This is a genomic window from Acinetobacter calcoaceticus, assembly GCF_900520355.1.
Lineage (GTDB): Bacteria > Pseudomonadota > Gammaproteobacteria > Pseudomonadales > Moraxellaceae > Acinetobacter > Acinetobacter calcoaceticus_C.
Window position 1 is genome coordinate 2,363,520 of record NZ_LS999521.1, and the last position, 230,686, is coordinate 2,594,205.

218 protein-coding genes, 1 tRNA gene, 9 pseudogenes and 1 riboswitch (2 of these 229 only partly in view) are annotated in these 230,686 nt (G+C 38.0%); of the genes and pseudogenes, 64 read left to right on the top strand and 164 right to left on the bottom strand.

The features are described 5' to 3' along the window. Together AC2117_RS11330 and AC2117_RS11335 are read right to left on the bottom strand one after the other, a co-directional pair. Nucleotides 1-695 carry the 5' portion of a thioesterase family protein gene (locus AC2117_RS11330; protein ID WP_197730908.1) on the bottom strand. It extends 109 nt beyond the left edge of the window, so 695 of the gene's 804 nt are visible here — the first part of the coding sequence; its start codon is at nucleotides 693-695; its stop codon lies beyond the left edge, outside the window. Nucleotides 696-892: 197 nt separating this feature from the next. Next, complete coding sequence (locus AC2117_RS11335) at nucleotides 893-2,695, bottom strand: acyl-CoA dehydrogenase C-terminal domain-containing protein (RefSeq protein ID WP_133974167.1); 1,803 nt, start codon at nucleotides 2,693-2,695, stop codon at nucleotides 893-895. Nucleotides 2,696-2,998: 303 nt separating this feature from the next. On the opposite strand from AC2117_RS11335, the gene AC2117_RS11340 reads away from it, so the two are divergent. Then, complete coding sequence (locus tag AC2117_RS11340) at nucleotides 2,999-3,448, top strand: PaaI family thioesterase (protein ID WP_133976336.1); 450 nt, start codon at nucleotides 2,999-3,001, stop codon at nucleotides 3,446-3,448. Nucleotides 3,449-3,468: 20 nt separating this feature from the next. Here AC2117_RS11340 and AC2117_RS11345 read toward each other — a convergent pair whose 3' ends face one another. The 7 genes from AC2117_RS11345 to AC2117_RS11375 form a co-directional block, all read right to left on the bottom strand. Then, a complete protein-coding gene (locus tag AC2117_RS11345; protein WP_133974169.1) occupies nucleotides 3,469-4,686 on the bottom strand; it encodes an MFS transporter in 1,218 nt (405 codons plus the stop codon). A gap of 18 nt (nucleotides 4,687-4,704) precedes the next feature. Further along, nucleotides 4,705-6,021, bottom strand: a complete 1,317-nt coding sequence (gene dcaP, locus AC2117_RS11350) for an outer membrane trimeric porin-like protein DcaP (protein WP_005047660.1) — start codon at nucleotides 6,019-6,021, stop codon at nucleotides 4,705-4,707. A gap of 39 nt (nucleotides 6,022-6,060) precedes the next feature. Further along, nucleotides 6,061-6,714, bottom strand: a complete 654-nt coding sequence (locus AC2117_RS11355; RefSeq protein ID WP_004642400.1) for a 3-oxoacid CoA-transferase subunit B — start codon at nucleotides 6,712-6,714, stop codon at nucleotides 6,061-6,063. Then, complete coding sequence (locus AC2117_RS11360; protein WP_004642399.1) at nucleotides 6,714-7,382, bottom strand: 3-oxoacid CoA-transferase subunit A; 669 nt, start codon at nucleotides 7,380-7,382, stop codon at nucleotides 6,714-6,716. Before AC2117_RS11360 ends, AC2117_RS11355 begins: the two co-directional genes overlap by 1 nt. 17 nt (nucleotides 7,383-7,399) lie before the next feature. Continuing rightward, nucleotides 7,400-8,677 carry an MFS transporter gene (locus tag AC2117_RS11365; RefSeq protein ID WP_133974171.1) on the bottom strand — a complete coding sequence of 426 codons (1,278 nt, stop codon included), beginning with the start codon at nucleotides 8,675-8,677 and terminating at the stop codon, nucleotides 7,400-7,402. Nucleotides 8,678-8,858: 181 nt separating this feature from the next. Continuing rightward, a complete protein-coding gene (locus AC2117_RS11370; RefSeq protein WP_004642397.1) occupies nucleotides 8,859-10,145 on the bottom strand; it encodes an MFS transporter in 1,287 nt (428 codons plus the stop codon). Between the two features lie 57 nt (nucleotides 10,146-10,202). Further along, the gene (locus AC2117_RS11375) at nucleotides 10,203-11,357 is read right to left on the bottom strand and encodes an acyl-CoA dehydrogenase family protein (protein ID WP_133974173.1); all 1,155 of its coding nucleotides are present in this window, start codon (nucleotides 11,355-11,357) and stop codon (nucleotides 10,203-10,205) included. A 311-nt stretch (nucleotides 11,358-11,668) separates the two neighbouring features. Between AC2117_RS11375 and AC2117_RS11380 the strand changes: the two genes are divergently transcribed. From AC2117_RS11380 to AC2117_RS11405, 6 genes are all read left to right on the top strand, one after another. Beyond that, nucleotides 11,669-12,457, top strand: coding sequence for an enoyl-CoA hydratase (locus AC2117_RS11380; RefSeq protein ID WP_133974175.1), 789 nt, complete (start codon nucleotides 11,669-11,671; stop codon nucleotides 12,455-12,457). A gap of 29 nt (nucleotides 12,458-12,486) precedes the next feature. After that, nucleotides 12,487-13,248, top strand: coding sequence for an SDR family oxidoreductase (locus AC2117_RS11385; RefSeq protein ID WP_133974177.1), 762 nt, complete (start codon nucleotides 12,487-12,489; stop codon nucleotides 13,246-13,248). Between the two features lie 61 nt (nucleotides 13,249-13,309). Continuing rightward, a complete protein-coding gene (locus AC2117_RS11390) occupies nucleotides 13,310-14,833 on the top strand; it encodes a 3-hydroxyacyl-CoA dehydrogenase (protein WP_133974179.1) in 1,524 nt (507 codons plus the stop codon). 14 nt (nucleotides 14,834-14,847) lie between these two features. Then, the gene (locus AC2117_RS11395; RefSeq protein ID WP_133974181.1) at nucleotides 14,848-16,053 is read left to right on the top strand and encodes a 3-oxoadipyl-CoA thiolase; all 1,206 of its coding nucleotides are present in this window, start codon (nucleotides 14,848-14,850) and stop codon (nucleotides 16,051-16,053) included. A 108-nt stretch (nucleotides 16,054-16,161) separates the two neighbouring features. Beyond that, nucleotides 16,162-16,995, top strand: coding sequence for an IclR family transcriptional regulator (locus AC2117_RS11400; protein ID WP_133974183.1), 834 nt, complete (start codon nucleotides 16,162-16,164; stop codon nucleotides 16,993-16,995). A gap of 74 nt (nucleotides 16,996-17,069) precedes the next feature. After that, nucleotides 17,070-18,242 (top strand): MFS transporter, encoded by a 1,173-nt coding sequence (locus AC2117_RS11405; protein ID WP_133974184.1) that lies wholly within the window; start codon nucleotides 17,070-17,072, stop codon nucleotides 18,240-18,242. A 72-nt stretch (nucleotides 18,243-18,314) separates the two neighbouring features. Here the strand turns inward: AC2117_RS11405 and AC2117_RS11410 are convergent, their stop codons facing one another. Then, nucleotides 18,315-19,286 carry an NAD(P)H-dependent flavin oxidoreductase gene (locus AC2117_RS11410; RefSeq protein ID WP_133974186.1) on the bottom strand — a complete coding sequence of 324 codons (972 nt, stop codon included), beginning with the start codon at nucleotides 19,284-19,286 and terminating at the stop codon, nucleotides 18,315-18,317. Nucleotides 19,287-19,573: 287 nt separating this feature from the next. Here AC2117_RS11410 and AC2117_RS11415 point away from each other — a divergent pair, with 287 nt between their 5' ends. After that, nucleotides 19,574-20,383 carry an enoyl-CoA hydratase gene (locus AC2117_RS11415; RefSeq protein ID WP_133976337.1) on the top strand — a complete coding sequence of 270 codons (810 nt, stop codon included), beginning with the start codon at nucleotides 19,574-19,576 and terminating at the stop codon, nucleotides 20,381-20,383. A gap of 69 nt (nucleotides 20,384-20,452) precedes the next feature. Here the strand turns inward: AC2117_RS11415 and AC2117_RS11420 are convergent, their stop codons facing one another. Further along, nucleotides 20,453-21,298, bottom strand: coding sequence for an IclR family transcriptional regulator (locus AC2117_RS11420; protein ID WP_017389939.1), 846 nt, complete (start codon nucleotides 21,296-21,298; stop codon nucleotides 20,453-20,455). A gap of 187 nt (nucleotides 21,299-21,485) precedes the next feature. After that, complete coding sequence (locus tag AC2117_RS11425) at nucleotides 21,486-22,703, bottom strand: CaiB/BaiF CoA transferase family protein (RefSeq protein WP_133974188.1); 1,218 nt, start codon at nucleotides 22,701-22,703, stop codon at nucleotides 21,486-21,488. Nucleotides 22,704-23,034: 331 nt separating this feature from the next. On the opposite strand from AC2117_RS11425, the gene AC2117_RS11430 reads away from it, so the two are divergent. Then, nucleotides 23,035-24,186, top strand: a complete 1,152-nt coding sequence (locus tag AC2117_RS11430) for an acyl-CoA dehydrogenase family protein (RefSeq protein ID WP_133974190.1) — start codon at nucleotides 23,035-23,037, stop codon at nucleotides 24,184-24,186. Between the two features lie 61 nt (nucleotides 24,187-24,247). Next, nucleotides 24,248-25,498, top strand: a complete 1,251-nt coding sequence (locus AC2117_RS11435; protein ID WP_133974192.1) for an MFS transporter — start codon at nucleotides 24,248-24,250, stop codon at nucleotides 25,496-25,498. A 225-nt stretch (nucleotides 25,499-25,723) separates the two neighbouring features. On the opposite strand, the gene phnX is transcribed toward AC2117_RS11435, so the two are convergent. The 8 genes from phnX to pobA form a co-directional block, all read right to left on the bottom strand. Continuing rightward, entirely contained in the window at nucleotides 25,724-26,539 is an 816-nt protein-coding gene (gene phnX / locus AC2117_RS11440; RefSeq protein ID WP_133974194.1) for a phosphonoacetaldehyde hydrolase, read from the bottom strand. Between the two features lie 36 nt (nucleotides 26,540-26,575). After that, entirely contained in the window at nucleotides 26,576-27,763 is a 1,188-nt protein-coding gene (gene phnW / locus AC2117_RS11445; RefSeq protein WP_133976338.1) for a 2-aminoethylphosphonate--pyruvate transaminase, read from the bottom strand. Between the two features lie 26 nt (nucleotides 27,764-27,789). Then, nucleotides 27,790-28,944, bottom strand: a complete 1,155-nt coding sequence (locus tag AC2117_RS11450) for a TIGR03364 family FAD-dependent oxidoreductase (protein WP_133974196.1) — start codon at nucleotides 28,942-28,944, stop codon at nucleotides 27,790-27,792. Nucleotides 28,945-29,046: 102 nt separating this feature from the next. Continuing rightward, nucleotides 29,047-30,756 (bottom strand): putative 2-aminoethylphosphonate ABC transporter permease subunit, encoded by a 1,710-nt coding sequence (locus tag AC2117_RS11455; protein WP_133974198.1) that lies wholly within the window; start codon nucleotides 30,754-30,756, stop codon nucleotides 29,047-29,049. Then, nucleotides 30,750-31,952, bottom strand: a complete 1,203-nt coding sequence (locus AC2117_RS11460) for an ABC transporter ATP-binding protein (protein WP_133974200.1) — start codon at nucleotides 31,950-31,952, stop codon at nucleotides 30,750-30,752. Before AC2117_RS11460 ends, AC2117_RS11455 begins: the two co-directional genes overlap by 7 nt. Nucleotides 31,953-31,974: 22 nt before the next feature. Beyond that, nucleotides 31,975-33,012, bottom strand: coding sequence for a putative 2-aminoethylphosphonate ABC transporter substrate-binding protein (locus tag AC2117_RS11465; RefSeq protein ID WP_133974202.1), 1,038 nt, complete (start codon nucleotides 33,010-33,012; stop codon nucleotides 31,975-31,977). Nucleotides 33,013-33,104: 92 nt separating this feature from the next. Then, nucleotides 33,105-33,827, bottom strand: a complete 723-nt coding sequence (locus tag AC2117_RS11470) for a UTRA domain-containing protein (RefSeq protein WP_133974204.1) — start codon at nucleotides 33,825-33,827, stop codon at nucleotides 33,105-33,107. A gap of 175 nt (nucleotides 33,828-34,002) precedes the next feature. Next, nucleotides 34,003-35,217, bottom strand: a complete 1,215-nt coding sequence (gene pobA, locus AC2117_RS11475; protein ID WP_133974206.1) for a 4-hydroxybenzoate 3-monooxygenase — start codon at nucleotides 35,215-35,217, stop codon at nucleotides 34,003-34,005. A gap of 141 nt (nucleotides 35,218-35,358) precedes the next feature. Between pobA and pobR the strand changes: the two genes are divergently transcribed. Then, nucleotides 35,359-36,174 (top strand): IclR family transcriptional regulator PobR, encoded by an 816-nt coding sequence (pobR, locus tag AC2117_RS11480; protein ID WP_133974208.1) that lies wholly within the window; start codon nucleotides 35,359-35,361, stop codon nucleotides 36,172-36,174. A gap of 162 nt (nucleotides 36,175-36,336) precedes the next feature. On the opposite strand, the gene AC2117_RS11485 is transcribed toward pobR, so the two are convergent. Continuing rightward, a complete protein-coding gene (locus AC2117_RS11485; RefSeq protein ID WP_133974210.1) occupies nucleotides 36,337-36,981 on the bottom strand; it encodes a glutathione S-transferase family protein in 645 nt (214 codons plus the stop codon). A gap of 273 nt (nucleotides 36,982-37,254) precedes the next feature. Here AC2117_RS11485 and AC2117_RS11490 point away from each other — a divergent pair. Further along, nucleotides 37,255-37,404: pseudogene (locus tag AC2117_RS11490) on the top strand (IclR family transcriptional regulator C-terminal domain-containing protein); the annotation flags it as partial. 62 nt (nucleotides 37,405-37,466) lie between these two features. On the opposite strand, the gene AC2117_RS11495 reads toward AC2117_RS11490, so the two are convergent. From AC2117_RS11495 to AC2117_RS11540, 10 genes are all read right to left on the bottom strand, one after another. Then, nucleotides 37,467-37,850 (bottom strand): carboxymuconolactone decarboxylase family protein, encoded by a 384-nt coding sequence (locus AC2117_RS11495; protein WP_000064100.1) that lies wholly within the window; start codon nucleotides 37,848-37,850, stop codon nucleotides 37,467-37,469. Further along, complete coding sequence (locus AC2117_RS11500; RefSeq protein WP_133974212.1) at nucleotides 37,847-39,304, bottom strand: NAD-dependent succinate-semialdehyde dehydrogenase; 1,458 nt, start codon at nucleotides 39,302-39,304, stop codon at nucleotides 37,847-37,849. The genes AC2117_RS11495 and AC2117_RS11500 overlap by 4 nt, the downstream gene beginning before the upstream one ends. A 137-nt stretch (nucleotides 39,305-39,441) precedes the next feature. Beyond that, complete coding sequence (locus AC2117_RS11505) at nucleotides 39,442-40,611, bottom strand: hypothetical protein (RefSeq protein WP_133974214.1); 1,170 nt, start codon at nucleotides 40,609-40,611, stop codon at nucleotides 39,442-39,444. A gap of 25 nt (nucleotides 40,612-40,636) precedes the next feature. Continuing rightward, the gene (locus AC2117_RS11510) at nucleotides 40,637-42,043 is read right to left on the bottom strand and encodes a purine-cytosine permease family protein (protein ID WP_075431355.1); all 1,407 of its coding nucleotides are present in this window, start codon (nucleotides 42,041-42,043) and stop codon (nucleotides 40,637-40,639) included. Nucleotides 42,044-42,081: 38 nt separating this feature from the next. After that, nucleotides 42,082-42,219, bottom strand: a complete 138-nt coding sequence (locus AC2117_RS11515; protein ID WP_128814422.1) for a hypothetical protein — start codon at nucleotides 42,217-42,219, stop codon at nucleotides 42,082-42,084. Between the two features lie 128 nt (nucleotides 42,220-42,347). Continuing rightward, nucleotides 42,348-43,817 (bottom strand): (Z)-2-((N-methylformamido)methylene)-5-hydroxybutyrolactone dehydrogenase, encoded by a 1,470-nt coding sequence (gene tgnC / locus AC2117_RS11520; protein ID WP_042896750.1) that lies wholly within the window; start codon nucleotides 43,815-43,817, stop codon nucleotides 42,348-42,350. An 11-nt stretch (nucleotides 43,818-43,828) separates the two neighbouring features. Beyond that, entirely contained in the window at nucleotides 43,829-44,866 is a 1,038-nt protein-coding gene (tgnB, locus tag AC2117_RS11525; RefSeq protein WP_017389005.1) for a flavin-dependent trigonelline monooxygenase oxygenase component, read from the bottom strand. Between the two features lie 2 nt (nucleotides 44,867-44,868). Next, nucleotides 44,869-45,801 carry a flavin-dependent trigonelline monooxygenase reductase component gene (gene tgnA / locus AC2117_RS11530; RefSeq protein WP_042896751.1) on the bottom strand — a complete coding sequence of 311 codons (933 nt, stop codon included), beginning with the start codon at nucleotides 45,799-45,801 and terminating at the stop codon, nucleotides 44,869-44,871. A 30-nt stretch (nucleotides 45,802-45,831) separates the two neighbouring features. Next, nucleotides 45,832-46,623: an alpha/beta fold hydrolase gene (locus tag AC2117_RS11535; RefSeq protein WP_133974216.1), complete on the bottom strand. Its 792-nt coding sequence runs from the start codon at nucleotides 46,621-46,623 to the stop codon at nucleotides 45,832-45,834. Further along, a complete protein-coding gene (locus AC2117_RS11540; RefSeq protein ID WP_042896754.1) occupies nucleotides 46,592-47,194 on the bottom strand; it encodes an amino acid synthesis family protein in 603 nt (200 codons plus the stop codon). Before AC2117_RS11540 ends, AC2117_RS11535 begins: the two co-directional genes overlap by 32 nt. 152 nt (nucleotides 47,195-47,346) lie before the next feature. On the opposite strand from AC2117_RS11540, the gene AC2117_RS11545 reads away from it, so the two are divergent. Together AC2117_RS11545 and AC2117_RS11550 are read left to right on the top strand one after the other, a co-directional pair. Further along, nucleotides 47,347-48,009: a GntR family transcriptional regulator gene (locus AC2117_RS11545; protein ID WP_042896755.1), complete on the top strand. Its 663-nt coding sequence runs from the start codon at nucleotides 47,347-47,349 to the stop codon at nucleotides 48,007-48,009. A gap of 59 nt (nucleotides 48,010-48,068) precedes the next feature. Further along, nucleotides 48,069-48,353 carry a DUF1330 domain-containing protein gene (locus tag AC2117_RS11550; RefSeq protein ID WP_133974218.1) on the top strand — a complete coding sequence of 95 codons (285 nt, stop codon included), beginning with the start codon at nucleotides 48,069-48,071 and terminating at the stop codon, nucleotides 48,351-48,353. Nucleotides 48,354-48,428: 75 nt separating this feature from the next. Here the strand turns inward: AC2117_RS11550 and AC2117_RS11555 are convergent, their stop codons facing one another. Both AC2117_RS11555 and AC2117_RS11565 read right to left on the bottom strand, forming a co-directional pair. Beyond that, the gene (locus AC2117_RS11555) at nucleotides 48,429-48,983 is read right to left on the bottom strand and encodes a TetR/AcrR family transcriptional regulator (RefSeq protein WP_133974220.1); all 555 of its coding nucleotides are present in this window, start codon (nucleotides 48,981-48,983) and stop codon (nucleotides 48,429-48,431) included. Nucleotides 48,984-49,682: 699 nt separating this feature from the next. Next, a complete protein-coding gene (locus AC2117_RS11565) occupies nucleotides 49,683-50,396 on the bottom strand; it encodes a hypothetical protein (RefSeq protein ID WP_133974222.1) in 714 nt (237 codons plus the stop codon). 651 nt (nucleotides 50,397-51,047) lie between these two features. Here AC2117_RS11565 and AC2117_RS19195 point away from each other — a divergent pair. Together AC2117_RS19195 and AC2117_RS11580 are read left to right on the top strand one after the other, a co-directional pair. Beyond that, nucleotides 51,048-51,314, top strand: a pseudogene (locus tag AC2117_RS19195) (histidine phosphatase family protein); the annotation flags it as partial. A gap of 61 nt (nucleotides 51,315-51,375) precedes the next feature. Beyond that, on the top strand, nucleotides 51,376-51,801 hold the full coding sequence (locus AC2117_RS11580; RefSeq protein WP_133974226.1) for a hypothetical protein: 426 nt from the start codon (nucleotides 51,376-51,378) through the stop codon (nucleotides 51,799-51,801). A gap of 139 nt (nucleotides 51,802-51,940) precedes the next feature. On the opposite strand, the gene AC2117_RS11585 is transcribed toward AC2117_RS11580, so the two are convergent. The 4 genes from AC2117_RS11585 to AC2117_RS11600 all read right to left on the bottom strand — a co-directional run bounded on the left by AC2117_RS11585 (nucleotide 51,941) and on the right by AC2117_RS11600 (nucleotide 55,475). Further along, a complete protein-coding gene (locus AC2117_RS11585; protein ID WP_133974228.1) occupies nucleotides 51,941-53,320 on the bottom strand; it encodes an L-serine ammonia-lyase in 1,380 nt (459 codons plus the stop codon). 602 nt (nucleotides 53,321-53,922) lie between these two features. After that, nucleotides 53,923-54,357 (bottom strand): I78 family peptidase inhibitor, encoded by a 435-nt coding sequence (locus tag AC2117_RS11590; RefSeq protein ID WP_042896762.1) that lies wholly within the window; start codon nucleotides 54,355-54,357, stop codon nucleotides 53,923-53,925. A 158-nt stretch (nucleotides 54,358-54,515) separates the two neighbouring features. Further along, nucleotides 54,516-54,983, bottom strand: coding sequence for a redox-sensitive transcriptional activator SoxR (soxR, locus tag AC2117_RS11595; protein WP_133974230.1), 468 nt, complete (start codon nucleotides 54,981-54,983; stop codon nucleotides 54,516-54,518). 198 nt (nucleotides 54,984-55,181) lie between these two features. Continuing rightward, on the bottom strand, nucleotides 55,182-55,475 hold the full coding sequence (locus AC2117_RS11600; RefSeq protein WP_005041621.1) for a hypothetical protein: 294 nt from the start codon (nucleotides 55,473-55,475) through the stop codon (nucleotides 55,182-55,184). Nucleotides 55,476-55,928: 453 nt separating this feature from the next. Here AC2117_RS11600 and AC2117_RS11605 point away from each other — a divergent pair, with 453 nt between their 5' ends. Beyond that, a complete protein-coding gene (locus AC2117_RS11605; protein ID WP_133974232.1) occupies nucleotides 55,929-56,588 on the top strand; it encodes an epoxyqueuosine reductase QueH in 660 nt (219 codons plus the stop codon). 267 nt (nucleotides 56,589-56,855) lie between these two features. On the opposite strand, the gene AC2117_RS11610 is transcribed toward AC2117_RS11605, so the two are convergent. Then, nucleotides 56,856-58,334 carry a PLP-dependent aminotransferase family protein gene (locus tag AC2117_RS11610; protein ID WP_133974234.1) on the bottom strand — a complete coding sequence of 493 codons (1,479 nt, stop codon included), beginning with the start codon at nucleotides 58,332-58,334 and terminating at the stop codon, nucleotides 56,856-56,858. A gap of 111 nt (nucleotides 58,335-58,445) precedes the next feature. On the opposite strand from AC2117_RS11610, the gene AC2117_RS11615 reads away from it, so the two are divergent. After that, nucleotides 58,446-58,901 carry a GNAT family N-acetyltransferase gene (locus tag AC2117_RS11615; RefSeq protein WP_042896764.1) on the top strand — a complete coding sequence of 152 codons (456 nt, stop codon included), beginning with the start codon at nucleotides 58,446-58,448 and terminating at the stop codon, nucleotides 58,899-58,901. 90 nt (nucleotides 58,902-58,991) lie between these two features. On the opposite strand, the gene AC2117_RS11620 is transcribed toward AC2117_RS11615, so the two are convergent. The 19 genes from AC2117_RS11620 to AC2117_RS11710 all read right to left on the bottom strand — a co-directional run bounded on the left by AC2117_RS11620 (nucleotide 58,992) and on the right by AC2117_RS11710 (nucleotide 81,840). After that, complete coding sequence (locus tag AC2117_RS11620) at nucleotides 58,992-60,140, bottom strand: winged helix-turn-helix domain-containing protein (protein ID WP_133974236.1); 1,149 nt, start codon at nucleotides 60,138-60,140, stop codon at nucleotides 58,992-58,994. Nucleotides 60,141-60,217: 77 nt separating this feature from the next. Continuing rightward, nucleotides 60,218-61,171 (bottom strand): M15 family metallopeptidase, encoded by a 954-nt coding sequence (locus AC2117_RS11625; RefSeq protein WP_197730909.1) that lies wholly within the window; start codon nucleotides 61,169-61,171, stop codon nucleotides 60,218-60,220. Nucleotides 61,172-61,178: 7 nt separating this feature from the next. Beyond that, a complete protein-coding gene (locus tag AC2117_RS11630; RefSeq protein ID WP_133974238.1) occupies nucleotides 61,179-61,799 on the bottom strand; it encodes a hypothetical protein in 621 nt (206 codons plus the stop codon). A 12-nt stretch (nucleotides 61,800-61,811) separates the two neighbouring features. Then, a complete protein-coding gene (gene icmH, locus AC2117_RS11635; protein ID WP_133974242.1) occupies nucleotides 61,812-62,618 on the bottom strand; it encodes a type IVB secretion system protein IcmH/DotU in 807 nt (268 codons plus the stop codon). Between the two features lie 17 nt (nucleotides 62,619-62,635). After that, nucleotides 62,636-64,000, bottom strand: coding sequence for a type VI secretion system baseplate subunit TssK (tssK, locus tag AC2117_RS11640; RefSeq protein ID WP_133974244.1), 1,365 nt, complete (start codon nucleotides 63,998-64,000; stop codon nucleotides 62,636-62,638). A 16-nt stretch (nucleotides 64,001-64,016) separates the two neighbouring features. Next, complete coding sequence (gene tssA, locus AC2117_RS11645; protein ID WP_133974246.1) at nucleotides 64,017-65,111, bottom strand: type VI secretion system protein TssA; 1,095 nt, start codon at nucleotides 65,109-65,111, stop codon at nucleotides 64,017-64,019. Nucleotides 65,112-65,133: 22 nt separating this feature from the next. Continuing rightward, complete coding sequence (gene tssH, locus AC2117_RS11650; RefSeq protein ID WP_133974248.1) at nucleotides 65,134-67,815, bottom strand: type VI secretion system ATPase TssH; 2,682 nt, start codon at nucleotides 67,813-67,815, stop codon at nucleotides 65,134-65,136. Nucleotides 67,816-67,956: 141 nt separating this feature from the next. After that, complete coding sequence (locus AC2117_RS11655; protein WP_042897393.1) at nucleotides 67,957-68,220, bottom strand: PAAR domain-containing protein; 264 nt, start codon at nucleotides 68,218-68,220, stop codon at nucleotides 67,957-67,959. Nucleotides 68,221-68,236: 16 nt separating this feature from the next. Continuing rightward, nucleotides 68,237-69,004 (bottom strand): OmpA family protein, encoded by a 768-nt coding sequence (locus AC2117_RS11660; RefSeq protein WP_133974250.1) that lies wholly within the window; start codon nucleotides 69,002-69,004, stop codon nucleotides 68,237-68,239. 2 nt (nucleotides 69,005-69,006) lie between these two features. Beyond that, a complete protein-coding gene (tagF, locus tag AC2117_RS11665) occupies nucleotides 69,007-69,966 on the bottom strand; it encodes a type VI secretion system-associated protein TagF (protein WP_133974252.1) in 960 nt (319 codons plus the stop codon). Between the two features lie 37 nt (nucleotides 69,967-70,003). After that, complete coding sequence (gene tssM / locus AC2117_RS11670) at nucleotides 70,004-73,822, bottom strand: type VI secretion system membrane subunit TssM (protein WP_133974254.1); 3,819 nt, start codon at nucleotides 73,820-73,822, stop codon at nucleotides 70,004-70,006. Between the two features lie 30 nt (nucleotides 73,823-73,852). Further along, nucleotides 73,853-75,262, bottom strand: coding sequence for a hypothetical protein (locus AC2117_RS11675; protein ID WP_133974256.1), 1,410 nt, complete (start codon nucleotides 75,260-75,262; stop codon nucleotides 73,853-73,855). Then, a complete protein-coding gene (gene tssG / locus AC2117_RS11680) occupies nucleotides 75,259-76,257 on the bottom strand; it encodes a type VI secretion system baseplate subunit TssG (RefSeq protein WP_133974260.1) in 999 nt (332 codons plus the stop codon). Before tssG ends, AC2117_RS11675 begins: the two co-directional genes overlap by 4 nt. After that, entirely contained in the window at nucleotides 76,221-78,032 is a 1,812-nt protein-coding gene (tssF, locus tag AC2117_RS11685) for a type VI secretion system baseplate subunit TssF (RefSeq protein ID WP_133974262.1), read from the bottom strand. The genes tssG and tssF overlap by 37 nt, the downstream gene beginning before the upstream one ends. Nucleotides 78,033-78,048: 16 nt before the next feature. After that, nucleotides 78,049-78,525: a type VI secretion system baseplate subunit TssE gene (gene tssE / locus AC2117_RS11690; protein WP_002048404.1), complete on the bottom strand. Its 477-nt coding sequence runs from the start codon at nucleotides 78,523-78,525 to the stop codon at nucleotides 78,049-78,051. A 78-nt stretch (nucleotides 78,526-78,603) separates the two neighbouring features. Continuing rightward, the gene (locus AC2117_RS11695) at nucleotides 78,604-79,107 is read right to left on the bottom strand and encodes an Hcp family type VI secretion system effector (protein WP_003651052.1); all 504 of its coding nucleotides are present in this window, start codon (nucleotides 79,105-79,107) and stop codon (nucleotides 78,604-78,606) included. A 49-nt stretch (nucleotides 79,108-79,156) separates the two neighbouring features. Then, entirely contained in the window at nucleotides 79,157-80,638 is a 1,482-nt protein-coding gene (gene tssC, locus AC2117_RS11700; RefSeq protein ID WP_133974264.1) for a type VI secretion system contractile sheath large subunit, read from the bottom strand. After that, nucleotides 80,631-81,134, bottom strand: a complete 504-nt coding sequence (gene tssB, locus AC2117_RS11705; RefSeq protein ID WP_003651049.1) for a type VI secretion system contractile sheath small subunit — start codon at nucleotides 81,132-81,134, stop codon at nucleotides 80,631-80,633. The genes tssC and tssB overlap by 8 nt, the downstream gene beginning before the upstream one ends. A 16-nt stretch (nucleotides 81,135-81,150) precedes the next feature. After that, a complete protein-coding gene (locus tag AC2117_RS11710) occupies nucleotides 81,151-81,840 on the bottom strand; it encodes a hypothetical protein (protein ID WP_133974266.1) in 690 nt (229 codons plus the stop codon). Between the two features lie 826 nt (nucleotides 81,841-82,666). Here AC2117_RS11710 and AC2117_RS11715 point away from each other — a divergent pair. Next, nucleotides 82,667-83,671, top strand: coding sequence for an SUMF1/EgtB/PvdO family nonheme iron enzyme (locus AC2117_RS11715; protein ID WP_133974268.1), 1,005 nt, complete (start codon nucleotides 82,667-82,669; stop codon nucleotides 83,669-83,671). A 2-nt stretch (nucleotides 83,672-83,673) separates the two neighbouring features. On the opposite strand, the gene AC2117_RS11720 is transcribed toward AC2117_RS11715, so the two are convergent. The 10 genes and pseudogenes from AC2117_RS11720 to AC2117_RS11760 form a co-directional block, all read right to left on the bottom strand. Beyond that, nucleotides 83,674-86,640, bottom strand: a complete 2,967-nt coding sequence (locus AC2117_RS11720) for an ATPase (RefSeq protein WP_133974270.1) — start codon at nucleotides 86,638-86,640, stop codon at nucleotides 83,674-83,676. Beyond that, complete coding sequence (locus tag AC2117_RS11725; RefSeq protein ID WP_133974271.1) at nucleotides 86,641-89,427, bottom strand: DUF2345 domain-containing protein; 2,787 nt, start codon at nucleotides 89,425-89,427, stop codon at nucleotides 86,641-86,643. It lies immediately after the preceding gene. A 202-nt stretch (nucleotides 89,428-89,629) separates the two neighbouring features. Beyond that, a pseudogene (locus AC2117_RS11730) lies at nucleotides 89,630-89,866 on the bottom strand (hypothetical protein); the annotation flags it as partial. An 88-nt stretch (nucleotides 89,867-89,954) separates the two neighbouring features. Next, nucleotides 89,955-90,116 (bottom strand): annotated as a pseudogene (locus AC2117_RS19065) (hypothetical protein); the annotation flags it as partial. Between the two features lie 484 nt (nucleotides 90,117-90,600). After that, on the bottom strand, nucleotides 90,601-91,110 hold the full coding sequence (locus tag AC2117_RS19070; RefSeq protein ID WP_227549197.1) for a hypothetical protein: 510 nt from the start codon (nucleotides 91,108-91,110) through the stop codon (nucleotides 90,601-90,603). A 108-nt stretch (nucleotides 91,111-91,218) separates the two neighbouring features. Next, nucleotides 91,219-92,358, bottom strand: coding sequence for a hypothetical protein (locus tag AC2117_RS11740; RefSeq protein ID WP_227549198.1), 1,140 nt, complete (start codon nucleotides 92,356-92,358; stop codon nucleotides 91,219-91,221). An 84-nt stretch (nucleotides 92,359-92,442) separates the two neighbouring features. Next, nucleotides 92,443-93,129 (bottom strand): GAD-like domain-containing protein, encoded by a 687-nt coding sequence (locus AC2117_RS11745; protein ID WP_133974274.1) that lies wholly within the window; start codon nucleotides 93,127-93,129, stop codon nucleotides 92,443-92,445. After that, nucleotides 93,126-94,805 (bottom strand): polymorphic toxin type 15 domain-containing protein, encoded by a 1,680-nt coding sequence (locus AC2117_RS11750; RefSeq protein ID WP_133974276.1) that lies wholly within the window; start codon nucleotides 94,803-94,805, stop codon nucleotides 93,126-93,128. The genes AC2117_RS11745 and AC2117_RS11750 overlap by 4 nt, the downstream gene beginning before the upstream one ends. Before the next feature lie 2 nt (nucleotides 94,806-94,807). After that, entirely contained in the window at nucleotides 94,808-97,675 is a 2,868-nt protein-coding gene (locus tag AC2117_RS11755) for a DUF2345 domain-containing protein (protein WP_133974278.1), read from the bottom strand. A 103-nt stretch (nucleotides 97,676-97,778) separates the two neighbouring features. Beyond that, a complete protein-coding gene (locus AC2117_RS11760) occupies nucleotides 97,779-98,675 on the bottom strand; it encodes a LysR family transcriptional regulator (RefSeq protein WP_133974280.1) in 897 nt (298 codons plus the stop codon). Nucleotides 98,676-98,773: 98 nt separating this feature from the next. Between AC2117_RS11760 and AC2117_RS11765 the strand changes: the two genes are divergently transcribed. The 4 genes from AC2117_RS11765 to AC2117_RS11780 all read left to right on the top strand — a co-directional run bounded on the left by AC2117_RS11765 (nucleotide 98,774) and on the right by AC2117_RS11780 (nucleotide 102,436). Continuing rightward, nucleotides 98,774-100,114 (top strand): MFS transporter, encoded by a 1,341-nt coding sequence (locus tag AC2117_RS11765; RefSeq protein ID WP_133974282.1) that lies wholly within the window; start codon nucleotides 98,774-98,776, stop codon nucleotides 100,112-100,114. Next, nucleotides 100,107-100,508, top strand: coding sequence for a hypothetical protein (locus tag AC2117_RS11770; RefSeq protein ID WP_133974284.1), 402 nt, complete (start codon nucleotides 100,107-100,109; stop codon nucleotides 100,506-100,508). The genes AC2117_RS11765 and AC2117_RS11770 overlap by 8 nt, the downstream gene beginning before the upstream one ends. A gap of 102 nt (nucleotides 100,509-100,610) precedes the next feature. Continuing rightward, on the top strand, nucleotides 100,611-101,555 hold the full coding sequence (locus tag AC2117_RS11775) for an ABC transporter permease (protein WP_133974286.1): 945 nt from the start codon (nucleotides 100,611-100,613) through the stop codon (nucleotides 101,553-101,555). Further along, nucleotides 101,555-102,436 carry an ABC transporter ATP-binding protein gene (locus AC2117_RS11780; protein WP_001000088.1) on the top strand — a complete coding sequence of 294 codons (882 nt, stop codon included), beginning with the start codon at nucleotides 101,555-101,557 and terminating at the stop codon, nucleotides 102,434-102,436. Before AC2117_RS11775 ends, AC2117_RS11780 begins: the two co-directional genes overlap by 1 nt. Before the next feature lie 51 nt (nucleotides 102,437-102,487). Here the strand turns inward: AC2117_RS11780 and AC2117_RS11785 are convergent, their stop codons facing one another. From AC2117_RS11785 to AC2117_RS11805, 5 genes are all read right to left on the bottom strand, one after another. After that, complete coding sequence (locus AC2117_RS11785) at nucleotides 102,488-103,510, bottom strand: ABC transporter substrate-binding protein (protein ID WP_133974288.1); 1,023 nt, start codon at nucleotides 103,508-103,510, stop codon at nucleotides 102,488-102,490. Next, nucleotides 103,507-105,318, bottom strand: coding sequence for an allophanate hydrolase (gene atzF, locus AC2117_RS11790; RefSeq protein WP_133974290.1), 1,812 nt, complete (start codon nucleotides 105,316-105,318; stop codon nucleotides 103,507-103,509). The genes AC2117_RS11785 and atzF overlap by 4 nt, the downstream gene beginning before the upstream one ends. Nucleotides 105,319-105,330: 12 nt before the next feature. Next, nucleotides 105,331-105,765 carry a CopG family ribbon-helix-helix protein gene (locus AC2117_RS11795; protein WP_032070478.1) on the bottom strand — a complete coding sequence of 145 codons (435 nt, stop codon included), beginning with the start codon at nucleotides 105,763-105,765 and terminating at the stop codon, nucleotides 105,331-105,333. Between the two features lie 4 nt (nucleotides 105,766-105,769). Beyond that, nucleotides 105,770-105,895 carry a hypothetical protein gene (locus AC2117_RS11800; RefSeq protein ID WP_133974292.1) on the bottom strand — a complete coding sequence of 42 codons (126 nt, stop codon included), beginning with the start codon at nucleotides 105,893-105,895 and terminating at the stop codon, nucleotides 105,770-105,772. Nucleotides 105,896-106,087: 192 nt separating this feature from the next. Beyond that, nucleotides 106,088-106,441 carry a winged helix-turn-helix transcriptional regulator gene (locus tag AC2117_RS11805; RefSeq protein ID WP_133974294.1) on the bottom strand — a complete coding sequence of 118 codons (354 nt, stop codon included), beginning with the start codon at nucleotides 106,439-106,441 and terminating at the stop codon, nucleotides 106,088-106,090. A gap of 92 nt (nucleotides 106,442-106,533) precedes the next feature. Between AC2117_RS11805 and AC2117_RS11810 the strand changes: the two genes are divergently transcribed. Then, entirely contained in the window at nucleotides 106,534-107,070 is a 537-nt protein-coding gene (locus AC2117_RS11810) for an NAD(P)H-dependent oxidoreductase (RefSeq protein ID WP_133974296.1), read from the top strand. A gap of 39 nt (nucleotides 107,071-107,109) precedes the next feature. On the opposite strand, the gene uca is transcribed toward AC2117_RS11810, so the two are convergent. The 5 genes from uca to AC2117_RS11835 all read right to left on the bottom strand — a co-directional run bounded on the left by uca (nucleotide 107,110) and on the right by AC2117_RS11835 (nucleotide 114,829). Next, entirely contained in the window at nucleotides 107,110-110,715 is a 3,606-nt protein-coding gene (gene uca, locus AC2117_RS11815; RefSeq protein ID WP_133974298.1) for an urea carboxylase, read from the bottom strand. A 2-nt stretch (nucleotides 110,716-110,717) separates the two neighbouring features. After that, entirely contained in the window at nucleotides 110,718-111,371 is a 654-nt protein-coding gene (locus AC2117_RS11820) for an urea amidolyase associated protein UAAP2 (RefSeq protein ID WP_133974300.1), read from the bottom strand. 15 nt (nucleotides 111,372-111,386) lie between these two features. Continuing rightward, nucleotides 111,387-112,127: an urea amidolyase associated protein UAAP1 gene (locus AC2117_RS11825; RefSeq protein ID WP_133974302.1), complete on the bottom strand. Its 741-nt coding sequence runs from the start codon at nucleotides 112,125-112,127 to the stop codon at nucleotides 111,387-111,389. A gap of 29 nt (nucleotides 112,128-112,156) precedes the next feature. Continuing rightward, a riboswitch (guanidine-I (ykkC/yxkD leader) is annotated at nucleotides 112,157-112,252 on the bottom strand. Between the two features lie 228 nt (nucleotides 112,253-112,480). Next, a complete protein-coding gene (locus AC2117_RS11830) occupies nucleotides 112,481-113,644 on the bottom strand; it encodes a zinc-dependent alcohol dehydrogenase (protein ID WP_133974304.1) in 1,164 nt (387 codons plus the stop codon). Nucleotides 113,645-113,878: 234 nt separating this feature from the next. Then, nucleotides 113,879-114,829 (bottom strand): 3-hydroxyacyl-CoA dehydrogenase NAD-binding domain-containing protein, encoded by a 951-nt coding sequence (locus tag AC2117_RS11835; protein WP_133974306.1) that lies wholly within the window; start codon nucleotides 114,827-114,829, stop codon nucleotides 113,879-113,881. Nucleotides 114,830-115,032: 203 nt separating this feature from the next. Here AC2117_RS11835 and yddG point away from each other — a divergent pair, with 203 nt between their 5' ends. From yddG to AC2117_RS18925, 3 genes are all read left to right on the top strand, one after another. Then, entirely contained in the window at nucleotides 115,033-115,953 is a 921-nt protein-coding gene (gene yddG, locus AC2117_RS11840) for an aromatic amino acid DMT transporter YddG (protein ID WP_133974308.1), read from the top strand. A gap of 140 nt (nucleotides 115,954-116,093) precedes the next feature. Further along, nucleotides 116,094-116,525, top strand: a complete 432-nt coding sequence (locus AC2117_RS11845; RefSeq protein WP_016138615.1) for an SRPBCC family protein — start codon at nucleotides 116,094-116,096, stop codon at nucleotides 116,523-116,525. Nucleotides 116,526-116,939: 414 nt separating this feature from the next. Then, entirely contained in the window at nucleotides 116,940-117,173 is a 234-nt protein-coding gene (locus AC2117_RS18925; RefSeq protein WP_016138616.1) for a hypothetical protein, read from the top strand. 56 nt (nucleotides 117,174-117,229) lie between these two features. On the opposite strand, the gene AC2117_RS11855 is transcribed toward AC2117_RS18925, so the two are convergent. The 14 genes from AC2117_RS11855 to AC2117_RS11920 all read right to left on the bottom strand — a co-directional run bounded on the left by AC2117_RS11855 (nucleotide 117,230) and on the right by AC2117_RS11920 (nucleotide 131,954). Then, the gene (locus tag AC2117_RS11855; protein WP_133974310.1) at nucleotides 117,230-117,784 is read right to left on the bottom strand and encodes a TetR/AcrR family transcriptional regulator; all 555 of its coding nucleotides are present in this window, start codon (nucleotides 117,782-117,784) and stop codon (nucleotides 117,230-117,232) included. Between the two features lie 973 nt (nucleotides 117,785-118,757). Continuing rightward, nucleotides 118,758-119,894 carry a J domain-containing protein gene (locus AC2117_RS11860; protein WP_133974312.1) on the bottom strand — a complete coding sequence of 379 codons (1,137 nt, stop codon included), beginning with the start codon at nucleotides 119,892-119,894 and terminating at the stop codon, nucleotides 118,758-118,760. 243 nt (nucleotides 119,895-120,137) lie between these two features. After that, the gene (locus tag AC2117_RS11865; RefSeq protein WP_133974314.1) at nucleotides 120,138-121,358 is read right to left on the bottom strand and encodes a chloride channel protein; all 1,221 of its coding nucleotides are present in this window, start codon (nucleotides 121,356-121,358) and stop codon (nucleotides 120,138-120,140) included. Nucleotides 121,359-121,661: 303 nt separating this feature from the next. Beyond that, a complete protein-coding gene (locus AC2117_RS11870; RefSeq protein ID WP_133976341.1) occupies nucleotides 121,662-123,380 on the bottom strand; it encodes an acetyl/propionyl/methylcrotonyl-CoA carboxylase subunit alpha in 1,719 nt (572 codons plus the stop codon). Next, nucleotides 123,380-124,963 (bottom strand): urea amidolyase family protein, encoded by a 1,584-nt coding sequence (locus AC2117_RS11875; protein WP_133974316.1) that lies wholly within the window; start codon nucleotides 124,961-124,963, stop codon nucleotides 123,380-123,382. The genes AC2117_RS11870 and AC2117_RS11875 overlap by 1 nt, the downstream gene beginning before the upstream one ends. 33 nt (nucleotides 124,964-124,996) lie before the next feature. Continuing rightward, nucleotides 124,997-125,812, bottom strand: coding sequence for a putative hydro-lyase (locus tag AC2117_RS11880; protein ID WP_080592901.1), 816 nt, complete (start codon nucleotides 125,810-125,812; stop codon nucleotides 124,997-124,999). Between the two features lie 2 nt (nucleotides 125,813-125,814). Beyond that, nucleotides 125,815-126,579 (bottom strand): LamB/YcsF family protein, encoded by a 765-nt coding sequence (locus AC2117_RS11885; protein ID WP_133974318.1) that lies wholly within the window; start codon nucleotides 126,577-126,579, stop codon nucleotides 125,815-125,817. A 34-nt stretch (nucleotides 126,580-126,613) separates the two neighbouring features. Continuing rightward, nucleotides 126,614-127,867: an NRAMP family divalent metal transporter gene (locus tag AC2117_RS11890; RefSeq protein ID WP_003650999.1), complete on the bottom strand. Its 1,254-nt coding sequence runs from the start codon at nucleotides 127,865-127,867 to the stop codon at nucleotides 126,614-126,616. 340 nt (nucleotides 127,868-128,207) lie between these two features. Continuing rightward, nucleotides 128,208-129,119, bottom strand: coding sequence for a LysR family transcriptional regulator MumR (gene mumR / locus AC2117_RS11895; RefSeq protein WP_133974320.1), 912 nt, complete (start codon nucleotides 129,117-129,119; stop codon nucleotides 128,208-128,210). A gap of 91 nt (nucleotides 129,120-129,210) precedes the next feature. Beyond that, nucleotides 129,211-129,390 carry a zf-HC2 domain-containing protein gene (locus tag AC2117_RS11900; protein WP_197730910.1) on the bottom strand — a complete coding sequence of 60 codons (180 nt, stop codon included), beginning with the start codon at nucleotides 129,388-129,390 and terminating at the stop codon, nucleotides 129,211-129,213. Further along, a complete protein-coding gene (locus tag AC2117_RS11905; protein WP_133974324.1) occupies nucleotides 129,384-130,004 on the bottom strand; it encodes an RNA polymerase factor sigma-70 in 621 nt (206 codons plus the stop codon). The genes AC2117_RS11900 and AC2117_RS11905 overlap by 7 nt, the downstream gene beginning before the upstream one ends. A 2-nt stretch (nucleotides 130,005-130,006) precedes the next feature. After that, a complete protein-coding gene (locus AC2117_RS11910; protein ID WP_133974326.1) occupies nucleotides 130,007-130,762 on the bottom strand; it encodes a DUF2063 domain-containing protein in 756 nt (251 codons plus the stop codon). After that, the gene (locus AC2117_RS11915; RefSeq protein ID WP_133974328.1) at nucleotides 130,713-131,576 is read right to left on the bottom strand and encodes a DUF692 domain-containing protein; all 864 of its coding nucleotides are present in this window, start codon (nucleotides 131,574-131,576) and stop codon (nucleotides 130,713-130,715) included. Before AC2117_RS11915 ends, AC2117_RS11910 begins: the two co-directional genes overlap by 50 nt. Nucleotides 131,577-131,645: 69 nt before the next feature. Next, complete coding sequence (locus tag AC2117_RS11920) at nucleotides 131,646-131,954, bottom strand: hypothetical protein (RefSeq protein ID WP_133974330.1); 309 nt, start codon at nucleotides 131,952-131,954, stop codon at nucleotides 131,646-131,648. 163 nt (nucleotides 131,955-132,117) lie between these two features. Here AC2117_RS11920 and AC2117_RS11925 point away from each other — a divergent pair, with 163 nt between their 5' ends. Then, on the top strand, nucleotides 132,118-132,723 hold the full coding sequence (locus AC2117_RS11925) for a DoxX family protein (RefSeq protein ID WP_133974331.1): 606 nt from the start codon (nucleotides 132,118-132,120) through the stop codon (nucleotides 132,721-132,723). A gap of 124 nt (nucleotides 132,724-132,847) precedes the next feature. Here the strand turns inward: AC2117_RS11925 and AC2117_RS11930 are convergent, their stop codons facing one another. The 9 genes from AC2117_RS11930 to AC2117_RS11975 form a co-directional block, all read right to left on the bottom strand. Then, nucleotides 132,848-133,792 carry a DUF4424 family protein gene (locus AC2117_RS11930; RefSeq protein ID WP_133974333.1) on the bottom strand — a complete coding sequence of 315 codons (945 nt, stop codon included), beginning with the start codon at nucleotides 133,790-133,792 and terminating at the stop codon, nucleotides 132,848-132,850. Nucleotides 133,793-133,917: 125 nt separating this feature from the next. Continuing rightward, entirely contained in the window at nucleotides 133,918-134,262 is a 345-nt protein-coding gene (locus AC2117_RS11935) for a hypothetical protein (RefSeq protein ID WP_133974335.1), read from the bottom strand. A 307-nt stretch (nucleotides 134,263-134,569) separates the two neighbouring features. Further along, a complete protein-coding gene (locus AC2117_RS11940) occupies nucleotides 134,570-135,028 on the bottom strand; it encodes a hypothetical protein (RefSeq protein ID WP_042897347.1) in 459 nt (152 codons plus the stop codon). Between the two features lie 252 nt (nucleotides 135,029-135,280). Beyond that, the gene (locus AC2117_RS11945) at nucleotides 135,281-135,475 is read right to left on the bottom strand and encodes a hypothetical protein (protein ID WP_133974337.1); all 195 of its coding nucleotides are present in this window, start codon (nucleotides 135,473-135,475) and stop codon (nucleotides 135,281-135,283) included. 175 nt (nucleotides 135,476-135,650) lie between these two features. Then, entirely contained in the window at nucleotides 135,651-135,968 is a 318-nt protein-coding gene (locus AC2117_RS11950; RefSeq protein ID WP_227549199.1) for a hypothetical protein, read from the bottom strand. A gap of 141 nt (nucleotides 135,969-136,109) precedes the next feature. Then, on the bottom strand, nucleotides 136,110-136,814 hold the full coding sequence (locus AC2117_RS11955) for a hypothetical protein (protein WP_133974339.1): 705 nt from the start codon (nucleotides 136,812-136,814) through the stop codon (nucleotides 136,110-136,112). Nucleotides 136,815-137,201: 387 nt separating this feature from the next. Continuing rightward, nucleotides 137,202-137,417 (bottom strand): hypothetical protein, encoded by a 216-nt coding sequence (locus tag AC2117_RS11965; RefSeq protein ID WP_133974343.1) that lies wholly within the window; start codon nucleotides 137,415-137,417, stop codon nucleotides 137,202-137,204. After that, nucleotides 137,414-137,647 carry a hypothetical protein gene (locus AC2117_RS11970; RefSeq protein ID WP_133974345.1) on the bottom strand — a complete coding sequence of 78 codons (234 nt, stop codon included), beginning with the start codon at nucleotides 137,645-137,647 and terminating at the stop codon, nucleotides 137,414-137,416. The genes AC2117_RS11965 and AC2117_RS11970 overlap by 4 nt, the downstream gene beginning before the upstream one ends. A 144-nt stretch (nucleotides 137,648-137,791) precedes the next feature. Beyond that, on the bottom strand, nucleotides 137,792-138,346 hold the full coding sequence (locus AC2117_RS11975; protein WP_197730911.1) for a TetR/AcrR family transcriptional regulator: 555 nt from the start codon (nucleotides 138,344-138,346) through the stop codon (nucleotides 137,792-137,794). 706 nt (nucleotides 138,347-139,052) lie between these two features. Here AC2117_RS11975 and AC2117_RS11980 point away from each other — a divergent pair. Next, complete coding sequence (locus AC2117_RS11980; RefSeq protein WP_133974349.1) at nucleotides 139,053-139,811, top strand: HD domain-containing protein; 759 nt, start codon at nucleotides 139,053-139,055, stop codon at nucleotides 139,809-139,811. A gap of 25 nt (nucleotides 139,812-139,836) precedes the next feature. Further along, a pseudogene (locus AC2117_RS11985) lies at nucleotides 139,837-139,980 on the top strand (ADP-ribose pyrophosphatase); the annotation flags it as partial. 68 nt (nucleotides 139,981-140,048) lie between these two features. Here AC2117_RS11985 and AC2117_RS11990 read toward each other — a convergent pair. After that, on the bottom strand, nucleotides 140,049-141,212 hold the full coding sequence (locus AC2117_RS11990) for an MFS transporter (RefSeq protein WP_133974351.1): 1,164 nt from the start codon (nucleotides 141,210-141,212) through the stop codon (nucleotides 140,049-140,051). Continuing rightward, nucleotides 141,209-142,399: a serine hydrolase domain-containing protein gene (locus AC2117_RS11995; RefSeq protein ID WP_133974353.1), complete on the bottom strand. Its 1,191-nt coding sequence runs from the start codon at nucleotides 142,397-142,399 to the stop codon at nucleotides 141,209-141,211. The genes AC2117_RS11990 and AC2117_RS11995 overlap by 4 nt, the downstream gene beginning before the upstream one ends. A 116-nt stretch (nucleotides 142,400-142,515) precedes the next feature. Between AC2117_RS11995 and AC2117_RS12000 the strand changes: the two genes are divergently transcribed. After that, a complete protein-coding gene (locus AC2117_RS12000; protein WP_133974355.1) occupies nucleotides 142,516-143,403 on the top strand; it encodes a LysR family transcriptional regulator in 888 nt (295 codons plus the stop codon). A 78-nt stretch (nucleotides 143,404-143,481) separates the two neighbouring features. Here the strand turns inward: AC2117_RS12000 and AC2117_RS12005 are convergent, their stop codons facing one another. Next, on the bottom strand, nucleotides 143,482-144,081 hold the full coding sequence (locus AC2117_RS12005) for a TetR/AcrR family transcriptional regulator (protein WP_133974357.1): 600 nt from the start codon (nucleotides 144,079-144,081) through the stop codon (nucleotides 143,482-143,484). Nucleotides 144,082-144,261: 180 nt separating this feature from the next. Here AC2117_RS12005 and AC2117_RS12010 point away from each other — a divergent pair. The 3 genes and pseudogenes from AC2117_RS12010 (at nucleotide 144,262) to AC2117_RS12020 (ending at nucleotide 147,131) form a co-directional block, all read left to right on the top strand. Next, nucleotides 144,262-145,314: pseudogene (locus AC2117_RS12010) on the top strand (sugar phosphate isomerase/epimerase family protein). 19 nt (nucleotides 145,315-145,333) lie between these two features. Beyond that, nucleotides 145,334-146,233 (top strand): alpha/beta fold hydrolase, encoded by a 900-nt coding sequence (locus tag AC2117_RS12015; RefSeq protein WP_133974359.1) that lies wholly within the window; start codon nucleotides 145,334-145,336, stop codon nucleotides 146,231-146,233. Then, a complete protein-coding gene (locus AC2117_RS12020) occupies nucleotides 146,217-147,131 on the top strand; it encodes an alpha/beta hydrolase (protein ID WP_133974360.1) in 915 nt (304 codons plus the stop codon). The genes AC2117_RS12015 and AC2117_RS12020 overlap by 17 nt, the downstream gene beginning before the upstream one ends. A 141-nt stretch (nucleotides 147,132-147,272) precedes the next feature. Here the strand turns inward: AC2117_RS12020 and AC2117_RS19235 are convergent. From AC2117_RS19235 to AC2117_RS12035, 3 genes and pseudogenes are all read right to left on the bottom strand, one after another. After that, nucleotides 147,273-147,380, bottom strand: a pseudogene (locus AC2117_RS19235) (diguanylate cyclase); the annotation flags it as partial. After that, entirely contained in the window at nucleotides 147,381-150,632 is a 3,252-nt protein-coding gene (locus AC2117_RS12025) for a DEAD/DEAH box helicase (protein WP_133974362.1), read from the bottom strand. Nucleotides 150,633-151,362: 730 nt separating this feature from the next. Then, entirely contained in the window at nucleotides 151,363-152,739 is a 1,377-nt protein-coding gene (locus tag AC2117_RS12035) for an EAL domain-containing protein (protein ID WP_133976344.1), read from the bottom strand. Between the two features lie 477 nt (nucleotides 152,740-153,216). On the opposite strand from AC2117_RS12035, the gene AC2117_RS12040 reads away from it, so the two are divergent. The 4 genes from AC2117_RS12040 to AC2117_RS12055 all read left to right on the top strand — a co-directional run bounded on the left by AC2117_RS12040 (nucleotide 153,217) and on the right by AC2117_RS12055 (nucleotide 158,164). Then, the gene (locus AC2117_RS12040) at nucleotides 153,217-153,723 is read left to right on the top strand and encodes an RNA polymerase sigma factor (RefSeq protein WP_133974364.1); all 507 of its coding nucleotides are present in this window, start codon (nucleotides 153,217-153,219) and stop codon (nucleotides 153,721-153,723) included. Nucleotides 153,724-153,754: 31 nt separating this feature from the next. Continuing rightward, a complete protein-coding gene (locus tag AC2117_RS12045) occupies nucleotides 153,755-154,711 on the top strand; it encodes a FecR domain-containing protein (protein ID WP_133974366.1) in 957 nt (318 codons plus the stop codon). Between the two features lie 69 nt (nucleotides 154,712-154,780). Next, on the top strand, nucleotides 154,781-157,312 hold the full coding sequence (locus AC2117_RS19080) for a TonB-dependent siderophore receptor (protein WP_133974368.1): 2,532 nt from the start codon (nucleotides 154,781-154,783) through the stop codon (nucleotides 157,310-157,312). 153 nt (nucleotides 157,313-157,465) lie between these two features. Beyond that, nucleotides 157,466-158,164, top strand: coding sequence for a DUF1826 domain-containing protein (locus AC2117_RS12055; RefSeq protein WP_133974370.1), 699 nt, complete (start codon nucleotides 157,466-157,468; stop codon nucleotides 158,162-158,164). A gap of 104 nt (nucleotides 158,165-158,268) precedes the next feature. Here AC2117_RS12055 and AC2117_RS12060 read toward each other — a convergent pair whose 3' ends face one another. Both AC2117_RS12060 and AC2117_RS12065 read right to left on the bottom strand, forming a co-directional pair. After that, on the bottom strand, nucleotides 158,269-158,721 hold the full coding sequence (locus tag AC2117_RS12060; protein WP_197730913.1) for a DMT family transporter: 453 nt from the start codon (nucleotides 158,719-158,721) through the stop codon (nucleotides 158,269-158,271). A gap of 25 nt (nucleotides 158,722-158,746) precedes the next feature. Further along, the gene (locus AC2117_RS12065) at nucleotides 158,747-160,135 is read right to left on the bottom strand and encodes an amidohydrolase family protein (RefSeq protein WP_133976346.1); all 1,389 of its coding nucleotides are present in this window, start codon (nucleotides 160,133-160,135) and stop codon (nucleotides 158,747-158,749) included. A 134-nt stretch (nucleotides 160,136-160,269) separates the two neighbouring features. On the opposite strand from AC2117_RS12065, the gene AC2117_RS12070 reads away from it, so the two are divergent. Continuing rightward, nucleotides 160,270-161,184, top strand: coding sequence for a LysR family transcriptional regulator (locus tag AC2117_RS12070; protein ID WP_133974372.1), 915 nt, complete (start codon nucleotides 160,270-160,272; stop codon nucleotides 161,182-161,184). Nucleotides 161,185-161,357: 173 nt separating this feature from the next. Next, entirely contained in the window at nucleotides 161,358-162,386 is a 1,029-nt protein-coding gene (locus AC2117_RS12075) for a MerR family transcriptional regulator (RefSeq protein ID WP_133974374.1), read from the top strand. A 181-nt stretch (nucleotides 162,387-162,567) separates the two neighbouring features. Here AC2117_RS12075 and AC2117_RS12080 read toward each other — a convergent pair whose 3' ends face one another. Continuing rightward, the gene (locus AC2117_RS12080; protein WP_133974376.1) at nucleotides 162,568-163,038 is read right to left on the bottom strand and encodes a spore coat U domain-containing protein; all 471 of its coding nucleotides are present in this window, start codon (nucleotides 163,036-163,038) and stop codon (nucleotides 162,568-162,570) included. Between the two features lie 516 nt (nucleotides 163,039-163,554). Between AC2117_RS12080 and AC2117_RS12085 the strand changes: the two genes are divergently transcribed. Beyond that, nucleotides 163,555-163,992 carry a DUF2147 domain-containing protein gene (locus tag AC2117_RS12085; RefSeq protein WP_133974378.1) on the top strand — a complete coding sequence of 146 codons (438 nt, stop codon included), beginning with the start codon at nucleotides 163,555-163,557 and terminating at the stop codon, nucleotides 163,990-163,992. An 85-nt stretch (nucleotides 163,993-164,077) separates the two neighbouring features. Here the strand turns inward: AC2117_RS12085 and AC2117_RS12090 are convergent, their stop codons facing one another. Further along, nucleotides 164,078-164,629, bottom strand: coding sequence for a TetR/AcrR family transcriptional regulator (locus tag AC2117_RS12090; protein ID WP_133974380.1), 552 nt, complete (start codon nucleotides 164,627-164,629; stop codon nucleotides 164,078-164,080). A gap of 404 nt (nucleotides 164,630-165,033) precedes the next feature. Here AC2117_RS12090 and AC2117_RS12095 point away from each other — a divergent pair, with 404 nt between their 5' ends. Both AC2117_RS12095 and AC2117_RS12100 read left to right on the top strand, forming a co-directional pair. Continuing rightward, nucleotides 165,034-165,543 (top strand): helix-turn-helix domain-containing protein, encoded by a 510-nt coding sequence (locus AC2117_RS12095; RefSeq protein ID WP_133972402.1) that lies wholly within the window; start codon nucleotides 165,034-165,036, stop codon nucleotides 165,541-165,543. Between the two features lie 5 nt (nucleotides 165,544-165,548). Then, nucleotides 165,549-166,418, top strand: a complete 870-nt coding sequence (locus AC2117_RS12100) for an IS3 family transposase (protein ID WP_227549250.1) — start codon at nucleotides 165,549-165,551, stop codon at nucleotides 166,416-166,418. A gap of 371 nt (nucleotides 166,419-166,789) precedes the next feature. On the opposite strand, the gene AC2117_RS12105 is transcribed toward AC2117_RS12100, so the two are convergent. From AC2117_RS12105 to AC2117_RS12120, 4 genes are all read right to left on the bottom strand, one after another. Next, nucleotides 166,790-167,416 (bottom strand): hypothetical protein, encoded by a 627-nt coding sequence (locus tag AC2117_RS12105; RefSeq protein WP_197730914.1) that lies wholly within the window; start codon nucleotides 167,414-167,416, stop codon nucleotides 166,790-166,792. Nucleotides 167,417-167,454: 38 nt separating this feature from the next. After that, the gene (locus AC2117_RS12110) at nucleotides 167,455-167,643 is read right to left on the bottom strand and encodes a hypothetical protein (protein WP_133976348.1); all 189 of its coding nucleotides are present in this window, start codon (nucleotides 167,641-167,643) and stop codon (nucleotides 167,455-167,457) included. A gap of 147 nt (nucleotides 167,644-167,790) precedes the next feature. After that, nucleotides 167,791-168,261: a hypothetical protein gene (locus AC2117_RS12115; protein ID WP_133974382.1), complete on the bottom strand. Its 471-nt coding sequence runs from the start codon at nucleotides 168,259-168,261 to the stop codon at nucleotides 167,791-167,793. Between the two features lie 97 nt (nucleotides 168,262-168,358). Beyond that, the gene (locus AC2117_RS12120) at nucleotides 168,359-168,505 is read right to left on the bottom strand and encodes a hypothetical protein (protein ID WP_133974384.1); all 147 of its coding nucleotides are present in this window, start codon (nucleotides 168,503-168,505) and stop codon (nucleotides 168,359-168,361) included. Nucleotides 168,506-169,014: 509 nt separating this feature from the next. Here AC2117_RS12120 and AC2117_RS18875 point away from each other — a divergent pair. Continuing rightward, entirely contained in the window at nucleotides 169,015-169,167 is a 153-nt protein-coding gene (locus AC2117_RS18875) for a hypothetical protein (RefSeq protein ID WP_171459067.1), read from the top strand. A gap of 479 nt (nucleotides 169,168-169,646) precedes the next feature. Here the strand turns inward: AC2117_RS18875 and AC2117_RS12125 are convergent, their stop codons facing one another. From AC2117_RS12125 to paaA, 13 genes are all read right to left on the bottom strand, one after another. Then, nucleotides 169,647-170,030 (bottom strand): PaaI family thioesterase, encoded by a 384-nt coding sequence (locus AC2117_RS12125; protein ID WP_133976349.1) that lies wholly within the window; start codon nucleotides 170,028-170,030, stop codon nucleotides 169,647-169,649. Between the two features lie 77 nt (nucleotides 170,031-170,107). Beyond that, the gene (locus tag AC2117_RS12130) at nucleotides 170,108-170,713 is read right to left on the bottom strand and encodes a DapH/DapD/GlmU-related protein (RefSeq protein WP_133974386.1); all 606 of its coding nucleotides are present in this window, start codon (nucleotides 170,711-170,713) and stop codon (nucleotides 170,108-170,110) included. Then, a complete protein-coding gene (locus AC2117_RS12135) occupies nucleotides 170,700-171,665 on the bottom strand; it encodes a PaaX family transcriptional regulator C-terminal domain-containing protein (protein WP_133974388.1) in 966 nt (321 codons plus the stop codon). Before AC2117_RS12135 ends, AC2117_RS12130 begins: the two co-directional genes overlap by 14 nt. A 53-nt stretch (nucleotides 171,666-171,718) precedes the next feature. Beyond that, a complete protein-coding gene (gene paaK, locus AC2117_RS12140; RefSeq protein WP_133974390.1) occupies nucleotides 171,719-173,008 on the bottom strand; it encodes a phenylacetate--CoA ligase PaaK in 1,290 nt (429 codons plus the stop codon). A 40-nt stretch (nucleotides 173,009-173,048) separates the two neighbouring features. Then, nucleotides 173,049-174,257 carry a 3-oxoadipyl-CoA thiolase gene (gene pcaF, locus AC2117_RS12145; RefSeq protein ID WP_133974392.1) on the bottom strand — a complete coding sequence of 403 codons (1,209 nt, stop codon included), beginning with the start codon at nucleotides 174,255-174,257 and terminating at the stop codon, nucleotides 173,049-173,051. A gap of 12 nt (nucleotides 174,258-174,269) precedes the next feature. Continuing rightward, nucleotides 174,270-175,808, bottom strand: a complete 1,539-nt coding sequence (locus tag AC2117_RS12150) for a 3-hydroxyacyl-CoA dehydrogenase (protein WP_133974394.1) — start codon at nucleotides 175,806-175,808, stop codon at nucleotides 174,270-174,272. 2 nt (nucleotides 175,809-175,810) lie between these two features. Next, nucleotides 175,811-176,602 carry a 2-(1,2-epoxy-1,2-dihydrophenyl)acetyl-CoA isomerase PaaG gene (paaG, locus tag AC2117_RS12155; RefSeq protein ID WP_133974396.1) on the bottom strand — a complete coding sequence of 264 codons (792 nt, stop codon included), beginning with the start codon at nucleotides 176,600-176,602 and terminating at the stop codon, nucleotides 175,811-175,813. After that, nucleotides 176,602-177,375, bottom strand: a complete 774-nt coding sequence (locus tag AC2117_RS12160) for an enoyl-CoA hydratase-related protein (protein WP_042897309.1) — start codon at nucleotides 177,373-177,375, stop codon at nucleotides 176,602-176,604. The genes paaG and AC2117_RS12160 overlap by 1 nt, the downstream gene beginning before the upstream one ends. A 9-nt stretch (nucleotides 177,376-177,384) precedes the next feature. After that, nucleotides 177,385-178,446 (bottom strand): 1,2-phenylacetyl-CoA epoxidase subunit PaaE, encoded by a 1,062-nt coding sequence (gene paaE, locus AC2117_RS12165; RefSeq protein WP_133974398.1) that lies wholly within the window; start codon nucleotides 178,444-178,446, stop codon nucleotides 177,385-177,387. Between the two features lie 23 nt (nucleotides 178,447-178,469). Next, on the bottom strand, nucleotides 178,470-178,970 hold the full coding sequence (gene paaD, locus AC2117_RS12170; RefSeq protein ID WP_005041603.1) for a 1,2-phenylacetyl-CoA epoxidase subunit PaaD: 501 nt from the start codon (nucleotides 178,968-178,970) through the stop codon (nucleotides 178,470-178,472). A gap of 16 nt (nucleotides 178,971-178,986) precedes the next feature. Continuing rightward, the gene (paaC, locus tag AC2117_RS12175; RefSeq protein ID WP_133974400.1) at nucleotides 178,987-179,742 is read right to left on the bottom strand and encodes a 1,2-phenylacetyl-CoA epoxidase subunit PaaC; all 756 of its coding nucleotides are present in this window, start codon (nucleotides 179,740-179,742) and stop codon (nucleotides 178,987-178,989) included. A gap of 12 nt (nucleotides 179,743-179,754) precedes the next feature. After that, on the bottom strand, nucleotides 179,755-180,045 hold the full coding sequence (gene paaB, locus AC2117_RS12180; protein ID WP_075431337.1) for a 1,2-phenylacetyl-CoA epoxidase subunit PaaB: 291 nt from the start codon (nucleotides 180,043-180,045) through the stop codon (nucleotides 179,755-179,757). A gap of 32 nt (nucleotides 180,046-180,077) precedes the next feature. Beyond that, nucleotides 180,078-181,016 carry a 1,2-phenylacetyl-CoA epoxidase subunit PaaA gene (paaA, locus tag AC2117_RS12185; RefSeq protein WP_133974404.1) on the bottom strand — a complete coding sequence of 313 codons (939 nt, stop codon included), beginning with the start codon at nucleotides 181,014-181,016 and terminating at the stop codon, nucleotides 180,078-180,080. A 264-nt stretch (nucleotides 181,017-181,280) separates the two neighbouring features. Here paaA and paaZ point away from each other — a divergent pair, with 264 nt between their 5' ends. The 5 genes from paaZ to AC2117_RS12210 all read left to right on the top strand — a co-directional run bounded on the left by paaZ (nucleotide 181,281) and on the right by AC2117_RS12210 (nucleotide 188,609). Continuing rightward, entirely contained in the window at nucleotides 181,281-183,383 is a 2,103-nt protein-coding gene (gene paaZ, locus AC2117_RS12190; protein ID WP_133974405.1) for a phenylacetic acid degradation bifunctional protein PaaZ, read from the top strand. Between the two features lie 474 nt (nucleotides 183,384-183,857). Beyond that, nucleotides 183,858-186,497, top strand: a complete 2,640-nt coding sequence (gene mutS / locus AC2117_RS12195) for a DNA mismatch repair protein MutS (protein ID WP_133974407.1) — start codon at nucleotides 183,858-183,860, stop codon at nucleotides 186,495-186,497. A gap of 60 nt (nucleotides 186,498-186,557) precedes the next feature. After that, nucleotides 186,558-187,088, top strand: coding sequence for a GNAT family N-acetyltransferase (locus AC2117_RS12200; protein ID WP_133974409.1), 531 nt, complete (start codon nucleotides 186,558-186,560; stop codon nucleotides 187,086-187,088). A gap of 344 nt (nucleotides 187,089-187,432) precedes the next feature. Next, a complete protein-coding gene (fdxA, locus tag AC2117_RS12205) occupies nucleotides 187,433-187,756 on the top strand; it encodes a ferredoxin FdxA (protein ID WP_003650851.1) in 324 nt (107 codons plus the stop codon). A gap of 130 nt (nucleotides 187,757-187,886) precedes the next feature. Continuing rightward, nucleotides 187,887-188,609, top strand: coding sequence for a D-Ala-D-Ala carboxypeptidase family metallohydrolase (locus tag AC2117_RS12210; protein WP_197730915.1), 723 nt, complete (start codon nucleotides 187,887-187,889; stop codon nucleotides 188,607-188,609). A gap of 45 nt (nucleotides 188,610-188,654) precedes the next feature. Here the strand turns inward: AC2117_RS12210 and AC2117_RS12215 are convergent, their stop codons facing one another. Then, nucleotides 188,655-189,101: a GNAT family N-acetyltransferase gene (locus AC2117_RS12215; protein WP_133974411.1), complete on the bottom strand. Its 447-nt coding sequence runs from the start codon at nucleotides 189,099-189,101 to the stop codon at nucleotides 188,655-188,657. Between the two features lie 198 nt (nucleotides 189,102-189,299). On the opposite strand from AC2117_RS12215, the gene AC2117_RS12220 reads away from it, so the two are divergent. Next, entirely contained in the window at nucleotides 189,300-189,968 is a 669-nt protein-coding gene (locus AC2117_RS12220) for an O-methyltransferase (RefSeq protein ID WP_133974413.1), read from the top strand. Nucleotides 189,969-190,084: 116 nt separating this feature from the next. Here the strand turns inward: AC2117_RS12220 and AC2117_RS12225 are convergent, their stop codons facing one another. From AC2117_RS12225 to AC2117_RS12275, 11 genes are all read right to left on the bottom strand, one after another. After that, nucleotides 190,085-190,927 (bottom strand): universal stress protein, encoded by an 843-nt coding sequence (locus tag AC2117_RS12225; RefSeq protein WP_042897294.1) that lies wholly within the window; start codon nucleotides 190,925-190,927, stop codon nucleotides 190,085-190,087. A gap of 155 nt (nucleotides 190,928-191,082) precedes the next feature. Continuing rightward, on the bottom strand, nucleotides 191,083-191,694 hold the full coding sequence (locus AC2117_RS12230) for a DapH/DapD/GlmU-related protein (protein WP_133974415.1): 612 nt from the start codon (nucleotides 191,692-191,694) through the stop codon (nucleotides 191,083-191,085). Continuing rightward, nucleotides 191,687-192,286, bottom strand: coding sequence for an IMPACT family protein (locus AC2117_RS12235; RefSeq protein WP_133974417.1), 600 nt, complete (start codon nucleotides 192,284-192,286; stop codon nucleotides 191,687-191,689). The genes AC2117_RS12230 and AC2117_RS12235 overlap by 8 nt, the downstream gene beginning before the upstream one ends. Before the next feature lie 92 nt (nucleotides 192,287-192,378). Continuing rightward, nucleotides 192,379-193,575: an HlyD family type I secretion periplasmic adaptor subunit gene (locus AC2117_RS12240; protein WP_133974419.1), complete on the bottom strand. Its 1,197-nt coding sequence runs from the start codon at nucleotides 193,573-193,575 to the stop codon at nucleotides 192,379-192,381. Further along, the gene (locus tag AC2117_RS12245; protein WP_133974421.1) at nucleotides 193,572-195,713 is read right to left on the bottom strand and encodes a type I secretion system permease/ATPase; all 2,142 of its coding nucleotides are present in this window, start codon (nucleotides 195,711-195,713) and stop codon (nucleotides 193,572-193,574) included. Before AC2117_RS12245 ends, AC2117_RS12240 begins: the two co-directional genes overlap by 4 nt. Continuing rightward, nucleotides 195,710-197,176, bottom strand: a complete 1,467-nt coding sequence (locus AC2117_RS12250) for a TolC family outer membrane protein (protein WP_042897995.1) — start codon at nucleotides 197,174-197,176, stop codon at nucleotides 195,710-195,712. Before AC2117_RS12250 ends, AC2117_RS12245 begins: the two co-directional genes overlap by 4 nt. A gap of 273 nt (nucleotides 197,177-197,449) precedes the next feature. Continuing rightward, nucleotides 197,450-198,196 (bottom strand): LPS export ABC transporter ATP-binding protein, encoded by a 747-nt coding sequence (gene lptB / locus AC2117_RS12255; protein ID WP_003650837.1) that lies wholly within the window; start codon nucleotides 198,194-198,196, stop codon nucleotides 197,450-197,452. After that, nucleotides 198,196-198,744, bottom strand: a complete 549-nt coding sequence (gene lptA, locus AC2117_RS12260) for a lipopolysaccharide transport periplasmic protein LptA (RefSeq protein ID WP_042897994.1) — start codon at nucleotides 198,742-198,744, stop codon at nucleotides 198,196-198,198. The genes lptB and lptA overlap by 1 nt, the downstream gene beginning before the upstream one ends. Then, a complete protein-coding gene (lptC, locus tag AC2117_RS12265; RefSeq protein ID WP_133974423.1) occupies nucleotides 198,728-199,276 on the bottom strand; it encodes an LPS export ABC transporter periplasmic protein LptC in 549 nt (182 codons plus the stop codon). The genes lptA and lptC overlap by 17 nt, the downstream gene beginning before the upstream one ends. Nucleotides 199,277-199,313: 37 nt before the next feature. Then, nucleotides 199,314-199,853: a KdsC family phosphatase gene (locus AC2117_RS12270; RefSeq protein WP_004642182.1), complete on the bottom strand. Its 540-nt coding sequence runs from the start codon at nucleotides 199,851-199,853 to the stop codon at nucleotides 199,314-199,316. A gap of 3 nt (nucleotides 199,854-199,856) precedes the next feature. Beyond that, on the bottom strand, nucleotides 199,857-200,834 hold the full coding sequence (locus tag AC2117_RS12275; protein WP_133974425.1) for a KpsF/GutQ family sugar-phosphate isomerase: 978 nt from the start codon (nucleotides 200,832-200,834) through the stop codon (nucleotides 199,857-199,859). Between the two features lie 213 nt (nucleotides 200,835-201,047). On the opposite strand from AC2117_RS12275, the gene cysS reads away from it, so the two are divergent. The 3 genes from cysS to AC2117_RS12290 all read left to right on the top strand — a co-directional run bounded on the left by cysS (nucleotide 201,048) and on the right by AC2117_RS12290 (nucleotide 202,872). Next, complete coding sequence (gene cysS / locus AC2117_RS12280) at nucleotides 201,048-202,469, top strand: cysteine--tRNA ligase (RefSeq protein WP_133974427.1); 1,422 nt, start codon at nucleotides 201,048-201,050, stop codon at nucleotides 202,467-202,469. 63 nt (nucleotides 202,470-202,532) lie between these two features. Continuing rightward, nucleotides 202,533-202,608: transfer RNA gene (locus AC2117_RS12285), tRNA-Gly, on the top strand. A 126-nt stretch (nucleotides 202,609-202,734) separates the two neighbouring features. Next, entirely contained in the window at nucleotides 202,735-202,872 is a 138-nt protein-coding gene (locus AC2117_RS12290; RefSeq protein ID WP_133976351.1) for an integrase, read from the top strand. Between the two features lie 270 nt (nucleotides 202,873-203,142). On the opposite strand, the gene AC2117_RS12295 is transcribed toward AC2117_RS12290, so the two are convergent. From AC2117_RS12295 to AC2117_RS12305, 3 genes and pseudogenes are all read right to left on the bottom strand, one after another. Continuing rightward, nucleotides 203,143-203,772 (bottom strand): hypothetical protein, encoded by a 630-nt coding sequence (locus tag AC2117_RS12295; protein ID WP_133974430.1) that lies wholly within the window; start codon nucleotides 203,770-203,772, stop codon nucleotides 203,143-203,145. A 384-nt stretch (nucleotides 203,773-204,156) separates the two neighbouring features. Next, nucleotides 204,157-204,750, bottom strand: a complete 594-nt coding sequence (locus AC2117_RS12300; protein ID WP_133974432.1) for a DUF4142 domain-containing protein — start codon at nucleotides 204,748-204,750, stop codon at nucleotides 204,157-204,159. Between the two features lie 523 nt (nucleotides 204,751-205,273). Next, nucleotides 205,274-205,420 (bottom strand): annotated as a pseudogene (locus AC2117_RS12305) (putative peptidoglycan-binding domain-containing protein); the annotation flags it as partial. Between the two features lie 119 nt (nucleotides 205,421-205,539). Here AC2117_RS12305 and AC2117_RS19085 point away from each other — a divergent pair. Beyond that, a complete protein-coding gene (locus AC2117_RS19085; RefSeq protein WP_227549200.1) occupies nucleotides 205,540-205,713 on the top strand; it encodes a hypothetical protein in 174 nt (57 codons plus the stop codon). Nucleotides 205,714-205,841: 128 nt separating this feature from the next. Here AC2117_RS19085 and AC2117_RS12315 read toward each other — a convergent pair whose 3' ends face one another. Beyond that, nucleotides 205,842-206,171, bottom strand: a complete 330-nt coding sequence (locus AC2117_RS12315; RefSeq protein WP_171459068.1) for a hypothetical protein — start codon at nucleotides 206,169-206,171, stop codon at nucleotides 205,842-205,844. Nucleotides 206,172-206,293: 122 nt separating this feature from the next. Next, complete coding sequence (locus AC2117_RS12320; protein ID WP_133974434.1) at nucleotides 206,294-206,740, bottom strand: winged helix-turn-helix transcriptional regulator; 447 nt, start codon at nucleotides 206,738-206,740, stop codon at nucleotides 206,294-206,296. A gap of 161 nt (nucleotides 206,741-206,901) precedes the next feature. Between AC2117_RS12320 and AC2117_RS12325 the strand changes: the two genes are divergently transcribed. Both AC2117_RS12325 and AC2117_RS12330 read left to right on the top strand, forming a co-directional pair. After that, complete coding sequence (locus tag AC2117_RS12325; protein ID WP_413773093.1) at nucleotides 206,902-208,071, top strand: MFS transporter; 1,170 nt, start codon at nucleotides 206,902-206,904, stop codon at nucleotides 208,069-208,071. A gap of 71 nt (nucleotides 208,072-208,142) precedes the next feature. Beyond that, complete coding sequence (locus tag AC2117_RS12330) at nucleotides 208,143-208,535, top strand: hypothetical protein (RefSeq protein ID WP_410374402.1); 393 nt, start codon at nucleotides 208,143-208,145, stop codon at nucleotides 208,533-208,535. Between the two features lie 49 nt (nucleotides 208,536-208,584). Here the strand turns inward: AC2117_RS12330 and AC2117_RS12335 are convergent, their stop codons facing one another. From AC2117_RS12335 to AC2117_RS12355, 5 genes are all read right to left on the bottom strand, one after another. Next, nucleotides 208,585-209,055 carry a DUF6632 domain-containing protein gene (locus AC2117_RS12335; RefSeq protein WP_133974440.1) on the bottom strand — a complete coding sequence of 157 codons (471 nt, stop codon included), beginning with the start codon at nucleotides 209,053-209,055 and terminating at the stop codon, nucleotides 208,585-208,587. Between the two features lie 40 nt (nucleotides 209,056-209,095). After that, complete coding sequence (locus AC2117_RS12340; RefSeq protein WP_133974442.1) at nucleotides 209,096-210,337, bottom strand: NADH:flavin oxidoreductase/NADH oxidase family protein; 1,242 nt, start codon at nucleotides 210,335-210,337, stop codon at nucleotides 209,096-209,098. A gap of 21 nt (nucleotides 210,338-210,358) precedes the next feature. Next, a complete protein-coding gene (locus AC2117_RS12345; protein WP_133974444.1) occupies nucleotides 210,359-211,255 on the bottom strand; it encodes an alpha/beta fold hydrolase in 897 nt (298 codons plus the stop codon). A 1-nt stretch (nucleotide 211,256) separates the two neighbouring features. Continuing rightward, complete coding sequence (locus tag AC2117_RS12350; RefSeq protein WP_133974446.1) at nucleotides 211,257-212,198, bottom strand: metal-dependent hydrolase; 942 nt, start codon at nucleotides 212,196-212,198, stop codon at nucleotides 211,257-211,259. A 222-nt stretch (nucleotides 212,199-212,420) separates the two neighbouring features. Continuing rightward, the gene (locus tag AC2117_RS12355) at nucleotides 212,421-213,668 is read right to left on the bottom strand and encodes a mechanosensitive ion channel family protein (RefSeq protein ID WP_133974448.1); all 1,248 of its coding nucleotides are present in this window, start codon (nucleotides 213,666-213,668) and stop codon (nucleotides 212,421-212,423) included. A gap of 207 nt (nucleotides 213,669-213,875) precedes the next feature. Between AC2117_RS12355 and AC2117_RS19090 the strand changes: the two are divergent. Next, nucleotides 213,876-214,004: pseudogene (locus AC2117_RS19090) on the top strand (hypothetical protein); the annotation flags it as partial. 4 nt (nucleotides 214,005-214,008) lie between these two features. Here the strand turns inward: AC2117_RS19090 and AC2117_RS12360 are convergent. The 4 genes from AC2117_RS12360 to AC2117_RS12375 are packed head-to-tail and all read right to left on the bottom strand — an operon-like array spanning nucleotide 214,009 to nucleotide 217,019. Further along, nucleotides 214,009-214,653 (bottom strand): glycosyltransferase, encoded by a 645-nt coding sequence (locus AC2117_RS12360; RefSeq protein WP_133974451.1) that lies wholly within the window; start codon nucleotides 214,651-214,653, stop codon nucleotides 214,009-214,011. After that, a complete protein-coding gene (locus tag AC2117_RS12365; protein WP_133974453.1) occupies nucleotides 214,650-215,249 on the bottom strand; it encodes a class I SAM-dependent methyltransferase in 600 nt (199 codons plus the stop codon). Before AC2117_RS12365 ends, AC2117_RS12360 begins: the two co-directional genes overlap by 4 nt. Continuing rightward, entirely contained in the window at nucleotides 215,224-216,018 is a 795-nt protein-coding gene (locus AC2117_RS12370; RefSeq protein ID WP_133974456.1) for a PIG-L deacetylase family protein, read from the bottom strand. The genes AC2117_RS12365 and AC2117_RS12370 overlap by 26 nt, the downstream gene beginning before the upstream one ends. Then, entirely contained in the window at nucleotides 216,006-217,019 is a 1,014-nt protein-coding gene (locus AC2117_RS12375; RefSeq protein ID WP_133974458.1) for an acyl-CoA/acyl-ACP dehydrogenase, read from the bottom strand. The genes AC2117_RS12370 and AC2117_RS12375 overlap by 13 nt, the downstream gene beginning before the upstream one ends. 249 nt (nucleotides 217,020-217,268) lie before the next feature. Here AC2117_RS12375 and AC2117_RS12380 point away from each other — a divergent pair, with 249 nt between their 5' ends. Then, on the top strand, nucleotides 217,269-217,502 hold the full coding sequence (locus tag AC2117_RS12380; RefSeq protein ID WP_042897977.1) for a DUF2171 domain-containing protein: 234 nt from the start codon (nucleotides 217,269-217,271) through the stop codon (nucleotides 217,500-217,502). A 283-nt stretch (nucleotides 217,503-217,785) separates the two neighbouring features. Further along, nucleotides 217,786-218,733, top strand: a complete 948-nt coding sequence (locus AC2117_RS12385) for a metal-dependent hydrolase (RefSeq protein ID WP_133974461.1) — start codon at nucleotides 217,786-217,788, stop codon at nucleotides 218,731-218,733. 65 nt (nucleotides 218,734-218,798) lie between these two features. On the opposite strand, the gene AC2117_RS12390 is transcribed toward AC2117_RS12385, so the two are convergent. The 4 genes from AC2117_RS12390 to AC2117_RS12405 form a co-directional block, all read right to left on the bottom strand. Beyond that, nucleotides 218,799-219,353, bottom strand: coding sequence for a TetR/AcrR family transcriptional regulator (locus AC2117_RS12390; RefSeq protein ID WP_133974463.1), 555 nt, complete (start codon nucleotides 219,351-219,353; stop codon nucleotides 218,799-218,801). 634 nt (nucleotides 219,354-219,987) lie between these two features. Then, a complete protein-coding gene (locus tag AC2117_RS12395; RefSeq protein WP_133976353.1) occupies nucleotides 219,988-220,617 on the bottom strand; it encodes a class I SAM-dependent methyltransferase in 630 nt (209 codons plus the stop codon). 244 nt (nucleotides 220,618-220,861) lie between these two features. Then, nucleotides 220,862-221,200 carry a hypothetical protein gene (locus AC2117_RS12400; protein WP_003652592.1) on the bottom strand — a complete coding sequence of 113 codons (339 nt, stop codon included), beginning with the start codon at nucleotides 221,198-221,200 and terminating at the stop codon, nucleotides 220,862-220,864. Between the two features lie 282 nt (nucleotides 221,201-221,482). Next, nucleotides 221,483-222,250: a class I SAM-dependent methyltransferase gene (locus AC2117_RS12405; protein WP_133974466.1), complete on the bottom strand. Its 768-nt coding sequence runs from the start codon at nucleotides 222,248-222,250 to the stop codon at nucleotides 221,483-221,485. Nucleotides 222,251-222,447: 197 nt separating this feature from the next. Between AC2117_RS12405 and AC2117_RS12410 the strand changes: the two genes are divergently transcribed. The 3 genes from AC2117_RS12410 (at nucleotide 222,448) to AC2117_RS12420 (ending at nucleotide 224,136) form a co-directional block, all read left to right on the top strand. Next, a complete protein-coding gene (locus tag AC2117_RS12410) occupies nucleotides 222,448-223,122 on the top strand; it encodes an HAD family hydrolase (RefSeq protein ID WP_133974468.1) in 675 nt (224 codons plus the stop codon). Between the two features lie 233 nt (nucleotides 223,123-223,355). Beyond that, complete coding sequence (locus AC2117_RS12415) at nucleotides 223,356-223,841, top strand: Lrp/AsnC family transcriptional regulator (protein WP_034677787.1); 486 nt, start codon at nucleotides 223,356-223,358, stop codon at nucleotides 223,839-223,841. A 178-nt stretch (nucleotides 223,842-224,019) separates the two neighbouring features. Continuing rightward, a complete protein-coding gene (locus AC2117_RS12420; RefSeq protein WP_128814490.1) occupies nucleotides 224,020-224,136 on the top strand; it encodes a hypothetical protein in 117 nt (38 codons plus the stop codon). 18 nt (nucleotides 224,137-224,154) lie between these two features. Here AC2117_RS12420 and AC2117_RS12425 read toward each other — a convergent pair whose 3' ends face one another. The 4 genes from AC2117_RS12425 to AC2117_RS12440 all read right to left on the bottom strand — a co-directional run bounded on the left by AC2117_RS12425 (nucleotide 224,155) and on the right by AC2117_RS12440 (nucleotide 227,299). Beyond that, nucleotides 224,155-224,964, bottom strand: a complete 810-nt coding sequence (locus tag AC2117_RS12425) for a pyrroline-5-carboxylate reductase family protein (RefSeq protein WP_133974470.1) — start codon at nucleotides 224,962-224,964, stop codon at nucleotides 224,155-224,157. Between the two features lie 398 nt (nucleotides 224,965-225,362). After that, on the bottom strand, nucleotides 225,363-225,587 hold the full coding sequence (locus AC2117_RS12430) for a hypothetical protein (protein ID WP_133976354.1): 225 nt from the start codon (nucleotides 225,585-225,587) through the stop codon (nucleotides 225,363-225,365). 221 nt (nucleotides 225,588-225,808) lie between these two features. Beyond that, entirely contained in the window at nucleotides 225,809-226,024 is a 216-nt protein-coding gene (locus AC2117_RS12435; protein ID WP_133974472.1) for a cold-shock protein, read from the bottom strand. Between the two features lie 342 nt (nucleotides 226,025-226,366). Then, nucleotides 226,367-227,299: a lauroyl acyltransferase gene (locus tag AC2117_RS12440; RefSeq protein ID WP_133974475.1), complete on the bottom strand. Its 933-nt coding sequence runs from the start codon at nucleotides 227,297-227,299 to the stop codon at nucleotides 226,367-226,369. Nucleotides 227,300-227,559: 260 nt separating this feature from the next. Here AC2117_RS12440 and AC2117_RS12445 point away from each other — a divergent pair, with 260 nt between their 5' ends. Beyond that, a complete protein-coding gene (locus tag AC2117_RS12445) occupies nucleotides 227,560-228,177 on the top strand; it encodes a LysE family translocator (RefSeq protein ID WP_056478811.1) in 618 nt (205 codons plus the stop codon). A gap of 97 nt (nucleotides 228,178-228,274) precedes the next feature. On the opposite strand, the gene AC2117_RS12450 is transcribed toward AC2117_RS12445, so the two are convergent. The 3 genes from AC2117_RS12450 to AC2117_RS12460 form a co-directional block, all read right to left on the bottom strand. Next, a complete protein-coding gene (locus AC2117_RS12450) occupies nucleotides 228,275-228,820 on the bottom strand; it encodes a glycoside hydrolase family 108 protein (protein ID WP_133974477.1) in 546 nt (181 codons plus the stop codon). 30 nt (nucleotides 228,821-228,850) lie between these two features. Then, nucleotides 228,851-229,240 carry a hypothetical protein gene (locus AC2117_RS12455; protein WP_075431324.1) on the bottom strand — a complete coding sequence of 130 codons (390 nt, stop codon included), beginning with the start codon at nucleotides 229,238-229,240 and terminating at the stop codon, nucleotides 228,851-228,853. A gap of 207 nt (nucleotides 229,241-229,447) precedes the next feature. Continuing rightward, entirely contained in the window at nucleotides 229,448-229,702 is a 255-nt protein-coding gene (locus tag AC2117_RS12460) for a hypothetical protein (protein ID WP_042897964.1), read from the bottom strand. Between the two features lie 673 nt (nucleotides 229,703-230,375). On the opposite strand from AC2117_RS12460, the gene AC2117_RS12465 reads away from it, so the two are divergent. Next, on the top strand, nucleotides 230,376-230,686 hold the 5' portion of the coding sequence (locus AC2117_RS12465; RefSeq protein ID WP_002119885.1) for an XRE family transcriptional regulator. Its footprint extends 361 nt past the window's final position; only the first 311 of its 672 coding nucleotides appear in the window; it begins with the start codon at nucleotides 230,376-230,378; its stop codon lies off the right edge, out of view.

A 230,686-nucleotide genomic window follows, 5' to 3' on the forward strand; every position in this document is an offset into this window, starting at 1 on the left:
TGAACAGTTTCCAAACCTAACCATTTACCTTGCGGATAACGATGCATGTGAATTTGCAAATCAAGATTTGGAAACCCCCACGTAAATTCACCTTCTTGTCTTGGTACAATTCCGTTTGCGGTATCCACCATTCCAATTAAGTGTGCGAAATCTGTGGTCGGCTGCCCTTCAACCATTTCTTTATCATTATTTAGCCAAACAATGCCTTTACCTGCTCGATGCTGATCATTAATTTTTGTCACTAGTGTTTGAATAAAACCACCCGGCCATCTTTTCATACCCTTCCACTCTGTAAAAGAGTCTGGATGATGAACTGGCTGATCTTCAAGCCCAGCAATATCGGAACTGTCTTGAGTACACATTCGCCATGCTCTGGCAACAATACAAGTTTTACCTTGTGCTTGCATTTCAGCTTCAATCAGCTCAATTGTTTTTCCGGCACGAATCACTTGGGTCTTAATTGTAAATTCACCAAATGCAATAAGACCGAAAATATCAAAACTAATTCGACCAATTCGCATATCTTGTCGTGGTGAAAACTGCTCTAACTCTGCTGCGATTACGCCACTTGCAGGTGCCATGTGCTGTTCATGAGGATTCCAAGCTCCTTGTGCATGAACAGTTGAGCAATAATGAGCAATAACTTCACCTTGAGGACCAATGGTTCTATTCAGTAATTGATAATAAGCATTCATGATTTTCTTTCCGTAGTCCTTATCCAACATCAATATTTGATGAAAATTCACGTTTTAATGCTTATGTTAACCCTCTATTTCTTTGGCTCAACTGGTTTTTCCTACCAAAAACTCATGAGTCTAAAGTTACAAATTTAATCAATGGGTAAAATTCCACATGAAAATCCCACCCATTGATTCTCAAAAACTACTATTTACTAGAATGCAAAAGCCTCTTGATCAAGCTCCATAACAGATTCAGCCCCCGACTCAATTGCAGCTGCATGGCTTTGGGTACGATGCAAAAGTTTTTGATAGAAAAACTTAGCTGTACTTAGTTTCGCTTTATAAAAAGCTTCCTCTTGTGTACTCGCCTCTAATTTTTCATGGGCAACTTGAGCCATTCGAACCCAAAGATAGGCAAACACGACGTAACTCGAAAAATAAAGATAATCTACAGAAGCAGCACCAATTTCTTCGGGGTTGTGCTTCGCTTTTTCGGCAATTGTTTTAGTGAGCGATAACCATTGTTGCTTAAGTTCACCTAATTTTTCTAAATAAGGTTTCAGCACTTCATTGGATTGATATTGAATAATGAATTGATCAATTAGATCCGTCATATTCTTTAAGAGCTTGCCTTCCGACTTTAGAACTTTGCGTGCAAGCAAATCTAAAGACTGAATTTCGGTTGTTCCTTCATACAATGTTGAAATGCGGGCATCGCGTACAATTTGCTCCATTCCATGCTCAACAATAAACCCATGCCCACCAAACACCTGAACACCATGTTTTGCAGACTCATTACCAGACTCAGTTAAAAACGCTTTAGCAATAGGCGTTAAAAAAGCCAGTAGATTATCGGACTGTTTTTGCTGCTCCTGATCGGCTGAACTTTCAACAATGTCTACATGTTGAGCTAGAAAATAAGCCAGCGCACGTCCACCTTCAGCAAATGCTTTTTGTGTCATTAACATTGAACGCACGGCAGGATGCACAATAATCGGATCGGCATTCTTTTCTGGATATTTTGGACCAGATAATGAACGCATGGCGAGTCGCTCTTTGGCATAACTTAACGCGCCTTGAAATGAAATTTCAGAAGCAGCGAGCCCTTGTACTGCCGTGCCAATACGTGCCGTATTCATAAAGGTAAACATACAATTAAGCCCACGATTTTCCGGACCAATCAAATAACCTTGAGCACCATCAAAATTAAGAACACAGGTGGCATTTCCGTGAATACCCATTTTATGTTCAATGGCACTACAGACGACCTGATTGCGATCTTGCAAATTACCTTCATCGTCTACATTAAATTTAGGCACGATAAACAAAGAAATACCTTTTGTGCCTGCGGGTGCCTGAGGTAATCGAGCTAAAACAATATGAATAATATTTTCAGAAAGATCGTGTTCACCTGCCGATATAAAAATTTTTTCTCCAGTAATAGAGTAACTACCGTCTGGATTTGGTTCAGCCTTGGTTCTAATTAAACCGAGGTCTGAACCTGCATGTGATTCGGTTAAACACATGGTTCCAGTCCAGATTCCACTAATTAACTTGGTTAAAAATTTCTGCTTTTGCTGTTCTGTTCCATGATGTTCAATTGTTCTCATCGCACCATGAGATAAACCTTGATACATTGCCCAAGCCCAGTTAGAACCACACAACATTTCAGAAATCGCAATGCGTAATAGCGTTGGTAAGCCTTGCCCACCATATTCAGGGTCGGCGGTTAGTGAGGTAAACCCAAGTTCGGCATATTTTTGGTAGGCTTCTTTAAAACCTTTTGGTGTAGTCACCACGCCCTGATTTAAATGACACCCTTCTTGATCGCCATTTTGATTAATAGGTGCCAATTCATTTTCACAGAAATCTGCCGCTGCCTCTAAGTATTGATCAATTAATTCTCGATTTACACTTTCCTGATATTTGCTTAAACGTTGGTAGTTCTCTTCTGTTTGAAGCATTTCATGCAGAACAAATTGCATATCACGTAATGGAGCTTTGTATAAAGGCATAGTTTTTCCCTTTCACTTCACTGTCTGTTTCATGCAGGCAGATATGTTTTTCCTTGAATAGACTTTTATTTTTTCAACTCCACCAAAATATCAAAAAATTTCTTATAGCAAAACTAGTTTTCACTATTTTCATAAAATTTAATAAGTAAAAACATCCATTAAATATTTAAAATATTGTATTTAAATAAAATTATTAAATATACGGGTATAGAAATAAAAAATTGATTGTTATTTTAATTTTGTATTGCAAAATATTATTCCGTAAAAAATCAATTTATAGTATTGTTATTACATTGCTTAATCATCCAAGGACGATTTATGGATAGCCCGAAATACACAGGTCTTGAATTTTTAACAGCTTTAAAAAATGGCGAAGTTTCTCCATCGCCTATGGCTCACACCATCCCTATGCAACTAGTAGAAGTTTCCGAAGGTAAAGCCACTTATAAAGTTACCCCTAGAAAAGAACATCGAAATATACAAGGCGGTGTACATGGCGGCTTTTGCGCTACAGCTTTAGATACTGCTACCGGAAGTGCTGCGCATACTTTACTCGAACATGGTGTTGGTTATGGGACTATTGATTTGAATGTAAAGATGATTCGTCCCATGCAAGTTGATACGTCGTACTACGCAAAGGCCGAGTTGATTAATGCGGGGCGCAATATTATTAGTACCGAAGGTAAAATCGTGGATGAAAACGGAAAAGTGTATGCTTTTGCCACAGCCACATTAATGATTATTCAAAAATAAAAGTCGTGTTAAGCTCCTCCTTATGGAGCTTTTTCTTGCTTGGCAATTTTGTCCATTTCATAGAAATCTAAGCGATCAATCATAAAACTCACAATGGCTAGACTTATACCTAAAGCTACACAGGCTTCCCATCCCCAGTGTTTCCACGCATAAACTGCAATAAAAGAACCCAAGGCTGCCCCACCGAAATAGAGCGTCATATAAATTGAGTTAATGCGAGAACGAGCCTGCGCGGAAATTCTATAAACCAGATTTTGGTTGAGTACATGAAATGCAGACAGCCCAAAGTAAGCCATAATTACGCCAACCGCATAGGCCACTAAAGATTGCTGTGCAAAAAATAGTGGTATCCATGCAGTAATTAATAAGGCCATGCTAACCAGTGCAACTTTATTCTCAAGTCCCGCTGCAATTTTCTTACCCGCCCACGGTGTGGCAAACACCCCAGCTAACCCGACAATTCCAAATAGACCAATTTGGAAATCATTAAAATGATAAGGAGCATTGGCTAAAAGGAATGTCATGGTTGTAAAAATAAGTGCCAAAATACCAAAGCCAATTCCACCAGCAAAACCACGGCGAAGCAGATGAGGTTGATGCGCCGCTAATGAAAACAATGAACTGTAAATTTGTAGAATATTGAGTTGATGGGATTTACGCGCAACCGGCAATTTTGACCACATGATCCAAGCAAAAACCAAAATGACGATGCCACTAATTAAATAAACGGCATGCCAAGACCAAACCGTAGAAAGTAAACCTGCAATAGAGCGCGCCAATAAAATTCCCAAGAACAAACCACTCATGAGAGTCCCAACAACTTGCGGGCTTTTTTTCGGACCTGCCAAACCTGCGGCAAATGGAACCAAAACTTGAGTTGCAATAGAAAAGAATGTCGCTAAAAAGGTAAAGCCATATAAGACTGGCAAGGTTTGGCTAAAAGAAAGCCCAACTTGTGCAAGTCCCGTACAACACATGAGCAAACAAATATAACTACGTTTTTCAAAGAAATCACCGAGTGGTACCAATAGAAACAGACCTACTGCATAAGACAGTTGTCCAATCACAATGGTTAAAGCCACTTGCTCAGCATTAGCCTGCAAGGCTTTGGCAATTGAATAAATTAAAGGCTGGTTATAATAGTTCGAGCCCGCACAAATCCCGCATGTCATCGCCATGATAAAAATAAAGCTTTTTGACAAAATATTGTCTGCATCGGGTCGAACTATTTTTTCCATTTTTAATTACGCCCTATTTTAAAATTTATACATCGACACAAAGTTTACACGCGATACATCAGCTGTTCTGCCATCAAAGACTTCTCGTTTACCTTGATGGTATTCCATGCCGATATCCATTTGTTCAATAGGCGAATAAAAGACGTTAGCCGCATAGTCAGTTAAACGCTTATTGGCATCGGGATTGAGTTTTGCATAAGCCGTATCGTCATCATAATCAAACACTGAAGCTGATAAGTTTGCACGCCATTGCTCATTGAATTTATATGTATAACCAATATTTACGCTATTGAGTTTATTCATAACTAAATCTGTTTTTTCTTCATTTAAAGAAAAATCACCCGCTGCATTTAAACTTGTTGAATTTGCCAAGCCGCTTTGCGTGGTGTACGGCATAAATTTTTGATCACCAACAATATATTGATAATTTGCTTGCACCGATTGCTGTGGCGTTAATTGGTATTTTAACCCGCCCCCTGCGCCCCAACTTACTTTCTTAACTGTTGAGGTGGCTACATCTGCAGATTTTTCATTAATAAAACCTTGAGCAAGTGCAGTTAAAGGACCTTGTTTAAAGGTATAGCGCCCCGTTAATGATGGAAAAGCCGAAACTCTGGAACCTGTATATTCTAGAGCTACTTTTAAATCATTATTGGCATCAATTTTCCAGTCATAGCGAATTTGAGGAGTACGCGTATAGGAAGTTCCCACAAATTGTGTGTAATCCACAGATTCTGTACGTGTTTCCATGTTGGACATGAGTGACCATGTTTGACCGAATGTCCAATCCTTATAAGTGAAAAATGCATGGCGAATACGGAATTTACCATCGCCCGTTCCCATGTTAGAGCTATCAAAGAAATCGGCTTCAATATTTCCCGTAACCGCTTTATTCGGGCTATTAAAATAGACCCCTAAGCGGCTTGCATTTACACTTACATCTGAACGCGCATGATTAGAACGTTTATCACTCTCAAAAGGTGTGCGGTTTAAGCTACTTGTCGTTCTGCCTCCCGAATCAGGTGAAGATTTAAAATCGACCGCCGCATCTATACGGGCAATACCATAAACCTTAACATTGTCGGTCCAAGTCACCCATGAAGGAGCAATCGGCTTAGCTGTTTCAATGCTCTTATTCTTTTCGACATTTTCTTCAATTTGGGCCTGTTTGACCTGTAAATTACTTTGACTTTGTTTTTGAGCTACAAGTTCTGCTTTTAACTTTTGTAGCTCACTTTCTAGCAAATTAATTCGCTGTTCTGTTGTATCTGAAGAATTTGCAAAAACAGTCCCTGAAGCCGCAGCACAAGCTGCAGCTAAAATTAATTTTTTCATCTTTTAATCCTTAAAGAAGCTTTTTTCCATGTGTATAAATTAGGCTACACGTGCATCTATGAGCGGACAGTCGGTCACTGCCTGTAATTCATCAAAACTTAGACCTTCCACCATTTCCTTGACATAGGCTTTCTGATCTTTGAGTTCAATAATGCATAAATCGGTATAAATACGATTTACACATTGCTCACCTGTGAGGGGATATGTGAGTTCTTTTACAATTTTGGATTCACCCTTTTTAGTGACATGTTCCATATAGACATAAATAGTCTTTGCTCCCACAGCCAAATCCATCGCACCGCCTACGGCAGGTACATCATCTGGTTTGCCTGTGTGCCAGTTTGCCAAATCACCATTTACCGCAACTTGGAATGCACCAATAACGCAAATGTCTAAATGGCCTCCACGCATAATGTCAAACGAGTCACCATGATGCATAAAGCATCCACCTTCTAATAAAGTGACAAGTTCTTTTCCAGCATTGACTAAGTCTTCATCTTCTTCACCTGGTTGTGGTGGCGGGCCAAAAGCCAAAACACCATTTTCCGAATGTAAAAAGATTTCTTTGTCTTTTGGCAAAAATTTCGCAACGTTAGTAGGAAGTCCAATTCCCAAATTGACATAAGAACCTTCAGGAATGTCATTGGCAATCAGTCTAGCAATATCTTCACGAGAACGTTTTTGAACTGACATTAGATATCTCCTACTTTTACAACGTGCTGAACAAAAATTCCCGGTGTGATAATGCACTCTGGGTCAAGCATTCCTAGCTCTACCGTGTCATTAACTTGAACAATGGTATTTTTTGCGGCTTTTGCCATAATCGGGCCAAAATTACGGGCCGCTTTGCGATAAGTTAAATTACCCCAACGATCCGCCTTATCTGCATAAATCAATGCAAAATCAGCTTCAAGTGGATATTCAAGTACATAATTTTTGCCATTAATAGTCCGCGTTTCTTTACCCTCGGCAACTTTGGTGCCATAGCCAGTTGGAGTAAAAACAGCTCCTAATCCTGCACCTGCTGCTTGAATACGGCATGCCAAATTCCCTTGTGGAACCAGCTCTAGCTCGATCTTTCCAGCTCGATATAAATCTTGAAAAACGGTTGACCCAGCCGATTTAGGGAATGAACAAATCATTTTCTTAACACAACCGGCAATAATCAGATTCGTTAAGCCCCGATCACCAGAAGCCGCATTGTTATTAATAATGGTAAGTTCTTTCTTGCCTAAATCAATTAAGGCCTCAATTAATTCAGCTGGTTGTCCAGTAACACCGAACCCACCTGTCATGATAGTTGCCCCATCAGGAATAGCTTTTAAAATCGGTTCAATATCACTGGTCACTTTATTAATCATTTCTTCACTCTCCTTAGTTATTCAGCTTTTTGAGGATCGTATAAACGATCTTTAATAAATAAGGTTGGGATAAGCCCACAGACAAAATATGCAATACCCATCAGTAATAAACCTGCACCAATGGAACCATGCATTGCCAAATAACCAATGGTCAGTGGTGCAAAGATCGCTCCAATACGTCCAATATTAAATGCACCACCCACTGCTGTACCCCGAATAGAGGTTGGGAAGCTTTCGGTTAAATACGTTGCGTTAATAGCGTACGGAATACCATAAAGGAAACCAAAAGCCAGCATCAGCCAACCAATGTTTTCAGGCGTATGCATATACACCACCACTGGAATAAACAGTGCAGTTCCAATCGTACCAAAGGCAAAAACAACTCGGCGTCCAATTCGGTCTGCCACAAAACCAGCAAGCACTTTGGCAAACATCATGGTCAAAAATGTTCCAATCATATAGATTGCCATTTCTTTAAATTTAATCCCTAACTCGGACTCTAGATAAGTAGGCAACCAGTTACTCACCCCCAAATAGCCAAACATCAGGAATCCAGAACTAAATGACCAAAGCATGAGCATCTTGCCGTGTTTTTTATCTTTAAATAGGGCGATATACGGATTCTCAGCTTTTTTGGCAGTGCCAACAGCAGGGTTAGCAAGTTTTAAAGCACGGGCTTTTCTCCATGACTCAGGTTCAGGCACAAAGAAGAACATGAGAACAGCCAAAACAATCGGGATAATCGTAATGAAATACAGCATCCGCCAGCCAAATTCAGGAATAATCCAACCTGATAGACCTGTAATGGTTAAAGAACCAAGGGTATAACCAGTCATCAGTGTTGCTAACACCGTTGTACGATATTTGGTCGGCACCATTTCAGACATTAAAGTGTTACAGCCGATGTAGAGACAACCCAATCCCATACAGGTAATAATTCTTAAGATCGCGAGTTGCCCATAGGACTGTGCAAACCCCGTCAGGCTCGACAGTATCGCAAATGCTGCTGTTGAAATGACAATAATGCGGACTCGTCCAAAACGGTCACTTGCCCAGCCACCAATCAGTCCGCCAATCGCCATACCAAAAATTGACCAACTGCCTAATGCACCTGCCTGAATTGTGGTTAAACCAAATTCGGCCTTAATACTGGTCAGAGTAAAAGCTAGAATGCCAACATCAGCACCATCACAAAGTAAAGTGAGAAATGAAAATATAAAGGCTAGAACCCAGACTTTTTTAGGTGTCTGAGTAACCTCATTGTCTTGGAATGTACTTATAGCTTCCATTTTCATATTTTTACCTATCCATTACATAAAAGTGAGTATTCCTAAGCTCATTTATTTGAAAGAGAATATTTTTATAAAAATCATCCATCTTTCTATTTATCATTTTTTTTCATGCAATAAATTAACTGGTAACCGTGCATGATTTAGGTTCAGACCTGATCATGATCAAGTCTGAAACACTGCTGAATTAATCAGCTTTTTGCGGGTTAAATAATCGGTCTTTAATAAATAACAGTGGAATCACACCGCAGATAAAATAAGCAGCTGCCATCACCAATAGCCCTAAACCAATAGAACCACTTTGCGATAAATAACCAATTGTAAGTGGAGAGAAAATTGACAGAACCTTGCCAATATTATAGGCACCCCCAACCGCAGAACCACGAATCGAAGTCGGGAAGCTTTCAGTCATATAGGTGGCATTAATGGCGTATGGAATACCGTAAAGGAAACCGAAGAACAGCATCATCCATAAAATATTGGTTGGTGTATTTAGATAAACAATGACAGGAATAAACAGTGCTGTACCAATGGTTCCAAAAGCAAACACAGCACGGCGACCCAATTTATCCGCAACAATGCCGGCAATTACTTTGGCAAACATCATAATCAGGAAGGTACCGACCATATACATCGCCATTTCTTTAAATTTGATCCCCAGATCAGATTCAAGATAAGCAGGTAGCCAGTTACTTACCCCGTAATAACCAAACTGTAATGCACCTGTACTGATAATCCACAACACAAACATGGTGCCGTGTTTTTTATCTTTTAAAATTTCAAGATAAGGATTCTGACGTTTCACTTTTTGGGTTGGATCGACTGTCGTTGCAGCTAATGCTTTCAGTTCACGTGATTTTTTCCAAGATGCAGGTTCAGGCACACAAAAGTGCATCAAAATCGACAACACCACAGGAGTAATTGCAATCCAGTACAGAAAACGCCAACCGTGCTCAGGAATAATATGACCTGCTAACAAGGTTGCAAGTAATGAACCTAAGGTATAACCCGTCATTAAAGTTGCCAATACGGTGGTACGATGTTTAGTCGGCACCATTTCTGACATTAAAATATTACAGGCAATATATAATGCACCCAGCCCCATCGAGCCAAAGACTCGTACAATGGCAAACTGCATATAAGAATCAGTAAAACCAAGCGCACAGGTTAAAACTGAAGAATAAGCAATAAAAAACACAATAATGCGCACGCGTCCAAAACGGTCACACGCCCAACCACCAATCAGACCGCCAATTGCTGAACCTAAAAGTGTTAAACTTCCTAAAGTACCTGCCTGTACACCCGTTAAATGAAATTCCGTTTTTAAACTGGTTAAGCTGAGCGCGAGAAAACCCAAATCTGCGCCATCACATAACAAGGTAAGAAAGGCAAAGATAAATGCAGTAATCCAAATCTTTTTGGGGGTTTGAATCCCTTCAGGGCTTGCTTCCTGCTTCAGTGTTTCTGTGGTCATATCCATATCCTTAGAGGAACATGAGGCATCCGATGCCTCATGGCATTTAATTTTTTATTAGGCTGTAGCATCCCTAATCATGTTTTTAGCAATAATAATTTGTTGAACTTGCGTGGTTCCTTCATATAAACGGAACAAACGCACATCTCGGTAAAAACGTTCAATGGCATAATCACTGATGTAACCCGCCCCGCCATGAATCTGTACACAACGATCTGCAACTCGGCCACACATTTCGGTCGCAAACATTTTTGCGCAAGATGCTTCTGTACTAATATTTTCACCATTGTCACGACGGCGTGCTGCATCTAATACCATACATTTAGCGGCATAAATTTCGGCTTTTGAGTCCGCGAGCATGGCTTGAATAAGCTGGAAGTTAGCAATCGGTTGGCCAAATTGTTTACGTTCAATAGCATAGAGAAGTGCATCATTTAGCATGCGCTCTGCAACACCCACGCTATATGCCCCAATGTGCAAACGACCTTTATCAAGCACTTTCATTGCAGTTTTAAAACCAATTCCCTCAACACCACCAATGAGTGCAGAAGCAGGAATCCGGCAATTTTCAAAAATCACATCACACGTATGCGAACCTTTTTGTCCCATTTTTTGGTCAATTTTGCCTAAAGTAATGCCTGGTGTATTTGCTTCTACTAAAAAAGCTGAAATACCCCCCGACCCTTTAATTTCAGGATTAGTTCGTGCCATGACCGTGAAAGTTGCAGCATGCGGCGCATTGGTAATAAAACGCTTGGTGCCGTTTAGAACGTAAAAATCGCCGTCTTTTACTGCACTGGTTTTTAAAGATGCAGCATCAGAACCAGATTCAGGCTCGGTTAAACAAAATGAACCAATAATTTCACCGCTTGCGTAACGTGGTAAATATTTTTGTTTTTGCTCTTCTGTGCCATCAATCAAAATCGCGCTTGAACCAATACCGTTATTGGTACCAATTAAAGAACGAAAAGCTGGTGAAGTTTGTCCCAGCTCAAATGCGACTCTTACCTCTTCTTCCATGGTGATGCCTAAGCCACCATATTCTTCTGGAATTGTGAGTCCGAACAAACCGAGTTCACGCATTTGCTGCACAATGTCATCCGGAATTTTATCTTTCTCTACCACTTCGTTTTCACGAGGGATCAATTCATTTTTTACAAAATCTCGAATTGTTGAAAGTAATTGCTCCAACATCCCTTCATCACGGATCATTAATGGTCTCCCTTCTTATATATTTCCATCGTACCCATCAGCCATATTTAGCTTTTCTGGCTACCATGTTTTAAATCTTGTTTACTGCAGATGTGTTTCATAGTACGAGAACGAAAATACAAATTTCAAGCTTTTTTGAAAATTAATTTCGTTTAACGAAATTTAAAAATAGACCAATACGTAATATCAATAACTTACAATCAAAATGGATTTATAAACACTCTATTCAACTAAATAAGACTTGAAATAAATTCCAAAATAAGCATCATAAAAGGAATATAGTTTTGATATGCGAAACAAGGAATTCAAAAATGAGTGCAATCACAGGGAACAATTTCGTAGAAATCGACTTTTCTATTTCAAAAATAGCTGTAGTAAAAATAAACCGGCCTGAAGCTAAAAATGCACTCAACACTGAAGTTCGCAAACAATTAGCACAAGTCTTCACAGAATTAAGTTTTAACGATGAGATCAATGCTGTTGTACTGACGGGCGGCGAAGAAGTTTTTGCCGCTGGTGCAGATTTAAAAGAAATGGCAACCGCAACTTCCACAGAAATGTTATTACGCCATACCGAGCGCTACTGGAATGCGATTGCCCAGTGCCCTAAACCTGTCATTGCTGCGGTAAATGGTTATGCATTGGGTGGCGGATGTGAATTGGCAATGCATGCCGATATTATTATTGCAGGCAAAGGTGCGACTTTTGGTCAACCAGAAATTAAAGTCGGGTTAATGCCGGGTGCTGGCGGCACACAACGTTTATTTCGTGCAGTCGGTAAGTTTCATGCCATGCGCATGATTATGACAGGTGCAATGGTGAAGGCTGAAGAAGCTTATATCATTGGGCTTGTTTCACAAGTGACTGAAGACGACCAAACTATTCCCACCGCTATTCAAATGGCGCAAAGCCTAGCAAAAATGCCTCCTATCGCCTTGCAACAAATTAAAGAAGTTGCACTTATGAGTGAAGATGTTCCATTAAATGCAGGCTTAACCCTAGAGCGTAAAGCATTCCAACTGCTGTTCTCTACCGAAGATAAAAATGAAGGTGTTCAAGCTTTTATTGAAAAACGCAAACCATCTTATCAAGGTAAATAATTTAAATAGATAACAACAAAGGAATGAAAATGGCTAAAAAAGTATTTATTAGTGCAGGCGGTTCAGGGATTGGACGATGCATTGCTGAGGCATTTTTAAACAACGATTATGAAGTTTTCGTTTGCGATATTAATGCTCAAAGTCTAGAACAGTTTCAGAGAGATTATCCAAAGTTGCACATACATGCATGTGATTTAGCAGAGCCTGAGCAAATTAAGCTTATGTTTGCCCAAGCAGTCCAAAAACTTGGCCATATTGATGTTTTGGTGAACAACACAGGCATTTCAGGCCCAACCATTGCCGCAGATGAACTGAGTTTTGATGACTGGAATACGGTGATTAATTTGAATCTGAATAGCACTTTTTTAATTACTCAATTAGCGATTCCCTTGTTAAAGCAATCAGGCGCTGGTGTCATTATTAATATGTCATCAATTGCAGGTCGCTTAGGCTATCCATATCGTTTGGCGTATTCCACTTCAAAATGGGGTCTCATTGGTTTTACTAAAACGCTTTCTATGGAACTCGGTGCAGATAATATTCGAGTTAACGCGATTCTTCCGGGTGCTGTTGATGGTGACCGTGTCCAACGCGTTCTACAGGCCCGCGCAGATGTCGCCCATAGCTCACTTGAAGAAGTGACTCAAAACGCACTGAAAAATCAGTCGCTCAAATATTTTGTAAATCCGAAACACATTGCAGATTTATGCCTATTTTTAGCCTCTGACAGTGGACGTTCTATTTCAGGCCAGATCTTACCAATTGATGGTGATAAACAATGCTTAAGTTAAATCACCAACCCTTATTTATCCGCTTAATTTCAAATACAGATCAATAATCAGGATGATCGACATGACTTATGATATTAAAAGCATGGCTGTGATTGGTGTAGGTATTATGGGCAGCGGTATTGCTCAAATTGCTGCACAATCAGGACATACCACTTATTTATATGATGCTAAAGCAGGTGCAGCAGAACAAGCAAAAGAAAAACTTGCTGCTACATTTCAAAAGTTGGTCGACAAAAATAAAATTACGGCTGAACAAGCAGCATCGGCAAATAGTCATTTAATTGTTGCGCAACAAATTGAAGATTTAAAAGATTGTGACCTGATTGTAGAAGCCATTGTTGAACGTCTAGATATCAAACAAAGTTTAATGCAACAACTTGAAGAGGTTGTTTCCGAAAATACTATCCTAGCTTCCAACACTTCTTCTCTTTCTATCACGGCAATTGCTGCAAACTGCAAAAAACCTGAACGTGTGGTGGGCTACCATTTCTTTAACCCTGTTCCACTCATGAAAGTTGTTGAGGTCATTCGTGGTTTAAAAACTGACCCAAGTATAATTGATGCTTTAGATAAACTATCACGTGCTATGGGCCACCGCCCGGTGGTTGCTAAGGACACACCAGGATTTATTATTAATCATGCGGGTCGGGCTTACGGAACTGAAGCTCTCAAAATTTTAAATGAAAACGTCTGCGATATTAGCGAAATTGACCGAATTTTACGTGATGGTGTTGGTTTTAGAATGGGGCCTTTTGAACTGCTCGATTTAACAGGACTTGATGTTTCACATCCTGTGATGGAATCGATTTACCATCAATATTATGAAGAAGCACGCTACAAACCAAGTCCTTTAACCAAGCAACTGTTAGACGCCAAACAACTTGGACGCAAAACCAATCAAGGTTTTTATAATTATGAAACTGATTCAAAAACAGGTGAAGAACCCGCCAAGTTTGTAGAGCGTTTAGAACAATATCCAAAAGTTTGGGTAGCGGCAGATTTCTCTGAAGATAAAACACAGCTCGAAGACTATTTAACTCAGCAAAATATTACTTTAGACACCAATCCTGAACCGCAATCAGACAGTTTATGTTTACTGGCTTGTTACGGTGAAGATACAACTCAAGCGGCTATTCGCCTAGGGGTTAACCCAGAACGAGCTGTTGCTATAGACATGCTTTATGGCATTGCAAAGCATCGTACATTAATGCCATCACTTGTCACAAAAGCTGACTACCATCAGGCAGCTCACTCTATTTTCAATTTAGATGGAAATATGGTCAGCATGATTGCTGAAAGTATTGGCTTTGTTGCTCAGCGTGTTTTGTCCATGGTCATTAATTTAGGTTGCGATATTGCCCAGCAAAATGTTGCAACAGTAGATGATATCAATGCTGCTGTCCGCTTAGGTCTAGGTTATCCATTTGGCCCAATTGAATGGGGCGATCAGATCGGTAGCGAAAAAATCTTACTTATTCTAAACCGCATATCGAATTTAACCCACGATCCACGCTACCGCCCTAGCCCATGGTTACAGCGTCGTGTCGCGCTTAATTTACCGCTTACTTTTACTAATGAGTTTTGAAAAGGAACTTCTCAATGTTAAATGCTTATATTTATGATGGTTTACGTAGCCCAATTGGTCGCCATGCAGGTGAACTTGCCTCAATTCGTCCAGATGATTTAGCAGCGACAGTCATTCAAAAGTTACTTGAAAAAACTGGTGTTCCGGGTGCTGATATTGAAGATGTAATTTTAGGTGATACCAACCAAGCAGGTGAAGATAGCCGTAATGTTGCTAGAAACGCACTTTTACTTGCAGGTTTACCCGTCACTGTACCCGGTCAAACCGTAAACCGTCTATGTGCCAGTGGTTTAGCTGCTGTAATTGACTCTGCACGTGCCATTACTTGTGGTGAAGGTGAACTCTATATTGCAGGTGGTGTAGAAAGTATGTCACGTGCACCCTTTGTGATGGGTAAAGCCGAAAGTGCTTATAGCCGTGATGCTAAAATTTATGACACCACGATTGGCTCTCGGTTTCCGAATAAAAAAATTATTGCTCAGTACGGCGGCCATTCAATGCCTGAAACGGGTGATAATGTTGCTGCCGATTTTGGTATTACCCGTGAGCAAGCAGATTTATTTGCAGCTCAGTCACAAGCCAAATATCAAAAAGCAAAAGAAGAAGGTTTTTTTGCGGGTGAAATTACCCCAATTGAAGTTTTCCAAGGCAAAAAATTACCGCCAAAACTGGTGTCTGAAGATGAGCACCCTCGCCCAAGTTCAACTGTTGAAGCACTCACAAAGTTAAAACCTTTATTTGAAGGCGGTGTGGTCACTGCTGGTAATGCTTCAGGTATTAATGACGGTGCAGCAGCATTACTCATTGGTTCAGAAGCTGCAGGCCAAAAATATGGTTTAAAACCAATGGCAAAAATTTTGTCAGCAGCGGCAGCTGGTATTGAACCACGCATTATGGGTGCTGGTCCTATTGAAGCCATTAAAAAGGCAGTTGCACGTGCAGGGCTAACTTTAGATGACATGGACATTATTGAGATTAATGAAGCCTTTGCTTCCCAAGTGTTATCTTGCTTAAAAGGCTTAAATGTTGATTTTAATGACTCTCGCGTAAATCCAAATGGCGGTGCGATTGCCATTGGACATCCACTTGGTGCTTCTGGCGCTCGTCTTGCTTTAACAGTGGCACGTGAACTTATCCGCCGAAATAAAAAATATGCTGTCGTAAGCTTATGTATTGGTGTAGGCCAAGGCCTCGCTATGGTGATTGAAAACGTTTCATAATCATCGAACTAGATATCCATTCATCACAACAGCGCAGTGATGAATGGATTTATTTTGCAGAGCGAAATATAATGGCAAAACTTTTGCTTTATTATATTTGAGGATCGAATGTCTCAAAACTCGGACACTGAAAAACCAATAAATTTTGATGAGATACGTCTCGATCCTATTTCACATATTCATCGGGAAAATAATCCTCAATTTATTGCTTCTTTAGCACGTGGTTTAGAACTTTTAAGATGCTTTTCTGCAAGTAATCAGGTACTTGGCAACCAAGAACTCGCAAAAATGACAGGTTTACCTAAACCGACCATTGCACGTATTACCAATACATTAGTGTCTTTGGGTTATTTAAAACAGTTGCCTAATTCGACCAAATATACATTAGACATTGGTGTTTTATCTTTAGGATATGCAGCATTGTCGAATATCTCTATCCGTAATATTGCCCATCAATATATGGAAGAGATGAGCCAATATGTACAAGCTCCTGTGGCAATGGCAACACGTGACCGTCTGAACATGGTGTATATCGATGTTGTACAAACTGAAACTGCCTTAAATATGCGCCGCCCTATTGGTTCGACTTTGCCACTTCATAGTAGTTCAATGGGAAGAGCCTGTTTAGCGGCAACCCCAGAACGCGAACGTAATTTTTTACTTGATGCGCTGAAACAAAAAAACGCTGAAAACTGGCCTGCAATTAAACGTTCCCTAGAAAGAGCTTTCCGAGATTATCAAGATTACGGATATTGTTTGTCTTTAGGTGAATGGCATAAAGAAGTGAACTCGGTCGCTGTACCATTGGTTAGCTCTAAACACGGTCTTTATGTCTTTAACTGCGGCGCGCCAAGTTTCCATTTAAATCCAGAAAAACTTGAAGGTGAAATTGGACCACGTTTAATTCATATGGTGCACAACATTCAAGATGCTTTGAATTAAATGCACTACCAACCATGCTTAGAAAAGTAATGGTTGTGATGATTAAAGTTCCTCTTTCATTATGACAAAAAGGCATGATGAAAAACGCACTCTATACTCCAACCATTATTTTAATGGCTATTGCAGCAGGCATCTGTACAGGTGGAAATTATTTTAGCCAACCCCTCATTCATTCGATTAGTTTAAGCTTAGATTTAACCGAAACCACCACGGCATGGGTGCCGACTTTAGCCCAGATTACCTATGCATGTGGTCTACTCTTTTTAATGCCACTAGGCGATATATTAGAAAAGCGTAAGCTGCTCTTCATCTTTATGTTACTGGCTGCAAGTGGATTAATTATTAGTGGTTTTTCACACAATATTTATCTGCTCTTACTAGGTACAATCATTACTGGTCTATTTTCCAGTTCAGCCCAGCTTTTGTTACCGCTTGCAGCAAGTTTGGTTCCCATTCAACAAAGTGGTCGTGTTGTTGGTTTTTTACTAAGTGGTCTCATGATGGGGGTTTTATTAGCTCGCTCCCTATCAGGTCTAATGTCTACGCTTTTTGCATGGAATGTGATTTATCTGGTCAGTGGTTTTTTATTATTGGTCATCGCCATTATTTTGCACCGTAGCATTGGATTGTTCCCACCCACCAAATCTGAAAACTATGCAAAAACCATCCGCTCACTTCCACAGATTTTTATCCAAAATCGACGTTTAAGAACTCGAACTTATATTGGTGGTTTTACATTTGCTTGTGTAAGTTTAACCTTTACCACCATGTCATTACTGTTGGCTCCCGCTCCCTATTTTTTTAGTGACTTTACGATTGGTCTTTTCGGTTTTGTTGGTGTTTTAGGAACTTTCGTTGCCAATTTTTCAGGCAAATTTATTGACCAAGGGTATATCCATAAAATTTCAATTTATTGCGGTATCGGGCTAATTTTAAGTTGGATTCTTTTTTCACTTTTACCCTACCATTTCGCCTTTTACATTATTGCCTTACTCATTCTCTACGCTTCACTTTCCGCAGTTCATGTCACCAATCAAAGTATTGTATTTAAGCTCAATCAAGAATTACGTTCACGTTTTAATGCGATTTATATGACGGGTTATTTTGCTGGTGGAGCTTTAGGCACCACAGCGGGCAGTTATGCTTGGAAACATTTTGGTTGGACGGGTGTCTGTATTTTAGGCTTAATTTTTGCCGTCTTGTGTCTTTATTATTGTATTGCCGATGCAAAAGATCAGCACAACTAGCAAGCTTGTACTGATCTTAAACGAATAACTTTCAATAATTTCGTGATAAACGTTATGAGCTAAAGTTAAATTTTATAAAAGCCCCAATAAACGTCCACGAATAATATCTTCAGCATCTTTAACAATACGGCTGACCAATTCATCACAGGTCGGAATATCATGAATCAAACTTGCCACTAACCCACATGACCATGCTCCGGCATTTACATCACCCTCTATCATGACTTTAGGATAAACCCCTGCAACCTCTTCAATAATATCTTCAAATTTAATGTTATCGCCAAGCGCTTTTTCTTTCGCTACAATTTTTTCGACAGCCACATTATTCAGTACACGCTCGGTGTTGCGTAAAGCACGCATAATTAAACGGGTATCTCTTTCAGTTGCATTCAGAATTGCCTGTTTCACATTTGCATGAACTGGAGCTTCCTGAGTTGCAATAAAACGTGTTCCCATATTAATTCCATCTGCCCCCATAGCTAAAGCTGCCGCGAGTGAGCGTCCATCTGCCATCCCACCTGAAGCAACAAATGGAATTTCTAATGCATCGGCTGCTAAAGGCAATAGAATCATATTCGGTACATCATCTTCACCTGGGTGCCCACCACACTCAAAACCATCTACAGAAACTGCATCGCATCCAATTTGCTGGGCTTTTAGGCTATGTCGAACAGATGTACATTTATGAATCACTTTAATGCCTGCAGCCTTTAAATAAGGCATGACCTGTTCAGGATTACGACCCGCTGTTTCTACAACTTTTACTCCGCCCTTAATAATTGCGTCTACAAAACCCGGATAATCTGGTGTATTTACGGTAGGTAAGAAAGTTAAATTCACGCCAAAAGGTTTATCAGTCATTTCTCGACAGCGCGCAATTTCTTTTGCTAGATTTTCAGGTGTCCTTTGCGTCAGGCCAGTAATAATGCCTAATCCACCTGCATTTGAAACCGCAGCTGCAAGCTCCGCAAAACCAACATAATGCATACCACCTTGAATAATCGGGTGCTCGATTTCAAATAATTCTGTAATTTTCGTCTTCATATTATTTCCACTCAATTTTTATATACCTAGCTTCTGATTTCCTTAGCATGTCTAGGTACTTTATTACCCATAAATCCTATAAACATTTCTAAACTTATAAAGCTTAAAATTTCGTAATACAAAATTTTATACCACAATATAAAACAAATTAATTGATAATGGAATTTATTTTCGATAGGATCATCTTATTAATTTAAAGTTTTAATTTCAAATCTATCTAAGAATATTTGGTTTGAATTAACAATAAAGCAAATATTTTTCAAATAGTTAAACAAAAGGAATGAATGATGCAGCAGGATGATATGAGTCAAAATAAATTGACAGTAGGTGTGATTAAGCAACATTTAGATAAAAATATACTCACACTAACCATGAGCAATCCCACCAAAAAGAATGCGATTAATTATGAAATGTATTCTGCACTCAGTCAGGCATTAGACACCGCAGCAATCAATCAAGAAGTTCATGTGGTTATACTCACAGGTGAAGGGTCTGCATTTACCAGTGGCAATGATGTAAATGCATTCGAAACGCGTAATACAACCAGTACCGAACCACCCTCTTCAATTGTGTTTCTAAAAAGCTTAGCAACGTTTCCAAAACCGATTATTGCCAAGGTAAATGGCGTGGCGATTGGTATTGGCAGCACCATGCTTTTACATTGTGACTTCGTATATGCGAGTCAAAACTCTATTTTTCAGTTTCCTTTTGTGAACCTCGGACTTGTGCCTGAAGCAGGTTCTAGTTACATCTTACCGAGGTTATTAGGTTTCGCTCGGGCTTCTGAAATTATTTTACTGGGCGAGAAATTTTCGGCGCAACAAGCTAAAAATTATGGTTTAGTAAATAACGTATGCGAAGAAAACGAGCTTGATCAATTTATTGAAGATACGGCAACCAAACTCGCAAATAAACCAAGTCAAGCTTTACAGCTCAGCAAAAAATTATTAAGAGATATGCCGATTGATGATCTATTAAATCGTATTGATCATGAGTCGACTATTTTTTCTCATTGTTTGCAAGGTGAAGAATTTAAAGAAGCCATAAGCGCCTTCAAAGAAAAAAGAAAAACCAATTTTCATAAGCACATCATTTGAAATACAACTTATGAAAAAGGCCAGCAATCAACAGTTACTGGCCTTTTTTGATTTTTTAATTCAATACAATTAACTAATCTCAGTACGAATGTTATTCACCATATGTAAGAGACGTGGTGCAATATCTTCTTCAAGTTTTTCTCGGTTCATAATAAAGCTTGGACCGCCACAGTTAAACACCAGCAAACCATGTTGTTCATGAATCAGTGGAACTGCAACTGAGTTCACATCTTTATGCCATTCGCCAATTGAAAAACAATATCCAAAATCTTGATAGTCTTTAAAAGCTTTGTCTAAATCACGATTAATCTTGATCCAGTCTTCTTTGTGCTTGGTACGAATCGCATCAAGCAAAAACTCTCTTTCATCTTCTGGCATTGCAGCCAAACATGCACGTCCCATCGAACTTAAATGAATCGGTAAATAAGTTCCGACCTGACGGCGCATGGTCATATTTCCTTTACCTTGTACCACGTCAAGATAAATCATATTGAGTCGATCACGTGTTGCCATTGCGACCGCAGCGCCAGCATAGTCTGCCAGATTTTTCATATATGGATGAGCAATAGAACGAATCGACACGTTAGAAAGCATCGAGTAACCAAAAGCAAGAACCCCAACTGAAAGTTGAAATTTGCTCGAATTGGGGACTTGTTTGATATAACCCAAACGAGACAAAGTGTGCGTTAGACGAGTAATGGTTGGCTTAGGTAAACCCGTCATTTGTGCGAGTTCTTGGTTCCCTAAATGCTGATGTTTTGGCGTAAAACAACGTAATAGCTCTAAACCACGGGCTAATGCAGTAATAAATTGGCGATCATTTTCATCCTGCATGTCTTGAATCGGATGTAATAATTCATGTCTTAAAGGCGCTAATAATTTTTCTGTTTGCTCTGCATCTACTGCATCATTCATATTTATACCAATCCACATTTTGTTTCGCACTGCGAAAATTATAATCTATTTTTTCTATAAATAGCAAAAAAGCAAACGTCTTAGTCTGCATCTAAAATATAACTTGATTTAAACCATTCAAGCGAAAGGCTAAATATTTTATTTTCTAATTTTAAAAATAATTTTAACCCTTCGCTTTAAAACCAGCTTACGCAATCACACCTTTTTTCTTAAGCTCATCTAATTTTTCTAGAGAAACGACTCGACCTAAAACCACTTGAGTATGTTCACCTAACAGCGGAGGAGCGGTTTTGTACTCAACAGGGGTTCTTGAAAGTTTGATTGGCGAACCAATTACCTTCAATTTCTCACGTTGCGGGTGGTTCATCTCGACCAACATTTCTCGGGCAATCACTTGTGGCTCTTGAAAAGCTTGCTCCAAGTTATTGATTACCCCTACCGGAACTTTAGCAGCATAAATCGCATCTACCCACTCATCTGCAGTTTTAGTTAAGAAATGGTTTGATAAAATTTCAATAATTTCATCACGATGTTTAATTCGGTCTGCATTTCGGGCAAAACGCGCATCATTGGGTAAATCGGGTAAACCAATACTTCTACAGAGCTGAATAAATTGAGTGTCATTTCCACATGCAATAATAAAATCACGGTCAGAAGCTTTGAATACTTGGTAAGGCACAATATTGGCATGTGCATTGCCATAACGCTTAGGGATATTACCCGATGAAAGATAATTCATTCCCTGATTTGCCATAGTCGCAATTTGGACATCAAGCAAAGCCATGTCAATGTATTGTCCTAAACCCGTCACATGACGGTTAAGTAAAGCAGCTTGTATGGCAATCGTAGAATAAAGTCCTGTAGCTAAATCAGAAAAGGCTACACCTACTTTTTGGGGACCACCACCCGGTAAATCATCACGCTCACCTGTGACTGACATGAGTCCGCCCATTCCCTGAATAATAAAGTCATAACCAGGTTCTTCTGCTCTCGGGCCATTTTGACCAAAACCTGTAATTGAGCAATACACCAATTTCGGATTAATTGCAGATAAAGACTCATAGTCCAAACCATATTTTTTTAAAGAACCCGCTTTATAGTTCTCAATCACCACATCTGTGTCTTGAATTAAAGCTTTAATCAATTCTTGGCCATCAGGACTGGCAATATCGATGGCAACCGATAATTTATTGCGGTTTGTAGACTGATAATAAGCTGCTTCTTGAGTATCAGACCCAGAGTCATCTTTCATCCAAGGTGGTCCCCAAGAACGGGTATCGTCACCTACTTTGGGTCTTTCAATTTTGATAACTTCTGCACCTAAATCGGCCAGCGTTTGTCCACACCAAGGCCCAGCCAATACCCGACTTAAGTCAAGCACCCGAATTCCATTTAAAGCACCCATCTTCATCCCACTCTATCTGGTGATTCATTTCCTATAGGAAAATTTATCCATTTAAAATTTCGCATAGCGATATATATTTTTAATATACACACCTCATTTTAAAAATCAAACTTTAATTTTCCACTAAAAATGATGATTTTTTATAAGAAAATATAGCTTAAATAAATCAATAAATTAGCTTATTATAATTCAAAAACAATATATCGCATTGCGAAATTAATTTTCAAAATATATTGTTTTGCGTTCATCCTTTGATTACTATCGCTTCAAATATTGGTGATTTTGCGAACATCACATTGATGTTTTTAGTATGTAGTAAAAGGATGAGACTATGATTCGAGATCAGGAAACACTAAATCAACTTGTTGATATGATTCGACAATTTGTTGAAGGTGTATTAATTCCTCATGAGAATGAAGTCGCTGAAACGGATGAGATTCCTCAAGATATTATTGAGCAAATGAAAGCGCTGGGCTTATTTGGTTTAACCATTCCTGAAGATTACGAAGGCCTTGGACTTACAATGGAAGAAGAAGTCTATGTTGCTTTTGAATTAGGACGGACCTCTCCTGCTTTTCGTTCACTTATTGGTACCAATAATGGCATTGGTTCAAGTGGTCTCATTATTGACGGTACCGAAATTCAGAAATCATTTTTCTTGCCACGTTTAGCTCGCGGTGAAGTAATCAGTTCTTTTTGCTTAACTGAACCAGATGCTGGTTCTGATGCTGCATCTTTAAAGACTAGTGCAGTAAAAGATGGCGACTTTTATATTTTAAATGGCACCAAACGCTTTATTACTAATGCCCCTCATGCTGGCGTATTTACAGTAATGGCACGCACAAGTTCTGATATTAAGGGTGCTGGTGGTATTTCTGCTTTTATTGTCGACAGCCAAACACCCGGCATTTCTTTGGGCAAACGCGATAAAAAAATGGGGCAAAAAGGCGCTCACACTTGTGATGTGATTTTTGAAAATTGTCGTATTCCTGCTTCAGCACTCATTGGTGGAGTTGAAGGCGTTGGTTTTAAAACTGCCATGAAAGTACTGGATAAAGGCCGTTTGCATATTGCGGCTTTGAGTGTTGGAGCAGCAACCCGGATGCTAGACGACTCTTTAAAGTACGCCATCGAACGTAAGCAATTTGGGCAACCCATTGCCGAATTCCAACTTATTCAAGCCATGCTTGCTGACTCAAAAGCCGAAATTTATGCAGCCAGATGCATGGTTTTAGACGCTGCACGTCTACGTGATGCAGGACAAAACGTAAGTACCGAGGCGTCATGTTCAAAAATGTTTGCAACCGAAATGTGTGGTCGAGTCGCTGATCGCTGCGTACAGATTCACGGCGGTGCGGGTTACATCAGTGAATATGCGATTGAACGTTTTTATCGAGATGTTCGTCTGTTCCGTCTCTATGAAGGCACCACCCAAATTCAACAAATGATTATTGCCCGAAACATGATTCGCGCTGCGTCTTAATTAAATTTTAAGCACTTTAAAAAGATTTGAAGTGCATTCAATCAAATGTAGGTAATGGATTATGGCTACGAATTACAAAGAAGGTCTTTCTCGTATACAACCGCATACATGGAAAATTGCATTTATTTTTGCATTTCTAGCGCTATTGGTTGATGGTGCAGATTTGATGCTATTGTCTTATAGCTTAAATAGTATTAAGGCAGATTTCGGATTAAGTTCGGTACAAGCCGGTATGCTCGGTAGTTTCACATTAGCAGGTATGGCTGTTGGTGGAATTTTTGGAGGATGGGCGTGTGATAAATTTGGGCGTGTGCGCATTGTTGTTATTTCTATTTTAATTTTCTCACTCCTCACCTGTGGTTTAGGTTTTACTCAAAGCTTTCTTCAATTTGGTATTTTAAGATTTTTTGCATCACTTGGACTTGGCTCGCTCTACATTGCGTGTAATACATTAATGGCCGAATATGTACCAACACGTTACCGCACGACAGTGCTTGGCACTTTACAAGCGGGTTGGACCGTCGGCTATATTGTTGCGACCTTACTTGCAGGCTGGATTATTCCCGATCATGGCTGGCGCATGCTGTTTTACGTTGCAATTATTCCCGTCATTATTGCCGTTTTAATGCATATTTTTGTACCAGAACCTTTAGCTTGGCAACAGGCTCGACTACAACAACCTGTTGCGGCTCAAAACACATCGAAAACCTCAGCGTTTAAGCTTATTTTTCAAGATAAACAGAACCGTAATATGTTTATCCTTTGGGCATTAACCGCGGGCTTCTTACAGTTTGGCTACTATGGTGTAAATAACTGGATGCCTTCTTACTTAGAAAGTGAGTTAGGTATGAAGTTTAAAGAAATGACGGCTTATATGGTCGGTACATATACCGCCATGATTTTAGGTAAAGTCCTTGCCGGCATGATGGCAGATAAATTAGGCCGTCGTTTTACCTATGCCTTTGGTGCCATTGGTACTGCTATTTTCTTACCACTTATTGTTTTTTATAACTCACCAAGCAATATTTTATATTTACTCGTTACCTTCGGTTTCCTATACGGTATTCCTTACGGCGTAAATGCAACCTATATGACTGAAAGTTTTGCGACAGCCATCCGTGGTACAGCAATTGGCGGTGCTTATAATGTGGGTCGTCTTGGAGCAGCCCTTGCACCTGCAACCATCGGCTTTTTAGCATCTGGCGGTTCTATTGGTTTAGGTTTTGTTGTAATGGGTGCCGCATATCTGATTTGTGGTGTGATCCCCGCCTTATTCATTAAAGAAAAATTATATGACCCACAAAAGTCGTAAAAAAGATCCATCACAAAATACCATATAGGTCATGTGCCTATATAGTTGATGGTTCTAACGGTCTAAACATGTGTTTTAAATCGTTAGAAGCAAATAAGGAGTTTTCTTCCGCAAGGTCGCTCCTTATTTCCAAACATGTAGAGTTTATCTACTCTTCATTTTAATTTTTTAGGTAAGCTTAGTTCCCAAGGGAGCTAAGCTTAAAAAGATATTGACCTAAAATATTTAAGGTCGTTCACCTTGTCCCAAACGGCGTTCAATATCATCTAAAACATTTGGTAAATCAGCGACACTATCAATCACATAGTGAGCGCCCGACGCATTCATTTTTTGATATGCCTTATCTTTTAGAATAATCTGTTCATCTGCCGATAATGCACTCCACTCTTCAAAGCTTAAACCGACTTCGTTGCCACTAATCGCAAGCCCGACCGTCCAGCATCCTGCATTTAAACCCTCATCAATACCCACCACGGTATCATCTACTTTTACAACTGTTTTGATGTCGGATACGTCAAGTTGAATTAGATTTTTCCATAGCATTTCAGGATATGGACGTCCGAATTTTACGTCACTGGCAGTAACAATACAGTCTGGTCGATAGCCCTGATCGGCAGCATCTTTGACCAATCGCCCAATCATTATTGATGCATAACCTGTGTTACTACCAATTTTTGCACCACGTTTTTTAATATTTTCAAAAGTTTCCAATGCACCTGGAATTAACGCAGAACATGTTGGAATCGATTTTAATTGATAAGGAATAAAGTCTTTATATAGACGGTCAATATCTGCTTCATTTGCAGCCTGTCCATATATTTCCTGCCATGCAACTGCCACACGCGGCATTTTTAAAACAGCAGCAATATGGTCACGCTTTTCTAACCCCATTGGGGCACGAGCTTCTTCAACCGTAATTTCAATTTTGTTGTCTTTAAATAAAGCCATAAAAGCCAAAATTGGTGCACGTGAACCAAAATCTACTGTTGTGCCAGCCCAGTCAAAAACAACAGCTTGAATTTGCGTATTATTCGTCGTCATGATGTATTCCCTTTAATTTAAATAATTTAATAAAAATTATGCTGTTGCAGCTTGGTTTAGATGGCTTTCACAGTAGCTGGCAATGGCAGCAAGAAGCCCATCAATGTCATGAATATAAACTTCGCCAATATTGCCAATACGGAAACAATTAAGATCTGTGACTTTGCCTGGATAAATCACATACCCTGTTTTTTTTAGCGTTTCATAGAATGACTGAAAGCTAAATTTTTCGGCTGTTGGGTAAAGAAAAGTGGTAATAATGGGTGATTGTGGACACTGCTCACTGAGTACCAACTCAAAGCCCAGTTGTTGCATACCTTGCGATAAGGTTTCTTGGTTTTTTAAATAACGTTGATAACGTGCAGCAACTCCACCTTCGGCTTCAAGCTCAAGCAATGCCTGATAAAATGCACGTACTACATGGGTTGGCGAGGTAAAACGCCATTTACCGTTATGCTGCTCCATGGTATTCCACTGGTCATATAAGTCGAGGCTAACCGAACGTGCCAAACCTTTACATGCTTCTAGACAATCACGCTTCGCCAAAATAAAACCAAAACCCGGGACACCTTGAATGCATTTATTTGCACTTGAAATCAGGAAATCAATTTCAAGCTCAGCGATATCCATTGGAACACCACCAAATGAACTCATGGCATCCACAATCCAGATTTTTCCTGCTGCTTTAACCAAACGGCCAATTTCTTGAATCGGGTTTAAAATTCCTGTGGTTGTTTCACAGTGCACACAAGCAACGTGGCTAATTGTTTTATCTTCTAAAATACGCTTAATCTCTTGCAAATCTGGTGTCTGGGTTTCTAAATAACTGAGTTCTACAACTTCAATATTTAAGCAACGCACCATTTGCACCATGCGGGCACCGTAGGCGCCATTATTGATAATCAATATTTTGCCATCACGCGGAATAGCTGACCCAAGCACAGACTCCACGGCAAAGCTACCACTACCTTGCATCAAGACAGTCGTATATTTTTTAGGTTGACTGGTTGCCAAGTTGACTAGTCGATTACGAATATCTTGTACAAGCGAATTATATTCTTGATCCCAAGTACACCAGTCTTTTTGCATGGCACGGCGCACGGTTGCCGATGTTGATAATGGTCCTGGAGTTAGTAGCAAATATTTGTTTTCTAAATCCATATCAAGTTGTGGTTGCATGTTCATAATGTTACTCATCTCTTTCGCGTTAATTTCAATATACACCAATCTGGTTTAAACCAGATTGCAAACTAATAAATATTTTGTTCTAATACTTCTTTGATAAATCCAGCCCCTGTGGTCATGCCTTTCCCCGCGATAGCACTCACAAGAAAGATATTTTTTTCAGCTTCAGTGACGCAGGCCAACTCATGTTCATGAGTCAGGTAATAACCATTCCAACGTTTTTGGATCGGAGGTAAAGTCAGTCCCAATTTTTCGTGACAGTAAGTTTTTATAAACTGGTTAATATCTTCACGTTGCTCAAACTGAGGTGCTTCATTAATCGGATGGTATTCATGGCTATCACCCACAATCAGTTCGCCAAATTCGTTTTGTTTAATTAAAATATGAATACCGAATTCTTTAATGAATCCCTGCTGTGACGTTTTAATCAGTTCTGCATGACTTGGGCAAATTTCAAAAGCCGGATAACGTGAAATAGATAAGCCTGAATAGATAGAAGCATTTAAGTTTTGGCGGAACCGTTGAGTCAGCGCCATTTGCAAACCACAGCGTTTCAGGTTCAAACTTTGTAAGAGATCTGGATATAAAACATCGATGACTTCACCATGACAGATCAAAACTTTATTTGCCCGATATGTCGCACCATTTGCCAAACGAACCTGACAACTTTCATGCTGATATTGGGTTTGAATGACACACGCATTGGTATAAATCTCTACACCTTTACTTTCGGCATATGCCAATAGTCGTTGCCCAATCACATGCGGGTCGACTGAATAATCTTCTTCAAAAACCAACCCACCTTGAAACTGCTGCGAAGGATTTAAATAGGAAAATTGGGTGAGCAGTTCATCATGATTTAGCAAATGAACTGGAATTTGGTAGTTATTTGCACGCTCGGCAAACTCATTTAAAACCTGCCATTCAAGTGCTGTATTGGCGAGATATACGCCTTGTCTTTGAGCAAATGAGATATCGGTTTCAGCCTGAATTCGTTGGTAAAAAGAACGTGTTGCAACTGCATACTTTCGCCACTGTTTCTCTGGATGCGTTAATGTCGATGTTCCGACCATTCCAAAATTACGACGAGTTGCCCCCACAGGTTGGGCATTTTTCTCAAAGATACAGACTTTTAAGCCTTGTTCTTGCGCCTGTATTGCAGCGGACAAACCTAAAATGCCTGCACCGACAACAATTAAATCAAACTGTATGTGATTCATAAGACTTCCAATTTGCGAAATTTAAGATGAACAAACCCTTGCCTTGTTTAACAAAGCATTGCTTTTTCAGTCGGTTAAATAAAAATTGTGTTTAGCTAAAACTTAGTGAGAGCCTTCACGCCATTGCTGGCTTCTTGCCATAATTTTTCTGGTAAATAACCAATGCACCAGTTTTACAACACATGAGGTCGTCAAAATTAAAATGCTCATAGCAACAGCAGCGACCGTGTCTCCTGCATCGTCCATATTTAGAACAGCAACTGCAGCTAAACTGGTGTCTGGTGAATAGAGGAAAATAGCAGCCGATACAGTGGTCATAGCATTCACAAAAATATAGACCGACACATCGCATAGAGCTGGGAAACACATGGGCAAATACACTTTCCAAAAGGTTTTCCACTTCGTTGTACCTAAACTTTCTGCTGCCTGATCGAGTTGTAGCGGAATCTGTTTAATGGCATTCGTTAAAGTAAGATGTGGCACGGTGTAATAATGGACAATGGTTGAAATCACTAAAATGGTCATGGTTCCATACAGCACATTTAACGGATTACTTTGCTGGTTAAAAAACAAAATGTAAGCAATACCTAGAACCAACCCGGGTACAGCAAGTGGCAATAAAACCAAAGCTTGTACATAGTTTTTAATGAGTGGATGTGCCTTAAAACGCTCAGTTAATAGTGCCACCATAAAAATCAGTGCTGTTCCAAAAACCGTACTAAAGAGTGCCATTCGAACCGAGTTGAAGTATGCCGCCCAACCTCCGCCATCGACATATTCAAAACTGTAATGTGCCAAGGTCAAAGATAGATCGTAAGGCCAAGACTGGATAAATGAGGCGAGTACTGCCGTAAAGATAATCAGTAAAATCGAACCAGAAACCAAACCACAAAATAAGCTCAGAACCACTTCAAGTTTTTTATTCGATGCAGAGACATAAGGTTTAGTCTGGAAAGCTTGAAAACGCGCATGACGCTTGCTTTGTATTCGATCGAAAATGAACACGAAAACAGCTGGTAGCAATAATAAGATGGAAATCACCGCACCCATGCTCATGTTTTGCTGACCAATAATCTGTTTATAGACATCAAGCGCCATCATATTAAATGAACCGCCAATGACTTTTGGAATGCCGAAATCGGTCAGTACATAAATGAAAGCCACCAGACTTGCGCTGATTAGCCCATAACGAATTGCAGGTAGTGTGACGTGGTAATGCGTCTTCCAGATATTTTTGCCAAACGACAAAGATGCTTCAATTAAACGCTGATCGACACTGCGAAAAGACACCATCATCAACATCAAAATTGCAGGAAATAGCCAAAAGCAATAACTGATTAAAATACCGATAGGACCATAAATTTGTATATCGCCCAGCAATGGTTTAAACACACCTTGCTTACCAAACAAATAAACCAGTGCCAAAGAAGGCAGAAGTGATGGCGCTAAAATCGGTAAAAAAGCCACCAATTTAAAGAAGCCTTTACCTTTCATATTGACGTTGGTTAATGCAAAAGCATAAATACTAGCAAGCAATACTGTAATGACAGTGGCGGTACAAGCAATCCACATCGAATTAAATACAGAGCTGAGTAAAGCTGGACTTCTAAAATAATTATAAAAATTTTTAAGACCAACAAAATTTTGATTTTCATCAAAAAATGCAGTTTGAAACAGCAACATTAATGGAGCAATAATAGCTAAAGTTAAAGCAATTGCGACGCTAGCCAAAACAATATTTGATCTTAACGAATATTCAGTTTTTCGACGCGGCTGTGTTTTTAAAACCGCTGAAGCAGCTTCATTTAACATAGTGCGTACCCTTGTTCGTCAAAGACATGAATGAGTTGATTAGGCACTTTTACAAACATGAATTCTTGCAAAGATTTAAACTTTGTATTTTCAATTTCAATTTGCAAAAGATGTTTTGTCTGCTCAATTCCATCGATATGAATGGTGCAAAATAAACGACGTTTCGCACCTAAAAATTCAGTACTTAATACTCTAACGGGTAAATACAATGACTCTTTATCACTGCCTAAATCATCAACCAACTCGACAGCTTCAGGTCTAAAACCAATGCTGTAATTTTGCCCAGCTTTAAGCTTTTGCTGCTCCAAATTTAGAGGAATAAAACCTAAAACTTCGAGCTGATTCGGTACTGAACAAACCGCTTTAAAAAAGTTCATGGTGCCAATAAACTTTGCAACGAATTGGGTTTGTGGTTTGTAATAAATATTGTGCGGCGTGTCAATTTGCTCAATTACACCATGATTCATCACTACAACACGGTCAGAAATACTTAATGCTTCTTCTTGATCGTGCGTCACCATAATGGTTGGCAAACTAAGCTGCGATTGAATTGAACGGATCTTTTGTCTTAGGTTTAGACGCACTTGTGCATCGAGTGCAGAAAGCGGTTCATCCAGCAGTAAAATATCTGGCTCCGGTGCAATTGCCCGAGCAAGCGCAACACGTTGCTGCTGCCCACCCGACAATTGGTTCGGATATTTTTTCGCAATATTGGGTAGTTCAATCAGTTCTAATAGCTGTTGGACCCTTTGACTACGCTGTGCTTTATCCCACCTTTTTTTGTCCAAGCCAAAAGCAATATTTTCTTCAATGTTTAGATTTGGAAATAACGCATAGTTCTGAAACACAATGCCACAGTGGCGTTTTTCAGCACTCAACAATGTAATGTCTGTGCCCTTTTTTATGACTTTTCCATAATCAGGTTTTTCTAGTCCTGCAATTATGCGTAGCAATGTGGTTTTACCGCATCCTGACGGCCCCACAAAGCTAACGAATTCACCAGCTTTCAGGTCTAAATTAATATGAGTTAGAGCCTGAAAGTGTTGGAACTTTTTTTGTATATCCATCACTTCTAAAACCGAGGGGCCATGTTCAGGATATTTATAGGTCGTTAATGTCGACAATAAATGCCCTGCCAACTTGGCCTTTTGGTTTTGACCAAGCAGCGATGATTGCAATGACGAAGGAATTTGCATAATGAAGCCCTTATCCAAAAGATCACTTTTCAAAACGTTTTGACCATTCAGCCAAAATACGTTCACGCTGCTCCGCTGCCCAATAAAAATCATTTTTTACTAGCATTTGAGGAAGATTTTTCGGGAAACTCATGGTTGTATTTTCAATACCTTTATAGGCCACCATTGAAAAGTTGTGCGCATAGGCTTCATTTGCTGCTTTACTTACAGACCAATTTATAAATTTTTGTGCGCTACTTAATTTTTTAGTTCCTTTCACGATTGCTGAGGCTTCCATTTCCCAGCCTAAACCTTCAGTTGGATAAACAACTTCTAAAGGTGCACCATCTGCTTTTAATTTAAATGCTGGATAACCAAAAGAAACGCCAATTGGAATTTCACCCTGTGCCGCCATCTTGCAAGGTTTTGAACCAGAGTGAGGATATTGTGAAATGTTTTTATCTAAAGCCTGCATATAATTCCATGCCTGCTTTTCATCCCAAATTTGCATCCAAGCCGTGACATCTAAATACCCTGTTCCACTTGAGGCTGGATTTGGCATCACAATTAGGTTTTTATAAATAGGATTGGTTAAATCTTTCCAAGTTTTGGGAATTGGTAATTTACGTTTCTTTAATTCGACTTTATTAACACAAATTGCAGATTCCCATGCATCCATACCTGTCCATGTCGGTACAGATTCTTGGCTTACAAATTCCGGTTTTAAATTTTCAACACCTTCTGGTTTAAAAGGCTCAAGCATGTCTTTCTTTTCCATGACCAGCAAACTGGTTAATGCCACACCAAAAACTACGTCTGCTTGAGGATTTTTCTGCTCTGCTAAAAGCTTAGCAGTAATCACACCTGTTGAATCACGTACCCATTTTACTTTTAGCTCTGGATAGGCTTGGTGTAATTTTTTTTGATATTGTTTAAGCTGGTCGGCTTCCACTGCCGTATAGACTATAATTTCTTCTGAGTTTTTTGATGTCGCCGATGAACATCCCATTTGCATAGCGACCACTACACCTAAAATTGATGCAGTGCTGAGTTTAATTGTCTGTTGAACATACTGTTTCATCTGCAAACCATCGAATACAATTATTTGATGATCGTATTTGAACAGTTTTATATGACAGTTTAATTAATCTGGTTTAAACCAGATTGCATTTTTTATGCTCGCGCTTCGAAATGCAAATCTAAAACATCATGTAGCCAATATTCTTGGTCAACATCGGTAATGATACCTTCTTCATTTCTGTTGCTACGACGAATATATAACCCAAGCGCACCAACATTCACATGAAGTGCTTTAGCCTGTTGTTCTGATAAAGCCGTTGGATACAGGTTTATATCGGCTCTGGTGATATGGCAGTTATATTGATTTGCCATGAGTAAAGTAATGGATTGCTTGAGATCATGAGTTAAAAACTCAGGAAAAAGCTCGGCGTTAACACGTAAATGTTCAACCAAAACAGGTCGTCCATTAATGCAACGACGTCGCCAAACTGAATAAATCGGATGCTCTTTTTCAACTTTTAAATGCTTGGCATCCCAAGAAGTGGCCTGCGTAAGCTCACTCGAAATCACTTCTGTAGAAGGTTCATAGCCCTGTTCAATCACAAACTGATTAAAGTTTTTTGTAGATTGCGGGTGATAAATAATACGAGGAGAACGAACATACCAACCACGGCGGTCTAATCGATAAATCAAACCATCAGTTTCCAAAGCCAGTAAAGCTTCACGTGCAGCCACTCGAGTGGTTTGGAATTGTTCAGAAAGCACTCTTTCCGACGGGAGTTTTGCGTGGGCTTCTAATACGCCAGATTCAATGTCATGGGCAATTGCATCGCGGATAGGAATATATTTAGGTATGCGTGCTTGGTCCTGTTCCATACAAACTTAAAATTTATAAATAAAGAAATTAATAGCAATATACTGAAAAAATGTGACAAAAGCTTTTATTAATGCCGATCTTTTAAACAAAACAATCTCTTAACCTATCTCTTCCCATTTAGTTTTTTATATAAAAAAGAGCATATTCATGCCCTTTTTATTTTTTATCTAGCCTTTAACTTGCGTGCTTAAAACTATCAATTTGCTTAATTTCATAAGGCAAACCGACATAGTTTTCAGCCAAGGTCGTTTTACCTGCGTCAGATCCAAGCACGTAACTCAACTCTGCTTGTTTAATCTTATGATCAAACTCACTCTCTGTTTCAAAACGATGCAATAAATGAGTCATCCACCAAGAAAAACGCTCTGCTTTCCATACGCGTTGTAGGCATTTTTCAGAATATTCATCAATACCCTGTTCAGAACCTTCGACATAATATTGAATAAGTGCGCTTGATAAATACGCAATATCAGAAGCCGCGAGATTTAAGCCTTTTGCTCCTGTCGGTGGAACAATATGAGCAGCATCACCTGCTAAAAACAGTTTCCCGAAACGCATTGGTTCCGTCACAAAGCTACGTAACGGCGCGATACTTTTTTCAATAGAAGCCCCAGTAACGAGCTTTTCACGGCTTTCAGGGTCTAGGCGGTTTTTTAACTCATCCCAGAACTTTTCATCCGACCAGTCTTCTACGTGATCTGTTAAAGGAACTTGTAAATAATAACGGCTACGCGTTTCAGAACGCATACTGCATAAAGCAAATCCACGTTCTGACTGTACGTAAATCAATTCATCGGCTACAGGTGGAACATCGGCCAACACACCTAACCAGCCAAACGGATAAACCTTTTCAAAGGTTTTAATCTTATCTTCGGGCACGCTGGCACGGCAGATGCCATGGTAGCCATCACAACCTGCTATAAAGTCACACTCAATTTGAAAGGCTTTACCTTGGTACTCAAACTCAACTTTTGGTGCCGTGTAGAAATCTTTAACCTGTACATTTTGAGCTTCATAAAATGAAGTCAGCTTCTCTGCTTCACGCGCAGTCATTAAATCTTTGGTGACTTCGGTCTGACCATATACGGTCACTTGTTTTCCACCTGTTAGTGCCGCTAAATCAACCCGATGTTTTACACCATTGGTTAAGATTTCAATGCCCGAATGTGGTAATCCTTTGTCTTTTAAATTTTGGTCAACGCCTGCTTGTTTAAGTAAGTCGACCGAAACTTGCTCTAAAATTCCTGCGCGTATCCGTGAAGCCACATATTCAGCACTACGTTGCTCAACAATAATATGATCGATTCCAGCTTTATATAGAAGTTGCCCAAGCAATAACCCTGCTGGTCCAGAACCAATAATTGCAACCTGTGTCTTTAAAATATCCATAACTTCATCCTTGTTTCATCCTGACTTTTAAATTACTGGCTTTAAGTTTTGTGCACTATGTATCCAAGACGAAAATAACCGTTTATCATTTAGTTTGTCCGAATAGCGGACAGAAACAACCAAAATAACAGGAATGAAAGGATGCCTTCTCTCGATGCTTTTTTAGAACACCCAAACTCACATGAGAAAATTCGTCAAGAAGACTACATTGCAGGGTTAGCAAAAGGCTTAACGTTACTGGAAGCTTTTGGAACAGATCGGCAACGGCTCAATGTCACTCAAGTGGCCGAACGAACCGGTATTAGTCGCACGGCGGCAAGGCGTTATCTAAAAACTTTAAAATACTTAGGCTATTTAGAAACAGATGAACATTACTTTTGGCTCACCCATCGCGTGCTGCGCTTTTCAAGTTCTTATTTAAGCTCTGCGCATCTGCCTAAAGTTGCTCAATCATTTTTAAATCTTTTGTGTGCGCAGACGTCTCTGACTTTTTCGATTGTTGTTCTGGACGATAACGAAGTCGTGCCGATTGCCCGCAGTTATTTACCGCAGCAAGATAATTTACGCGTAAGCCCTTATGGCATGCATTTAGGAAACCGACTGCCTGCCCATGCAACTTCGACGGGTAAAGTATTACTTGCAGCACTGCCTGAAGAAGCTCAGCACACATGGGTAAAAACTTACGGTTTAAAACGCTTAACCCCATTTACCGTTGTAGATGAGCCAAAGTTTTTTGAAGTGCTTAAGGACATTTCATTATCAGATTATTGTCTTTCAAAAGAAGAACATGAACTTGGTGTGATTGCGATTGCTGTACCTGTTTTTAATGCACAAGGTCAAGCGGTGGCAGCACTTAACTGCATGTCTCAAACCAACCGTGTACAAGAAGATTATTTGGTTCAGCAAATTTTGCCATTGCTGCGCAACACGGCAAATGAACTTAGAAATGTGATTTAAATAGACATAGAAACTCTTGTCATCAATTAGAGATACAAGAGTTTCAACTCATAATTTTAAATGGCAAACCCTTTAACTCGCTGGTTTGCCAGAACCAATGAAAGAACGAATACGAGCCAATTGAGCCGCTAAACAATATTGAAAAAATTACTTACAGCAATTTTAGGCATTGATTTGGTGAGGAAGACTTTGTTCTATAGACATGGCTTTTTGCCAGCTTTCTAAGCTTTCTAGACTTTTTACATATTGTTCAATATTGAGATATTTTGATCGAATATTTAAAGAATTAATTAGACCATAGACTACGAAACCAATCATAAAATCTGCACCCGTTAAGCAATTGTCTACTAAGAATTTTTTGCCTACTAATTGTTGATCTAAATATGAAAATACTTTATCCAACTCAGCATGTGCATATTGATCTAAGAACTTTAATTGAGTGCCATTTTTTAACTCAATCGAATTAAAAATATTTAATAAATATGGAACCATAGCCGAACTTTCTGAAAAATGAATCCATTGTAAATAATCAAGATAACTGTCTGAATCTTTCGCAGGCATAAGTTGAGGAGCAAACTTTTCAATCAAAATTTCTACAATGGCACCTGATTCAGCAATTACTTTTCCATTGAGCTCAATCACAGGTGATTTTCCTAAAGGATGAATATTTTTTAATTCTTGAGGTGCAAGATTTGTAGTTTTATCTCGAAAATAACTTTTTAATTCGTAAGGTTGTTTAATTTCTTCAAGTAACCACAGAATGCGAAATGAACGTGAAGCATTTAAATGATGAAGAATAATAGACATTAATTTTCTCTTTTAAACTAGAAGGTCAACAAAGTGAGGCCTAACTATATAGATTGATAGACGACCGGTCTAATATTTTTTGTTATCAGCTCAGCATTTGTCTGATTAAGTAACAAAGTAAATGTATTAAAAACATAAAAAAACCACATCCGTAGATATGGTGACAAATTGGCTTTTAATTTTATCGATTGACTAGCGCATTCTGAGGCCTCAAATTACATTAACTACCTAAATTGCGCAAAAAACAATCCACTACTATTACAACAAGAACGTATTGGCGTGATCGATTTTGATGCACATGGTCAAGCGGTGGCAGCACTTAACTGCATGTCTCAAACCAACCGTGTACAAGAAGATTATTTGGTTCAACAAATTTTACCATTGCTGCGCAACACGGCAAATGAACTCAGAAATGTGATTTAAATAAAGTATTAAAAAGGTCTCGTCTACTTGAACAAGGCCTTTTTAATACGCAAAGCGAAAGTTTATTGCTCAGATTCAAACTCTTTAATTGCCTCTTTAGCAATACGAAAACTATCTACAGCAGCAGGCACACCACAGTAAATTGCAACCTGTAAGAGCACTTCACGAATTTTCTCTTTAGGTACACCATTCCGTAGTGCACCTTTAACATGTAGTTTTAATTCATGTGGACGATTTAAAGCCGAAATCATTGCCAAGTTAATCAAACTACGCTCAGGTTTGCTTAATTCTTCACGTCCCCAAACAGCTCCCCAGCAATATTCAGTGACTAACTCTTGAAGAGGAAGATTAAATTCATCAGCATTGTTGATTGAATTATTTACATATTCTTCACCAAGAACTTGTTTACGGATTGCCAAACCCTTTTCAAATTTTTCATTACTCATATATTCAATCCTCCAAACAAGGTGTATTTAATTTCTAGATAATCTTCAATACCGTATTTGGAACCTTCACGCCCCAAACCAGACTGTTTAATTCCACCAAAAGGCGCAACTTCATTTGAAATAAGGCCTTTATTAATTCCGACCATGCCATATTCAAGCTGCTCACTCATTCGCCAAGCACGGCCTAAATCTTTGGTGTAACAATATGCAGCTAAACCAAATTCAGTTGCATTTGCCATTTCAACAGCTTGTTGCTCGGTTTCAAATTTGAATATGGCAGCCAGTGGACCAAAAGTTTCTTGGGTTGCAACATCCATATCTGCGGTAACGTCTGCAATAAGAGTCGGTTCAAAAAACAATTCACCCGCTATATGCTTTTTACCACCAACCACAAGACGACCTTTTTTATCTAAGGCATCTTGAATATGAGCTTCAACTTTTTTCACCGCATTGGCATTAATTAAAGGTCCAATGTCATGCCCTGCTTCTAATCCATTACCAATATTAAAGTTTTGAATTTTTAAGCTCAAAGCAGCAATAAATTTTTCATAAATGCCAGCCTGCACTAAAAATCGATTAACGCACACACAGGTTTGCCCTGCATTTCTAAATTTAGCAATGAGTGCCCCCTCAATTGCTGCATCTAAATCGGCATCATCAAATACAATAAACGGCGCATTGCCACCCAACTCTAAGGAAACTTTTTTTAAGGTTTTTGCTGAACGCTCAAGCAGCATTTTGCCGACTGGAGTTGACCCCGTAAAAGTAAATTTGCGTACAACATCACTTTCAAAAATCGCATCACCAATATGAACTGCATCGCCTGTAATCACACTAAAGATTTCAGCAGGTACACCAGCTTGCACAGCTAAGTCCACTAAAGCCAAAGCAGTAAAAGGCGTTTCAGGCGCCGGTTTTACAATACAAGGACAACCTGCCGCCAAGGCTGGAGCAACCTTACGCGTAATCATGGCAGCTGGAAAATTCCACGGCGTAATAGCTGCAACGACGCCAATAGGCTGTTTATTTACGACAATTCGAGCATCAGGATATGGGCTTGGGATAATATCGCCATATACTCGTTTTGCTTCTTCGGCAAACCATTCAATAAAACTTGCAGCATATAAAATTTCACCTTTAGCTTCAGCTAAAGGCTTTCCTTGCTCACTCGTTAAAATAAAAGCCAAGTCATCTGCATTTAAAATAATTAAATCGAACCATTTTTTTAAAATCATTGATCGATCTTTTGCTGTTTTATTTTTCCATAGCGGCCAAGCTTCTTTGGCAGCTTCAATGGCACGCTCGGCTTCAGCCTTACCCATATTTGGGACAGTACCAATAACTTCTAATGTCGCCGGATTTAAAATTTTGGATGTTTGTTGATGGTCCGCATCGCACCACTTTCCAGCAACAAAGGCTTGCTGACGAAATAAAGCGAGTTCATTAAGCTGCATGATCATTATCCTGTTGAGATCTTCTGCATTGATAGTGGAGCGATACATAAATTAAATAGCTCACCATCAACTTTGTATTATGGCATACCAAAAATTAATTTAAAAAATTTTCGGTATGCCCGAATGTTTAAATATCTTTAAAAATAATAAAACAGCGTTAAGTTAAGCAACTTATTCCACTGGTTATCATCCCCTTGTGCCAATGAATCTTGAGTCCCACCAATGAATGGGTCATTTTTACTCATGATGTATTCAGCCACCAAAGATAGCTGTTTATGGTCAATAGACACACCAATAATATTACGGATCGAATCTTTCATATTGTCCTGATCTTTGTCGTACTGACTGTACATAAAGTACGGCGTAATGTTTCCAATCTGCTTAACATTTTTGAAAGAATAGCCCACATCTGCCGTATAGAACGTTCCTTTGTTAGCGACATAATATTCAGTGTCGTAAGAGCCCATGAGCGACTGATTAGGATTAAGCTGGTCCTGATTAGTTACGTCATTTTTACCGCCTGTAAGGGTCACATTAAAATTGCCATAATTGGCTTTACCAAAAAGAGCCCATGCATGACGACGCCCATCACTCGAAGCAGCTTTATTTTCAATATCGGATGTCCAATATGAACCACCGAGCTGTGTTGTTAAACCATTAATTCCAAGATTTACATCTTGAGTCACTCGGCCTACCCACATGTTCTTTTCTTGCAAATCAGTTTTATTCGGATCGTCTGAACTGACATAATTTGCAGTGTAGCGAGCTGAATCTTGTGTAGAACCTGTGTAGTTACCACCATCTACCGCAAAATACCCTACATCAAACTTGGTTGCTGTTGGCAATTCAAAGTGATAATTCAAACCAAGATTATGAACGTCTTCTAAACCGGCTGTTGTGCTCATACTTCCATATAAGCTATTGCCCCAGAAACGTCCCGGTCCAAATGGAATCGGCTGAACACCTGCCACAACTTGATCTGTTTTATTTAATTTGTACCCTACATAACCATCAATCAACGTAGAAAAATCACATAGACGATCATATTGATAACAACGATATTCCGCATGACCAAATAACGATCCACGCTCATAGTCCAATTTTAACTGCGCAGCATCAAAACGAATTTTTTGATCAGAAGCAGACTCTCCATAGTGTTTATCTTGATAGTTAGCGCGAACATAACCTGATACGGTGAGCTTCCCGTATTCACTATCGCTATTTCCAAAATTTACACCTGCGTAACTCGGATAGATTACGGCCATCAATGCTGTGCTTAGAGCCGCTTTTAAATAGCTTTTTTTCATTGTCGGATTCCTTTCACTACAATGCTTATTGAGGTAATTTTGCATTTAACGCGGGTGCAGAACATTTAATCTTTCCTAGATTAAAGATGTAATACACCACCAGACTCACCACCAATCCAATGACCCATGAAATATCCGCATCCGGAATTACATCGGCTAATGCACCTGTAAAGAACGCATTTTTTAAGAACGGAATTTGTACCGCGATACCAATGAAATAAGCCGTAAGCGCTTTTGCATTAAATTTGCCGTAAATACCACCATCACGTGCAAAGATTGATTGAATGTCATAAGACTTTTTATTAACTACATAGAAATCTAATAAATTAATAGAAACCCATGGCACCAAAATAAATAACAAGGCAAAAATCACATTTAAGAAGAAACTAATAAAGTTACTTGATGCCCAAAGCGCAGTTAAAGTCGCTAGAATTAACACGATGATTGATAACACGACTCGGATATTTCGGCTTGGCATCCATTGCCCTGCAAAAGTCTGAATAGAGGTAATACACGACAGAACCGCACCATATAGGTTCATGGCATTGTGACCAATGATATTGCATAAGAACAAAATCATAAGAACATAACCGAATAGCCCAGTACCAGACTTTACCGCTTCCATTGCATCTGTGGTTGAACCAATGCTGACCGCAATCGTGCCAAATGCCATGGCAAAAATAGTTCCTAAAGATGCGCCTAAATAGGTAAAGATAAATGGTTTATAAATACCAATCGACTTTGGTAAATATCGTGAATAATCTGAGGTATAAGGTGAAAAACTAATTTGCCATACAGCACACAACCCAAACATGGCAAACCAGCTTTTCATGTGGAAAGAACCTTTGGCTAACACATCTGCATTAATATGCGGCACCATAATCATTAGGCCAATGAGCAATGAACCACCCATGAACCAAGTCCCAATTTTATTGAACTTGTGAATAAAGTGGTAACCGATCACCCCTATCGTTGTTGCAGCAATTGCCCCCAGAACTGTAGCAATTGGCACAGGAATCGCTGGAACAACGGTATGAAGGGTTTTCCCTGACAAAATAATGTTAGAAATAAAAAAACCTAAATAGATGAGTGTTGTAAACAGTACAACTAGCAATGCCCCATAACGCCCAAACTGTGCGCGGCTCTGAATCATTTGAGGAATGCCGACCTGTGGTCCTTGTGCAGAAGTCAAAGCTAGAATTGCTGCGCCAAAAAAATGTCCGCAGCAGATCGCAAGCAATGCACTTACAATATTGAGGTTAAACGTTAAAACTGACATTGCTCCCGTAATTACGGCAAGCGGTGCAATATTGGTACAAAACCATAATGTGAATAGATCGCGAACTTTCCCATTACGTTCAGAGGGAGCAACATAATCAATAGAATGGCTTTCGATTGCGAAAGCATTATTGCTATTTTCGTTTTGGCTCATATCCTTAATCTCTCTTTGAGGAATTCATTTCCTCAACATCAAAAAATCTGCTCAGCCAAAGTCATTTCAATATGACTTGGCTTCATCTTTTTATTTCCTTTTACAAACCGATCATTGATCTGTTTGTGTTGTTTTAGCCAAGAAAAAGGTAAAGCCCGTCCGATTGATACTATTATTGAGCATCAATACATCTAGTTTTACTTTTTAACTATTTAAAGGCTTTAGTTGATTGTTAAATTTGACTGATTCATTTTTTCATCCTTGAAATTAAAATCCCGATATAGTTTCTGACCCAAGTCATGACTTATCTCATGACGAATGGATCATCAATTGGCTCATCTGAGGTACGTAACCAAACTGTTTTAGTGGTGGTGTAATCTAAAACAGCATTTGCGCCGCCTTCTCGACCATGCCCCGAAAGCCCATGTCCACCAAAAGGTGCGAGTGGAGAAACAGCGCGGTAGGTATTTAGCCAAACAATTCCCGAACCAATCACTTTAGTCATACGATGAGCACGACTTAAATTGGTGGTAAAGACTCCTGCTGCCAGTCCGTAAGGCGTACTATTGGCTTTTTGCACGGCTTCCGCTTCATCTTTGAAACTATCTACTGATAAAACCGGACCAAATAGTTCAGTTGTAATGCAATCTGCTTGAGGTGCATCAGTACAATCTAAAATGGTCGGTGGATAGTAATAACCTGCTCGCTCAAGGCTTTTACCACCGGTAAGAAGTTTTGCACCTTGCTGGATTGAGCTTGCAACGACTTGCTCAATTTTTTGGCGTTGGCGTAAGGTACAAAGTGGTCCAAACTCAGTTGCCATCTCATGAGGTAAACCAATTTTTATGGTTTGTACACGCTCAACCAAACGCTGAACAAATTCATCTTTAATGCTTTCTTCAACCAGTAAACGAGAACCTGCTACACAACTCTGCCCAGTGGCAGCAAAAATAGCAGCGACCTGAGCATTTACAGCACTTTGAATATCTGCATCAGCAAATACAATAAATGGAGATTTACCACCTAATTCGAGTGAGACTTTGGCAAGATTTTCAGCCGAGTTACGTACAATGTGCCGCGCAGTTTCTGGACCACCCGTAAACGCAACATGGGCAACAGCAGGATGACTACTCAGCACGGCGCCACATTCAGGTCCGAAACCTGTAATCACATTGACCACTCCAGCCGGAAAACCAGCCTCATGTACTAATTTAGCAAAAGCTAATAATGGCCCAGGGCCATCTTCAGATGCTTTTAGCACGACTGTACAACCTGCCGCTAAAGCTGGACCAACCTTCACTGCCGATAGAAATAACTGACTGTTCCAAGGGACAATTGCAGCAACCACGCCTACTGGTTCACGAACAATCCATGCTTGCATATCCGCTTTATCAATCGGTAGAAAACTACCCTCTAATTTGTCGGCAATACCTGCATAGTATCGATAATATTCAGCAACATAGGCAATCTGGCTAGAGGTTTCACGAATAATTTTGCCTGTATCACTGGTTTCAATTTGAGCAAGCTGCGGTGCAGCTTTTTCAATTAAATCAGCTAACTTATAAAGTAATTTACCCCGCTGTGAAGCAGTTAAACCTGCCCAATCAGGTGCTTTTAACGCGTGAGATGCTGCCTCAACCGCTCGATTCACTTCATCGGTTCGAGCTTCCGGCATGTTTGCCCAGACCTCACCCGTTGCAGGATTAATACTTTCAAAAGTTGCTGCACCAGATTCAAACTGACCATTAATATAAAGCTGAAAGTCTGCTGTCATGATATTGGCCTCTATGCAAATGCCGGCATAACTTCATTGATCATACGTTCCAATGATGCTTTTTTACGTTCAAAGCTCATGCCCGTATCAATCCAGAAAGAATATTCGTTGTAGCCCATTGCTTCATAAGCTTTTAAGCGTTCAATGACTTCTTGAGCTTGTCCAATCACGTTATTTTTGCGCATCGCTTCTGGTGTATAAAAAGGATGTGCAGCCATTTCCTCTTTTGTGATAGGCGCAATTAAACCTTGAGTAATTTCACGCTCATTTTTAAACCAAGCACCAAAGTAGTTATAGAATGCATTGATTTCATCTGCTGCCAGTTGTGCATCTTCTTCACTGTCTGCAACATAAGTATGGCGCAGCAACATAATTTCAGGGCGCTGAATTTCATTGAACTTTTCACAAGCTGCATTGAAATGCCCCATAAGCTTTTCAACTTCTTCATCACCAAAATGCAAAGGCGTTACCTGTACATTACAGCCATTTTGCACAGCAAATTCATGGCTATTTGGATCACGGGCTGCAACCCAAATTGGTGGGTGCGGTTGTTGAAGCGGTTGAGGTGCTGAAGTCGTTTTTGGAAACTGCCAAAATTCACCATTATGCTCATAATCCCCTTTCCAAAGGTTTTTAATTGCGGGAATCATTTCACGTAAACGCTGACCAGCACTCCATGCATCCATGCCTGGAACCATGCGCTCATATTCAAACGAATAGGCACCGCGAGCAATACCAATATCTAAACGACCATTGGTAATAATGTCGGTCATTGCAGCTTCACCTGCAAGTTTAATCGGATGCCAAAATGGTGCTACCACCGTGCCAGTACCTAGACGAACATTTTGAGTTTTATTCGCTAAATCGACCAGATTTAAAAATGGGTTTGGTGCAATGGTAAAGTTCATGGCATGGTGTTCGCCTGTCCAAACCGCATGCATACCGCCACGGTCTGCAATCTGGCAAAGCTCAATCATTTCATCATAGAGTTGTTTCTGGGTTTGCTGATCAGAAACACGTTCCATATGCACAAATAATGAAAAACGCATGATTAAACTTCCTCTTTAACGATTTGACGAACTGTACCTGTTGTCTGATTTCCGTAATAAACACCATAAGTTTTTAAATGGTTTTCTTTACGATAGCGCATCAACATACTTTCTAGAGCGCTGTCTACAAACTCAAGTTTTTCTAGGTCATTTAAATCGACAAACTGACCTTTAGTTGCTTGAGCTACGGGTGTATTACATAAAAATGAAATATATTGCTGCTGGTTTTCAACGTTTTCATATACAGAGTAAATGAAGTTAGCAGAAGCATCTGGCTGATATTGTGCAAAGATTTTCTCAAGCGCTTTATCTGCACCGTCTTTATCAACCATTACATTTGGAATAGTCCATTTATGATCGGCAGTTTCTTCAAGTAAAATGGTATTTTCATGGCCAATAATTGCGCTCATCACGACTTTCGGACCAGAAATGACCTCGGCAGAAAGTTTGGCTGGTGTAAAATATCCACCACGATAATAGCCAAGACCTGCAAAACCGGTTGAAGCAAAATCTTCAACTTTACCAATTAAAATTGCATGGTCCCCTGCATCAACAACTTGATAGGTTGTACAGTCGAACCATGCACTGACATGATCGATAAGCGGATTTTGGCAAGCACTTTTTGACCATGAAAGATTTGCAAAACGGTCTTCGCTTGGACGAGCAAACGTATTAGAAACATCTTTTTGCTCTTCTGCCAAAATATTGATCGCAAAATGAGGTGTGTTTGCAAAGTTATGATAATTGCTTGATGTCTTTGCAATACTTACAAGAAGTAAAGCTGGGTCCAAAGACACCGAAGCAAAAGAGTTCGCTGTAAAGCCAAGTGGCGTTCCATCTTCTTTACAGGTTGTGACCACCGTAACGCCCGTCATAAATGATCCGAAAGCATCACGTAGTTCACGTATTTTATTAATAGTATCCATTTCACTCATTGTTATATTCCTTCAGCAATGTGTGGCAAATTAAACGCTGGTTTCCAACCACGTTTGCATTGCATTATTCACTTTGTCAGGTGCAGTTAAGTTCACCATGTGACGTTCATTTTCAATGACAATTGCAGTGCCATGTTTTGCCTGATTCGCCATTTGCTGTGCCATTTCTGCTGTTGAATTCGGATCATCCGTTCCGGTCAACACCAAAGCAGGACACGTTATCTTTGACCAATCATCTGCATAGGTTTCATCACCTTGCGCAAACGCAGAATATGCAGTTGTATAACCAGACAAGTCGACATTTTCCAACCATGATTTCACTTTGGCTGCTGCTATACGCTCTACTTCGCTTTCACCAAACCAGCGCTGTAGCGGAGTCTCAACATCAATACGGCCTGTTTTTAACTCTTCAGCTCTTTGGATTACAGCATTACGTGCCTGTGCTGTACGTTTATATACACCATTGAGTACAGCCATCCGTTTAACTAAATCAGGACGGGTAACACTGACTCCTGTCGTAATGAGAGATCCCATTGAATGTCCAGCTAAATTTACAGGACCTAGATTTAAGGCTGTAATAAATTCGATGGTCCATTCAACAAAATCTTGTAATTTTGCTTCTGCCGGTAATTTGGTACTTTGCCCATGTCCCGGCATATCCAATGAAATTACATGATAATGTTTAGAAAAATATTCAATTTGTGGATACCATGCCGCAGCTTGCATCCCCACTCCATGGATCAGAACCAGAGGCTCTCCTTCGCCTTGCTCAAAATAGTGAGCAATACGGTTATTTGACAGCTGCAGGGTTTTTGACATCATGGCCTAACTCTTCCAAATCTTTATAACGATCACCAATACGATGATGTGGTCGACCACCTGTTGCTGCACCAATCACAACAACAAGTTCATCGGCAGCAGGTGCATCTGGAATTGCAAATTGCAGTGTTAAGTAATGAGAACGGCGGCCCTCATCATTTTTATCCATCATTGGAATTAAAATCGGTGCATTTGCTGGGCCACGCGTATTATTAAATGCCAAATAAGATTTCGCACCGACTGCACTACGGTAAGTATTACCAAAATGTAAGGTGTGGATTAAAGCTGATGCATGTTCAAGTTCACCGTTTAAGCCAACCACCGCACTTTTACCAAAAGCTTCAACTGCTTCACCAGAACCGATTTCATCAAGAATAAGTTTGGTTAAATGTTCGCTTAAGATGGGTGCAATACGGCGAATTTCTGGTGCTAGGTCTTCTACATAGCCTTGGCCTGCCCACGGATTTTTAATGACCGCTGCGGCTGCCACCATTTTTAAAGGCTTTGCTGCTTCTTTGCCACCATCAACATAAGTTGTTTCTACATGAAGCACTGTTTTACGTATGAGTTCCATTGCTCTTCCTTGCAAGTAAATTATCTTGTCATTCGTATTATGGTATACCATAATACATACTGAAAAAAAAGCAAGAGTTTGCTATGCTAATTTTTATTGAAAAACATGTAATGAAACTCAACATGTTAAAAAACAGGAAAATTTAATTATTTATGAATCTTAAAATTGAAAACCCGCCCGTAACTTTACGTGAGCTGTGTTTAGATAAAGTACGTAATGCTATTATTACCGGCTATTTCCCATCAGGAAAAAGACTGGTTGAAAGAACGTTATGTGAAGAGCTCGGAGTGAGCCGTTCTGTGGTTCGTGAAGTGATACGTTATTTAGAGGCAGAAGGTTTAGTTGAGATTTTGCCCAATAAAGGCCCTATCGTCTCTCTACTTAACTGGGAAATTGCTTCGCAGATTTATGAAATTCGTCTTTTATTAGAGCAAAGTGCTGTAGTGGACTGCACCAAAAACCTAGATGAAGAAACTGCTGAAAAATTAAAACTTCTATTAGAAGATCTTAAAGCTGCTTTTGCTGCCGATGACATCAATCTTATTATTGCGACTTCAACCCAGCTTTATCAAACCATCTTCACAACCGCAAAACACCATATTGCATGGGAAGTTGTCCAACGCTTAAATGGTCGAATTAGTCGTCTTCGTGCCATGACCATGAAATCGACAAAACGTGAAATCTCAGGTTATCAACGCATCAAAAATATGTGTGAAGCAATTTATCTTCATAAAGACCCTGAAATGGCAAAACAAGCCGTTGCTGAGCATGTTACCGAAGCTGCTGCCATTGCTAAAAATATTTTAGAGACCTGAGATAACACAATTTAGAAAAATTTAGATAGTTTTAGCTTAAAAATATAGGGAAATACGATATGTCTGCATACTGGATTGCTCATGTCACTATTCATGATATGGAACAATACAAACAATATATAGCAACAGCTCCACAAGCTTTTCAAAAGTATGGAGCTAAATTTCTTGCCCGTGGCGGAGCTTCAGAAGTCTTAGAAGGAAAAGCATTTGAACGCCATGTGGTGATTGAGTTTCCAGATATGGAAACTGCACGTGAATGCTATTTTTCACCTGAATATCAACTTGCCAAAAGTAAACGCGAAGGCTGTTGCGATGTGATGGTTAGCTTTGTTGAAGGTATCTAAATTACTGAATGGATTTCTTAACAGAGAAGTCCATTTTATTTTAAGTCGTTATATCAGCTAGCTCATTTATATGTCTTAAATGAACCCCACCAAAAAACACTCCAGCACCTTTTCCCGATCATCTGCCCCATCTGAACTTAAAAGCTGAATGATTCCACCTTCAATCATATATAAAAATAACTTTGCATCCTGAAAAGTCGCATTGGTTTTAAGTGCTCTAAGCTGGCTATAGATTTCATTGATCAGCCATGTTCTATATTTAATCGCAACTTGATAGGCTTTTGGATAAGTCAGTTTTGTTTCAAAAATGGCTTTAAATAATAGGTAGTACAACCCTTCTAAGTCTGTATGTAAAAGATAAAGTTCCTTGAGTTTATCCGTAGTGCTTGTATGGCTGGTGTACTCAGCAATTGAAACCACTTTTTCTTTTAAACGTTCTTTTTGCACAATCAAACAGATTTCAATAAACCGCTCCTTTGAGTGAAAGTAGTTATAAAAAGTCGCTTTGGTAACTTCACACTCTTTGATGATTCTATCTACCCCAACGGTATGAAAGCCACGATGGTGAAATAAATCAATCGACTTGTTGATGACTTGTATGGCACGGGAAGAAAGCACTAAATTTGGCATAGGTTTACCGTTATAAATTCTTGTTGTTTCTAAATGAGATAAAAAACCTGTGCCCCGTTTGGGAGAAAAAAAGGCACAGCAAAGCCTATAAAGACTGTGCTTGGCACATCTCAAGTTTTGTTGTTGCTAAGTTTTAAGTAAAAAAGACTTTAAGCCTGAAAACCTTAGGGCATTCAAGCTGCTTTATTTTTTAAGCTGTGTCGTTATAGCTTTTGGCATCGAGAGCCAAGAAATAATGGATGTGCAAAGCCAACTCCTTTTTATTGGGAGTTCTGCCAGACATTAGAATTATGGTGGCAGAACGGAAGAGGGTTCGCGGACTGGGTAAGACTCCAGCACACCCGAAGGTGTCCCACTCCCGTCCTACCGCAACGGGAGGAGACGAGGAGTTTACACATAAGAGTATCCCTCAGAAAGGAATAAATCTGATGTGTTCTTACAAGCGGTCCGCGACGACCGTCTGGCAATGTAGGCCAGCAGGCAAAGGATAGTGCCCTGTCCTATTGCAGTCAAGCACGCAAAATGACATTTGCTTTAAATTAAATCGTTAAAAAAGTAAGGCTAAATAATGAGTGGGTTATTGTTAAGTGGGGGGATAAAAAACAGCCTTGGGAGGCTGTTTTATTTGAGCTAAAAATTATTTTGTATAAACCATACTATATTGATTTTAGGAAAGCTATGTAGTTAATAGCTATTTAATTAATAGATACTGTCAACTTTACTGTATTCAACTACTTTCATTTCATACCCATAATGTGTTCTATTTTTAAGATTAATCAAAACAAATCGGGTATCTATTGCTTCTAGTAGTCTCCAATCAGACTGATCATTTGGATATGACGTTTGCAAATCAAACAATACTACTGGAAGTGTCTTATTATTAATCGCATTATTTGCATCATTCATACCACTCCCAAACATACAACCAAAAGCAATAATCGTTAAAAATAATACCAGGGGCGAGCTAAAGTGTTGCTCTATCTGACCTCCAAATATAGAACTGTGTACATAAGCATAATAAAACACACCGAAATAAAGAGGAATTAACTTAGTTGCTAAGGTAATTGATGTATCTATCCCTATCAAGAATATGGATATTATTACAAATAGTATGGAAAAAATGAGTGAATATATATGCCCTAGCCAAACACAAAAAGATAAATAAATTAAAGAAAGTACGCTCCCAAAAGCGAACAACAAAGTAGTAGTTAAAATCGAGTAAAATAAACTATAAGCAGATATAGAGGGTAATATCCATAAAGCATCAAATGTAGAAAAATAACCAAACTTATAAGTTCCAGCTAAAGCTATAAGTACCAATGGCATGGCAGCATAAAGCTCAAAAATTTTCTTTAATGAGAAAGAGTTATACAAAAGAATCCCCCAACTTAAAAATATAAGATTTACATACATCTAAAGAAGACACCAATTTAAGATGTCTTTTATTTAATAAAAAAATTTAAAAGAAATTTTCAGGATATAAAAATGATGGTATATGTCGTCTAATTAACTGTGCTTGACCGTGATAACCTCTCATCTCTAACTCCAATAAAAATACTGGCCAAGGTGGGATATTACTACGATATATATCAATAGAAGATGTAGACATTCCTCCACCTTGTGATCTAGATAATCCCCCGTACTGTGATGTAGATAATCCACCATATTGAGAGGTAGATAGCCCTCCATATTGAGAGGTAGATAGCCCTCCATATTGGGAAGTAGCTAGACCCCCATATTGCGAGGTGGACCTCCCCCCATATTGCGAGGTAGACAAACCTCCATATTGAGAGGTAGACATGCCGCCATACTGAGAGGTGGACATACCACCATATTGAGAGGTGGATAAGCCACCGTATTGTGAAGTACTCAAATTCCGTGGCCAAGTCCTTAAATTAGGTATTTCAGATCGTGACATAGTTCTAATCCTTAGATATTAAAAATAAAAAATTTATTAAAACATATTACTATGTCTAAACCGTTTATTAAATTTTGTTTAAAAAATACACGACAAATTGTGTCGCTTTAATCCAAATTTACTTTCTATTCCCAAGCCATTTAAAATATGGGGAGAAAATGGTTTATCAGCATAAAGATGCTGAGTCTTTTGAAGATCTATATATACGATTTCAAGCTTTCCATGAGAAGTTAAAAATATTGGCTGAAAATTATGTCCAAAAGAATTTGGCCATATTTAGCCATGGATAGTTTTTACAGCTTTTAATGATGCAAATACAACGGCCTCAACCTCTTTCAAAAGATTTAACGCAGCAATTTAGATACAATCTGGTTTATCAGCCAATTAGAAATACTCAGCTTTTTACTTATTGAACTGATCAATTTCGTATAAGCTATATTTAGCCTTTTATAAAAATGTTAAAGAACAAAATTTATGTGTGAATGTCAAAATGTCGGTGAATTTTTTGTATGCCCTGACAGCTTTTCAAATATTTTCAGCAATAACTATGAAATGAAAAATAGGTTCCCTCACTACATCATTGAAGAGGCTCCATGCGAAGAAACTCGCCCAAAATTTGATTATGGTGAGTTTTATTATGTCTGCACTGAGTGTCAGCAAGCATGGTATTTTGAATGCTATCCAGATACACCAACAGCGCCTATTTTTGGAATTAAATTTTTAGATGTGAACCAAACGTTAAGCCAAAATCAAATAAACAGTATTAAACAATTCTTAGTTGTTTTAACGCATGAAGGCTTTTCAGAAAACAAGTGCATCCATAAAGGCTGTACGGACTACTCACTTAACGGAATTAAAGTATGCCTTAACCATTTTGGCTATAAATTTAGTACCTGTTAAGTTTTACTCTGAATCTACCCACCAATAACTACATGTTACGACGCGAGTCTGTATAAACATCGCTGTGCAAGCTCAATTCAGGCTCACCCTGCTTAATGTTTAAAATAAGATGGGGCAACCTCCTCCCCATCTCACTTTTTTAGCACTCAATTGCGTTAACGGCGAGTCCACCTTTTGAGGTTTCTTTGTATTTATATGACATGTCCTTGCCTGTTTCTTTCATGGTCTGAATCACTTTGTCTAAAGACACAAGATGTTCATCGTCGTCATGAAGTGCCATTTGTGCTGCATTAATGGCTTTTACAGCCGCAATTGCATTTCGTTCAATACAAGGTACCTGAACCAGCCCACCAATCGGGTCACACGTTAAGCCCAAATTATGTTCAAGGCCAATTTCTGCCGCATGTTCCACTTGTTCAGGTGATGCACCTAAAATTTCAGCTAACCCTGCCGAAGCCATTGCACATGCTGAGCCGACTTCTCCCTGACATCCAACTTCAGCCCCCGAAATAGACGCATTGAGCTTACATAAAATGCCGACTGCTGCCGCACTTAGAAAAAAGCGAACGACTTTATCTTCGGAAAAGTCTTTAGAAAAAGTCACGTAATAATATAAAACTGCCGGAATAATCCCTGCCGCACCATTTGTCGGCGCAGTTACTACTCGACCACCAGCAGCGTTTTCTTCATTTACCGCTAACGCAAATAAATTAACCCATTCCATGGCATGAAACGTGGTCACAATCAGGTTAGTATTTTTGTTGTCTAATAACTTTTGATGAATTTTTTTAGCTCGACGTTTTACATTTAAACCGCCTGGTAATATTCCTTCATTGATCAGCCCATTATGAATGCATTGCTGCATCACCTTCCAGATATCCATAATCTTGGCGCGAATCTCACTTTCACTACGCCAACTTTTCTCATTTTCAAGCATTAACTCACTGATCGATAAATGATGCGTTTTACATAAGCTCAAGAGTTCAGCCGCACTATAAAATGGATATGGAACCTTAACTTCATTGGTTTCAGTTTGGGTGTGTATTAATTGTCTTTGGCTAACAATAAAACCGCCACCAACTGAATAGTAAGTTTCGGCATCTAAAATTTCTTCAGCTTCGTTATACGCAATTAGTTCCATTGCATTGGGGTGATAAGGCAAAGATTCATCTAAAAAAAGCACATCAGACTTATAGTCAAAAGAAATACTCTGTTGCTGATTGAGCTTAATTATTTTATTTTCAAGCACATCTTCAATGAAGCTCGTACTTGATTGGGTATCAATATGTTCAGGATCAAAACCCATTAATCCTAAAAGAATAGCTTTGTCTGTTGCATGACCGACACCAGTGGCTGCAAGTGAACCATATAACTTAACCTGAATTCTAACCGTCTTTTGTAGATCATCTTGCTTCAATAAATCATCCACAAAACTGTATGCCGCACGCATTGGTCCAACTGTATGGGAGCTAGATGGGCCGATGCCAATTTTAAAAAGATCAAATACACTAATAAACACGGGATCCTACCTTCAATTCATTATTATTCGTATGTTCGTCGTTATTGTGTCCTTTCGGATGACATTAAAATTATCATTAAGTCTGGGATAAATCACGAATAACTACGGGTAGTCGCACAAAAAGACAACGGTTGAACAATCAACATCGGTTGGTTTAATCAAAATCATGAATTGTGGAGCTTTTATCGCTTAATGGGTATTGTAGAACGAGTCTTTAAATAAGCGCGCCAATTTGTATAAATAAAAAACCACAAATATTAGCCATTAGTCGCACCTCACTATTTTTATTCATTTTTGCTGGTAAAGTATTTTACATGGTTTGATACAACCTACTTAACTCAGATGCATAATTCACCTGTTACCGCATCTGATGTTTTTTAGCCTCTAGTCCGCTAGGGGCTTTTTTTATTACTGATATAAAGCCTGATATATTAAATTTATAGAAATAATGAAAGAGAAGAAAAATGAATCACGCTTTACAGCAACTGCCCCAACAAAAAGAATATCCCGTCATTCATTCTTTTAAAAATTAAAGTCGTAAAAAAGCCCGCATTTCAGCAGGCTTTGATTTCAATTTGAACTGGCAAATTTAAATTAAAAAATTAGCCACATGTTGCATTGGTAATTTTTTTAGAAGCTGGATCAATGGTCACTGTAACTCGGTTTGTACGATAATCCATAGTCATTGGTTGACCCGGAGCAACTTTACGCACAATTTCTGATTGAGTTTTTTGCTTAATTTGATCATCAGTAAGGCCAGATTGCCCCACTAATTTTTGAGCTTCTTCTGCTACGCAGTTCGCTTGATTGTCACGGAATAATTTCCATTCTTCTACGACTTGGCCATTTGGTAAATGACAGTAGCCCACCTGACCATTTGCTTCATTTCTAATTTCTAATTTCCCACCTTTTTCAACACAATATTGACTAGCTGGATTTGGTGAACCAATTTTTGGTGGAGTTAGATCTTTATGTTGTACAGACGAGCAAGCCGTTAACGAAACAAGTGCCAAGCCAAGAAAGAGAATTTTTTTCATAATTTTTTGCTTCTTAGTAAAAAAGCTAAAGATATCAAAAAATTTCATATTTCATATCACTTCTTTACAATAAAAAACTTACTTGAATGTTCAAGCAAAATAAATTTAATGTATTGGAAATTAAGATATTCCCAATTAAAAGTCATTTTTTAAATATTCTATTCAGGTCTTTCTAAAATTCGGGGGCCCGATCCGTCTTGTCCTAAAATATCTTCAGGATTTCTTAAGGGGCATTGCTCTAATGATAAACAGCCACAACCAATACACCAGTCCATTTCATCTCTTAAGCGAGTTAATTTTTGAATTCGATCATCCAGACTTTCTCGCCAATGACTCGATAGATCTTTCCATTGCTTAGCGGTTAATTTGCTACCTATCGGATACTGACTTAAAGCTTCTTTAATTTCATTTAAAGGAATACCGACCCTTTGAGCAACTTTAATAATCGCAATATATCTTAAAATAATTAAAGGATACCGACGTTGATTACCATTTGTTCTTATACTTTTTATAAGCCCTTTCGCTTCATAAAAATGTAGGGTTGAAACAGGAACTCCACTCCTTTTTGCAACGTCACCCACGGTCAAAACTCGACTAGGGTCAGCTTTTTTATTTCCATTCATCATGATTGACCTCAACTTTACTTGAGGTTTATAAGAGCACACTTTTATTTTGTCAAATAAATCACAGAGATTCTCTTATAGACTGTGAACCACTTTCCTAAAGTTATAGGTCTTATCTATAAAAGCTGATAACAAAAATGGATGTGATGATTAACTCAGTTCAATCTATAAAATAGTTTGCTGTCAGTTAAATTTAAGAAATTAGTTTTGTAGAGTACACGGACACCCACAAATCCAAAACATGTTGTAAACAAAAGGCATTGGGGCACCTAATGGATAGACTTTTATCTGCTCGATCTTATACGTTTTTTTACGTGACTCAATGTGTAATATATTATCGTAACGGGCAACCACAACTCCCTTTTTATATAATTTTTTCCTTTCATTCTTTGCGTCAAATTTATATACCAAAAAGTAAACTTTTTCTCCTACACCAATCTTTGAATGATTAACCATAATGTAACCATTACAATACTTACATTGCCAATCTTCCATATCTCAAATTATCACACGCTTAAATTAAAAAAACACACTGAATTTTATAGTATAAATTTATTAAAGATATAAATCTAAAGAAATATTTTAATTGAAAAAATAAGGTTTATTTGTGATACATATCACAATAAAAAACCCTAAAAATTTCAAATTATATTTAGATACATCAATTACTTATCAAAAATGTTTAAGGTTTATTATTTTTGAATATATAAAACCCATCCATAATTTATTTAATTATATAGTATATTTAGCAATAACTTTAAATTTAATTATAAATCTAGTATCAATATATAACATGACATTTATTTACATTCAATTTAACCTTAAATATAACAATAGATTTTCCTTAAAATATTAAATTAATTTCACAGTAAAATTGAAAATAATTCATTTCACATTATACAAATATTAAATATATAATTAATGGCATTACAATTTAATTTTTTTATTATGTCAACTCAACGTTTAAAATTAGAACTCCCTTCTGGACACGATCAATTATTACTTCACTCTTGTTGCGCTCCTTGTTCAGGAGAAGTTATGGAAGCATTAATCGACTCAGAAATTAAATTTTCAATATTTTTTTATAATCCTAATATTCATCCAGTAAAAGAATATCTAATCCGTAAAGAAGAAAATATTCGTTTTGCAGAAAAGCATAATATTCCATTTATCGATGCAGATTATGACACTGACAATTGGTTTGCTCGAGCAAAAGGGATGGAAGATGAACCCGAACGCGGTATTCGTTGTACCATGTGTTTCGATATGAGATTTGAACGAACTGCCCTTTACGCACATGAACACGGCTTTAGTCTCATCAGTAGTTCGTTAGGAATTTCTCGTTGGAAAAATATGGCGCAAATCAATGACTGCGGAATTCGCTCTGCTGCTCACTATCCTGAAATTCAGTACTGGGACTATAACTGGCGTAAAAATGGTGGCTCAAGCCGCATGATTGAAATCAGTAAACGAGAAGAGTTTTATCAGCAAGAATATTGTGGCTGTGTATATTCTTTACGAGATACTAACCGCTGGCGTATGGGTAATGGGCGTGATCGTATTAAACTAGGCGTTAAGTTTTACAGTAATGCGATGGAAGAAGATTAATTTTTACTTCTATTAAAAAATTAATTAATTTGTTCTGAGCTATATTTATTTTTTATAAAAAAAGAGCCACATCTGGAGAATGTGGCTAAAAGGTGTACTAAATAAGCTTTGATGTAATTAGATTAATTGTGTTAGCTTAAAATAAAATTAATTTTATAAAAATCTTAATAACATCTCTAGTTTCATATAACCAATTGATCGTCATAAAATTTGCATTTAAGTATTTGAATAACGATTAAATTTATCTACATAACGTAACTTAGGCTATTATTTAGTTTTTAAATATTGTGCAATTTTTTGAATGTTTTCAATAATTTCATTAGGTGTGTGGGCTGCATAGCCAATAAGTACAGCGGCCTTCTTGTTTAGCATCTGACAATATCTTGATAACGGCTGAACAGCCAAGTTTAAAACTGAACACTGGTCAATAAATTCTTGCTCTGTCCACGCACCTTTTAACCAGCATACCGCATGAATACCTGAATCGGTGGGTTGGACGTCGAGTACCTCCGAGAGATGCTCATCAATAGCTTTAATTAATGCTTGTTGGCGCTCATAGCATGCTTTTCTAACTTTACGCACATGCCGAGCATAGTGCCCTTTTTGTATAAATAGCGACAAAGCCACCTGTTCTAAATAAGAACTTCGTACGTCAGTGTAGTATTTAGCAGCACTAAAAGTTTCGATTAATGCTTCAGGCACAACCATAAATCCTAACCGAAACTCAGGAAACATCATTTTAGTAAAAGTACCAGAGTAAATAACTCTTTGTTGCTGATCTAAACCCTGAAGAGCCTGAATGGGATGTGTGCCATAACGAAACTCACTATTATAATCATCTTCAAAAATCCATTTCTCTTGTTGGGATGCCCAATCGAGTAACGAAAAACGGCGAGCTAGGCTTAAAGTTCCTCCTACAGGAAACTGATGTGAAGGTGCTGTATAAACAAGTTTGCTTTTGAAATAATGATCTGTAATGTCAGAGATTCGCATTCCCTCTTCATCACTTTCAATTAAATTGACCTGAGCACCAAAACTTCGAAAAATATTAAAAGCTGCGTCGTAACCTGGTTCATCTAGGCACACCTGATCATTTGCTTGAAGTAAGGCATATGCAGTCAAATGAATGGCTTGCTGCGTTCCATTTACAATAATAATTTGCTCTTCGTTGCAGTTTAGACCTCGGGTTGAGCGGACATATTCACAGATTGCCTGACGCAATGGTAAATAGCCCCGTGGGTCGTGAAATTGACCCAGCTGATAATACGACTGTCGCCAAGCTTGTATTAATAATTTTCCCCAAAGCTGATGAGGAAATAAATCAATACAACCCACTCCTACATGGAACATTTTTTTCTTTTGACTTGACCATGACTGTTCTCGCCATGAAGTTAATAATCCCTCAAGATTCGGATTAATATTTAAAGAATGATGATTGGTTAGCGTAGTTTTTTTTGAATTTTCTTGAATATGTATTAGCTGATCTGGCACAACCTCAGCAACATAAGTACCTGAACTCGGTTTGGTAAATAAGTATCCTTCATCGAGTAACCGTTCAAGCGCAGCTAACACAGAGTTTCGTGAAATCGACATCATCTCTGCCAAGGCCCGACTTGAAGGTAATTTTGTTCCAGCACTCAGTCTTCCATCTAAAATAGCATCACGCAGAGCCGAATATAGCCCATCTTTAATCTGACCTTTAGGCAAAATCAAATGTGGAAAAGATGCAGAAATCGAAGTTGCCATAACAAACTGGTACTGTGAAAGATATTGAAAGTGTACCTTACAAAAATACCACTAGCAAAACTACACTTTAGTTCTCAACTTTCTAAAACTTTAAAACAGAGTGTAATTATTATGCAAAATCAAGACATTCAGATTGTCCCTGTTCAACAGCAGGACTATTCACAGTGGGAGAAATATTGGCTTGCCTATCAAAATTTCTATCAGGTAAATTTACCTTTTCATGTCACAAAAGTGACTTGGGAACGCTTTTTCAATGAAAATGAGCCCGTTTATTGTGCTGTTGCCAAACAAGGCGAGCAAGTTTTAGGAATTGTGCATTATGTTATTCATCGCTCAACATGGGCAGAGAATAATTATTGTTATTTAGAAGACCTCTATGTTTCACCTGAAGTCCGTGGTCAACACATTGGTAAGCAACTCATTGAATATGTACAAAAGCAGGCCATTGAGCAAAACTGTGATCGTTTATATTGGCACACGCAAGAAACCAATCACACGGCTCAAAAACTCTATGACTGGATTGCACAAAAACCAGGAATAATTGAATACCGCATGTCTTTAATCTAGACCAATTGAAAACACCAAAAGCTTTAATTCTTTTGGTGTTTTATCTTAAATATATTTTATTTGAAACTCCAATAGTTCCCTACTTACACCTTAGCGAATGAGCTTGATGACTTTGTCATTAATGATGGTGCATTGATTAAACTCTGCAAAACGCTTGAGCTCTTGCTCTAATTCGAAAAAGAAAAGCTCTTCATCTTTGATTGTTTTTTCTAGATGTAGACTAATCACCTCTAGCTCTTTTACCGTCCGATGTGCTTTGCAATCTATGCGGCCCACTAGCTCATCTTGATAAAGAATAGGTAAGCAAAAATAACCAAATACCCGTTTGGCTGCTGGTACATAACATTCGATCCGATAATCAAATTCAAATAAAGATGTTAAGCGATCACGATGAATAAGCGAGTTATCAAACGGTGAAAGTATTTTTAAGCCAAAATCAGTATTCACTTTTTGTTCTATTGCAGCTACATGGACATATAGAGTTTGCCCATCAACAAGTTTAATTGCTGACACTACACCCGCATCAACCTGCTCATTAAGCACTAAACGCATAGTTTCTTTTAAATTTTTTCCCTTTAAATGAACCAATTGTTTCCATGTAAATGCGCCATGTGCTCGAAGCGTTGTATTAAATAAATACTGCGCATATTCATGAAGCGTAGGCATACTTAAATCAATATTTTCAGGTAAGCAGCGTTCGGTCAAATCATAGACTTTTTCCATTCCGTTACGTTCACAAATCATCAGGTCACCCTGCATGTATAACTGCTCAAAAGCACGGCGACCAGGACCTGTATTCCACCAACCACCCGAATTATTTTTATTATTCTTATCAATATCTCGTAATCGAATTCGACCCTCTGCACGAACGCGGGCTAAGATTTCATTCATGAGATGTTGATCACCTCTATTGAAATAACGGCTTTCTCCCTTTCTAACCGACATCATGGCAGGCAGCGCATAACGGTAATCTTTCATTGGTAGATAAGACGCCGCATGATACCAATATTCAAAAATCTGGCGCTCTCGAACCAAGTTATTTAAATGACTTAAATCATAATCAGGCACTCGATTCCATAATATATGGTGATGAGCGCGCTCAACGACCGATATGGTATCAATCTGCACATAACCCAAATGTTCAATAGCCTGTAAAGTCCCCTCCACACCTTTTGCAAACGGACTAATCTTTCCTAAGCCTTGATTAAATAGAGCCAACCGTTTTAAAGATGAAGTCATAGAAAGCTCAATTGGCTAATCACTGAATCAATTTTAATGTCCTGTATTTTAGGTTCTGTAAACATATTTTTCTCTTTTTAATTTATATCATTCAAACTTTCGGCAATGAGTTTTTCTGCCATTTCTTGAGTTTTTCTTAATCCCGGCATGCGGAACTCAGTATGTCCATAATCTTGGATAGATTTCCAACGTCCGCCCCACGTGAGACCAACCGATTCAGCAACTTGTCCATATAAACGATAACCTTGCATAGCCCAAGGGTCTCTTTCAGAAATAACCACTTTTCCATTTCGCTTAAAGGCTATATCTGCTGCCAAACCAAATTGATGATAACTCTGATACCCTTTTGCTCTGGTCGTATTCGGATTACCCGCCAGCATATTCTGACGAACAGGACTACGATACCCCTCCAATAGAACCAACTCATAGCCATATTGTTCTTTCATAATTTTAAAAACCATGAGTAAACGCTGCTTATAGCGTGGGTTCATTTTGTTCCATTTACGATCTACTAAACTTGTATCTAAAATAGCTCGCCCATCGAAACTCGAATTATCAATAGGTGAAGAATTAATAGCGCCACTACTTTGAGCAGAATATTGTTGCTCTAATTGTGTGGCCTCTACAATCGCAGCTTCAATTAGGCTTTCATCCACTTCTGGTGGTGGTGATAATATTTCACCATTCAAAAGTGCATAAATTTGAGGATCTGTTTTTTTGAGATATTCAGCTTCAATTCGAGTTGAGCTAATAGGTCGAGTGAAAGCAAACACTAAAATACTGGCAAACAAGAAAAAGCCTGCAATGACAATCCACCACTGTTGTAAATGCCAATGGGATTGTAGCTTTTCAGGCGCAGCTGCCTGATTCATGGTTTGAGCAAATTGTCTAACTTGATTAAGCTGCTTACGACCTTGTGGCAGTAATGACAAAACAAAATCTTTGCTTCTACTCCTTAGCTCATAAGACATTAAAAACGCTAAACCAATTGCCAAGCATGTAAAGCAAAAGAAAATGAGAAAAATCATCATCAGTTCATTAATTCACAGCAAAAGGACTTCGTGTAATTTTAATATCTACCGATGCCTTAGGTGGTTCAACCTCAGCTTCTGGCTCGGCTGGAGCTTTATTCTCAACAACAGGTTTGGTCTGCGCTACTTGTTGTGGCTTAATCACTGGTTTTTGTTGAGTAGGCTGAACTTTCGCTTGGGCCGACTTAGGTATCGTCCCTGTTTGTAGTTGAGGCGCAGGCTGAACTTTCTTTTCACCCGTGAGCTGTTCATCGAACGGAGAAACTCGCTGTTCATTAGTAGTAGCGGACTTATGCGGAACAGGTTTAAAGATACTACTTAATTCATTATCTTTAGGTTGTTCAAAGCCATCACGACTCATTGAATCTGTTTCGTTGTCTTGACTTACAGCAACCTGATTTTGTTCATCAGTAGAATGAGCAGTCTCTTGATTTAAAATCTGTTCTTCTGTTGATTTATTCTCAATTGCAGTTGATTCTGACGAATACGGTTGAGACAAGAACAGGAATAGCGAGATGCTTACAAACACCCCGGCAATAACACCAATGACAATATAAAGTATTGGTGATTTCGGCTTTTTTTTATTCGACTGTAAAACTCGAATAGAAGTTGGTTTTTCCTGAGCCATTTCGTACCATCATCAAGGTAAATAAATTGTAATATGTGCTTGCTCTTGAGGAGCAGAAATCACATTTTGATAATTAGATAATGCTTTATCATTTTGATTATTCAGCATAAATCTTAGCCCTGCAAAGGTAAGAAATGCAAAAATCAATAAAAAAATCAAAATCCAGAAGAAAGGTACTTCGCGATGGATAATATTTCGTATCTGATCAGGAATTGCCGAGAACGGCGAAAATGCAACCTTTTTTCCTTTCAAATAGTCAATTTCATCACCCACTCTTGATACTAAATGGTTGAGACTTTCCGTAGACTCGATTCGGTACTTGCCCTGAAAACCTAATAAAAGGCAGTAATGAAATACTTCTAGAGCAGCTAGACGTTCTTTTCCACGGCTACGTAATTGCTCCAAAATTTCAAAGAAGCGATAGCCCGCTAATTGAGAACCAAACAAGCTCAATTGTAATGGGCTAATCAACCAAGCATTTTGTAAATTAAAATAGCTTGGGTCTTGTTGCGTTACAATCGTTTCATCAATCAAAGCACAAAATGCATATTTAGAATCATGAATATCATCAGCTGAAAATTGCAACTTTTTGGCTTGTTGCTCAAATTGATTAAGTAAATTTAAGATTTTTTCACGAAACTGCTGCGCATCTGCTGGCACATACTGATTTCGAATTAAGAAAACCAAATAAAAGCCATCATGCAATAAATCAATAAGATTGATTGCCTGTAATTTTGCTTGAGACTGGCTATTATTGCTCCCGCCCGTTCCAATTTGCCCATCATCAAATAAAGAAGGAGCACCTGTGGATTGTGACATTTTTCTCTCCTTTACCGTTAAGCGTTCATGACCGCAATCAGTTCAATACTGATATCTTGGAAACCAGCCGGAACATAAATACAAATCGTCTCTGAATCTAACATGCGCTGATATAACTCATGATGTGGTTCAATTTCAAAATAGCTCACACCAGAGCGCACAGGAATAGCAGTTGGAACTTGAATTAAGTGATGCAATGGAATTGCAGGCAATGCAGCAACCACACGTTGCTCTACATCTAAAGTGCTACCAACCTTGAATCGTAAAGGTACAATCTGGATCAACTCATGTGTCTGCATTGCACTACTTGATACTGCAATATAAAGTCGAGTGTCTCGAGTAATCTTATCGGTCTCAAGGCTTCCCACCCAATATGAAGGTCGGATTTCTTTAAGTGCGATGCTGATGTAACGACTCGAAATAATCGTATCGAGTAAATCACGCAAAATTGTGTCTAACTGCGAAAAACTTTCTTGTAAATTATGGTGTTTATAGGCAGGTAATTGATCGACATCATAGGCCGTCGAGAAAGTTAATAATGAACCTGCTAAACGCAATAATTCAAAGAACAAACGCTCTGGATGGATTTGTGGATATTGCACAAAATGATTAAGCCCCGCATGAGCTGTATTTAATGCATTCACTAACCAGAATGAAACAATATCACCTGAACGAAATTCAATTAATTTCTGTTCATTTTCTCTGTTATTGGTTTGAATCGTCTTAATTTTTGCCTTAATAACGTTCAGTGTTCTTTTTAAATTTGAAATGAGTGTTTCAGATGCATCTACATGCAAAATTGGCGGAATAAACTTTCGATCAATTTCGAAAGCACCCGAACTTTGACGCTTAATCTTTCCAATAGGTAAATATAAAAAACCATCTAAATTATGGTCAGGATTACTATGTACATCTAATAGTTTAAAAACAGCACGACGGCGTAACAAACTAATATCTGCTTCGGTAGCGTTAGTAAATAGATCATGCGTCTCGACAAGATGAGATTGATATCTACCCTTTTGCGCTTGGTTCTGATCAATGAGATTTTGCTTATTTGCTTGTAAGAGTGGCAATGCTAAATAGATTAACATTTCACCACGTAAATTAAGATCATCCAATAAAATTGGCTCAGGCAATAAATCGTAAGCAGGTGCCTGATAAATTTCTCCGTCTTGCCAAATCATCTCTACAGACTCAAGAGCAAGAATATGTGTGCTCAATTGAGCCTCATCGAAATTTAATTTCTGAATACCATATGAAAAAGGTACAACCGCTCGAACCGTATGATTTAACCGTTGTTCATGATAGGTATCTTGAATTTGGAAATGTTGAGGTCTTAAAAATAAACCTTCGCCCCAAAGGACTTTTTCAGCTTTAAACATATGTCTTTACCAATCTTTATTCGTATTCATTTTTAGGTTGTACACCTAACATTTCCTGAACCATTTGTAATGGATGCTCATCTTTAATGACTTGTGCTAACCATTCATGTAACGGCATTTGACTCCATTTAATGGTTTTTTGAAGCATATAACTCACAGGGCTATGAGGCTCATTTGCTTGAAAGTAATCCGCGATTTCTTGCAGCACTTTCATTGCTTGCTCACGATTCGCCAAGTGTGTTTGAGCTTGAGGCTGAAAAGCAGGCTGATCTGAAACAACTTGTACAGGCACTTGATTTTCCATAGATGAGCTCGTGATGACTGTCGCCTGCTCTTGGATTGGCGCAAGCCCAGTACCAAAAGCTTCTGCTTTATAAATCTTGCGTAATGTGCTGTGAATGGTTTCAAATGCTGAATCAATTGCACCAAAACTCGGCGAATCTAGTCCCATTAAATGATCAAGGGTTTGCTTTAAAACATCCCATTCGGTTAAGACTGAACTAAAATCTTGATAATTAGAATATTGAAAAGTTTTAGACGTATTGAAAATAGCCTGATCGAATTGTTCTAATTCCGATGGCCCCGACTGACTATCGTAATCTTCTGTTTGTTTACGGCGAATATTCTCGTGATATAGAAAATTATCATAATCAAGCAAATTATAATAAGGAGCTGTATTGGTTAAAGAAACTTTCTTTAACAACATCGGAAGTTGATTAATTAAACCCTGTAATAAACCGATGCGCTGATCTAAGTCATCATCTTCAATAACAGGGTGAATTTCCTGCCAATATTGATTTAACATGGTATGGCTCAAGGTTAGACCTTTAGCCATACCATCAAAACCATAAAGATGCGTCCAAGCTTCTAAGAGCCAAGTTAATAGACGAATATCTTTTGTATTCTCTTTTAGCAAAACACTCGTTTTATTGGATACAAAGTCCCAATCGGCCTGTTTGCGCTCGGCAACCCAATCACCTTGATCTAGCAATAGATCATCTTGTGTCTTCGCTTTTTTTATTTCATGAAATTCATTAGAAAATGAAAAGTCGTCACCACAAGGTAAGCTATCACTAATGGGTTCAAGGAGTTCAGAAATATCAATATTCATCTAATTTTAGCTCTATTCAATTTTAAACTTCTGACTTCAACTTTTTACTTGTCCTTTTTTTAGCAGCTTTCGCAACTGGATCTAGTAAATATTGAATTTCATCATCTTTAGCATCAATCATGATAATTTTTGGCAATTTTTGCTCTGCTAAAGCCACCAAAATTTCTGTAGCTAACGCAGGTAAAACCGTAGAATTTAAAATATTATCGACATTACGAGCACCACTATCGACTTCTGTGCAACGGCTTAAGAGCAGCTCTACTAAATCATCAGAATATTGGACTTGTGTGCCGTATTGTTTTTCAATTCTGGCTGTGATTTTTCCTAGCTTATGTTTAATGATTCGTACGAGTAAATCGTCGTGCAATGGGAAATACGGCACAACTCTCATTCGGCCTAAAAATGCAGGCTTGAATTGCTTGTACAAACTTGGTTTTAAATGGTCAATCAACTCTTCAGCTGTTGGCCATTCTTCTACAGGCGTATTTAAGCACGCTTGCATAATGGCACTTGAGCCAGCATTTGAAGTCAACAAAATAGTGGTGTTTTTAAAGTCAATAACTCGACCTTCACCATCTTCTAAAGTGCCTTTATCAAATACTTGATAAAACAGTTCCTGAACATCACTATGTGCTTTTTCAATTTCATCAAGTAAGACAACGCTATAAGGATTACGGCGAACAGCTTCTGTTAAAACCCCGCCTTGACCATATCCCACATACCCTGGAGGTGCACCTTTAAGTGAAGATACCGTATGTGCTTCCTGGTATTCCGACATATTAATCGTGATTAAATGCTGCTCACCACCATATAATTCATTTGCCAAAGTTAATGCAGTTTCAGTTTTCCCCACACCACTTGGCCCAACTAAAAGAAATACACCTTGTGGCTTATTCGGATCTTCAAGTCTTGCTTTTGAAGTTTTAATGCCCTGAACTAATTGTGTGAGTGCATAATCTTGCCCCATTACACGTTCGCCCAATTTATCTTCAAGCGTTAATATCTGTTTAATTTCATCATTTACCATTTTTCCGACAGGAATACCGGTCCAATCAGAAATAATTTCATTAATGATTTGAGAGTTTACTCTTTCAAATACTAATGGTTGCTGGCCTTGAATCTCAGCAAGATTCTTACGCAATAGATTGATCTGGTCATAAGCCTCAGATTCATTAGTATGATTCTGTGCTTCTAATTCCTGAATTTTATGAACAAGCTCTAATTCTTTTTGCCACTGCTCTTGGGTTTCATGAATCTCTTTTTGCAAAGATTCTAAATTAACTTTTAAAGTTTCCAATCGTTCATGATGAATTGGAATCTGACGATGCTCATTTTCTAAAATCTGCTGTTCAAGCTTTAAGTTATACTCTTGTGCTTTTAACTGATCGAGTTTTACCGGTTGTGCATTTTGGGTTAATGCAACACGTGCTGCTGCTGTATCAAGCACACTCACTGCTTTATCTGGAAGTTGGCGACCACTAATATATCGATGTGAAGAATGAACCGCAGTAACGATCGCTTCATCATCAATTTGTAGATTAAAGTGCTGCTGCATCACAGGAATCATTGCACGTAACATATCAACGGCAACTTCTTCGGTTGGCTCTTCTACTTTTATCACTTGAAAACGTCGGCTCAAGGCAGCATCTTTTTCAAAGTATTGCTTGTATTCCGCCCATGTTGTTGCAGCAATGGTACGCAATTCACCACGTGCAAGTGCTGGTTTTAAAAGATTTGCAGCGTCATTTTGCCCTGCTTGCCCACCTGCACCAATTAAGGTATGTGCTTCATCAATAAATAAAATAATAGGATGGGCAGAAGCTTGAACTTCTTGAATCACTTGTTTTAAACGGTTCTCAAACTCGCCTTTAACACTTGCGCCAGCCTGTAACAGCCCCATATCAAGCACATGTAAATGGACATTTTTTAAGGCGTTAGGCACTAAACCTTGAGCAATTTTTAAAGCCAAACCTTCGACCACTGCTGTTTTACCAACTCCCGGTTCTCCAGTTAAGATCGGGTTATTTTGGCGTCGACGCATTAAAATATCGAGCATTAAGCGAATTTCATATTCACGCCCAATAACTGGATCTATACCGCCTTGTTTAGCTTTTTCAGTTAGATTAATCGTGTACTGATCAAGCGCAGGAGTTTTAACTACTTTTGTATTTGTTGTAGCGACTTCTTCTGGCTCATCTTCTTTCGAAAGTGTTTTTGTTTCATCTTGTTGTTCAACACTCTTCTCACAAATTTCAAGAAACTTATGTTTCATTGAATCAATTGGTAAAAGATCGAATAAACTCGAAGCTCGAGTAGCAATTTGATATAAATCAGGTGCCGTTAATAACGCAACTAATAAGTGACCACTACGAATAACTGGATTTTGCTCAGCGGAAGCTAATAACCAAGCTTGTTCAAACAAACGAACGATAGATTTAGCAAAAATAGGAGTTCGAGAATTACCTTTCGGTAATTGCGAAATTGTTTCTTTTAAATCATCAGCCAAAGCTTCAGGTGAAATTTTATATTTCTTTAATAAAATTTTTAAATCATTTTCTAGAGATTGATTAAGTAACTCTAAAAATAAATGTTCAATTTCAATTTCGTAATTCTGTTGAATAACACAAGCATTAGCCGATTTTTCTAAAGCAGTACGCGCAACTGTAGAAAGTTTTGTAATTAAAATTTTTAAATTACTCATCATTACTCTCAATATTTTTAAATAATTTAATGCTTAAAATCATAATGCCTGTATATTAACAAAATTCAGCTTTATCAGACAAACTACTCATCATTTCAAGCGTTAATATGTTCTAGTAGATATTTATATAAAATATCTCTACCCTTATCCTTGATTAACTAAACTCTGTTTTGGCAATAATTTACAGCCGCATGATAATGAATCATTTACGCGCGCTCCAGATTTTCCCATAACAAGCATATTCGGATCACCCGATACAATCGTAGAAACCGTTTTGTGTAACGGACAAGTGGCCTTGTCTCCTACACACGCAATTGCAATTCCTTCAATTAAAAACGTACTGTTCCCTGAAATGACTTGCCCTCCACCAGTGGTTGGGCATCCAATCGTAATGTAAGGGCTAGCCATGTTTTTCTCCTTATATTTATAGAACAGTAAACTCAATTCGACGGTTTTTCTTTCTTCCTTCTGGAGACGTATTATCTGCAACTGGCTTAGAGGAACCTAAACCTTCTGTAGATAAATGATCTGCCGGAATACTTCTACTAATTAAATAGTTTTTTACTGCCAAAGCACGATCTTGACTAAGTTTTAAGTTTTTAGTTGCATCGCCAGAACTATCTGTATGTCCAATGATTTTGACTTTTTTACCACCCACTTTGTTTAAAGCAATAGCCATCTCATCTAGAATTTTTTGACCCGCATCAGTTAAAACTGCACTGCCAGATTCAAACTCAATAATTCGATTTTTCAGTGCATCATCAATGATTTTCTGCTCAGCCTGATTGACTGATAACTGTGGATACAGTTGATACGGTGGCTGAACTAACCCTTGAAAAGATTGAATGGTAGGCTGGATCTCTGCTGGATTCAGCATTTTTCCACTCAGCTCAAATCGAGTACCGTTTACACTTAATTTGCCTTGTGAAACTTTTTTTAAGTCAGGTGTAATAACTCGTGTAACCGAATCACTCCATCCATTTGGAGCAGCTACTGGTCTCACTTGTATTTTATCTACGACTTGATCTGCGCCATAAACAGACTGCATTTTTAATAAGATAGCCTGTTTACTGGCTTCGTTAGGAACTACGCCTTCTACAACAATGGGCTGAGCCAAAGCATAATTAGCTACGGCATAGATAAAACAGCCTTTTATGAGCTGTGAAAGTTTAGTTTGATATCGTTTATTCATTATTATTCACCCAAAAAAGTCTGTCTAAATAGTTTTAAGCCTTGATTTAAACTTAATTGGCGTTGGCATAATGATTGTTCTAGCGTCGCTAAACCAGCATTCTGCTCCAAATAAGTGTCAATCCACTGAGCTTCTATTAAAGAAACCCAGTGTTTACTATCCATATTCTGAGTAAAAATATCGCTAAGGGCTAAAATATCAGCACCTTGAAAACCGAAGAATAATACGGGTTGCTCTCGATGTAACAAGCCGATGAGTACCTCAGTATTATGTTCCTTTAAAAACCGACAAATAATACTGACCCAAAAAGCAGCTATTTCATAACTATAAGCAGGATTATTAATAGGTAAAATCAGGACTTTATTTAACCGACTAGTTCCATTTTGTAAAATTGGCTGTAGTAATAATCCCAGCCCAATCATACTTTGCGCTAACTCATAAATACTCAACTTCATTAACTGAGCAAATGAGTGCATCGTATGATTTTCATAAAAGCCTACACATTCTCGTTCAGTTAAAACCTGAATTTGATTTTGTAAGTGACCTAATTTTCCAAGTAACAAATCTGAATCTTTAATGCCTTTTAAAGCGCGATTGTTTTGAAATAAATCAACAAGCACATGTTTATAGCTATATGGTGCATATAACAAATTATCATACGGCAAATCAATTTCTAATAAATGGCTCAGCACCATTGGAAAAGATCGACCCGAACTATCTTCACTTGCGAGTAGATTCGCAACCAAAAACATATTTTCTTTTGGATTGGCAATAAAGAAATCCAGTGAAGGCAACGTGCTATAAGCTTCTTTAAAGTTGCCCGATTGCATCGCATATTCCAATGCTTCAGTAATCCACTGATCAAGCAACTGTATTAAAACATTCTGACCTTTTGTTTTTAAAAAGTCGCCTCGTGCAGGACTTTTGCCGTAATACAAAGGAGTGGTTTTTAATGTTTGCATTAGTGCTCCTCCTTTCGCATAGAGGTTATTTTCCATGTCATGGTTTAACTCCCGCAGAAGGCTGAGCGAGTGCTGCAACAGGATTTTCTGTTTTTGCTGGAGCCGCTTGAGCTGGTGCCTGCTGAGCAGATACCACTCGAGCTGCTTTATCGGCAGTGACTTTATCAACCAGTTGCATACCAGAATAACCACGGCTTGAACCAATACTGCCTGAATTACTGCTGATTAAACGGAAATTCATTTTCACAACTAATGATGGGTCCGTCTTACTACGCCAAAGCATTTCAAATCCGCCATTTTGTTCTTTACGTTGAGCACTATCAATTAAACGGTTAATACCATATTCACCTGGCTCATCAAAAATCGTGTGCGTTTGACCTTGTAAATCCACAGCAGTAATACGAGCACCCGGAATGCTTCCTTGGTTTGGCCAAATGAAGTTAACCCACTGCTGCACACCATTTTCATAAGTCATACGCTGACCATCAATATCAACGGTATATGAAAGCAATTGTGGATTTGGAATTGGGTAGAACTGGAAGTTAGATTGGTTGGTTGCTGGTGCCGCTGGAGCTTGAGCATTCAACTCACCGGTTGCCATACCATTCGCTGGAGTAACATATCTTTGGAAATTCATGACGAATTGAGGATTTAAACTAATTCCTAAATCTTTCCATGTCTTAGACGTTAACGTATAACCACGACGGATCACAAATGGATCAAGACTTTCTTTTACAAAGCGTGAAATACTACCGTTCTCGCCCAAGATTTGACCAATTTCACTACTTGTCGCCTGCAAAGAAGCTGATGAGTTAAATGGATATTTCTTGGCAAGATTTGCTGTAAATGGCTGATAAGCTTGCATTACCCACAATTTATTAATTTCATCTTGTGTCGGTGTAATTAAACTTTCAAAAGCCTGCGTAAGTGGACTAACTACCAATTTTTGTAGTAATCGCTGATCAATTTCATTGAAACCAACCGCCATTTTTTCATCTACAATTTTTTGTGTCTGGTTAAATACAGAAGTCTGCTCATTTAGGGTTTGCTTGACTAATGTCATCGCATTAGGCCCAACTTCACCTGCATTCTTAAGCTCATTAAACTTGCTACGAACTAGGGCTAAATTTGTCATATATTCATCAAGTAATGATTTACCTTGTTGATCATCACGTTTGCGAACCAACTGATAGAACATTTGGTACTCTTGAGAAATAGCGCCCTGAGCATTTGTTGCCACTTGATTAGCAACCTTATCGTCATGATTTAAAACTTTACGTTTAAACCACGCAACAAATCCTTTTTGTGGAGCTGCGAGCTCTGCTTGCACAACTGGATTATCCCAGTTTGTTTCGATTGCAACTCGTTCAATTAAGGTACGAATCGGAGAATTTTGCGGCTCACCCAAAACATCAATATTTTTTACTTGCTGAGCAAATTGGCCAGCTTTAGCATAATGAATACCACTTAAGAACTTTCTCCATTCCGCAATATATTCTTGCTTATAGAGTGCTGTCAGTTGTTTTCTAATTTGTTCAGGACTGCCTGAGAAAGTTAAATCATCAGATTGACGGCTATTTAGCACCCAGTCTTTACTATCTGTTGGCTTATCCGCGGCTTCTTCAATCGCTTTTTCTACATAGTCATTCCATGCTTTTTGGGTAAATACACCAGGCAATGCATAACTGCCCAATACAACATTTTTATTTGCTTCCCCTACAATTTGACTTACGGTCAGCGCAGGGAAACGTACCGCAGCACGCATTTTTATTTCATTATAAACACGATCACGGGCAGGCATTCCTCTCACAACAGAAAGCAATACTTGGCGTGTTTGATCAACAATTTGCGAATCTGCATCTAAAATTGGGAATTCTTTATCATTCGCTAAAGTCATTGCATATGACAAGATCTGTTCAGCTTCCTGAATCATATCTGCACGTGGCATTGGGCCTTTATTTGCATCTAACCAAGAGCGCCAGAAACGCGTAACCTGATCGCTTAGATGACTTGCATCCATATATTGTGGATTACTCATCATCAAATATGCTTTTAATGCGTTATACGCATCTTGAGGATTTGTGTCTGAAGGTTCTAAATATTGTTGAGTTTGAGCGGTTTGCTTAATTTCAACATTCGTATGATTGGCTTTTAATGTTGCTTCATTATTTTTTACACGTTGCAAATATTGAGCAATATTTTGCTGTGTCGGGGTTAAAACAATTTGCTTAACACCTTTTAAATATTCAGCTTTTAACTTTTCACGAAGCTCATTGCCCTGATATAAACCAAAACTAAACTTAAGTGGTCTATTTTCATCAAACTCATCTAATTGCTGTAGACGTCTTTGAAGAATAAGTAAAGCTTCTAACTGAGTTGACAATTGCTGGCCCGAAGCTTTTTCTAACTGAACGACTTTATTTAAATCAGCTTGGACTTCGGCAATCAATTGCTGGTTATTGCGATATGACCAAACCCAAACACCCAGAATAATTGAAACACCTGCCAAAGCACCAATAAATGCAATGTAGCGTTGACGTTTTCTGCCAGCATTTACATGCTGCTTCACAAGGTCTTTATCTTTTAAAATAACATCTGAAAACAGACCATTTAAGAAATAACCATGGTTAGGGGTAATTTTTGAATGATCTTTTAAATCAGTTTGAGCAATCTGAGTCAGTTGGAATTCTTGGGCAATTTGCTCAGTCATTGGACTTTCAATTACACCTTCTTGCAAAGCACTAGTGAAGTAGAACCCACGGAAAACAGGTTGAAATTGATATGGATTATCTTCAAAAAGTGTCGCAATAAAGCTCTTTAAAGCTGGTTTTAATGTTTTAAATTCTAATGGGAAAGTCATTACACTTGGAGAGATATTCTGCGAATGACGACGACTTAAATGAGTCGAGCTTACCCCTTTTAGACCATCGTAAAGAATATTGTAATGTTTCTCGAACAAATCTACGGCATTATGCGAAGAACTCTGGTCATACGGAAGCGTCGCTCCCCAAGCTTGGTTATATTCCTGAGCTTCATAAAATTCAAAAAACTCTGTAAAACCTGCAATCAAATCCATCTTTGAAAAGACTAAATAGACAGGAACAACGACTTCTAAACGTTCAGTTAGATCTTGAATACGAGCACGTAAATTTTTAGCAAGCTTTAACGAATTTTCAGGACTTTGACTAATCAGCTCGGCAATACTGACAATTAAAATCAAACCATTGACCGGAGCTTTAGAACGGTTCTTTTTTAAAATATTTAAGAAACCTAGCCACTCAGAATGATCTTCGCTATACACAGAATAGCGACCTGCAGTATCAAGTAAGATACCTTCTGTAGAGAAAAACCAGTCACAATTTCGAGTACCGCTTAAACCAGCAGATACCATTTTTTGATGCGTTTCTTCAAAAGGAAACTTTAAACCAGAATTATAAATAGCTGAACTTTTACCTGCGGCTGGGTTACCAATAACCATATACCAAGGAAGTTCATAGAGTGCAGCATTTCCTTTTTTATCACCCAACTTAGATTTACGAATCAGTTGAATTGATTCTTTCATTTGTTGATTAACAAGCTGAAGCTCTTCTTTATCTTTATTTTTGCCATATTCAGCTTGATTATCTTTTTCAATCGCTTCAGCTAATTCTTCACCTTGAGCAGCATGTTTTCTTCGTTGAATAAGCCAATAGATACCATAAACAATAAGACCCAAAGCATAGGCAGTCGCTAAAGCCCAGAATATATGACGGGGAATTGAAGTATATGAAGACATCAATGCCACGAACAATGACAAGGCGATAATTGCTTTAGGATTCGTGATGTACTGCCACAAGTAGCCTAAAATTGTATGCATTCTATTCTCGTTCTAAGTCCAAAGTTTAAATTAGTTATTCAACACCATCACATCATCTTCTGAATTTTCGGTGACACTCTGCACAAACGTATGTGCTGACACCGTATTTTCACCAAAGACAAAAGGAATGATATGTTCAGGAAAATGCATACTCAGCATAAAGCCATAAATATCAGCTAAATGTTGGGTATGCCCTAATGAAGATTTCACATAAATATAGTGATGTGGTTCTACAGGTGTTTGAAGAAAGTGTTGCTGCAATTTCTTTGAAACTTTTATATCCGTCTGATCTGACAATATCAGCACATAAGGCTCTTCACCTTCATGCTGAGGTAAATCATGAAATTCAAAATGAGTAAAAAGCTTCGCTGTATATTGTTGGCCTATAACAACTTTCAGATTTTTAGTAGGTTCTAATTCTTGGATTTTTACTAAAGGATCTGCAAGTAAACAGCTTGCTGCAAATTCAGCAGGAATATAATCTTTAATCATCCAAGACTTTTCATCGACTAGATCTTGATCAATTTCTGAATCAGCCACGACTAAAAAGAACATCTCATGCTCTCTTTTATGAATACCTTTTAATAAATGTATTAACTCTTGGTAAGCTAATTGCTCTCCAAAAAAATGATATTCAATGTGAATTTTTTGTGGAGCAATCCCAATCTCAGCAAAGAACTCTAAAATTAGTTCATTACTTTGATCATCATTCCAGATATGTAGTAAATCCTCCGAAAGAAGGATATGTAGATTTAAACGATTTAAACGATAAACTTCGACTACAGGCATTTGAGCATCGTCATATTCAGACTCGGGATCAACCCATGCCGGATGCATATGATATTCATGAGCTTGCTGCGACTCATAAAATAAAGTTGAACGTTTTAAATGCTCTGCGAGAAGATATAAGTTTTCTATATTTTGTTCTAATTGCTGTTGTATTAATGACATCATACGAACTTGTCTTGGAGATGAGTAATCACTCTCCTCATGATTATCTTCATCCAAATCTTTAATACGATAAGATAAAAGAGGTAATCCGTAAGAGTTTAACAATTGATCATCCAGCTCTGGACTTTTAAAGTTTTGTAGCTGCTCAATAATTGCTTCATTCTCACCCAACGCATGCACCGCAAAAGCAGAGTAAATATTGAAATCTAGCTGTTCTAATGGTTGATCAGTTACTACATTTTGATTTGGATTAGCATCATCTTTATTTTGACTTATAGCTTGTTCTTTCTTGTCTTTGTAAGTTTTATAGGCGCTGTAAATTAACCAAGGTGATAAGATCACCAAGGTAATAATTGCAGGTAACATTAAGAAATAAAGGAAAAAATCACCTTTATCAGGATTATATTGAACGTCACGCCAATAGAAAATAATAATTCCACTAACTACTGTAAAAATAGCAATAAATGAGAGTAATATTTTTTTAATCATATTTTCTCTCCAATAAGGCTATAGCAAGTTTCATGACTATGCACTTTAGGTTGTTGTGATATAAGAAAAGAACCCTGCCCCAAACCATTCTGATTATGATGAGTTAGACAAATAGGTTGTATTTCAGACTCATCTAATACGAGTCGAAGATCTATCGACAAAGTTGGACTACACCAAGTTTCTACAATTTTTTTTAGTTTTAAACTTAACTCTTGATTTGGAAGAAAATTTAAATATTGCTGACGTTTTAATGGTCCAATCTGAATTTCGATTTTTCCATCAATTTGCTGAATGGTTTCCCCACAAAATGTATTAACACCAAGTAGGCTCGGCAGAGCTCCACCTAAAGTGGTTAATTGGTCACTCGCCAACTTAAAAGATTCTTGTATAAACTCTTTAATTGTAATTTCATGCTTAAAAATACACGACAGCATCGTTTTTAATGCATGAACTGTATTATTCTGGCCCTGCATTAATCCAGAAAACTCTGCAAAATAGTCATCAAGCTCTGTTTGCTGATGTTGCGATCGCACATAGCCATTCAACGCATGCAGAATATCTAGATAATCATTTTTATGTTCAGTCTCATATCGAATTGGCAAATTATATGTAATGCTGGACTCTACATATTGAGCGGTAAGCTTATGGTTAAATAAACTCAGAAACTCTTTAGTTTCAGCTCTTTGCTGCCGTGGGGCCTGTTTAATCTTGTTCGTATAGGTATAAGGTAAAGCACCTTGTATGCCTGTAAGGCCAACAATCAAATTAGTGATATAAACCCGCTCATTCGATAATTCTAAATTTTCAATTTCAGTAGCAGGGAAATTTAAATTAAAGGATGTCTCAAACTTGAAATAATCACTCCAAGATGAACCAACTGCGTGACTTGAATCGTGCCTTAATAGACGTGTTGCCTGAATAAATTCAAAAGACTTTGGCTTTGTAAACAACTCAGCTGTTATAGAAGAGTCTTGCCACCAACGTTCTGACTGCATTGGTATAACTCCTGCTGAGATGAATAATCCTTAACAACCAAATCAACAAAACTATTAATTTGAACCTTTAAATTAAAAACACGACTTAACAATTGACTAAAAATGTATAGGCTATGACCTCTAAATACAGATGAATCAATTTGCAACTCGGCCTTCACGCCCCTTACAAACATTGGAAATGGTTTACCATCTACCAGTTTATGAGTAAGTGAAAATTCAAGATGTTCAATTGATTCAATAATTAGATAATTTTCTTTTGATAACGGTAAGTTATATAAAGCAAGTAATTCTTTAATATGAGATACCGCATCACCTTTCATTAAAGCTAAACTATTTAATGAAAGGTGCGAAATAACCCGCCACTGTTCACTCTGGCTTTGTCCAAATTGATAAGGTTTGGTCGGTCTTTTTAAAACAATGGCACGTCTAGCGAGGCTACTATCATTTAAGTTCAATATGTTATTAGATTGCCCCAATGCTTCGTGTGGTAAGTCACGATTTGAGCACAATAATTTTGTACTAATAAAATCTGAACGTGTTGAAGAAGGATTTAAATTTTTAGAAATAATTGAATATCCCATTTCAACGAAATTCGGTTGTAGTTTTTGATAGTTGACCGAATAGAAAAAGCGGGCCTTGTCTGCATGGTAATGACTCATCGCAAAAAAAGGCAGCACAGGAACATAACTTTCTTCGTGACTGGTTTTTTCACGCACCATATTCATTTCTGTAATTGAATAGACTTGATAAAACTCAGGATGATGCGCATCTGTAATTAATGGATATTCTAATTGCTTGTGTACGATTTTTTGAGGTTCAGCATATTTTTCAAATAAATTAATGACTGGTGTAGTAAATAATTTAAAATTAGCAACATTCAGCTCAGAATAATTTCGAACCACGGCTTGATCATTTAAATTTAATTTAAAATGAATCAGGAGTTCAAACTCACTACCTTCTAGAGATAGATTCTTTAAAAAGTCTAAATCCAGCTTAAGATAATTAAATTTTTCAGGAAAACAAAAATACTCCATGAGTAAACGATACGCATGATGAGTATGCTGATCGAGAGGTAATAAACTCTCTTGTTCTGAAAAACCAGTTAACTCAAATGGATTTTTATCCAGCGCTATAACCTTCTGCCCTATTTTGATGGCAAAAGTTGTTCCCTTCTTAAAAATACTATCTAGTACTTGAAGCGGGAAATTAGAAATTGCATCTAAATAAATAGGAAGTTTTTCATTTATTAAACATAAATGAGCATGATTAAAAATTTCGAATTTAAAATTTAAAGTCGCATTTTGGCTCAAATGCATATGTGCACTTGGTGTACTTTTAAACTCTAGCGCTTGCAACGTTATTGGGAGTAATTTGACTTCTTGCGTAGTATTAAACTCACATTGAACCCCCTTAAAACTACGAGACTTCAAAACCGTATGTGCAGGCACAACATGGGCTTGTGTGAGCTGTTTAATTTTATTTATATCTTCGAAACTTACTACCGAACAAGCTGGAAAGTGCCGCAGGTATTGAGGAAACATCACCTCAAATAAAGAACGTGTAAATACGTCATAACTATCAGCAAGTTTTTTATCAATACGAGCAGCAATTAATGAAAACGCCTGTATAAGACGCTCAATATGCGGGTCATCAATCTGCTCTTGATTTAAAGATAAGCGTTGAGCAATTTTCGGATATTTTTGGGCAAATTCTCGAGATTGCTGACCAAATTCTTGTAGTTGTTTTTCGTAAAACGGTAAAAGCTCTTCTATCACAACACACCCACTACGCTTAGGTTCTCGCTGAAATTACATATTGTTGCGTTGTCGGTTTTAGCAATGCATCAAAAACGACAGGTTCATACAGTGGATGAATATTTAGATAAGCCTGAATACTTAAACATAATGCCCCCATATTATGTCCATCCAACAACATCTCGACCCGTATTTGTCTTAATCTAGGCTCATGAGCTGCTATTGATTGTTCAATTGATTGGCAAATCTTGTCTCGATCTAGTGGATTGGCTGTAGAAAGCCCCACAAAATCAATAATCCCGAACTGAAGTATAGATTTTTTAACTAATGGATAATCATCGACCACGTGGTCCAATTTAGCGACCCGACTATTCAGCAAGTCTTCTAAATCTTTTGCTACCGATTCTCTTAATTGCTGAATAGAAAGACCTTTTGCATAATCTTCACTTTCAGGAATTAAACGATCAAACAAAGTTGAACGAAATCCGTATGGATAAAGCCGATCTAAATTCATTCAAGTTCACAACAAGCATGCTTAAAGACAGCAGAGGCTAACTTTATGTCAGCCTCCACCAAATATTCACTTAAATAATTATGCTGCGTAAGAAGCAGTATTATTAGAAAGTGACCATTTCTTAGTAACAGCACCTTTAGCAGTACCGTTAATATCTTGTTGGTTATATGTCCACTCAACAGCTGCGTATTTCAAACCAAACGCTTCAGTTGGAACACCTTCTTCGTTAACTGTTGGAGTTACACTAGAAACTAGAACATGCTTCAATTTAATTTGTAAGTACTTGATGCGTTTGTCACCATTCGCACGATAAAAATCAATTTGTACTTCATCAAATGTATAACCAGCTGAACATGCTTCCCATAATTTCGGGCTAGTTGCATCTAAGTCTTTAATAAAAAGCATATCTGAATGTTCAACACGTTCAGCAGTATGACCACCAACACTACTTGAAGTAGCAGATTTAGGTTGACGAATGTTGTGAGACCAAGAGTTAACTTCTAACCAGCCTTTGTGCTCAGAATCACGAGATTCGCCATCAACTTTATACTTACCGCGAAACTCAACGTATATATCTTTCATTTAGAACTTTCCTATTTTTAATTTAAAGTTATTCTTTCGCTGACCTTTATTAATTTGAGGACTGAGGTAACTCAGTGACAAGTCGTAAAGAAACCGACAACTCATCCAGCTGGAAGTGTGGTCGCAAGAAAACCACAGACTTGTAGTGACCTGGTTGAGCAGGATCTTCTACAACTTTTACAGACGCTTCACGTAAAGGGTATTGAGCTTTTGCTTCTTGAGAAGCGCCATCATCAAGTAATACATACTGTGACAACCACTCATTTAAAAATGCTTCAACATTTCCAGCAGAAGCAAAACTACCCACCTTATCTCTCATCATTGCTTTTAAATAATGAGCAATACGTGAAACAGCCATGATGTACTGAATTTGACTTGATAAAGCAGAGTTTGCATTTGCTGTATCATTGTCATATTTTTTAGGTTTTTGAGTTGATTGCGCGCCAAAGAAAGCAGCGTAATCGGTATTTTTACAATGTACTAAAGGAATAAAGCCCAAATCGCTTAATTCTTTTTCACGACGATCAGTAATAGCAATTTCTGTTGGACACTTGAATACCACTTCGCCATCTTGTGTTTTAAAAGTATGAACTGGTAAGCCTTCTACTAAACCACCACCCTCAACACCGCGAATTGCAGCACACCAACCATGCATATCAAATGCATTTGTTAAACGCGTACCGAAAGCATAAGCAGCATTCATCCACAAATATTCATTGTGGTTTGCACCCGAAACATCCTCAGCAAAGTTAAACCCTTCTGTCGCTGTTCCTTCTTTTGGATGATAAGGAAGACGACCAAGCACGTGTGGCAAGGTTAAAGCGACATAACGAGAATCTTCACTGTCACGGAATGAACGCCATTGAACATATTCAGCCGTTTCAAAGATTTTTGAAACATCTCTAGGACGATCAATATCTGTAAATGACTCAAGACCAAGAATGCTTGGGCTAGCAGCAGAAACGAAAGGCGCATGAGCTGCTGCGGCAACGTGAGAGATTTGCTCAAGCAAATACATATCAGAAGGCGTGCGGTCAAACTCAAAATCACCAATGAGTGCTGAATATGGTGCACCACCAAAAGACCCATACTCTTCTTCATAGATTTTTTTGAATAAAGTACTTTGATCAAAGTCTGTAGCACCTTGAAAATCTTTTACCAACTCTTTTTTAGTCGTATTTAACATACGAATTTTAATGAGAGGATTAGAAGGTGTTTCCTGACAGAAGTAGTAAAGACCACGCCAAGTTGACTCAATTTTTTGGAATTGTTCATTGTGCATGATCTGACTTAATTGATTTGAAATCAGTGCATCAATTTCTGCAATACGCTTATCAATTGATAAAGTCATATTTTCAGAAACTGTAATTGTCCCTGCCATTACTTCCTTGGCAAGTTCACCGATTAAGCTTTTTGCACGCGAATGTTCTTCTTCATTTCGGGCAATACGGCTTTCTTCAACAATCGAGTCTAAAAGATTAACTTGTTCATTTTCAACAAGTGGCATTGCTGCCGATTGAGCATTATTCATGATCAGCCTCCGCACTTAATTTACGGATCTGATCAGTACTTTTAAGAACTTCATCAAGTAAGTCTTCTAGACGCTCGCTGTTAGAAATCTTATTTCTCAAATCTGTTAAACGCTCACGGGCTTCAACCAGTTTTTTTAATGGGTCAACTTGTTGAACAACATTTTCCGGGCGAAAATCTTCCATTGACTTAAATGTTAAATCAACTGCAATTCTCCCACCCTCTTCAGTCAGCGTATTATCTACTTGAAAAGCTGCTCTTGGAGACAATGACTCCATAACTTCATCAATATTATCTAAATCGACATTGATGAATTTTTTATCTTTTAATTTTGTACGTTCAAGCTCAGATGCTGCCGAAAAATCACCCATCACACCAACAACAAATGGTAATTCCTTCGCTTCTTTTGCATCACCAATTTCAACATCATATGTGAGCTGAACACGTGGAGGTCGAATTCGCTGAAGCTTCTTTTGTACGCTTTCTCTCTTAGCCATAAGATTCTATTCCTGATTATTTAATTAAAGGGTCAAAAGGCGAACTTTTTGATTTATTAACATTGGCTACAGGGGCAGTTTTTGGTTTAACCGCAGTTGCTTTTGCTGGAGTTGCTACTCGTTTAGTTACTGCTCTGGAAGTAGTAACTCTGTTACGTGTTACAGCTTGTTTTCTATAACTTCTTCTTTCGTTATCAACTGAGCCACCTTCTGTAGCTGCCTTAACATTTGAAGTATCAGGCGCAGGCATTGAAGTATGAATATTTTCAATTAACTGTTTAGCAGGTGGATAAGTTACATCGTTGCTTAAATAACGCATTTCCTGACTTCGCATTTGCTGCAATGAGTTATTTGCAATGCTTACGCCAGATAAAAATAGAACATCTGTTATTAATGAACCGCGTATATTTTGACTTTGCAATTGGCTTGCCAAATTCAATGCTTTAACTGGTTGATTGGTTTGGTAAAACCGCATAGCAGCTTTAGCTAATAAATCATTTTTTTGAGTCGCATTATCGCTATCACAAACTTGTTTAAAAATATTCAATAGCTCAGGATCATTTTGACCTTCTGCTAACGGATTCTTTTTAATACAACTTTTTTTAAGTTTTACAGGCTCTAGTTCTGCTGCTTGAGCACATGATAGACCGATAATGTTTCCAGTCAGCAAAAGTATCAAAATACTTCGTTTCAACACAACTTTCATTCCTCTGTTTTCTTATTTATTCAAGGCTTTACTGAAAAGTTAATATTGATAAAACATTAAAAAATCAGCCTAAAAACCTTATATTCAAAAAATTTATGCGCAGTTTATCATATAAACAAACATATTTTATATAAAAATCATATCAACTTAAACTAAAAGTAAATAGTTAAGATGGTTATAAAATATAGCTTAATAAAGTTATTTTCATAAAAATATAATATTGTTATTTTTTGTAATTAAAAATAAATTATTGATTTTTATTAAAAAATTAAAATAAAAACTAAACATAAAATTGATTTAAATATCATTCATTTAGTTTTTATGAAACATTTGCTTAACAATATTTAAGTTTATATTACTAGATGGTAATTCCATTTGGTTATGAACAAGCCATCAAAACTTATAGTAAAAGATTGCAGTACAAAAAACTATGAAACTTGTCAAGACTAATCTGTCTATCGATTATACTTTTTTAAATAAATTTAGTTTTCTGAATAAGGATTAAAAAGTACCATCCTTGGCCTCAAGCATGATTTTTCGAATATTTTCATTAAAAATCTACAAGCAAAAAAAATTAAGTTTGTTTTTGTAAAAATATCATGACGAATTATAGATTTCTCTTTTGAAGAGCCGATTGGTTCACACGCAATTCCCAAACCAAAGACATCTAATCTATATTTCAATTATAAACTATCTGAGTTCATTTTAATTTTTCATAAACTATAATGATTATTCACTGAGTTGAATAACAAAACCGCTATTTATATCTTTCACATCTCTTATTAAAATAGTTTCATCAATATTCAACCCAATGATTTCCAACAAAATGATGAAACGGAATATAGCTGTTGTTTTATTTTCAAGTCTTGCTTTAAGTGCTTGTGCTAAATCTAGTGAGACAAATCATAAATCTTCAAAGCTCTCACCAGAACTTCAACAAAAAATTCAGCAATTGGTTGAAAAAACCAAAAAGAATATGATATTCGTTGAAGGTGGTAGCTACCTGATGGGTGATTTTGGACTAGCGACCCCAGAATTAGAAAAAATGGTTCCAAATAGTATGGCGGTGAAGAATCCCAAGGGTAATACTGAAAAACCTGCTAACCAACCTTTTTCGCCAGGGGATAATAATAAAATACTGCATAAAGTCACACTTAGCAGTTTTAATATGAATGCTTATAAAACAACGTTAGAAGACTTTAATATTTTTACAGCAGCCACCGGACAAAATGAGAGTGCAGATAATAAGCGATATAATCAAAAAATCGCTCATGAAATAGCCACTGGTATGGCGTGGCAACAAGCCAAAGACTACTGCCAATGGTTGGGACAGCAAGTCGGAACACCTATGGATTTACCTAGTGAAGCACAATGGGAATATGTAGCTCGAAATAAAGGACAATATACTCTATTTGCAACTAATACAGGCCATATTGAAGAGGGAAAAAACTTATGGAGTATGGAACAATACGATCAATATATTGAGAAAAACAGCCCCTCTACTGCCGTAAACATTCCTGTTCTAGGGAAAACACCATCGAATCCTCTAGGTTTTTACGACCTTGTTACGAATAATTATGAATGGATGAATGATTGGTACGATAAATATTATTATAAACATTCACCTATTGATAACCCAACAGGACCTAAAACAGGGACTGAAAAGGTATTACGTAGTACATCGCCAATGGGAGCCGATAATTTGATGATGGCTGATGGAATAAACATAGCTAGAACTAAAGCTTTACCAACTCCAAATGAGGAAAGTAAAACTAAGTATCGTTTATATTCTGCGCGTTGTGTCGCTAATGTTCCACAGCCTATAAAATAACTTTAAACCACATATGAATCATCTGAGTTCTGTTCATAATTTGCTGCAATAAACAGTTCCGCATCAGTACCATCTATCTCAACAGATGGTACTAGTTCAGTATTTAATGCAATTAAAGTATCAGAATTGATAATACTTGGTTGTTCAGCCATTTTTTCTCTTAATTTTTCTAATTCTCTAGGATTACTCATTGGCGCTTTTTCATGTAATGGAATAGTTTTTACGATTTTAGAACGTAATTTTTCGTATTGCTCCACATATTCACTACCACGTCCAATAGTATCTGAATTAAGAGCATATTTTTTAACAAAATCACTAGCCCTTGACCAGAATCCATCATGAAAATATACCAATAATTGTTTTTCCAAGCTTTGAATACTCTGTTGCGATTTCGCCCCTCTCAATGACATCCTCTGGAGCACATTAAACCACTCATCTTCAGTTACAATAGTTTCAAAAATTGCAAGTACCGCTTCTTTATGTGTAGGTAAAAAAGGGCTAATTCCTGTTTTAGGCATATCGGCAGCATGAGTATATTCACTATGCCTTGTCATCTGATAAATTAACATTCCTTTAGCATTGGGTGTTGCCATTTTTAACCAATCCGGTTGACGTTTAATTTTATTTGCTAAATCGACAGATGTTTTTGCAATAGAGTATTTAGCGTTAAATGTTTCAAACTCCCCTGCGATATCACTTAAAACTTTTGCTGTTAATGAATCATTGCCTAATGCAATTACAGCCAATTGGCTTAAATTAGCAAATGCGTCTTTTGCAATAAAACCCAACACGGTAAATTGAGCTCGTAAAAGTTGATAATGTACCCATCGTAATACTTCAAGAACCTGACTAAAATCAATAACGAAATCTAGCGCACCTTTTGCCCCCAACCCAACACATAAAGCTGCTTTCGCCCTAAAACGAAATTGGTTGCGTTCTAACCAGTAAAATAATTTAAAATTAACACCCGCCCCTAAGCCTGCACTTACAGCAAAATCGACAGCTAAGCTCGCTAAAGGTTTAAAATCTTTAGCTTCAGGTGAAAGCCACTGGAACTCTCCAGATGGTTTGATTCCCGCCTCTGCACCAGCAAAAGCTTCAATTTGCCCCTCTGAACTTGCACCACTACCAGGAATGATGGTTTCATCTCGATCCATTGGCACAAATCTTGGACGGTTTTCTCCCATATTATTGGCTAGTGAAGGATTTCGATTTCTTCTACCATTAGCAGCCAATTGTTGCTGTCCATTTTTACTATAGCTTATCTCTAGGCCAATTCCAGCAGCCACTTTTGCACCTGCAAAACCATAGAGTTCCATACCAATAACAAATCGAAATGCACCTAGATCAATGTCATCAAAGTTCAGCATCCAACCTTTATCACATGGAATTACATAGGTGGTTTTTGCCTTCCCTTCAAATAGCACTAGTTTACCTTGAGCATTAACATTCGCCTTAGCATTCACCTCACCACTTTCGGGTTTCCAGCTTGCACTTGTCGATAAGCCAGCGCCACCAACACATCTTAACCATTGTGATTGAATATCAACTGTTAAGTTGTCTGAGAGCTTAATTTGTTCAACAAAACCCGCACTAAAAGCAGAGAAATCCCAAACCTTAGTTCCTGTTTGCTTGGAATATTTCGCAAGATCTAAACTAACTTTTTTAAATTCATTATGAATAGTCTCTTGGTTAATTTTCTTAAAGTCTTGTTTTATATCCTTAAGTTTCTTTAACTCCGTCCCTAAAACCGTTACCTTAAAACTTTCTTTGTTCTTTTTCTTTTGTTGCAACTGCATATATCTGTCAGTACGCAGATAGCGACGTCTGAAATCAAACTCCTGCGTGTTACCATTTGGATTTTTCTTTTGACGCGCTTCAAAAGTAATGACTTCTGTTAGATCAGCCGCTTTTTTAAAGTTTTTATTGAGTTCTTCTTCGATCTTTTTCTCTGCTTCTTTTATTTCTTCTTCTGCTTTTTTAACATTAGAAACACTGCCAGATTTTATTGCTTCTGCTAATTTATTTTTAGCATCAAAAGAGTTTCCAAATAATTTGTCTAGTTTTGAACTTTCCTTTTCAAATTCAGCATAATCCTCAGCTGAAAGAACTATCATTTCCTCTCGATGCATATTTAAAATAACAGGTGGTTTTCCATTGCCCTGCAAAGTTACTGTCGTATTCTTATCTTGCTTTGTTATTTTCGCAACAGACTTCAACTGTACAGTGACATAATTCTTCTTACTCATAGTTGCAAAATGCTGTATGTCTTTTTTCTCTGGTTGAGCAGACATATTTACGAATTTAAATTTTACAAATATAACCTCACCTTTTGGCGAATATAAAGGTGGAGTAAAACCATTTTTATCTACAACAGTCATTTTGACATTAGGTAAACTAATTTTCTTTTCCTTACCCTCTTTGTCAAAAGTAAAAGTTTCAAATGGAATATTATCAGCTAGTTTAGTACCCCTAAACCCTTCTATTTTATAGCGATAATATTGTTTGATTTGATATTCTATAGTAGTGATTCCTTGCTTTTCTTCTTTTATATAGAGACCTGAACTACCATTAATATTAATGGCTTTCTCCCACTCCGAATCCTTTCTTTTAATCCAAAGATCATACTCACCAACTGGCAGATACATTTCTTTAGTAAAACCTTTCATGTCAGTTTTAGCTTCTCGGTTCTGACTCAAGCTTGGACCTTCGTGCACATCTTTATACTTCGCCATATTTTGGGCAATCGTCTGAGCTGGAATAGGTCTATTTTTATAAATGGAGTTTAAATCCAACGGCTGCACAAGAGGCTTAGGATTCTTAGCACTTCCTATGGCTATTGCTAGTTTATTAACCTGTCCCGGCCGTTTCCCCTTTTCAGTTACAGAATAATCCATTCCATGGCAAGCAATCGTATCGTTATCAGGCAATACATTAATAAATAGCTTTAATTTAATCTTATTCATCATTTATTCTTCTTCAAAAGTTACAAAACCATCGTGAACATGATCTTCTAAACTAATTTGGATTTGCTGAGGACCCTTGGTTGTGATCTTCTGTGTTTTACCTTGACCATCTGTCACACCACTGACCATTTCCCCATTCGGCAAAATCATTAAATATTTTTTATTTTTCAATGCATTTCCATCCATATCTTTTGCAATATATGTTAAATGGTAATCTGGTAACATTGCCAACTCTGGGTTTTTCGTTGCCACCTTGGCTCCGCCCATAAATAAATGCTGCCCAGCCTTCACCTCAAGCTTCCCTCCTGTGACAGGGAAAATGCCTGAACCATTCAACTTAACTTGAGACCCATTTGCAGTCAGATTAATTTCAGTTGGGCTAGTAATATAAACCGTGTCTTCAGTTGAAGTAATTTGCACGCCCTTTCGAGCAATAACATCTAAGCCATCACCTTGAGCCTGAATTTCAACTTTACCTTGACCAGCAAAAAGCCGAGCTCCTTCTTGGGCTGCAAATAGACTAATTTTTTGGCTTGCATGAGCCACTATATTTTTTTGTGTACTGATATTAATACTATCTCCAGCACTTTGAGTAAGCTGACCATTTGCACTGAGGTGTATATCCTCATTACTACTTACAGCAATACTTTTTGGAGATGCCAACAGCATCACAGCTGTTTGAAACTCAGCAGCTTTTTTTGGGTCTTCGTGTTTAAGAGCCTCAATAAATGACTGAATATTCTCAAGCATATCTAATGGATCAGTTTGCTGGTTTTTAGAAAATTCACTGAGTCCCTTGGCATTATTGAGGCTGCCTTCTATTTGTTGTTTTGCGTCGGCTGCATCTAGATGTACGCCTTGAGCTTGGTCTTGTTTATGAGTACTAATAAGTAAACCACTACCTGCTCTGACTGCACCCCACTGGTCTGTTCTTAGCTCAAAGCCTTCTCCACGACCATCACTTGTCGCGCTTTCTTTTGGATGGCTTAACTTACCAAGGTTTAACTGACTGATCGCATGGCTACTTTTCAACTGGGCACTAATTTGTCCAGTGGTATCATCAAAACGTAACTGGTTAAAGCCTTTACCATCGACTTCTTCTGAACGAATGCCGCTCAGTTTTTTGGTATCGGATAACTGGCCTTTTTGGTCAAATTGGGTTGGATGACGTTCAGCTTCATGAATACGCCCCACTACAAACGGACGGTCTATGTTGCCGTCAAAGAAATCGATAACAACAATCTCACCTACACGAGGCAAGAACCGCGCGCCGTAACCAACGCCTGCCCACGGGGTGAGTACATCTACCCAAGCCGAGTCGGTATCATTGTCATTACTTCCCGCTCCACCGTCATGATTATGGTCATCAGTTCGGGTAAATAGGAAGCGAACTTTAATACGCCCCCACTGGTCGACATGAATGCTTTCGCCTTCCAAGCCCACCACTTTAGCGCGCTGTGGGTAAGCTGATGGTCGGTGCTCTAGCGGGTTATATTCAGGAACAGTTTTAATATTTCTGCGTGACAAGATAAGCTCATTACCCTGACGCTCTGCTTGATTATTTAGCCCTGATTGATCGTTTTGCCATTGGCTTTGACTAACAAACTGGTTGACTTGTTGTTGCAAATCTTTAGGCAAATTATTTTGCTGGTAGAAATTTTTCCCAATAATCAGGAACTCTTTGTCTGATCCACTATGCGTATCTATTTCTGGATGTTCATTGAGTTCAAACCAATAGCCAACCTGCGCATCACGTACTGTGGTTTGGGCACGGAAGTATTTCGATTGAAATGCATAATAATCGGATAGATTTTGGTTGAGTTTTTCTAGCTGTTGGTGGCCTGATGCAGTAGCTTGATCTTCACCATTTAAATCTTGCATCCAAGCAGGGCTAATATGCCATGCCTGCTCCAGACTCAAACTAGCATTATCCTGATTAGCACTATGACTATGCTTTGACTGAACACTGCCCATGCCTTCTTCTTGGCTTAATGCATCCGCCTGCCAGCGTTGCACATGCACGGCTGTAGATTGCAAGTTTCGAGTTGGCACAAGACTGGTCATACTATCTTGTTGTTCAACTGCGCTACTGCGGTGGTAACGGATATTTCTTCGATTTAGAGCTAAATATAATTCATTATTATCAATTAAACGTAATTTTTGCGGTTGAATCTCATCTAAGCTATTAGTGACAAACAACTGAGCTTCATCAATTAACCAGTTAATGCCTTCACTACGCCAAAGTCGGGTTAAAAAATCATAATCCGTTTCATTACTTTGCATAACAAAAGGTCGAACATCGTAGTTTTCAGTTAAACTTTTTAAATCTAAAGTTAAGCTAGACGCAAACAATGGGCTTTTGTTCTGCCATTCTGTAAATAGAATTTCAGTGATATCCCGTACACTTTTATTCATAAATACACGGCTATTTCGGCGTTTATGCCATAGCGCGGTCGGGTCTTGTAGTTTCAATTTATATAGTGTTAATGAACCATCACTCTGCCCCTGACTGGCTTCTGTAATAATTCCTGTAGTTCTAAATAATTGCCCCTGATCAGTTACTTGATCGACTGCAACCTGACAACCAATATATTGTTTTAACGAAATATGCGCATTGGTAGAAAGACAAAATAAATCGGCGGTCAGTCCCTCATTTAGCTGATGCTGCCCTTCAATACTTTGTAAAAAAACTTGAGTATTCAACGATGGATTAGAAAACTGAACATGAAGTACGCGTTTTTGCGAGCTAATACCCAAATCTTCTAGAATTCTATGTATATGAGATAACATCTTTTTATGAAAATTTTGTCAGGATTGGCGTTATTTTATAAAATACAGAAACATCTGTCTATTTTGTAAAGAGAAACTTAACGATATGAATACACGAATGAATGAGAATGCTATCCGTGATAAATATAAAAAAATGAATTAACAACTTACGCTATTAATTCACTTTTAACGATTATTAATTTTTTAGTATTCCAAGAAATTCATTTTGAGTTTGTCCCTGATAACCCTTGTCATGCCCATTCAACATTAATTGCTGAGTTAAACACTCCACCCCATCATAAAGTTGTTGTTGGCTGAGACCATTTGCATAGTGGCGTAATGTTTCTCTATGTAAATCGTCACGCTCAAAACTAACAACATCTTCACCATTTAAAGCCATGCCATAGACATGTCCACTTCCATAAGTCAGCCAATCTACTTTCTGTCCATCTGGTCGTAATTCGATTATTTAATTCATCTTAGAAATATTCTCTCACATAAAAAAGCCTATCAATTGGATAGGCCTCATACATAAAGGATTAAAAATTTTATTGATTTTCCATATCTAAATACCAAATAGTCTCTCCCCAAGAATTATCTTTAATTTCAGGCATGATTTCACCTTTGGTAAAGTATCTCTTCTGCATATTATTAGCTGGGCTATACCAATCTCCAGAGTATGGACAAACATCTCCAGCCTCACACTTTAATAGCTGTCTATCTAACTCATCGTTATCAGGATGGCTAATTATCTCCCAAACATTTCCGTCATAGCGTATAAGTTTTTTATATGTTAGCACCCAAAGAATATTTTCTTTAACTTCAACTGATATTACTCCTTGAACTGCTTCTAACTCTGAGACTATGGAGTATTTTCCCTCCTCATACAGATAAAGTCCTTGTTCAGAAGCTATATAAATTTTATTATTATAAAAGGCAGCATTATAAAATGTAGAATTAATACTTATATCTTTTAAATTCTTAAATCCATTATCAATATTACCTCTTAAAAGTGTTCCATATTGCCCCAGAACCAGAATGTTTTTTCCATCAGGACAAGGAACTATTGCATACAGTGCAGATGGCGTTATACGGTTAACTTCGAGCCATTTTAAGCCATTAAAAAATGCAATAAAGCCTTCATCATTTTGTGTTCCACATACATAAACATTATTATTATCAAAACCATTTATATCATAAAGATTTTTTTTTGAAAGTTAAATCTTGATCATTATTTAGAAAAAAATTATCATTTTTAGGAATTTCTAAAGGTTTCTCTTCTAAGTTGTTGGCGATACTTTTCCAGTTTTCATCTTCATAAAAATAGATTTTTGCACCATCTCCACAAGCATAAATCCTATCTTGAATTACACGTAAACGATTAAATTGTCCATATATAAACTGCTCATTAATAACAGGACATATTTGTTGGTACTCTTCACCAGCCTGCTGAAAAATCTCTACATTTCCCTCTTTATCAAGCGAGATTAGAGATCTATTATTTAATAAATTCGCGTAAGCCACTGAAATAACTTTCCAGCCATCTAAATCATGACTAGACCAATTTGTATCTGATTGATGACGATAAATAAATACTCTGCTAAAAGTATCCCATGAATCTAATTCGTCAATACTAGCAGAAAGGTAATAGTTGTTATTACTAATAGCACATCCAGCAGTAAAGGTAATTGGTGTTTTTTTCATATTCCAATAACTTCACTTATTTTCAAGTTTTCATTCATATCTTTAGAAAATACAAAATAGGATAAAGAAAAATCTTGTGCTTTATAAAATGCCCTTGTGGGCATTCAATTAATTCTCACCATCCCAAGACCAATACACTTCCCCCCAATCAGTTACTAATTGAGGGAAAGCATCGCCTTGTTTAAAATAAGCTCTCGAATTAGGTTTCGCAACTGTATACCAATATCCAGTTTTAGGACATTTTTCATTTGCACTCACAGTTAAAGATATTTTTTGATATTCTTTATTATCTGGATGATCAAAAATTTTCCAAGAATTTCCATCATATCTACCTATAAGTTTATTAGTAAAAATCCATAATGTATTTTCAGTAGAATCTACTTTAAAAACAAGATTATTATCTATGCCCTCATGAATATTCACTTTAGTAATTTCATTTTCATAAAATTTATATAAACCGCATGCCGAACCTATATAAAGAATATCATTAAATTCAGCTAAAGAATAAAAATCATCTTTTATACTTAAGTTTGTTTTCCGATTAAGAGTAGCATCCTGATTAATTTCTATTAAATTTCCATATGTTCCACACACGATTAATTTTCCATCTTTTTTCGGAATAATTGAATATAATGTAGCAGGTGTAACTTTTTTCAATACATTCCATCGCTTACCATCATAATTAGCAATTAATCCATTATCTCCGATACGACCTACACAGAAATAATTACCACTTATTTCACATATATCTATAACAGAAATATCATCCTCTTTTTCAAGAGATTCAAAATCTAGTATTTGATTATTACTTGTTTTTAAACCATTTGATAAGTCAAGCCAGTTAAATTCGTTAATATAAACTTGACCATCATAGCCACAAGCAAATAACTTATTATTTTGAAATTTTATTGTGGAGAGATAACCACGATCTTTACTCCATTCTTGATTTAAACCAGCTCCATCTATATTTTTAAAATTACTAACTTCACCATCAAACTCTTCAATTTCACCTTCATCACTTAATGCTATTAACTTTTTATTATTTTCAACATTATAAAAACATACATCAACTACAATAAAATTGACATCATGATAATACCATCCCTCTCCATTCTCTTCAGTATAATCGTACATAAACAATCGACTAAACTGTTGATTGTCATCAAAGTTATCCAGTGAGCTTGCTATATACACCATATCATCTGAGATAGCGCATGCTGCATTAAAAGTAATAGGTATTTTTTTCATATTCCAATAACTTCACTTATTTTTCCAGTTTTGCATTCAGATCTTTAGAAAATACAAAATAGAAAAAAAAAGCCCTAATGGGCTTTAATCATCCTTACCTAGGCCTTGTTCGTCCACAAATTTTCCGATATCGAGCATCATTCGTGGTGTATCAAGAGAAGCTAAAAATTGTAAATGTGAAATAATCGGTAACTTGCGAACATTTTCAAGTTTTGCTTCACCACCTAAAATTAAAGCGGGTTCAAAACCAAACATTTCATTTTTATTTAATTCCCCATATTTTTTTATTGCTCGATCAAATAAAGGTTTGTTTTTGTAGTCTTTTAAATTTATAAATCTTTTTTCTTTAGAAGACATAAAAATTCTTATTAATAAATCACCCTCATCTTTTTCCATAATTTCCATACTTGGAAATATTTGATTCATAAGTGGCGAAATAGTAAAGCATTGCCCATGTATAGTCCCCCAAACACTTAAATCACCAAAAGCTGTTCGAGCAATCACAAAATATTCTTCGTGAGGAGCGAGTTCAACATGCTCTAACCAAGCATCCAAAACATCTTGATAATCCTCTGGATTTACGAACCAGAATAGTCCATTGCCCCATCCTGAAAAACCATAGGCTTTCCAGTATTCGAGTAATTGATTAGGTAACTTCCCTTGATATTTTTTTATAATTTCTTCGGAAACAGTTTCTGAATAGATTGGTGGTCCAAACCCCTCATCCTGATAGAAAATTTCAAAATTTTCATCCATCATAAATTCACTCATTTTTTACACCTTTCCAATTTTGCATTCATACCTGTTTTACTTCTTTCATCTACAGGAACCTTTTTCGCAGCATCATCTAATGCCTCAACCCTCGTTTTCCATTGGCTACCAATTGAAGAGTTAGTATTTTTTAAACCTATAGCATCTGATGCTACTTTGTTCTTCCCACCTACAATTTGGTCTGGATTATGCAATGCTGCCATTTCATTCATAATACGACTGGATTTACCAGAGGCTAGTTTCTTCGCTTCTCTGGGCCCAATACCTTGTTTTTCATATTCTTTCTGATATTTTCTAATTAATGTTTCTTCATATTTATCTCGCGCCTCAGCTGCCGGTCCACCGCCACCTCTCCCGTTATCATCAAAGGCTTTGCGCCCCTCAAGATAATCATCCACGCTCATTTCATTGAGACCTTTTTGCTGGTTCGCCAATTGCCAGTCGGTCTCTTTTTTTAAGTATTCATCAACTGTTAAATTCTTACTGCCTTTTGGATAATCCTCTTTAATCATTTTAGCTGCATTTTTTCTTGCACTATCAGTATTTACAGGGTTGAAACAGTTTACCTTTGTTTCCTTCATTTTTTTAGTAACAGGTTCTTTTACTTTTGGCTGATGTACATTTTCAGGAGTTTTTCCTGCAGCATTCGAAGCTGTGCCTGCACTATGTGCAGCATTTGCCTGAGCAGTTTGAGGGAAAGATGGTCTAACTGTTTGAGCAGGTGCAGGAACAGGCTTCACTTTTGTACCAACAGTAGCATAAGCAGGTTCATACTTAACTGATTGTTTTAATAAGTTTTGCAAATGCTCATCAAATTCTTTAAAGCCTTGTTTAATTTTTATAGCTGATTTCTGGATCATTGAAACTAAAGCTGCTTCAAATCTCTCCATTCTTACATAAATAGATTTAGCCCATCCTAAACCCATCCAATTAATTTTAGCTCCATAGCTTAACAGTGACTTAACACGTTTTACCAAACCTAATAATTGATTAAGTATTGACGTGATAATGTTAGTAACAGAGCTAGCATAATCTGAATACTTTATCTTTTTCAGAGTTGGAATAATATTTCCTTTCATAAAACCGTTTAGTTTAGAGACTATTGTCGCTAAATGAGGTGTTCTTTTAATAAGGAATAATCCAACACATTTAACTACGTTTCCTATTTCACTACCAACAGTCCCTCCAATAAGACCGCCTACACCAGCTCCGGGAGCTGCACCGACACCACCAAAAACAGCCCCACCTGCTCCACCAGTTGCAGCACCTGTCGTGGCAGTTACACCAACTAAAACAAATGGAAGCAAGTAAATAGCTAATAACATCCATTCCTGTACATCATCTTGTTTCTTGGGGTCATTCAGCATCCTCATAATGACTGCAACCGCATCACGAGCACTAAATACAAGAACCGTCCCAGGAACAAAACCTGCAAGCATTTCTGTGACAATCACAGAAACAGGACGCTCATCCGTATTGAATTCCCCATAAATGAAACTTTTAACCCAACTTTGAGCACCGTCTAAAGACTTACTATATTCTGCAATAAGCTCATTAAGCTCTTTCTCTATCCATGTTGCTGTCTGATTAAAATTGGATTGTAAACTGCTGACAGATTGATTAAAACTTTTCTGAAGCTGTCTTTGATAACCACTAAATGTCTGTAACATATCCATAATTAATCTTCTGCTTGATCATCTGCAAGTGGGAGTACAAATATTTCAGTTTTAAATAAGTTATCTATTTCTTGCTCGAACCTCATTTCTAATGCTGAACCTAATGGGTTTCGATCTTCCCCATATTCAATGACAGCACGTCCATTTTTCTGGTCATTATAAAATGCCATACCATTCGAATCAGTTTTACCCTTTTGTGTGGTTCCATCAGGCAAATGAATTGTATAAGGAATATTTGGACTAGGCGTGCCATCCGCATATATCTTTCTAAATTCAAGCTGTTTCTTAGGTATCGAGAAAGCAGGTAAAATTGGTAAGTTCTGTGTTGATGAACTTCCCCCCATAAACAAATGCTGCCCAGCTTTTACCTCAAACTTGCCACCAGTGACAGGGAAAATTCCCGAGCCATTAATCTTGAGTTGAGATCCACCCGCCGTGATAACAATTTCTTTAGAAGCACTAATTTCAATTTTGTCTTCTGTTGAAATAATCTGAACCGCTTTACGGGCAATTAAATCTGCTCCGTCACCTTGCGCTTGTATCTCAACTTTGCCTTTGCCTGCATAGAGTCTCGCCCCTTCTTGAGCCGAAAAAAGGCTGATTTTATTTTGGGCGTGTGCAATCAGGTTTTTTTGAGTGGTCAGGTTAATGCTATCACCAGCAGTTTGACTTAACTGAGCATCTGCACTGAGGTGAATGTCTTCATTACTGGTTATGGCAATACTGTTAGGTGCGGTTAATATCATCAAGGCTTGCTTAAAAGCAGCAGCTTTGTCTTGATCTTTTTCTTCAATTTGCTCTATGAAGGTTTTTAAGTTCTCAAGCACTTCCAATGGATCAGTTTGTTGATTTTTAGCAACTTCACTGAGAGCCTTGGCATTGTTAAGACCGCCTTCGATTTGCTGTTTAGCTTCATTTGCGTCTAGGTGTACGCCTTGAGCTTGGTCCTGTTTATGGGTGCTAACGAGTAAACCACTGCCAGCTCTTACCGCACCCCACTGATCTGTTCTTAGCTCAAAACCTTCACCACGGCCATCACTTTCCGCTTTGTCTTTTGGATGGCTTAAGTTGCCCAAGTTTAGCTGGCTTGCCGCATGACTGCTTTGTAGTTGGGCACTGATCTGCCCTGTCGTGTCATCAAAGCGTAGCTGGTTAAAGCCCTTACCATCGACTTCTTCGGAGCGAATACCGCTGAGTTTTTTGGTATCAGGTAGCTGGCCTTTCTGGTCAAACTGAGTTGGGTGACGTTCAGCTTCGTGAATGCGTCCGACCACAAACGGGCAGTCAATGTTGCCGTCAAAGAAGTCGATGACAACAATCTCACCCACACGTGGCAAGAAGCGTGCGCCATAACCTGCACCTGCCCACGGGGTCAGCACATCGACCCAAGCCGAGTCGGTGTCATTGTCGTTACTTCCTGCTCCACCGTCATGGCTATGGTCGTCAGCTCTAGTAAACAGAAACCGGACTTTAATACGTCCCCACTGGTCAACATGAATGCTTTCACCTTCCAGTCCCACCACTTTAGCTCGCTGCGGGTAAGCGGCTGGTCGGTGTTCTAGCGGGTGATATTCAGGCACAGCTTTAATGTTGCGTCGAACGACATTCAGCTCAGCAAAGTGGCGCTGCTCAGGGTTTTGCGTGTCGAATTGAGCAGCTTTGAGCTTGTCTTCTGGCAACAGACGCTCAAGTTGCTGCTGTAACTCTTTCGGTAAATTATTCTGGTTATAGTAGTGTTTGCTTAAGATTAAGAACTCTTTGTCGGCGCTGTCGTGGCGCTCAAGTTCTGGGTGATCATTCAGTTCGAACCAATAGCCTACCTGTGCATCACGAACGTTTCCTGAAACGGTAAACTGTTTAGAGCTCAGGTGATGGTAAGCATTAATATGCTGGTTAAGCTGTTCAATTTGGCTATTGCCTGAGGCAGTTGCTTGGTCTTCGCCTTTTAAGTCTTGCATCCAAGCGGGGCTGACGTGCCATGCATCTTCAAGGTTTAGGCTAGCGTTGTCATAATGTTCGCTGTGCTGCTGGGTGCCTTGTACGCTGCCACTGCCTTCTTCTTGTTGTAAGGCGTCGGCTTGCCAGCGTTGCACATGAACCGAGGTTGGTTGTAAGCGGCGTTCAGCTTTAACTTGGGTAATGGTATCGAACTGTTCCGTGGCACTGCTACGTTGGTAACGTAGGCTACGGCGTTCAAGGGCCTGATAGTTTTGGTGATCGTCAATTAAACGCAGTACTTGTGGCTGGATGGCAGCATTCGGGTCAGCGACTAAAAGCTGCGATTCATCAACCAGCCAGTTAATGCCTTCGCTACGCCACAAACGGGTTAAAAAATCGTAATCGCTTTCGTTTGACTGCATCACAAATGGACGCACATCGTAGTCTTTGCTTAACCCTGCCGTGTCGAGTGTTAAGCTTGAAGCAAATAACGGACTTTTGCTTTGCCATTCTTTAAACAGAATTTCGCTAATATCACGTACGCTTTTATTCATAAACACGCGGCTGTTACGGCGTTTATGCCAGAGTGCTGTTGGGTCTTTCAAGGTGAGATTATAAATGGTGAGTGAGCCGTCGCTTTGGCCTTGCCTTGCTTCGGTAATAATGCCTGTAGTTCTAAAGAACTGGCCCATGTCAGTGACCTGATCAACGGCAACCTGACAGCCAATAAATTGTTTTAATGCAATATGTGCGTTCGTCGACAGACACAGTAGCTCAGCAACGCTACCCTGATTGAGCGTATGTTCGCCTTCAATACGTTGTAAGAAGACTTGATTGTTTAATGATGGGTTGGAAAATTGCACATGAAGTACACGATTCTGTGCAACCAAACCTAAACTATCTAAAATTTGAAATATTTTATTGGACATCATTATTATAAAACTGAGTCATAATCAGCGCTATTTTATAAAAAACAGACAGAATTGTCTATTTATATAAAATAGCTTATCGTTCATAAGTTACATATTTTTTAGTTTATCTAAAAGAAAGACGGGCCACCAAAAAATCTATAAATGCCCGAGTTTTGGCCGGTAAATTAGAAGTACTAGGGTAAAGTAATTGAATATTTTGTAACGGTAATGAGAAATCAGGAAATAACCGAATTAAGCGGTTTTGTTGAATATCTTCATCAACTAACCATGCTGGGCAAATCGCAATACCTAATGATGACAGCGCCATTTGATGAATTGCTGTTACCGAGTTTGATTCATACTGACTTCGAATAAAAGGTAATGAATATTTTTCCCCTAAATTATTCTGCAAAATATATTGTGAATCTTGCCAATTTAATAAAGTGTGACCAATCCAAGGAACACCTGCCAAATCGGATATATTTTCTACAGAATGGTCTTTTATAAACTGCGGAGTAGCCACAAGATAAATTGGATATTCTCCGATTTTTCGAGTTTTTAGAGATGAGTTTTTTAAATTTCCTAGCCGTATAACAAGATCTAACTTTTCAGTGACTAAATCATCAAGGGAAGAATTAAATGAATACTGTAAGCGTAAATGTGGATAAAGCCGACAAAATTCAGGAAGTAAAGGCAGAATAAAACGTTGACCAAATTCATTGGTTGATGAAAAACGTAAAGTGCCTGTAATACTTGTGCCTAAATGCTGGCTTCGCTCAAAAGCCTCATCAATCTGAAGCTGGATTTGTTTAAAATCTTGATAAAAATGCTGGCCTATTTCAGTTAATGCAATATTACGGGTATTCCGAATTAAGAGACTTGTATTTAACTGCTTTTCTAATTGTTTTATATCAATACTGACCATTGAGCGGCTCAGCCCCAAAATTTCGGCAGCCTTCGTAAAAGATCCGGAATCGACAACTTGTAAAAAACTAGTAATTTGCTTGAGACTTTTTTGCACAATTCAGCCGATTGTTTGAAATTATTAAACAATGATTTTACTTCGGCTGCATCGACAATAAAAGAGCCAAATCTTACCCTGCCTGCTCGGAGGTAGGTATGTCTTATCGATATAAAATAGCAACGGTGTTTTTACTTGGGTTCTTTATTGATTGCATTAACATTTTTATGTCAGCAATTGCTTTACCTAATATTGCATCATCATTTTCAGTCAGCCAATCCATGGTCGCTTGGGTAACAAATGCCTATATTCTCGGCTTGATTTTAATCATGCCCATGAGTTTATGGTTAGCCACCAAGTTAGGAAACCAAAAGTTATTATGTTATTCGATGCTGTTATTTTCGATAAGCATTTGCTTTATTGGCTTTAGTGAATCGATTTATAGCTTAATCTTTTGGCGTTTTATTCAAGGTATCGCTGGAGGTTTATTAATTCCAGTCGGCCAAGCATTGGTATATGCCTTATTTCCCAATCAAGAACGCCAACGCATTTCTACAATGATTATGGCAATTGCCTTAATTGCTCCAGCTTTTTCACCCGCCCTTGGTGGTGTGATTATTGATTCATTGAATTGGCGATGGGTATTCTTATCTAACCTTCCTTTTTCTTTACTTGCCTCATTTCTAGCGTGGCTATGGGTTAAAAAAACAGAGAATGTGTCTAGTGAAAGACCAGACATAAAAGGCTTGGTTATTTTTAATATAAGCCTGTTATGTCTATTACTCTCATTTTCATTCTATAGTGATTACCACAATGTTGGACTCGCTATAAGCAGTTTTCTAATTTCGGTGGGAATGCTTATTTTTTACATTCAATATTCTAAAAAAATCGATCATCCTGTTCTTAATCTTGAGTTATTAAAAAATAAAAATTTACGCAATGCATTTATTATTTATTACGCTGTTCCCGGTATTTTTACAGGTGTTAATTTACTCAATATTTTTAATTTACAGGTTAACCTTGGCTTTAATGCAAAACAAACTGGTTCATTCATGTTGCTCTATGCAGCAGGTGCGCTGGTGGCAATGATAAGCGGTGGCCTGCTCTATCAACGGTTAGGAAAGAAATATCTACTTATTATTGGAATAGCCCTTCATAGCCTTGGTATCTTTTTCTTATTTTTTATTTCAAACACTAGCCCCATCAGCTTTTTAGTACTCGCCTATTTATTGATGGGCATGGGAGGCGGCTTAAGCGCCAATATTGCCCAAATTAGTTCGTTAATTGATTTCAATGACCAAAATTTATTACAAGGCAGTGTACTCTGGAACATCAATCGACAAGTTTCATTTAGCATCGGTACGGTTGTTCTCATTTCAATATATAACTTGATGTCTGGCTCAAGTGATCTGCTTCGCTATCAACATACTTTTTTAATTGCAGCAGTCCTCTGCTTACTTTCACTCATTCCCATTTTAAAGGAAAAAGCCTATGTCTAAACAAATGAATCAAGCCATTCAAAGCGTAATTGACCTACACGTTTTGATCGAAAATGTATTTACAGGCCAAAATGCAGAACAGAGTCTTAGCCCGCTTTTAGATAGTTTTGATCAAAATTTTAAGATGGTCACGGTTCAAGGCCACTGCATTGGTTTAGCCGAAGTGAATAGTTTATTTAGCCAAAATATCGGGAAAAAACCCTCTTTAAAAATCACTATTCTTAAAAGCACAGCTTTATACGAATTTGAAAATTATTGTTGGGTCCAATATCAGGAGCATCAGCAAACTGATGAGACCGAGACAGTACGTACTTCCACAGCCTGCATTAAAGTAGAAGGCGAAAAATGTTATTGGGTTTATTTACATGAAACTTTAGTTCCACTCCAAAACTAACAACTAAGTCATATCGCTCGCCTTAAAGATGGCACTTATTTTGCTTAACAATATTACGTTTTATGAAAATCGTAATACTGATCAAAATGGGGAGCTGTCGATATGGGTTATGTTGCAAAGGAATTTACGCGAAAGAACAAGCTGATTCTCAGTATTTGTTCTTTCGTTATTCCAATATGTCTTTGGTGCGCAATCAGTTACTTACCTTTTGTTTGGCATCCTCAAGTACAAATCACGAGTTCGGGAAGTGTTTCTTACTTACAAGTGGGAAGTCGCATTGATAAAAATGTGTTCTATCTCGAAGCACAAAATGCAGTCAATCGAAATTCTGCACCACCACAAGGTATTTTAGTCAATCCGATTTATTTACCCGCTCCTCATGAAGTCGCTCAGGCTTTGGTCACCGCCTTTACCACACCACCAGAGCAACCCGATTCGCCGTGGTTTCATCAAAGTTTATGGCACAGTATTAAACTGGTATTTTCAGCTTTTTTTATCTCTTCGCTTATGGGGATTCCACTCGGTATTTTGTGTGGTTTTTCTAAGCGCATATCGCTGTTAACAGAGCCTTTTGTCGAGTTTTTCCGTTACTTGCCTGCACCGGCTTTTGGCGCACTTGCCGTGGCAATTTTAGGAATTAATGACGCACCTAAAATCGCAATTATTGTGATTGGTACACTTTTTCAGCAAATTCTCATTATTGCCAATACCACCCGAATGGTTGATCGAAGCTTAATTGAAGCTGGCTATACGCTTGGCACCAATAAGCTGAAGAGTTTATTCCATGTAGTGATCCCCGCTGCCTTACCCGATATTTACCGTGACTTACGTGTGTTATTGGGCTGGGCATGGACCTATTTAATTGTTTCAGAGTTGATTGGTACGACTTCGGGTATTACATGGTTTATTACCCAACAAGCACGCTATCAAAACTTTGACAATGTCTATGCGGCCATTCTGATTATTGGGGTGATTGGTCTGGTCTGTGATTGGATATTAATGAAGTTAGGTGAGCGGATGTTCACTTGGAAAGTAGGAGCAAAATAATGAATGATTCAACATTTAACGCGCATGAATACTTTCAAAAAATTTATGAACGTCCTGTTATTTTAGAAGCTAAACAACTGAGCCAAGTCTTTAAGCATGGACAAAGCGAACGCACTGTTTTAAATAAGCTCGATTTAAAAATTCATAAAAGAGAATTTATTTGTGTGATTGGCCCTTCCGGCTGTGGTAAATCGACCCTGAGCCGTGTCATTGCAGGTTTAGACCCATATCATAGTGGAGAAGTTTTAGTAGACGGCGAATGCATTACAGGCCCATGTCCTGAACGCGGTATGGTGTTTCAGGGCTATACCCTTTTCCCTTGGAAAACCGTAAAAGAAAATGTGATGTTTGGTCCGCAAATGCGAGGAGCCAGTCAAATGACAGCAGAGGCGCAAGCCCGTGAATGGATCAATATTATTGGTTTAGAAAAATATGAAAATCAGTATCCACATCAACTTTCTGGTGGCATGAAACAGCGCGTTGCAATTGCGAGAGCCTTGGTCAATCAACCTAAAATTTTACTGATGGATGAACCTTTTGGTGCGCTCGACCCTCACACTCGCCAAAAAATGCAAAAACACTTAATGGATTTATGGCAAAACATTGATATCACCATTATTTTTGTCACCCATGACATGGATGAAGCTATTTTACTTGCAGACCGAATTGTGGCACTCAAAGCCAACCCAGGCGAAATTAAGGAAATTATTGAAGTGAATTTACCGCGCCCACGTTCACTGGACTTAATGAGTACCCCTGAGTTTAAACAGCTCCGCTCACGGGTAGATTATCTGGTACACGCCGAAGAGGACGAGCTTGACCCAGCTTTGCAAGATTTACCAAAAATTCCGCGTATGACTCAAGTCAGTACAGAAAAATAAGAAAGACATTAAAAAGCCCAAGCTGAACTTGGGCTTTTTTATTGATTGGGCTTATTTGAGTTGTTCTATGAGTGTCGGATAAATCAGCCCATCTACATTTTGCTCAGTTTTATAAATACCATTTTCAACATTAAATTTATTTACGTGATAAGTCGAACCATAAATCGAGTCAAAACCATCTGATTTAGCAAATACCTTTTTATTGGCATTGATATCTAATAGATGCGTCCCGCTAACCATCAACTCATATTGTTTCGGGTCAACCCCTGAACGGTTTGCCATGATTTTAACTGCATCGGCATGGGTTGCAGGGTCATTAATATATTTAACTGTTTTGTCCCACACCTGAATGATTTTTTTCCATTCTTCTTGATGAGCAGTTAAATGACTCATGTTGACGGTCAGAGTGTCATAAATTAAACCCGGCTTGTCTTTAGAGGTATAGATAATTTTAGAACCCGCTACGGCTTTTAATGCTTGACCTGCAACAGGTTGCCAAACAGCAATCGCAGAAATATCTGGGCTATTGAACACTTGAGGTAATTGGTTGGTTGCTGAGTTTACCAGCTTCACGTCATTGGCTTTAATGTTATGGTCGGTTAAAGCTGTTGCTAGTAAAAGATGATCAACCAAGCCTTTTTCAACGCCGATTGATTTTCCTTTTAAGTCTTGAATGGTATTAATTCCCTCTTTTGCAATAATGACATCATTACCCGCAGAATAATCTGTTGCCATGATCATCATGCCTTGAGTGCCGCCCGAAGCTGTTACCAAGTTATCGCCATTGGTGACCAAAACGGCATCAAGCTGATTTGCTGAAAAAGCCGAAAGTGAAGCCGAATAATCAAACCACTTAAACTCTACATTTAAGCCGGCTTCTTTTAACCAACCTTTTTCAATAGCCACCTGCCAAGCCACCCAGCCCGGCCAATCGCTATAGCCAATGGTAATCGGTTTTGTATTTGTGGCTGCCTGAGCGTCTTGTTTAGCCTCAGGGACTTTAGCCGTATTGTCACACCCACCCAATACAACTGCCGATAAAATAGATACGGATAAAAACGCTTTTTTAATCATATAGAAACTTCCCCAACATTTTTACTAACAACACTTTGAGCGGTTTGATTGAGTGACTGTATATAGGCTCGCCAGCCTCCAAAATGGCTAATATCGGTTGCATCATGAATGGCATAAGCTTCGCAGATAAAACCTTTGACCCATGTTCCATCTTTTAATTTAAGGTTGCCAATACCAAGTGGTGCAGGCACTTCAGCCACAATGGCTCCGAAATTTGCAAAAGGAACATCCCACACTTCAACTTCAATTGACGTACCTGTCGCATCGCATTGCAGCCCCGGTTTTGGTGGTTTGGTATTTTTTAGGGCAAAGAGTTTATAGGCTTCTGCTGTCTGGGTTTTCTTGAGCAAAGTAGCATGGCGACTAGTCAGCTGAAAATTAAGTGGCATGCCTGTTAAGTGCGCTCCGACGACAGCAAGCTGCACTGAATGACTCGATTGGATGTTTATACTTTTTTGATAATGTTGAGTTGATTTACCTAAACTCAGCAATGTTTCGGTTTGCCAGAGCTGGGCAAAATTGGTCAGTGCCTGATCGTGCCAAGCAGGTGCAATAAAAGTTACGCCACTTGGTAAACCGTCTTTACGCAGTACATTTGGTAAGGCCAGTGCAGAAAGATCGGCAAAATTTACAAAGTTGGTATAGGCCCCCATGTGCGCGTTTTTAGTTAGCGGGTCGGCTTCAACTTCGGCAATGGTGTAAATGGTTGGTGCGGTTGGAACCATCAATGCATCAAAAGGCTGAAGTGCCAAATTAATTTTTCGGGCCAGTACTGCACGGTTATATTCCGCTTGCAGTACATCTGTTGCTTTGAAGCGATCTGCCTGCGCAATAATCTGGGCAATAACCGGATGGGCTTTGTCACGTGTTGTCATGCGTTCAACGGCGACTGTTCTTTCTGCTACCCATGCATCATTATAAAGTGCAGCAGCAAGCTCATTAAATGCGCTGAAATCAATACTCTCAACTTCATAACCTAGTTTTTTTACACGTTCAATTGCAACTAAAAAGGCTTTTTCAGATTCAAGATCACCATAAAACTCAAGCTGGGCAGGAATGGCAATTTTTCGTTTAGAAAACTGAGTTGGTACATTGGCTGGATGTGCTCTTGAATATTCATCTGTTTCATCATAGCCCTGCATTAGACTGGCAACTGTCCAAGCGTCATCGATATGCAGTGCAAAAATAGAAATGACATCAATGGTCCGACAAGCAGGAATTAAACCTGTAGTAGAAAACCAGCCCTTCGTGGGCTTCAGGCCTACAATATTATTATGGCCCGCAGGAACGCGTCCTGACCCCGCCGTGTCTGTCCCCAAACTAAAAGGCACAATACCGTTGGCAACTACCACGGATGAACCTGAGCTTGACCCACCGCTGATATATTCAGGGTTAAAACTATTTTTTACTGCACCATAGGGAGAACGAACCCCGACCAGTCCAGTCGCAAACTGATCTAAGTTGGTTTTGCCCACCACAATCGCCCCTGCTTTTTTCAACTTGGCAACTACAGCAGCATCTTGTGTCGCTAAATATTGAACCTCTTTACAGGCAGCAGTCGTGTGAAAGCCAGCGACATCAATGTTGTCTTTAACTGCAAATGGCACACCGTATAGAGGTAGGTCAGCAATATTCTGGTCTTTTAAAACATCAATTTGCGATTGGATCTGCTCATTCGATGCAACTTCAATCCATGCATGGTCATCATTTTTAATTTCTGCAACATAGGTAATCAGATCTTTAAGATGGATTTGCCCGTTTTCATATGCTGTTTTCCAGTCTTGGATTGTCCATAAATTTTTCAACACGCTACTCCTCATTTAGTCATTTTGCTGTATAGGCGGCATCACGGCATCCATCAGTTCTAAATGCCCTTTGATCACCCCTTTAAGCACAATAAATTGCTGGCTAATTTGTCTGAGTTCAGAACTCGCCCCCTGCATTAACATGACTTGCAATATCTTTTGTTGGTCGAGCTGGATATGAAGTGAACTAATTACTTGTGTTAAAAACTGCTGTTGTAAATCAACCAATTGATTGCGCAAGGTCATTTGGCTAGCGTCATAAAGCAGCGTCAATGTGCCCACCATAACTTCATTGGCCTGTGCCTGCTCCGCAATCAGGTGTTTATTAATCATGTCAACAATGGCTTGCGAACGACTTTCGTAGTTCTGCTCGACAATTTTCTGATCGAGTGCGTTGAGTGTCGTTTCAGGTACGGTAATACTGATTCGAGCTAACTTTTGTTTTGCCACAGTCTTATCCTTTTGTTTTAGTCGGATAATTGTTTTGTTTGATATATACGCCTGCACGAACGCTGAGCAATTCGACTAAAAAGGCTTTTAAATTTTGCTTTGGTTGAGCCACGGGTTTTACATCGTTCATATCGCACCTCTAGCTTGGTATTACCAAATTCAGTTTTTGTATTACTGATAAGAGATGCAGAAAATGTGCCAGTTTTTAAGCGCGGTTTTTGATGGATTGGATGGGTATTTATGAGTGATTTTTGGGCAAAAAAAAGCCCCATGCACAAGGATGGGGCTAATATTTACGTTTTTAGAAACTGATTTTTTAATATTATTTCGGATTGATCATCGTATGCGCCCATACCGATAAAGACTCTAAAACAGGCTTAAAAGTCTGGCCCAATTCGGTCATTTCATAGACAACTTTAATCGGTGCTTTTTCACCATATATAGTTCTAGAGATTAAGCCACTTTGCTCTAATTGTTTAAGTTGAAGACTTAATGTCATTTCAGTAATTGTAGGAATGAGTTGCTTGATTTCATTAAAGCGTTTCGGTCCATCTTTTAGATAATACAAAATCACGCATTTCCATTTTCCACCCACCAAGTCCATAGCCATACTGATATGACATGGATAAGTTTTTCCATTCATGCTGATTTCACATTTATTTTCAGTATTTGCCATTTTTAACGCCACCTATCAACTTTGATAGTTATTGTACACCCATACTATAAAAATTATAGTTACTATGATTTTTATAGCTACAAGGCATTATTATGGCTTTACTTATTTTGGCCCATCCCTACTACGCTCAATCGATTGCAAATAAAACGATTGTGAATGAACTTATAAAAACCTATCCAGACCTCGAAGTACGAGATATTTTCCAGCTTTATCCGGACTATCAAATTGATGTGAATGCTGAACAAGAGGCCTTGTTACGCCACGACACCATCATTCTGCAATACCCAATGTTCTGGTTTAATATGCCGGCAATTTTGAAGTTATGGTTTGATGAAGTTTTTACTTATCAATTTGCTTATGGCTCTCAGGGCGATAAATTAAAAGACAAAAAAGTCATTATTAGTATGACAGTCGGGCAAAAAGAAGCCGACATGGTGAATGACCGAGAAAACTTAGCAGATAGCTTTTTAAAAGCAGTTCAATATTCAATTCAATATACGCAAATGCAGTTAAGTGCCACTTACTTACTTTATGACGTATCACCTTTATCGGGTAATTCAGAGTCTAAAATTGAGTTAAAAGCAGTTGAACATGGTCATAAAGTATTAAAGCATTTGACCGAAGCATAATATAAAAAGAGAGCATCGATATGGATGCTCTCTTTTGGTTTAAGCGACAGGCGCCAAGGTAAATAGCACTTGTCCCGTTTTTACAGTTTGCCCTTTTTCAATGGTAATGGTTTCAACTTTCATGCGTTCAGGCGCAATAATCGGGATTTCAATTTTCATTGCCTCAATCACCGCAAGAGTTGCACCTTCTTCAACAATATCTCCCGATGCACATTCGATTTTCCAGATTGAGCCTGGCATATGCGACTCAACTGCACAGCCCCCTTCAGGAATAACTACGGTTTCACCTTCATCAACAGCATCTAGGCTTTCAGAGATATATTCTTGCAAACCGGCTTCATGCCAACGGCGGCGTTCAGCCTCAAAGTTGGCTTGTTGCATGTCTTTAAAGGCTTGGATGCTATCTTGATGTGTTTTTAAAAACTCGTTGTATTCTTTTAAATTGAGCACACCATCTTCAATGCGAAGTTGTAGACGGCCCGCCTTAAAGTCTTCACGCATTTGCAGAAGTTCTGTTTCAGAGACTTCATAAAACTTAACTTGGTCAAAAAAGCGCAGTAGCCAAGGCTTACCCTCTTCGAAGTCGGCATTTTTACGGTAACGGCTCCACATTTGAGTGGTACGGCCAACAAACTGGTAGCCACCCGGCCCTTCCATACCGTACACACACATATAAGCACCGCCGATACCCACGGCGTTTTCAGGTGTCCAAGTTCGTGCTGGATTATATTTTGTAGTGACTAAACGTTGGCGTGGGTCGAGTGGTGTCGCAACGGGTGCGCCTAAATACACATCGCCTAAACCCATCACCAAATAGTTCGCACTATAGACCACATTTTTAACCGCTTGCTTTGAAGCTAAGCCGTTAATACGACGAATAAACTCGACGTTATCTGGGCACCACGGCGCATCTGGACGAACAATTTGCGTGTAGCGTTCGGTGGCAAGCTGAGTTTGTGAATCTTCCCAAGCTAAAGGTAAATAGACAGTCCGTGAAGGCACCTGCATATTTTGAATGTCGGGTAATTCGGCTTCTGCTTGTTGAAGTTTCTGTAAAAGCTCAAGTTGATCGAGCTGGATTGAATCAAAATGAATTTGTAGTGAACGGATGCCCGGTGTTAAGTCGATAATGCCCTGAATGTTTTGATCTTTGACCCATTGCATGAGTGCATGAATACGGAAGCGTAAATTTAGGTCGAGTACTAACTCACCATATTCCACCAACAAATAGCTATTTCCTGCTGGTCGATAGGTAATACTTGGCAAGTCGCCCTCACCTTGCAAAGTTGCCAAAACTGCATCTTTTAGAGTATCGGATTCTGCTTGAATGGCTGGATTAAAATCAATTAGCGTTGTATCAGCCGCGGTTAAGCTTTGATGATATTTTTGGTCCAGTGCTTTTGCTTGCGCATAACTTACAGGCACAAATTTGACTTTATCGCCTGCTTTCAATTGCCCGATTTTCCAAAGCTCGGAATGAATCACCACCGCAGGACATACAAAGCCACCTAAGCTCGGACCATCGGGACCCAAAATAATTGGCATATCGCCCGTAAAATCAATCGCACCAATCGCATAAGCGTTGTCGTGAATATTGGAAGGATGTAAGCCTGCCTCACCCCCATCTTCACGTGCCCACTCAGGTTTTGGCCCAATTAAACGAATGCCTGTACGGCTTGAGTTATAGTGAATTTCAAACTCATTGGCAAAGAACGTATCAATATCTTGTTTGGTAAAAAAGTCTGGTGCGCCGTGTGGGCCATACATCACGGCAATTTCCCAGTTTTGGGTAAAGCTAGGAATTTGTGCTTGAGCTAAAGTCGTGGTCGAGTGAGTGGAATATTCAGTAATCGGTAACATATCACCAATTAATAGATTACGGCCTGCGTGCCCACCAAACTGACCCAAAGTAAAAGTAGCCTGTGACCCTAAATAGTCAGGAACATCAAAACCGCCTTTAATGCCAATATAGCTGCGGCAACCTGAACGTATAATGCCACATTTTAAAATCTGACCTTTTTGAACGTTAATGGTTTGCCACATCGGCACCAGCTCACCATCAAGCGTTGATGGCATATCACCACCTACAATCACAATTTGGCTGTCGCAGTGAAATTTTAAGGTTGGACCTTGTAAGGTGCATTCAAGCCCTGCTGTATTTGGTTCATTGGCTAAAAGCTGGTTTGCCACAGTTAAACTGAGTGGATCGATGGCACCTGATGGTGGTACACCAACATCCCAATAACCCAATCGGCCTGTTACGTCTTGAATGGCGGTTTGAATACCAGCCTGTAACACCTCAATTTTTTGTGTTTTCCATTCAAATGTATTTAAAAAACGAGTGGTTTGAGTTCCAAGCGCAAACACATCGCAAGCAATAATATTTTGTAAATATTCCAGATTGGTTTCGATACCTGCCACTTGCGTGTTTGCAAGACTAGCACTCATTGCCTGTATGGCTTGCTCTCGGGTTGCAGCAGTCACAATGATTTTGGCAATCATCGGGTCATAAAAAGACGACACCGTTGACCCTGTTTCTACCCATGTTTCAACACGCGCTTGTGGGTCAAACTTAACATGAGTGAGTAAGCCTGCACTCGGTTGGAACTGTTTAATCGGGTCTTCGGCATAAAGACGAACCTGAATCGAATGTCCTGTTGGCTCTAACTTTTCAGTGGGTACTGACCAGTCGCCACTTGCTAAAGTGACCATCCACTCAACTAAATCGACACCAAACACTTGCTCGGTCACGCCATGTTCGACTTGTAAACGCGTGTTGACCTCTAAGAAATAAAATTCTTGGGTTTCAGTGTCCATGACAAACTCAACTGTGCCTGCCGAGCGGTAGTTCACCGACTGCATCAGCTGAATAGCAACTTTTTGAAGATAATCACGTTGCTGTTCATTTAAGTGAGGCGCGGGTGTTTCTTCAATGACTTTCTGATTACGGCGTTGCACTGAACAATCACGCTCACCCAAGGCTAAAACTTGCCCTTGCCCATCCCCAAATATTTGAACTTCGATATGGCGTGCATGTTGTACAAATTTCTCTAGGTACAAACCAGCATCTTTAAAATTGACCTGTGCTAAATAAGAAACGGTTTGATAAGCATCTTTTAATTCGGTTTCATTCCAGACCAGACGCATGCCAATACCACCACCACCCGCCGTACTTTTAAGCATAACCGGATAACCAATACGGGCCGCTTCGGTCAAGGCCTCGGCTTCATCGGCAAGTAGTGAACTACCCGGAAGTAAAGGTACGTTGCTTTTAATTGCGAGTTCACGTGCAGTATGTTTTAAACCAAAATCGAGCATTTGGCTTGAAGTTGGCCCAATAAAAGCAATGCCTTGGCTTTCACACAAATCACAAAACTCAGCATTTTCAGACAAAAAACCATAACCGGGGTGAATGGCTTCTGCCCCCGACTGTTTAGCAACCTCAAGGATTTTTTCAATATTTAAATAGCTTTGATGAGCAGGCGCAGGACCAATCAAGAAAGCTTCATCAGCCAAAGTCACATGTAGAGAATCACGATCGGCTTCGGAGTAAACTGCAACCGAAGCGATGCCGAGTTTTTTTAGGGTACGAATTACGCGACAGGCAATTGCACCACGGTTAGCAATTAGAACTTTTTTAAACATGGTTACACCCCTTCCGCTTCACGGACAACCAGTTGAATTTTGGTTGGGTTATAGGCATTACATGGGTTGTTCAGCTGCGGACAATTAGAAATTAAAACGATCAAATCCATTTCTGCCCGTACTTCTACATATTTACCTGGTGCTGAAATTCCGTCATCAAATTTAAGCTGACCGTCTGGCGTTACTGGCACATTCATAAAAAAGTTAATATTTGGACCAATATGACGAACATTTAATCCATGCTTTTTTGCAATTGGGTGTTTTGCCAAGGCATACATAAAATTGTTACGGCAACTATGCATGGGATACGTTTCATGTGCATAGCGAACCGTATTACTTTCACATGAACAAGCACCACCAATGGTGTCATGGCGACCGCAGTTATCATCATGAATAACCGCAATTGGGCGACCCAAGTTACTGTAGAGCTTCGTACCCTTTTCTAAATAAATGTGTTGGTTGATCGCCAAAGTATCCATTGCGCTATAACGCTCAGTCGGGTTTTCGGCACTCATAAACAAAGTATCGACCGCTTGGTTTCCCTCAAGATCAATAATTCGAAAATATTGGCCTTTTTTAACCTCACACATCCACGCTTCACCCGCAGGACAAACTTCATTTAAAACTGCTTTTTCAAATGATTGTAAAATTGTCATGATGCTTCTCCTGATTTAAATATTGCTAAGCGCGTAGTAGCGGGCTGTGTTTTGAAACGCACGCTGATTTTGCGAACACGCATCACGACAAATATCGCTGTCTGTTAGAGAATTGGCTTTAAATAAACTGAGTTGAATATCGGCAGGTTGATAGGTTTGGCTGGTGTCTAAACCATGCGGCGCGGCAGATAAAAATAACAGGCAGTCCATTTCAAAACGCAGCTCAATGGTTTGATCGGTGTTATCTGAATTTACATAAGACAAAGCACCGCTTTCATCTGCCGCAACTTTAGAAAACAGGTTAACCGCGGCACTAAGGTCTTGGCTGGCAAGTCCGTATTTACACATTTCAATGAGTAAACTATCTAAGCCGTTTTGGTACATATCATTGCGGGCATCTTGAAATGTACAAGTACCAAATTGCTTTTGAATCTGTTCTGGTCGGCTTGGGCCACAAAGTGCATCGTTCCAACCATGATCGTCATGAACAATTGAAGCCATGACACGGCCAAGGTCTGAATACAGCACATTGGAAGCTTTTAAATAGGCGGTGTGTTGCCCTTTTAAAGTGTCGGGCATGTTAAAACGTTCCAGCACATCGGCAGCATTTACACAAAATACGGACACGTTTGCATGAGCGCCAAGTGATTTAAATCTAAGAATTGTTCCTTTTTGAATACGGCCCGACCAGTGATGTCCACCGGGTAAAAGTTCGGTCCAAATCGCCTGATTGTTATGATAACTTACAGTGTTCATAGCTACTCCTTGTCGGATAGTTTTAGACTTCCTCCCGGGCTTTTATCCCTCCGTGTAGTTCGCTAGGAACCGTGAACTCTCGGTCCAGTCATACATGAAGTATCGGAACCCTAGATCACTTTTGATTGTTTATAACTATGCAAATGACATGCCAGCTTAGTATTACGTTTTTGGTTAAAAGTAATACTAAACTTGGTCAATTGGGGTGCAATTTAGAGTAGAGAATGGATGGCTGCATAAAAAATAGTGCATTTTTTAAATTAGCTGCAACTTTAAAACTGATATAAGAAAGTCCCCAAATCATTAGGGACTTTTAAGACAAATGGGCGAACGAATAAAATACTAGACACATTTTAAGGGATCAGAATTACCTTACGGCAGTCCTCTTCTCTTTTATTAAAAATACGATATCCCTCTGCGGCATCTTCTAATTTCATGCGGTGAGTAATGATAGCTTCAGGTGTTAATTCACCACGCTCAATATGTTCTAATAGTTGTGGTAAATATTGATGAACATGGGTCTGCCCCATTTTAAAGGTCAAGCCTTTATCAAAAGCATCGCCAAATAAGAAACCATGAATCGGTCCTGCATATACACCCGGTACACTCACCACACCACCACGGCGAACCGCTGCAATACATTGGCGTAAAGCAGCCCCACTTGAGCCTTCAAGTTTGAGAGTTGTTAGCGCAGTTTCAATGATGCTACCTTTCGCCTCGAAACCAATCGCATCAATCACCGCATCTACACCACGGTAGTTGTCTGTATTTTGAATAATATATTCAGCAGCATCTACTTCTTCAAAATTGACTGGAATAGCCCCATAAGTGGTAGCCGCATATTCCAATCGATATTGATTGTGATCAACCATAAATATTTTTTCTGCACCTAACATCTTGGCACAAGCAGCACTTAATAGCCCAACTGGACCAGCACCATAAATAGCAACGGTTGAGCCACGTTTGACTTGGGCATTGGTCACTGCCTGCCAAGCAGTCGGCAAAATATCAGTCAAGAAAAGTACTTTTTCATCTGACAATGAGGTTGGTACTTTAAAAGGACCTTTATTGGCTTTTGGCACACGCACATATTCTGCTTGGCCACCGGGAATACCGCCGTATAAGTGGCTATAGCCAAATAAAGCTGCACCGGGTGGAATTTGTTTTTTATTAATAATTGCACCGCGCCCTGTATTGGTTTTTTCACATGCAGCAGTCAGGTCGAGTTGGCAATAGAAACATTCGCCACAAGCAATCACAAAAGGAACAATCACACGATCACCCTTTTTCACTTGGGTAACGGCGGGGCCAACTTCCTCTACAACTCCCATAAACTCATGACCAAAGATATCTCCATGTTCAGTCTTTGGAATTTTTCCTCGATATAAATGTAGGTCAGAACCACATATTGCGGTTGCTGTTACTCTTAAAATAATGTCATCTGGTTCTTGAATAATAGGGTCCGCGACCGTTTCAACTCGGACATCTTCGGCACCGTGATAGGTAAGAGCGCGCATTTTCATTCCTCTCATTTTTATGATGTCATTTGATTATGAAGAGGCTTTCTTTACCGTTTGCAACGATTCTTATTTTTCACGTAAGGCATATAGTTCAAATGCAACGGGATAGAGATTTGAGTAACAATTAATGAATGAGCAATCATTTTCAGCGAGGGATGTTTTTCTTATCTGACCTTGTAAAAAGCCAATCATCTCTATAATAAAATGATTGGCTCTGCCCTAAAAACTAACCTAATCTAACTTGAGCTGCTGTCTGAGCTTTAAAATATCAACCAGCCCTTTGTCTCTTGTTTGATATAAATCTCTATCTTTATAATGGGCTAAAAGCTGATTTGTTTCTGCTTCGAGTAAATCCGTTGTCTCGTCTGAATGTTGAAATGCTTGCATGTCATTCCACCACTCTGTCATTGGTGGACCTAAATGGTGAATCGCCTCTTTAAAACCCTTTTGGTTTGCGAGTTGCATATTAATATAGGGACCAAATAGCGCCCATCTTAATCCCGGCCCGCTGGTAATCGCGACGTCAACATCTTCGGCAGAGCACACGCCTTGTTCAACCAGAGAAAATGCTTCTCGCCATAGCGCAGCCTGCAAGCGGTTTGCCACATGTCCTTTTACTTCTTTATTTAAAATGATTGGGTTCTTACCTAACTGTTTATAAAACTCAGAAGCCTGTTTTAAAATTTGTGGATCTGTCAAATTACCGCCAACGATTTCAACCAAAGGCAAAAGATGAGGAGGATTAAAAGGATGACCTAATAAAATACGTTCAGGATATTGAGTCTCTTTTTGAAAATCAGACACTTTTAAGCCCGATGAGCTTGAAGCAATAATAGTGTGTTCAGGGCAATATGACGTGATTTCTTGATATAGCTTTTGTTTTAAATCTAAACGCTCTGGAGCATTTTCTTGAATAAAATCTACATCTGAAACCGCATCTTTTAAATGATTAAAAACTTCCAGATTAAGCAACACATCTTGTAGAGAATGGACGTGCTTAGCGTTTTCATCTAAAGCCAATAAATCATTTAGATTTTTATATATTCTTTTTTTAAAGATTGCTTCATCGATAGGATAAGGGTCATAAACCTTAACTTTAAATCCTTTATATAAAAATAAGGCCGTCCAACTTGCACCTATGACGCCTGCTCCCACAACACCAACCGTTTTAATGACTTCCATATTTTCCTCGTAAAAATGTTGTTTTATTCGAAATTTCTTTACCTAATTGAATACTTAAACAAACATAGCAGATTCAACCAATCAATAAATTTAATTGTTTATATTTTATATAATTTGTCCTATATTCCCTATCTTGAAAATTTTATTCCTTTCGTCAATACGGCTTAATTTTTACCATTTTTAGACTTTATTTACTGAATTTTATGTCAAAAAATCTAGCAACATTGATTGGTTTAAGCGCCATTCTCATGTGGGCATCTATGGTCGGTCTGATGAAACAAGTCAGTGCCGCCATTGGACCGGAAATGGGTGTCACGCTTATTTATACTCTCAGTGCGCTACTGTTACTTATCATTTTCAGAGTTCCAGACTTTAAGCTGATTTCCAAAAAATATTTAATATTGGGTACAGTTCTGTTCGTTGCTTACGAGCTGTGTTTTTCATTTGCAATTGCTTATTCTCAAAGCCCTCAACAAGCAATTGAAGTTAGCATTGTTAACTATCTGTGGCCGAGTTTAACGGTTTTGGCTTTTGTTATTTTTAAGGAATTAAAGTTTAATTTTCTTATTATTTTCGGCTTACTTATTTCAATTTCCGGCATTGTTTTTATTCAAACTGGAAGCGGTGATTTTAGTCTAAGTAGCATTGTCGATAATTTGCATAGCAACCCTCTAAGCTATATTTTGGCATTTGTAGGTGCCATTATTTGGGCTTTTTACTGTGTACTCACCAAAAAAATGAGTAATGGGCAAAACCCGATCTCTATTTTCTTTGTTTGTGTCGCACTCACACTATGGCTCAAGCTGCTTCTCTCTGGGCAATTCACCATTCCTTCAATGGATATTCCAACTGTAATCACCCTTTTAATTGCATCCGCTGCAATTGGCTTTGGCTATGCGGCATGGAACATTGGCATCATTCATGGAAACATTACCATGCTTGTGGTTGCCTCTTATTTCACCCCTATTATTTCATCTATTTTGGCAATGTTTGTTTTACAAACTCAATTGTCCTTAAGCTTTTGGCAAGGAACAGCCATGGTTACGGCTGGCTCCTTTATTTGCTGGATTTCAACCAACTGGTCTGTGATTCAACCTTTCTTTAAAAAATTAAGAAAAGACTAAAAAGCATTGTAGATTTATTGCAATGCTTTTTTCAAACTTACGATAACTCCGACGGATTAGAATTCCCCCATTGCCAAAAGCGTGCTAACATCCAAATTCTGACAATCGTCCATGTCAAAATTATTTCTAGAGGGAATAAGATGTTAAAAACTCAAAAAATCAACATCGTACAAGAATTTGATGCACCCATAGACAAGGTCTTTGCAATCTTGAGCGAACATGAAAACCTAAGCAAGCTTTTCGCTCCTGCTAAAGTGACTCGGATTAGCAACGGAAAAGACGCTCGTAATGGTGTCGGCTCTGCACGCAAGATGTCTATTCCATTTACCCCTTCATTTGTAGAAACAAATTTAGTCTACAAAGAAAATGAACTCATCGAATATGCAATTACCAGCGGCATTAGCCCAATTAAGGCTCACCGTGGTGTAATGAAATTTAGCGACTTGGGAAACAACCGTACTCGCTTGGATTACACCATTAGCTTTAAAGGTCGTGTTCCTTTTATTGGCCCAATCATTAAAGCAGCCTTACAAAATGGTGTAAGCCGTGGGCTTAAAAAACTTAAGTTTTAATTGAGATATATCAAATAAAAGCCCTTTATCGGGCTTTTATTTTTAAGTAGATTTGTTGAAGAATTGGTATATCAATTTCTAAAAATAGTAAATTCGAAAACTTAATGACAAAAACAAAAGCCGACTCGTTAAAGTCAGCTTAATTCTACAGTTTGAGAGAATTGCTTAAATAGTTTTTGTTCGTGGCAATCTTCTATCTATTTTCTTTTTCTAAAATTAATTTACACCTTAGTTATGACTGTTTGATTAAAAGAAAACAGAAAGATGAGATAAAAAGCAAATTAACTCACACTTAACAAGAATAATGCTAAACAATTAACATTTTATAGAGATGATGTATATCAATTAAATCTTTAGAAATTTTCTAAAGTTCAGTATGCTGAAATGACCTACTATTAGAAAATAATCCATACAATGGAACATCAGTGCTTGTTAAAGGAATTAAATTCACTTATTGAATATTATTCCAAAAGAACAGATTGTCCACCTACCAGAATTCGTATAGGTTACAGAGCCTATGCGAAACTCATGCAGAATCCAAAATTTGCTGATGAAGTCTCAAACTCTGCCTTAGATCCAAATAAACGTAAATATAAAAAGATGAAAATCAAAGTCACGAAAGATGATGATCAACTTGAACTAGATTGATTAAAATAAAAGCCCAGCCACGGGCTTTTATTTTTAAGAAGTGTGTGGATTTAGAGTTAAAACAACATTATTAAAAAATAATCTAACAACTTATCTCGCTCATCTACACTGTTTTTACTTAAAAGCTGAACCATTGCCCCATCAATCACGAACAAAAACATGTGGGCGTCTTTCATTGAAGCCGTAGTTTTGACGGTTAAAAGCAGTTTATAAATTTCGTTGATTAGCCAAGTTCTATATTCAATCACCATGCTATAGGCTTTTGGGTAGAGCTTTTCAATTTCAAAAATTGCTTTAAAGGGCAAATGATAAAAGCCATTTAAGTCGGCATGTAAAAGGTAAATCTGCTTGAGTTTATCAAGCACCATTTGTTCACGGTAAGAATTAAGAATTGAAAATACTTTTACTTTGAGCGCATCTTTTTGAAAAGTGAGACACATCTCGATCAGTCGTGCTTTTGAGTGAAAGTCGTTATAGAAAGTCGCTTTGGGAATTTTAGCTTCCGCAATAATTCGGTCGACACCGACCTTATGAAAGCCATATTGATTAAATAAATCTTTTGCTGCGTGAAGCACTCGCAGCGCTCTAAATGAAGATTCTAAATTTTTCATGTATACCGCTTAAAATAATTTTTTGTTGTATCTAAAAGAGATAGAAATGCCGTCACTCTTAAAATGAGTGCTAAAAAACAGGCATGCAAAAGCGGCACTAAAGGTGTGCTCGCCTATCTCGGGTTTATTGTTGCTATGATTTTTGAGTCGTAACGATTCTTAAGGTGTAGAAAACCTAGAGTCGATTAAACCGTTTTATAGACTGTTTAATTGGTATGGACGGAAAGATTTTGGCAAAGGCCAATAAATGAGAAGAATTAGTACGCATAGCGGACTCCTTTGTTAACAAAAGAAATCCTACCGATCACTGCTAAATGATGGTGGCAGGACGAAAGAGGGTTAGCAGACTGGCAACAAAGAAACCAGCACACCCGAAGGTGTCCCCCTTCCGCCCTACCGTAGAGAAAAAGGGGGCGAACGAGATCACGATACACAAAACAAGGCTTCGTATATCGTCTTTGTTAAATAGGGTCTGCTAAAACCCGCTAGCAATGTAGGCCAGCCCGCAAAGGATAGTATTCGCTTTTGTTGTCGTCAAGCGTGCGGAATGACAATCGTATTAAAGTAGAGCGGTTGAGTTCTAAATTATTTTAAAAATTTAAAAAAATAATTGAATATTGATATATAGGAAGTACTTGTCTAGTTATAACAATTAAATATAGGCTTAGGAATAAATATAATCCTATTAATCTCTGCTAAATAGTTATGGTGGCAGAACGAAAAAGAGTTAGCAGTCTGGTGCCAAAGAGACCAGCACATCCTAAGATGTCCTCTTTCCGTCCTACCAGAAAGCAAGGATAGTATTCACTTTTCTTATCGTCAAGAATATAAAATCCTGTTCGCATTAAATTAGAGCAATTGTTTTAAATATTATATTTCCATATCAACAATAAAATAACTTATGTTAATCACATTTAAAATCTCAAAGTAAGATAATAGAATTTTATCTATTATCTCAAAAGATTCAATAAATTTAGATTAAATTACTAGAAGACTGATCTGGTTTCACTTCATCATTATTTATTTCTGATAATTCCTCTTCAACAGATTTATTAAGCTTATCAGTAGAGTTCATCTCGTTTACTTTTTGTTGGTATTTTGCTTTAAGTATTTCTGCCAATTCTGCATTAACATTCTGTAAATGTTCCGTTGCTGTACTAGAATCAATACTATTCGGTATATAGTAATTATTATTTATTCTACTTAATACTCGTTCATCCATTAAGTAATCATCACGAATAATACCCATTGTCTGAGAAGCACCTAAATCAAGCATTCTAGCTGTCAAGTCTAAGAATAGACAATAAAGCCTATCCTCTTTTTTATCTATATAGCAGTCATGAATTTCTTTGACCACACCTATGATGCCGCTCTCTTCTTGAATATTAATAACACTTTGGACAGCTTTATACATTAGATCTGGTCGAGATGGAATTACTTTAGACTGTTCATTGGTAGTATTAACTAATTCTGGTGTACTGGCAGATTCAGAAGTAGATGCATATAAAGTATTCACTGTCTCATCAGCTTGTTCAGCTGGTAAGGGGCCTTCAGTAACAATGTTTTCTGAGTATCTTGTATTCTCATATATTGATAGAATAGTACTAATAAAAATTATCCCTACGCCTAAGATTGATAACGATATAATAATTTTTTTGCTATTTCTTTTTATCATATTATAAAGACTCAAAAATGGCTTAAAAATATAAAGCCCTTTTGAAATATTTATATTGATATTAACGTTAAAAGCTTTGGCTTCTTTCTGACTTCTATCTTTATCATCATCATTTTTAGAAAAATTTCTACTATTTTTCTCTTGCTGCTGAAAATCTTCATACTTCTTTCTTTTTTGATACTCTTGAAAATCTCTTTCTTTTTGTTTTCGTTGATTAAAAGAATTTAATTTTAAATCAAATTCTTTACGTTTATTTTCATTAGTTAGCACTTCAAATGCTTCATTAATTAATTGCATTTTTCCATTTGCATCATTCCCTTGGTAACGATCAGGATGATATTTTTGTGCTAAACCTTTATAAGCCAATCTAATAATTTCAACTGGAGCATCTTGAGATACATGTAAAATCTCATAATAATTAATAAATGTATTCAAGTAAAACCCCCTTTTCCTAGTAAAAATTTATATTAATATTATAACTATCTTTGAATTAGATTCTTAGCATATCTAATCCTAGATAGTACACTTTCTAATTTTTTTAGTAAAAAATAAGTTTGTCTAGGAAAGCTTCTAAATCAGTATACGAAGATAGAACTCTACTAAAGAATCAGCATTATTTTTTATTAGAACTAACTGATTTAAAAATAAATCAAGTTAATTTTTCTCATGAATCACGTACTAATCCATCAACTTCTTACGGCGATACAACCCACAATCCCCAGAAAATAGCGCTGCCAACAAACAAGTAATGATGGCGTAAGTCGCGACATTCATTCCAAATAATTCAATCGCTAAAATAATAGACGTTAACGGTGCCTTACTTGTCCCCGAAAAAAGACTCACCAAGCCTAAGCCTGCAAGCAATGAAATTGGCAAGTTTAAAACGGCCCCTAAAGCATTACCTAATGTCGCCCCCACATAAAACAATGGCGTAATTTCACCACCTTTAAAACCTGAGCCTAAAGTAATAGCGGTAAAAACGGTTTTGTTAAAAAAGTCGTAAAACTCAATGGGCACATAAAAAGATGAAATAATTTTATCTGTACCCAAACCATTGTATTGCTGATGTGCGGTGAACAAAGTAAGTAGCATAATGACAATACCACCCACCATCGTTCTTAAGGGCAAATAACGAATGTATTTGTAAAAGACGTCACTGGCAAAATGGATTGCAGCAATAAAGAAACGTGCAACCAGACCAAAGATCAGACCTGCCACAATTAAGTTCATGAGCGTGCCAAAATGAATGGCAGGAAACTCACTAATCACATAAAAAATATGTGGGTGGACAATATCGAATAGCTCAGGGATGGTCGAAGCAATTAAGGCCGACACAAAACATGGGAAAATGGCTGAATATCTTAAATTACCTAAAGCAGTAATTTCCAAACCATAGATTGCACCCGCCAGAGGCAAGCCAAACACCCCTGCAAAGCCCGCACCAATACTGGCGATTAAACAAATTTTTCGGTTATCTTCCGAGACTTTTAATATGTGGCTCAAGTGATCAATTAAAGCACCTGAAAGCTGAACGGCTGGCGCCTCACGCCCTGCCGAACCACCAAACAACTGCGTTAAAATTGAAGTGATAAAAATGATAGGGCTCATTCGTTTCGGAATAAACGACTTAGGTTGATGAATTTCATCAATCAGTAAATGTGTTCCCCGTTCAATGGGTGATCCATATTTTTTAATGAGATAACCAATACCAAACCCGATAAAGGGTAAGAAATAAATGAGCCAGTGATGCAGGCTTCTTACTTTATTAGAGATATCAAAAGCGACAAAAATTAAAGTCGATGCTAGCCCCGCGACGACTCCAATCACAATCGATATGACGAGCCAATAGACACTGTATTTTAGAATTTGATCATATTCAGATGAAGGTAGAATTTTCATTCGCGTTCTTCAATTCGCCTTTGAGTGGATGATAAATTCTCAATTTTTTTATGCTGCCAGCTCATTAAGTGAGAAATGCTTAAACTGGGCTAAAAATTAAAGCCCGCATAAGCGAGCTTTTATACAGTGATTAATTTTGATATCACTAAACTGTGATAAATATCTCATAACCAGCACAAGCTTTCAAGTTGAAAATGGTTAACGACAACTGTCAAAAATAGCTAATTTACTTGATCGATAAAAATATATTCCGACTGACCTGACTAAATTAAAATCTAGTCAGGCGAAATCATTTATTTAAACTTAATTAATACTCCCAATCACAGTTTCTGCATGGCAGGTCGCGCCCTTCTCTGCGCTAATCTGAATAGCTCCACTACGGTGGGCAAGCACCTGCACTTCCATTTTCATGGCTTCCATAATCGCAACCACTTGCCCTTCTGTCACTTGTTTACCATTTTCGACTTTCCAAGCGCTAATCACACCATTAATTGGGGCAAGTAAATGCTCGGCACTCACTTCTGGCTCATTAGTTTGTGCTTGAGCTGTTGTTGCAGGGCCTTGTGCAAACATGCCCGCTGGTAAACCTAAGCGGTGTAACTTGCCATCAATTTCAATGTAACTAAGTAACATCGGTTGTTGGTGGTTTGGAATACCACGTTTGGTTGGCTTTAACTCTTGTTTAAAGTCATTTTCAATCCAACGCGTATGTACATTAAACTCATCTGTAAAGTCAGGTTCGTTTAATACCGCACGGTGAAAGTCTAATACTGATGCCACGCCTTCAATTTTAAATTGCTTTAAAGCGCGTTTAGCACGGGCAATTGCAACTTCACGGGTTGGACCAGTCACAATCAGTTTTGCCATGAGCGAATCAAAATGACTCGATACTAATGAACCAGTGCGAACACCTGTATCCACTCGTACACCGTTTCCAAACGGCGCCTCAAACAAGCTCAACACACCAAACGCCGGAATAAAACCACGTGCTGGGTCTTCGGCATTAATTCGAAACTCAATCGCATGGCCTTGTGCTTTAGGTGTTTCTTTAATGGAAAGTTCATGGCCCTGTGCGACACGGATTTGCTCAACCACCAAATCGACTTTTGCCGTTTCTTCAGTAACTGGGTGCTCAACTTGCAAACGGGTATTTACTTCTAAAAATGAAAGTTTTCCATCACGACTCAGTAAATATTCAACCGTTCCCGCACCAACATAATTTGCAGCCTGACAAATGTCTTTTGCCGAGGTTAAAATTTTTTGATAAATCTCATCGCTGATAAACGGCGCTGGTGCTTCTTCGACTAATTTTTGGTTACGGCGTTGCAACGAGCAATCACGTGTGCCAAGTACGACAATGTTACCGTGTTGGTCGGCAATGACTTGGGCTTCTACATGGCGCGGTTTATCTAAATATTGCTCGACAAAACATTCACCACGGCCAAAGGCAGCTTTTGCCTCTCGTACTGCCGACTCATAAAGCTCTTTCACTTCTTCGAGTTTCCACGCAACTTTTAAACCGCGGCCACCACCACCAAATGCGGCTTTAATGGCAATGGGCAAACCAAATTGTTTAGCAAACTCTAAAGCTTCATCGCCATTGTTGAGTGGGTCTTGCGTACCTTGAACTAATGGTGCGCCCACTGAAGCGGCAATTTTACGTGCTTCAATTTTATCGCCCAGTTTTTCAATGGCACTTGGTGATGGACCTACCCATTTTAAGCCTGCATCAATTACAGCTTGGGCAAATTCAGCACGTTCAGACAAAAAGCCATAACCCGGATGAACCATAGTCGCTTTCGATTTTTTTGCAACTTCGATAATGGCTGGAATATTTAAATAGGTTTCACTGGCGGTAGCACCAGCCAAGCCCCATGCTTCATCTGCGAGTTCGACATGCATGCTGCCAATGTCGTCATCTGCATATAACGCGACCGATGAAATGCCCATATCACGGCAAGCATGGATAATACGAACGGCAATTTCACCACGGTTAGCAATCAATAATTTTTCTGTATTCATCATTCATTCTCAAAATCTGTAAATTCGGCAATTTTTTTAAATTTGATGTGGCAACCTGCTGGTATCTGCGCCACCAAATCCCAATGGTGTTTAGCAACAGCGCCAATGACCGGATATCCGCCTGTTAAAGGGTGATCATTCATAAACAAAACTGGTTGGCCGCTCGGTGGAATCTGCAAAGCACCAATGCATGTGCCTTCACTTTCTAGTTCATGGGTAATTTTGCGCGTTAAAGGCTGCTCCCCTGAAAGTCTTAGCCCGACTCGGTTGCTTTCATTGGTCACGAGCCATTCTTGCTGACACAGCAGTTCAATACTGTCTTGTTCGAACCAGTCTGTGCGTGGCCCCATCACAATATCTAGCTCAACCACTTCGCCAGCTTTTGGTAAATCGCTTTTGCCTACTTCATTTACGCTAATGTTGGCTGCCTTCACCTGTCCTTGATAAATCGTATCTCCAAGCTTTAAAGGCTCTGGCCCTAACACCGCCAAGCTGTCAAATGAGGCGCTATTGAGTACAGGTTCAACATCTATGCCACCACGAATAGCCAGATAGTTTCTTAAACCTGCTGTTGGTGGCTGAATTTGAAATTCATCGCCCTCATCCAAATCAATCGGCTGATAACTTGCAAAGTCGGCTGTTTGACCATCTGCAAATTTCACACGAATGTTTGAAATGGCACCTGCAACCGCAATCACGGCTGCATGCTGCATTTTGGCTTTTAAGCCACCGTTTAAAACTTCAATTACGGGTGTGTCGGTTGGATTACCCACAATTCGGTTAGCACTATGCATGGCCGACAGATCCATTGCACCTGCAACCCCAACGCCAATATTGGTCTGGTTTACGCGTCCTTCATCTTGAATGAGCATCTGTAGACTCGGCGCAGTGATCGTAAACAGTGGCGTAGATTGTTTCGGCTCAACCGTACAAGTAATTTGCTGCTGTACATTTACGGTTATTGGACTATGCGAAACATCTTCAAAATGTACGGTCATGCCCGGTAAAAGTAGTGCTGGATTTGTACGCTCTAAATCCCACATTTTTTCCGATGTTGTACCAATAAGCTGCCAGCCACCCGGACTGTCTTTTGGGTAAATACCAGAGTATTTTCCAGCCAAACCCAAAGAACCTGACGGTATTTTCTTACGCGGAACTGTTAAGCGCGGAATATCGGTAAAAGGCCGATCGGGACTGCTCATATAAGCAAAGCCCGGCGCAAAACCAATAAAAGCGACATTCCAAACGCTTTGGTGATGTTTTCTAATCACATCTGCCACAGACAAACCTTGTAACTCTGCAACTTGAGCAAGGTCTTCACCATCGTAACGGATCGGTACAATTACTTCCTGGCCGCTACGCTCAAACGCTGAATCAATTTTGAGGCCCTGAATTGAAGCAACCAGCGTTTTAAAATTGGTTTCGATCTCGTTAAAAAAAACCAAAATTGTTTTTGCAGCAGGGACTAAGTCTTTAATTCCATTCAATTGCGTATTTTGCAATTTATTGTACAACGCCAAAGTTTCTTCTAGGCTCGCAAGCTCAATCAGAAAACAATCGGCGTTTACCGATAAAAAACGCATTTGCTTATCCTTTTTAATTCTTCTTTAGTCCAATCAGCCAATCCAAGCACGGTCAGGAATGTCTGTAATAAACATGTAGCCCGGTGCGTGACTAATGGCAAAAGGAATTTTTGAGTTCATGACTGCCGCTTGAGGCGTTACACCGCAAGCCCAAAACACTGGAATTTCACCTGCTTCAATACGAGAAGCATCACCAAAGTCAGGTTTGTTTACGTCCAAAATCCCTAAGCTTTCAGGGTGCCCAATATGTACAGGCGCACCATGCACACTTGGCATACGCGCGGTAATTTTTACCGCTTCACTAATTTGATGAGATGGAATTGGTCGCATGGAAACCACCATGTTTCCTGAAATACGACCTGCTGGCTGGCACTGAATATTGCTCAAATACATCGGCACATTGGTGTCGTCATGAATATGGCGAACTTCAATACCCGCTTCTTGCAAAGCCGTTTCAAACGAAAAACTGCAACCAATTAAGAAAGTCACCAAATCTGGATGGGCATTATAAATCTCGCTTGCATCGGTCACTTCATCGACCATTTCTCCATCTTTCCAAACGCGATAACGTGGGAAATCGGTGCGGATGTCTGAGTCTGCAGCAAGCTTTGTTGCATAGATGCCTTCTTCGAGCACATCAAGCACTGGGCAGCTTTGCGGGTTACGATGTGCGTAAAGAAGGAAATCGTAAGCCCACTCTTTTGGCACTGAAATCATGTTGACCTGAGTCATGCCCGCAGCCATACCTGCTGTTGGTTTATCAAAACCTGCACGGATTTTTAAACGCGCATCTAAAGCGGCTTCAAGCTGAGCTGGGTCGACTTTAATATCCTTATACATTGTGCTCATCCTTATGCTTTGTTTACAAACGGGCGGATTTCAATATTGTTTTTTACAAGCTCGGCTTTAATGGCTGCCGACATTTCTAACGCACCGTCGGTGTCGCCATGTAGGCAAATGGTGTCGGCTTGAATTGGGGTAAATACACCGTCAATTGACTCAACTCCACCATTTTTAAGCATTGAAACCACACGGCTGGCAACAAATGCTGAGTCATGTAACACCGCACCTTCTAGGCGGCGAGACACCAGTGAACCATCGCTGTTATACGCACGGTCAGCAAATGCTTCAGACACGACTTTTAAACCAGCCGCTCGTGCTTGTTCCACTAAGTTTGATCCAGCCAAAGCCACTAGCACCAATTCAGGGTTATACATTTTAATTGCATCAATCACGGCTGCTGCTTGAGCTTGGTCATGTGCAATGGTGTTGTAGAGCGCGCCATGCGGTTTAACATATTGCACTTTTGAGCCTGCTACCTTTGCCAAACCATCGAGTGCAGAAATTTGGTAAAGTACATCGGCAATCAATTCGTCACGTAACAAATCCATATTACGGCGACCAAAACCAACAAGGTCTGGATAAGACACGTGAGCACCAATGGTCACGCCAAGCTCAACTGCTTTACGAACCGTTTTTAAAATGCCGAGCGGGTCGCCAGCATGGAAGCCACAAGCAATATTGGCACTGGTCACGACAGGTAAAATCTGATCATCATTGCCCATTTTCCATGAGCCAAAGCTCTCACCCAAATCACTATTTAAATCTACAAACATGGCATCATTCCTTTATTACTGAACAAAGTCTGGCTTAAAGCTTCGTCAAATAGTTAAACACTGTCGTAAACGACATATAACCCATCCACCACGTCAACAGACATGTTAATCCACCCAAAATAAGCAACCATTTTGGATAGTTATAATTACCCATTAAATCTTTACGGCACGCGGCAACATACACAAAAATTGTAAGGCCAATTGGCAACACCAATCCGTTAAAACCACCTACGAAAATGAGTAGACCTGCTGGAGTTGCACCCAATAACACATAGAGCAATAAAGCCAATGCGATAAAGGTAATGGTCGTATAGTTGTTTTGTTTTGGTGTTAAGTTCTTTTTAAACACATTAAAGAACGACACTGAAGTATATGCTGCACCAATAGTGCTACTAATACCGGCTGCCCAGAAAATCAAACCAAATAATTTAAAACCAAATGTGCCCGCTGCATATTGGAATGCTTGAGCTGCTGGGTTGGCATCATGGCTGGCTAAATCAATATTTGCACCACTCACCACCACACCTAAGAATGCTAAAAACAGCACATAGCGCATGATGCCGACAACAATAATGCCCTTGGTTGCAGCTTTAGCGACTTCATCAATATTTTCAGGGCCAACAGCACCTTTATCGAGTAACCGGTGTGCGCCTGCATAACAGATATAGCCACCAACCGTACCGCCGACAATGGTCGTAATAATGGCGAAGTCGATCTGGTCTGGAGCAAAGGTTTGATGTACAGCTTGTCCCACAGGAGGCATCACAATCACGGCAACAATAATGATCAGGAGAATTTTAAGCAATCCCAACACGATCATGCTTTTATCCATGGCAAGCGTTGCTTTTCTTGAGGCAAAAATCAAAATGGCTAATGCACCACTTAAAATACCGCCCCACTTTGTGTCTAGGCCAAAAAGCGCATTTAGACCTAAAGCCGCACCTGCAATATTACCAATACTAAAGAAAAAACCACCTAGAATGACCAGAAAAGCCAGTAAGTAACCACTGCCGGGAATTGCTTTATTGGCAATATCCGATGCACGCATTTGAGTGAGTGTGACCACTCGCCAAATATTTTGTTGAACCACATAATCAATCAGAATGGAAACTAAAATGGCAAAGCCAAATGCCGCCCCTAACTTGACTGTAAATACAGCAGTTTGGGTTAAAAATCCGGGCCCCATTGCAGAGGTCGCCATCATAAAGATTGAGGCAACAATGGCCCATTGGCGATCTGATAAAAAAGAAGATTTCAGTAAAGACATATTAATGCGTTCCTCATCCATTTGAGCTTAACAACGCTATTTGCAAGTTGAACCAAGAACACCATTTCTTTCCCAAACGATATTCTTTAATCCTTTTAAATGACAAAGATTCCCTGTTCCCCAATCAACACAATCGGTGATCAAATCTTGTATCTAAAATAAAAACATAGCTAATCCCTACGGACAATAAGACTTTTTACATAAAATAAAAAACTCAAATATATGATTTTAAAACATTTAATATTTATTAAAAAATCAGGATAAGCTTTACTTATCGAGCTACATAAGCTGCTTTTATGGCTTTACACTCAAGCAGCTGTTTGAAGGCTAAAAATTTATCGAGAAAAATAGCTCGAACTTTTTATTTTTGGATTCTTTCATTAAGGCTTTTCATGGCACTTTCCGAGACCTTAACCGCAACCTCTGTCAATTTCTCTTTCAAGGCAACGTCATTCCCGTGAATATAGATCGAGGTGAAATGAAATGTCTTTAACTGAATGGGCGTATTTAATATTTCTAGTCGACCATCAATAATTTCTTTCAACGCCGTTAAGGTCGGCACTACAGCAATGCCTAAGCCCTGTTCGGCTAAACGCAACAGAGTTGCTAATGAATAACTGGTAATTGAAAGTGGTTCATCAACGCCCAGTTCTTTCATTCTTGCTTTCAATTCTTTATAGGGATAGGTAATTTTTGGGTAAGTTAAAATGGTATGAGACATGAGAGCTTTAAAAGACATTTGAGCTACGCACCCTTTAAATGACGGTGAAGCTAAGAAACTCAGTTCAAAATCACACAATGCCTGTTCAATACATTCAAAAGCCAAAGTTGGTCCAAGCAAAAAGGCCATGTCCAAGTCCCCTGTCCGAACACCTTCTTGTAAATTGGGTGTTAGATCGACCACAATTTCCACCGAAACTTTTGGGAACTCTTGTTGAACTTTTTCGATGTATTCAACCAACCACGTATAAACAATTGTTTCGGAAACACCTAAACGTATTGTTCCGGTCAGGTGCTGGTTTTCTGTAAGCTCTGCGACAAGGTCAGTCTCCAAACGCATAAACTTTTCAGCATATTTAAATAATGTGATGCCTTTGTGGGTCAGTTTAAATTTTCGCAAACTTCGGTCTAAAACTTTAAAACCTAGTTCATTTTCAAGAGATGTGATTTTTTGAGATACCGCAGGCTGGGTTGTTTGCAATTTAATTGCAGCCTTATTAAAGCTATTTAAAGTCACAACCCAATAAAATGCTTCAAGATTCTTTAAATTCACGTTTCATCCTGTCTTAAAAAACTCCTTTACTTTTATAGTATGGGAGTTCTTAGCGTGATTAGGCTAGCAATAAATAAATTTTTAACTAAAGTTAGCCATCAAAACTTTTAAATGCTTTAGAAAGCTGACTAATTGTTTTGATCTGTTTTGAATAACGGCGGCATGACCGGCAGGTCAATAAATGCAGCTGTAAACCACTTTGCTCACGTAATAACAATGGTTTATCTTGCTTTTCAGACAACAGTTGAGTGGCTTGTCGACATGTCAGCATGAACAATCCTCCTTCAATAACCATTTATTTTCTAAACATTCCCTTAGTCGGGTACGACTTCGATACATCAACACATTAAAGTTTGAGATAGACAATTCCAACTTGCTACAAATTTCGTTGGAGCTCAGCTCTATCACTTCTCTCAACATAAAAACTTGAGCATATTTGGCAGGTAAATGATTTAAACAAGCTTCAAAAATTATCCAGAAATCTGTCTGCTCCATCATTTCTTCAGGGTTTTGCCATGCTTGAGGTGCTTCATATTTATGCCAATGTCCAGAAGCATCAAACAGTGCATCAATACTCAGTTCACTTTCCTCATCCTTAAATAATTCACTCATTGCGACCAAACGTGACTTTTGCCGAATCACATCAATAATTTTATTTTTTAAAATGGCAAACACCCATGTTTTAAACGCAGCACGTCCTTTAAATGAATCTAAATGTTGGAAAGCACTTGTTAATGCCTCTTGCACCACATCTTCAGCCTGAGGAAGCGAGGAAAGCTGTAAAAAAGCAAATTTTATCATTTGCTGTCTTAAGTCTTGTAAAAAGGCTGGATTATGCAGCTGATCCCCTATTTCTTCATGATCTGATGCTACGGCTGAAGTCATCCTTATACCTCTTTAAAATCATGGGGAACGTGAATTAATCGCAGTCGAATTAACAGTGCTTTTAATTCTTGAATTTGCAGATAAATGTGATATTCAGACAAGTCAGTGAGTACAGATTGAATGAATGTATGAATATCTTGATCAGTTAGCTTTACATTTTGAGTCAACTGTTCAATCACAATAGCAAACAAAGGCGAAAGCTGTTCAATACATACATTGTCTTGTTCATCTCGCCAGACCATAATCGCTCCCAGTATAGGCTCAGCATGTTCTGGAGTCATTAAAGTTGTCCACGTATAAACGGGATATTGATAAACCAATACCCATATCTTGGTGGTTAACTGCCAATCGCAGTTTTCCTGCAAGACTACTTTTTCAATTTCAACAGTATCTAAATACAACTCAAGCCATTCAAACTGCAACAACTCAGCCAACCAAGGATATTCTTGCAATATTGGGTGCTGCTGATCTGTCAAATACTCTCTAAACTCCAGAGAAATATCATTATACAAAGGTGAGCGACACTGGGCTTTTTTAAAAAATTCCGAGAGTAATTGTTGCCACTTTAATTCTGGCAACATCGCACGAGCTACGGGATAAACTAACTCAATAAATGAGCTGACATTATTAAAAAGCAAGTCCCGATAAATTTGCATTCGCTCGGCAGGAAGAGCTTGAGGTAATTCCAAATCAGGATCTCTAATCCAGTCACAAAACTGTTGTTGCATGGTTTGGAAGGATATTTGATTTTCCTTCATAGCCACTCTCCTGTTGTTGAATTATTTTAATTCTGGCTAGTTCCTCTTCTAGCTCTCGCCATGATGGAATATTAAAGTCGCGCTCAAGTAAAGTTGCTTTCACACCACATACTTGATAGGTATATCTCAATAGTTCCCATACGCGATCACAAACTTCTGCGCCATGCGTATCAATTAATAAATTTTTCTGAACTTGTTCATGCCCAGCAATATGTAAATAACGGATTCTCTCTTTTGGCATCTCCCGAATAAATCCAAATGCATCACTGCCATGATTAATACTGTTGACATAGACATTATTTACATCCAGAAGCAAATCACAGTCTGCACATTGAAGAACTTCACGGATAAATTCCGCTTCACTCATTTCAGCATGGGGCATTAAATAAGTAGAAACATTCTCTATGACTAATCTTCTTCCTAAAATATCTTGCACACGTAAAATACGTTCAGCCACATATTTAACAGCCGCTTCGGTCATGGGGATTGGCAACAAATCATATAAATAGCCGCCATCATTTGTATAACTTAAATGTTCAGAATAAATAGAGACATCATATTGTTCTAAAAAGCTTTTTATTTTGCCGATAAATTCAAGATTCAGTGGATGAGGACCGCCAATAGACAATGACAAGCCGTGACAAATTAATGGCGCTTTTTCAGCACACTGTGCGAGTAATTTTGCATGTCGTCCACCAAAACCTAGCCAGTTTTCAGGAGCAACTTCGATAAAGTCCGGACATGTTTTTGCATCTAAAAACGAATCTATAAAATCACGCCTTAAACCAAGCCCTACGCCTGACAAATCCATCATGGTGATTTCTCCTTTTGGAAACGATGCCGACACTTACCAGAAGGCCGACATCATCCATGATCAGATTGTTTACTTAGCGCCGCACTTACCGTCAGCGACTTTTTTATCTGCACCGCACTTGCCGTCCGCTGCTTTTTTGGTTGCTCCACATTTTCCATCAGCTGCTTTTTTATCTGCACCACATTTTGCTTCGGCAGACTTTTCGTGGTTTTTCATTTTGCTAGCACCGCATTTTGCTTCACCGCATTTTCCATCTGCTGCTTTGGTTGCATATGCTTCGGTTGTTGTATGGGTTGCTGCTACCGCCACTTGTGTAGCGCCAGCAACTGTTAGTGCTAATAATGCCGCCACTGAAGTCCTTGAGTTGAGTTTATTCATTTTAGTATTCCTTTAAAGATAAATTCTCGGTTTGTACATTTGTACGTATAGTTAGACGGACCAAATCCTTTTTTATTACACCGTAAATAAAAAAAAATTTATGTAAGAAATACAGTCTTTATCCGACTAATTAATATTCAATCGCATCGGATGTGAAATTATCATGAAGAATTTTATTTATGGTTTATCTCAATATTATCAAAAACTGGGTAAAACTCTACAACATGCAGATGGCATCGCAGCTCTGGCTCTTCGATTGTATCTAGTGCCTATATTTTGGATGGCAGGCACAAATAAATTAATGCACTTCAATGATATTGTAGAATGGTTTGGCAACTCAGATGGAGGTTTAGGACTTCCCTTTCCATATCTAATGGCCCTGCTTGCAACAACAACTGAACTCGCGGGCGCAATACTATTAACATTTGGCCTCTTTACTCGCTTAATTAGTATTCCCCTCATTATTACGATGTTGGTTGCTATATTTACGGTACATCTACCAAATGGATGGCAAGCGATTGCTGATCCAAATGCACCCTTTGCAAACATGCAGGTGTTGGCTTCAGCTGAAAAGTTAGAGAAGGCTCGCCAAATATTACAAACCTACGGCAATTATGACTGGCTCACTTCCAATGGTTCGTTTGTAATATTAAATAATGGAATTGAGTTTGCCACTACGTATTTAGTCATGCTTCTCGCACTGCTTGTTCTTGGAGGCGGCCGTTATTTTAGTTTAGATTATTGGATTAAAAAGAAACTGTCTAATTAATCATTACGTTAAGAACCCTCATGGCGGCAACATTGAGTATCTTTTTCTTATTGTGTGCCATGTTTAGCTCATGACACACAATCAATAGTGAGGCAATTGGGGAGAATTCGAAGCTTGTATGAAATTATCTAACTCTCACAAAAATAATATCTAGATCTCTTTTAGGTACAAACTTGGTTTTGGTCATTTGAAATTGAGTCGGACTTATTTTTTTAACTTGTCCATCCCAACAAAATGAAACTAGTTCATTTTTATCACGCTCAATGGTTAGCTTAAAATTTTCAATAGGCTTTGCCCAATTTGCACCAGTTGTCAAAATATAGCCCAAAGCACTAAACGGCGAATTTTCTGCACTGGCTTTTTTTAAGCCCTGCTTAAATTGCTTATCCATACAAAATTGTCGGCTATCTTCCTCGGGATATAAGGCAACAGAACCACCCACCAAAGGTTTATATTCATGGTGAATTTTAGTCAAACTATTGGCTTTAAAGGTTTGCTTCCAACTATAAATTACTTGAGATGACCAAGGAATCACATCATCTTTTTTAAAATTGACTAAGATTTTCTGTATATTCGGTGTCTTACATTGTTTTAACTTATCTACATAATATTCATAATCATAGTTATTACGCAGCCATGGGTTTAACATATCCTTTTGACTAAAACCACACTGCTTAAACTCATCCGTTGCATCAATGAGTGGCGATTTTTCATCTTTTTGAATAAACGTTCTGACATGCATGTCTGGTTGTATGTTTTTACCATCAACCACAATCTTAAAACTTTTTAAAAGTTCTTCTGTATGGGCAAAATCAGACTCAAAGAAATTATCAATACGCGGTAAGGGAAATAAAATGGTTTCAGTGACCTCTTTATTGCTTAGGTTTTTATAGAGATAATCGACCTTAATTAGTTTTTTACTAATAAATAGATTTTCGCTTTGCATGGCAATCTGCGAATTTTTGAGATATTGAATCCCGCCCGTACCGACATAGCCCGTAGAATCATTGGCTACGCTATAGGTCGATAGTTGAATCAATGCAGCAAAGGTGATTACAAGCTTTTTCATTTTAAAGTGCTCTATGTCATTTTCTAATTATGGAATGTCAATCTAAGGTAAATCATATTATATATTTGAACCACAAAAAAACCGTCTAAAGACGGCTCGTTCATACACTTAAAATCTAATTAATTTTAATGAAAATTTAGTTTCTGCCTTATCATCTTTTTTTGCACACTAATTTTTCCAATAAAATTTGTCAGCCATAAAATGCATTCATCCCGATGTTCAAAATGAGGAATCAAACTTAGATCAATTTTTACATCTCTATCTGCCAAAGGCAAACTCAGGCAATATTCAAAGTCGATAGAGTGATACTTTAATTTTAGATCTTTTTCCTCAGCTTGCTTTTTGATTTCAGCCATAATTCGATTAAGGTTAACAATCAAGTTATTTGAAACTTGGTTATTTTCATAGATACGTTCATATACGTTTTCAGCAACGTCTATGTATTTTATTAGCTCGGCATTTTCATTCATATCATTCACATTCTCTTTTTTTAAAGATTATGAACAGCTAAATGTTTAATTGCGTTACTTAAAACATGCCTTATGTGAAAAATGTATTTTTTATTTACCAATAGATATACTTAACCTTTTGTTATATATGAGAATAAAAGTTACTTTAATATTTGCACACATTTAATGTTTTCTAGATTTAAAGTTAGGCAGCTAAAAAAAGCAGATCTGAATATTTTTAGAGAAAAAAAAACCGCCCCAGAAGGCGGTCGCTGAAGTTAAACCAGCAGTATATAGAAGTGTGGTGGACCGTCACTTCTATATTCTTTTATGAAGGAGTTTTATTGGTTTTAATAAAATCCTCAGATTTAAAATAATTGATAATCATGTCCGCATGCTCTTCTTTTTGAGGAGCTACAGATACAGGAAATGCATCTTTCGACATCTTAAAACCTGGTGGAAGAAATTGTGAAATTGGAGGCAATTTAGGTTTTCCACCTTCTGTGATGCGCTCTATAAAACCCGCTAGCCAAAGAAGGTATTCGCCCTCATTGGTAAATTTCGGCATGACACTCAAGTCAATTTGAACTTTGCATTCACTTAAAGGTTTGGTTAAGTTCTCTTCAAAATCTATATAGTTGAACTTGAGCTTAAACTCAGTTCCCTTGATCGCTTTTCGAATCTGACTAATTAAACAGTTAAGATTCTGAGTAATGTCATCAGTGAATAAGCTATCTTTTTTAATATTTTTATAAACCTTTTCGGCTACAGCTAGATACTTTGGCATTAACCTCTCTCTCCGTACTATTGTTATAAAGTGCTGATCTAAAAATCTTTTATGACTTTGATTATGCTTAAAGAAGCGTAAGTAAAGGTAATCTTATTAATGTTGTCTGTAAGTATTTAAGTGTTTGTGTAATGTGCACCAAAAAAACTCTTAAAAAAATTATGGTTTTGATAACTCATCCGCAAAATGAATGGTTGAATAGAGATAATTAGAAACATTTACTTTCATATTATTTTTTACCACTTGGTAAAATTAATATGCTTTCATCTGCTTATCCCGTCGAATCAAACCCAAAACAGATCTACGCACTCTTATTTCTTCCTCAGAAAAAGGCAAATGTTCTATGAGTTCGTGAATTGGAAGAGAATTATTTTCTATCAAGAAACAGTCTTGTTCTGTTGTCCAATTAGATGTTGTTGATTGAATTTGTTTTAGATAACGTTTCATATTTCCTAGCAGACTTGTTTACATATACAAAAAGCCTGCCTTTAGGCAAGCTTATATTTCAGATTTTGAATTGATCATTATTATAGCAGTCTATAAATGATATGTTCAGTTAATATTGTAGCTGCCCTAACTAAACATTATAAAAAAAGCCCACTTACTGTGGGCTTCTGAATGGTTATTGTGCGGCATTTACCCCAACAATAAACTGACTACAATTAGAACCTTCAGATGCGTTACCTAATTGCTTTTCAGAGAATTTGAATTTAGATGCAACCGACTCATAATCTTGTTTAAGGCTTTGACCTGTGAGCTCACCTAGCTCTTTTACTTGTTCAGGTTTCAAGATCCCATGTTCAACCGCTTGGTTTACCATTACACATGCTGTGGTCATGGCGTCATAACGTGCAGCAGTTTTAGAGTAGCCTAGAGCGCCGATTACTCCACCAACAATTAAGCCAATAATTACCGCTAAAGTTACGTGCATTTTATTCATTTTTTAAATACCTAAAAATCTAACTAAAAGAGGAACACTTCAAAAGATTGTGCTCAAGTCCAATTAGAATAGTCGTATTTACATGTTATAAAAAGTTAGAATCTGTCACAGTTATTGATAGATAAAGATATTCCTAAACCATCAAGGTAAAAAAGCATTTGTTAGGAATACAAATCCGACAGAGAAAAAAGCATTATCCTGATGAGAAATTTGATTGCCATAACTTGCATCTAACTGAACAAAGTCTTTATAGACCATGTATCTAAATCCTGTTTGGTAAAAGGCGTCATTTCGGTCATTACCATATACTTCGGCAGTGAGCGTTAATGGATGAATAAGTTGTGTTTCGGTTCCAATGCCCCACGTGGTCTGGTTTTTATGCGTGGTATTTTCACGTAACCAACCGAGGTTGGCATGGATTAAAAATTTATCATCGAAAGTAGAAACACTTAATGGAACGTTAACAGTCCAATCTTTGTTTGAAGAATCTTTAGTATTCATTTGAGTTCCAAAAGAAAAACCAACTCCCCAATCATTGGTTTCTAAAGGCTTTAATAAGGTTTTACCTTGTAAGGTTGCATAGCTGACGTGCTCAGTATCATCGTTTACTCTTCCCAGCCCTACAGCAAATTCAAAATTACCACCAAAATTACAGGCAGGCATTGCCCAATATTCTTTGTTGTCAGGATTATGCTGCATCCATGTTTCGAGTTGGCATGTTTTTGGTGAAACAAGAGCTGCGTCGTCAACAACCATAGGTCGTCCACAATGGCTAGCGTTAGATAAAGCCAATAAACAGAAACCTGAAATAAGTGAGCGTTTCTTTAAAGTAAATACCACTGGCATCACTCCCATAAGTTATGGAGCATATGCGAGTACTACAACCCGTCATGATTAAATCATGGGCTAATAATAGAAATGAAAAGATGAAAATAAAAAACCTCTTCTTGCATCCACAAAAAGAGGTCTGTAAGGACTTCAGTGGATACTTAGACTATTACCGATCGACTATCGTCACTCGAACAAGTACTCACATTGAAGCTCCTAAAAATTAGTTGGGCGGATTCTAAAATTACCTTAGTTAAATATCAAGTTAAAATTTCGTGACAAGCTAAACCTTGGATCGTCTCTTGACTGCAAATAGTAAGGCTCTTTTATCGTTAAAATTTAATTTATAAAACGAGTATTTGATTGGAAATAAATGACCGAAATGCATATGGGTAAAACAAGCAATCATCCTTCTTGTCTTTTCTCAAAAGACCACCATTTTTTGTTATAACGGACTCTATTTTGAGCTCCAATCTCTAGTCTGTTTCCATAAGAGTTATATATTTTTACTACATTATTATCATGGTCTAACTCCGCAAGCAGGTCGCAGGTATCTTTACTTTTTATATCAATGACTTTAATCATTATTGATTTCATCATTACTCCTTTTTTACTTATCATTCAGATCCATCTAGTCTAGCCTGACGAGTTTCCGTTAATTCTGCATGGAGTTTATTATATTCTTCACGTGTGATATGGCCAGTCACTAATAACGTGCGTAATGTGCCATAAAGAAAGCCAATATCATAACCCAAAGCGTAATTACTAACTTTATCTTCTTTAGATGAATTTCTAATACCGTCAATACCTTGACTTAACCAATCTAATGCATCTTGTGTAGAGTATTTCATAATTCATGGATCTATATTAACAAGGCTAAATATTAATAATCATCTATCTAATAAAGCAAATATAATTATTTAAAAAATCTCTACTTATACAAGTATATAATTGTCCATTGAATACTTGTTGTATTAATTTCCCTATCACTCTCATCACTGCAATCCTATCAAAAAATACTCAAGCAGCCGCTCTCTTTCATCTGGTTTGTTTGGGTCTAAAAGCTGAACCATTGCCCCATCAATCACAAACAAAAACATGTGGGCATCGGGTTTTAAAGCATTTGCATTGGTGGTTAAAAGCAACTTATAAATTTCATTAATCAGCCAGTTCCGATATTCAACTACTGTCTGATAGGCCTTTGGATGTGTTTTCGCAATTTCAAAAATAGCCTTAAATGGCAAATGATAAAGCCCATCTAAGTCGGCATGTAAAAAGTAAATTTTGCGCAGTTTTTCGACTAGAGTTAATTCTTTTTGAATATAGATAATCGAAATGGCCTCTTGTTTAAGGCCATCTTTTTGAAAGGTTAAGCTCATTTCAATAAGGCGTTCTTTTGAGTGAAAGTAATTATAAAACGTGGCTTTGGTAGTATTTGCCGACTCAATAATTCGGTCTACACCGACATTGTGAAAACCGTATTGATTAAAAAGATATCTTGCTGAGTGAAGTACGCTTAAAGCACGAAATGGTAGGTCTGAATGTGGCATAGTTTTACCGTTATAAAAAATTATTGTTGTATATAAATGAGATATAAAAACCGCTGCCGTTTTTTGGGAGAAAAAAGGCATAGCAAAGCCCATAAAGACTGTGCTTGGCACATCTCAAGTTTTATTGTTGATTAAGTTTTTAGACAAAATGATTTAAAGTCTGAAAAGCCTAATAGCCATCAAACTGCTTTAAAATTTTAAGTTGTGTCGTTATAGCTTTTGGCAAAGGTTGCCAAGAAATAATGGATGTGCAAAGCCAGCTCCTTTGTAATTGGAGTTCTGCCAGACATTATAAATTATGGTGGCAGAACGGAAGTGGGTTCGCAGACTGGTCACACAACCAGCACACCCGAGGGTGTCCCACTCCCGTCCTACCGCAACGGGAGGGAACGAGATGGCCGCACAAAATTATTCCTCAGAGAAATAATCCTGATACGGGTGTGAATCGGTCTGCGACAACCGACTGGCAATGTAGGCCAGCAGGCAAAGAATAGTATTCAACCCTCTTTCAGTCAAGCACGCAAAATGACATTTGCTTTAAAATAGATCATTAAAAAGTAAGGGTAAATAATTAAAATTTATTGTTAAATTGGGGTTTATAAAACGCCTATCAATCAAAGCTCTATCGATGTCTTAAAAGATACAACTTGCAAAAAATCATCTATGATAATATTTTAGAGTAATTACTCTAAAATGAGATCTAATAATGAAAACTATAAGAATTGGTTCATATAACTGGATGCAAGCTACAAATGGTCAGCTCAGTTTCAAAGAGAAAATTAAGTTAATTCAAAAAATTATGCTGCCGAGTATTATGGCCTCTATAAAAATAAATTACTTTCGGTTCAAAACTTCCCATGATTTTGATATGGATCAGATCGTAATACCAGATACTCAAATGGTTAAAGTCGTGCTTGATGAACTAGAGGCTAAAGCAAATATATCTATCTACAATCATTCATGGCGCACCTACTTTTGGGGAGCTGCCTTAGGCAATATACAAAAACAGCAATTTGACCATGAATCACTTTTAGTAGCCTCACTTTTTCATGATATTGGCTTAACTGAGCAACATATTCATAGTAAAGGTTGTAATTGTTTTACCTACGAGAGTGCCAAACAATTTGAGCTAAAGGCTAAAGAACATAGCTTTGATGAGAAGAAAAGTGAAGTTATTAGAGATGCTATCTGCTTACATATGAATGGTTATATAGATCATTCTGACCCAGCAGAAATTACGCTATTACAGCAAGGTGCATCATGCGATGTGATTGGTGACGGTCTATATAAACTCCCCGTCTCTTTTAGAAATAAAATTTTAGGAAAATATCCTAGAAAACAATTTAATAAAGCATTTATCGAGCTTATTGATTTAGAAAATAAGAATGTACCAAATTCTCGAACTAGCTTATTAAGTAGTCTTGGTTTACCGCTCATGATTAAGTCAAATTTATATGAAGAGTAGAAATATTAATATTTATAAAGTGCCTACACCAAATATTGAAACACCTGAAGTTGGATTCTTTGGTAGAAATGAGTTGCCGCCCATTTCTACAGCACGGGTAACAGAAGAACAAATACAGAAATTTTTTGATTATTTAGAGTTAATACCAGAAGTTACTCAATTTGATTAATTAAAAACTCACTGTAAGGCAGAACTCTTATATTTGGAGTTCTTCTTTCATAATCGAATATGTCGTTTTTAGCGAAACCCATATTGTTTCGCTCTTAAAACAACAATGAATGTAATAAATAACAATATTAAAAGTACTTGAGGGAAAGAACTCACCCCGACATTACTCAGTAAGAAGCCACCAATAATTCCCCCGCCAGCAATAGCGATATTCCAAACAGTCACTAACATTGATTGAGCAATATCAGCCATATTGGTTGTAGTCTTCGCTAATGCAGTTTGAAACAATGTCGCAGCACCACCAAACGCAATACCCCAAATTCCGATTGCCACATAAACGATAACCGCATAATTCCCCATCACCGCAAGTAAAAGAGCAGAAAAGCCAAATAATATGATGCTAGTGAGTGTTAATAGGCGTGAATGTTGGTCAATCAACACACCTGTAATGAAGATGCTGAATAATGATAAACAGCCGAATATCAGTAAAATAATGTCCGTATTTTTAGATAAATCAGCAATTGATAAAAACGGAGCGATATAGGTATATAGAAGATTATGCGCAAGCACAAAGCTTAAAACAGTAAATAATATAGGTCTGACACCGGGTAAAATAAATACCTGTTTTAAAGATATGTGTTTACCAGTAGCCTGCCCTTCAAAGTCAGGTAGTGTGAGACTTCCCCACACCACTAAAATAATCGCAAAAATACTCATAACACCAAAAGCCATTCGCCAACCGAACAATTGACCAAGGTAAGTACCTGCTGGCACACCTAGAGACAAAGCCAATGGTGTTCCTAACATTGCTATTGCTATCGCACGCCCTTTTAAGTGTTCTGGTGCCATTCGCGTTGCATAACCAGCTAGCAAGGCCCAAAGTAACCCTGCTGAAACACCGGCCAAAAATCGGGCAACCATTGTTAAAAGATAACTGGTAGATAGCGTTGTAATTAGATTTGTGAAAGCAAAACCCGCTAGAGCAATTAATAACAAGGGTTTACGACGAATACTTTGGGTAGCATTCGTTAATGGAATGGCTGTTAATAAAGACCCAATCGCATATATCGTGATTGTTTGTCCTGCTAAGGGTTCAGATATATTTAAACCCAAAGCTAATTGAGGTAATAACCCCGCAGGTAACGCTTCTGTCAAGATCGTAACAAAGGCTGCCATAGCGAGGATGAGTAAAGAAACGATAGGCAATCGATCATTTGAATGCGAGCTGCTCATTCGACTACTCCTATCGCTTTATAAACTGCATCGCGTAGGTCTGTAACAAACTTTCCAGACATGCCTTCATAAAGTGTGTTTGTAAATGCGATGACACTCAGATTATGTTTTTTATCGACAAACCATGAATGACCGTAAGCGCCTCCCCAACGCCATGTTCCCTCTGATTCTGGTGATAGTGCTTGCTGAGCGTTTCTTAATACTGAAAATCCGAGACCAAAACCAAAGCCCGGCGCATTAGGTAACTCATAACCACCCGTTTGATCTTTTGCCATTTCATCAATTAATTCAGTGGGTAAAAATAATGAATCATCCTGACGAAGAGCTTCTAATAAGCTAAAAAAATCCTCAACGGTTCCAGCCATTCCTGCGCCACCTGAGAAAAATGCTTGCGAATTAAAAATACGGCGTGGACTAAAACTAATTCCAACACATCCTTCAAATGGTGAAACAACCTCTTCTTCTAATAAAATATGAGGTTCAGGACTATCACTCACATAAACAGTTGCTACATGTTGGTTATCTGGTACAACAAAACCAGTATTGTTCATTTTCAATCGATCAGTGACTAACTCTCTAACCGCTTGATCTAAAGGCTTGCCATATACTTTTTCGATTAATGCGCCTAATACATCTGTTGCTAAAGAATATCCCCATCCTTTCCCTGGTTCATAGAGTAAAGGTACGGTAGCAATTCGACGTACGTTCTCTTCCAAACTAATATTGGATGAATCCATGCCATCAGATACATCTGCCTGTGAATATGCACCATAGATATCTGGTTCAAGAAAACGATAATTTAAACCTGCCGTATGACTGAGTAGTTGGCGTAAAGTAATCGGTACAAACTTTCCATTTTCTAATTTAGGCTGAAAAAATGGTAATTGATGATGAATGAATTCATCTAAGTTCAGTTTATTTTGAGCAACTAAAACTAAAGCAGCGGTTGAAACAATAACCTTACTCACTGAAGCTAAACGGAAGACTATATCCGTTGTCATTGATATTGATCGCTCTCGATCAGATAACCCCAATGCTTCACGATGTATCACTTTCCCATGTTGAGCCACAATAACCGTAGCACCTACTAACTGGTTATTATCTATCGCTTTTTGAACAACATTTTGAACGAGGCTTAAAGAGGTCGATGGTACGGTGTTATTTGATACGGACTCTTTAGAAATCATAGTAAAAACTTCTTTTCATATTCGAGATTTATATACTAGGAAGTCTCCTATTAAAGAAAAAGTCGGTTATAGTTCCTTGTTATACGGAAGTTTTGTTCCGTAATAAGGAGAAAAGAATGGATAGCCTGAATGGATTTACCGTATTCGTTAAAATCGCTGAGACTGGAAGTATTGTGGCGGCAGGACGTTCATTAGGAATTTCAGCTTCTGCTGTTGGTAAGAGCTTGATTCGCCTTGAAGAAAAGATTGGTGTACGACTTTTTCATCGTAATACACGTAGTATTAATCTGACTGCTGAAGGAATATTATTTTTAGAACGTAGTCGACGCATACTGGCTGAAATTGAAGCAGCAGAAATGGAGTTATCGCAAGCAATCAAGTCTCCACAAGGACGATTACGTGTGAGTTTGCCTTTAGTAAGTTCACTCGTATTACCTATACTTGGTGACTTTATGCAGGAATATCCAGAAATAGAATTAGATCTTGATTTTACAGACCGATTGGTAGATGTGATTGAAGAAGGATTTGATGCTGTTGTTCGGACAGGTATTCCAACAGATTCACGTTTAAAAGCCTCAAAACTGGGGACTTTTAGACAATTACTTGTCGCCTCTCCTGCCTATTTACTTCAACGTGGAACGCCCACTGTACCTGCTGATTTATTAAAACACTCTTGTTTACATTATCGATTTTCTCATAGCGGCAAGCTTGAGAAATGGCCCCTAAAAACAACTGAAAATGAACTGGACTTACAACTGCCGATATCGATGATTTGTAATAATATTGAGACACGAGTTTGCTTTGCACTTAAAGGTCGAGGAATTGCTTGCTTGCCTGACTTTTCTATCAAAGAATTATTGAATACTAATCAATTAGTTCAAGTATTACCGGAGTTTGTGGATAGAACAGGCATATTTAATATTCTCTGGCCAGCAAGTAAACATCCCTCTCCAAAAGTTCGAGCATTTGTTAATTTCTTGTCTCAACATATGTTTGAAAAATAAAGAATGTGATGTGCTAGATAAAGAGCTATTTATCAAAACTAATGATGACTTATTTTCATTAAAGTAAACACCAGCTTATTAAACGCTTACAACATATTGATCTAGATTTTTTAATGCAAAATTAATGACCCGAGAAAGCTCTTCTTGCGAATATCCATCTCTTGCTTGAACAGATAATCCATGTAGAACGAGCGCGTAATATTGCCCTAAGGTTTTAGGGTCAGCCTCTGCCACCAATTGACCGTCTGATTTTGCCTGAACAAATCGATCAACCAGACTCTGCCCCCGTGCAATACGTTGTGCTTTCATCCAGTCTAAAACAGCTTGGTTTTCTTCGCCTAACACACTCGCTGCGGACACAACCATGCACCCATACGAGTGATTGGCTTGCGTGTAAAGCGCTAGTGCATCTTTAAATAATTGGTTGATTACATCTTTAATATTTTTTTGCTTTAAAGCATTTAACGCAAAGTTACCTTCATTTTTTTCGTAGTGATTTACGGCCTCTCTAAACAAAGCCTCTTTTGAGCCAAATGCTTTATAAATTCGAGCTGAGGCAATCCCTAAAGCTTCAACTAAATCTGACATTGATGTGCCTTCATAGCCATGAAGCCAGAAAAAATCTCTCGCTTTTACGAGGGCTTCTTCTCGATCAAACTCTCTTGGTCTGCCAGCCATAATGACCCTTCATCAAACTTAGTACGTCTTTTCATTATTATTCGAAAAAAATATTTTCACAAATAAATCAATGAGATTTATTCAAAATAGTCCCGTTTTGTTTTGATTTTTAAATAAAAAGTTGTTTTTATCCAAAATTCAGCCTATTGTTTGTCGATCAACAACTAATTAAGGTTTATTATGAAAACCATCAAAGGCCCTAGTATTCATCTTGCTCAATTTAGCGATGATGTTTTCCCTTTTAACCGTCTAGAAGATATTGCTGCTTGGGTAGCAAACCAAGGCTTTGAAGCGGTACAACTTCCTGCTTGGGATAAGCGTTTATTTGATGTCAATTTTGCAGCAGAAAGCCAAGATTATTGCGATGAAATATTAGGTACTTTAAACAATCATGGCTTAAAAGTTAGTGAGTTAACGACTCATATTTTTGGGCAGTTAATGGCTGTGCACCCTGCTTATGACTCAATGTGCGATAACTTTGCCCCATCTCATTTGCATGGCAATTCAGCGGCTTGAACCGAGTGGGCAAAACAGCAAATGCTCGCTTCAATTCAAGCATCTGCCCGCTTAGGACTTAAAGACATGGGAACATTTTCAGGTTCTTTGGCATGGCCTTATGTATTTCCATTTCCTCAAAGACCGTCAGGACTCATCGAAACGGCGTTTGATGAATTAGCGTGTCGTTGGCTTCCTATTTTGAATGCTTGTGATGAACAAGACGTCAACCTTTGCTATGAAATTCACCCCGGTGAAGATTTGCATGACGGCATTACATTTGAAATGTTTTTAGAGCGTACTCATAACCACCCACGTTGCAATATTCTTTTTGACCCAAGCCATTTTGTTTTGCAGCAACTGAACTATGTGGAATATATCGATATCTATAAAGATTTCATTCGCATGTTTCATGTTAAAGATGCCGAATTTAATCCAACAGGCCGCCAAGGGATGTACAGCGGCTATCAAAGCTGGGGAAATCGAGCGGCTCGATTCCGCTCTACGGGTGATGGTCAAGTTGACTTTAAAGCGATTTTTTCCAAGTTAGCACATTACGACTACGAAGGCTGGGCAACGTTGGAGTGGGAATGCTGCCTTAAAAATAAAGATGATGGCGCACGCGAAGGCGCAGAGTTTATTAAGCAAAATATTATTCATGTCACCGATAAAGTGTTTGATGACTTTGCTGCTGCCCCTGTGAATCAGACTCAAATTAATCAGTTATTAGGTATTTAAGGAATCGTAAAAGATCAACATGAAAACTCACCTATTCAATGAAAACTCGTATAACGAATTCCAACATCATTACACTCACATCGAAAGTAAAAAATTACACTACGTCACCTTAGGGGAAGGTCCAGCTGTATTGCTTATTCCCGGTTGGCCGCAGACATGGTACGCGTGGCACAAAGTCATGATCGAACTAGCGAAACAGGGTTATCAAGCAATCGCAGTTGATTTACCCGGAACAGGAAATTCAGCTCCACTGGATGGAAGTTACGATACGGGGCGTATCGCTAAAATTTTATCAATGCTGATGACTGAACTTGAGTATCCAACTTATTCGGTTGTTGGTCATGACATTGGTATGTGGGTTGCCTATGCGCTTGCATCTGACTTTCCTGAGTCAGTGACTCGTCTTGCGGTAACAGAAGCAGTGATTCCCGGTTTAGCGCCCGCACCTCCTATTTTTGTTGAGCCGAGTGAAAATATCTTTCTTTGGCACTTCATGTTTAACCAGACCTTAGATTTACCCGAAGCCTTAATCGCGGGCCGTGAAGATACTTATTTAAATTATATGTTTGATAAATGGTCGTGGCACAAAGATAAAGTGGCGATTGAAACTTATATTGAAGCCTATAAAATTCCGGGTCGATTAACGGCAGGTTTTAATTATTACCGTTCTATTCCAGAGACCATACGTCAAAATAAAATCAGAGAAACTAAAAGCTTAGACATGCCAGTTTTAGCCATAGGCGCTGAACATGCCACAGATAATGCACCTTATGAAACCATGAAAAAGGTTTCACCGCATTTAACCAGTACAATTGTAAAAGACTGCGGTCATTTCATTATGGAAGAACAGTCAGAAAAATTTAGTTCACTCATTTTAGATTTTTTACAGCAGGAAAAAAGCGATGCCTCTACTTGCTGAAATTGAAAGCTGGCTTAAGTCCAGACCAACCGCACAAGCCGTAAACTCGTTGCAAGAGCTAAGGGAACAAGTAAATAAAGACATTATTGATCAGCAAGGCATTCAACATGATGCAAGCTACCAACAAAGTTTTCATGTTGCTGTTTCAGATGATATGGAAATTGAGGTTCGTGTTTATGTTCCATATTCACTAGAAAACGCTGAGCAACGGCCCGCTTTAGTTTTTGCTCATGGTGGAGGCTGGTGCCTTGGAAGTTTAGACGCATGGGACCGCTCGTGTCGGTTATTAGCAGAATCCACTCAACAAGTTGTATTTTCTGTGGACTATCGATTGGCTCCAGAGTTTAAGTTCCCAACACCTTTAAATGATTTTTTTACGGCATTCCGCTATATCAGTGAGAATGCTTCACTGTTTGGAATTGATCCAAACTATATTGCTGTAGGTGGAGATAGTGCCGGCGCAAACATAGCTGCGGCCACATGTCTCATGGCAAAACAACATCCAGAAATTAAGGTGAGCCATCAACTTCTTTTCTACCCAGCCTTAGATGCCACCATGAGTAGCAATTCTTATAACCAATACGCCGAAGGTTATGGTTTGGACTCATCCACAATGGTTTATTGCTGGGATCAATATTTGCCGCATGAAAGTGAAAAACAGAATGAACTTGTAAGCCCGTTACTTGCTCAGTCTTTAGAGGGGCTACCGGATGCAACCATTTTTATTTGTGAATATGATCCCGTTCGTGAGGATGGTGAAAGATATGCTCAAAAATTGAGAGATGCCGGTATTAAGGTGAACTTTCATTTGTTAGACGGAATGATTCACGGCGCGATTCACATGCTGGCAATCAGTCCCGAGAAAATAAAATCTATCTATAGCAAAATTCGTATGTAGATATATTTGTTTCCAACATTCAAACATATTGCTTAGTTGGCCACTCTTTAAAATTGTTTAATTACATATCTAGAGTGGCCCAATTAAATTTTAACTATGGATGTCGGTTACAGTGAATCCTTATTGAAATAGCCCTTTTGCTTATTTATTTAAATGTGGTAATTGTTTAAGAAAATCTTTTAAAGGCATCGGACATCCCCATAAATAGCCTTGAAACTCCGTGCAGCCATTGTTTTTAAAAGCGTTAAACTATTCCAACTCGATCGATTTATTTATAGTAGTAATTGTTTTCACTGGAAGTGCATCAAATAAGGTTGAAAAATAACTCATTTTAGACCAAGTATGAACATTACCAATAATATACAAACGACTCTTAGCTCGTGTCACAGCAACATTTAATAAATTTGGAGTTGAAGAGGCCCACGCTCTAGCCCCTTCTCCTATACGTTCTTTTGCTGTTCCTAACACAAGAAATACGATATCAGCCTCTTTGCCCTGAAAAGTATGCACAGTACCACATTCAACACCTATTAACCCTTCATCTTTAATACGCTCTTTACATGCTTGAATAACTTTTCTAAAAGGTGAAATTACATATATTTTCTTTTTCGAATTATCAACTGAAGCTTTGCGTCTCTCTTCAAGCTTTCTTAAAGAGTAAATCATTACATCTAGTTCTTCAGAATTAACAGGGTGTGTAAAATCTATTGAGTCCACATTGAACCATGTACTGGCTCCTATGTCATAGGCCATATCTACAGCTTTAGGATTTCCTGCACTATCGACACGTCCCTGAACCATTTGACCAGCATAAGCAATGCTATTTGCAATAGAAAACATAGGGTCATCACAACGACGATGCGTTCTTAATGGCATGCCAGTCCAGATTCTCGATTGGTCATCACCACTACCATCATCGATCCATGAACCCAATGGTGTTATTCGGTCAGCAAGGGTTTGTACAGATTCAAATACTGGGGACCAAGATAAATCCACATCATGTTGTTTGCGTAAGATCTCAACTACGCTATCTGGTAATGTAAAGACAGGTTCAACCTGTAAAGGATCACCAATTAAAATAGCTCTTTTGCTTCGCCAAATTGCACCTGCTGCCGATTGAGGAGTAGCTTGACCCGCTTCATCAATTAATAACCAACCTAGACTATCTTGTCCCAAGCCAGCAAAAAGCCGACTAAATGAAGCCAAAGTTGTTGAGACAACAGGAACAACAAAAAATAAGCTGTCCCAAATCAATGGACGATCCTCATAGGACAACCCTTTAGCATTCCCTGATAACATTTGCCCAACCATTCTTAAATTACTTAAAAATCGTTTGGCATTAGATAAAATCGTTAGTTTATGTAGTTCTATTGATTTAATAAAAATATGGGCCCGAGTATCATCTATAATTTCCGATGTATTTACTGAAGCTCGATGCAACTCTTCAAACGTTAATTTCCAGAAATCAGGGCCAATCAGATGTTTTACACCTAAAGTTTGTATTGCCTGAAGATCATGACTCAATCTCTCGTATTCTTGTCTTATCTTAATGAGTTCATCATTTAACTCTAATAGCTCTTGTTCGCAGATTTTTATCGTTTGATTTCTTAAAGTCTTCTCATAAATTAGATTTTCATACTGTGAAGTGGTTTCTTGCAATGATAAAGTCACCTCATTAATCCGCTTATCATAGATTTCCATGCGGTGAGTCCGATAACCAAATAGTGCAAATAAACGATCCCATAATCGAGGTCCATGTGAAATATGGATTTGCTCTAATATCTGTTGTTTAGACTGCATTAAGATAGACTGATCTTGTAGTTCACTTTGTATTTGATGAAATACATTTTGATGTTCATTTAATTTTTTATTCTTGAGCGTAATCGTTTGCGTTAAGTTTTCTTTCGTCTCCCTACATTCTAAAATCGCCAGTGACGCACGCTCTGCTTTCATTAAAATTGAACGCTTTTGCTCCATTAGTTCAATTAATTCAAGAAGTTCATTCTTTGCTTTATGCCACTCTTGTCGATAAATAGCGGTACGAGGAATAGCATCTTCCAGTATTTGTTTCATCGATACAAATGAATCTTTACTATCCTCATCATCACTCTCAGTAACATGATCTTCTTTAAAAAATGCACGAGCAAAAGATCTACGGTTAGTACTATTACCTAGAGCGGCAGCAATTATCCCCCATGTAGGAATTATTGCTTGATTTTCATCTAGTACTTTTTGACTATCAAATACCCCCTTTATGACCTCGGGAAAATATAAAGAGTTTGATGTGTACTTCTCATCTAATTTACCAAGTGCAGGTAGCTCCTGTGAAATATTTTTTACAGCATTATTATTGTTGCTACTCACAACTATTGAAGTATCACGTACCAACTCCTCTACAATTGGAGAAAACATTCTACCCATGAGTTGAATAGGCTTTTTAAATATAGCATCAGGTGTAGAAAGTGCCGAGATCCGCTTAGCTCTATCAGTAATAACGGTTGCAATAACATCACATAGTAAAGTTGTTTTTCCTGTACCTGGCGGCCCATTTACACCAATAATCCCGTCTTGATTACCCAGTAAATTTCCAATATGAGCAACAACTGCTTGTTGAGCTAGCACTAAAGGTTTATCTGGTGAAGCGGGCCAACGGGTAATAGGTAAATGAGCAGCGCAGACAAGCTTCCCCATAACTTCATGATTTTTTAAAATATCTATTCTTTCATGATGAGTGATGGAGGGTCCAAGATATCTTGTTAAGGCTTGTCCAAATGCGTGATTAGACTTGCTCTTTTTCAGCATTTGATCAAGATCATCTAAATAAAATGAATTAAGGTAATTAACCTCTTGCTCGACATTCTCTATTATTTTTTTTCTTGGCAATTGTTTAGTGACAACTACAAACCGCCAATCTAATCCGACTTGGTCATCTTGATCAAAAATAGATCTAACCAATTCGCTCTCGCCTTCTAGGTCCTTCCAAGAACATCGATATTCATGTTTTAACTGAGATAAGCGATGGCAACGCTGAGCAAACTCCTCTTTTGCTCGAGCAAGTCTTGCATTCAGATCAGTAAGAGGTTCTCCCCGACTTAAAGCTTGAGTCCCATATACGTAACTGGCAGGCATATAACTATCCTCACTTAAACGACCATTTTCGTTTACAGTAAAAGATGCTAACCAACCAGTGCCAGAAATTCGTTCACGTTCTTTATCACTTAGCTCTTGCCTTACAATCTTTCGTAAAACAAGTCGAGTAAGGTCTTCTTGATCAGCAACACCAATATAAACGGTATGCATATACATATGTTTTGATGTTGGTTGATACTCCGCCTTATCCCAAGGTAATTGCTCACCAACCCTTAAAGTTATTATCTTTGTAAATTTATTACTATCTTTTGCTGTTGGAGCCGAAGGGATCGTGAAAATTTCTAAATCGCGCCAAAATGAAAGAATTTGGCTAACTTCAGTACAACTATGATTAATTTTCTTATTATTCATGTAAATTCTCAGTAAACACTTATTTCCCAATTTAACAGCATGGTAGCATTCGTGGTCGACAAGCAAATTAATTCAGCTCTGGAAAAACCCGCGTTGAGTTTGTGCTGTCCATCAATGCGTTGTAAAAAGACTTGGATATTTAAAAGTGTATTTGAAAATTGAAAATACACAGCACGGTGTAGGGAAAGAAAACCCAAACACTCTAAAATCCGATATATGTTATTAAGCATTTTTATTTTAAAACTCAGTCATCATCGACTTCATTCTATAAAAAATAGACAGATTTGTCTATTTTAAAAAAATATTCATAAGCAACTAATTAATAAAATTTTATTTTAAAAAACAATACTCAATTAAAAAACTTACTGATATGATTTATATCAAGAACAGTCGTGATTTAAATATCTAGTAAAAATTAAAAATGATCTTGGCAACAACAATTCTGTTATTTACTGAGGTTTCGAATTTTGCTTTAGATGCAAACAAATGTAAATTCACAAAGTTAAAAATTAGAGTCACTAAAAATGATCAGTTGGAACTTGAATAGTTTAAAAAGTCCAGACCTGATAGGAATGGGTCTTATGAATTCCACAAAACCTAAATTTCTAAGCATTCAACTTAGCCATACAAAATATATCTAATTACGTTTAAAAACACTTACCTACATATAGGTGTTTACCACATTTTAACTTAGGTAAAAATTTGTTGAATTTATAAACGATACATTAAGTTAATTCAAATCATTCAGATGTGGTAATTGCTTCAGAAAATCATTTAATGGCATTGGACAGCCCCATAAATAGCCTTGAAACTCCGTGCAGCCATTGTTTTTAAAAGCGCTAAACTGTTCAGCAGTTTCAATCCCTTCTACTAACACTTGAAGGTTCAAATCTAGTCCAATTTTAATAATACCCGTGACTAATTTATTACTCCGTTTATCATCCAAAGCTGCTTGCACAAAGCTACGATCAATCTTGATTTGTCTAATGGGCATTTTTTGTAAATAGCTTAAAGATGAATACCCCGTACCAAAATCATCAAGAGAAAGCTGAATTCCATGTTTAGACAAGAAATGCATTTTTTCGATGACGCTCACACAATTATTTAAAGCAATACTTTCGGTTATTTCTAATATGAGTTGAGCTGGATTAACTTCATATTTTTGAACCATGGCAATCACGGTCTGCTCAAAGTTTGGTTGCATGAAATGATCAGCACTAATATTAATAGAAAGTGTGAGATCTTTCGTCGCTTCTTTTTCACTCCAATCTTGTAATACTTTAATCCCCTGAACCAATACCCATTCCCCAATTTCAGGTATTAAATCAAAAGTTTCAGCAGCCGGAATAAAATCTTTTGTAGGAATGTATCCCAACACTGGATGATGCCAGCGCAACAAGACTTCTGCCCCGATAATTTTTTCAGAAGAATTCATTTGCGGTTGATAAAAAAGTTCAAATTGTTCTTTGGCCAGTGCTAAGCGTAAGTCTTGCACCATGGTATTTTCTGTTTGTATCTCTAATTGCATGGCATAAATTGAAATACAAATCATGAGGGTAGCAACACATGTCGCGATCCACCCGCCATGATCACGAATATTTTCTGATAAAGGTATTGCACTATCGAGCGTAAAAGAACTTCCACTAAAAAATATAAAGCACGCGATCGATAAGATAATTAAAACGATTTGTAAAAAGCTCGGATCTCGGCGGTAATTTAAATATCCTAATATGGCTCCAGCGGGTAAAAACAAATGAGCTACCCGAGGACGATCCAATGTGGCTACATCAAAAATTAGGCAAAAAACCACAGGAAAAGCCAAAAGAACAATTTGTGATAGAAGAATACCAGCTGAAATTCGACGTATATAAATTAAAAAAAGACTAAATATAGATACTAGTGTAAAAAACACATCCATATAAACAATCAGCCACATTTGTGCAAATGCGAAATATATGGTCCAAAACAAGCAAAAAATAATGCAAATAAAAATATTTGCTTTAGCAGCAATTGTAAGTTGTTGGTCCTTTATAGCACGGTAGTTTTTCTTGTGTTTTTTTAAGTAAGACAAAGCAATCATAAAATCAACCGTAAAATATTTCTTGATGGTTCCCCCATATTGATTATTCATTATCCAATCCAGGATTCAATCAATAAAATTTAATGTCTTACACCTTTGTTATTTATATTATTATTTTTAGATTAGGTGTTTTTTCACTATTGCTAGCAAAGTCCGTTTGTTTAATAAATGTGGTTAAAAAACATCACTTTTCAATGGCCTCTATAATTTAAAGTATAGCCATACAACAATACACGTCTCTACTAGGCTGACACAAGGCTTGGATGCCAAAAGCCAGCTCCCCTTCAACTCTTTTTTTCACGTCATCAAAATGGCTGACTTATCTTTTTTAGTCCTATAAAGAAACCTGTTTCAAGCACTACGATTCATCCATTAGTTCAACCAGCTTCTTACAATATATAGTTTCCATTATTGATATTAATAACAATTATCATTACTATTTAAGAATATCTTAAATGTTTGTTTAATCGTGCTACTCATTACCAATTTGTGGGCTCCTCTGCTATGAACCTGAATGTAGATAAACAAGTATGGTTTAGCCAAATTTACCGTTCTCAGCAAAGCACGCTCTTGTCATGGTTTAAACATAAACTTCAGCATCATCATCAATCTGAAGACCTGAGTCAGGAAGTGTTTTATCGTGCTTTAAAAAGTGAATATAGTTTTAAACAAATTAAAGAGCCTCAAGCATGGCTGATGGGAATCGCCAAGCATGTGATTATTGATTATTGGCGTCGTCAACATATTGAAAATCTCTATCTCGATGCCCTACAAAACCTTCCACAAGAATATTATCCCTCTGCTGAGCATGAAGTTTATATTCAAGAAACCTTGTATCAGGTTCATTTAATATTAGAAAAACTCCCCACCCGAACGGCTCAAGTGTTTTTGATGTCTCAGCTAGACGGCATGACTTATCGAGAAATTAGTGAAAAAATGAATATTTCTGAGGCCACTGTAAAAAGAGATATGAAACAAGCTTTTTTGGCTTGCATAGACCTCTATCATTAAACCCGTTAAACGCGCTTAAAATTTCTACCCTATGTCAGATATTACGAAAATCCCTCATCATGTTTTAGATGCAGCCGCAGATTGGTTGGTCCTTTTGCATTCAGGGGAAATGACAGCGTTACAGCAGCAACAGTTTGAGCAATGGAAAGCTGAAAAAAAAGAACATCAATTAGCACTCCAGCAAATGGAAAAGTTTAGCCACGGTTTAACAAACCTTGCAGGTAACTTCCCTTCCGAAGCTTTAGTCCAGTCTAATCAAAAATTTAATCTCGCTGCAAAACGCAATCTGCTGTTAAGCCTTTCAGGCTTAGTCATCGTTGGCTTGTCTGCCTATTGCATCCCTTGGGAAAAATGGCAATCTGACTATCACACCAAAGTGGGCGAAATTAAAAAAGTATCGTTAAAAGATGGTTCACAACTCATTATGGCAAGTAATTGCTATGTCGATATAAATTTCACGCAAGAGACACGTCAGATAAAACTAATTGATGGGGAAATCTATATTGAGACTGCCAAGGATACTCAACATCGGCCGTTTATTGTCGAAACAAAAAATGGTTCAGTAGAAGCCTTAGGAACTCAATTTTCAGTGAGACAAGAAAATAGCGAACAAACAAAAGTTAAGGTTTATAAGCATGCAGTAGCCATTGAGCCAGAGAACTCCTCTAAACGGCAGATTCTAAAACAAGGCCAGCGTGCTTTTTTTGATGAAAAATATATTTCAAAATCGCTTCCACTCGATAATGATCAACCTTACTGGACCCAACAACTTTTGGTCGTAGATCAATGGCCACTCCAAAAAGTGTTGGATGAACTATTCCGCTATAAAAAGGGAACCTATAGCATCGATCCGGAATTGAAAAATATAAAAATTTCGGGTGTATTTTCGCTCAAAAATCCTGAGCAAAGCTTAGAAACTTTGGCCTATAGCCATCAACTTGAACTGACCTATTACAGTCCTTATCTGTTAAATATTAAAAAAAGATAAAAAAACATGACCCTTTTTTTGATCTGGTTCGACTTATAGAGAAATACACTCCACTGTCGAGAAGACCACATGAAGGATTATCAAGCAAAAAGTAAACTGGCTTTGGCTATACGTGCAGTGCTGTGGAGTACGCCCTTGGTGGTCACGGCGCTTACCACAACTTCTGCTTACGCTGCGCAAACTTATCGTATTTCAATTAATCAAAGCACACTTGATCAGGCCATTAAGCAGCTAGCGATTCAAACGGGTACAACCATTAGCTACGATAATGCCAGCCTTTCAAAAACAAAAAGCAAAGCGCTTAAAGGGAATTACGCCGTTGACGATGCCTTAAACCTTTTATTGCAAAGTCATCCATTTGAAGCTGTTAAAGTCAACAATGGCGGCTATAGCATTCGAGTGAAGTCTTCTCCCGCTCCGATTGAACCCAAAGTCTTTCAGTTGGAAACCATTAAAACCAAAGCAAATAACAATAATGAATTTGATACAGCGGGTGGTGAAACGGGCACAGCTCATTTAGCAACGATTCATATCAATGCTGATCATGGCGAAAACCTAACAACCGAAGGTTCTGGTTTATATACGGCGAAAGCGACCACCGCTTCTAATGGCTTAGCTTTAAGTTTAAAAGAAACGCCTCAACTGGTCAGTGTAATCACCAATCAACAAATGAAAGATCAGAACCTGACACAATTAACCGATGTTGTAAGTCAGGCAGCAGGCCTCTCAATTAAACAAGGCGGAAATATTGGTAGTGATAATTCCCCTATTTACGCTCGCGGTAAAGAAGTGGATAGTTATTTACTCGATGGCGTGAAGCTCATGAGTTCATATTCAAGTATTTTCCAAAGTCAGGACATGGCTTTATTTGACCGTGTAGAGGTTGTGCGAGGTGCAAATGGCTTAATGACAGGTGCCGGAAGTGCAAGCGCAAGTATCAATCTGGTCCGCAAAAAACCATTACAGGACTTTAAAGCTTCGGTGAGTGCTGACATCGGTTCTTGGGATTCTTACCGTACCGATATTGATGTATCTACACCACTTAATGAGTCAGGAAGTCTTCGTGGTCGTACCCTGTTTGCCTACCAAAAATCAGACTCTTACATCGACCGTTACAACGAAGAACGCAAAGTGGCTTATGCAGTAGTAGAAGCCGATTTAAGTGACCAAACCAAAGCAAGTTTAGGTGCTAGCTATCAACAAATTGACATGACTGGCGTTGCTAGAGGTGGCTTACCTAGCTTTTATACCGACGGGAGTTTAATCGACTGGTCACGTTCAGATTCAGCGGCAGCGAGTTGGACGGGTTCTGACCGTTCTACTACATCTTACTTTGCAGATATTGAACACAAGTTGAATGACTACTGGAAATTAAAAGGTGTAGTGTCTAGAACCATTACCGATTCTGACGAAATTGTAGGCTATACCTACTCAAGTGAAGGAATTGATAAAGCCACTGGTAGCGGGGCGATGTTATATGCAACCCGTTGGGATTATCGTCCTACTCAAGACTTGTTCAATTTAACCTTAAACGGATCATTTGATTTGTTTAATCAAACTCATGATGTAGTACTCGGCACAACCTACACAAAAAGTAAAAATAAACGCCCCACCTATTCTGGCTGGAATAATGGAATGACATGGGACGGCACTCTAAAAAATATTTTTACGTGGGATGGTAGTACACCTAACCGCCCCGAAACAAAAATAGATGGCTGGTACAGTGGAGATGATCGTAGCCAATCTATTTTTGGTGCTGTTCGTCTTAAAGCAACCGACAATCTTGCAGTCATTTTAGGTACGCGTATTGAAGACTGGGAACGTGTAACAGCCAACCATTCAGATGCTAACAATAAGACCACCTACACAACACAAAAAGAAAGCGGCAAAGTCATTCCTTATGTCGGTGTTACCTATGATTTCACAGACAACTGGACTGCGTATGCAAGCTACACCAACATTTTTTCACCACAAGATAAGAAGGCCCCTACAGGCGAATATATAGAACCGTTAATAGGTAATAGTACCGAGTTGGGCATTAAGGGTGAGTTTTTTGATAATCAGTTAAATGTCGGAGCTGCTATTTATCAAACTAAAGAGGACAATACAGCGATTGCATTGACCGATGTATTTGCTCCAGATGGTTCTCAAGCATATCGAACAGAATCTGGCACAAAAAGCCGCGGCTTTGAAATCGAGGCGACAGGTAAGTTAACTGATTTATGGCAAGTTTCCACAAGCTTTAGCCGTAATATATCAAAAGATAGCCAAGACAATCGATTAAATACCGGTGTGCCAAATAACACAGCCAAACTATTTACCACCTATACCCTGCCTTATCTTGATGAAGCCCTTACTATTGGTGGCGGTGTTCGTTGGCAAAGTGAGATTTACGAAAAAAATGCAGTCTCTGCAACGGGTCGATTTACTCAAGAAAGTTACGCTTTGGTCGACTTAATGGCACGTTATAAAGTGAACAATAATCTTATGCTCAACTTCAACCTTAATAATTTATTTAATGAGAAATACCATTTAGCCACTACAAATAGCTATTACGGCGCTCCAACTAATTTTCGAGTGGGTGTGAAATATGAGTGGTAAATAAATTAGTCGACTTTTAAAAACCTTACTTCAGAGGCAAATAATGTTCTTCTGAAGTAAGGTTAAATCTACTTAATAAACTGGACTAGAATATTTTCGACTAAGCTCAGGCTATAATATTAGACATGCTCTATTATTTTATTTAATTCTCATATGAAGAATACGTTTTCTGACAACAATCAAATTAGACAAGTGTCTAGTTTCTCTGAACTTATAAGTACAAAGTTTCAAGGAGAGGCAAATGCGATGTGTTGGCATAGAAATTTGGTTGGTGACTTTAAAGAAATTGTGAATAAACTTCATTTAAAAGGAAATATTACAGAAGTTACTGTTGAAGACCTTTTAGCGTTACAGCTTTCAGAACAAGGCAATCTGGCAAGGAAAACTATTTTAGAAGACATACAGCAATTATCTGATTTCGGTGCATCACCCGTACTGAATTTACTTAAATATTATGAACGCGATGACGAGCTAGATTTCATTTCAACAGACGTATATTCATTTCATGTCGATCGCTCCCCTATTGAAACCGATACATTCTTATGTACCTATCACGGCGCCGCGAGCGATATTGTGCCTAATGATCAGGTTGAACAAAAAGTTTTAATCCCAGAAATTAGAGAAAAACTCAAAGAATTACATGAAGGCTCAGATGCTGAATTTGAAGCCTTCTTGGCAGAGTATTTTTTTGATTTGCATTATCAGCCTAAACCTAACGCCCAACCTGTAAATTTAGGCAAGGGACATTTGTGGCGTTTGGCAGTAGATCATCCTACACAACAGGTTTTGCCGTGTGTTCATAGAGCGCCTGTTGAAAAGGATGGTGAATATCGATTGCTGTTGATTTGTTAAGTGTTTCAGTGGTTAATTAGTTTTTATGGAGTAATGTGTTGCCACTCCCATGAATGGAATGGCTTGAAGTCACTTTATATCAACAATACTTGTTTAAAGATTCATCACCTATCACCAAAAAGAGCAATCCCTAGACCTACCAGCATGACCACTGTTCTGACCAGTTTAATCATAGAAACTGGGCGTTCAGTCGCTCCCATCAACCCAAAATGATCAATTAATAATGACGAGATAATTTGCCCAGCAATTGCCAGCCCCAGCAATGCAGACAACCCAATTCTAGGCGCAAGGACGACATAACTAAGTAGTGCGCAAGAACCTAGAACTCCGCCTAAAAGACTCCACCATGGCTGAGCAGGAATAGCGATCAGCGAAGGAGCGATTCCACCTCGCACCAGAGAGTAAATCCCAAGACATACCGCACCAGCTGTAAACGAAAATAACGCCGCAACAACAGAATCCCCGCCTATGCCTTTAGCCAGTTGGCCATTCAACGTGGTCTGTAGAGTAATCCCTAATCCCGCAGCAAAGGCCATGAGGTAATAGATAACATTCATCGTGTTTGCCCCCCTTTCATCTGGTTTATTCAAGGGGCAAAAACGTTTCGGCGAAAATGTCTGGAACATAACCAGCCGCAGCAAAAAGATGCTGGCGAGATTCATCAATCGCTGCACGAAGTCGCTCACTGTCCACACCCAACACTTTACCGTCACGTTTAACGATTCGTCCGCCAATCATCACTGTATCAATATTGCTGCGCTCAGCTGCATGAACCACCGTGCCAAACGCGTTACCAGACGGATAAAGGTTAATATCGTCTGTTCGAATCAATATCAGGTCAGCCTGTTTTCCAAGGGTTAGACTGCCAATTTTTTCTTGTAAACCTGCACAAGTTGCACCATCAAGCGTCGCAGCTTTTAGAAGATTTTGAGCCTGAAGGGTTACTGGCGAATGTGCTGAACCACAACATTTGTTCTGATGCATTCCCATGACACGTTGTAAATAAAACGCTACGCGCATTTCCATAAACATATCGCCACTGTAAGACGTTTCATTATCAACACTCAAACCGGGTCTAATGCCGTGACGTAGAGCCGATTGCATGGCAAACATACCGTCTTCGATGCCATAGTGGGCATCTGATCGTGGGCATACGTTTACTCGTACTCCAGCCTCGCGCAAAATTTCCCATCCAACATCTGGCAGCGAGGTGCAATGGTTAAAGATATTATCTGGTCCTAGCAGACCTTGCTGATGCAGACCCTCTAGTGCAGCAGCCATTTCACCACCAAAAAATTCAGTAATGATTGGCAGCCCCAATCTGCGTGCCTCAGCCCATAGTTCAGGTTCTAGCTGAGCCATAGCAGCCAGTGATACCAAACTGCTTTCGCTGTTTTTAAAATATTTTTTTTGTAGGCGTTCAAGATTGCTAGGCCAGTTCGCTCTATCCCAGTCTCCTGAGACTGATGCACCAGAAGCGTGTACAGCTCGAATACCAGCATCTAGTAAAGCTTCAACAGCCGCATCAGAGTGAGCGGCACTACGACTATTGTGCGAGTTATCAATCACTGTGGTGATACCCGCATCTATACAGCCTAGAGCTGTAAGCAAATTACCGATGTACATATCTGCTGGACGATAGTACTTGGCAAAAGAATAGTGCGTCGCGTTGCAATAGTCTTCTAACGTTTCAGCATTCGGATTAATCCATCGCAGTTGCCCTTCCCATGAATGTCGATGAGTATCGACCATACCCGGCATCGCGATCATATTGGATGCATCAATAATAGCTGCACCTTCGGCTTCTAAATTTTCACCCACGGCGGTAATCTTGCCGCCCTCAATCAGAATATCTCCGCGAACCATGTTCCCAATCACGCTATCCATGCTTAGGATCGTCGCCCCACGAATCAGCGTTCTATTTGGTGAAGACTCAGTCAGCTGCACTATGTTTCTGTTGTAATCAGTCATCATTATTCCAACTTCTCAAATGTATGCTGAAAATCTATCTGAAGTGATAATGCTGAAAAAGCTGGTTAAACTGTTTTTATTATTCAGCGGAAGCGAATAATCTAAGAGTGTGAGTACAGTATTGGGACAAAGGTATGAGATTGGATCGTATTCAGGCAATGCAGATTTTTGTTCGGGTAGCAGAAGCTGAAAGCTTTATCCATGCAGCAGAGGCACTTTCCCTACCAGCCTCAACAGTCACTAGTACAATTAAAAATCTTGAAAAGTATTTACAAGTGCGTCTGTTAAACAGAACAACAAGACGGGTTAGCCTGACGCCAGAGGGAGCAGAATATCTGACCCAGTGCCGAGAAATACTCGACCTGATTGAACATACAGAATCTAACCTGACCAATGCCATCAAACAGCCACAAGGTCGATTACGAGTTGATATGCCTGCGGGCATCGCTCATTCGGTGATCATGCCGAACCTGCAAGAGTTTCAACAACGTTATCCAGATATTTACCTCATGATAGGTGTCAGCGATAGACAAGTAGATCTTATTAAGGAAGGCGTAGACTGTGTGATTCGGATGGGGAATCTAGAAAACTCCACCCTTGTTGCCCGCCCTCTTGGTGAGTTCCGTTGGGTCACATGCGCATCGTCAGCATATTTAAAAGAAAACGGAATTCCACAAACTCCCGATGATTTAGCACATCACCGAGCTATTCATTATTTTTCAGGGAACAACAGACATGCAGGTGAAATGCGCTTTCTACGGAATGGAGAGAAAAAAACTGTACAAATGAATGGTACTGTTGCCGTTAATGAAACTGAGCTTTATATAAAAATGTGCCTTGAAGGATACGGACTTGCTCAACTTGCTGAAAGACTTGTGTCAAAGCACCTCAAAGAAAAAAGACTCATCGCGGTGTTACAAGGCTGGTGCCCACCACCTGTTGCCGTGACTTTACTTTATCCGCATCAACGTTTTCTTTCACCGGCAGTAAGGGTATTTTCTGACTGGATGGCCGAGCTTATTAGCAATAATCAAACTAACTCACTTTAAAAGATTATTTTTAAGACTTTGTAAGTGCACTAACGCACTCAATAAAATATATAAGATAAATTTGTATACTCAGCAAAGCGAAAATAAGAAAAAAATATGATTTAAAGTAGTTGACCCTCACGTAACGTAAGCCCCTAGCATAAAACACACCTAAGGAAGAAGGAGCTAAAAAGATGCTGTTAAAAGTTGGTGAATTGGCTAAGCAGACAGGACTTACTGTCCGTGCTCTTCATCACTATGACGATATCGGTTTACTTCAGCCTTCGGTCCGTTCCGATGCTGGTTATCGACTATACACCCGTAAAGACATTACTCGTTTGCATCAGATTCAAGCATTACGAGGACTGGGAATGTCGTTAGCTGAAATCTATACGGTTCTTGAAGACCCCGATCTTGCTCTTTTACCCATTATTGATCAGCAGATTCAAGCAATTGATCAAAGACTGACTGAGCAAAAGAAATTGCGAAATCAGCTCAGCAAACTTAAATCTCAGATCATGAATGGTGAAGAGCTTGATTTGGAAGATTGGTTAAAAACACTGGAGCTTATAGCAATGTATGAGAAATACTTTACAAAAGAAGAGCTTGAAAAACTCACTTTCTTACAAGCAGGCAGTAAAAGTCACCAAGAATGGCAAGAGTTAACTCAAGCAGCAAATGCACTATTTAATGCTGGCGAACCATTTAACTCTGAAGTAGCTCAAGACTTAGCCCGAAAGTGGATGAAAACTCTTGAGCACAATACACGAGCTAACCCTGAATGGCTTGTTAAATTAAATACCATCAATTCAGCCGAGCCCGAATTTCAGGAAAAATTAGGAGTAACGCCAGAAGTTGTTGAGTTTTTACTTAAAGCTTTTTCTGAGAGTAAACTGAGTATTTTTGCCCGTTATTTATCTGACGATGAATTTGATTTTCTAAAAGAAAATTACATTCGTGAGATGAAAAAATGGCCTCAATTATTGGTCGATGTTGAAAAATTGATAGATGCAGAGGTCACACCAGATAGTGATGGAGCAAAGCGTTTGGCACAACAATGGCTCACTATGCTACAAGGCTATGCTGGTAAAGAAGTGGCTACCCAAGAAAAAATCCGTACAGCAATGCGAAATGAACCAAGTCTTGCTGAGGGCACTTGGCTCAAACCAGTTACCCTACAATTTTTAGAAAAAGCAGTAGCAGTATTAATGCGTAGTGCTTAGTTCTATCAAGTTAAATCGCTTTTTTATAAGAAGAGTAGTTTAAACTAAACGATATCAAAACAGCTGGCTACACCATAATTTGGTGTAGCTTTTAAAAAAATATCCTATTTATTCCTAAAATAATTTTTACTTTATTTTTAAATTAAGTAATTAATATAAATCATTATTTTATTTTCTATTGTTAATATATGACATTCACACGGACCCAATCTTCATATTTGGTTGCCTGAACATTGGTACTTGATGTAATTGCCCCATGAATAGGAATATTTTCTTTCATTCCTGTTGCGATTCTTGAATGTATTTTATCTGCTGACCCTCCCCAAATTTGAGTATGGCCAGCATCTTGATACAGTACATATGCAACAGATGCTGTGCTGGCAGCAGATTTAAGTTCAAAGTTATTGTCTGAAGTTACCGCCAATTGATACGGCGTATTTTGGCTACATTGGACAGATACATCCGTTCTTGCACCAGCAACTGGCTGAGAGCGAACAACTGAACCAAAATCTAAATTTCCTTGTGTGGAAACTTCACACGTTTCTACAATAGTTAAACTGACCTTCAATGATGTAGATATATTTCCAGCATCTGCACTATTTATTAGCAGCATTCCCATAAGAGAAAATAAGGCGTATCTAATGACTTTCATTTCTTCTCCTTATATTTTCGTTCTAATATCTATTGATCTTTATATTGTTATTTCTCTGTTCTGGTTAAAGAAACAGCTTCAGGATCTTTTAGTTATAAAACTTAATATTGCACACTGTCAATAAATACTAAACGCATGATTTGCATGTTATTTTCTTAATTTGTGATGCATTACGCGCAATCTTAGTAATTTAAAAATTAGTTGATGTTTTATTTCCTTTCAGTACACATTTTGACATCATTTATTACAGCATAAGACTGCTTACTCACTGCGTACTTTTAAAACTCTTCATAATTTATAATTTAATCATCAACTCTTGAGGATAAGATTTGATAATTCTGTCTATTATCGCAATTGCATAAATAAATCGATCAAAATAATATTGCTGTCAATAGAATATAACTTCACATATTGTTTAGCTTATAGATTCAATATTAAGAAAATTGTGAAGTTAAATTTAAAATGAATAATTTTGGCCATTAAAACTATCTATTTTTAATTCGAGAAACCATTGATATGAAAAAATATTTATTCTTACTTTTACTTAGCTTTTATTCGATTCATTCATTTGCTTCAGACAAATTACATGGCAGTGTTTGGAAAACAATTGATGATGCAACCAATCAACCTAGAGCACTGGTAAGATTTAGCGAAGATAAAAATGGTAACCTCTATGCAAACATCGAAAAAATACTTGTTCCGAGTGAAGCCAATAAATGTACGATGTGTGAGGGCCCCTTTAAAAACAAATCTTTAATTGGTTTGACCATCGTCAAAAACTTAAAAAGTTCAGGTCAAAATAAATATGCCAATGGATCTATTTTAGACCCACAGTCAGGCAAGACATATCGCTTTAGTGCAACAATATCACCAGATGGTGCAAAACTTATCGCTCGTGGATACATTGGTATCTCTGCAATTGGTCGAAATCAAACGTGGTATCGAATTAAATAAGCTTCGAGGTCTTTAAAAGACTTCATTTATAAATTGCATGGTTTTTTTGAAGTGATCATTTCTCTCAAGAACCATGTAATTTTCATTAAACACCCCTCAAAAAACAATCCAACACCCTTTCCCTCTGGTCCGCCCCATCTGAACTTAAAAGCTCAATAATTGCCCCTTCAATCATATATAAAAATAGTTTGGCATCTTGAAAGGAAGCATCGGTTTTTAGGTTTATAAGCTGGCTATAGATTTCATTGATTATCCACGTCCGGTATTTAATTGCAACTTGATAGGCTTTTGGATAGGTCAGTTTCGTTTCAAAAATTGCTTTAAATAGTAAATAGTACAGTCCTTCTAAATCTGTATGTAAGAAATAGAGCTTCTTAATCTTATCAACCACATTGGTGTTGCAGTCATACTCAGCAATTGAAACCACTTTTTCTTTTAAACGTTCTTTTTGCACAATCAGACAGATTTCAACAAACCGCTCTTTCGAGTGAAAGTAGTTATAAAAAGTCGCTTTGGGAATTTCACACTCTTTCACGATTCGATCGATTCCAACAACATGAAATCCGCGATGATGAAATAAATCAATCGACTTATTGATGACTTGTATGGCACGTGTTGGAAGAACTAACTTTGGCATAGTTTTACCGTTATAAAAATTATTGTTGTTTCTAAATGAGATACTTTTTTGGGAGAAAAAAAGGCACAGCAAAGTCGTAAAGACTATGCGTAGCACATCTCAAGTTTGTTATTGCTAAGTTTTAAGTAAAAATGACTTAAAGCCTGAAAACCTTAGGGTGATTAAGCTGCTTTAATTTTTTAAGCTGTGTCGTTATAGCTTTTGGCATCGAGAGCCAAGAAATAATGGATGTGCAAAGCCAACTCCTTTTTATTGGGAGTTCTGCCAGACATTTAAATTATGGTGGCAGAACGAAAGAGGGTTGACGAACTGGTCACACGAGGCCAGCACACCCGAAGGTGTCCCCCTTCCGTCCTGAACTGCACCCCATAAGTTAGACTCTTTAAACTTATAAGGTGTGTCCTATGCCAGTTCCAAAGCATTCAAAAGAGTTAAAACTAAAAGTAATTCAGGCTTATTTAGATGGGAGTAAAGGCTATAAAATTCTTTCCAAAGAGTTTAATGTAGATCTCCAAACCATCCGGTTATGGATTGAAAACTATAAAGCACATGGTACTGATGGGCTTAATGTTAAAATTAAAAAGACTTATTATTCTCCAGAATTTAAAATCAATGCGATACAAATGCTTCTTGATAAGATACCCGTAAGAGAAGTAAGAAGACGATTAAATCTGAGCGGGACGTCAATTTTAAGAAGATGGTTAGCTCAGTATCATAAAGAAGGGATTGCTGGTTTTAATACTAAACGGACTTATACCAATATGACTAGGCAAGATAAAATCAAAGTAGTTAAGCCAATCAGAGATGATAAAGACAAGTCTCAACAAGAACTCATTGATGAGGTTACAGCTTTGCGCGCAGAGGTCGCTTTCTTAAAAAAGCTAAAAGCCTTAAAACTGAAGCAGCGTACTTAAGTTCAATTTCTACCGCAGACAGTGTTCAGGTTGTTTCAGAATTAAGGCATATCTATCCATTGAAACTATTACTCGGTATCGCGAAGATAGCCCGTAGTACTTATTTCTACCACATGAAAGCTCTACGCTCCAATGATAAATATACTGAGCTAAAACAAAATATTAAGTCGATATATCACAAGCACAAAGGATGTTACGGCTATCGTAGAATTACTCTTGCTTTGAAAAGTGCAGGAATAATGATTAACCATAAATGCGTATATCGCCTCATGAAAACTATGGGACTCAAATCAAGGATCAGAGCACTAAAATATCGCTCATATAAAAGTGGTTGTGTCGGGATGGTGGCTGATAACATTTTACAACGGCAATTTAAAGCAAATCGGCCAAATCAGAAATGGGCAACTGATGTAACGGAATTTAATGTGAATGGTGAAAAACTTTACCTATCCCCAATTATAGATTTATTTAATGGGGAAATTATTACGTTCCGAATCCAACGCAAACTCAATTATGAGTTAGTAAAAGAGATGCTCATTCATGCTTTGGCTAAACTTAAGCGACATGAAAAACCAATTCTCCATTCCGATCAAGGATGGCAATATCAAATGGCCCATTACCAGCAGCAATTAAAGCAACATGGTTTAATTCAGAGTATGTCTCGTAAGGGAAATTGTTTGGATAATGCTGTAATAGAAAGCTTCTTTGGAATATTAAAATCGGAATGCTTTCATGGTGAAAAATTTCAATCAATTGATGAATTAGAGAAAACTGTAAAAGAGTACATTCATTATTATAATCATGAGAGAATCAAGGTGAAGCTACAAGGTTTATCCCCTGTACAATATAGAAATCAGTTTTTAAAAACTGCTTAATTAACTGTCCAACTTTATGGGGTCAGATCATCCTACCGCTACGAGAGGGAGACGAAGAGCTGCACAAAACTATCCCTCAGAAGGAATAATTCTGATACTCGTGTGAAAACGGTTCGTCAAAACCGACTGGCAATGTGGCCAGCAGGCAAAGGATAGTGTTCAACCCTTTTGCAGTCAAGCACACAAAATGACATTTGTTTTAAAATAGATCATTAAAAAGTAAGGATAAATAATGAGTGGATTATTGTTAAATTGGGGTTTATAAAGCAGGCATAAATTAAGCAGCCAAGTGCAGATAAGTCTTGAGCTGAATATACACAGATGTTGTGTATAGTGCCGATTTGAACCAAGAAAATAATTTATTCTTAAATTTATTTTTTCATAGGTAGTAGTAAAACAGGGTCTTCAACATCATAACCAGTTTCTTCTGGAACCCCCAGATATTTAACGACAACTAACCTCTTATTTTGTTTAGGCACTCTATAATTTTGGGAAATTTTTATTGCTTTGGTGTAATGAACTGCAATATGGGTCTTACTTTGCAAAGACGGCGATTTTACAACATATTCAGTTTTATATTGTGTCATCTTTTCTGAAGGATCAAACCAAGCTGATATTTGATTTTGATGACTTTTTAATCTTTGAATTTTTATAGTCTTACTATTACTTACGATCAAAGGGGTTAAATTCTTTTTAATTTTTTTTATAGCCTTATTAAATCCACTACTATCTTGATCATAATCAATTTTATGGGTTTTTGGATTGATATATAGAGATCGAACTTCAATAAGTTTATCGGGTGATTTACTATTTAACAGATAATAATATAATTGTGGTAGACGTCCTCGACCATCTTCATAATGTCTTAATACATAAAGTTTCTTGTCTTTTTCCTGATAACCCAATACTTCAATTTTTTGTCCACCACCCACTGTCGCATAAGTATGTGCGGATAACGTAAAAATAGCACTAAAACTTAGAATTTTTAGAAACTTCATTAGCTGATATCCTTATGATTTTTTAGATGGAAAATTAATTAACGAACATAGAGTGGATCTTCTTCAACAAAAAACACTTCACCTGATGAAGGTAAAATCCATTGATAAGTTCCTTCTATTTTCTGCATTTTTTCTTTAAAAATATTATATATCGCTACAAGATCATGTTTTTCATCATACTCCCCCATATAGCCAAGCGCCTTTTCTTCATGAAAATCTCTAAACATTTTATGCATTTTTACTGCTCTTAGTTCCATATCTGTTCTCCTTTTTATTACCGCTACGATTAATTATGATCTTTTTTTATTTCCAATACTAAAAAATATGTACCAAAATATATCTTATAAAAATATCAACCCAATACTTATTGGAGTTTAATATTTATCAAACCTAAACTTTTCCATATCGTATGGTATGTCTAGCTTCACACTCCATTGACTTGATTCTTCACTCATTATAACTGCATCAACTTCAAAAGCATCTGTCTCACTAAAACCTTTTATTTTTAAAAAATTAACAAAACTAGAAGAGTTTATTTTATTGAGATACCCTACTCTTAAAGTATCTATATATACTGCGATTTTATTTGTTTCTTTTTCAAGGCATATTACAGCATTTTTAAAGACCTTTACTCTACCACCATTTTGGTTACCGACTAAAGTTATCAATTCTTCTTGGTATAAAGTTACAATTACTTCATGTTCAAAAAGATTTTTATTCTCTGTAAATATTTTTCCAGCTATTTTAAGAGTACTTTCGGGTAGCTCTAGATTAACTTTTGAAAAAAGTTTAAACAAAATATAAGCAAAAAGAAAAAGAATGAAAATTATTATAATAAAAGACATATTAAAAACATCCTTCTTAATTTTATAAATTGGCAAAAAGAATAGTTATTCTTTCCACCAACCAATATTTTAAGAAAAAACATAATTTACTATATTATTATTTTTTCTCATTTTTATCATTTTGATTTAATTTCTCTATATCATTTTGATCAGGAGTTTTAGGTTCAAACTCTTTACCATCTTGTTGTTGCTGTTGTTGCTCTTTTGATTTGTCTTGATCGCTTTTAACTTGGTCCTGAGACATTAGAGTCTCTCCTATTTAATAGTGTGTAGATGATTATCTAACACTTAGTTAACATAGTCCTTTTATCTTTATATAGATACAACACAAGTGTATCTGAATGTGATACCACTGTTTATTATCAATAATAATATTTATATTAATACCCCTACAGAATAAACATTTTAAATCTCCATTTTTATTTTAAATTTTATTAGCTTTGATTTTACACCTTAAATACAAATTTAACCTATAAAAAACAATACCAAAATCCCTTTATACTATTGAATATAGGTATGGGTATTACAGTTTCATTAACCACCATCTATAAAATAAATTTAAAATATCTATTGATTCTTGTCTCATATTTAAATTTTACTTTTTAAATCAACAAATAAGATATTTAAAAAAATTATTTCGATATTAAAATATATAAAGGAACATATCTCTACATACCACTCCTATAACTACCGCAATGTAACTCAGTTAAAGGTATACGATTAAGCCTCACTACTCTTATTAAGAAGTTTAAAATGTCTGACTTCAAAGACTTTTCAAAAAAAGCAACTCAGGATCAAAATGATTCCACGCCAAAACCAAATGAGGATAAAGTTGAAAAACCAACCCAGCCACCTGAATCAGGCAATTCTTTACCAAGTAAAAACAGTGAAGAACTAAATAAATAAAAATATAAAACTTAATTAATATAAAGAAGTCCAATATTTTTGGATTTCTTTTATATTAATTTTTCATAAACAATTTATTTTTTAAATTACTTTCCAATCAAGTCTTTTCCAAATTTACCATCCAATTAATTTTTATATTATATTTCTCAACCACTCACACTCTATTTCTTTATCGGCATTTTTTGGGCGAGATAATTTAAAATTATATCTTTTTCTATCGATTGATCTCCCATATAAATACCTACAATCTAAAACAAATGATTTTCTTTAGATTACAGGATAAAAGAATAGATTTATAAATAATTATGTATTGATAAATTTCAAAGATTAAATCTAAAAAAATATTTAAATTTCATTTTAATGAATAGGATACTTCAAATGATTTAATAAGAAAAAAGTCCACCCTATTTTAATAATAAAAACTTTCAAATCTGGAAATGCTGAGAAAAAAAAGAATAAATGAGTCACATAACCGCATATTACGGCGCGAGTCTGTAACACGTAGATGTAAATAAAGCGGTCTTATTATTCAAACCGTCTGTTATCACAACTTCATAATGCGCAAATTTTTTACTACTGCCGACCTTGGTTGCCGTTGCAAATAACACTTTATCTTTAGCACCGCTCATATAGCGAATATCAGCCTGTAGGCCAGTATATGGGGCATCGCCTGCATTACAAGCAACTGCAAAAGCGATATCGGCTAAAGAAAATATGACCCCGCCATGCACGCCACCCAATGCATTCATGTGTTCGTCTTTCACATTAAGCTGACAACGCGCTTCATCAAAACTGCGATGCAACACTTGAACACCCAATAATGCTGCGAATTGATCGACAGCAGTGATTTCCATTTTTTGCACAAACGTCTCCCTACTCATGCGAGTATTCCTTAAGTATTATGAACCTATGTATATTGAAATCGACTTATGAATAGCCGTTAAACACTATCTTGTTTAATCTGATAGTTTGAAGAACTAAAGTCCTTATAGGTCAGGCGGTCATCCAACTCTGAGCTTAAAGGCTGAACTTCTTGCATTGTATTTAAGCAGCGCTGGGCAAGCTCCATGTATTCTTGCGTACCGCGGGTTTTCCATTTTTTTTCTTGTTCTGATAAATCACGTGCAACCTTGGCAGGACTACCCATTGCCAATACATTTGCCGGAATAATATCTTTGGTTTTGACCAAGCTATTTGCGCCAATAATGGTATTTTCACCAATTTCGGCATAGTCCAAAACTACACTATTCATGCCGACCAAAACATTTTTACCAATGCGGCAGCCATGTAAAGTTGTGCCATGCCCAATGTGTCCCATTTCCTCAACTAAAGTCACGCTTTGCGGAAAACCATGTACGGTGCAGCTATCTTGTATATTGGCATTTTGCTTAATGTGAATACGACCAAAATCGGCACGCAATGAAGCAAATGGCCCTACATATACACCCGCTTCAATAATCACATCACCAATTAAAACAGCCGTTGGATGTACAAAAGCCTCTGGGCTGACCACCGGAATAACACCGTCAATACTATAACAAGGCATGATTTACCCTCTCATTTGTCGCAACCAAACCTCCGAAACGGCGCCAATAATGCGCTGAGGCATTTGGCATTGGTCCTTCTGCTGTTGCAGCAACAGACAAGAAGTATTCATCCGCAGGTTCAAATACTTTTTTATAAATATTCATTGATAAAGTTCGTGCACTAATCGCTGGCCAGTCAGTTGGCAACAATTCAAGCGGTAATGCAGGGTCTTTTAATAAAATCCGTCGATAATAATGAATCAGCAAAGTTCGAATTTGAAAGGCCTGAACTGGTTCTAGTTGTTCGTTTTCTTGCATCAACAACACCCCAATTTCTCTAAAAATATCGAGAAACTGTAAATATCTTTGACGTAATTCATCGATTGGCCAGTTGGTTCTGAGCATACGCCCAATAGTATCGACCGAATTATTAAAGAGCTGCAATGTTTCGGCTTTAAACACCACCACTTGCTCACTCATATTTAAGTCAACCAATAAGCGTTGCAGTTCAATACGGTTACAACCTGGATAAGCCATTAAGTTTGTCGAAATATTGGCAAATCCTAACCATTCGAGTTCTTTTTTTAACAACGCTTTATTTTCAGTGTCGAGGCTAGACATGAGAATAAGATCCCAATAATGATCCCACTCTTTCATCTGGTCGTTATAAATGCGTTGCTCGGCCTGCAAATAGGTCGAACGGCTTGAATCGGTAATTCGATAAAAACTGGTTCTGCCGATTTTGTCTGAACATAACCAATCATTTTTAACTAAACGAAAAACAGAAGTTCTTACAGCGCGGTCATTAAAACCAAACAGCTCTAATAACTGAATCAGGCTTGCAAGACTAATGTTCCCACCCCGATGAAGTACTGAATCTCCAAAAATTGTCGAAATAAGCGAAGTTCCACTTAAGGTCTCATTCTTTACAACAGAATCAATTATTTGCTGTATTTTTGCACTCATACTCATGTCTTGGCGGCTAGTTTCAGGGTATAGATTCTATACCCTGAATGATCTTGATGTTAAGCAATCTGACGCATATCGATTACCCGCTTTGCCTTACCTTCCGAACGAGGTAAGGTCGCTTCTGTAACAACCTCTACAGTAACGCTAATCCCAATCATGGTTTTAATACGTTTCATCAACTCCTGAGCAAGCTGATTGGCCTGTATAGTACAGTTATGACACATCTCTGTACGAATATGCAAAGTATCCATATGTCCTTTTTTAGTCACCAAAATTTCATAATTTGGAACTAAATTCGGAACTTGCAAAATTTGCTCTTCAATTTGGGTTGGAAAAACGTTCACGCCGCGAATAATCAGCATGTCGTCACTACGGCCCACAATTTTATCCATTTTACGCATTGCCAGATTTTCTCCCGCCAGTAAACGGGTCAAATCACGGGTACGGTAACGAATAATCGGCAGGCCTTCTTTGGTAATGGTCGTAAAGACTAATTCGCCAAGTTCACCATCTTTACAGACTTCACCCGTTTCAGGGTTAATAATTTCTGGGTAGAAATGATCTTCCCAAATGGTTAATCCCTCGCCCTCACCTAGACATTGCATGGCAACACCCGGACCCATTACCTCAGACAAACCATAAATATCGAGTGCTTTAATATTGAGGCGTTCTTCAATTTCACGGCGCAGTTCGTTGGTCCACGGCTCGGCACCAAAAATACCGACTTTTAAAGACGTATTACGTGCAGTACCAAATTGCTGTTCCAGCTTTTCGATAATACTCACGCAATACGATGGCGTAACCATAATTGCAGTAGGTTTAAAGTCTTGAATGAGCTGGACTTGCTTTTCAGTTTGTCCGCCAGACATTGGAATAACCGTCGCACCTAAGCGTTCAGCGCCATAATGTGCACCTAGACCACCAGTAAACAGTCCATAGCCATAAGCAACCTGAATCATATCTTTGGCAGTTAAACCTGCCATACGTAAGCAACGCGCAACAATGTCCGACCACGTATTAATATCTTTTTGGGTATAACCTACGACGGTCGGTTTACCCGTTGTCCCAGATGACGCATGTAAACGCACAATCTGTTCTTGCGGTACGGCAAACATCCCAAAAGGATAGTTGTCTCTTAAATCCTGTTTGGTTGTAAATGGAAACTTCGCCAGATCGTCTAAAGTCACGAAGTCATTAGGATGTACACCTGCTTCATCGAACTTTTTCTTATAGACCGGACTATTTTCATATACAAAAGTCAGGGTTTGTTTTAACCGTTTAGTTTGCAGTTCTCTAAGCTCTGCAAGTGTTAATTGTTCAACATTATCCGTTGTAAGGCTGTCCATCGCCTCTCTCCTCATTATGTAATTTTAAAAACCGTCTGAATTAATTTAAGTTTTCCAAAATCAGTGCGACACCTTGTCCAACACCCACACACATCGTGCAAAGTGCATAGCGTCCACCTCGTTTTTTTAGCTCACGTGTTGCGGTAATGACTAAGCGTGTACCACTCATACCGAGCGGATGTCCTAGCGCAATCGCACCACCATTTGGGTTCACGCGTTCATCGTCATCTTTTAGACCAAGTTCACGCATACAAGCTAAAGATTGGGCTGCGAATGCTTCATTTAGTTCAATCACATCCATCTGATCTAGTGTTAAACCTGTCTGCTTTAAAATTTTCTGCACAGCCGGAACAGGACCTATACCCATATATTTGGGTTCAACACCCGCACTTGCAATGCCAATCACACGTGCTAAAGGTTTTAAACCATGGGTATCTGCAAATTCACGGTTGGTAATGAGCACACACGCGGCACCGTCATTTACACCAGAAGCATTTCCGGCTGTCACTGACCCGCCTTCTTTTCTAAAAGGTGCTTTAAGCTTAGCGAGTGCTTCAAGTGTCGTTTCACGCGGATGTTCATCGCGATTAACAACGTTCACATTTTTCTTACGGTCTACAATCTCGACAGGCAAAATCTCGTCGGTAAAGAAACCATTTTGTTGTGCAGCAGCCGTCTTTTGTTGGCTACGCAATGCAAAAGCATCTTGGTCTTCACGACTAATCTGATATTTTTCAGCTACATTTTCGGCAGTTTCCGGCATGCTGTCGGTGCCGTATTGTGCTTTAAGTTGTTTATTTACAAAGCGCCAACCAATGGTTGTGTCATAAATTTCAGGGGTTCGGCTAAACGCTTCGGTCGGTTTAGCTTGTACAAATGGTGCACGGCTCATCGACTCAACACCACCAGCCAAAACGAACTGTGCTTCACCTGCTTTAATTGAGCGTGCAGCAAGCCCTACTGCATCTAAACCCGATGCACACAAGCGATTAACAGTCATGGCTGGTACCGCATCAGGTAAGCCTGCCAACAATGTCGCCATACGTGCAACATTACGGTTGTCTTCACCAGCCTGATTGGCACATCCTAAAAATACTTCATCTACAGTATTCCAAGGTAGGTTCGGGTGTTTATCTTTTAAATATTTGATGGGCAATGCAGCTAAATCATCTGCACGTACAGCACTTAGGGCACCTGCATATCGTCCAATTGGGGTACGAATAAAATCGCAAATTAAAACGTCTTCCATGTTGACTCCTGATTATGCAAATTCGGTCATATCACGTGAATATTGAGTAGCAATGTTTTGAGTTTTCGCTACATATTGCTTGAGGTAGATACTCGCGCGATATTTTTCCTCTCCATACAGTGCATATAAGTTATTTAAGGTTTGGAGCACATAAGCACCGCCCATTTGTGTCAACCACTGGTAAGGGCCTTTAGGATAGTTCACTCCATATTTCATGGCATTATCAATATCTTCCAGACTCGCAACACCATGTAAACTTACTTCACATGCTTCATTAATGAGTAAAGCGATGGTGCGTAAGGTTAACAGTGCCGGATGGTCTTTAATCCACATGACGCTCATGCCAAATTGCGCAAAGTAAGCTTCAACTTTAGCCAAATCACTTGCTTCACACAGTTCGTTATGACTGAGCACCACAGCCTGAGCTTTTTCAAAATCATGATGCCAATCCATCAAAACCACTTTACGGCTCAGATAATGAATATTAGCTGATTCACCTTGGCTTAAACGTAAGTCGATATCATCAATTTGAAGAATATTGTCATCGTTCACAGATCCGCTTTTTAAATCTAAACGCGTTAAAAAAGTAGGTAGCTGAGACCAAGCACCTTTTAGCTGAATACGTGCATCAACTGGCTTGGCAACTACTGCTTGAGGCTGAAATGTCTCGTACTGATTTTTTTCGTTATAGCGATAAAAGCCTTGTTTTGACTTACGGCCCCAAGCACCCGCATCGACTAATTCTTTTTGAATGAGGCTTGGACGGTAGCGTGGTTCGTAAAAAAACTCTTGATAAACGCTTTGTGTCACTGAAAAGTTAACATCTTGCCCAATGAGGTCTGTAAGTTCACACGGCCCCATCGCAAAACCGCCACATTGCTTTAACGCATAATCTAGTTGGTCGTAGCTGGTGACTTGTTCTTGCAGTGCTCTAAAACCTTCTGCATAAAACGGACGTGCAATTCGGTTGACAATAAAACCGGGAGTCGACTTGGTTAATACTGGAATTTTTTTCCAGCTCAACATCAAGTTTTTTAAAGCCAAACATAGGCTATTTGGTGTTTTTAAACCTTGTACAATTTCGACCAGTTTCATGACTGGCGCAGGGTTAAAAAAGTGTAAACCTACCACGCGCTCAGGGTGAGCAATGCCAGCCGAAATTGCAGTCACTGAGATTGAAGATGTGTTACTTGCAAAAATGGTTTGCGCACTACAAATTTCAGCAAGCTGCTTAAATAAAGACTGTTTAACTTCTTTTTTCTCAACGACTGCTTCAATGACTAAGTCGGCATCACGTAGCGCTTCAACTTGATTCACCACAGTTAAACGCGCTAAGGCTTCATCAGCTTGCTGTTGTGTGAGCTTGCTCTTTTCGACCAGCTTTTTAAAAGTCTGCCCCAAGCCCTCAACGGCTTGTTGCGCTTTTTGAGCATCCAGATCATATAAAACAGTCGAGTGCCCATTGACGATAGCTAACTGAGCAATTCCAATGCCCATAGTTCCAGAACCAATTACGGCAATTTGGGCACGAGATAAATCTAGATCTGTCATGCTTAGCGCCCTTTAAAATTTGGTTCACGTTTATTCATAAAGGCTTGCACACCTTCGCGATAATCTTCCGAGCGTCCAGCAATACGTTGTAAATCTCGCTCTAACAACACTTGCTCATCAAAGGTGTTATTACTTGATTGATGAATCGCTTTTTTAATAAGAGATAAACCAAATGTAGGCTGTTTCGCTAAACGTTCTGCGAGCTCAGTGACTTTTGTTTTAAGCTCAGCGTCTTCAACCACATCCCAAATCATGCCCCATTCTTTTGCGGTTTCTGCTGGCAACTTGTCGCCTAATAAGGTCAAACCCATAGCGCGAGCATGGCCTACAGCACGTGGTAAAAACCATGTACCAGCCGAGTCTGGAACCAAACCTAAGCGACAAAATGCTTGTACAAAGTTTGCCGATTTGGCTGCAATCACCAAATCACATGCCAGTGCAATATTTGCCCCTGCACCTGCTGCCACACCATTTACGGCACAAATGACAGGCTTTGGCATATTTACAATCGTTTTAATCAGCGGGTTATAGTAAGTTTCAATGGAATATCCTAAATCTGGAGCTTCAGCATTTGGGTCTACTACACGATCACCTAAATCTTGACCTGCACAAAAGCCACGGCCTTCGCCACTAATCACGACGCAGCGAACATCTGCATTTTTACTCCACAGGTTTAAGACCTCAGCCACTTCACGATGCATATCAACGTTAAAGCTATTCAGTGCTTTTGGGCGGTTAAATGTCAGGTAGCCAACACCATTTTTTTCTTTAGCAATAATATTTTGATAGTCCATCACTCACCTCTAAACACTGGCTTTCTTTTCTCAAAAAAAGCATTAATCCCTTCGTTTCGATCTTTTGTAGCCGCCAACCAGACAAAGTTTTGACGTTCAAACTTAAGTCCCTGACTTAAAGTCGTTTCATGAATATTTTTAATTGATTGTTTAATCACGCGAATCGCTAAAGGCGCTTGTTTCGCAATTTTGGCCGCAAGTTGAACCGCATATTCAACGGTTAACTCAGTCGGCACCACCTGACTGCAAATACCATGTTGCTCTGCCTGTTTTACCGAAATCATCTCACCTGTCATTGCCCAGCGCATTGTGAGTTGCTGACCCACCAAGCGTGCTAAACGCTGTGTTCCGCCTGCACCCGGCAACATACCAAGGCCAATTTCAGGTAAAGCAAAACGGGCATTTTCACCGCAAATCACCATATCCGAATGCAAAACCAACTCAAACCCAGCGCCTAAGGCATAACCATTTACTGCGGTAATGAGCGGCTTACTAAAAGCATCAATTTTTTGCCAAAGCTTCGGGCGAATATCGAGTTGCAAAGTGACAGAGTCCATAGCAGCCAACTCTGTAAGATCTGCCCCAGCTGCAAAACATTGAGCGTTACCCGTTAAAACCACCGCTTTAACTTGTGAATTATGTTCAGCTTCTTCGAGCAATTCGCATAAACACTGCAATGTTGCATTGTTTAAAGCATTTCTTTTCTCTGGACGGTTTAGTGTTAATAACAAAACACCTTCTGCCGCTGTGTTGGCTTTAATCAACTCTTGCATGAGAAGCCTCTATTCATCAAAACTCAAACGAACATTTGGGCCTTTTGGCAAGGTCTGGCAGCTAAGTACATAGCCCTTTTCGACTTCATCTTTTTCAAGACTATAGTTAAGGAACATATCCACTTCACCAGAAACAACCTTACAACGGCATGTTGCACACACCCCACCTTTACAGGCATACGGTAAGTCAGCACCTGCACGTAAAGCAGCATCAAGAATACTTTCATCATCCTGAGCCACAGAAACAATCAGCTCACGACCATCTAAAATGATGTTTACTTTTTCCTCTTTACGGTTTGCATCAGCTTCAGCACTACGTTTACGGGCTTGTCCTGTATGGAAACGTTCAGTGTGAATTTTCTCTGCTGCAATCCCATAATTTGGTAGCGTGCTTTCTACAGCATTCATCATTTCGTCTGGACCACAGGCAAAAACATGGTCAAAACTTGTTTCAAGTACATCAAAGTCAAAAAGCTGTTTTAGCTTTTCTGCATCAATACGACCATTCATCAATTCACTGTCGTTGAACTCACGAGAAAAAATATTGATGAGTTGAAAGCGTTCTTTAAACTGATCTTTCAAATCCATAATTTGCTCGGCAAACATGGTTTGTTTCCATGAACGATTGCCATAAAGCAAAGTAAAGTTGGCTTCAGGCTGTTCAAATAAAACCTGCTTAACAATCGATAAAATTGGGGTAATGCCACTGCCCGCGGCAACGCCTAAAAAGTTTTGTCCGCCCAACTTGGCTGCTTTTTGGAAAAACACGCCTTGTGGTGGCATCACTTCAAGCACATCACCTACTTTTAAATGGTCATTTGCCCAATGTGAAAATTGACCCTGATCAATTTTTTTAACCGCAATACTGATGTCTTCTTTTGCAGCATAGCTACAAATTGAATAACAACGGCGGATTTCACCAGCTTCGGTTAAATGGCGAATTGTTAAATGTTGACCCGGTTGAAATTGAAATTGTTCTTGTTGTTCAGGTACAACGTCAAATGCAATACAAATTGCCTGATCGGTTTGAGGCGTAATACTTTTTACTTTTAATGGTACAAATTGGCTCATGGCTGATTTCCTTATCTAAAGACTTAAATACATTTGAAGTAATCAAAAGGCTCAAGACAGTCCTGACATTTATAAAGTGCTTTACAGGCGGTAGAACTAAACTCTGTTAACAGTCGGGTATGTCGGCTTTTACAACGTGGGCACTCTACGCCATCAATCAAATGAACATGCGTACCACATTGATGTGCCAACCCTTCAGGTGGCGCAATGCCATAAACTTGCAATTTCTTTTTACCCGCCTCAGACATCCAGTCCGTGGTCCATGCTTCTGATAAATCGACCATGACTTTGACTGGGGTCAACGCTTCTGCGGTAAATGCCTCAACAATTTGTGCTTTCAACATATCTGTTGCTGGGCAACCGCTATATGTTGGCGTTAGACGAACCACAATTTCTTGTTGATCGTTAATGTCTACACCCCGAATCATGCCTAAATCCACAACAGATAAAACCGGAATTTCAGGATCACTTACCGTTTGTAAAACATCCCAACATTGGTCGATACAATGACGAATCATGTGCATGGCTCACCTCCTTGTCTTACCAGGTCATTCCCGGATAAGTTCTTTGAATACTTTGCATTTCAGCCAACAAAAATCCTAAATGCTCGGTATGCAATCCTTGTTTCGCACCACGGCGATAAGCGCCATTAACAGCAACATTTAATTCAAAGCGCTTAAGCTCATCTGCAATGGTTTTATCCCATTGTTCTTTTTCATTTGAAAAATCTGGAATCACGCCTTGAGCGACTAATGCTTGTTCGTCTGCATTAAGTTCAAATAACTCAGCGGTAAAGCGCCATAAATTATTTAATCCGTCTTGTACACGTTGATGCGCTTCATCTGTGCTTAAACTTAAACGCTCCATCCAGCTTGTCGAAAAACGGATGTGATACTTCACTTCTTTTAAAGATTTGACGGCAAGCGCACTTAATTCAGGAAGTGAACTCTGGGTTAACGCAGTAAATAAATGAAGATGGTAATGATCCATTAGCCATTGGCGTACAATCGTTTGCGCAAAATCACCGTTCGGTTGTTCGCATAACAATAAGTTTAGAAACTCACGCTCTGTACGAAAATAAGCGAGCTGATCTTCATCACGTTGGTTTTCATCATATTGACCTGCCAAAGTCAGAAAGTTTCTCGCCTGACCTAACAAGTCCAAACCGATATTTGCTAAAGCAATATCAACTTCAAGCTCAGGTGCATGTCCACACCACTCAGCTAAACGCTGTGATAAGACCAGTTGGCTATCGCCAATATGTAATAAGAATTTAGATAAAACTGAATGATTCATTTTCCCACCCCCTTACATATGCTCAATGCCGTCTGGAATATGGTAAAAAGTCGGATGACGATAAACCTTATCTAGAGCAGGTTCGAAAAATTCAGCTTTTTCATCTGGCTGCGAAGACTTAATAAGTTCAGAACGAACCACCCAAATGCTAATTCCTTCATTACGGCGAGTGTAAACATCGCGCGCATGTTGAAGTGCGATTTCGTCATCTGGTGCTCTTAAGCTGCCTACATGACGGTGGCTTAAGCCTTGTTTGCTACGGACAAATACCTCGTAGAGTGACCAGTTTTTTTTATCTTCCATTTTGATTTCCTCAAATTTTTCCATAAATCTCGTTAAGCCACTTTGTTCGCTTCAAGCTGCTGTTTTCTCGCATAGACCACTGCTGCATCACGAACCCATTTGCCGTTTTCCCATGCTTTACGGCGTGCTTCTATACGCTCGTGATTACATGGTCCACGTCCGGCAATCACTTCATTAAATTCGTGCCAGTCGATCTCGCCAAACTCATAGTGGCCTGTTTCTTCATTGAACTTTAAATCTGGGTCCGGTACTTCTAGACCAAGCTGCAAAATTTGCGGAACCGTGTTATCGACAAACTTTTGACGTAATTCATCGTTACTGAAACGTTTGATTTTCCACGCCATGCTTTGTGCGCTATTTGGAGAATGCTCATCACTTGGGCCAAACATCATCAGTGCAGGCCACCAATAACGATTTACCGCATCTTGTGCCATTTGTTTTTGTTCTGGTGCACCGTTTGCCAAAGCCATCATGGCTTCAAAGCCTTGGCGTTGGTGGAAACTTTCTTCTTTACAAATGCGCACCATTGCACGTGCATATGGCCCATAAGAGGTACGGCAAAGCGCAACCTGATTTACAATCGCTGCCCCATCTACAAGCCAGCCAATTGCAGCTACATCTGCCCATGTCAAAGTTGGGTAGTTAAAGATTGATGAGTATTTCATTTTCCCATCAATCAACTTTTCCATCATGTCATCACGGTCAGCACCTAAGGTTTCTGCCGAACTGTACAGATACAAACCATGACCAGCTTCATCTTGTACTTTCGCCAACAAAACAGCTTTACGTTTTAAAGTTGGCGCACGAGTAATCCAATTGCCCTCAGGCAACATACCTACAATTTCAGAATGGCCATGTTGCCCGATTTGACGAATCAATGTTTTACGATAGGCATCGGGCATTTCATCCTTAGCTTCGATCGTAATGTCATTGGCAATATTTTGTTCAAATTTTTGGTAGTTGTTTTCCATTCTTTCATTCCCTGTAGGCATCACCCTTAAATCTATTTTTCGATACACCAAAAACAAAGTCAACCTATTTTTTAGTATCAAATTAAATTCACCCAACAAAAACAAAACAACTTATTGAAAATAATAAAAATTAAGCAATTTTAAAAAACTTTCTTACTTTTAAAAATCAAAATAAAGTTGACTTTTAGATAAATTAATCTGAAATTATGAATCATATTTTTGCAATTTTTATAATTGATGTATCACATAAAAAGGAGTTTGGTCATGCTTGAACAAGCACACCTAGAAGGAACCTCAACTGACACAGATTTTCAGCAGCCTGAGCATCAACTGCCTCATCTCGCTTCTTATGTCTATGGAACATGGCATTCGACCAGTGAAGAACTACGTCCTGTTTTGCATGCCATTACAGGTGAATCGATTTATGCCGTAAGTAGTCATGGCATTGATATGAAACGTGCTGTTCAATATGCCAAGCAAAATGGTTCAGAACTGGCAAACTGGACGTTTCACCAACGTGCCCATGCTTTAAAACAAATTGCTCAGCATTTACTTGAGCACAAAGAAGAGTTCTACAAACTTGCCTATGCAACAGGGGCAACGCGTAAAGATGCATGGATTGATATTGAAGGTGGCATCCAGACATTATTTGCGTATTCGAGTCTGGTTCGTCGTGAACTCAATGACGAAAAAATTATTACCGAAGACAGTTGGATTCAATTATCTAAAAATGGCACTTTCGGCGCTAAACACATTTTAAGTCCTAAAGCGGGTGTTGCCGTTCACATTAACGCTTTTAACTTCCCAATCTGGGGAATGCTTGAAAAGATTGCACCAACTTTACTTGCGGGTGTGCCATGTATTGTTAAACCTGCAACCGATGGCTCTCAATTAACTCAAGCTGTCGTAAAAGCTATTGAAGAAGCACATGTGTTACCAAAAGGCTCACTACAACTAATTTGCGGTCAAACATATGACCTGTTAGAGCATCTAGGCCCACAAGATTGCGTCACGTTTACGGGTTCTGCCTACACAGGCCAAAAATTACGTAACCATCCTCACCTCAATAAATATTCAATTCCATTTAGCATGGAAGCTGACTCGGTAAACAGCGCAATTTTAAGTCCTGAAGCAAATGAAGAAACGATTGATTTATTTGTACGTGAAGTCTTCCGTGAAATGACCACAAAAGCAGGTCAAAAATGTACCGCAATTCGTCGTGCTTTCGTTCCTGAAAAATTATTAACGACTGTACAAGAAAAGCTGACTGCCAAACTTGCGAAAGTTGTGATGGGTGATCCTCAAAAAGAAGAAACCACAATGGGGGCATTGGCGAGCATTAAACAAAAACATGACGTTGCAGAAAAAGTTGCTGAACTCAGCAAAGATGCAAAAATTGTTTTTGGTGACAATGATTCCTTTACATTTAACGCAGATCATCCTGAAAAAGGTGCTTTTTTCGCTCCAACTTTATTGTTATGCGAACAACCTTTGCAAGCGACACATGTTCATACCACAGAAGCTTTCGGTCCAGTATGTACACTCATGCCATATCAAAACATTGAAGAATTGGCCGACCTCGTTTCACGTGGTGAAGGTAGCTTAGTGGCTTCAGTCGTTAAAAATAATGATGAGAATATCGAACAGATTATTCAAAAAATTGCGCCTTGGCATGGACGTGTGCATGTATTAGATGCAGAGTCAGCAAAAGAAAGTACAGGACATGGTTCTCCACTGCCTCATCTTGTACACGGCGGGCCTGGTCGTGCAGGTGGCGGTGAAGAGTTAGGTGGTATTCGTGCGGTTAAACACTATATGCAACGCACCGCAATTCAAGGTTCTCCAAATAGCCTGACGCAGATTACCCACTCGTGGACTGCTGGCTCTAAAGTCAACGAAGACCGTGTACATCCATTTAAAAAGTCTTTTGATGAGTTGGTCATTGGCGAACGTTTATTAACGGCGCGTCGCACCGTAAGCGAAGCAGATATTGTCAATTTTGCTGGTTTAAGTGGCGACTACTTCTACGCGCATACCGACAAAATTGCAGCTGCCGAGTCTTTCTTTGGTGAACGCGTTGCGCATGGCTACTTCATTGTGTCTGCCGCGGCAGGTCTATTTGTAGATGCAGCGCAAGGTCCTGTTATTGCCAATTACGGTATGGACAACTTACGTTTTGTTGAACCAGTTAAAATTGGTGACTCGATTCAGGTTGAATTGACCTGTAAACAGAAAACACCTAAACCACAAAAAGACCCATCTCAACCTGCCCATGGGGTGGTGGTATGGGATATTAAAGTCAAAAACCAGCGCGGTGAACTTGTCGCAACCTACGACATTTTAACTTTAGTAGCACGTGATTTATAAATAGAGTTCAAACTGATGGATAGCTAATTTATCCATCAGTTTTTTATCTCACATAGGAGTTAAACTTATACTCCAAGGAACAATGTTCGAAAAACTACACACGGCTGGCACTGCTATTCCTGCATAATTAGCCACAATCTGAAATATCTAGATATAAAAAACATCCCAAATAAAAAGATAATCAAAATTAATAAATATTTATATTTAATAATCTTAACTACCTATTTATTTCTTTAATCATTTGAGGAATCTTTTTTGTCAATCAGCCTCAATTTGTTAAGATAGCAACCGTGAAAAATTAAGTTAAGTTCTTACACTCTGTTAACTCAACATTGACACTAAAAAAGGTACACTAAAAGGTATACTTTTTTCTTAGATTAAACCAGATTTACACAGAAGTTGTTAGAATTGGTTAGACAACCAAACTTTCGAAGTTAACTTATTTATTATTGATTTTTTAAGGGTTTAATACGCATGAATAGCGCTGAAATCATGGCTGACTTATCTTCTCATACACCTATGATGCAGCAATATCTCAAAGTCAAAACGGACTATCAACATGCGTTGCTGTTTTACCGTATGGGTGACTTTTATGAACTCTTCTTTGAAGATGCTGATTTAGCAGCCAAACTTTTAGGTATCACCTTAACCCATCGTGGTAAAGCTAGTGGGCGACCGATTCCAATGGCAGGCGTTCCCTATCACGCGGCAGAAGGTTATCTTGCACGTCTTGTCAAAGCTGGGCGAACTGTAGCCATTTGCGAACAAGTTGGAGAAGTGACAGGTAAAGGTCCGGTTGATCGTCAAGTTGTTCGTATTCTTACTCCGGGTACGTTAACTGATGATGCATTGCTCAGCAGTTATCAATCATCTAATCTCGTTTCTTTATGCATTCACCAAAATCAGATTGGTTTTGCATTACTTGACTTAAGTGCAGGCATTTTTAAAGTCCAACAACAAGATTACAAGCCAGAACAATTGCCTATTGAACTTGCACGTTTAATGCCAAGTGAAATTTTGATTGATGAAGACTTGGTCGACACGAATATTATTGAGCAAATAAAAAAACACTTAGAGTGCCCCGTTACCAAACGCCCAAATGTTGACTTCAATCAAAATAATGCACAAAAAACCTTATGTGATCAGTTTACGGTATCAACACTTTCAGGTTTCGGTTTAGACCCATTGCCTCTAGCTAAAGCTGCTGCTGCTGCACTTATTCATTATGCAAAAGAAACTCAAAAAACTGCATTACCACATATTCGCTCAATTCAGCTTGAACAAAGCACAGACTTTATTGCGCTCGACCCAATCACACGTCGAAACTTAGAAATTATTGAACCATTATTTGAACATGGAACATCATTATTCCAACTGGTGAATGATTGCCAAACTGCAATGGGTGGACGTTTACTCAGCCGTACACTGATGCAACCTGTTCGTGATACCGCATTACTCGATGGCCGTTTAGATGCCATTGAGCAATTAATTCAGGGATATCATGAAAGCCCAGTTCGTTTAGTTCTTAAAGAAATTGGTGACATTGAGCGTGTGCTTAGCCGCGTTGCACTAGGCAGTGCGCGACCACGTGATTTAGTACAGCTTCGTCATGCATGTGCACAAATTCCAGCTTTAAGAACGGCATTAACCCCAGTCATTCAAGCGAAAAAATCCAAACTATTAGTTCAACTTGATCAAGAACTTGGTGATTTTAAAGCGCTTCATCAACATTTGATGGCTGCCATTGTTGAAAACCCACCTGTATTACTTCGTGATGGCAATGTAATTGCAGAAGGATATGATGCTGATCTTGATGAATTACGCCAAATTCGCGATCACGCAGGTCAATTCCTCATTGATTTAGAAATTAAAGAGCGTGAACGTACCGGCATTAATACCCTTAAAATCGGTTATAACCGTGTAAGTGGTTACTACATCGAACTCACTCGTGCTCAAGCAGAGCAAGCTCCAGCTGACTATATTCGTCGCCAGACTTTAAAAAATGCTGAACGCTACATTACCCCTGAACTAAAAAGTTTTGAAGATAAAGTTTTGTCGAGTGAGTCGCGCGCATTAGCACGTGAAAAAGCATTATTCGAAGCTTTACTTGAAAACCTTCGCGAAAATATTGCTCATCTCCAAATGATGAGTTCAGCAATTGCTCAAATTGATGTGGTTGCTAACTTTGCTCATCAAGCACGCTTAAACAATTGGGCTCGTCCTGAATTTACCCCAGAAACTGGCATTAAAATTCAGGCAGGCCGTCACCCTGTAGTTGAAGCATTAAATAAAGCACCATTTACACCAAATGATACTTTTCTTGATGCCCAACACCGCATGGCAATCATTACCGGACCAAACATGGGCGGTAAATCAACATTCATGCGTCAAACAGCATTAATTAGTTTGCTTGCTTACTGTGGCAGTTATGTGCCGGCCAAAGCAGCTAAGCTTGGCCCAATTGATCGAATTTTTACCCGTATTGGCTCAGCCGACGATTTATCTACAGGCAAATCGACCTTTATGGTTGAGATGACAGAAACTTCACAAATTTTGCACCATGCGACCAATCAATCACTTGTATTAATGGATGAAGTTGGCCGTGGAACCAGTACCTATGATGGTTTGTCTTTAGCATGGGCATGCGTGGTTGATTTAACCAAACGCGTAAAATGTTTGTGTCTTTTTGCCACGCATTATTTCGAGTTGACTGAACTTGGTGGTGAAGCAGGAATTGATAACTATCATGTCACGGCACAAGAGCTTAATGGCAATCTGATTTTATTACATAAGGTTCAGCAAGGCCCTGCAAGCCAAAGCCATGGTTTACAAGTCGCAAAATTAGCCGGTATTCCTGCTAATGTAATTAAAGAAGCGCAGAAGCGTTTACGTATTTTGGAAAAACAGCAGCAGCAACATCTACAAACCAGCTTTCAAAATGACTTATTTGCTCCACCAGATGCGAACGCTGGTTCACCAATCATAGAGAAAGTTGTCGAAATAGAAGTTTCATCTCCTGCTCTAGATTTACTTAAGCAAATTGAAGTCGATAACTTATCGCCTCGCCAGGCGCTTGAGCAACTCTATGAACTGAAAGCTGCGCTAAAATCATAATAGACATATCCGAATAAGCAGGCTTAGGTCTGCTTATTTATATCAGAGAATAATATTTATATGGTCTTAAGAACTTTACAAAATTCAGAAATAGATCTTATTTGGCAGCATATTAGTCGCCGTGAATTAATCACTCAAATGTATATTCAAAATCACCAACACTTAGAATTGGTTGATTGTTTTTTTGATGTCCAACATTGGGATTCATATCATTTAGAAAATGACCCACCAAAATTAAAACAGCTCTATGAGCAAAGCGCGTTATTTATCGGTGCATTTGATGCTTCTGAAAAACTCGTTGGCGTGAGCGTGGTGTCGAATCAAATCATCTCTGATTATCCTCACGCTAAATTATTGCACTATTTCTATGTCGACGCAGACCAGCAAGGTAAAGGCATTGGTGCCAAACTTATGCAAGCTGCAAAAGAGTCCGCCAAACAACTCGGTGCAAAGCAACTATATATTTCAGCAACCCCAAGTCGGCGCACTGTAGATTTCTATATTAAACATGGAGCACAACCATTAAGCGCTCCAGATCAGCAACTTTGGCAACTCGAACCTGAAGATATCCATTTACTTTGCCCCCTTTAGTTTTACAGATTTAAAGAATTTTCGACAAAAAAACAGAAAATCAAAATTTATAAAAGAAAAAATGAGAAGTTAAGGCATCTAATAAAATAGATGGCTTGACTTAAATGACATCTGAATATTCAAAGGAAATATTTTTTAAGTAATTGTTTTATAAAATATATTATTATTTTAATTTTATAGATTAGTACATCTTAAGGCTGGAAGATCTGTTTGATTATCAACGTATTAACTTATCTTCATATGCATGAATAAAGAATATCAATAAAAGCAATTGTTTGTTTACCCCTTTTTTGCCTAAAATAAGCTATTCGAAATGAAACCATATTTTTTAGGTAGCTGTCGCCATGACCTTTGTTGTCACTGAAAATTGTATTAAATGTAAATACCAAGATTGCGTAGAAGTTTGTCCTGTAGACTGTTTTTACGAAGGTCCGAATTTCCTAGTGATTAATCCGGATGAATGTATTGACTGTGCATTATGTGAACCAGAGTGCCCGGCAAATGCAATTTTCTCTGAAGATGAGTTACCAGAAGGTCAGGAAGTGTTTATTGAATTAAATGCCGACCTTTCTCAAAAATGGCCTAACATTACTCAAATTGGTGATCAACCAGCTGACCGTGAAGAGTGGAACGGCAAACCTGACAAATTACAATATCTTGAAAAGTAATTTCAAAAAAAGATCAGCAACCGCTGATCTTTTTTATACCCTATTAAAACATTTCATTGCAAATTCCTCGTAATTTGTGCACTGTTTTGCATTAAAATAGCTCCAATATTTATAAATGCTTAATTTTCTTATGCGGAAGTTTTTGCAGAGTATGGTGCCCTTATGCATAATCCCAGCGGTTATGGTAGGTTGTGTCAGCTCTCCCCAACACACAACAACAGGCAAAACCTCTCCAAGTGGTAAACGAATTTTCATTCCACAAGAGCGCGTTATTATTGAGCGCCCGATTCCCCCTAAAGTTGAGCCTACATCTTATCGAAATTGGTTAAGTTCTGGTGAAAATTACGGACGTGTTCGTGAATACGAAAAATTCTTAACCAAAAACAATGTAGCAGGCATTGTGCCGAGTTTTGAACTATTACGTTCAGCACGAGATTGGCAAAAATGTGGCCGTTCAGAATATGCCGTACCAAATCGTGAACTTTGGGGAAATTCTTTATCGACCCTACGCGTATTTAAATATTTAGTTGCGTCAAAAGTTTTAACCGACTTTGAAGTAACCTCTGTTTACCGAGATTTACCTTTAAATGAATGTGCTGGTGGTGCGAGCTCTTCTAAACATTTATTTAACTCTGCAATTGATTTCCGTATTGGTCCTGAGTTCCCTCAAGCTCAAGATTATGCTTTTATCGAAAACACCAAGTTTAAACTCTGTCAATTTTGGGCACAGCATGGCCAAAGCTTAAATATGGGTATTGGTTTGTATAGCTCCGGACAAATTCATATCGATACTCAAGGCTATCGTACTTGGGGACCTGATTTAACTCGAAGCAGTTCGATGTGTAATTTCTAAATTAAAAAACTCCTTTCAATTGAAAGGAGTTTTTACTTAAGCCTATTACAAGCGTTTGGCTAAAGAGATAAGTTTTGAACGTGTTTTAAAGCCCTGCTTCTTATAAAAATCTTCAGAAATAGATTCTCTCAATGTATGTAGAACAATGGTTTCTATATTATTTTCTCTACACTTTTCTTCTATATACTTTAAAAGCTTAGAACCAATTCCTTTTCCCTGATATTGGGGATGAATAAAAAAATCATCTAGATAATAACGAACTCCTTGTATCGTTGGATGAATATGTCCCATCCCAACACCAATTAATTGGTTTTCACATTTTGCGCAAAATCCAAAAGAACATGAATATTGAAAATAACGCTCAAAATATTTTCTCACGGGTTCTAAATCATCAAACTGCTCATTCCATGGCTCATTACTAAAAGCTGAACAATAAACCTCAATGCCCTCTTCAAAATCTACACTTGTGAAAGCACACAATGTAATTCTCATTTATACATCCCTAACTACACATTGATAAAAATAAGCAAGAAATGAACCTTTTTATACTTATTTTTTTAATTTGGGTGGGCTGCTTAAAAAATTAATTTGCTCATTTCCCAATCAACCAAAATTTCTTGAAACGAAGATTTTTGCACTCTATGCATAAATGTTTAAAATACCCTTATCAACATATAGGTAAATTTGATTATGCAGCAGATGTGGACAGACATTGACGAATATATCGATTCACATTTAATTCCCGAAGACCCGCGACTCGAATATGCATTAAAGAATACCGATGAACACGGCTTCTCAAATCATCTTGCTGTGGCTCCTAACCAAGGAATGTTCTTGCAGATGCTTATTCAAATGAATAAATGCAAACGAGTTTTAGAAATTGGAACCTTTGCTGCATACAGTACAATTTGGTTAGGCCGTGCATTACCTGAAGATGGTTATTTACTGACCATAGAAGGCCGTGACACTCACGCAGAAATGGCACAAAAAAATATCGACCATGCGAATCTTCCTGTAAAAGTTGAGCTTAAAACTGGCCGTGCCGCAGATATTCTTTCTGCGATCGAACCTCAATCTATCGAGCCTTTTGATTTTATTTTCATTGATGCTGATAAACAGGGTTATCCGGAATATTTAGAATTGAGCCTGAAATTCTCCAGATCAGGTACGATTATTGTGCTTGATAATGTGATTCGCGCAGGTGATATTTTAAATCCAGATAATAAAAAACCAAGTATTGAAGGCATCCGTGAAATGTTTAAAGCTCTCGAAAATCACCCGCAAATATTGTCTTGTACAGCATTACAAACGGTTGGTTCAAAAGGTCATGATGGCTTCGCAATTGCAATTGTGAAATAACGGTTAAAAAATCGTCTTATTTATTTTTTTATTTATAATCAATAAATTACTTTTATTACTGTTGCTTTTCCATATAGTTATCCACAAGTTTTGCGGATAACTATATGGAAATCTTATTATTTAGCCACAAGCAATGGTACAGTCGCGTTTCGGAATATGGTTGTTGCAATACTTCCCAAGAAGAATTGATGAATCTTGCTATGACTAAATGCCCCAAGCACAATAATTTGAATACCATGTTCTTGTTGGTACTCTAAAATATTTTGTGCAACATCACCATAGCGATATACGGTCACAACATCAATGCCCGCTTGTTTAAGGTAATGCTCAGGTTCATTTAAAATTTCTGGATGATCGCCTACATAGACCAAATGACATTGTAGTGTTCGCAATAAATCACTTTGCGCAATGCGGCGCATCATTTTTTGGCAAGTTGGTGAATATTCATAAGCGAAGATAAATCGTGTTGGTATTTTAAAATTTTCACCAATAGTCAAAACAGTACAGTTGGCTCCACGAATAAAGTTTTCAACATTACTACCAATTGGTTTATGTTTTTCGGCAGCTCTTTCCCCGACTCGACCTAAAATTACAATGTCATTTTCATGTAAGAGATTAAAACTTTGCTCTAAAAAATCACCTTTTTCTTGAATTTTTGAACACGTAATATCGTGTTTTTCTTTAATAAGATCGGAAATATGACGGAGTAAATTATTGCTATAGTCTAAAGCGAGTTCACTTTGTTTTTGTTCCAGCTCAGCTAACTCTTTTAGCAGCATTGCATTGCTTTCAAAGCCGATTACTCCACTAATTTCACCTAAATGATAACTTGCAGGGTAATAGTCTAGAATTTGTAATAATACAAGTTCTCGTCCAGTTGCTTTAGCAACCCATGCTGCTGCATCGGCAATAGCATTAATACACGGTGATGAGTCAATACACGCAATAACACGGTTCATGTTAGCCTCTCTTCTTCAGGTCTATTGCCTTGGAGATTATTCTTAAAACTTAGCTTTAACTTAGCATAGATAAAAATTCGTATGTTAAGGTTTATGTATAAAAATCAACTTTTTTGTTTAAAGATCAAACATATTATTACATTCTTGAGACTGTATTACTCCCTTAAACGAATAAATTTTGCAGGGTTGCCACCTACAATATGGTACGGTTCCACATCTTTCGTCACCATACTATTCATGCCAACCACAGCATGCTGACCTATTTTAATACCATCTTTAATACCCACATGTGCACCCAACCAAACGTCCTGCTCAATTTCAATTCCTTTGGAAGTGACAGGTTGCTGGTAAAGTGGACGGTCTAACTGCATACCGTGATCAAACGCATATAAGTGACAATACGCAGCAATACGGACCTGATCATGCAACTTTATGCCGGCTCGTCCCCCGTCTAAAATACAGTGATGATTTATCGCGACCTCATTGCCAATTTCAAGGGGCCCATGCAAACTGCAATCTGCGGCAATAAAACAATTATCGCCAATAATAATTTTTCGTCCCGGTTCAGCAAAAATATGAGCTAAGGGTGAAATAAAACAGTTTTCCCCAATCTCAACTGTTTCCATGTCCATCAAATAAGCTTGATATTCTTTTTGCCATTCTTCAGCCCAAGCGCGATTTTTAGGTTTTAAAGTCCAATATAACCATGGCATGTAGTTTAAGCGGTGCTTATGTTGCTCTCGATATTTGAGTAAGGAATCAGTCATCAGTTAATTCTTCTTCAATTTTTAACTCTTCACGACCACGCGTTACATCTCTGAGTTTTAAGGCAAGTGGCTCAATTTGATGTATTTGTAGTCTTGCTTCGATGTCTACGCCCGTTGCAGTGTAGGCTTCCTGATATTCAATTTGTTGCTGAGTAAGCTCATATTGAAATATGGCCCACTCATTAAAATGGCAGGAAAAATAAATCGTTTTCTTTGCAATGAGTTCAATACGTTCAGCCAATAGTAAACATTGCCCAGCACAACCACCGTATGCTCTTACAAGGCCGCCCGTTCCTAGTTTTATTCCACCATACCAGCGGTTAACCATTACAATAATATTAGTCAGGTCATTCCCTTCAATGGTTGCCAAGATTGGACGTCCTGCTGTTCCTGAAGGTTCACCATCATCATTAAAGCGAACGTTATGGCCAATTTTCCATGCCCAGCATTGATGAGTTGTTGAGATATCTTTGTTTTGTTCTAAAAATTCTTTAACTTGCTGTTCGTTTTCTACTGGCGCAGCGATAGCCTGAAATCTACTTTTTTTAATTTCTTCTTCAAACGTAACGGGTAATGCAATCGTAAAAGCCATAAATTAAATAAAGCATAATAAAAATCAAATTATAACGTGAATTTAATAGAATCAAACCCATAAAAAAGCCCCGAATTTCGGGGCTTTTTTTATTATCTTTCTCGTAACGCTTCTTTGGCTTTATTAAATGGTTTAAGCAAGTAATCCAGTACCGTTTTTTGACCAGTACGAATATCTACCGTTGCTACCATACCCGGTGTAATACCGTATGCCTTACCTTGTTTATTATAAAGCTTGTCAGAATCTGTCCGGATATAAACACGATAATAGAATTGGTCTTGTTTAACCTCATCACGAATCGTGTCTGGTGAAATAACCGTTACCTTACCTTTTAAACCACCATAAATTGAGTAGTCATAAGCAGTAATCTTAACCAGCGCTTCTTGTCCCGGACGAATAAATGCAATATCACGCGGTAAAATACGCGCTTCAATCAGCAACTGCTCATCAATTGGAACAATGGTCATCAACTTACCATTTTGTGGAATAACACCACCATGGGTAGTTACCGCAATTTCTTTTACAACACCACGTACCGGCGCTTTAAAAATAGCACGATCTAAGCTGTCAGTACGCCCCAGTACGACTTGTTGCTGCGTTTCAATATCGGTATTGGCTTTCGATAACTCTTCACGAGCCTTAACGAAATATTGGTTCTGCACATCATTCATTTTATTTCTAAGGTCGTTTGCTTCACGACGTAAACGTAAAACTTCAACCTCACTGGCTGCACCTTTAGCAACCAACGGTTCGGTCATTGCCAATTCTTGTTGTACCAGTTGCAAAGCTTGTTTTAAGCCTGCAATGGTCTGTTCCAAATCTGCACGACGAGACCGATAGAGCGCTGTTTCTTCATGTACAAGTTTTGGTTCTTTCAGCACAATTTCAGGAAAAGCCAATGGTGTTCCATTTACTTCCGCCCGCAAACGTGAAGCTGTTGCCTGAGCAGAAATAAGCAAAGATCTTGATTCACCGACATTCGATGCAAAACGGGTTGGATCTAATTGTGCAAGAATTTCGCCTTTTTGAACAATATCGCCTTCTTGTACATTCAGCTTGGTTAAGATACCGCCTTCTAAAGACTGGATGACCTGCTCTTTAGATGATGGAACTACTTTACCGGTGCCGGTAGACACTTCTTCAAGTTTAAATACCCATGCCCAGATAAAGAAAATAACTAAACCAATCCCCACAATCCAGATCACTAAACTGGCACGGGGTAACGGTGGTTCACTATAAGAGACATTCATTGAACGGGTAAGTTCTTGTTCTTTTTGTGGTTCGCTCATGAATTACCCCCTTGGTTTACTTGTTTTTGCTGGGCTGTTGATTGGTTAAGGACCTGATCTCTTGGACCATCCATCACGATTTTGCCTTCGTTAACGACAATAATACGGTCCACTAGTTCTAAAACAGCTCGGCGGTGTGTCGCAACCACCAAGGTCCGATGTGCCAGCCATCCTTTTAAATGATCAATCAGTTGCTTCTCTGCCACATCATCAATGGATGCTGTCGGTTCATCGAGTAATAAAATATTAGGTTGACGAATCAATAAACGGGCCAATAACAATGCTTGTTTCTGGCCACCTGAGAAACCAACCCCACCTTCTAAAATCAGGTGATCTAGTCCTTCTTTTTTCTCTTGCACAAAAGGTAATGCACCTGTCACTACTAAAGCCCGAAGAATATCTTCATCAGTTGCAAGTGGTGCACCTAAAGTGAGGTTCTCACGAATCGTACCGTAGAAAAGTTGTGCATTCTGGTTGAGTAAACCCATATCACGACGTACATCAGATGGGTCAATTAAAGAAAGATCCAGACCATCTAAATGCACGGCACCTTGAGTTGGAACTTGCATTCCTGATAGAAGCTGAAGCAGGGTCGATTTACCTGCACCATTGCGCCCCAGAATTGCAATTTTTTCACCAGCACGAATTTTTAAATGACGGATTGCCAAACTTGGTTTCGGGTCTTCTTCTCCATATTGGAACAAGACATTTTTTAATTCATAGTCACCATTTAAAGCAGCCTTGTGTACCAGATGTGAATGGTCAGCCTGATCGATCGGACGTTGCATGAGTTCATCCAGACTTTGTTTAGCAACTTTCGCCTGCTGTAAACGTCCTAAAACACCCGTAATTTGTGCAATCGGCCCTAACATTCGTGAAGATAAAATTGAACAGGCCACTAAAGCACCCGTAGTCATTTCTCCTTCCATTACCGCAAAACATCCAACCAGAACCACAATCGCATAGGTCAGACCCTGAAGCATTTGAGTCCATGACATTAAGGTACCGACAATTTTACGCTGTCTCATCCCAATATCGGCTGAAACTTCGTTCATGTGGTTCCACTGGTTCTGGAAACGCGATTCGGCACGCAATAGCTTGATATCTTCAATACCCTGTACCGCTTCAACAAGAATGGCATTACGGATTGAAGATTCTCTCATACCTTCCTGTGCAAGTTGCGCTAGCTTTTTCTGCACCAGAATACCCGGCAAAATCATAAGCGGAACAACCAGCAACATCACCCAAAACAGCTTGCCGCCAATGATGGCAAAGATGATCAGGAACAGGAAAAAGAATGGAAAATCAGCAATTGCACTAATGGTGGTAGAGGTCACCAGCTCACGAACACCTTCGAGCTCACGAATCTGGGAAATAAAACTACCGGTAGACTTTGAACGGTCTTTATTCTTGATTCTTAAGGCATGACCAAATACACGGTCAGAAACCCGTAAGTCAGCACGTTTACCAATAATATCGGATAAATATACCCGTGATATACGTAAGGTAAACTCAAAAATAGCAGCAATGAGTACACCGCCCGCTAGAACCCATAAGGTTGGAATGGACTGTGATGGAACAACGCGGTCATAGACTTGCATTGAGAAAATAATGGTTGCCAGTGCCAAAATATTGGCAATGAGCGAGGCAAACATAATATCAACGTAACGCTTCCAGTCTCTTAGAACAATTGACCAGAACCAGCTTGCTTCATACGGTTTGATATATTCATCAATACGTGCATCGGGAATAGAAGTTTCAGGACGCAGAATATAGACATTCTTAATCGTATTTTTTAAGACATCTAGGCTTAAATTTTGAGAAAGGCCATGATCTCCACTCAACTGGATACTGACATTTCCTTGGGTGTCTGCTTTATCAATAACACCGACCTGTCCGTCATTAAACTCGACCATAACAGGTAAGCGCCACGGGTTCAGCACTTCTAAAGAAAACGGTACTTTACGTAAATTTAGTCCAACCTGACGGGTAATGAGCTGTAAAACATCATCAAGGTTTTGATTCTGGTTCCAGTCAAGTTGTAAACGGATTCTTTCTTCTGAAGGCTCAATTCGATAATGTTTAGCAATCGTTAAGACCGACTGTAACCAGGGCTGGTAGTTTATTTTTGTCATCATGGTTGTACTTCGAACCCCTGAATTGAAATATTATTTAAGTCATAAGCTTGGCGGGAACGTCCTGTTGCCGAAATGTACTGAATAATACTGTTATAGATGTCATAACGTGCTGATTCGAGTTCTGAATTGGCACTATGAATGGCCTGTTCTGCATTCAATAAATCGACCAATGAACGTGTACCCAGTTTGTATTGCTCTTGATAAAGTTCACGTGTACGAACGGTTGTTGCCTGACGATTAGTCAGCACCTGCATTTGACGTTGTTTATTTTCAATTTGCTCACGGCTGGTTCTAATCTGGTCGAGAACATCCATATAAACAGAATTCACTTTAGACTTTGCTGCTTCTTCGGCATAACTTGCCATTTTAACCTGAGAAGAAACTGCGCCACCTTGATAAAACTGACTGCTTGCTTCAAGCATGACTGAGCTATATAAGCCGTCATCTTTATCATTGTTTGGATTTCTGCCGTTAATGGCCTGACTTAAGGAACCTTTTACCGCCAAAGTCGGATACCGACTCAGTCTGGTCTGTTCCTTTTGTGCCTTGGCAACTTCAACACTTGCTTGTGCTGCAATCATTTTTGGGATGGTATTAAACTCAGGTTCACCATATAAATCGGACACTTTCACCAGATCATCTGAAATAATCCAGCCAGTTCGAGATACATCTGCACCCAGCAATGTTCTTAAATGTTGTTGGTACTGACGTAATAAAGATTGCTGAGCAATCAAACCAGACTGGGCAGCTTGCAAATAAGACTGGGCTTGAATTGGATCAGCTTGGCTACTAATACCTGCATTTGCACGTAAATTGGCAATGTCCTGAATTCGCTGAATACCTGCAATTTGCTGCTCGGCAATTTTATTTAATTGAAGATAGCGCTGAATATTGACAATTGATTGCGCAACATCAAGTGCAATATCATCAATGCTGACCAGCACATTGGCCTGTTCAACCTGAACCTTGGCTTGTTCAACATCTACGCCTGATTTAATTTTACCAAAATCATAGAGCATTTGAGTCGCATTTAGGGTTAATAACTGCCGACCACGCTCACCGCTACTCAAGTCACCTGTGGTAATACCACCTGAAAGCTGTGGATAATAACCTGCCTTGGCAAAATCAATACCCGCGTTTTGGCCAGCTAAAGTGGAAATGGCTTGAGAAATATCAGGGTTGCGCTGGATTGCGATTTTCACCGCTTCCTGCAAAGTCATTTTCCTTGATGGCAAATTTGAATAAGATGAAGCTGCTCTATCATTGAGTTGAACAGTAGGAAACTCCTTAACTCTAGATTGATCTAACTTAAAATTACTCAGCTCTTGCATCTTGGCAACTTTAAATTCATCACTACTTTTAGGGGCAAAAAGTTGTGATAAGTTGTCTTTTAGGGTGTGATATTGCTCACTGGGTTTAGCAGCATATATCACCATAGGTACATGCAATGAAGTTAAAAGCATCAACCCTTTCAGGAAAGCCGGCTTTTTACATGTCCTTGTTACTCTTCTCTGGTTATATCCAATCATGCTTGTCTTGTTGATCTTGTTTGTTATCGTTTAAAAGCTTTTACATTCTACATATTTTTTTGCATAAAGAAGCATAATTGCAGGAATAATTCACACATTATATTTTCATCAGGTGAATGAATTAATTTATTGTTTTTAATAGGTAAATATAAAAAAACTAAAAAGAGGCATTGACCTCTTTTTAGACAAATAGATTAACTATTTTATTTAAACTGTAAAATCGTCACCTAAGTAGACTTTACGGACTTGTTCATTATCCAGAATTTCTTGTGGTGTACCTTCTGCAATTACCGCCCCTTCACTCACAATATAGGCACGTTCACAAATTGCCAAAGTTTCACGTACGTTATGGTCAGTAATGAGTACACCGATACCACGATCTTTCAGAGTCTGGATAATATCTTTAATATCTCCAACCGAGATTGGATCAACGCCGGCAAATGGCTCATCAAGTAACATAAATTTAGGATCAGCAGCCAATGCACGTGCAATTTCAGCACGGCGGCGTTCACCACCAGACACACTCATCCCCAATGAATCTTTAATATGACTGATTTTAAAGTCATTTAATAATTCAGTAAGACGTTGTTGGCGCTGTTGCTTATTTAAGTCTTTGCGTGTTTCTAAAATGGACATAATATTTTCAGCAATGGTCAGCTTTCTAAAAATAGAAGCCTCTTGCGGAAGATATCCGATTCCTTTACGTGCCCGTTCATGCATTGCTAAATCGGACATATCAAGATCATCAAGGTGAATTTCACCTTTGTCCATACGCACTAGCCCTACAACCATATAGAAGCTTGTTGTTTTACCAGCACCGTTAGGACCAAGCAAACCAACAATCTGTCCACTTTGCATACTAAAAGATACGTCTTTGACGACCCAACGCTTACTATAGTTCTTTCCTAAGTGCTTAATACACAAAGTTTGGGGTTGTTGAAGAGCTTGCTGCATTAGTCACGCGCTCCTGGAAAGCTTTTTGAACTTGATGGTGGAATAATAATTTGAACACGATTTGTCGATGAGCCTTGAGCTTCAACATCACCTTTGTTCATACTATATTTCAATGAATTACCACGAATGCTTGAACCATCTTGATATAAATATGCACCACCATTTAATGTAATAATGCCTGTATCTGCATTATAAACAATGGTCTGTCCTTCACCACGTGCCACACCTTTATCAGCACTTATTTGTTGCTGAAATTTAGACGGTCTACCCTTGGCAGTAATGGTTTGAATTTCACGCTTAGAGTTTAGCGTAGCAACAATTGAATCGGCTTGAAGCTTCATCGTGCCTTGCTCAATCACGACATTGCCGGTGTAAGTCGTCAAACCAGTTTTTTCGTTATACGTTGCACGGTCTGCCACGAGTGAAATTTGTTGACTACGGTCAGACGGCAATGCAAAAGTCGAAGCTGATGATAAAGCAACGAATGTAATGACCGCAGCTTGTTTTAGGAAAGCTGAAGAACGTTTTAAATTAAGACTTTGGTGCATACTTTCCTCGAATATTAAAAAATTCGTACTGACCGTTATTCAAATTGGCTTTTAATCCTTTGCTGACAAAACTGCCCTGTGGAGACTGAACAATCACTTGATGATTCGTTTCAATTTCTCTGGTCTTTGGATATCCAGTTAACTCATCGGTCTGGAATTCAATTTTCCCCTGTTGAGCAAGTTTAGTTGCTACCACATCACCCGATAATATAACTTTACGGTTATCATCATAGCCATTTGCCTGTTTTGCAAAGAACGTCGCATCAACTTTGCCATCTTTATACATAGAAGCATTGAGTTGATCCAACTTTGATGTTTTTTGTTGCATATCCTGTTCAAGCTGACGAACTTCAGCACGAATATACAAATTGCCTTGATCATCAGTTTGAGTCAAATGGACGCCCTGCGCCGAATATGTCATATTCTTCGCCGAACCAATGTCTAGTTTTTTTGCTTTGCCACTATAGTAGTAATAACCACCACTTATAGCAGCAATAACTACAGCAACAATAGATAAAACTCTGGTATCCATGAGCAGGAATAGCCTACCTTTTTAAGTAATCTTATTATTAATGCGGTACTGCAAGATATTTTTCAAGAAGTTCTTGGTAAATGCCTTTTGCGATCAGTAACATATCACAGACTTCACGTACAGCACCACGCCCGCCCATTGACTGGGTAACTAAATGCGCACGGCGACGCACTTCTTCATGACCATTTGGCACCGTGACACTCATTCCTGCTATTGCAAAAGCAGATAAATCAGGCCAGTCATCGCCCATATACAAGCAATCGGCAGGCAAAATATTAAACTGTGCACAAGCTTCGCGTAATGCAGAGCCTTTGTCTTCACGGCCTTGAAAAACGAGATCTACACCTAAATCAGACATACGTTTTTCAACGATATTACTTTTTCGGCCTGTGATAATAATGATCTTCATGCCCGCTTGCTGTGCAAGTTTCATTCCTAAACCATCACGAATATCAAACGACTTAATCTCATCGCCACTATTCGTTAAAGTTACAAAGCCATCACTCAAAATACCATCAACATCCAGAACCAATGCCTGTAAATGACGTGCTTGTTCTAACAATGCATAAGATGCCATTGATTAATTTACCCCTGCCTGAATAAGGTCATGCATACTAATTACACCAATCACTTTATTTTGGTCATCCACCACAACAAATTGACTAATTTTTTTCAGGTTAAGCTGTTGTAGAGCTTCCACCGCACGTGCTTCTTGAGAAATAGTTGACGGTTTTTTTGTCATCACTTCAGAAACCGGTAAATTCACGTCGAAACCTTGCTGTCTATCAATTAAACGACGCAAGTCACCGTCGGTAAAAATACCCAGCAAATGTTCCTCATCATCAACAATCGTCGTCAAGCCTAAACGCTTATTAGAAATTTCGTAAAGCACTTGATTCATTGGCGTATTTGGTGAAACTTTTGGCAATTCATCGCCTGTATGCATCAGATGTTTTACATGTAAAAGTAAGCGCTTACCCAATGCTCCAGCAGGATGCGAGCGAGCAAAATCATCTGCGGTAAAACCACGAGCTTCAAGTAAAGCAACAGCCAGCGCATCACCCAATACTAACGTCGCTGTCGTGCTCGATGTCGGAGCTAACCCTAATGGGCACGCTTCGTCAGACTCACCTAAAGTTAAAGCAATGTCGGCATTTTGAGGCATTGGCCCTTTATCAGTACGGCTAATGGTAATAAGAGGTACACCAAGATGTTTGATGAGTGGCATTAACATCATGATTTCATCACTTTTTCCAGAATTGGAAATCGCAATTAATACGTCGCCACGAACCAGCATTCCCAAATCGCCATGCCCAGCTTCGCCCGGATGCATAAAGAAAGATGGTGTGCCAGTTGAAGCAAAAGTCGCAGCCATTTTACGGCCAATATGCCCTGACTTCCCCATGCCAGTAATCACAACACGGCCTTTACACTGTAACAATATTTCACAAGCCTGATTAAAACTGTCATTAATTTGTGTTGCTAACACGTCTATTGCTTGCTGCTCAATACGCAATGTTGCTAATGCGCTGCTTTGAAAATCTGTAGGGTTGGGCATACGAGTTTGACTCAAAATAATTGATCTGATCTCTTGTGAAGATCGGTGATTTTAATCAAAAGATTTGGGGGCATTCTAACATAACTCAATCATATACACGTTTTTAAATGTATAAGATTTCACAAGCTTATAAAATTCTTGCATAAAACTTTGTGAAAAATGATGCATCAGTTATGATGTAACACTGTTTTTGTTGAGTGTTTGAAAACCCTTATGCAACCGTTTGTTTTATATAACTCTGAGCAACGAAAAAAAGTTGAATTTGTACCTCGCAAAGAAGGTCACATCGATATGTACGTCTGCGGAATGACCGTTTACGATTACTGTCATATCGGGCATGCTCGAGTTATGGTTGCATTTGACTACATTATACGTTTCTTACGTAGTCAAGGCTGGAGTGTTCGTTATATTCGTAACATTACCGACATTGACGACAAAATCATTAAGCGTGCGAATGAAAATGGTGAAACCATTCAGCAGCTCACCACTCGTTTCATTGATGCAATGAATGAAGATGCAGCAAATTTAGGCTGTGCTGCACCCGATGAAGCACCTAAAGCGACTGAATATATTAATCAGATGCAAAATATGATTGGCAATCTGGTCAATAAAGGTTCTGCTTACCCTGCTGCAAATGGTGATGTTTATTTTGAAGTCACCAAATTTGAAAAATATGGTCGCCTCTCTGGACGCAAGCTTGATGATATGCAAGCAGGCGCAAGTGACCGTGTTGATGTAGAAGTTGAAAAGAAACATCCGTTTGACTTTGTACTTTGGAAACATGCCAAAGAAAATGAACCTTCATGGGCGTCACCTTGGGGCAATGGTCGTCCGGGTTGGCACATTGAATGTTCAGCAATGTCAACTTGCTGCTTAGGCAACCACTTTGATATTCATGGTGGTGGTTCAGATTTAATGTTCCCTCACCATGAAAATGAAATTGCGCAAAGTGAGGCGTCAACTGGTGAACAATATGTAAACTACTGGATGCATGTTGGCTTCATTAACGTTGATGGTGAAAAGATGTCTAAGTCTTTAGGCAACTTCTTTACGATTCGTGACGTGATGGAGAAGTTCCACCCTGAAGTGATCCGCTACTTTATTGTGTCTTCACACTATCGTAGTCCTGTGAATTTCTCTGATGTGGCACTCAAAGAAGCAAAAACTTCTTTAACTCGCTTCTATCATTCATTTAAAGCTTATCAACAAGTGTACGGCCAAACGACAATTGAAACGCTTGATCAAAGTTTTATTGAGCGTTTTAACAATGCGATGTGTGATGACTTCAACACTGCCGAAGCAATGGCTGTATTGTTTGAACTCAACAAAGAATTGAACCGTGCTGTAAAAGAAGAGCAAGCTGACCAAGCGACTGTGCTTTATTCAACGTTACGTCACCTCACCAACATTTTAGGTTTGGTACAACACAATGTAGATGATTTCTTAAAATCAGATATTGGACAAGAAGCGCTTACTTTGTCTGATGCTGAAATTGAAGATTTTATTCAACAACGTGTTGATGCAAAAAAAGCAAAAGACTTTGCGAAAGCAGATGGTATTCGCCAGTCGTTGCTCGACCAAGGTGTTGTATTAGAAGACACTCGCCAAGGGACAGTTTGGCGTCGTGCTGATTAAATGTTCAATTAAATCACAAGAGTGTTGACACTTTAGTGAAACACTCTATAATGTGCTCACATTGCGGGAATAGCTCAGTTGGTAGAGCATAACCTTGCCAAGGTTGGGGTCGCGAGTTCGAGTCTCGTTTCCCGCTCCAAGATTTAAAAACCACTTAATTCGAAAGGATTAGGTGGTTTTTTTATTGTCTATTGGTCAATTCAAAATTCGCATTAAAAAACGCTTTATATTTCCATTGCAGTACCATGAAATTTGGAGTGTTATTATGCAAAAGCCGGTTAAGCGCGGGGACGCGTGGCGCATCACTGTCCGTTATTTAGGCAAACGTTATGCAGCTACTCGAGATACTGCGAGTGAGTGTGAACAATGGGCCGCTAAAAAATTATTAGAATTACAATCTTAACAGGCTAATCCTGAGTCTGAAAAAATCCATATCTCCTTCTATGCCCTTTTTGAACAGTACTATCAAGAAGAAGGCAGAAAAATGAAGAGTGCTCGCTTAATTGTTCAAATGCTTAAATACCTAAAGAAAAAAGAATAATGAAAATATAATTAATATTTTATGATTAAACCCATCATTAAGTTTTTATTGATATTGAAATTAAAAATTAGCTTAAAAGTATATTATCGCAAAGTCTCCCCCATTGAGGAGACTTTCTAAGTATTAAATGAATTAAGGATGAATTTTTTTCAATCCATCTTCTACAGCAAATTTAGCTTCCTCCCACTGTAAACGTGAACTGCCTTTAACTTGTTCCCATTTAGTTTTCAATTTAGATTCAACCTCGGAAAAATTAATTTCTGCATTATTAGGTACACGATTTTCATAACCTAAACGATAAGCCGCCCGATAATCACGATCATATTCTAGATTCTTGTTTTCAGTATAATATGGCATTTTTTTATAGTTTTCTCGCCAATAATTATCTTCTTCTTGCCAGTAATTACTATCATCTTTTTGATTATTTGTTTGAGCTATATCATTACCTGCTATTCCCCCTACCACACCCCCAATAATCCCCCCAACAACAGCACCTGGAGGACCCCCAACAACACCGAATGCAGCCCCTATAGCCGCTCCTCCCAAGGTTCCTGCACTTACAGCTGCCAAATTTTCTCCCCCTTCATTCATATCAGGTATATGATTGTTATTGGTCGGTGGTGAGTTTAAATCTGGACGAGCATTATCATTTGTGGATGAAGTATCTTGTATTGGTTTGCTATTTAATACATTACTATTGGAAGATGGCTCTTTTTGAATCGTATGATTACCATCTGAAATTGATTGTTTTGTATTTACCATTTTCTTACTCCCTATATTTTAAAATCTAGTGTCTTTTAAAAGAGCTAGAACATAAAAAGGATTTTTGGAATATGCTGAACAATTATTAGTATAATTTACGTTTCGGTTAGTTGTGTTTTATAAGTGTCCAAATTAAGTGAGGAGATGTTATTAATTAATAAAAAGTATTTCTCATTTATAAAAATTCTTGTCCAGAGAGTCTTCACAATTACATCATGCTTCATTTCACAATCGTTATATTTCGCTAGAGTAAACATTGCCGATAACATTCCAGCTTTACCCTGACCGACAAGAAATTATGATTTTATTTATAAACAATTTAAAAAGCCTAGTTAATTAATACTAGGCTTTTTAAATGTATTTTAAAAAAATAATAATTGTATATTACTTCATCTTTTTAAATATATCTTCAGCTGCTTTTAGGTGTTTCGCAACAGCATCACGTGTTTGTAGGAGCATATTTTTTAATTCAGAACTTTTCGTGTTTGGTATTAACTGCTTATCAATTATCGTCAAAACTTTACGGTGAACTTTAACTTGACTCATCATGTAATTTTTATCAGTATCTGATGTTATTTGATTAAGCTTACTAACAATTTTATCACTATCATTTTGCAATGATTTACTAAGATTACTGGTTTGTGAAATCAACTGTAACCGACTTGCCAACGCTTGTGCATTTTTTTCATTGGCTGAATGTTCTTTAATCATCATTTCAGCATATTTCTTAGCTTCATCCATTTTTAGTTTTGGCAATGCAGTTTTTGCCTGCTTAATTTCACCATTATTAGCTGTACTTAATATCTTGAAAATTTGACTATCAGTCAAATTTTCATGGTTTTCATTTAATATTTTAGAGTGATTCTTCCCATCATTTATAGTTTGTTGATTCGCTGCCATAATCTCAAATGCACTGAAACTTAAAACACCACTAATTGCGATACAGCTAATAATTTTCTTCGTTAAAATAGCTTTCATACCAATATCCTTTAACTTAATTCATGAGTATTTCCACTTATGGGTAGCTTTTTCACATTTCCATTCTATATCCCTACTTGTAAATTCAAGGTTGGGTTTATTTATTCATTATTTCAATTAACCATACTTATACCGCTCGTTGAATATTCTTCGCAAAGGGTAAATAGCTTATTTAAAGTAGATGATATAAATTTAATAATGAATCATGCATCTGTATCCAATCTTATTAATGTAAATATAAAATATATATAATTTTAAAAAACATTAACTTAAAAACAATTTTTATTTTTTATTTTTACGAAAATAACAATAAAGCTCGTTATATTAACTTATAGATACTAAAGCTAAAATTAAATATATTTAAAGAAAATTTAAACCAATTTAACTTATTCGCACATCTATAAAAAAGCGTTCTCCTAAAGACTTTAATTCACACACTGCACACAAACAGTGACATGCACTTTTGTAGATATCGTATGAGCTGTGCATCCTGAAAGTAGAATACACAGCGAAATCAGAACCTTCATAGTGAAACGCGGTTAGCGATCCAACCATAAAAGAATTGCTCTTGGGTAGGATTCCTTTCACAGATTTCTATGTAACGCTGGCCCTGCATGATATTAAGTACTCGCACTAATACTTTCTCTCCTTCTTTACCGCGCTTAGCCAGTGTTAGTGAAAAGGCTTACTATCCTTAATTCCATCTACTCTCATGCTGAGTTATCTACTCCTCCATTTATTATTGACTCTCCACGACAACAAGATATTGATTCTGATAATTATCATAATATGCTTAATATTTTAATTAGTAATACACCTGACGATGTACAGTTAATTATTGCGGCAGTGCAAAATAACTTTATTGACAGCATTAAAGGAAACTTTGAAGAAATTAACCTTGAATCAACACCTTTAACTGCAGAAGAGTATGAACTTGCCAATTTCTTAATCTTACATAGTTAAATAATTTGACCTTAACTTATACACAACAAAAAGCCCTCTGAAATTCCGAGGGCTTTTTATAACTAAGAGGTAAGTAAGAATCAAAAACCTATTTTCCAAACCCCAGCTAGCTATTCCCCACTACCCCCTCAAATATCATTAGCCAATTCTTTTGCTAAACATTGTTCATGCCAAGTGGTTTGAAAATTTTCGACAGCTTTTGATTTAATGAGAGGGTCTTCAAATAATTTTGAAGAATATGCAGATTTGATAAGCTCTTGATAAATTTGTTTGGCTTGTTGCTCTTCAAGATGATTGGCTATGTCGTGTAACTCTTTAGCTGGCACCTCATGTTGTCTAGCATCCATCACGCCACTTGCTGCTTTTTTAACAGTTTCACAGTAATGAAGTTGCATTGCTTCTGACGCTGCATAACATGGAATAGAAATTGCGCTGATAAAGAGGAATATAAATCTCATAGTCTCACCTTAATTTGACGCGCAAGGTTAACAACTAATCTTCCAAAATTTAAGTTAAGAAAGGTTACTTTTTCTTTTCTCCGCTTTTACACTTGCAAAAAAATAAGACGGCGCGATTAATTTCATTTCACCTTTTGCACTTGAGTATCAGAAGCATTAAGCACTTTTCCATCTGCTCTGACTGGCGCCATGAATGGAATTTGCTGACCTGTGTTTTTATCAATTAACAGCGAATGACGCTCACCATTTTCAAATAGGTTATGTTCACCCCATTGCCTTAGAGCCACAACAACTGGAAACAAACTCTCCCCTTTAGCGGTCAATACATATTCTTGATAGACCGTACCATCCGAAGCATCTTGCATTTCAAGCACGCCTGCATCAACCAGCTTTTTCAGTCGATCAGAAAGAATATTTCGCGCAACTCCCAGACTTCGCTGGAAGTCTCCAAAACGGCGCATTCCATCAAAAGCATCACGCACAATAAGCAGTGACCACCGATCTCCGATGAAATTAACACAGCGTGCAACAGGACAAGGCTCATCTTTTAAAGATGTAGAGTTCGCCATTAAATTTCCTTATGGGTGATTAGGAACAAGATACCTAGTTGCATTTTAAAACTAGTAGACTTAACATTCAACTAGTTTCATTTTAAAACCAATTTAGAATTATGAAGTCTTCTCACACCTCCGCATTGCCGGCAAGACAGAACAATGCAAAAGTTATAGAGATGTCTCAGAGCTTGATATTGCTGTTTGCTATTGCAAGTGGTGCAAGCGTAGCAAATGTCTATTATGCCCAGCCTTTGCTCGACATATTGGCTAGGGACTTTAACATTAGTCATTCCGCCATCGGTGGTGTAGTTACAGCCACTCAAATTGGTTGTGCGCTGGCGCTAATCTTTCTAGTGCCGTTGGGTGATCTTGTAAATCGGCGTCGTTTAATGGCTATTCAACTCGTAGCATTGATATCTGCATTGCTAGTAGTTGCTTTTGCTCATTCTACGGTTGTTCTTTTGGCAGGAATGCTTGCCGTAGGTTTACTCGGCACAGCCATGACACAAGGGCTTATTGCTTATGCTGCGAGTGCTGCTGCTCCGCATGAGCAAGGACATGTAGTTGGCACTGCACAAAGTGGTGTATTCATTGGCTTACTACTTGCCCGAGTGTTTTCAGGAGGAATTAGCGATGTAGCGGGTTGGCGTGGCGTTTACTTTTGTGCAGCTGTAATCATGCTGGTAATTGCTTTACCACTTTGGAAACATCTCCCTCGTTTAAAAGTTCAGCCCGTTTCAATGCACTATTCGCAGCTTCTGGCTTCTATGTTAAAACTACTGTGCCAAGAAAAAGTGCTACAAGTCCGCGGTGTCTTAGCTTTACTCATGTTCGCGGCATTCAATATTTTTTGGAGTGCACTAGTATTACCGTTGAGTAAGCCACCTTATAGTTTTTCACATACGATTATCGGGTCTTTTGGTCTTGTTGGAGTTGTTGGCGCTCTGGCCGCCGCCCGTGCTGGAAAATGGGCCGACCGCGGATATGCTCAGCGTACAAGCTTGGCGGCACTCGTTATATTATTAATCGCTTGGGGGCCACTTTCACTCATGGCGTACTCACTCTGGGCTCTGGTAATTGGCATCGTATTATTAGACTTGGGCGGACAAGCTCTTCATGTGACCAATCAGAGCATGATTTTTCGTACTCGTCCCGAAGCTCATAGCCGGCTTGTTGGGCTATACATGCTATTTTATTCAATCGGCAGTGGACTAGGTGCTATCAGTACAACAGCTACCTACGCCTATGCAGGATGGCTTGGTGTGTGTGCTCTCGGTGCAGGTGTTAGCCTGTTGGCGCTATTATTTTGGTGGAGAACGCTACACGTCTTAAGTCACTCTTCATGAAATCTCCTCTGACAAACTAAATGTTGATATGAAATGTTAGTCAGTTACTATTAGAAATAGATAAGCCCCGTATAGGAACAAAATTGGGTATTAATAATAAATTGATTTTCGCAGTTGTATTTGCCCTTCTGGCGGGATGTCAGCGGCAAGAGGCAAACGAAAATACGAGTGCGGTGAAACTGCCTGTTTATCAATCTAACGGCGTTTTTGCATCAGCACGCTTAAAAGGAATATTGCAGCTAAAACAAGAATGCCTCTATGTGAACGATATCCTCATTATTTTTCCTGAAAACACTGCTCAGTGGGATTCTGAAAAAGACACTTTAAGTTATAAAGGTAAACTTATCGCCATAGGTAATGAGTTAGATATTGTTGGGGGTTTTGGTAATTTTGAGCAAGACAACCTACGTATTAAACATTTGAGCCCAATGTGTGATCATCAAAACATTTGGTTTGCAGGATAATCTATAGTTGGGACGAGGCCAAATCTCGCTCCCCGCCCAAACTGATTTATTAAACTAGATTGATATCAGTTTTATATATTTTTCTAACAGGTAACCAGAAGTAAATATAAATTAAGAGAATGACCCAACCCAACAATACATCTCCGATTAAATGTGGAGATTCATGCGTCATCACTAACCCCATAACAAGCATTGCACCGAAATGAGCAATATTGGCAAACAGGGTAAATTCAAAAAATAGATAGTTTTTTAGAGGGTCATTGGCCGCTTTTAGTATAAACCAGCCCCATACAATATAGATGACTGAGATCATCAACTCGTAATGTTCACCCCCACCATGCAGCTCTCCCCAGCGAACTAATCGAACAAGAAATTTACCCCATTCAAACTGAAGTAAAATTGCAGGAATATTTAAAAAGATAAAAAGCGCTGCACCTGCAAAAAATAGAAGAAAGCTAATTCCCATAATTTTTGCAACGAGACTAAATCTAGATATTTTTATCTGATGAGTTGCCGACATAATTTATATCCTCATTGATATAAAACGTTAATTTATAATTTTAAGACGCGCGTAACCGACGATTTTTGAGAATGCCTAACCCTTTATCTTTAATATCCAGAATAAAAGATTTAAGTCCATTTTCCTCGGGAATTGGTAAGCGCCCACGCCCCAATCGATGCATTTGACGTGTATACCAAGTAATTTCCAATGACCCCAAATTATCAATAAACTTAAATCCAGTCGTTAAAGGTTTGACTTGGTTTATGGTTTCAAGCCCGCTTAATAAACGCTTTGAAGCCAACGGTTCAATTGCAAAAATTCGCCCAAGGCCAACAAAATCTAAATCATTATTTAATAATGAGCTTTCAATACCTTGCAGACTTCTAAAACCTCCAGTCACCATAAGTGGAACTTTACTTTGTTCACGAACTTTTTTAGCAAAATCTAAAAAGTAGGCTTCACGAGAGATTGTTGATTCTTTCGGAGTTCCCAACTGCATAATGGGTTTTTCGTATGTTCCGCCAGAAATCTCAATTAAGTCGATTCCCACCTCATCCAGTGCTTGAATGGTTGCCAGCGATTCTTCTTCGGTAAAACCACCTCTTTGAAAATCGGCTGAGTTCAATTTAATACTTACAGGATAGTCAGGCCCGACTCGATTGCGAATTTCCTTGTAGACCTCAAGAACAAATCTACGTCGATTTTCGATATTTCCGCCCCACTGATCTATACGGCGGTTATGATGCGGAGAAAGGAACTGACTAATTAAATAACCATGTGCGCCATGTAACTGAACACCTGTAAACCCTGCTTTCTTAGCAATTTCAGCAGTGTTTGCGTAGCGTTGAATAAGGTCTTGAATTTCGTCATGAGTCAGCTCGCGCGGTGTAGCAAAAACGGCTGTCATTTTAGGGCCAAATGGCACGGCTGAAGGCGAAACAGTTTCTTTATTTAACCCTCTAATTGCTTGTTTACCGGGGTGGTTTATTTGCATCCAGACTTCACTACCACCAGATTTAGCAACTTCTGCCCATTCTTTAATTAGGGCTAAATCTTTTTCGTCTTCAATAATGACATTACCCGGTTCGCCAATTGCTCTAGAGTCAATCATTACATTACCGGTAATCAAAATCCCGACTCCAGATTGCGACCAAGTTCGATATAGTTGAATCAACTCTTTACTTGGCCGTCCATCTGTATGCGCCAGCCCTTCACTTAAAGCTGATTTAATCAGCCTATTCTTGAGCGTAAAATTATCTTTTAAAACAAATGGTGTCGCCAGTTTTAATTCATTGTTCATTTTAGACCTCCAGCTTTATTTTTATGCAGTGAGCTTTTGAATATAGTTACGAATAGGCTTTGCGATTAAATCAGGATGGCTAGCAATTCCCCAGTGACCCGCATGAATATCAGTACGTGTAAAAGATGAATTAACCCATCTGTCCTGTTTATCTACAATATGTTGAGGCACAAAGCGGTCTTTGGTCATCGATAAAACATGTACAGGCACTGAGGTATAACGCTTTTTAGAGTTGATTAATGGCTTAAATAAATTCAATCGATAGAAACCTAACCCACGTATGGCATTTTTAAGTTGGTTAGGATGAGGCGTAACTTTCTTACCTTCGAGTTGAGAAACCACTTGTGGCCATATTTTTGATAGTCCCAGATACCAGCTTAACTCTGGAATAATTGGAATATTAAAAAACAACATGTAACTCGAAGAAATCATCTGCTTGATAGCCGCAAACTTTCTCGCAGGCTCTTTACTGTTCAGATTTTCTTTAAACCATATACCTGCATGATCAATACTTGGGGCTAAAGCCGTATAACTTTTGATATATGGTTTTAATTTGTCATCCAAAATAGCTTCCCAACCTTGAAGAGCACCTAAATCATGGCCAATCAAATGTACGGGTTGATGCGGACTAGTTTGTTGAATCACTTCTTTGATATCAGAAATGAGATAATCCATCTGGTACCCTGCTCGTGATAACGGAGTTCCAGATAAACCTGTGCCTCGCACATCATAAGTCACAATATGAAAATCTGATTTCAATAATGAAGCTAAGTCATCCCAGATCTGTGCCTCGTCTGGATAACCATGAATAAATACCAGTGTTTCACGGCCTACGGATGCCTGCCCCCATTCATAAATAGATAGCGTGACATCAGCCGACTGAATATACCTTTGTTGTTTTTCAATAGTTGTATTCATATTAGCTCACCAATCCTTTTTGTATTTCTTCATAAAGTTTGACCGCGGGTGAACGATTTATATAATCCAGTGCAAGCTCTGTTGAACCTTCATAGTAAGGATGATATGAAAGTTTAAAAAAGTTTTTAGTGATAGCCATAAACCATATAGGACTTGGCACCAACTCTTGAGAGCTTGCTTTAAACCATTGTCGCCAAAAATCAAGACGGCCTAAGCTTTGCTGAGATTTAGGTAAGCTACAATCTACTGCTGCGAGCTCTTGCGTGCCTTTAACCATTAAATAAGTAAAAATGGGTGCCGTAATACTCATGATTGCAGCGCGTAATGCATAACTACCACCTAAATGCTCAAATAAATCAAAAGCAACTGTTCTATGTTCAACTTCTTCTGCACAATGCCAAGTAAATAAATCACTTACTGCTGGGTCACAACCTTTTTCTTCCCAATGTGCTTTTGTCAAAACATATTGGCCTAATGCACAGGTGTAATGTTCAGCAGCAGCGACAATGCCCACACGAAACAATAACCAAGGCTTTTGCATACGCTTTGGTAGCGCTTTTCCAAGAGGCTTATCTGCAAGCATATAATCAAATAGTTCAATTACGCGCTCATACTGCTTTTCAATATCAACTCCGTAACGCTGAATATATTTTTCAACAGATTCTTTGTGTGCTTGAGCATGAATCGCTTCTTGGCGGATAAAAGTTTCTACATCTTTTTTTAATTTTTCATCGGTTATAAAAGGCAAAGCCTTATTAAAAATACGGCAGAAAAAGTATTCTCCTCGCACAAGCGTAAAACTGAAATGATTTACAGCATGACTTCCTATTGGAGATTGTGGCATCCAGTGTAATGGTGATTCATTCCACTCAAAAGCAACACGGCGTGGAAATAAAGGCCATAAAGTTTTAGAAGCCATATCTTTGAATGTGTTTGGGTACATGTTCTTTTTCTCTTCCTCAAGATAACTACACACTAAGTTCTAAAAAGGAACTTGTTAATATCTTTAAAGGACAATTCCGGTGTCAGAATAGTCAAAACCCCAAATCACATTTGAAAAATAAATAATCAGGCTTAAAACTGCGGCAAGAATATAAATTAAAAAAAGCCCCCATCTGGGAGCTTTTTATGGAAGTAGGCTCAGTGTGAGCATCTCTACCAAAAATTAAGTTGGATTAATCTCTGCTGTTAATCTTTGCAAATCATGACCTGAAGGTGCTTGGTAAACACGTAAACCAAATTCAGGAAGAATCGCAATTAAATGATCAAAAATGTCTGACTGAATTGCTTCATAAGCAACCCATGCAGTTGTATTGCTAAATGCATAAATTTCTAAAGGCAAACCTTGGCTAGTAGGCTGTAATTGGCGAACCATAATGGTTTGATTTTGTGCAATACCTTTATGCTGGCGCAAGTAAAATTCAACATACGCTCTAAATGTGCCAATGTTGGTTAAACGGCGTTTGTTATAGCGTGACTGATTACTTAACTGCTTATTAAACTCTTCAATTTCAGAATTCTTTGCATCAAGATATTGGTCTAATAATAAAAATTCTTTGAGTTTTTGTTGTTCTTCATCAGTCATAAAATGAACACTACTTTGATCTAGAAAGAGTGAACGTTTCATTCGACGGCAGCCAGAATTACTCATGCCTCGCCAGTTTTTAAAAGTATCGGTAACCAGCTTATTGGTGGGAATAGTGGTGTACGTTTTATCAAAATTTTGAACAGTCACCGTGTGTAAAGAAATATCAATTACATCACCATCTGCATTCAGTGAAGGCATCTCAATCCAGTCACCAATACGAACCATGTCATAAGATGCAATTTGCACACTGGCAACCAAAGATAGAATGGTATTTTGGAAAACGAGCATTAATACCGCTGCCATCGCACCAAAACCTGCAAGTAAAGTGAACACATCCTTTTTAAGAAATGTTCCTAAAATCATCAGGCCACAAACGACAAATAAAATTAATTTAACAAGTTGTAAGTAACCTTTAATCGGCTTGTTTCTAGATTTCGGATTCCGCTGATAAATAAGATTGAAGATATTTAACAGCTCACTGACTGTAAGCGCGAGTGTCAGAAAAATAAATGCCTGCGCCCCCATTTCTACAAAAGAAATAACCTTCTGCGTTAGATGTGGAACGGTTGCAATACCGTTCATAATGACAACGGCCGGCACAATATTGGCAAATTTCTTTATGACACTATGTTGAGCAAAAATAGATTGATTTGGTGATTTGAGTTTTGTAATTAAGTGCCGAACGCCCCGAACAATAATCCGTTTAGCAATAAAATTTGCCATTGCTGCAAATAAAATCAAAATCGTGAGTGAAACCAACATCTCAAGCCATGGATAATGGCTTAATTCAACTTTTAATTCACGAAAAAAACTTAAAAAATCCAATCTTCTACCCCTTAAAACTTTATTTTCGAGAATTTTAGGCGTTAAGTGAATTTATAATAAGAGTTATTTACATATGTAGTCACAAATACAACAAGTAGGTTATATACTTGGCTTCATTGACTGTATTCCTGTTTTTCGCTCATTTGAGTTATTCAGGTCTACCGCCATTTATTTACGGCGATAACATTTTTTATTTTATGGATAAAGACTGAAAATCTAAAAGTGATCATCCGTAAGAAAGATCATAACAAATACAAAGTAGGTAAAATAATTAATATTAAATATGACTCTAAAAATTTAAAAAATATTTCTATATTAGGTCAAATCATGCTTTGACCTCTTACAGATTGTTTAAAAAGTACGATAGCCCCTCTGGAGTGCGTCCGTTTAATCTGCTACTTGTTGTTACTCGTACTAAATTACTCCACGTAATACTCCTAGATTTTCTTTTAAATTTCTCAATTAAAGAAATATCTTCGTGACACGAAATAGGCTCAAAACCACCCACGTCAAGATAAACCTCCGCACTGAAACTTAAGTTTGCCCCATGAATATGCTGATGATTCATTTGATCTTGATAATGCGCTAAATATTTCTGCTGCTTGATCATGGATAAATGACTTAAATCATCTAGACTCACCGTACCGCAAATTGCATCTGTGGGTTGATGTTGAATTTGATATAGCAACCAATCAGGACTTACTACACTATCTGCATCTGTGCATGCAATCCAGGTCACTCCGCGTTCAATTAAATGACGAATACCCACATCTCTCGCCTTTCCAACACAAGCATAGTGACACTCAATCCAATTAACCTGATGGCTTTGTACCACGGACCATGATTGATCTGTACAATTATCAAGTACAACAACAACTTCCACTTGATAATTACTCACGTTTTCTCTGGCAACGTGAATGGAGTGTAGACAGGCTGATAAATATTGCTCTTCATTATGAGCTGGGACGACAACGCCTATTTTCATCTTAGCTCTTCCTGCTGTGCTAATGAAGATGAGTTCACTGTCCAAAGATCAACCATGAAATCTGGATCGTTTAAACTTAAATAATGATGAAATGGAAAATGTTGTTGAAAGCTTTGATGTACTTGCTGAGCATTTAATTCAAAGTCTTTAATTTCATGGCGCCAGTGGCAGCAAAGAATTTCCCCATCGACATTTAAACTATGCTTTAATTTTTCTATAAACTGATGTAATTCGGCTTCGGATAAATAATAAGCCACTTCACTAATAAGAATCAGATCGAATTTTTGAACTAAATATTCTTCTGGTATTTTTCTATTTTCAACAACCACATGTTCAAATGCCTGCAAACGTTGAGAGGCAAGTTGAACAGCATAATCAGAAACGTCTAGGCATAAAAGCTGGGCAGCACGTTGAGCTAAATGAACACTCAAATGCCCATTTGAACAGCCGACTTCTAAAACTTTTTGATAGTGTGGTCGTGTTAATAATGCAAGACAAATTTGTCTTTTGCGAGCTTCATACCAATGATAATCATAGCCCCATGGATCATTATTATTACGATACAACTCCTCAAAATAGACGCGAGAATGAATCACTCAGATAAACCTCATAAGGCATTAATAAACGGCTAATTGTATTTGGAGATAAAATTGCAGCCTTTCCCGTGCTTTGATCTACTTCAATTTGGGTTTTAAACTGCAATATTGCTTCATGTTTTTTTGCTAATTGTTCTTCTGTCAGCTTATAAGCTTTTGCTCGATGCCAATCAATTCTCGGATCTAAAGGCATAGCCCAATGCCACGCCCAGATTAAGACGTGTAAACACACTAACTGCCGATCTTCTGCAAAAGCTTGTACTATTTTCCCCACGGCTTCATGGTCTGGGTGACCATCAAATGCATAGCTACAAATGAGGATATCCTCTGCTTGAACTATTCTGCTTAAGCCCTGCCAAAGTTGTGTAGTCTGGCAATGTATCTGCCCATCTAATAAATTGAGTTCAATTCTCTCGACAGCTTCTGAAACACCTAAACACTTCAAAGCAGCCAAACTTTCTTGTGGTCGAAGAATATTGAGCTCATCTGGACTATATTTATTAGAATCAGGATGACTTTGTGTTCCATTACTGACTGCTAAAATAATAATTTTGCAATTCTGCGCCATGAGTTGCTGCATTAATCCCCCACAACCCAGAATTTCATCATCTGGATGTGGAGCTACAATCACCACTCTTTTAAAGTGCAATGACTCAAGATTAAGAGAATCTAAGGGATGCTCTTCAAATGCCTGTAGCCACTTCTCTTTCGGTGTTCCTTCGCCCGAAATCATACGGTCTTCTACAAGAGGATGATTTAAAGTTCCCATAAACTTTCCTCCGGCAAACAAAGTTCCGCAATCTGTTCATAATCAAAAGCTGCATGACTTTGCCGAATGAATACAGGCAAATCAGCCATCAAATTTGCAAAAGTAGATTGCTCACAAAAAGGTCGAGCGCCTAATGCTTTTCCGACCAGTTCAATGGCTTTCTGACAACATTGCTCCGTTTGCGCACGTAATATACGCACTTCTCGCTCATGACTTAACATGGGCTGTTTATCAATCAGAACCGAGACATATTGAAAATATTGTTTAGTGATTTCTAACTGCTGAGTTAATTCACCTAAATACATTTTTTTAAATGCATTTGGATTTACCTGACAACTCTGTTGTAAAAAAACCGCTAAACGAACGGCGGCACCATACCAACAAGCCGCCACCCCAGCAGCGCCATGCCAAAACCCCGGACGCTCTAAATAAGCGTTAGGCTGACCGATGGGTTTAACCGGCGTATTTTCAAAAGTGACTCTGGCTGTCTGCGTAGCGTGCATCCCTACTGCATGCCATTGGCTTAAATCGGCACGAATTGATGAATGATTTAAATCCACAATACAAAGCTGTGATTGTCCTTCGTTATCTTTATAACTTATTAAAGCTTTTTGAATAAATTCCGCCCCAGAGCACCAAGGTTTTATGCCATTACAAAGATTATCTTTTATTTGCAAAGGCGCTGGTCCACCGTCTGCTGCCCAAACCGCCCAAATCTGATTATCTATTTCAGCTTGGTAACCTAATTCGTTTAAAATACTTAGAGCATCACAATGTGATTCAAACAGTTTAGCTAGACTTAAATCAAAACCTGCAATCTGAGCAAAAAGCTGCCAACGTTGATAAGTTTGTCCGGAAGCAGGATAAGGTAAATTCTCTGCTGATTTTACCAAGTGATAGAGTAAATTTAGATGCTGCTTACTTTTATCTTCAGCTAACGCATATTCAAATTCACTCAACATACTCAATATCGTCATGTTTATAGGTATTTTGCTATTCATTACGATTAATTATTTACAAGTATTAAATTAACCCTATCTGAACCCAACTGTTTAAATAAACACATAAATTGTAATAAAAAGATAAATATTATTAGATTTATATCTAATTATTTCATTGTTATTCAAATGCACTTATTAGGTGAACTTATAAACCCGTCATGTAAGGATTATTAAAAACCCAACATTTAGCCGATTATTTCAAGTAACTTAGTTTCTACCGTTTTTCTATTTGTAAAGAAGAGGTCCAAAATGAATACTTTAAATATTAATGATATTAAAAAACACGCAGATGTTATTGCTTCATGTGGTACTAAAGTAGGAACAGTTGACCATCTCGATGGTGAAAATCAATTAAAGCTGACTCGAGACGAAAGCGGCCAACATCACCTTATTCCTACTGGATGGATTGGGGAAGTCAAAGAAAACCAAGTCATACTCAATAAAAATTCAGAAGAAGTTAAAGATCAGTGGCAAGCAATCTAGACTTTTAAGCACGATAAGTGAATTACCGTGAACTTTATAATAAAGAGTTTCAGCTTAAAAAATAAATAGGCTTAAAAACTTTAAAGCTTAACTGACAAAAAATGAAGGCTCCTTTTAGTAAGGGAGCCTTTTTTATTGATCAAACTTCTAATTTAGACCTTTTTTATCTCTATAAGCCTATTGTTGGTTGTTTTTGTCCTTTACTCACATGGTGATCAATTTTACTTAATGCTAAAAATTGTCCATTCACATTAAATTAACAATTATGAATAGGGTGACGTAGATGATTACAGGGAACCACCAGCTTAAAGCTCGAAAAGTATATTTTGATTTTGCAGAGTCATCTGTATGTTGGATGCCGAATGATCCGCTATGCTCACACGTAGCAAATGGTATTAATATGCTTTTGCCGGCTGGTGAATTTTGGTTTTGCCGTGTGTTTAATAAAACCCTTCCCTTCATTACCGATCAAACATTAAAACAAGAAGTAATTGGCTTTGTTCGTCAAGAAGCGGCACATGCACGTGCCCATGAAAAAGCTCAAGATTTTCTACGTGAAAATGGCTATGACATTCAAGACCCGCTCAACCGTGCCCATTTTGTTTTTAACATTTTATTGGGCGATAAACCCTTTGGTCTACCACTTGTAAAAGGCGAGAAACTTGAAGAATATTGGTTACTTTTTCGAGTAGGTGTTATTGCCGCAATTGAGCACTTTACTGGAACTATTGGACAGTGGACACTCGACAGTAAGTCTTGGGATAATGCCGACCCTGCCATGGCTGATTTATTCCGTTGGCATCTTGCAGAAGAAGTTGAACATCGCTGTGTTGCCTACGATTTATTTGAGCACCTATTAACAAACAAGTTTGGTTTTTATGTGTCGCGCCAAGTCATTATGGCGGCTGTTTTCCCACTGTTTATTTTTTTCCTTGCCGATTTTGCTCGTAGCCTAGGCAAGCAAGATTTAGAGCACAAAGATATTCAAAAATTGATGCGTCGTGGTTTCTTTAATTTCATTCGTGAATTTGAAAAAACGGCAACGCAGTCAGATAACCTTCCAACCATTAAATATTTGTGGAAAGCGACCTTACGATGGGTTTCTCCAAAATTTAATCCAATCCATGAAGGTGACACTGAACAAGCTTTGGCTTATATGGCTCGTTCACCTGCGGTTCAATATTTTGAGCAAATGGCACAGCAGCCTACACAACCTGCAACATTAAGCTAAACGCTTATTCTTTCAAAGAAAAAGCCTCCTTCATTGGAGGCTTTTTCTTAATTAAGTTCTAGCAATTAGACAAAGTTTAAAAAGAAATAATCCAACAGTCGTGCGCTTTCATCTACGCCATTTTCACCTAAAAGCTGAACCATTGCCCCATCAATCATAAATAAAAACATGTAAGCGTCTTGGATTGAAGCCGTCATTTTTAAGGTCAAAAGCAGTTTATATATTTCGCTAATTAACCAATTTCGATAATCAACCACGATTTTATAGGCAACAGGATAAAGCTTTTCAATTTCAAAAATTGCCTTAAATGGCAAATGATAAAAACCATTTAAGTCTGCATGTAGAAAATAAATCTCCTTGAGTTTATCAAGCACCATTTTTTCACGGTAAGAATTAGAAATTGAAAACACCTTGTCTTTTAGCGCGTCTTTTTGAAAAGTGAGACACATCTCGATGAGTCGTGCTTTTGAGTGAAAATCATTATAAAAAGTAGCCTTGGCGACTTTGGCTTCAGCAATAATTCGGTCGACACCGACCTGATGAAAACCATATTGATTAAATAAGTCTTTAGCTGCGTGAAGCACTCGTAGCGCTCTAAATGAAGATTCTAAATTTGGCATAGAAATACCGCTTAAAATAATTTTTTGTTGTATGTAAATAAGATAGAAATGCCATCACTCTTAAAATGAGTGCTAAAAACAGGCATGCAAAAGCAGCACAAAAATGTGCCCTAAGCTATCTCAGGTTTTATTGTTGCTATGATTTTTTAGTCGTAACGAGCTAAGGTTGTAAAAAACCTAGAGTCGGTTAAACCGTTTTAAAGACCAGTTGGGCGGTATAGATAGAGAGAGTTTGGCAAAGACCAATAAATGAGACGAATTAGTACGCATAGCGGACTCCTTTTGATTTAGAAGAGTCTTACCAATTACTGTCAAATAATGGTGGCAAGACTAGAAGGGTTGACAGACTGGTACAAAAGGAAACCAGCGCACGCAAGCGTGCCCCTCCTAGCCTCACCATAAAGGCGTGACTTAAGAGAACGCACAAAACGAAACGTTGTTGTGCGCCTTTTGTACCAACTCTGTCAAAAGCTGACTGGCAATGTAGGCCAGCACGCAAAGCATAATCGGAGGGGTTTTAGGTGTCAATGTGATATTGGATAGAAATAAAGCTTTAAAAAAATTTTAGTAAAAGGATTTATTAACCCAATACAGAAGCTTTGGTTTATAAAATAGAATAATTATTGAAAGCAGCTTAAGAAACTTTGAAAGAACATAATGCATTCTTTTCTTTTAATAATTCAACACTCTTAAAACCAGCTAAAGAAAATGTATTTATATGCTCATCAATAGTCATATATAAGTCTTTATTTTTCATACCTTCTTCATTTTTGACTATATGGTCCGTCACTATATATAAAGAATTTGTATTTAAGAGATGATTTCTAACTTCGATATGAAACTCTTTAGCAAAATCTTTATGCCTTAACTCATGTAAAGCTTGGTGAATGATGACCACATCGAAAGTTTCGTGTTGGCATACGTTGTACCAACCAGAATCTTTAAAATTGGCAGTTAAGTAGTTGGCTTTACTCGCAAATGATCCTAAGTTTTTTCTGGACAACTCATGCATAGCTTCAGAAAAATCTAAAGCTGTATATTCCAGAGACTCTATATTTTCTAATAGAATTTTTGCCAGATAACCAGGACCAGCACCTATCTCAAGAATCTTAGGTTTTTTGAGATTAAGTGACTTAATTTCAGTCACATACATACTAAAAAATTCATATCTCCAAGGGCGTTTCACATTTACTTCTTCAGCCCACTCTAAAGCATCAGCCGCTTTTCTTAGGTCAATTGGACTTGCAACTTCCTTTATAGTCATAATTTTACGCCCTTCTAATAGCTTTTTTAGTATTAAAAAATGAATATACCTTTTAAAATATATCTCTATTAGTTCTTCAGTTCTATTCATTTAAAAGAGATTTTAAGTGTCAATGTGGTATTGGGCAGCTTCTTAAGGCTTGTTTTCTGGTTTAATTAGCGAATTATATACGGTGATACACCGATAAAATGAACAATTAAATCCATTTTATCGGCTTGCTAGAAGAGGTTTTTAAAACCTTATTTTATTTTTTAATATAGTTTGGAAATTCTTTTAAAACCCTACTACATAATTGACCTTTTGTATCTTCTTTCTTACGCTCTTCAAATTGCTTCATACCAAATTTCATGACTTCTCTACCGTATTTATCGCCTAGCTCATGTTTAGTACATTTTGCTGCAGCATCCTTTAACTCTTCAGAATAATAGTGATAGTTACAATCAAGTTGAGCGCGGCTTAAAAAACCATGTAGTTCCACTGCTTTCTCGCAGTGTGTTTGCCCTAGAAGGCTTTTAGGTTCTTGACTAGCATGAATTGATGTTCCTACCAATAAAGTGAAAACCGTTACTAAAATATTACGCATTATTTCCCCGACAAGTTATTAAAAGTATTAGTGGTAATGTTGCGGGCGTATTAAATAATAATTACTTATAAGTGTCTATTAATAAAAAGAAAATTAAATAAATCTCTTTCTCTTTTGAATATTTAATCACCTTATAAAAATTGTGTGATTACGTTTTATCAAATAAATGATATTAGATTTGTTTTATACCTATCTTTAATATAATCCAAGCTATTTAAGAAAAGAGTTCTAGTGGCATTTAATTCATTTCTTATCTACTAAAACCCTTACTTATTACACCACTTAAAACCCTAATTTCTTAAAGACAAAATAACCCACATGGCTTTCAAAGCTACCGTCATTTTGAATTTTGAAATATTTCTTAACGAGGTCAGATGAACCTTCCTGCAAATAGCGCAAAGTTTTGATTTGATCTTCAGGGGTTTTCATACGCTTTACCCAACTATCAAAGTCTAACGAAAGTGTTTGTTTATCTAGGCCGACTAAGTCAAAGCCAGCATCTTCGATAAAATAGACCCACTCTTTCACACTATAGTTTCGTACATGACTCGGGTCTCGAATCGTTTCGATCGTCTGTAAAAACGTATCTAATATAGGAGAACTAGAACTAATAATATCTACAAAAATAACAATACCATCAGGTTTAAGAACACGGTTTACTTCCTTCATGGCCGTCGGAACATGCTGCCAGTGATGAGCAGAATATCGACTAATCACTACATCAAACTGCTGGTCACTAAAAGGCATATCTTCAGCAATACCCTGCTGCACAAAGATGTTTTTTAATTTTCGCTGGCTAGCCGCCTTAGACACTGTATCTAACATTTCATGAGATAAATCGTAAGCAAAAACAAGGTCTGCATGGGGAGCAACATTATAAGAGACATGACCACCACCACAACCTAAATCTAAGACTACAGCCTTTTCAATTTTCCGAATTTCATTAATAAATTTATTAAATTCAATTCCTTCAGAATGAGCTTGGCTATTCAAATAGTCGAGAGATTTATTTTGATATTGTTTTTGATTTATATCGTGCTGGGTGATCATAACCTTGCTTCCTTCTTTGCAATGAAATCACCATAAAGGAAAAGTTAGATAAAAAATAATGATTAGTTTTTCTTCAATTGATAAATAAAAGTTATTATTTAATTTGTTTTAATACACAGTAAACACAAAATTTTAAAATCCTTAGATTCAAGAGACAGCTATACTAGTTTTATCTAAAAATTTTATAAAAACAGAACATGCCAAAAGCCATTTTATTTGATTTAGATCAGACCCTACTTGACAGAAATACATCACTTAAAAAATTTATTGAATGGCAAGTAAACTTTTTTCAATTGGTTTCACAGAAAAATAAGCAACACTTTATCGCCCGATTTATCGAATTAGATAATAATGGAAATGTCTGGAAAGATTTGGTTTATTCCCAATTAGTTGAAGATTTTAATATCAAAAATTTTAACGTCGAGACCTTACTTGAATCCTACGTTAATGACTTTAATAAGTTTTCCTCGTCATTTGAAAGAGTTCCCGAAACAATTCAAAAACTTTATGACAAAGGATATAAATTAGGCTTAATTTCTAATGGAAAATCCCCTTTTCAAGAAAACAACTTTTATGCACTGGGTCTCAAAGAGTTTTTTTCTACAATTATTGTTTCAGAGGCCCTAGGCTTACGAAAACCAGATATACGAATATTTGAGCATGCGTGTAAAGAACTGGACTCTATTCCTAATGAATGTATCTTTGTAGGTGATAATCCGAAAGCCGATATTGAAGGTGCTCACAAAGCCGGAATGAAAACGATCTTTTTTCACCCTGACCCTTCCCTCGGCTCTCCTTTAGCAGATAAAAAAATTCACCATTATGATCAGCTAGAAACAGCAATTAACAAATTGGAAAATATTATTCTTTAAAAATATATTTAAGAACTTATAAGAAATTCGCAAAGAGCACTGTTTAGTCACCCTTACTGAAACAGTGCTCTTTGCTCCATCACCACCCTTATCCAGAAAGGTTCGATGCATAGAAATAGTGTATGTACCTTTAGCTCAAAATGTTTCCTGTATTTTTTAATATTTTTAAATGTTCACAGCATAAAAATAAAGTATATTTAATTTTATCAGAAGATTCTTCTTTGGTTTATATTTTGAACAGAACAGAATACACACTAGATCGTATAGATCGGAAAATTTTATCTGCATTACGTGGTAATGGTCGTTTAACCGTTGCTCAATTAGCAGAAGAAGTCGGTCTTTCATCTTCACCATGCTGGACACGACTAAAACGTCTGGAAACTTTAAAAATTATTGAAGGATATACGGTAAACGTAAACCCCAAAGCGATTGGTATTCATGAAGTATTCTTTATTGAAATTACTTTAGAGCGTCATGACGATGAAATGCTGGAAAATTTCAGCGAAGCATTAGCAGATATCCCAGAAGTCGTAGAAGCTCATCTGGTTACAGGTGACTATGATTATTTGGTCAAAGTAGCAGTAAAAGATGCGGAACATTACGAACGTTTTTTACGGAAAAAACTTTATTCGATTAAAGGAATTCGCCACACACGCTCAACCTTTGCCCTACGCCCTCTTAAGTCTGCCAATACAGCTGATTTAATGTTAATTGAATAAAAGACGTAACGCCTATAGCATATTAACTTAAGTTATTGATTCTAAAATTTTTATTAAGCTAAGCGGCTTAGACCATAATAGATTAAGGGTCTGTTATATTTTTTTTAAAAAATTCTGTATCTATGATTACAGCCTCCTCATCTCCATAATAAAATTAATCTGAATTGGAGGCATCGCCATGAACATTTTGAAGAAAAAAAATAAGGCCAGTTTTGTATTCTTTATTATTACTCTCTACTCTTTTATAGGGTTTGGTTTAGGTTATATTATTTGGGAATACTTTTTAAAAGGCTAGTTTTCTCCACAGAATGTATTAACGAACCTCAGAAATAATTTCTGAAGTAATTTCTTTACTACGATGGTATGCGGCCTTCATGGCTAAACGTATATCATCAGATACATTTCCTAATTCAAACATTCGTAAAGCAGATTCGGTAATTCCGTTAGCTAAAGTGACCTTTCCACATAAATCCGCAGGAGCAACATTGCTTTTACGAATCATTTCAACTGCTCCAGTCGCTGCTTGAAGTGCGAGATCTAAGGCAAATTGTTTGTCGAGCCCTAATGAAACACCTGTCTTAATCATGCTATCTAAAATATAAAAAAAGTAAGCTGGCCCTGAACCAGATAACGCAATGATGGCATCAGTTTGTGTTTCAGACGGTGCCCAAAAAGTCTGGCCTGTTGCAGAGTACAACGTTTCAATTAAGTCTTTATCAAGCTGGTCCATTTGCTGTGAAGCAATGAGCACGTGAGTACCTGTATGCGTAAGCACAGGTGGATTTGAAATCACACGAACGATTTTTTTCGAACCCGTAAAACGGGATAAGTTTTCAATATCAATCCCTGCCATCATAGAAACAATAATTTTATTTGCTAACCATTTTTTAAACGGTGCAAGTGTCTCTTTTAATTGTTTTGGATCTAATAACAACACAACAATGTCAGCTTTTTTTAAACCATCTTCTCTTTGCTTCAATGCATTTGTATCATTAATTTTTTTCTCTTCAATCAAGTGTATCTTTTCTTTTTTAAATCCTTTTAAAATCATTCCTCCTATTAAAGCTAAAGCTAAATTACTACTGCCAATAAAGCAAATATTAGGTTGTACTTCATTTAACATTTAAAATGTTTTCCTTTCTAAGGGAGGCTACAACAATGAATATTATCTATAGTTTAATTATAAATATTGAATTAAAGATGACCGAATTAATAAAAAACCACTCCAATAAATGACATTAAAGTGAGTTTTGTTTTATTTACTCAATAAATAAAACAGCTTCAACTTAAGTCTAATGTATAACTATATTTAGCGAATTCCACATACAAATTGTTAAAGTGTGTAACTAATACTAAAATATTGTAAATACTATTTTATATATTAAAAACAAAATTATTTACGTTCAAGATCTTAACTTTTCTTGTTAAAAATATTTCAATTAAATTTCTAAGAAAATAGCTTATATTAAATAAGAAAACCTTTAAATTAACAGACAATATAAAGGTAATTTATTTTTTTAACTAAATATTTTCTTTTTTCTTCGTTAAAATTCGCTCTGCCTTTCTGGTTGCTTGCTCCAAGTCTAGGTCATCACAAACCCAAAAAGTAAAAAGTTTTCCAAATAAATGAAAGTGTTGTTTAATATATTTAGAACTATTATCAGAATAATGGTCTTCCACTTTAAAATAATTTTTATCGTTTTCTACTTTTTGACCGTCAAAAATACCACCAATACAAATATCCATTTTAATACTACGCACCTAATTGTTCATATTATAACATAAAATATAGAAGCATTTTTAAAACTATTATTTTCACTTCTTTTTATTTTAAATATAATTTTAATTAAAATTTATAAAAAACCCACAAAAGTAAAGTGGGTTTTTAAACTCTGCTAAAATGCGATACTTTTTAAATAAAATTTATTTAAATACTTTATTTAAAAATATTCATGCATTTTATTTAATTATGAATTTTGAAGAATCACAATGTTTGAAGCTTGGGGGCCTTTTTTACCCTGAACTACGGTAAACTCAACACGTTGACCTTCCATTAAAACTTTAAAACCTTGTGTTTGAATATCAGTAAAATGAGCAAAAATATCTTTACCTTCATCAGTCACAATAAAACCAAAACCTTTAGTTTCATTGAACCATTTTACTGTACCAGTACTAGTAGACATATGTTAATCCTAACTCTTAAAATATTATAACTTATTATTGGTGAAACCAATTTAACTAAAAAATAGACGTCAAAACTTAAATAACTGAAAAACCGAAGGATTATAAATAAAACTGCGCAAATAGAAATTTATGATGACTAGAATATTTTGTTAGTTATTCTCGATAATACACACTTCAAAAACATTTGCAATCGATATTCAAAATAATTAAAGAAAGAAAAATTATATACTTCTCTTCCTTGGTCTTTCATATTGATTTAATTAAGATTCCTTTCAATTAAAAGTCAAATTTTGTTTCATTTTAATCGAAAGAAGTACTTCTGCTATTTCCCCACAAGACCATCAATAAAATTTCTTTTCACCAGCTGGGCGCGTCTTAAAACGTCGATGGAACCACATGTATTGCGTAGGAGCGATACGAATTTGATTCTCAATAATTTTATTGACTCTTTCAGCATCGCTCACTTCACATCCACTCGGGAAATTTTCTAATTTAGGTTCTAAGAGAACATGATATTGAGGGTTTCTGATATCGCCACTTCTGTAAAAGTACAAAGGTACTGCTGCCGCTTTTGAGATATCCATGAGTCTGCGGTGGGCTGTGACGGTAGCCGCCTGCACTCCAAAAAATGATGCCATTACACCTTGTTTTAAGCCAAAATCTTGATCTGGGCTATACCATATTGCATGGCCATGTTTGAGGTTTTGGATAAGTCCACGCATGTTGTCTCGAGCAATCTGGTTTTTATACACTCTTGCACGGCTACGATGAATCAGAAAATCTAAAAAGGGATTGTTTTGAGGTCGGTAAACTACGTCCATGTTAAAAAACAAGGTACAAGCGGCTCCGCCTGCATCTAAAAGGGTGCTATGAGTGCCTAGTAAAAGTACGCCATTTTCCTGATTGTTGGTTAAATTCTCTAATCCATCTATGTGAACACGGTTTTTAAACCAGTTTGGACTATACCAAGCATTTAAAGCCTCAAATACACCCGTTAAAGTATCAACAAAAACCTGTTTGGCTTTCACTTCAATTTGCATAGGTGTTTTTTCAGGAAAGCATGCTTCTAAATTACGTATTGTTGTTTTTCTTCTTGAACTTAAAGATTTCCACGCTATTTTTGAAAGAAAATCGGCAAGACGCCATTGAATAGCCCACGGTAACATCGCAAATAACATTAAAACAAAAGCTAAAACCCATAGACCCCAATATTTAAACGATAAAAAGGAAAACCGAAATTCGCCAGATTTAAACTGCCGTTCTTTTATCGTCATACTGTACATTTCTTGAGGTATAGACTTAGCATACTAACATGCCTACTTATCAGGGTTGTATGTTTATGTTGCAATAACTGCTATGCTTTTAAATAGATTATCTATTTATTTCACTCTTTATTTTTAATCAATAGCGTCCCTATTTATTTTTGCTAGGTATAACTTTAAAAAATATACTTAACCTTCTGTATACATAAAGTATTTTCTCATTTAAAGTAATCACATAATCTTGTCTCAAGTGATAAATAGGATATATCAGCGTGAGCGGTCTTTTAGTTTTTATAACAATTGCATTTCTTACCTTATTAAGCCCCGGCCCCGGTGTTTTATTTACTGTCACAAACTCAATCAATTATGGTGTTAAAACCGCTTTATTCGGTATTAGCGGCTTAATTATTGGTATGTTTGTAATTGCTGTAATTTCCGCCAGCGGTGTAGGTCTTATTATTACGAGTAACCCTACTATTTTTACGGTTTTAAAATTTATTGGTGCATTTTATTTGATGTATCTCGGATATAAAAACTTCAGTAAAAAAATTCCATCGCAAGATTTAATTACTGATCAGCAAAGCGATAAAAATGTAAGTAAATCGAAACTATTTTATCAAGGCTTACTCGCATCTTTGCTTAATCCTAAAACAATCGTATTTTTTATCGCTCTTTTCCCTCAATTTATTGATATCAAGAAAGAAATTTTAAATCAGTTTTTAGTTCTATCTTTAACCTTTTGTTTAATTGGTTTTTTAATTCATTTGGTTTATGCAAATTTCTCTTCAATTTTTAAAGAAAAGATGTTGGCTGGAAATAACTTTTCTATACTCAATAAAATCAGTGGGGCTATTTTCTTTCTTCTTGCAATTTTACTCATCGTACAATAAATCATTATTTTAAGAATAATGCTTTAAAAGCCTTAACTCATGTTTAGACTTTTAAAGCATTTCGATGATTCAGCATATTTTTATCTAATTACAATTTTTATAACGACACTCTGTTTAAAATCCAACCATAAAAGAAGTCTTCATAATTTGGGTTCTTCTCTGTAATTTCGATATAGTGCTGCCCTTGCATAATATTTAAAACACGTACCAATACCTTTTCTCCGTCTTTATGACGCTTGTTCAAATACGTCGTAAGCGCTTGAAAAGTGAGAGGCCCATACTGACCATCTAACGCAAGATTGAGCCAGCCTTCCTTTCCCTGTTTATTTAGCAGATTTAAAGCACGTTGTAACAAAGGTTTTGCAAAATTGACGCCACAATTTATGCCCGTATCAAATAACTCTTCTGCAATAGTCGGGCTAATCTCATTGATCTGGTCAAATTGGGGTTCAAACCAATATTGTTTTTTATAAATAGATTTAGCCACAGCTATTGGTAAATCTTGCATATCACCTTGATAGCCTTGTGATCGAGCGACTGCTTCTGTAATGCCAAATTTAGTGGCAAGTCCATGGTCTGATGGATGGTTAACATATCCACCTTCTCTGTTTATGATGGCGTCTAGGTACTGGTCAATATTCATTTTATTTTACCCATATAATTGAAACTGTTTTTAGCTATTTTGCAGATCATCTTTCGCTTTTTTTAAGTCTTTCATGACTTCTACAATTGTTTTACCTTCTTGTTTATTGATGAAATTAAATATCCATCTCACAATGGCCCAACCAGGCAAACCGCAAATGAAGAAGAATCCACATAGTGTGATCATTCCCCAAATATCTAATACCCATTCATGTAAATTCCATTTCATGATAATAAATGAGCCGCCTGTTAAGCTTGAAACCACTGTACATATCAGCCCAACAATCCATTCTTGCGGTGAGCGAGGGAAACGCATCATCAACACAACTGCGACAACTAAGCTGACTGCTAAGGCCACCATAATTGCAATGCTATAAAAATTTAAAAATGTGGCTAATCCACTTGTTGGAACTGTTGTCATAATCTTGTCCTGCTTTAAAGGGTAAAACTTAAAAATCCATCACCATAACCAACTTGTTGTTTTTCAGTTTTTAAATACCCTTAGTTTTCTTTATTACAGTCAATAAAAAACACTAACACTTTAAAGCGGTGCTAAATTGCAAGACGAACTTACCTTGACCCGTTTAATTTCAGGACCCAAGAAAGAATGTTTGTGTGCTAAAGCGGGTTAGTGTGCACTGTTTAAGGCTTGTTCAATCAACTCAATTACGGTGATTGCACCTATCGCTTTTTGCATCGAGACTTGATCATCGAATTCGAACGCTTCATCTTCAAGCTCACTTGCAATTTGCTTCGCCTCTTCAAGTGCCCTTTTTATTTTTTGTACCTTATATTTGTTTATATCTTTTGCAATTGTTGGGACATACCCTCCACGTTTTGCATTTTTAAGTTGTTTAGCTCTGTTCTGCATTGCTGTAGTCATTCACTATCTCCAACTCAACTTACTCGTTTAGTAAGGCATCTTTATCGTTTGTTATTCTTGAAGTTTCGATCTATTCTTTGAGCAATATATCTAAGTCATAGCTACAATTTTGTGTTCGAAACGTTTCATCTGATACAACAAACATATAGAACCAAACAATATGCATTTAAGGCTTTAATTTAAAAATAAATATTTCCTTTTTTGAAATTGTAAAAAAGTATTAAAGTTCTTAAATTTAAGCTTTTTTCGAACTTTAATTTTTGACCAAAAAGTTCAAATAAGGCTTTGCCGTATATCGGAAACTTTTGTTACGACTCAAAATCTTTGTTAAATTCTTCATGTTCTTGATACCCTTTATCGACGAACATTAAGCCTGATCCACGGAATCGGGCTTTTTTTATTCCAATTTTTGTTTTGATAGCCTATCTACACATACTAATTGAGCTATCTCCCTTTTATTTTGCCGCCTATAGAAACAAAATAAACTTAGCTTTCATCTCAACACGTTGATAAGCCTATAAATAGAGACTTAAAATACTATTTAAACTTTATCTATTCATCTTAAGATATAACTGATATTATAACTATAGTTGTTATTAGTCAATAACTATAGTTGTTTTACTCGATATAACTTTAGTTATATATTTGTTATAAGTTTGCTGGTGTGACCATTATGGCTCTTAAAGACCGTTTAAAAGACTCTAGAATTAAAGCGAAAAAAACTCAGGCGGAAGTGGCAGAAGCAGTAAAAATGTCTCAGCCTGCCTATCAAGCTTTAGAGTCAGGGAAAAATTTGAAATCTGCTTTTCTTCCATTAATTGCCCAATTTTTAGGTGTGGACGGGTATTGGTTAACCACTGGAAATACAGAGGATTCTTTTAGAGAAAGTGATGTATTTAGCCCTACTGTTGTGAGTGCTGAATCCACCGATCAATATGTCTGGATCGAAGTTGTAGAGGCTAATTTCTCTTGTGGTACAGGTGA

Coding starts and splice junctions, on each gene's coding strand:
- AC2117_RS11335 (WP_133974167.1), bottom strand. CDS start 2,695: ATGCCTTTATACAAAGCTCCATTACGTGATATGCAATTTGTTCTGCAT.
- AC2117_RS11345 (WP_133974169.1), bottom strand. CDS start 4,686: ATGGAAAAAATAGTTCGACCCGATGCAGACAATATTTTGTCAAAAAGC.
- dcaP (WP_005047660.1), bottom strand. CDS start 6,021: ATGAAAAAATTAATTTTAGCTGCAGCTTGTGCTGCGGCTTCAGGGACT.
- AC2117_RS11355 (WP_004642400.1), bottom strand. CDS start 6,714: ATGTCAGTTCAAAAACGTTCTCGTGAAGATATTGCTAGACTGATTGCC.
- AC2117_RS11360 (WP_004642399.1), bottom strand. CDS start 7,382: ATGATTAATAAAGTGACCAGTGATATTGAACCGATTTTAAAAGCTATT.
- AC2117_RS11365 (WP_133974171.1), bottom strand. CDS start 8,677: ATGAAAATGGAAGCTATAAGTACATTCCAAGACAATGAGGTTACTCAG.
- AC2117_RS11370 (WP_004642397.1), bottom strand. CDS start 10,145: ATGACCACAGAAACACTGAAGCAGGAAGCAAGCCCTGAAGGGATTCAA.
- AC2117_RS11375 (WP_133974173.1), bottom strand. CDS start 11,357: ATGATCCGTGATGAAGGGATGTTGGAGCAATTACTTTCAACAATTCGA.
- AC2117_RS11380 (WP_133974175.1), top strand. CDS start 11,669: ATGAGTGCAATCACAGGGAACAATTTCGTAGAAATCGACTTTTCTATT.
- AC2117_RS11385 (WP_133974177.1), top strand. CDS start 12,487: ATGGCTAAAAAAGTATTTATTAGTGCAGGCGGTTCAGGGATTGGACGA.
- AC2117_RS11390 (WP_133974179.1), top strand. CDS start 13,310: ATGACTTATGATATTAAAAGCATGGCTGTGATTGGTGTAGGTATTATG.
- AC2117_RS11395 (WP_133974181.1), top strand. CDS start 14,848: ATGTTAAATGCTTATATTTATGATGGTTTACGTAGCCCAATTGGTCGC.
- AC2117_RS11400 (WP_133974183.1), top strand. CDS start 16,162: ATGTCTCAAAACTCGGACACTGAAAAACCAATAAATTTTGATGAGATA.
- AC2117_RS11405 (WP_133974184.1), top strand. CDS start 17,070: ATGATGAAAAACGCACTCTATACTCCAACCATTATTTTAATGGCTATT.
- AC2117_RS11410 (WP_133974186.1), bottom strand. CDS start 19,286: ATGAAGACGAAAATTACAGAATTATTTGAAATCGAGCACCCGATTATT.
- AC2117_RS11415 (WP_133976337.1), top strand. CDS start 19,574: ATGCAGCAGGATGATATGAGTCAAAATAAATTGACAGTAGGTGTGATT.
- AC2117_RS11420 (WP_017389939.1), bottom strand. CDS start 21,298: ATGAATGATGCAGTAGATGCAGAGCAAACAGAAAAATTATTAGCGCCT.
- AC2117_RS11425 (WP_133974188.1), bottom strand. CDS start 22,703: ATGGGTGCTTTAAATGGAATTCGGGTGCTTGACTTAAGTCGGGTATTG.
- AC2117_RS11430 (WP_133974190.1), top strand. CDS start 23,035: ATGATTCGAGATCAGGAAACACTAAATCAACTTGTTGATATGATTCGA.
- AC2117_RS11435 (WP_133974192.1), top strand. CDS start 24,248: ATGGCTACGAATTACAAAGAAGGTCTTTCTCGTATACAACCGCATACA.
- phnX (WP_133974194.1), bottom strand. CDS start 26,539: ATGACGACGAATAATACGCAAATTCAAGCTGTTGTTTTTGACTGGGCT.
- AC2117_RS11450 (WP_133974196.1), bottom strand. CDS start 28,944: ATGAATCACATACAGTTTGATTTAATTGTTGTCGGTGCAGGCATTTTA.
- AC2117_RS11455 (WP_133974198.1), bottom strand. CDS start 30,756: ATGTTAAATGAAGCTGCTTCAGCGGTTTTAAAAACACAGCCGCGTCGA.
- AC2117_RS11460 (WP_133974200.1), bottom strand. CDS start 31,952: ATGCAAATTCCTTCGTCATTGCAATCATCGCTGCTTGGTCAAAACCAA.
- AC2117_RS11465 (WP_133974202.1), bottom strand. CDS start 33,012: ATGAAACAGTATGTTCAACAGACAATTAAACTCAGCACTGCATCAATT.
- AC2117_RS11470 (WP_133974204.1), bottom strand. CDS start 33,827: ATGGAACAGGACCAAGCACGCATACCTAAATATATTCCTATCCGCGAT.
- pobA (WP_133974206.1), bottom strand. CDS start 35,217: ATGGATATTTTAAAGACACAGGTTGCAATTATTGGTTCTGGACCAGCA.
- pobR (WP_133974208.1), top strand. CDS start 35,359: ATGCCTTCTCTCGATGCTTTTTTAGAACACCCAAACTCACATGAGAAA.
- AC2117_RS11485 (WP_133974210.1), bottom strand. CDS start 36,981: ATGTCTATTATTCTTCATCATTTAAATGCTTCACGTTCATTTCGCATT.
- AC2117_RS11495 (WP_000064100.1), bottom strand. CDS start 37,850: ATGAGTAATGAAAAATTTGAAAAGGGTTTGGCAATCCGTAAACAAGTT.
- AC2117_RS11500 (WP_133974212.1), bottom strand. CDS start 39,304: ATGCAGCTTAATGAACTCGCTTTATTTCGTCAGCAAGCCTTTGTTGCT.
- AC2117_RS11505 (WP_133974214.1), bottom strand. CDS start 40,611: ATGAAAAAAAGCTATTTAAAAGCGGCTCTAAGCACAGCATTGATGGCC.
- AC2117_RS11510 (WP_075431355.1), bottom strand. CDS start 42,043: ATGAGCCAAAACGAAAATAGCAATAATGCTTTCGCAATCGAAAGCCAT.
- tgnC (WP_042896750.1), bottom strand. CDS start 43,817: ATGACAGCAGACTTTCAGCTTTATATTAATGGTCAGTTTGAATCTGGT.
- tgnB (WP_017389005.1), bottom strand. CDS start 44,866: ATGCGTTTTTCATTATTTGTGCATATGGAACGTGTTTCTGATCAGCAA.
- tgnA (WP_042896751.1), bottom strand. CDS start 45,801: ATGAGTGAAATGGATACTATTAATAAAATACGTGAACTACGTGATGCT.
- AC2117_RS11535 (WP_133974216.1), bottom strand. CDS start 46,623: ATGATGTCAAAAACCCTGCAGCTGTCAAATAACCGTATTGCTCACTAT.
- AC2117_RS11540 (WP_042896754.1), bottom strand. CDS start 47,194: ATGGAACTCATACGTAAAACAGTGCTTCATGTAGAAACAACTTATGTT.
- AC2117_RS11545 (WP_042896755.1), top strand. CDS start 47,347: ATGAATCTTAAAATTGAAAACCCGCCCGTAACTTTACGTGAGCTGTGT.
- AC2117_RS11550 (WP_133974218.1), top strand. CDS start 48,069: ATGTCTGCATACTGGATTGCTCATGTCACTATTCATGATATGGAACAA.
- AC2117_RS11555 (WP_133974220.1), bottom strand. CDS start 48,983: ATGCCAAATTTAGTGCTTTCTTCCCGTGCCATACAAGTCATCAACAAG.
- AC2117_RS11565 (WP_133974222.1), bottom strand. CDS start 50,396: ATGTATGTAAATCTTATATTTTTAAGTTGGGGGATTCTTTTGTATAAC.
- AC2117_RS11580 (WP_133974226.1), top strand. CDS start 51,376: ATGTGTGAATGTCAAAATGTCGGTGAATTTTTTGTATGCCCTGACAGC.
- AC2117_RS11590 (WP_042896762.1), bottom strand. CDS start 54,357: ATGAAAAAAATTCTCTTTCTTGGCTTGGCACTTGTTTCGTTAACGGCT.
- soxR (WP_133974230.1), bottom strand. CDS start 54,983: ATGATGAATGGAAATAAAAAAGCTGACCCTAGTCGAGTTTTGACCGTG.
- AC2117_RS11600 (WP_005041621.1), bottom strand. CDS start 55,475: ATGGAAGATTGGCAATGTAAGTATTGTAATGGTTACATTATGGTTAAT.
- AC2117_RS11605 (WP_133974232.1), top strand. CDS start 55,929: ATGTCAACTCAACGTTTAAAATTAGAACTCCCTTCTGGACACGATCAA.
- AC2117_RS11610 (WP_133974234.1), bottom strand. CDS start 58,334: ATGGCAACTTCGATTTCTGCATCTTTTCCACATTTGATTTTGCCTAAA.
- AC2117_RS11615 (WP_042896764.1), top strand. CDS start 58,446: ATGCAAAATCAAGACATTCAGATTGTCCCTGTTCAACAGCAGGACTAT.
- AC2117_RS11620 (WP_133974236.1), bottom strand. CDS start 60,140: ATGACTTCATCTTTAAAACGGTTGGCTCTATTTAATCAAGGCTTAGGA.
- AC2117_RS11625 (WP_197730909.1), bottom strand. CDS start 61,171: ATGATGATTTTTCTCATTTTCTTTTGCTTTACATGCTTGGCAATTGGT.
- AC2117_RS11630 (WP_133974238.1), bottom strand. CDS start 61,799: ATGGCTCAGGAAAAACCAACTTCTATTCGAGTTTTACAGTCGAATAAA.
- icmH (WP_133974242.1), bottom strand. CDS start 62,618: ATGTCACAATCCACAGGTGCTCCTTCTTTATTTGATGATGGGCAAATT.
- tssK (WP_133974244.1), bottom strand. CDS start 64,000: ATGTTTAAAGCTGAAAAAGTCCTTTGGGGCGAAGGTTTATTTTTAAGA.
- tssA (WP_133974246.1), bottom strand. CDS start 65,111: ATGAATATTGATATTTCTGAACTCCTTGAACCCATTAGTGATAGCTTA.
- tssH (WP_133974248.1), bottom strand. CDS start 67,815: ATGATGAGTAATTTAAAAATTTTAATTACAAAACTTTCTACAGTTGCG.
- AC2117_RS11655 (WP_042897393.1), bottom strand. CDS start 68,220: ATGGCTAGCCCTTACATTACGATTGGATGCCCAACCACTGGTGGAGGG.
- AC2117_RS11660 (WP_133974250.1), bottom strand. CDS start 69,004: ATGAATAAACGATATCAAACTAAACTTTCACAGCTCATAAAAGGCTGT.
- tagF (WP_133974252.1), bottom strand. CDS start 69,966: ATGCAAACATTAAAAACCACTCCTTTGTATTACGGCAAAAGTCCTGCA.
- tssM (WP_133974254.1), bottom strand. CDS start 73,822: ATGCATACAATTTTAGGCTACTTGTGGCAGTACATCACGAATCCTAAA.
- AC2117_RS11675 (WP_133974256.1), bottom strand. CDS start 75,262: ATGATTAAAAAAATATTACTCTCATTTATTGCTATTTTTACAGTAGTT.
- tssG (WP_133974260.1), bottom strand. CDS start 76,257: ATGCAGTCAGAACGTTGGTGGCAAGACTCTTCTATAACAGCTGAGTTG.
- tssE (WP_002048404.1), bottom strand. CDS start 78,525: ATGAATTTAGATCGGCTTTATCCATACGGATTTCGTTCAACTTTGTTT.
- AC2117_RS11695 (WP_003651052.1), bottom strand. CDS start 79,107: ATGAAAGATATATACGTTGAGTTTCGCGGTAAGTATAAAGTTGATGGC.
- tssC (WP_133974264.1), bottom strand. CDS start 80,638: ATGAATAATGCTCAATCGGCAGCAATGCCACTTGTTGAAAATGAACAA.
- tssB (WP_003651049.1), bottom strand. CDS start 81,134: ATGGCTAAGAGAGAAAGCGTACAAAAGAAGCTTCAGCGAATTCGACCT.
- AC2117_RS11710 (WP_133974266.1), bottom strand. CDS start 81,840: ATGAAAGTTGTGTTGAAACGAAGTATTTTGATACTTTTGCTGACTGGA.
- AC2117_RS11715 (WP_133974268.1), top strand. CDS start 82,667: ATGATGAAACGGAATATAGCTGTTGTTTTATTTTCAAGTCTTGCTTTA.
- AC2117_RS11720 (WP_133974270.1), bottom strand. CDS start 86,640: ATGATGAATAAGATTAAATTAAAGCTATTTATTAATGTATTGCCTGAT.
- AC2117_RS11725 (WP_133974271.1), bottom strand. CDS start 89,427: ATGTTATCTCATATACATAGAATTCTAGAAGATTTGGGTATTAGCTCG.
- AC2117_RS19070 (WP_227549197.1), bottom strand. CDS start 91,110: ATGAAAAAAACACCAATTACCTTTACTGCTGGATGTGCTATTAGTAAT.
- AC2117_RS11740 (WP_227549198.1), bottom strand. CDS start 92,358: ATGAAAAAAATACCTATTACTTTTAATGCAGCATGCGCTATCTCAGAT.
- AC2117_RS11745 (WP_133974274.1), bottom strand. CDS start 93,129: ATGAGTGAATTTATGATGGATGAAAATTTTGAAATTTTCTATCAGGAT.
- AC2117_RS11750 (WP_133974276.1), bottom strand. CDS start 94,805: ATGGATATGTTACAGACATTTAGTGGTTATCAAAGACAGCTTCAGAAA.
- AC2117_RS11755 (WP_133974278.1), bottom strand. CDS start 97,675: ATGATGTCCAATAAAATATTTCAAATTTTAGATAGTTTAGGTTTGGTT.
- AC2117_RS11765 (WP_133974282.1), top strand. CDS start 98,774: ATGTCTTATCGATATAAAATAGCAACGGTGTTTTTACTTGGGTTCTTT.
- AC2117_RS11770 (WP_133974284.1), top strand. CDS start 100,107: ATGTCTAAACAAATGAATCAAGCCATTCAAAGCGTAATTGACCTACAC.
- AC2117_RS11775 (WP_133974286.1), top strand. CDS start 100,611: ATGGGTTATGTTGCAAAGGAATTTACGCGAAAGAACAAGCTGATTCTC.
- AC2117_RS11780 (WP_001000088.1), top strand. CDS start 101,555: ATGAATGATTCAACATTTAACGCGCATGAATACTTTCAAAAAATTTAT.
- AC2117_RS11785 (WP_133974288.1), bottom strand. CDS start 103,510: ATGATTAAAAAAGCGTTTTTATCCGTATCTATTTTATCGGCAGTTGTA.
- AC2117_RS11800 (WP_133974292.1), bottom strand. CDS start 105,895: ATGAACGATGTAAAACCCGTGGCTCAACCAAAGCAAAATTTAAAAGCC.
- AC2117_RS11805 (WP_133974294.1), bottom strand. CDS start 106,441: ATGGCAAATACTGAAAATAAATGTGAAATCAGCATGAATGGAAAAACT.
- AC2117_RS11810 (WP_133974296.1), top strand. CDS start 106,534: ATGGCTTTACTTATTTTGGCCCATCCCTACTACGCTCAATCGATTGCA.
- uca (WP_133974298.1), bottom strand. CDS start 110,715: ATGTTTAAAAAAGTTCTAATTGCTAACCGTGGTGCAATTGCCTGTCGC.
- AC2117_RS11820 (WP_133974300.1), bottom strand. CDS start 111,371: ATGACAATTTTACAATCATTTGAAAAAGCAGTTTTAAATGAAGTTTGT.
- AC2117_RS11825 (WP_133974302.1), bottom strand. CDS start 112,127: ATGAACACTGTAAGTTATCATAACAATCAGGCGATTTGGACCGAACTT.
- AC2117_RS11830 (WP_133974304.1), bottom strand. CDS start 113,644: ATGCGCGCTCTTACCTATCACGGTGCCGAAGATGTCCGAGTTGAAACG.
- AC2117_RS11835 (WP_133974306.1), bottom strand. CDS start 114,829: ATGGAAGTCATTAAAACGGTTGGTGTTGTGGGAGCAGGCGTCATAGGT.
- yddG (WP_133974308.1), top strand. CDS start 115,033: ATGTCAAAAAATCTAGCAACATTGATTGGTTTAAGCGCCATTCTCATG.
- AC2117_RS11845 (WP_016138615.1), top strand. CDS start 116,094: ATGTTAAAAACTCAAAAAATCAACATCGTACAAGAATTTGATGCACCC.
- AC2117_RS18925 (WP_016138616.1), top strand. CDS start 116,940: ATGGAACATCAGTGCTTGTTAAAGGAATTAAATTCACTTATTGAATAT.
- AC2117_RS11855 (WP_133974310.1), bottom strand. CDS start 117,784: ATGAAAAATTTAGAATCTTCATTTAGAGCGCTGCGAGTGCTTCACGCA.
- AC2117_RS11865 (WP_133974314.1), bottom strand. CDS start 121,358: ATGAAAATTCTACCTTCATCTGAATATGATCAAATTCTAAAATACAGT.
- AC2117_RS11870 (WP_133976341.1), bottom strand. CDS start 123,380: ATGAATACAGAAAAATTATTGATTGCTAACCGTGGTGAAATTGCCGTT.
- AC2117_RS11875 (WP_133974316.1), bottom strand. CDS start 124,963: ATGCGTTTTTTATCGGTAAACGCCGATTGTTTTCTGATTGAGCTTGCG.
- AC2117_RS11880 (WP_080592901.1), bottom strand. CDS start 125,812: ATGAGCACAATGTATAAGGATATTAAAGTCGACCCAGCTCAGCTTGAA.
- AC2117_RS11885 (WP_133974318.1), bottom strand. CDS start 126,579: ATGTTTGTAGATTTAAATAGTGATTTGGGTGAGAGCTTTGGCTCATGG.
- AC2117_RS11890 (WP_003650999.1), bottom strand. CDS start 127,867: ATGGATGAGGAACGCATTAATATGTCTTTACTGAAATCTTCTTTTTTA.
- AC2117_RS11900 (WP_197730910.1), bottom strand. CDS start 129,390: ATGCTGACATGTCGACAAGCCACTCAACTGTTGTCTGAAAAGCAAGAT.
- AC2117_RS11905 (WP_133974324.1), bottom strand. CDS start 130,004: ATGACTTCAGCCGTAGCATCAGATCATGAAGAAATAGGGGATCAGCTG.
- AC2117_RS11910 (WP_133974326.1), bottom strand. CDS start 130,762: ATGAAGGAAAATCAAATATCCTTCCAAACCATGCAACAACAGTTTTGT.
- AC2117_RS11915 (WP_133974328.1), bottom strand. CDS start 131,576: ATGATGGATTTGTCAGGCGTAGGGCTTGGTTTAAGGCGTGATTTTATA.
- AC2117_RS11920 (WP_133974330.1), bottom strand. CDS start 131,954: ATGAATAAACTCAACTCAAGGACTTCAGTGGCGGCATTATTAGCACTA.
- AC2117_RS11925 (WP_133974331.1), top strand. CDS start 132,118: ATGAAGAATTTTATTTATGGTTTATCTCAATATTATCAAAAACTGGGT.
- AC2117_RS11930 (WP_133974333.1), bottom strand. CDS start 133,792: ATGAAAAAGCTTGTAATCACCTTTGCTGCATTGATTCAACTATCGACC.
- AC2117_RS11935 (WP_133974335.1), bottom strand. CDS start 134,262: ATGAATGAAAATGCCGAGCTAATAAAATACATAGACGTTGCTGAAAAC.
- AC2117_RS11940 (WP_042897347.1), bottom strand. CDS start 135,028: ATGCCAAAGTATCTAGCTGTAGCCGAAAAGGTTTATAAAAATATTAAA.
- AC2117_RS11945 (WP_133974337.1), bottom strand. CDS start 135,475: ATGAAACGTTATCTAAAACAAATTCAATCAACAACATCTAATTGGACA.
- AC2117_RS11950 (WP_227549199.1), bottom strand. CDS start 135,968: ATGAATAAAATGCACGTAACTTTAGCGGTAATTATTGGCTTAATTGTT.
- AC2117_RS11955 (WP_133974339.1), bottom strand. CDS start 136,814: ATGCCAGTGGTATTTACTTTAAAGAAACGCTCACTTATTTCAGGTTTC.
- AC2117_RS11965 (WP_133974343.1), bottom strand. CDS start 137,417: ATGATAAGTAAAAAAGGAGTAATGATGAAATCAATAATGATTAAAGTC.
- AC2117_RS11970 (WP_133974345.1), bottom strand. CDS start 137,647: ATGAAATACTCTACACAAGATGCATTAGATTGGTTAAGTCAAGGTATT.
- AC2117_RS11975 (WP_197730911.1), bottom strand. CDS start 138,346: ATGCCACATTCAGACCTACCATTTCGTGCTTTAAGCGTACTTCACTCA.
- AC2117_RS11980 (WP_133974349.1), top strand. CDS start 139,053: ATGAAAACTATAAGAATTGGTTCATATAACTGGATGCAAGCTACAAAT.
- AC2117_RS11990 (WP_133974351.1), bottom strand. CDS start 141,212: ATGAGCAGCTCGCATTCAAATGATCGATTGCCTATCGTTTCTTTACTC.
- AC2117_RS11995 (WP_133974353.1), bottom strand. CDS start 142,399: ATGATTTCTAAAGAGTCCGTATCAAATAACACCGTACCATCGACCTCT.
- AC2117_RS12000 (WP_133974355.1), top strand. CDS start 142,516: ATGGATAGCCTGAATGGATTTACCGTATTCGTTAAAATCGCTGAGACT.
- AC2117_RS12005 (WP_133974357.1), bottom strand. CDS start 144,081: ATGGCTGGCAGACCAAGAGAGTTTGATCGAGAAGAAGCCCTCGTAAAA.
- AC2117_RS12015 (WP_133974359.1), top strand. CDS start 145,334: ATGAAAACTCACCTATTCAATGAAAACTCGTATAACGAATTCCAACAT.
- AC2117_RS12020 (WP_133974360.1), top strand. CDS start 146,217: ATGCCTCTACTTGCTGAAATTGAAAGCTGGCTTAAGTCCAGACCAACC.
- AC2117_RS12025 (WP_133974362.1), bottom strand. CDS start 150,632: ATGAATAATAAGAAAATTAATCATAGTTGTACTGAAGTTAGCCAAATT.
- AC2117_RS12040 (WP_133974364.1), top strand. CDS start 153,217: ATGAACCTGAATGTAGATAAACAAGTATGGTTTAGCCAAATTTACCGT.
- AC2117_RS12045 (WP_133974366.1), top strand. CDS start 153,755: ATGTCAGATATTACGAAAATCCCTCATCATGTTTTAGATGCAGCCGCA.
- AC2117_RS19080 (WP_133974368.1), top strand. CDS start 154,781: ATGAAGGATTATCAAGCAAAAAGTAAACTGGCTTTGGCTATACGTGCA.
- AC2117_RS12055 (WP_133974370.1), top strand. CDS start 157,466: ATGAAGAATACGTTTTCTGACAACAATCAAATTAGACAAGTGTCTAGT.
- AC2117_RS12060 (WP_197730913.1), bottom strand. CDS start 158,721: ATGAATGTTATCTATTACCTCATGGCCTTTGCTGCGGGATTAGGGATT.
- AC2117_RS12065 (WP_133976346.1), bottom strand. CDS start 160,135: ATGACTGATTACAACAGAAACATAGTGCAGCTGACTGAGTCTTCACCA.
- AC2117_RS12070 (WP_133974372.1), top strand. CDS start 160,270: ATGAGATTGGATCGTATTCAGGCAATGCAGATTTTTGTTCGGGTAGCA.
- AC2117_RS12075 (WP_133974374.1), top strand. CDS start 161,358: ATGCTGTTAAAAGTTGGTGAATTGGCTAAGCAGACAGGACTTACTGTC.
- AC2117_RS12080 (WP_133974376.1), bottom strand. CDS start 163,038: ATGAAAGTCATTAGATACGCCTTATTTTCTCTTATGGGAATGCTGCTA.
- AC2117_RS12085 (WP_133974378.1), top strand. CDS start 163,555: ATGAAAAAATATTTATTCTTACTTTTACTTAGCTTTTATTCGATTCAT.
- AC2117_RS12090 (WP_133974380.1), bottom strand. CDS start 164,629: ATGCCAAAGTTAGTTCTTCCAACACGTGCCATACAAGTCATCAATAAG.
- AC2117_RS12095 (WP_133972402.1), top strand. CDS start 165,034: ATGCCAGTTCCAAAGCATTCAAAAGAGTTAAAACTAAAAGTAATTCAG.
- AC2117_RS12105 (WP_197730914.1), bottom strand. CDS start 167,416: ATGAAGTTTCTAAAAATTCTAAGTTTTAGTGCTATTTTTACGTTATCC.
- AC2117_RS12110 (WP_133976348.1), bottom strand. CDS start 167,643: ATGTTTAGAGATTTTCATGAAGAAAAGGCGCTTGGCTATATGGGGGAG.
- AC2117_RS12115 (WP_133974382.1), bottom strand. CDS start 168,261: ATGTCTTTTATTATAATAATTTTCATTCTTTTTCTTTTTGCTTATATT.
- AC2117_RS12120 (WP_133974384.1), bottom strand. CDS start 168,505: ATGTCTCAGGACCAAGTTAAAAGCGATCAAGACAAATCAAAAGAGCAA.
- AC2117_RS18875 (WP_171459067.1), top strand. CDS start 169,015: ATGTCTGACTTCAAAGACTTTTCAAAAAAAGCAACTCAGGATCAAAAT.
- AC2117_RS12130 (WP_133974386.1), bottom strand. CDS start 170,713: ATGCCTTGTTATAGTATTGACGGTGTTATTCCGGTGGTCAGCCCAGAG.
- AC2117_RS12135 (WP_133974388.1), bottom strand. CDS start 171,665: ATGAGTATGAGTGCAAAAATACAGCAAATAATTGATTCTGTTGTAAAG.
- paaK (WP_133974390.1), bottom strand. CDS start 173,008: ATGGACAGCCTTACAACGGATAATGTTGAACAATTAACACTTGCAGAG.
- pcaF (WP_133974392.1), bottom strand. CDS start 174,257: ATGGAAGACGTTTTAATTTGCGATTTTATTCGTACCCCAATTGGACGA.
- AC2117_RS12150 (WP_133974394.1), bottom strand. CDS start 175,808: ATGACAGATCTAGATTTATCTCGTGCCCAAATTGCCGTAATTGGTTCT.
- paaG (WP_133974396.1), bottom strand. CDS start 176,602: ATGGACTATCAAAATATTATTGCTAAAGAAAAAAATGGTGTTGGCTAC.
- AC2117_RS12160 (WP_042897309.1), bottom strand. CDS start 177,375: ATGCAAGAGTTGATTAAAGCCAACACAGCGGCAGAAGGTGTTTTGTTA.
- paaE (WP_133974398.1), bottom strand. CDS start 178,446: ATGAGCCAATTTGTACCATTAAAAGTAAAAAGTATTACGCCTCAAACC.
- paaD (WP_005041603.1), bottom strand. CDS start 178,970: ATGCACATGATTCGTCATTGTATCGACCAATGTTGGGATGTTTTACAA.
- paaC (WP_133974400.1), bottom strand. CDS start 179,742: ATGAATCATTCAGTTTTATCTAAATTCTTATTACATATTGGCGATAGC.
- paaB (WP_075431337.1), bottom strand. CDS start 180,045: ATGGAAGATAAAAAAAACTGGTCACTCTACGAGGTATTTGTCCGTAGC.
- paaA (WP_133974404.1), bottom strand. CDS start 181,016: ATGGAAAACAACTACCAAAAATTTGAACAAAATATTGCCAATGACATT.
- paaZ (WP_133974405.1), top strand. CDS start 181,281: ATGCTTGAACAAGCACACCTAGAAGGAACCTCAACTGACACAGATTTT.
- mutS (WP_133974407.1), top strand. CDS start 183,858: ATGAATAGCGCTGAAATCATGGCTGACTTATCTTCTCATACACCTATG.
- AC2117_RS12200 (WP_133974409.1), top strand. CDS start 186,558: ATGGTCTTAAGAACTTTACAAAATTCAGAAATAGATCTTATTTGGCAG.
- fdxA (WP_003650851.1), top strand. CDS start 187,433: ATGACCTTTGTTGTCACTGAAAATTGTATTAAATGTAAATACCAAGAT.
- AC2117_RS12210 (WP_197730915.1), top strand. CDS start 187,887: ATGCGGAAGTTTTTGCAGAGTATGGTGCCCTTATGCATAATCCCAGCG.
- AC2117_RS12215 (WP_133974411.1), bottom strand. CDS start 189,101: ATGAGAATTACATTGTGTGCTTTCACAAGTGTAGATTTTGAAGAGGGC.
- AC2117_RS12220 (WP_133974413.1), top strand. CDS start 189,300: ATGCAGCAGATGTGGACAGACATTGACGAATATATCGATTCACATTTA.
- AC2117_RS12225 (WP_042897294.1), bottom strand. CDS start 190,927: ATGAACCGTGTTATTGCGTGTATTGACTCATCACCGTGTATTAATGCT.
- AC2117_RS12230 (WP_133974415.1), bottom strand. CDS start 191,694: ATGACTGATTCCTTACTCAAATATCGAGAGCAACATAAGCACCGCTTA.
- AC2117_RS12235 (WP_133974417.1), bottom strand. CDS start 192,286: ATGGCTTTTACGATTGCATTACCCGTTACGTTTGAAGAAGAAATTAAA.
- AC2117_RS12240 (WP_133974419.1), bottom strand. CDS start 193,575: ATGAGCGAACCACAAAAAGAACAAGAACTTACCCGTTCAATGAATGTC.
- AC2117_RS12245 (WP_133974421.1), bottom strand. CDS start 195,713: ATGATGACAAAAATAAACTACCAGCCCTGGTTACAGTCGGTCTTAACG.
- AC2117_RS12250 (WP_042897995.1), bottom strand. CDS start 197,176: ATGCTTTTAACTTCATTGCATGTACCTATGGTGATATATGCTGCTAAA.
- lptB (WP_003650837.1), bottom strand. CDS start 198,196: ATGCAGCAAGCTCTTCAACAACCCCAAACTTTGTGTATTAAGCACTTA.
- lptA (WP_042897994.1), bottom strand. CDS start 198,744: ATGCACCAAAGTCTTAATTTAAAACGTTCTTCAGCTTTCCTAAAACAA.
- lptC (WP_133974423.1), bottom strand. CDS start 199,276: ATGGATACCAGAGTTTTATCTATTGTTGCTGTAGTTATTGCTGCTATA.
- AC2117_RS12270 (WP_004642182.1), bottom strand. CDS start 199,853: ATGGCATCTTATGCATTGTTAGAACAAGCACGTCATTTACAGGCATTG.
- AC2117_RS12275 (WP_133974425.1), bottom strand. CDS start 200,834: ATGCCCAACCCTACAGATTTTCAAAGCAGCGCATTAGCAACATTGCGT.
- cysS (WP_133974427.1), top strand. CDS start 201,048: ATGCAACCGTTTGTTTTATATAACTCTGAGCAACGAAAAAAAGTTGAA.
- AC2117_RS12290 (WP_133976351.1), top strand. CDS start 202,735: ATGCAAAAGCCGGTTAAGCGCGGGGACGCGTGGCGCATCACTGTCCGT.
- AC2117_RS12295 (WP_133974430.1), bottom strand. CDS start 203,772: ATGGTAAATACAAAACAATCAATTTCAGATGGTAATCATACGATTCAA.
- AC2117_RS12300 (WP_133974432.1), bottom strand. CDS start 204,750: ATGAAAGCTATTTTAACGAAGAAAATTATTAGCTGTATCGCAATTAGT.
- AC2117_RS19085 (WP_227549200.1), top strand. CDS start 205,540: ATGCTTAATATTTTAATTAGTAATACACCTGACGATGTACAGTTAATT.
- AC2117_RS12315 (WP_171459068.1), bottom strand. CDS start 206,171: ATGAGATTTATATTCCTCTTTATCAGCGCAATTTCTATTCCATGTTAT.
- AC2117_RS12320 (WP_133974434.1), bottom strand. CDS start 206,740: ATGGCGAACTCTACATCTTTAAAAGATGAGCCTTGTCCTGTTGCACGC.
- AC2117_RS12325 (WP_413773093.1), top strand. CDS start 206,902: ATGTCTCAGAGCTTGATATTGCTGTTTGCTATTGCAAGTGGTGCAAGC.
- AC2117_RS12335 (WP_133974440.1), bottom strand. CDS start 209,055: ATGTCGGCAACTCATCAGATAAAAATATCTAGATTTAGTCTCGTTGCA.
- AC2117_RS12340 (WP_133974442.1), bottom strand. CDS start 210,337: ATGAACAATGAATTAAAACTGGCGACACCATTTGTTTTAAAAGATAAT.
- AC2117_RS12345 (WP_133974444.1), bottom strand. CDS start 211,255: ATGAATACAACTATTGAAAAACAACAAAGGTATATTCAGTCGGCTGAT.
- AC2117_RS12350 (WP_133974446.1), bottom strand. CDS start 212,198: ATGTACCCAAACACATTCAAAGATATGGCTTCTAAAACTTTATGGCCT.
- AC2117_RS12360 (WP_133974451.1), bottom strand. CDS start 214,653: ATGAAAATAGGCGTTGTCGTCCCAGCTCATAATGAAGAGCAATATTTA.
- AC2117_RS12370 (WP_133974456.1), bottom strand. CDS start 216,018: ATGGGAACTTTAAATCATCCTCTTGTAGAAGACCGTATGATTTCGGGC.
- AC2117_RS12375 (WP_133974458.1), bottom strand. CDS start 217,019: ATGAATAGCAAAATACCTATAAACATGACGATATTGAGTATGTTGAGT.
- AC2117_RS12380 (WP_042897977.1), top strand. CDS start 217,269: ATGAATACTTTAAATATTAATGATATTAAAAAACACGCAGATGTTATT.
- AC2117_RS12385 (WP_133974461.1), top strand. CDS start 217,786: ATGATTACAGGGAACCACCAGCTTAAAGCTCGAAAAGTATATTTTGAT.
- AC2117_RS12390 (WP_133974463.1), bottom strand. CDS start 219,353: ATGCCAAATTTAGAATCTTCATTTAGAGCGCTACGAGTGCTTCACGCA.
- AC2117_RS12395 (WP_133976353.1), bottom strand. CDS start 220,617: ATGACTATAAAGGAAGTTGCAAGTCCAATTGACCTAAGAAAAGCGGCT.
- AC2117_RS12400 (WP_003652592.1), bottom strand. CDS start 221,200: ATGCGTAATATTTTAGTAACGGTTTTCACTTTATTGGTAGGAACATCA.
- AC2117_RS12405 (WP_133974466.1), bottom strand. CDS start 222,250: ATGATCACCCAGCACGATATAAATCAAAAACAATATCAAAATAAATCT.
- AC2117_RS12410 (WP_133974468.1), top strand. CDS start 222,448: ATGCCAAAAGCCATTTTATTTGATTTAGATCAGACCCTACTTGACAGA.
- AC2117_RS12420 (WP_128814490.1), top strand. CDS start 224,020: ATGAACATTTTGAAGAAAAAAAATAAGGCCAGTTTTGTATTCTTTATT.
- AC2117_RS12425 (WP_133974470.1), bottom strand. CDS start 224,964: ATGTTAAATGAAGTACAACCTAATATTTGCTTTATTGGCAGTAGTAAT.
- AC2117_RS12430 (WP_133976354.1), bottom strand. CDS start 225,587: ATGGATATTTGTATTGGTGGTATTTTTGACGGTCAAAAAGTAGAAAAC.
- AC2117_RS12435 (WP_133974472.1), bottom strand. CDS start 226,024: ATGTCTACTAGTACTGGTACAGTAAAATGGTTCAATGAAACTAAAGGT.
- AC2117_RS12440 (WP_133974475.1), bottom strand. CDS start 227,299: ATGACGATAAAAGAACGGCAGTTTAAATCTGGCGAATTTCGGTTTTCC.
- AC2117_RS12450 (WP_133974477.1), bottom strand. CDS start 228,820: ATGAATATTGACCAGTACCTAGACGCCATCATAAACAGAGAAGGTGGA.
- AC2117_RS12455 (WP_075431324.1), bottom strand. CDS start 229,240: ATGACAACAGTTCCAACAAGTGGATTAGCCACATTTTTAAATTTTTAT.
- AC2117_RS12460 (WP_042897964.1), bottom strand. CDS start 229,702: ATGACTACAGCAATGCAGAACAGAGCTAAACAACTTAAAAATGCAAAA.